This window comes from Leucobacter chromiireducens subsp. solipictus, assembly GCF_016758195.1.
Lineage (GTDB): Bacteria > Actinomycetota > Actinomycetes > Actinomycetales > Microbacteriaceae > Leucobacter > Leucobacter solipictus.
This window is the reverse complement of record NZ_QYAC01000002.1, coordinates 1-230686: the sequence shown is the minus strand read 5'-3', so window position 1 is coordinate 230686 and position 230686 is coordinate 1. Positions and strand designations below refer to the sequence as shown.

The following is a 230686-nucleotide window of genomic DNA, read 5'->3' as shown; positions in this document are numbered from 1 at the left end:
GTGGTTGCAGGGAACGCGGTCGCGTTCTTGCCCACGCTGATCCCACTCGTCGGATCCTGGTATGCCTCCGCGAAGGTGCTCCAGTCGCGGCGATCCGGGAACGTCGTCAGGCGCACGTTGCCCGGCTCGGAACGCACGGGCTCCTGGCTGAAGATGTCCTTGCCGGTGAGCTCGAGACCCGCCGTGCGCTGGAACGAGTACGTCCACCAGGCACCGTAGTCGACCGCGTTCGACATGGCTTTGCCGAACTCGCCGTCCCCGGGCTGGGTGATGCCCGCCTCGCGCTGGCGAGCCACAACGTCCCGGGTGGCCTCGGCGACGAGCGCCGCAAACTCGGGTGTGGACTGCAGCGTGAAGCCGTCCTCGGCGAAGGTGCGGGCCGCGTTGGCCGCGATCAGGGCCTCGGTACGGGGCAGGCTGCCGGCGGTGGTGGTCTCGATACGTGTCATGCTTCGAAGCTATCCCGGGCGCTCGCAAGGCCCCAGTCGCGTGACGCTGTGTGACGGCGGACGCCGCCGCACGCCGAGGGGCCGAAACGCGCTGGGGCGCGGGCCACCGCGCGGACCACCGCGCACCACCGCGGACCCCCTAGCCCTTGAGGCCGGGGAAGTCTTCTTCGCGCCATTCCTCGGGCAGCCGCTCCCCCGCGTCATAGGCCACGACCTCGCGGTCGCGCAGCTCGACGCGGCGGATCTTGCCGGAGGTCGTCTTCGGAAGCTCGAAGAACTCGACCCGGCGCACGCGCATGTACGGCGGCAATGCGACGCGGGCGTGTGCCAGCACCTCACGGGCGGTGTCCTGGGTCGCGGGGACCCCGGCGGCGAGCGCCACATACGCCTTCGTCACGTTCAGCTTGGTCTCATCGGGTGCTCCCACCACGGCGGCCTCCGCGACCGCCGGGTGCTCGAGGAGGGCGCTCTCCACCTCGAACGGGGAAACCTTAAAGTCGCTCGACTTGAACACGTCGTCGGTGCGGCCCACGAAGGTGAGCACGCCATCGTCGCCGCGCTGGGCAACATCGCCGGTGTGGAACAGGCCGCCGGCGGTCGCCCGAGCGGTCGCCTCGTCGTTCCCGAAATACCCGGTCATCAGGTTCCGCGGCGCATGCCGCGGGGCATCGCCGTCGCGCTCGGGATCCGCCGGGACGATGCGCAGGCAGATCTCCCCCTCGCGCGCTTCCTCGCCGGTGAGCGGATCGACGAGCACCGCGTCGACGCCCGGCAACGGCAGGCCCATCGCCCCCGGGACGATGGGGTCTCCCGGCATGTTGCCGATCAGCGCCGTCGTCTCGGTCTGGCCGTAGCCGTCGCGGATCTCGAGCCCCCACCATTCCTGGATGCGCGCAATCACCTCGGGGTTCAGCGGCTCACCGGCGGACACCACTTCCCGGAGTGCGCGGGGCTTCCGGTCCAGGCGGTGCTGGATCAGCATGCGCCACACCGTCGGCGGGGCGCAGAAGGTGGTGACCCCGGCGCGATCCAGCTCGGAGACGAGGAACTCGGCGTCGAAGCGCGCGTAGTTCGCGACGAAGATCGTGGCCCCGACGTGCCACGGGCCGAAGAAGCTCGACCAGGCGTGCTTCGCCCAGCCGGGCGCGCTGATGACGAGGTGCGTGTCGCCGGGCCGCACGCCCAGCCAGGACATGGTGGTGAGGTGGCCGAGCGGGTAGCTCGTGTGCGAGTGCACCACGATCTTCGGCAGGCTGGTCGTCCCCGAGGTGAAGTAGATCAGCGCCGGATCAATGCTGCGCGTCAGCTTCGGGATCGCCGCGGTGCCCGCGGCCCGCGACTCCTCGTAGGGCGCCCATTCCCAGAGCGCGGAGCGCTGGTCCTTCGTCCCGTCGGCGAGGCCGACGCCCACGCCGCGGTAGCGGCCGGGCACGTCACCGAACTTGATCGCGTCTTCCGGGGCGGCGAACACCCAGGTGACGCGCCCGCGCTCGACCCGGTCCACGAGCTCCGCGGCCCCCAGCACGACCGAGGTGGGGAGGATCACGACGCCCAGCTTCATGGCGGCGAGCATGATCTCCCACAGCTCGACGCGATTGCCGAGCATCAGCATCGCGACGTCGCCGCGCCGCAGCCCGGTGGCGCGCAGCCAGTTGGCCACCTGGTCGGAGCGGCGCTTCAGCTCCGCGAAGGTGAGCTTCTGCTCGCGTCCGTCCTCCTCGGAGATCCAGAGCGCCACCGTGTCGTTGCCCTCGGCGATCACGTCGAAAACATCGTGCGCCCAGTTGAACGCGTCACCCACGTCAGGCCAGCTGAACTCGGCGCGGGCTCGCGCCGGATCTCCCGCGCAGGCCAGGAGCTGGTCACGTGCGGCGAAGAAGGCGGCGGAAGCGTCAGTCTGGGTCATGCCCACTATTCTCTCCCGACCGTGGCGCCGTTCGGGAATTTCGGGGACCGCCTCGCCACGATGACGCACTCCGCGATGATCGCGACACTCATCACTCCGCCGAGCACAAACGCGCCGACGCCTCGCGCCTCTCCCCCGGGCATCGACCCGATGACCCACCAGAACACCACGCACTGCGCGATCGCGAGGACCGGGAGCGCGACGAAGGCGACGAGTCGCAGGGAGAGTCCAGGTGCACGGCGCCGCAGCGCGGCGGCGGCCGCGACGCCGAGCGCGACCGCCGCCAGCGCCCCCGTCCCCCACATCATCAATGCGTAGGGCCGGGTGTAGTCCGCAAAGAATCGCTGTGCGCCGTTCGCGGTCACTCCGCTGAAGGTGTCCGGAGCGAAGGAAAGCCGTGCCCCCAGGTCCGTGTACGAGCCGATCTGGAGCTCGTAGTGTCCGAGGGTCGCGTTCACCTCCGGGGTGACCGCGAAGCCCGCGTCCGGATCCTCCGCCTCGGCCGCGGCACCGCGATCGTCCAGCTCCGCCATCGGGTCGGTGAGCCGTGATTCGACGGCGTCCGCGTCGAACCGGAACACCACGGAGCCATCCGGTTCACGGGTTTCCGAGCCGATGCGCAGTTCCAGGCGCTGCGAGTCGTCGGTGTAGCTCGACATCTCGGTGACCCACGGTGCCACCGCGTTCCCGGACACGAACGGGATCTTCGCCCGGTCGCTATCGGTGTCGATCCACCCGCCCTCGCGAATCTCGTCCGCGAGTTCCGGGGCGACCGTGAGCTCTACCCGCAGCGGGCGCACGGGCTCGCTCCCGTCGTAGGGGTTGCTGGGGTTAACGTAGTACTCGTCCTCCCAGGAGCTGAGGAGCGCCGCCCACCGCAGCTGCTGCGTGGCCTCGCCCGCCGTGCCCGCGTCGACCACCGGGTGCGCCAGCGTGTAGCGCACCTCGACGCTGTGCACTCCGCTCAGCGCCTCGACGAGCTGGGTGGTGACCACGGCGCTGCGTGGCTGCGGGATCTTCCGAATCGGTGCGGGGGTGCCGTCCACGAGGAGGGAGTCGAGCTCGAAACCGAGGTCCTGACCGAGATACTGGGTGCTCCACTCGCGGGCAAACTGCGGCACACGCGCCGAGTCTTCCGCGAACACAACGCTGAAGCGCTCCACAACTTCGAGCCGGGCCGCGCGGGCGTCGTCTCGGGTGAGCTCGGCACGAATATCGAAGCCTTGGATCTCCGTGGCAAGGGTGCCCGGGAGGTTGCTCGCATCGTCGCTGAACCGCTCAGGGGTGGCGTACGGCGGCGGCACCGTGGCGGCAACACCGATCGCCCCGGCCAAGACGGCACCCGAGGCGAGCAGCGCCAGGATCGCGGGGAGTGCCAGGAAGTTCCCGCCGCGCCAGCCCTGCGCGAGCGAGAGTTCGCCGGTCTCCCGGATGGCGTGCTCCGCAACGCGGGATCCCGCGCGGCGCGGTGAGACGAACAGCACCGCGTAGGGCAGCAGAGGCTCGTCCACGGGCCCGCGATCCAGCAGGCGTGTTGCCCGCGCGAACACGTGGATCCCCTTCAGATCCTGCACCGCGCGTGCGCCCTTCGGGGTGAGGGGGCGCGGCCGCCGCACCAGCACGAGCGTGGCGATCGCCAGCGCGGTCGCCAGGAGCACAAACACGGCGGGCCACCACACCACCAGCAGAATGACCTGGTGTGAGAGCTGACGCAGCAGCCCCCACTGCAGCAGCGTGACCGCGACTGGTGCGTAGACGAAGAAGTCGCGGACGTAGCTGTCCGGCACCCATCGGAGGCCCTGCGCCACCACCTCATCGGAGCGACGCCAGCGCGCCGCGGTGGCGAGCACCGCGGGGGTGTTGCCCAGGCGTCCGGCCCGACGCCCGGCGCGTGCGAGACGCGCCAACCAGGAGGTGCGCTTCGCGGGGGTCACCCGCTCCGTGAGCGTCTCGACAAGCTCGGCGTGTGCCGATCGGCCGAGCAGCGCCGTGGCAAGCTCGGGCGAGAGGTCCGCGGGTGGCGTGCTGCGCGGCAGGTACCAGGGCTCGCCGGCGCTATCTGCCCAGACCACCCTGCGGGCCGCGGCCGCGAACAGGGTCAGCACGGCGAGGCCAGCGAGCGGGAGCAGCGGGCCGAACGTCTGCCACCAGAACAGCGCCGTGGTCTCGGGCTGGGCAAAGGTGCCGGCCTCGAAGCTCGTGCGGATCAGGATGTCCGGGTAGGGCGGGAGCCCCTGATCGTTGGTGAAGCTGTAGCGGGTACCCGCGGCGGTCTCGCCGTCGGGTTCGAGCCACTGTGTCGCACTCGCGATCAGCCAGCCCACGTACGCCTGGGGCGGCCGCACGAGCGCCTCGTCGAGCTCCTGCGGCAGGGTCAGCGAGACCTCAATGCCCTTCGTAGCTTGGGGCCACAGTTCGCCGAACACGGGCCAGTTCCAGGCGTCCACGATCGCCCCGGTCGCATCGTCCTCGCGCGGCGTGACCAGGTGGTGCAGTGCATAGCTGACGGCGATCTCGTGTGCGCCCTCGAAGCGTGTCCCGTCCGGACGCACGATCCGGATCGTCGTGGTCGTCGCCCGCCGATCCACCTCCGCGGTGACGGGCTCGCCGTCGACGGTGACCTCGCCGAGCGCGAACTCCGCGTCGTGGCCCTGGAACTCGGTCACCAGCACCCGCTCTACGGCGGTCTCGGGGCCGTTCCGGAACTCGGCGGTATACCGTTCTTCCACGGTCGTGGCGAACCCACCCTCGGCGTCCCGCGCCACGGTGTAGTCGACCGTGGCGTCGCGGGCCACCCAGTCGACCTCGTCCACCTTCGCGGAGGCGATGACGTCATCGAAGTCGAGCGGTTTGTTGACCACCGGGCCGACGAGCAGGAAGATGCCCACGGCCGCGAGGAGGGCCCACCCCACGCGGAGCGCGTTCCGCACCGTGGCATCGCCCCGCGCGCGAAGCCGTGCTTCAACGGCCGTCAGAATGCGCGCGAGCCACCGGAACAGCGGGGTGTGTGCGGGGGCCGGATCCGGGATCCGCCCCGAGTTCAACAGTTCCGGGTCGCTGCCCGCGAGATCGAAGAAGTCGGGGCCGGGCAGCCCGCGCCGAGACGGTTTCGCGTCTTTGCTCATGGTGCTGGCTCCCCCGAACCCGGGTCCGACCCGTCAGTCTCGCGTGTCTAGCTGTGGAAGACGGTGTGGAGCTGCGGGTCGTTCAGCGCCGCCCGGCCGCCGAGATCCTCAATCTCGAACAGCACCGAGGTGCCGGCGACCTCGTAGCCAAGCTCCGCCATCAGAGCGTGCGCGGCCACCAGGGTGCCGCCCGTGGCGAGCACATCATCGATCACCAGCACGCGCGAACCACGCGGGAAGTCATTGTGCGCCTCAACCACGGCGACGCCGTACTCGAGTGCGTAGTCGACCTTGGCCGCGGGACGGGGCAGCTTGCCCGCCTTGCGCACCGGCATCAGGCCGGCCCCGCTCGCATACGCGGCGGCGCTGGCGAACAGGAAGCCGCGGGCCTCGAGCCCCGCCACCACGTCGAACTGCCCCTCGAAGGGAGCGATCAGCGCGTCCACCGTCGCTCGGAACGCGGCGGCGTCGCCGAGGAGCGGGGTGATGTCGCGGAACAGGATCCCAGAGCTCGGGTAGTCCGGGACCTCGAGGATCAGGGACTCGGCGCGCTCAAGCGCGGTCTGGGGGTTCGCGGGCGTGGTGATGTTCTCTGGCACGGAGACAAGGGTACCTTGCCCGCGCGCGCCCAGCACCGGGGCTGGATTCGAGCCCTGTCGCGAGCGGCACCGGAGCGCCGGCTGTGCGGCGCAGCTGTGGGCGTACACGCCCGGGATTCGCGCCCGAATTTCCGTTTCCGAGGGGCCTCGTGTAATGTTTTTCGAGTTGGGAAACCAACGGGCGCCCCTAGCTCAGCTGGATAGAGCATCTGACTACGGATCAGAAGGTCGGGGGTTCGAATCCCTCGGGGCGCACACACTACCTGAATCCCCCGTCGCGAAAGCGGCGGGGGATTCGTCGTTTGTGCGCAGATGATCCGGCCGAGCCATGTCATCAGTCTCGCCAGCAAGGAAAGCGACCGAAGTGTCGAGCACCCTGGCAACTTCCCGCATCTCCGAGAAGCCCCACTCGGTAGCCCCCGTCATGCGACGACTCACACCCGCCACTGAGTAGCCCAGCGCTCGAGCAAGAGCACTCTGCGACATCTTGCGCATGAACAGAAGCAGCGAGATTCGGTCAGCTGCACTGAAATCATCACTTTCAATCACTACCTGCATTGTCATGTCGAAATTTTAACATCAATTACGTAAATCGAAACAGGTTTCCCCCTACCGCATTGCGATATTTGCAATCCTGGTGATAGTTTTACAAATATCGCAAAATAAGGAGGTGGGTATGCCGGCGACTAATGCATCCGCTGCGGCTGAGCTTAGCGACTCAATCCATGACAACCGTCTAACTCGCAAGACCGTCGCGAACCACATGGGAGTCACCGAGTCCTGGCTCAGCCGTCGACTCAGCACTGTTGTACCCATGCAAATTGACGACTACGTCGCAATTAGGGCTGCCGTGCAAGAACTCTCGACTTCCCTGGTTCGATAAAAAACGAACCCCCGGTGCGCCAACACCAGGGGTTCGGTGACACTCCTGAAAGGAGAATCGATCGTGTCCTACCAATATGACACAGTCCCGCGCGCAGTTGAACAGCCTGAAAGCGAATTCTCAGCCCGCGAGGTTTCCCATTATCTCAGCTACGGATCATCGGCTAGTGAAGTGCTGCCCGCTGAGTTCTGCTTGCTTTACGCCTTGGCGCGGAAGCTCAAACGTTCGCACGAGGCACGAGATTTCGTACGCTTCTCCCCGTTTGCGACAACGATGTCGCACGAATTCCAAGCCATGTTCCTGAGTCTCGAACTCAATGCCGTTGCTCCGCTCTTCGTTCGAGAGAACTACAGGATCACACTGAACTACATGGGAGTTGCCGTGTCACTGGAGTCTGTTTCAACAAGGAGTGCGCGTTGAACGACCCCCAGATCATTCGTCCGAGGCTGTCATTCGAGCAGGAATTTGGCCAACACCGTAACTGGTGGGTCAGGGATCCTCGCATCTGCGGCAACCCCGTGAGCATCTACCTATTCTTGTTGTCCCACGAGGAAGGCCGACAGTTCTCTCAAATCGAGGCACGCACGCAACTTGGACTGGGAGAACGAGCGTGGGTCACCGCCAAGAAGGCCCTCCTAGAGACAGGCTTCCTAGTCGAAGTTCGTGACCGTTACCCCGATGGGTACGTTGACGCTGCCGGGAACCCCAGGGGGCGCCAACGGCGATTTCGGCTCTTTCTCCAGGACCCCGAGCCCTTAGTTTCTCGCACTCTTGAAGAGGCAGTTCTTGAGCTCGATCTGCCATACGAACAGTGGCTGGAGCAGCAGGAAATGCTCGTGTCTGCGAAACGCAGAGAGGGAGATTCCCCCGTGTCCGCGAAACGCAGAGACGGGGAAGATTCCCCGGTCAGCCCGACACTGCAAAACGCAGATACGGTGACCCCGTCTCTGCGAAACGCAGACACCTTTATAGGAAGAGAAAACCATGGTTGGTTGGTTAGTAATACTTCTTCTTCAAGCCAACCAACCAAACCAGCCGTAGACGGGCGCGAGGCTGTGGCCGGAGTGGATGCGGAGTTGGCTTCGCTTCATCCGGAACTGCGTCTCACGTTTGCACAGATCCGCCATGAGGTGAACGGCCGGGTACCTCTGGATGAGGTCGACGTAGTGCAGGTCGTGCGAGACACGGTCCTCGCGACCGCTGCCCGCGGCGCGGTCGTGAGAAACCCTGCTGCGCTCGTCGCCGCGGTACTCGTGAGAAACCCTGGCGGGTGGCCGGTGGGTGCTGGCAAAGCCGATGCGTTTGCACCCATGCTGGATCCCACTGAGACTCACGGGTCGGGGCGCTGCGTGACCGGAGATCATTGGTGGGGCTCCGAATCATGGAGCGAGCTCGATCGGTCCCATTGCGTGGAATGTGGACAGCCACGTCGCGACGTCGATGCGACGTTCGCGGCTCTCGAAGCGGAACTCATCGCGGTTGGCGGTGGGGAGTGATGGGCCGCGTATGGCGTCGCGAAGTTGTTGCGATTCGTTGCGAGATCCGAAGCTGCCAGACCGCAGTGCAGGTCCCACCGGAGGTCCCCTCTGAACAGGGCTGGTCAGCGCTTGCACCGCAATTGCGCGCGATGGTGAAGACGGGGTGGGCTGTCGTCCTCACCCAGAAATTCCGCACCTACTGCCCACTTCATGCGGCCCGAGCGCGTGAATGCACCTGCAGAACACATCCATCTCGCAAGCATCTGTGTGTCGTCCACACTGCCGATGCAGCCGCTCTGGTCTGGGATGAGTTCCAGATTCCCACTGATGTTTCTTTCTTCCTGGAGGCGATCTCTTGAACACCGCGCTCATCCCTGAAAACGTCACGATCCGTTCCGCTGAATTGGACGTCGAATCTATCGTTGTTCTCCAACGGCAACGGGCCGTCGCAGACGACCACGTGAGACTCCTGCACGCCTCGTTCGAGCAGACCGGAAAGCAGATTGTTCCGATCGCGGTCTCTGAACGCCCCGATGGAACGTTTGTGCTGGTCGACGGAGCACATCGCCTCGAAGCGGCAAAGCGAAGCGGGTGGGACACCATCCGCGTGGAAATCTACACCGGCCTTGAAGCCGACCAAGAAGGCATCTTGGAGCTCGTCACTAACGAAGCCCGAAAGAACCTCTCACCGGCGGAGATTCATGCCGCTTGGGCATCTTTTGATCTCCCGTACTACGAGCTACGGACCAAGGAGAGGCAAGCCGCGGGCGGCCTTGCGGCGCTAAAGACTCGAGGTCTGGTGGCCAAGAGCCCAGTTACTCCCGCCGGGAGTAACTGGGACTCGACTCCCGCGCTGTCGGTCACTGAACTAGCTGTGGAGAAGACCGGACATAAGCCGGAGTGGCTTGCCAAGGTCGCCACGATCCATGACCTGTCGCAGAGCGAGAAAGCACCAAGGGTGCTTCGCGAGGCAGCTGAGCGGGCATACGAGAAGCTCAAGGATCCCAAGGCGAAGGTTGAGCCCGTGTACCGAGAGGTGCAGCGAATTCACGAAGCGGTATTGGATCAGAAAAAGGATCCCGACGTACTCAAACTCGAAGGGGCGGAGAAGCGTCTAGACGAGGTGGTGCGGGATACCACGCTGTTCCAGCAGCGGCTTGAAGGCGATATTCGAGAGGTGTTGCATCTCGCAGCGAGCAAGGACCCGATGAATCGCGAGATGTTGCGTTCCGCCCGGGTTGCCTTGGTCCATGCTTTAACTGCGCTCGTGGTGGTCGAGTGCGAAGTGGACGGTGCCCGGGGCGAAGCGCTGAAGCGTGTCGGGGGCGAAGTGACCACGCTGCTCCACGCCCAAGCTGTGCGGCAGCTCGGGTTGGAGGTGCGTCATGGTTGAGCTTCAACGCTTTGATATTTGGCGGCAGCGGATGATTCTCACGGAGATCGCGGACAACGGCAGCGCGGTGCTGTCAACCGCTGAGGGTCTCGCATTCATTGAGCAGTTGCATGAGTTCTTCGCTCCTCCGATGCTTGGTATCGCACGCAGCTGGGGGTATGACGTTGAGCGGGACGAGATCGTGAACATGGTCCTCGAACGGCTCCTTGTCACCCGCATCGATACCGAGCGGTGCCCGGCACGCTACGCGGCAGCGTCAGAGACGCCGTGGGCGTACCTGTGGCACTGCACACTGCGCTGGGGGCAGGAGATGTGGGGCACCCGTGGAGTCCCGCTCGAGCACGCAGAATTCATGCCAGCACCAAGCCACATGGATGAGGCCGTGCATACTCCGCTCGAGGAGGTCGTTGCGCTTACTTTTGCTCTGGTGTCTCAGGTGATCGAGTCGAAGTACCACGATCCGGTTCTCGAGCTTTTGGGGTGGCTTGCCGCGAACCCTCCGCAGCGGCTCTCTTACGACCGTGACGATCGTGTTGCCGCGCACCGGTTCTGCCCGTCACTCACAAACGGGCAGGTCACGTCAGTGTTCAAGATCGCACGGGGGTCTCGTCCGAACACGGCCGAGACAAGCCTGATGGGGCAATTCCTCCTCGACGCGAATTTCCGTGTCTCGGAGTCGGGCACCCACGCGCGTGCGCTCACCCACTTCAAGAACGAGTTTCGGGCCGCGGCCGCCGGCCCCCGAGACCTCGCAGATTGGACCTAACCATGAGCGCGAAAAAGCCCCCACGCACATGGACTCTGGTGGTGTCCCTCGGGATCCCGCTCGCGATTGTCGGAATCTCCGCGATGGCGATCTCGTACGCCACCCTCATCGATGTGGCTCGCGTCAATGGCCTCCCGTTGCCTGAGTTGTTCCCTGTGCTGGTGGACGTGGGGACGGTGGCGACGATGATTGCTGCTGCCCAATTTCGGATGCGAGGTGTCCCCGGTAGGTGGCTTGCCTACTCCACGTTTGTGCTGCTGTCGGGTGTCTCTATCGTGGCAAACGCCACGCATGCGTGGCGTGCGGCAGACCTCACACTCACAAGCCCCTGGGCGGCCGCGGTACTCGCTTCAACGCCGCCGGCGGCGCTCCTCGCGATCACCCACCTGGTGATGATGCTTGTCCCCGACGAGAAGGAGCGACTCAAACTCCAGGCGCAGCGCGAGAGAGCCGATGCGGCCTCAGCGAAGCTGTCAGCGCCGGCCCCTGTTCGCCAGGCCCCCGTGAAGCTGGTTCAGGAGACGCTTCCGCTCCCTGTGGTTCCGCTTCGCGCTGCGGTACTCGCAGAGTCTCGTGTCGAAACACACGAGGTGACAAGCCCGCGAGCACAGCACAGTGCGACAAATGAACCCGCCATCGACGTTGATGAAGATGTGGTCCGCGAGATGGTGCTCACCCATGTTCGCGAAATGGCGAAACGTCCAACCGGGAAGCTCGTCGGCGAGTGGCTCGGAAACAAAACTCCAAAGACTGGGCAACGGTTCCTGAAGAAGATGGAGGAGGACGGCGCATTCGAAGAACGATCGGAGTTGGTGCAATCAGTCCTCTGACTCATTCACGTTCTCGCTTTCTTGTGGAGGTCTGCCTACGGGCGGGCCTCCACATTTCTGGTTGAGGCTCACTGCGCGCCTCTGGGCATCTTCTATGTGTCGTGCAGCGGTAGCATCCCAGCCGCACGCACTAGGTGATCACCTATGGATGCAGTTTGGAGAGTCATCGCAATGCAGATGACAACATCACCCGGCGCATCCGCGCCGGACGCGGTTCGCCCGCTGAGCAAATGGCGAACACGACTCAGAAAGGTCGGGACCACCGTTCTCGCCGGCGCACTGCTGGCCGGTGGGTTCGTGCTGACCGAGTCACCGAAGCCTGCTCAGGCGCTGCCTCGCGGCGAACAGATGACATTTGATGGTGCGGGAACGATCTCGAACTTCAAGATGCCCGATGGGAAGCGGGCGTACTGTATCGAGGTCGCGATGGGTGAGCCTTCCGGCGCGCACTCGGCCGCGGGCCGGCTGAACACGCTGCCGGGCCGGCCAGGCATGTTCTCGGCGTATACCAACAAAGAGGGTATGCGGCAGATGAACTACATCATCGACAAGTACGGCCAGTCAGGTCACGTCGGTCACGCGGTGGCGACTCAGCTCGCGGTCTGGGCGATCCGTGGCGATACGCAGTACTACTCGGAGAAGGTTCCGAACCTCCAGAAGTCTGCCAAGGGTCGGGAAGCACTCCAGCAGGCACAGGTCTTCATCAACGAGGCCCAGGTTTTCGCGAAAGCACCCGTCGCACCGAAAAAGGTCACCGGCAGCCTCAAGATCGAGAAGGACCCGAACGGGAAGTTCGGCCGGTTCCGGGTCGCGTACCCGAAGGGCGTGAACAAGCTCACCGTAAAGAACGGCACTTGGGTGCGCAACGGGGCCGCCACCTTGGAGGTCACCACTTCTGAGGCGTCCGCCCGCTACGTCGACGTGAAGGTTCCGGGCAAGAAACTCGAGGTTTCCGCAACCTGGGTATCGAAGGGGACGAAGGGCTACGAGCCATTCTTGGACGTCTACAACACGGCGACGGCGAGCGGGAAGGTGGGGCAGCGCGTAGCCGTAGCGACCGGTGCATCCACAGTGAAGGACTTGAAGGGGACACTGGCCGCGGAGACAGCATCGGCTCCTCGAAAGGAAGAGCCACGTGCGTCGTCGCTTGCGCAGCCGGACGCCGAGATCGGCGGAACGATGCAGGATACTCTCATCGTTACGGCGGTGCCGAACACAACCGTTGATATGTGGCAGAACGCGCAGGCGGATTTCACCGCCTACCTGAAGCCAGTGGTTGGCGCGACCAAGGTCGACGCGAACTGGGATCCTGTCCTGGGTGCGGCATACGATGCGCAGGCTGAGGATCCCGCGACGGGCGAGCTGCGGTGGACGACATGGTGGGCAAACGCTGAGGGCGTAGCGCTGCTCGATGAGTCCGGTGCGAAGATCCCCACGGTCGACGCCAATGGCGTTGCGACCTCCGGTGTCGCAGCTGATGGCACCGCCTACCCGGTGCAGGAGCTGGGCGAAGACGGCGAACCTGTGGTTGACGAGGCTGGCAAGCCGGTGGTTCTCACGGGCCGCGACCCCGTGATGGAGACCCGACAGGATCCGGTGACCTGGACCGAAGAGGAACTGTCCGCCATGAGCGCAGCGCAGCAGTGCGTCGCGCAGCCGGTTTACAAGGAGGGCGGCATCGCTGTCCCCGGTCTCGGAGAGTTCAAGTCGACCCCGACGCCAGTCAAGAGCGCAGGCACCATCCATTGGGTGGAGCGGGTGACGTCAAATGGCAATGTGGTTCACCAGGGTAAGTGCGGCGTAGCGAATGAGACCACGAAGGTGGGCCAGCCCGCAGTCATTACCCAGGCGCTTCCCGAGGCAAAAATCGGTGACGAAGTGTACGACGTCGCCACAGTCTCTGGCAGCCTGGTCGCGGGAGTGAACTACCAGCTCCGCTTTGACGCGTTCACCGCACCGGACGAGACGGTTGCTGCTGCAGAAGGTGCCGAAACGGTGGCACCGGTGTGTGATGCGACGAACCGCGTCTTCCGCTCGGACATGGTGCAGGTGAACGGGGTCGGTGACTACCAGTCCCCGAGCTTTACCTCGCGCCTTGAGCACGGCCAGAAGCTGTGGTGGGTGGAATCGCTCTACATCGTCCCTGAAACGGGCGATGCACAGCTGATTCACCGCGGTGAGTGCGGGCTAGACAACGAGACGACCCGTGTCGCACTCCCCGAGTTCGAGACGAAGGCCATCGAGTCCGCTGTCGCAGGTGACCACATCGTGGACACCCTGATCGCCTCGGGTGACTTCTCAAGCGCCGCAGGCGCCCAGTGGGAGTCGACGTTCACCGGATACCGTCCAGCATTCACCGAGGTCGAGAACCAGGCCGAGACGGTCCTTCCCGGCGAGGAAATGGTTCGCGTTCCTGCGTGCACCGTCGATAACCAGCTGTTCCAGACCGAAGCGATCGCCGTTCCCGGTCCAGGCGAGTGGCAATCCCCCGCAGTCGTTGCAGAAGCGGCATGGGAGGGCCCGGTCTGGTGGGTTGAGACCGTGACGCTCATCGAAGGGGAGAACCGCACCGTGTTCCACACAGGTGAGTGCGGGCTGGAGAACGAGACCACTCTGATCTCGGTCCCCGATACCGTCACCGACTCAAGCGGATTCGTGGTCGTGGGTGAGACGATGCAGGACACCGCAACGATCACCGGCCCGATCTCGCAGCGCGAGGGCGTGAGCCACGAGGCCCGCTTCAAGGCGTACCGCGGCGATGCGTCCCTCACCGGCACCGAACAGTCGGTCTGCACCACCGACAACCTGCTCTTCGAAACCACGCCTGTCGCTGTCCCGGCAGAGGGTGAAGACGTTGATGGTGTCTTGACCCGTAGCGTCACCTCGCCTGAGATGCGGGTCCTGCCCGAGTACGGGGACACGATCTGGTGGGTGGAAGAGCTCGTGCAGATCGAGGGCGAAACTGAGCGCGTGCTCAGCACCGGCGTGTGCGGTCTCCCGAACGAGACCACCACCGTCACCACGCCAACGGTCCGTACGGAGTCTGCAGGGACCCGCACCGTTGGTGAGGACATGTGGGATGACGCGATCGTCGACGGGAAGTTCCCGAAGGACGGCGACGCCGAGTTCTTCCTGACCTGGAAGGCGTACGAGTACGCCGCGAACGGTGAGCTCACCTGCACGCCGGAGACCGAGCTGAAGGCATTCGCTGATCAGGACGGCCTCCCGGTCTCAAAGGCCGGCACGTACCGTTCCAAGTCGGTGAAGACCACAGAAGAGCACATCGGTATGGGCGGGTACGTCGAGACCCTCACGATGCGCGTTGATGAGAAGGATTACGTCCTTCACGAGGGCAAGTGTGGGGAGGCTTCGGAGAAGTTCGAGGTCACGCCTAAGCCCGTCGTTCCGCCCACGACGCCGGGCCTCGCGATCACCGGTGGTGATGGGATGCTCGCGCTGCTCATCGGTGCTGGAGTGCTGCTGGGCGGTGGCGGGATCGTGTACGCGATCTCGGTCTACCGCAAGCGCAAGAACGTTGCTCTGGAAGCCGCGACTGAGGAGGAGCTCGCGACGCTGTAACACCAAAACCAGCTAGGAAGGGCTGTGGCCCCCGGGGATGTTTCCCCGGGGGCCACAGCCCTTCCGCATTAGTGAATGCCTTCTACCGGCAAACCTGATTCGCAACCCACGAAGGATCCTGATCGTTGTAGTTGGGGTCCTCATCCCAGGTGTAGTCAAGACGGAAAGCGAGCATCGATGCTCCCATCCCACCGCCTCCGCCTGCATTGAAGTTCGAGTCTCTGGTGAGCGCTACCCCGGGATACATGTGTGTCGACGATTCTCTGAGCACCCACCAACAATGGCCGGGAGAAAGCATCCAACCCGCCACCATGTCCTTTCCGATACGTTCCGGAGTGTTCCCGTAATCCCCAGCGAGCACGTCATAGGGGATTTCTGAAGGGTCATCAAAACCGTAGTTTTGCCAGTATGTGATTCTTGGCACATGACCTGCGAGGTCGCCAGTCTTCAGGTAGGCGTCGAGCTGACGCTTCGAATCGTCGTTTGCCCCTCGTGCGTACTGTGGTGCCCATTCGAGGGCGTTCAGGCCGTAGCCGGTGCGGATTCGGTTCACTTCGGAGAAGATCGTCTGTCGCACGGTCTCTGTGGCTTCAGCAACGGTGATCTGCTTTGGCTTCACGGTTACAGGGTTTGAGGTCAGTGACGCGGTCTTGTAGCCGGCGAGAGTACCGGAGAGGCGCACAGTGACCTTCTGGCCGATGTCCGCGGTAGTGAGGGTGTAGCTTGCTCCCGTCGCCCCGTTGATGGGGGTTCCGGCGCGGTGCCACTGGTAGCTGATGACGGCCGCCGCTGGCACCCACCCGCTCGCGGTTGCGGTGATTGTTTTCGTGGCCTCTGGGGTCCCCGTGATCTTCACCGTTCCCGGGATGACTTCGAGCCCCTTCACAATGATCGGGGTGGTGGTCATCGTGACCGATTTCGTGTTGGGGAGGCTACCGGAGATCTTGACCTGTAGCTTGGCCCCTTCATCCTCTGGGGTGAGCGTGTACTTAGCTTCTGTCGCCCCGGGGATTGCCTTTCCGTTCTTCATCCACTGGGTGCTGTAGGCGATCGAGGAGGGGGTCCACCCGGAGGCGCTTGCGGTGACAGTTTCCCCGACCATGATCGTCCCGGCGAGCTTCACCGTGCCGGAATCGATGAACTCGGGACTACCGGCGTTCCGGTACATGAACGCGGCCATCGCTTCCCGGGTGACCGTCCGTTTGGGGTCGTAGATGATCCCGGTGTCGGTCTTGATGCCTGTGGTCAGTCCAGCGGACTGCATCCACATGATCTGCCGGTAGAACTTGTCGCCGCGCTTCACGTCAGGGAACCCATTTTTCGCGGTGAAACCAGGCTTGCCTGCGACGCGGTGGAGAAACGCAGCCATCGCTTCTCGGGAGAGCTTCCAGGAAGGCTCAAATTTGAGGCCCTGCTTCGTTTTGATCCCGGTAGTGAGGCCCCCGGCCTTCATCCACATGATCGGCTTGTAGAACTTATGTGACGGCCCCACGTCTTTGAAGCGCTGTTTAGGCATCTTGAATGACGGGTTGCCAGCTTCCCGGTACAGGAACGCTGCTTCTGCTTCGCGGGTGAGCTGTGAGGACGGAAGGAAGCTCACCCCCCTCGCGTTCTTCACACCGGTGGTAAGTCCGGTCTGGTACATCCACATGATGGGCTTGTAGAACTTATGCCCCTTGGGGACGTCCAGGAACCTCTTCGTACCCCCGGTCGCGGTGACCGTCGCTGCCGTGTTGCTGCGAGGTGCAGCGTTTGTCACCGCGTTCGGGTCCGCCTGGGTGCCTGGAGCTGTTGCCGGGTCGCGGAGTGCGTCCAGGGGTGGCTCGTTGACGATGAGTGGTTCGAGGTGTGAAGCGCGCTCCTCGAGGGAGATGCCCGACTCTGCACTGGGTGCAGGCTCAGGGGCTGGGGCCGGTTCGGCCTGGTCGACGTCAGGCGTTGCTGGGAGGGCAGGGGTTTCCACTTCTGGGGCTGGGGCTGGCGGGGCCTGCTCTTGGGGTTGCTCGCGCGTGGTCTCGACCGGCACGGCCGGGGGCTCTGCGGTCGCGTTCGCGGGGAGTGCGAGGCCGAGGGTGAGGCCGATGGCGAGGGCGGCAGCTCCAAGGCTCCGCATCGTCCTGGCGGGTGTTGAACTGGTCATTGTGTATCAGTACCTTCCGTCTATGAATCAACCTACGGGACACTTCGGACGTTGAAGTTCCCGTCAATGAAATTGCGTATGGGCAGGGAGGGCGTTTCGAGAGTGTGAGTGTGGGGCGGATGGATTCCGCCCCACACTCAGAAGTGTCAGAGTGCGGAGTCGGAGAGGTCGTATCCACCCCACGGTGAACGTCCCGGGACATGGCGGGTGCCGACCCCGCCTCGGGCAGTAATGATCGGGTGACCCGGCATCTGCCACTGGTCCGGGTAGTGTTCCTCAATCCAGCCCTGCAGTTTGCTCTTCCCGCGCCCGGGGATTCCGGTGACCTTTGACGGAATGGTGGGCAGTTCTCGCCACCCCGGGAAAGCGTGGTCATGCCACGCTTCGATCACCGCTGATTCGTCATCGCTGAGCAGTCGCCACCCGCACGGAGCACAGATCGCCTGGTATCGAGTGTTTCCAGGCAGGTCGCCCGGATTGTGGGAGTGCCCGACCTCGCGTTCATCGGGGCAGTGTGCTTCGGCACTGAACAGATCGAGCGCGTGTTCTCCGGCCGCAAGCGTCGACGCGTTGCAGTAGGGGCGCGACCACATGTGGCTTTGTGGAACACAACCATGGTTGCCGTGAACTAGGCGGTAGCGATCCCACGCCGCGTCGAGTTCAGCGGGCGACCGGTACTCCTCGTGGTACCCGAGCGGTGCCCCGTCCCACGCGGGGAGATCCGCGAGCATGTCCATGAGGAACATCGCGTCGAAATCGAACGCAAGTTGCGTGGCACTCACTTCTGCTTCCCCTTCCGGAGGGCCGGGACGACCCAGTACTTGTACCCAACGACGATCCACAGCACTCCTGCGATCAGACCACCCGATACCGGGTCAATGTGCTCCAACATCTTGGTTCTCCCTCTCTCGTATCCCTCCCTCACGTTTTCTTGCCGTGAAGGCACGAATGTGCCTGCAGAACGTGGAGTGTGGAACCTACTCACAGCGGTGGGCCCGCGTGGCCGAAGGACACGCGAGCACGCAGCGGCAAGCAGGGGCGCGAAGCGGTTCTGTGGGTGAGTAGGTGGAACACGGAACGTTCGTACGCTGCCGAAGGCTTCACGGCAAGAAAACGGGGCGTAGCCCCGAACAAGGAAAGCGCCGGCCTCCGTGCCGGTCCGAACCAGGCGCACCCCAGTGCGCTCCTCGCGAAGCGATCACTGCGCGCTCTGCCTGTTCGTAAGGCATGACCAGTCATCACCTGCTGAGTTCCCGCGTGCACGGGGTGCGCACTCGCCGGCTCGCGCGACTCGCGTACGAAGAGCTGCAAGCTGAGACCGTCGCCGAGGCGGAGCGCGCAATTCTGGAGCACGCTGTTGCGCGACGCGAGCTCGCGCTCCTGCACGCACGTCTACGCAAGATCGACGGGTGCCGTCTGGAGCACACGAACGAACTACTGAAGATCGAACTGCTCTCACCGGTGCAACCGTACTTCTTGCTCGGTGGTCTGGGCATGCTCTTGGGGACGATTGGCGCTTTTTCGGGCCTTCCGCAGGTGGTGTGGTTGTTCGCGGGGTGCGGCGCGCTCTTCGCGGCGATGGGGTTCTTCCAGTCGCGATCGCAGCTCCAAGCGACCGTCACCGCGAGTGACCGTTCGATTGTGAAGGCGCTGCTTTGGGCGACCGACACGGATCTCGCGGACAGTGACCTGCGGGCAAGGGCGCGGAAGCTGGTCTGGGGTGAGCTCGAACAAGTCGCCGGGGCGACCGTTGAGAAGCTCCCGAAATTGTGGGAGCTTCTGGTGCGGAAGGTACGGGGGTGATGGGAGCGACAACACTCACCTGGCCAAACCCACCAAAGGGGCGCACTCGACCCGTTGAACCGCGGGATAAGGTGGCATGTTCGCAGGAGCGTCTGAATCGTGAGCGACTCGCGCTCTCGCTCGGGCAGCTCGGCACTTTTCGTGTGGCCTGCGCCGATGAGGCCGTCACCGTTGAGCACCTGGAGCGCGCGCGGTGGGCGGTTGCCCGCAGCGCTGCGTGGCTGTGCGCAGGAGCATTGCTCTTCGGGTTTGCTGAGGCTACGGCGCAGTTCCAGCAGCTTGCCGCTGCGGCCGGCGTAGGCGCGGCGATCGTGGGAGTCGCACTTCTCGTGTGGGCACTCAGCGTGCGGAGTACACGGACGCAGATCGTATTGTCAGAAGATGCGGCGGTGCGGTGTTTACTTCTCGGAGTGTACGGGCGGGAGCCGTCAGTACGCCGGCGTCGCCACGGCATCGTGCGGCGCATCCACGCCTTGGGTGAGGCTGAGGTGACAATGCTGCCCTCGGTGTGGGATCGCGTACTGGGGTGGGTGCGCCGTGGTGCGTGAGCGTGGTGAGCGGCCCTCGGACCCTCAGCCGCCTGAGATAAAGACCCCCATACCGGAGGCCGCCTCAGCGTATGAGCCGCCGGTGAATTGGTGGCGACTGGATGCGCAGGAGCGCGCAGAAACTCTGGGGGTGCTCTTCGAGTGGGTTCCTGAGCTCGTGCGACGGTATGGCCTTCGGGATTCGGAAATTCCGCCGTGCTGGTTCAGACATGAGGCTATGGTTCAGGAGTTGCTGGCGTTGTTTCAGTACCGGAACCAACAGCAGTTCACACCCGCGGCGAACCCTGGTGCCGCGAACGATTTTCACTACCAGTTCCAGCTCTTCCTGCAAAGGATGCGTTCATGGGCCGGGACTACTGGGTGCCGGACAGGAGAGCACAACCCAACGGTGCTGCAGGCGTGGGCCGATCCGGCCAACAGCAGCTCCGCAGTGTGGCAGGTGTCAACGGAGGAATATCTTTCATCGTCTATGCAGGACTGGGAGCAGGAAGAGATGGAGCAAAACGCATGATCAAACAGTGGTGGGGTTCACTTCCGAGGGGACGTCGGAACATGACGATCGTGATGATCGTCGTGGCGGTGCTCCTGGTGGCCGCGGCAGTTGTCGGTTGGACCCGCGCCGGAGTGTCCAGTGGGGCATCTGGCAAACCGCCCGTGGCTGAGGAGAAAGCTCAGGGAGAGGATCCCAGCGTCGCGAAAAAAGACGGGGACGCAGGCGAGACGACCGTCACGCATGACGGGTTCGAGTTTGAGGTCGATGAGCACGGGATGGCGGTCATGCCGGTCACTACCGATCCGCGGGAAGCCGCTGCTGGCGCTGCGGCAGTGGCATTTACTGCTGACTTCTCGAAGCTCTCCCGGGAGGAGTTCCTGGAGGCTGCGATCGCGCGCATGACCCATCCTTCTGAGAAGTACGTAGGCCCCAACGGTGAGATCCATACCTTGGTGGACGCGCGCCCGTTTGAGGAGACGCAATACTACACGTACCCGCCTGAAGTGGTGATGCAGTCGCAGGTGGATGCGTGGGCGACCAATGACAACCCGGAGAGGTTCACTTGGTGGACGCTTGCAAACGGGGCGACCTACGAGAATTTCGCGCTGCTGCCCGAGCACTTCTGGAAGGCGCACCCCCAGAAGGTCTTGAGCGAGGAAGAAATCTCCCAGATCGACCCGTCACTGGCCCCTCGGTTCCCGAAGGGAACAGACATGGAGCCTGACACTCCTGGAGCAAGCGTGTCCCAGTGGTGGGTGCTCTCGGACGTCGACAACTCCCGTGTGGGGACGGCTGACCCGACAACGCTGCGTCCTGCACACTTCGGTATCTGGTGCGATGCGCCGGACGCGGGCGGATTGTGCGGGGTGGCATTCACTCTTGACGCGTCTTTCCCCACGGTATGGCCGCACCAGTAGCCGCGAAGCTGCTCGCTACGGGGGCGACGAGACGGCGCTTCCTTCAGCTTGCAGGCGTCGCAGGGTTTGGCGCGTTCGGTATTGCCATCTTTGGTGGTGCCGGTATTGCTGCGCTCGGTGCGACGCTTGAAGGGGAAGGCGAGCTGACAGGGCCAGAAGTTGGTCCTCCGTCAGATGATGACGGCCCGCTCGGCGCGAATGGGTGGGCGTGGCCTTCACATATGCGTGGAGTCTCGCAGGGATTCCACGATGGTTTCAGTATCGACCTGGTGTCCGAAACTGGTGGGGCCCTCTATTCCCCCTATGACGGGGTCGTGATGACTGCTGGTGGTGACGGTGGCGGCGTCCCAGGCGTGTGCATGGTGAATCCGTCGTGGTGGCGCGGGGAGAATTCCACGGTCATCATCGAGCACAGGTTCGAGGGTATGACGATGTACAGCTCGCATAACCATGTCGAGGCTGGTTCACCAGCTGCCCTCGGGATCATTCCTGGGGCGGTCGTGCGGGCCGGGCAGACTGTCGCCAGGTCCGGGATGAGCGGGTGCACAAGTGCCCCTCACACTCACTTCACGCTCTCCTCCACAGCCCGAAATTTCTATCCGGATATCAACCCGTATCCCTTCATCGGGAACCCGTAAGTAGGACTCGATGGTGTGGGGCCGGCCCGTGAGGGTCGGCCCCACTTTTGTGTGCTTGGGCTGCGCTTCACCGGTCTTCTAGGAGATGACACAACGTCAGTCTTCGAAAGGACACAGACCATGCCGGATATTGAACCGGACTTTTCCGCACCAGGGTCGTCAGCGATCATCCAGGTCGTTTCCTGGTTCTTGGGGCTCGGGCTCCTCATCACGTTCCTCGCTTTGATCGCAGTTGCGGTCACGCTCGCGTTCAAAGGGTTCGGGAACCAGAATCTTCAGCAGGGAGCATCGAAGTCGGTGATGTGGCTTGCGCTCGGTGTCGCTGCGCTGGGCAGCGCGTCAGGAATCTGGCAGTTCCTCGTGGGCTTTGACCTGGGGATTGCCTAAGTGATCGCCCGGGCGGAAGATCCCCTCGTCAACTTTGAGTGTGGTCTCACGGACTTTCTGTGTGCCTCGATGGAAGACACAGCCAACTGGACTGTCTCCGCGATCAACTGGCTCGCAGAGCTGTCGTTGGGAGGACAGGGCTTCCGTCCGGGAAATGAGCTTTGGAACACCGCACAAAGTGAGGCCGGCGTCTGGTTGGGCATGGCGATCTTTGTCATGTTCATCACGTTCATCGTGGGCATCGCTGCCGGCGCTGTCATGCAGCGACCTGATCTCATCAAGCGGACCGCTCTCGCATCAATCGCCGCGTTACCCGCGTTCTATTTCTCTTACTTCATCGTGGGTCAGGGGCTCCAGATCATTGATGAGTTCAGTGCCGGGATTCTCGCGCGGCTCACCGGCGAGGGCGGATTCGCGGGCATGTTCGAGACACTCTTTGCCGGTCAGGCGAACTGGGGGGCCCATACGATCGGCGCAGCTGTCGGAGCAGCACCGGTGATGCAGATGATGATGGTGCTGGTGATCATGTTCATCGGACTCTTTTTCATCACCTTTGCAATGGCGTTCCGAGACTTTGTCCTCATGATCCTCATCACCTTCGCACCACTGGCTTTCGTTCTTCTCCCGGGGAAGGGGAACGGGGATGAGTGGGTGAAGCGTTGGATGAGCGCAGTCACCGCGATGGCCCTTGCCAAGCCCTTGATCTTGGGAACGCTGATCCTTGTTATGGCAGGACTGGGCAGCGTGGACTCAATCCTGTCCGGTGAAGGGCTCACCCTCGCTATCGGATTGTTCATCACCGCGTTCATGCCGATCCTGGCCTACAGCTTCTTCCAGTTCATGGGAGGAGGCGCTGGCGGCGATGAAGTAGGGCAGCGTGCAGGCAGTAGTGCCGTGCAGAAGACGCAGCGCGTGGTCTCAAGTGCAGGGCGCAGAATCCCAAACGGAGGCGGCGGCGGTCGTTCCGGCGGTGGACAGCCACAACCGGCCAGTTCTCCTGCGGTGTCAGGGAGCTCTGGGGCGCCCAGCACGCCAGGGACCAAACCCGGAGCCGGAGGCTCCCCGCCCACTCAGCCAGAACGTCCCGGGCAGGGCCCGGCGGCAGACGGCAGGTTTGGCGGACAACCCAGCGTTCCAGAGCCTCGCTCCACCGATCCCTCGCCGGGAGCCACCCCGCCGAGTAGTCCGTCTCCGACGCCCTCACCGGAACCAGGTCCGCGAGGAGGAAACGCTCCGAGCCCAGCGAACCCGCCGCGGGAGAGGCCGCCAGCGTCACCGACTCTGACCGGCCCATCCGACCCTCGACCACCTAGGGAGCCGAAGCCATGAGCAGCACCGTGAAGTTCGCCCGGTTGCCCTCCCAGGGGGTGGTGAACGGGATCGACGGTCCGGGGTTCGTGGCGGTCAGTCTCGCCGTGGGTATCGGGGCGATCGCGGTGATGGGTGAAGGGTTCATCGGTCTCTTCAGTTCCCTCCCGATTGCAGCGCCACTCGCTGCGGTGGGGCTTTTGCGACGGCACGGGCAGTCAGTAGTTACACACCTGATGAGAGAAGTAGGGGGAATGGTGAGAAAGAGCACGGGAGCTACGACATACCGAGCACGTCCCGAGAAGAAAAAGATCACCCCGACATCCTCGATGGATCTCCCCGGGCGAGAGGGTCGGATTCATCTGTACGAGACAGATGATAGCGTGGTCGTGATTTGGGACGCGAAGCTTGCCACAGCAACCGTGTGCTGCCTGGTGGCCACGAATGGGCTCGGCATGCCGCAGGTCGATTCGCCGTCGACGCTGTCTGAGACAGACCGGGAGGCACTCATCTTCGAATGGTCCAAAGTGTTGGGGTCATTCACGCAGAAAGAACACATCACCCGAGTCACATTGCTCGAGCAGACGCGGCCCGGAACTGTGGCCGCCGAGCGCCGCTACTTCGAAGAGCGCTCGATGGGTCTCGTGGGTGGTGTCGCGAAGTCCTACCGTGAAGCGTTGGATCTCGCCGATCAGGCGGTCACGCAGCACATCTCACTCCTCACCATCACGTTCAAGCTCTCTGGTGAGGCGAAGGCGCTGGTCAAGGGTGAGAAGAGCGAGAAGGCCGGCATGTCGAAACTTGCTGAGCTGGAGATCTCGACCACGAGCGACGCGCTCTACAACGCCGGGTTCACCCGGAATGTGTGGATGAACGCGCGCGAGTGGGGAGCATGGGGTCGTTCCCTCATTGATCCGGCGTCCCAGCAGGGCGTCGACACGCGAATCGGGACGGTCTGGGAAGGTGTAGATCCGCAGTCTGCCGCGCCGATGCTCATCAATGAGCACCGCACCCTCGTTGAGACGGATTCTGGGTGGCACCGCACCTACTGGATTCAGGAATGGCCACGGTATGAGACGTTCCCCGGGTTCATGTCGCGACTGATTTTCGCAAAGCAGCAGTCTGGGAAGCCCGTGCGGCAAACGTTCATGCTCGTGGGACAGCCGGTCCAGATCGGTCAGGCCATGAAGAAAATCGAAGAGCAGAAGCGCACGTGGATCACAAACGCGGGCATGCGGGCGAAAACGGGCAAGCCCACCACCGCAGCCGATGATGCCGATTGGCGTGCGCTGGAGCAGCAGGAGGCAGACCTTGTGGCGGGGCAGGGAGAACTCCGTTTCTCCGCGTTCTTGACCGTCACAGCGACAGCACCCGAGGTGTTGGAGCAGGAAGCTGCATCGATTCGCAATGCGTGTTCCGCGACGGGTCTTGAGCCGCGCTCGATGCCATGGCAGCAGGCGGAGGCCCTGATCAACGTGGCGTACCCGTGTGGCCTGGGAATGAAGTAGGGACTGGTTGACGTGGCAAAAAGACTCCTCACTCTCGAGGCGGCGGGCCTCACTCGCAAAGAACGCAAGGCGCTGAACAAGGCGTACGCCAGCGCTCTGCGAGACGAAGAAACTGATCTGAAAGAGGTTGTTGAAAAGCTGCCCGTGCAGAGCCCCATGCAGTTCCAGGGTGGGTTTTGGACGATCCCCATCCGCCGTCCATGGCATCGGGCAACTGGTCACCAGTTGGCGGCCGCGAACACGTTCGCGGCCGCGGACATTCATGACGTCGCGGGCCCGATCATCGGGATCGATAAGAACAGTGGGCGCCCGTTCACGTTTGACCCGTGGGAGCTCTACCGGCGAGGCTTGGTGTCCTCCCCGAACATTCTGATCCAAGGGTCGCTCCGGCAGGGCAAATCGTTTGTGATCAAACGGCTCGTCACGCTCCTTGTGGAGTTTGGTCGTCTCGCGATTAACACGTCCGATTCGAAGGGCGAGCATGGGGCCGTTGCGGAAGCCATCGGCGGAAGCGTGTTCAAGATGGGGGTCTTTGGCAGTGAGATCCGGTTGAACCCGCTCGTCGCTCCAGAGCGACGAAACGACGAGTCGGAGGGGAGCTATCATGCACGAGTCCGTGCGGCCCGGGTGACTGTTCTCCAACAGATCGCGAGTTTGCTCACCCCAGGTGAGCGGCCCTTGATCGCACGAGAGATGACGATCCTCGAATGGGCGCTTGAAGAGGTGGTGTCCGAATCGGGGAACAATCCGACGTTGCGTGCGGTGTGGGAAAAGATTGCGTCTCCCGCGCTCCTTCAGGCGCAGGACGGCTACTTTGTGCAGGGCGACGCGAACGATCTGAGAGATGGATTGCGCCGGCTGGTGCACGGAGATCTCGGCGGCATGTTCGATACTGATTCCTCGATCACCCTCGATCCCAGCTCCCCCTACACAGTGATCGACACGTTCGCGATTGGGCAGCGCGGAGACCAAGCACTGGCGGTCACCCAGGCGGTGACAAACGCTTGGGTGTTCAACACGATCTCAAACAAGGACGCTGGTCGGCAGTATTTCCTCATCCGGGAAGAAGGGTGGGCAGATATGCGCACGATCCCCGCGCTGGAGGCGCAGTTAAAGCAGCTGAAGCTCTCAGGCGAGTACGGCGTCGGGATGGTCCTCATCGTTCATGAGGGTGGCGACTTTGACGCGGTGGGCGCAGAAGGAACCAAGGAGCGTGAGCTCGCGAAGTCGTTGCTTCGCGGCTACGCGAACCGGATCTCGTTCTGGCAGGGATCCGAGACCCTGAAGGACGCGATCGAGCGGCAGATGTTCACGAGGGCGGAAGCAGCAGCGATTGGCACGCTCTCGCGGGGACAGTTCCTCGCAAAAATCAAGGCCGGCTCCTACGTGGTCGATGGCAATCCGACATCCACGGGGTGGGAGAAAAATCTCTTTGACACTGACAAGCAAATGCGCGAGCGCAAGAAGGCGGCGATCACCGTATGAATGGAGTAAATGAGCTGTACCGGGAATTCCGACAGGGGTTAGAGACGACCCCAGGTCCAGAAGACCCCACACTGTTTGAGCTGTGGACGCTCTGGACGGAAGTGACCGATCTTGTGCGTGTACGCCTGACTGAACCGCGCATGGGTGGCAACTTCTCCGCGGCACGGCGGGTGGAGATGTGTCTGAGCTGGTCCGAGCAGACTGGCCGGATCAGTAAGGAAATGCCGTTGCGTGTCCCCTCCCCCACTCTTCGGGCAGTGAAAGCGGCAGGGCGGTTCCTGGAGCGCACCTGGCAGATTGAAGAGTTGGGAGAGTTTCTCCGTCTGGGCTCCCCGATCGTGAACGACCTGTCCGAGTATGCAGTGGCAAACCTTGGCCGGAAGGCAAAACCGGTTATCGATGAGTTCTCGTTCGTAGCGAGGATGAACTCGCTCACCTACGAGGCTGTGGCACGGTCGGTCCCGGGCCTTGGGGTGGCGGCATAATGCACCCCACTTGGAAATGGTCTACGCTCCCTTGGCAGGCAGCAGTCGCACTAGTGATTTTCGTATTCACCGCGGTGCTGATGCTCCCGCAAATCGCGGTGCTCGCACTCACAAACCCCTCCACGTTCGCCGGGGACGACAAGCTCACCCTCCCCCAGCTCCTCGCCCTGTGGGTGCAGGCCGACCCCACCACGATCAGTCGGGCCGATGTCCCAGGTGTGGTGCACTGGCTGCTGATCTTCCTCGTGATGGGTGGCGGGGCCGTGTGCATCGTGTTGTTTTTCACGGTGAGGCATCGGCAGAAGAAAGATCCGCAGCGAAAGCCGGGCCTCGCCCCCCTCAAAGACGTCAACCGTGAACTCAGCACCAAACAACTCGTGTCCGTGCGCGGTCCGCTACTACGACCGACGATCTCCCCACGAGATCTCCGGCCGACTGATTGCGGGTACCGGGTGGGAGAGTTCTGGGGAATCGACCTCTGGCTGCGCATGGAAGACCCCACGATCATCATCGGACCGTCACGCTCTGGCAAGGGCTGGTTTCTGATCCTGAATTGGATCATGTCCGCTCCAGGCGCACTGATCACCACGTCCTCAAAACTCGACAACGCCGCGTTGACGCTCCTCGCACGCGAACGGCTCGGATCCAAATGCTGGATCTTCGCTCCCGGCATCGATGGCGGCGATAACTTTGGGCGCGTTCTTCGTTGGGACCCCGTTGAGGGATGCGTGGACGAGCGAACTCTTGTACGCCGAATCCGGGCGCTGATCCCCTCCGATTCGTTCTCCGGGTCCACCTCAAACGGTGGGCACTGGGACACCCTAGGGCAACAGCTCGCAGCCCATCTCTTTCACGCTGCAGCGTGCGCAGGAGCAGATGTTGACACGATCTGGGACTGGGTATCGTCGCCGCAGCGCGCTTTCGACGCTGTCCAGGCAATCCGAAACCACCCAGAGGGGCTCGCAGAGCACGCAAGACACCTCGAGACGGTCATCAACATGCCGCCCGAGCAGCGCGCAACACAGTGGGGTGTCCTCCCCACAGTGCTCGCGTTTCTTGAATCGCGAGCTGCACGTGCCTGGATGAAACCCGCACCAGGCGAACAGTTCGACCCCGTTTCCTTCGTGCTCCAGAAACAGACCATCTACATGGTGGGCGACAAGCAAAGTGCCGGCGGATACACGCGCATCATCGACGGCCTATTCGCGGAACTCGACTACGTGACCAAAGGCATCGCAGATGCCTCGCCCGGGAACCGCGTGGATCCCCCCGTGAGCTACATCCTCGACGAACTCGGGAACTTTGAGTACCAGGGACTCTACGAAATCATCACCGCGGGTGGAGGCCGCGGCCGAGTTGTCGTCGGCGTATTTCAGTCCAAGGAGCAACTTGCTCAATGGGGGCAAGAAAACGCGAAAACGATGTGGGACGCAGCAGTCGCAAAGATCGTGTTGCCCGGCGGGAGCGACGAAGAGGAACTCCGAAAGCTCTCTGGCCTCATCGGTGAGCTTTGGGTGCGCCGGGAATCGCACTCCTGGGGAGGTGGGCCTGCCTCGATTCAAGTCAGCGAGGAGAAACGAGCGGTCCTGGAGGCCAGCGAGATTCGCGAAATGATGGGCGGATACGGTCTCTTGTTCTACCGAAATCTGAAGCCGGTAATCGCGAAGCTGACTCCCTTTGACCAGAACCCCGCATATGAGCGGTGCCGAAAAGACCAAGCTGAGATGGCGAAACTCATGCGCGAAGCATCCCCATTTGCCGCGAAACTCGCAGAGCACGCCAGGCTGAGTGATGCGTGAGCTCCGGCCCGGGGCGATCAGGTCAAACGGTCGCACGAAGCATCGGGAGTTCTACGCCAGATACATGGCGTCCCCGAAGTGGTTTGCGCGCCGCGAAAGGTGGGCGTTTGAAGAACAGCACCGCTCAGGGCAGCCGGAAATCCGCTGTCGTGGCGGATGCGGGACCGTGTGGGGGTTGAACCGTGGAGATCTCCACCACAGATCCTACGAGCGCCTCGGTAACGAAACGCATGAAGACCTGTGGCCGATGTGCCGGCCCTGCCACACCCAGCTGCACCAGGTGCTCGACTCAACCCGGTCCTGGAGGAAGCTTCCTCGCCGGCTCGCAAACGAGCAAGCGCTCGCTGTCGTTCAAGCACGCGTGCTTGACGATGCTGAAGGGCGTTCCCCCGGGCGTCCCAATCTGCGTGACTTCTTGTAGCGCTCTGCGCGCATAGCGCTGTCTGTCTGTGACGGAGATCTCCCTGCGTCACCTGCCACACCGAACGGAAGGACCATCCTTTGGAACTGATCAAGGCCAATATTGGCGAGAAGAGCAAGGGCCGCTACTTCGAAGCGACCGCAGACATGAAGCAGGCGTTCTACGTTCCGGTGGTGCACCAGAAGCGGGTGAAGAACGAGACCACAGGTGAGTATGAGGACGGTGATGTGGTCTGGTACCAAGCCAGGTTCTATGGTGCAGACGCTGACTGGGTGAATGAAGCCACCCAGAACGGTGACCCGCTCCTGATCTGGGGGCGAACCGAACACCGCACCCGCGAAGTCGACGGGAACGAGTACAAGTCTATCGAGGTGTACGTCGACGCGGTTTCGGTGAACCCGCGCCTGCGTGAGGTTGCCATCAGCCGCCCCGCACGCTCCCAGCAGACCGATACCGCACAGCACATCACCCCGGCAGAACCTGCACCGCAGCACTCCCCCTGGGACACGGTGTCCCAGGTGCGGCACGAGGTCTTCTCGAATCCGGTTGCGGGGCCGAGCATGTAGCCACTACACCCGGGCCCATATCGAGGTGGGGCACACCAGCTGGTGTGCCTCACCTTTTGTGTCGCCAGGGTGCGCGGTGGGGCTGTTCGTGGGGCATTGGTCTGCGAAGAGTCGGAGGTGGCGACCAGAATGGTACGTAGGAAGCAACAGGTCCCGGATACGCAGATGGCATTTGATCTGTGGGGCGAGTTTGAGGCAGTCGGGACGGAAGGAACAGCACATGCAGGATCAGGAGATGCTCGCGCGACTACGGGAGTCGTGGCCGGAGACGACGGACTATTTGACGCAGGTTGGGCAGGCCAACAACGACCTGTCAGTGATGCGGGAGCTGGCACAGCGGGAGACGTACGAAGCGTCGCTGACGTGGCTGGATCAGTTGGCGGTGGGCGTGGAAGATCTCACGAAGCGCCCGAACGCGGCACGCGTGATGCGGCTCCTGTTCTCCGAGGGGACGAAGTTCCTGAGCGCGAAGGAAGTCCCGGAGTACCGGGAAGTGACAGAGGCGCACCGGCACGACCAGATCGCGGATCTGCAGGAATGGCAGGATCCGGAGGACATCGAGCATCTTCTGGAGGCGGACAACCTGGTGTTCGCGGAGTCGCTGGACGAAGCACTGTGGTTGCTCCCGGAGTTGCAGGAGAGCCTGCTGCGTTGGTCGACCGAGACAGCACAGCGGCACGAGCATACGCAGATGGTGACGCTCGCGCAGGCGTGGATCTTGTTCAACGTGTGTCAGTTCCTGGAGTCAGAGCCGGAGCAGTCTCCCGTGTGGGCGGCGGAGTGTCTGCGGTCCGCACTCTCCAGCGACTTCTTCGAGAAGGCAGGCAACCCGACCCCGTAGAACTCGAGGAACTCCGTCGTTTCCCGGGTTGGGGGGGCGACACCTGAACTGTTCGATCCGAAGTCCTCCAAGTACGCAGCCGACCGGGACGCGCTGCAGGAGCTGTGGGGCGAGGCGGAGTGGAGTGCAGCGCGGCGCACGGTGCTGAACGCGCACTACACCCACCCGGACTACGTCACCGCGATGTGGACCGCAGCTACACGGCTGGGCGTCCCATCCGATGCGCGGGTGCTGGAGCCGGGCTGTGGAACAGGGAATTTCATCGCGGCCGCCGGCCCTGAGCACAAAGTAACTGGTGTGGAGCTCGACCCCACGACCGCCGGTGTCGCACAGATGCTGCACCCAGGCGCTGAGATTCGCAACGAGTCGTTCGGGGACACGTTCCTCGAGCATGACGGCTACGATCTCGCGATCGGCAATGTTCCATTCGCGCAGACCAAGCTCTACGATCCGGCCTACAACGAGGCGAAGTTGAGCCTCCACAACCACTTCATCGTGAAGTCGCTGCGGCAAACGAAACCAGGTGGCGTCGTGATGGTGATGACGTCCCGGTGGACGCTCGATGGAAAGTCGGAGCGATCTCGCCGTGAGATCGCGAAGTACGGGGAACTCCTCGGCGCGGTCCGAATGCCCAGCGGTGCCCACGATGAGGTGGCCGGCACTGACGCGGCGGTCGATGTGCTCGTACTCCGCCGGCACACGGGTGTCGCCCCTGACACGGATCCGAGTTGGCTGCACACGGTCGACGTCGACGGGGCGGCAGGGCCCGCAGCCCTGAACTCGTACTTCGAGGACCATCACGAGCAGCTACTCGGGACAGTCGGTACACGAATCGGCCAGTTTGGGCCGGAGCTGACAGTGACCGCGGAGGATTCTTCCGCAGCGGCGATCGCGCCGGCCCTGGAACGCGCGCTTTCGCGGGTGGTCGAGCTCGCGGCCGCCGAGGGCCGGGTCTGGCAGGCCGCTGGCCAAGTGGTGTCTGAGCGTCCTGTCGCACGTGTGGTGCAGGACCCGCACCAGGTCATTGGGCACATCAGCATCGATGAGCGTACGGGTCTGCTTCAGCAAGTTGGGTTGGAGGGTCCCGAAGAAGTGAAGGTCCCGAAGAACGCGGTGACCGAACTCACGCAGCTCGTGAAGATTCGTGACGCTGCAGTCGCGCTCCTGGAAGCGGAGGCGGCAACGAGCGCGGACACGACGGGTATCGCGGAGCTCCGCAAGGGTCTTGGCCTGGTGTACGAGAAGTACGTGGCACGGTTTGGACCGATCAACCGAGTCTCGGTGACTGTCCGCGAGCGAGTGGGGAAAGATCCGAGTGTGATCCGCCGCTACCCCGCAGCGATGCGGGCGCTGAAGAACGATCCGCACTACGCCACCGTGGTCGCGCTCGAACGGTACAACGAGGACACCGGTGAGGCCCGGAAGGCAACGATCTTCACGGAGCGTGTGGTCGGTGTCCGGGCAGAAGTGAACCGGGTGGACTCCCCCGAAGACGCGATCAGAGTGTCCCTTGACCGTGTGGGGTACGTCGACGTTCCACTCGTTGCCGAGTTGCTCGACATCGAGGAACGATCCGTCCCCGAGCGTCTTGGGGATCTCGTGTTCCAGGACTACGAGGACGAGTCCCGGTATGTCCCGGCGGGAGAGTTTCTGTCGGGGAACGTGCGGCAGAAGCGGAAAGTCGTGCGAGAGCTCGCGGCCGCCGATTCCACATTCCAGCGTCATCTGGATGCGCTCGAAGCCGTTATCCCGGAAGAGGTGGGGCCGGCGGAGATCGATGTGAAGTTCGGTGCTGCTTGGGTGCCCGTCGATGACGTGTCGATGTTCATCGAGCACGAGCTGAGAAAAGAAGTAAAGGCCATTGAACGCCTCGACGGCGAGTGGCGTTTCCGGCTCGTTGGAAAACCGAGCGATTCCGCAGAAGGAAAGTGGGGTGCCGAAGGAGACCACAAGAGCGTGCGCGCGCTCGAGGTGTTCGATCGCGTCCTCAATGGGAAGTCCCTGCAGGTGACATACCGGCCTGACAAGGATGGGCCGGCGTTTGTGGACCAGGTCGCGACAGAGACGCTCCAGGAACGTGCCGGGGAACTGCACGAGTCGTTCCAGGATTGGCTGTGGTCTGATGGGGAACGCGTGACACGACTGCAGGAGCGTTACAACGACTTCTACAACGGCATCGTGCTGCGCTCGTACGACGGCATCGAGCTTTCGTTCCCGGGGATGGCCGCGACGTTCACGCCGCGCCCACACCAGCACGCCGCGGTTGCGCGCATGGTGTCCGAGCCAGCAACAGGACTCTTCCACGAGGTGGGGGCGGGGAAGACCGCTGAGATGGTGCTCGGTGTCATGGAGCTTCGCCGGCTCGGCATGGTGTCTAAGCCCGCGATTGTGGTGCCGAACCAGATGCTGGAACAGTTCACCCGTGAGTTCAAGCAGATCTACCCGCGCGCGAAAGTACTCGCCGCGGGAAGCGACGACATTGCGAACTCGGGAACCCGCAACGGGCGCAAGCTCTTCGTCGCTAGAGCGCGCACGGGCGACTGGGATGCAGTGATCATCACACACTCCGCGTTCGAGAAGATCGGCTTGGGGGAAGCGAAGAACGTCTACGCGGCTGAACAGCTCGCGGAGATGCAATCGACGCTGACGGCAAAGCTTGGCTCCTCGCTGTCGGAGAAGTCGGTAAAGCGCTTGGAGGGTGACGTGGCGAAGGCCGAAGAGCGCCTCAAAGCGATGATGGATCTGCCGCAGGATGAGGGGGTGTCCTGGGAGGAAACCGGTATCGACTATCTCTGCGTCGATGAGGCTCACAAATTCAAGAATCTCACCGTCATCACGAAGGTAGAGGATCTCAAGAAGACGGACGGGTCAAACCGGGCGACTGATCTCGATATGAAGCTTTGGTACTACCGAGAGCATTTGGGGCAGTCCCGCGTGGTCACGCTCGCAACGGCGACGCCGCTCCCGAACTCGATGATCGAGATGTACGTCATGATGCGGTACATGCGTCCGGACCTCCTTCGGGAAGCCCAGGTGTATTCAGCGGACGATTGGGCACGCCAGTTCACTGAGCAAGTCACAGCCGTCGAATCAAAATCCACTGGTGGTGGCTTTCATGTGAAGACGCGCACCACGAAGTTCCGAAACGTTCCCGAACTCCTGCGCATGTGGCACGTCCCCGGGGACGTGAAAACGCAGGCAGACCTTGCCCTCCCGGTCCCCAAGCTTGTGGTGAACAGTGCTGGCGATCGCGCCCCAGAAATGGTGGTGGTGCCAGCAACTGAAGCCCAGGAGGCAGGCATGGCGGACATTATTGAGCGCGCCGAAGCGGTGCGTAGCGGCAGCGTCGACCCGACCGAAGACAACATGCTGAAAATCACCTCAAACGGGCGCGCACTCGCGCTTGACGCACGCCTCATGGGCGACCCAGGACCGGCAGAGCACGAGGCCACGAAGATCGACGCTGTGGCGAAGAAAGTGTTCGAGATCTGGGACGAACACAAGGACCGTGAGTATCTCGATGAGTGGGGAGACCTCTCTCCCACCCCCGGCGCCCTCCAGATCGTGTTCTCAGACCTCGGGACGCCCGCAACAGATGGACGGTGGGATGCGTACACGGAGTTGCGTCGGCAGCTCACCGACCGTGGTGTGCCCGCCTCGCAAGTGCGCTTCATCCACGAAGCAACGAACGATCAGGCCAAGGCGGAACTGTTCCAGCAGTGCCGGGACGGCCGCGTGCAGGTGCTCGTAGGGTCGACAGAGAAGATGGGGGTCGGCACGAACGTGCAAGCGCGCGCGATCGCGTTGCACCACATTGATGCGCCGTGGCGGCCGGCAGATGTCACCCAGCGTGAAGGGCGCGAGATCCGGCAGGGCAACCAGAACGAAGAGGTGCACCTGTTCCGTTACGCCACCGAGGGGTCATTCGATTCGTACATGTGGGGCACCCTGGCACGAAAAGCCGCGTTCATTGAGCAGGTACTCACCGGCCGGCTCGATGTGCGTGAGGTCGATAACTCGACCGAGCAAGCATTGCAGTTCGCAGAAATGCAGGCGATCACCGCGGGAGACATGCGAATCCTGGAGGTCGCAAACCTCCGCAACGAGACGCAGAAGCTCAGCCGGCAGCAGCGCGGCCACAATCGCAAGATCGGCTCCGCTCAGGCCCGCAGGAATGTGCTTGAGCAGCAGGTAGGCGTGCTCGAGCACGACCTGCAGGTGATGCAGCGACTTGCCCCGAAAGTGGTCGACACGCGTGGGGATGCGTTCGTGGGACAAGTGAAGCCCTCATCGTGGGCGGAGAGCCCGGTATTTCGTGAGCGCAAAGTGTTCGGGGAAGCATTCCGCACTGGCCTCTCCCGGGCGCGCGAGCAGCTCGTGTACTTCGGCACGCACAACGCCGCCCACCCGGCACCGCTCAAACTCACGGTGTCTGTCGCCGGCTTGGAATGGGATGCACGGTTGAAGTGGAACCCGAACGATAAGCAGGACCCGGTGCTCGAGTTTCATGCTGGGCGTACGATCCGTGCGATGCAGTACAAGATGCTGTGGTCGCGGGCGATGGAAGGCGAGCTGTCGGCCCTTCCCCAAGGGTTTGAGTCACGGGCACGCGCGATCCCGGATGAGATCGCCGAGCACGAAACCGCGATCTCGAACGCCTTCGAGGAAGTGGCTGAACTCAAAGTCCTCGAAGTAGAACCGTGGCCGAAGAAGGAAGAACTCGTACAGAAGCAGGAGCGGCTCGCGTCCGTCATTGGTGAGCTTGAGGCGGAGGCAAACGCTGACCGCACTCCGGATCCGGATGTAGCTGTCCCCAATCCCGTTGTGAGCCTGCAACCGGGCGAAGGCGCAACAGTGCCTGGGCCCCGAATGTAGCGGCAGCTGGGGAGGTATGTTTCCTCACCAGCAAGGTAGTTACGCGGCGATGCCCGTACATGTAAAAAGCCTGGAAACTGACAATATTGTTCGTCAGTTTCCAGGCTTCATGATTTCACCCAAAGTGGATCGTTCAGTGACCCGCAAAAGATGGGGACCCTATGTCGTTGGATCTTTCGTGACGGATTGAATGAAGGTCCACACCGCTGCAACAGGCATGAGGCCAATCATGACGCCGAACCCGACTAACTGAAAAATGAGCGCTGATGCCGGCGAGAACACTTCAGAGGTGCCCGCGGAAAACATCAGGGTGATGAAGATCGCCACGGAGAGCTTGGCAGCGTCGTTGTATCCCTGACGTGTCCTACGGATCAGCGGCGCGACAATGCAGAGCATGAAGACCGCAAAAGCAATTACGCCCCCTATTGCGATATGACCTCCTGCCAGTTTCCCCCCCGCCGCTATATCCTGCAAAGTCCAGTGAAGCCAGTGGAACCACGAAAGCAAAAGCTGACCATACCGCGCCGAGAATGAAAACGAATCGTCCCCATCCGAGGGAACGGTCTTTGGAAGTCGCTGCGACGATTGGAGCAGGTTGTGCATTCATAGTGCTGACCCTAGTAGTGGGATATCAGATCCGCGAGTCATGACGATGCCCTCACATTCGCGGTCCCTGCAGAGAGGCTGTGTCGAGCTGGGCCGGCGCTGGGGTGGACACATGAACTGGCATTGGCTGAGGGAGACGAAGCGCGGCCGTGGCGATCTGCCGATCCCGTTCTCGGTTGCGGGCGTGTGCGTGTTCGCGGCCGAGGGGTTCGTCGGTGTCGATGCCGTAGAGGTCCCGGAAGCAGGCGACAGTGACCGCGCGCTGTCGCCATTCTGCTTCCCCACCTGGGAGGTGTTCACCTAGCGCTTGGAGCCAGGGTTCGTTGTCAGCGATCGCGCGGTCGACCACGAGCTCTGCTCGAAGCTGGATCGCATGTTCACGGTCTTTCAGAGCCTCTCTGAAGTCTGGATCTTCAAACCTCGGTGCGGCCTCGATCAGCCCAGCAATGTGAGTCGTCTCACTGGGTGCGCGTAGTTCCTGGGGTACATCAAGTGTCTCCGGGTCGATTCGGTACTGGCTGCGGAGCAAGTGTGCGAGCCTGGCAGGCAGGTCACGGGTGTCTGCTCGATCGATCCGCTCCAGAGTGCCGCGCACTGCGTCTTCGAGTCGATCGGTGGTGGCCGTCTCAAGGGCTGCGAGCATCCGTCCGAGCTTCAGATCTGAGCGGGCAGTTTCGGATTCGATCCCGAAGGAGCGCAGCATCAGCGTGTACCGGTCGTACGCGTCGTATTCACGCAAGTCCTCCAGATGCGTGTTCAGTCGATAGTGCAGCACGGCAAGCACGTCCCGTGCACCGTCGAGCTCGCGCGCAGCGAGCAGCTCGGTGACAGTAGCCGGCACATCATGGCCACGCGTATCGAGCCTTCGGAGGTTCGCCAGCACGGGGCCGAGATACGGGGAGTCGGGCGCTTCGGCGTCGATCAGGCCAAGGTCCGCAAGCACGGGCACATATTCTCGTTCGAGCTGGTCGGCCGCGAGGGTCTGGTATTCAGCGGCGAGCTGCCTGATAGACCCGATCCGTTCCGCCTCAGCGTTCAGGGTGTCGTGTGCGGCGATGTCGCCGCCCTTACGCAGCACCACGTGTTCGAGGGTTTCCCGCCAGGTGCGTGTCATCCCGAGCGCTGCGGGGTCCCCCATCGCCCCGTCCTCATCGGTGATGACGTATGCGCGGTTTGAGAGCTTTCCGCGGGTCATGGCGACGTAGAACGTTTCCCGAGACGCGCTGGAATCAACGATCGTGTGCGCGGTGTCGACGGTGCGTCCCTGGGAGCGGTGGGCGGTGGTCGCGTAGGCGAGCTGCACGTGGTCCCGGCAGTAGTCCGCGGGGAGGGTCACGTATTCCTCCCCCGAGACCGCAACGATGTCGCCGGTGTCGGGATTAATGCCGGCGACGACCCATTCGTCGTTGTTTTTCACCCATCTGTCGTGGTCGGTGCGCAGCGTGCGCGCGTTCTGCCGTGTCACGATGCGATCCCCAGGTGATGCCGCACCGGATGCGATCACCGCGGTCTGGGTGGCATCAACATGGCCCTGTTCGATTCGCCAAGCCCGTGCGATCCCGTTGAGGCGTTCCACCATCTCGTTAGTGGGCGCGATCAGGAGCGACACCAGGTGCGCGTCACCCTCATCGTTCAGGGTCTGCTCGTCTTCTTTCCACGCGTCGACCGCATCGGCGATGATGGTCTCGTCAAGTCCTGCGGTGATGCGTCCGTGCTCGAGGTACGGGTCAAGGCCCGCAGTCTTACCAAGGCGAAGCAGCTTCGATGCGTCAGCTTCCCAGTCGGATTTAAAGCGGTGCAGATTGATCAGTTCCGCGACGTCGGTGCGGTCGGAGGCGAGGAGTCCGAACGCGCCGCCGGCGTCAACCGCAGCGAGCTGCGCCCAGTCCCCCACCATGAGGAGCTTCGCGCCGGCCCGGTCCGCCTGCTCGCGGAGCTCATCGAGCGCGAGCGTACCGGCGATTGAAGCTTCGTCAACGATCATGAGATCTCCTGGGCGAAGTTCGTAGCTGAATACTTCTTTGGTGTCGGTGCCGCGTGCGGTCTCGTGGAGCCATTTCGCGGTGTTCTCAGTCCCGATCCCGAGCGACTCTGCGAGTACTTCCGCAGCACGCGCAGTCGGCGCGAGTCCGCGAACGCTCCCAGCCCCGTGTTGGTGTTCCCATATCTCGCGGAGCTTTTCGAGGCTTGTGGTCTTCCCCGCTCCTGCGGGGCCCACGAGGATGTCGATCTGACGGCCGCTGGTGAGGATGTTCTCGACCGCTGCGGCCTGATCGTCGGAGAGGATCCGTCCTTCCAATTGTGTCGGCGTTGAGATACGCTCGGCAACGACCGTCTGCTCGATGCTTATCCCCTGATTCTTGAGCTTTCCCCCCTCGAGCAGGCGGTCTTCTGCGTCCCACACTTCCCGGGTCGTGAAGAGGTCCCGCGCTTCGGGATGGAACATGTTCTCCCCGTCCGCGGTGTGGAACCGGTGCGGGGTCCGGAGATGGTTTTTCGGGGTGAGCGGGATGGCTTGGGAAATGACGAGCGCGACCACGCGCTTCACCGTTTGGTCGCGGTCTTCTGGGGAACGGAACCTCCAGCCGGCGATCGCGCGCAGCGCCGCGGTCTCCGCGTTGCGTCTCCCCCACGTCGACCGAGACGTCGCAAGGGTGTGCAGCACGTATTCGGCGGCGTCCCTGGTCGCGTCATCGTCAACGTCATCGTGGCGGAACGACCACAGCGGAAGATCGGCTTTCACGGTCCTCCCCGCATCGAGGAGACGGTCTGCGAACAGGAAGGAGTCCCCGACGTGCGCTCGAGCACGGTCCCGCCAGCTCTGAGTGAGGTCCCGTAGTGAGCGGTGCTTTTTCGCTGATCGGGTTGCGAGGGTCGCCATCTGTCGGAACTTGATCACTGTGCGAGCGCTGGGCTGCTTGCCATTCTTTGCGACATAATCGGCGACCATCTGGTCTTTGACAGTCCTGATCTTCTGGGAGCGGGTGGAGTATTCATCAATGAGCGTCTTCGGGACCCCATCGATCTGCCACTTCACCGAGCCCGGGTTCGTGCCGGAATCAATCGCGAACTGTTGACGTGCGGCCGGCGTATCCGGACGTGACGCATCCACTAGCCAGTCCCGATACGCTTCTGGCTTCTGCAACACGTCTTCGACGGTCCACTCGACACCGAAACGGGCGGACAGCTCATCCATTAAGACGGTGTCGTAGTACGCGCCGGCGGTCGCTACTGCGGGCATGAGCGACCAGCGGGAATCTATCGTGCGCCATCTCCCGTCCTCTCCCTGGACTCGGTTCGAGACGAGCATGTGGGTGTGGAGTTGCGGGTCGCCGTCCCGGGAATCCCAATGGTCAAACAGGGCGGCAGTGATGCCGCGCACGTGGGCCTGGGCGATGCCGTCGGCGCCGGTGCGGGTGCGAACGATGTCAGTTTCAAGCTTCGTGATGGTCGCTTCGATTGCGGCCTGGTGGGCCTTACGGATCTCGTCTTTCAGTTCGGGGTCGGCGAGCGCCCACCAGGAAGACACGCTCTTGGGTGGGGAGAACACGAACTCGAATCCGGCAACAGATTGTGTGGTCTTCTCGGCGCTCACTTTCTGCCGGATCTGGTCCCCGAGCTCCTCGAATTCTTCTGGGCCAAGGCCCTGGTTTTCGGGGGCGGCCGCGGCCTCCTGGATGCGTTGCTGGATTCGTTTTTCCAGCGGGGCGACAGTGTTGAACTTTCGTCCCAAGGTGGATCCTGTTAGCGGGTGGGTGCCGTCCCCGAAGAGGGCCTGTAGCTCCTCCTCTGCGACCTGCCGGCCGGCTTCTAAACCGAGCGCGGTTGCGCCGGTGCCGATCCAGGCTCCTGGTGGGGTGCCGTTCGCCATGTAGTACGCGGCCTTCCCCTCAGCACGGTCGATGGTGTGTTCATCTGCGACCGTGTTCAGGAGATACCCCCAGGCGTCACGTGATGCGCCGATGAGTGTGACAGTCAGCATGATCAGTTTTCGTCTTTCTCTGCTGCGCGCTGCGCGCGTTTGCGGCATGTGGGGCCGCAGTAGCTACGTCGCCGGGTCTTCTCCTGCGGGAGTGGTTTCGTGCACCAGACGCACGTGGGAGAAGAAAGATCGCTCATGGCGCGGTGGTCCCGCTTGCGGCAGCGGGCCGAGCAGTACACCTGGTGGGGTGCGTGCGGGTCGGGGAGGAACACTTTGCTGCAGCGTTCCGCGGCGCAGCTGTAGAGCAGCATCCCGGCGAGCACCTCGACGCGGCGATGCTTGGCTTGCTCGGTGATGCGGCGGCACTGGGTGCTGCAGTATTTTCGCTGCTTTGTGGGAGTGAGGAAGGTCCGGTCACAATCCGTGCGGGCGCACCGGGTCGCCCATCCTGCGGCACCCGTGACAGGGGCCGCAGGATGGGCGACACCGCGAGATTTGCGGATCCGAGCCTCGAAGTCTCGTTGGCCTCGTGTCTTCACAGCGCCATTCCCCCGCCCTGCTTAGTAGATCCACTCGGAGCCCCAGGCGACAATGTCACCTTCAGGCATCGGCAGGCCCACCCACGCGAGCAGGTCACGGCCACTGCGGCTCGGACCTTTGAGCCGAGTCGAAATATCCGGCAGGTCGTGGGATCGCATCAGCTCAGCGACATCCTCGGACGCGGCCGTAGGCGCGACGATGTAGAGCGCTTCGACCGCGCCATCAATAACACCGGGTGTGCGGGTGGGCTGGAGCATGAGCGAGAGGAGCGGGGTCCACGCGCGAAGCATCGCCTCGTTGTAGACCGCTTCGATCTGTGAGAGCTGAGGAAATTCGTAGTCGATGGGCTCTGTCACGCTCAGTGAGAAATCAGGGCGCTGCAGCGCTTCCATGAACCACGGGTGTGCGGATGGGAGGAGCTGCCCGACCTGCGGGAACGGGAGCGTGAAGTCGTTGTGCCATTTTCCCCGGATGATCGGGTTCATCCAGTCCGGCACGGCCGGGTTGTCGCCGTGCGCGTCTGCGAGCATCGCTGACTGCCAGGCTTCCCACTCGGCCGGCGACCATCGCTTGATGTAGTCGTCGTCGATGCCCGCTGCGTTCTTGAGCCAGGCGAGGGATCGGCGGAGTTGCTGGGTGTTCTCGATCTGCATGGGGTTCTCCTTCAATTCGGGTTGATGATGGTCGTGTTTAGGCATCGAATTCGTTGGCGGCATGGTTGAACCGGGCCTGTGCTCGATCTCGGTCCCGCCGCGCGAGCGCCAGGGTGACGCCGATGCTGCCGTGTTCCGCGAACGCGTGCTCGAGGTCGAAGAGGATGTTGCGGAGCGCGCGGATGCGGGCATCGGTAGTGACGATGTCCTGAGCTGTGACGCCCGCGTCGCGCCACGCGCTGAGAGCTCCCTCTGGTGTCCCGTAGCTGATGCTGCGCAGCTGCCGGCCGGTGTCCTCATCGACGTCTGGGAAGAGCACAGTGTGGGTCTCTACGGGGCGGGCTTCGAGCTGAATCACGGTTATGGGGAAAGTCATTTTGTACCTCCAGCGCTGTCTCTTGAAGTGCTTGTTCGTAGAGAAGATGCGCGGGCGCGCGCAGCTCGTGTCACGCAACGCGGGACGCACAAACCCTCGAATGCCAGTCGTGTAAGGAGAAAGTCCGGCGAAACGCAGTGGAGCCGGGCAGGGCAGCAGCAGAGCTGCTGCAGGCAGGAGTGGGGACGGACGGAGGACGGACGACGATGTATGCGATTGGGAGAGCATCAGGATTGATGAAGGTGACGATGTGAGGGGGCACTTCCCCCTCCAAGGTGCGCGCCTCACCCCTTCGTCGGGTATGAGCGATACGACAGCAACTCCCCCTGGGGCGTCACAGGCCCGGCCGGTGACGTGCCCGTTCTGCTTCCTCCCGCAACTCGTCGCGACCGGTGATGAGCTCTGCACGAGCTGCGGACTCGATATGCAGCGCCTCGCTACGTACACGCCGCGCACGCTGGCGGAGACCGAGCATCCGCGCCCCGTCGCGATTGCGCCACCCGCCGCTGGAGGGAAGAAACGACGGAAGAAGCAGAGCACGAACGTGGTCACGGCCCCGTCTGCCCCGTGGGCGGCGACACCGCCGGCGGGAGGCCCGGTGGAGGCGATGCCGGTGTTCTCGGCCAGCCGGCCGGTAGCCGTCGTCGCACCGACCGCGTTCGCAACCCCGATCGCGCCCGCTGCCGCGAGTGAGGCGTCGGGTCGTGACGAGGCGACACGCATCAGTCGGGTGTCGCGCGGCGACGCCGCCGATGAAGCGACCATCGTGTCGCGTGTCGCGACAGGGTGGGCGGTCGAGCTCGAGAGCGGCGTGGTCGTGTCGCTCCCGTCTCACGATGTCGTCATCGGGCGACGCCCGGATGCAACAGGCGACGCGACACCGGTGTCCCTGCCGGACCCGTCGCGGTCGTTGTCGCGCACGCACGCGCGACTGCGACGCGACACAGCACGCGACATCTGGACCATCGAGGACCTCGCGTCAGCGAACGGTGTCGCGACCGTGAGCGACAGCGGCTACACGACATGGATCGCAAGCGGCGTCCCCTCGAAGGTGTCGCAGTACTTCCGACTCGGCGACATCCGCGCCCGCCTCGTGCGTGTCGCGACTCGAGACACAGGACACGCGACATCCGCCGCGGCGCAGAGCGACACCCAGACCACAGAGCAACCGGATACGCGACAGCCCTGATGCCGCCCCGCCCCTCTCCCCTTACATCGCAGGCGACACGGGGAATGGCGCCAGGCCGGAACGGCCGGCGACATCCCCCAAAGTGCGACAGCGACATATGACGACAAGTGCCAACACCACCCCACCCAACAATCCGCGACACAGCGACATCGCGACATCGCGACATCGCGGAACGTTGCGACACCGAACCGGAGGACCCGATGAGCATCCCGACGACATTCGACATCGAGCACAAGTGCGGTCACGAGGAGACGCGCGACCTCAGCGACATTCCCGCCGGGCAGCGCGCCGGCAAAGTCGACTGGCTGAAGACCCGCCCCTGCTTCAACTGCTTCCGCGCCAGCAGCAAACGGAAGGTCTCGAAGGAGCTGAAGGCCGAGTGGGACCAGTTGCACCAGGACGCGCTCGAGGATCAGGAACGGTCGGGGCTCCCGATCCTCCGTGGCAGCGACAAGCAGGTGGATTGGGCGATCGACTGTCGCTTCAAGGCCCTCCGTGACGGCTACGACGCGCTCGTGCAGGAAGGAGATCTCGACGACGCCGACTTCGACGAACAAGTGCTCGAGCTCGCGCGCCGTATCGATCTCGCGAAGTGGTGGATCGACAACCGCGAAGCGACCCCCGGCATGCTCGTCGACCTGCTCGCGGACCCAGGGCTCCCCGAGAACGAATACGCCTGCGAGAACACCGCCTAGACCTCAAGAACGCACTGAGGCCCCGCTCCGAGCTTGGAGCGGGGCCTCAGTGCTGCCAGAGGTTACGGTGTGGGGTGTGCGCTCGTCGCGCATCGAGAGCCGCAGAGCGGGCACTCCGCTCGCGGCACCCGCGCACCGGCCTCGATCTCGGTCCGCACGGGGAAGAGGTTGAACGCGGGGGCGTCTTCTCCTTCGACGCGTTTCTCCTCAAGAGCACCGCACCCGGTGCACTTGACCGAATACGTTGTTGCTTTCATCCGTGTGCCTGCTGTCAGCGTGTGATGGCCGACTGGTTGAGCCGGTAGCCGACGCCGTAGACGGTGACGAGCATCGGCTCGTCTCGTCCCTCGTCGACGTGCTTGCGGACGTAAGAGGTGTAGAGCTCGACCACGGAGTGCTTGCTCGAGGAGCCGAGCGGCCACACACGGTCCAGGATCTGCGCCTTGGAATGCGCGCGCCCGGGGTTTCGCATCAGGAACCGCAGCAGCTCGTACTCAGTGCCCGAGAGCGCGAGACGGGTGTCGCCGCGGTGCACCTCACGGGTGTCCTCGTTCAAGGCGAGATCCCCGACCCGGATGATCGGGTCGGGGCGGTCCCCTCGAACCTCGGGGGCATGGCGTACGAGTTCCCGCAGGCGGGCCGCGAGCTGCTCGACACTGTACGGGCGAGTCAGAAACGCGTCCCCGATCCCCGTGACGCCCGACACGTCCTTCCGGTCGGTCAGGTAGAGCACGGGCCCCGTGAACCCCGCGCTGCGCGCGGCGGCGACGGTCGCCTGGGCAGTGTCGCTTGCCGGATCCGCGTCGACGACCAGGATGTCGTGTCGCGACATGTCGCGTGCAGGAATGTCGTCTGCCGTGGCGACAGTCGCCTGCCAGCCATCGTGCAGGAGCGCCAGGTGCTCGATGTGCAGCGCCTCCCCAACGAGGAGAACAGGTATCGGTGTCGCCTGGGACAAGGGTGTCGCCTTTCAGTAAGTGGGGCCGCTTGGCCGCGTCGTCTGCTCGGGGGCGATCGTCGCGTGCGGCCACGGCGCCGATCGTGCCGGCGGCGGGATCTCCGCCGCCCAGGCGCGCGCCTGGTCGAGAAGCTGCTCGATCGTATCAGGGCCGCACTCCCCTCAGCGGTCGTCACCCAGCACCCCTGCTCAGAGAAGTACTGTTCCGCTTCCCACGTCCACGAGTTCGGCACACGGTCGTCGTCGCTCGAGTCAGTGCCGACGAACTGCTCATCGATCACAAACCGCTTCCCGTTCCCGTCTGCGAGCGGAGTGAATACGTAGTTGCCGGCGCCGAACGACTCCGGCTCCCCGTCAGCCGTGAAGAACACTGCCCCGGCGTGCTCGGCCGCGATCACGCGCAGGCCGGCGTCGAGGCGCTGCATCGCCGCCTCACGGATCTGCCGGTCGCTGCTGGTTTCGATCGTGAGCTCGACGTCCTGGTGCTCGTCGACGCGGAGGATGTAGCCGGCCGCGGTCTTCTGGACCCATGCAGTGAGGACGGTGGCGCCTTCGTCGTTGTCGAAGTCGACTCGGCCGTAGTCATCGCCCGTCGCTTGGCGTGGGAGGCCGTGAGGGCTTGCGACATCGCCTTTCACCCAGGGGTGGGGATCGAGCCGGTCGCCGGTGTCGTAGGGGTTGCGCGTCTCAGGCATCGCGTCTCCTTGAGGTTGTCGCTCCCTCGTCGACCTGCGGCGCAGCGTCTCACGAACGCGGGGAGCATGAGGCGCGGCTCCGAGGCCGCGCTTCAACTTCTAGATGCCCTTCGTCGCGCATGACGCGAGGTGCTGCCGTGCCGAGTTAGCCGAGCCGGGCTACTTCTCTGCAGGTTCTGAAAGGGCGCGCTTCACGCTCGATGCCCCGACGCCGAGTACTCGGGCGATGTGCGCGAAGCTACGCCCGTCACGGCGCATCTCTCGCGCTGCAGCAGTGCGCTCCTTCGTCATCACAGTCGGGCGGCCACCGATGCGGCCCTGGCTGCGGGCGTGGGCGAGGCCGCGGCGCGTGTTCTCTCGGATCGTGTCGACGCGCAGCTGCGCGAATACGGCGACGATGCCGTAGAGCGCCCGACCCATCGGAGTCGTGGTGTCGATCGCCGGCTCCGTGAGGCTGACGATCCCGAGGCCTCGCTCGTCGAGCTCGTGCAGAGTCTCGATCACCATTCGCTCGCTGCCGGCAATGCGATCGAGCCGACGAACCTTGATCGTGTCCCCCGGCCTGGCGTACTCGAGCAGCGCCAACCACTCCGGTCGGTCCGCTCTCCGGCTCGATTGCCCAACGTCGACCCATACCCGAGTGCACCCGGCCGCGCGGAGCTCAGCCTCCTGCGCGGCCGCGTCCTGCTCCTTCGTCGAGACCCGCCCGTACCCCAGCACTTCACTCATACCGAAAACGATACGCCGAGGGTTTCGACCCGTTTCGGTTTCGGTCTAGGTTTTCGGTCCGCGAAGCGTCGGCGTGTCGAGATCTCCGGACGGTCACGCCCCATGCCGACCAGAAACGATCGTTAAAGGGCGATCGTGTTAGCGAAGGTCCTCCGCCACATTGTTCCCCACTGAGTCAGTTCGTTACCTTCCGCCCAAACGTCCCGAGCGCGACGCTGCTCGGGAGTGCACGTCAACAGGCTCCCGGATGAATCATTATCCGTTCGAGCGACCAGTTTTGCCAGCGCCAGTTACTCTACGGCCGCCATCCACTCCGCGACAACTTGCATTACGACGGTTTGGCCGGATGTTGCGAGGCGTTCGCTGATATACCACCGCCACCTCGGACACAAAAGGTTCCTGATAAGAGGGCCCAAGAGGGGCGAACGGACCCTGGGTCCTCGAGAGCACTCACCGGGTGCCCGCGGTCGAGAGACTCGGAAGTCGCACCGTGCTCGGATCGGGCCGCGTGATCTGCCGCGGAAGCGGCTCCGGAGACCTCTCGGAGACCAGTTTGCTCTCCTGAGGGTCCGGTTTCGGCACCCGGAGATAGCTGGTGCCGTCCGGCGCCTCCGGCCACGGGAACTCGGACTTGCTCACGGCCGGCTGCATACCGCTGCAACGCTCGATCAGGTCGGAGGGTAGGGCCGTCACCGAGCCATCGACGCAGTTGCCGCTCGCACTGGCACGGTCGCTCGAGGCGTTCACGATGTCGGTGCCGTTTCGCTCGAAGCGGTTCTGCAGGAAGGCGTTTCCGGCTGCCGCGAGATCCTCCGCGCTGTCGAGCAGGACCCCTGCGGTCGGGTTGCCGGCGATGAGATTTCGCTCGAAGGAGTTCTCGCTCGCACCGCTGAGGCCGATCCCGATCCCCCAGCCGCCCTGCGCGTGCGAGGGAGATTCCGATGAGACGTTGTCGGTGACGATGTTGCCCGCCACCCAGTTCTCGCGCTGCGGCGCGAACGCCTCCTGATAGTTCGAGAGGAAGGTCATGCCGATGCGATTTCCGCTGAAGTCGTTGCCGATCACCCACACGCTGTCTGAGGCGTTGGCGTTCTCGAAGCCGACGGCGTTGTCGGCCGCCCGGTTGTTCTCGACGAGGATGTTGCACTCCCTGCACTGCCCCACGTAGAACCCGCTGTCGGCCGATCCCGAGGCGTAGCTGTTCCGGATCACACCGTTGTTGGCGTCGAAGGCGTAGATGCCGTAGAGACCGTTGTTATAGGCCGTGACGCGGTCCACGAGGAAGCGTTGCAGCGGCGGAAACTCATCGGGATCGAGAGATGTGTAGTCACTGCTGCCGCGTGCCGTCGGCCCGGCCTCATCGCTGTGCATGCCGGTGATGAGCACGCCGTAGAACGTGGCTCCGGTCACCGTGAGGTTCTCGATCGTTATCCCGTCGGCCACGCCCACGATGCCGTAGGGGCGCTTGCCGTCGGCATCGACCACGGTGTCATTGCGGTCCAGTCCGCGGATGGTGACACCCGGCGTCTCGACGAGCACTTCCTCGCGGTAGACCCCGGGCCCCACCAGCACGAGCCCGTCCTCCTGCACCGCAGCGACCGCTTCCGAGATGGTCGCCACGTCCTCGGGCACACGCACCACCGCCCGGTCGGCGGGGCCGCTGCAGGCCACGAGAATCGGGAGCGCGGTGAGTACTGCAGCGCCGCCCGCGAGGAGCCGCCCGACTCGCCGACGCGCAGCGCCCCGCGAGGCTCCGCCCTCTCCGAGCACCGCCCGCCCGGGGCGTCGTCGATATCCGCTCATGCAGCTTCCTCCTGTTCGTCTGTTCCGTCCCGCGTTCCGCGTGTCCGGCCTGCGTCGTGCAGCCGGGCTCCGAGTGGGCGCCCGGCCGTCATCCCCGGCAGCACCAGAAAGCTCGCGCTCGCGGTGGCGCGAGCGAAACGCATCATCTCGTCTCCCACCTCCTCGATGCGGCGCAGCGTCTCGACGAATGTGCGCAGCTCTCTCTGATAGGAGATGAACAGCAGCCCGGCGTCGCCGGCGCCGTTGTCGTAGGCGTAGCTGCGCCGCAGCATGAGATCACTCCCGGTGAACGACGGGTGGGCCGCGCGCAGATGAGAGCGCAGAGGCACCTCGAAATCTCCGTCGGGCCGCTTCGCGTTGAGCTTCGCCTCACTGAACGGCTCGCCGCCCGACAGCGGCACCCCGTGCACGTCCCGCCCGACTACCTGCTCGCGCTGCTGCATCGGCATCGTCGAGAAGCCCGCGGTGTCGAGCACGAAGCGGCGGATCGCGCAGATCGTAGCGCGCTCATCACGCGGGCCGAACCACACGTTCTCATCGAGCTCCTGCTGCCCGCGCGGCACGATCACCCCGTCGTGGAACCCGAGGGGGTTGCGAGCGATCGGCCCCTCGGAGCGCGCGCGGAACCCGCGCTGCGCCCATCGCAGGGTTGCTTCGGGGAGCATTGCGCGCAGCACTTCGGAGACCGGCGCGAGCGCGCCCGGATCGTCGGCGGCGAGCAGGATCATGAGATCTCCACCGTGGTGCTCCGGATCGATTCCAGCATCGCCGGCGAAAGAGGGCAGAGGATCGGCCCCCGGCAACGACTCACCGTAGCGCCGCACGAGGGCCGGCCCCAGGCCGACGGTGACGGTGAGATCTCCGGCGCCGTCGGGGAGCAGGGTCCGATCGCCCTCGGAGGCCCCCGAGACGAGGTCCGCGATACGGCGCCCAAGCGCGGCCAGCTGCTCCACCGGACGCTCGACGGGCCAGTCGAACACCTCCAGCAGGCAGCTCCGCTGGGGCGTCCACGGCCGATCGACACCGGCTTGCGTCGCCCCGGCCCAGTCGACGGGAGCAGCTGCACGAGGCCTCCCGGGCGCGGGCACGGGGCTCTCCGGGCGGACGCGCTCCGCTGCCGGCGCCCGTGCGGCCAGAGTCCCGCCGAGCGCGAGGCCACCCACTCCGCCCAGGGCTCCGCCACCCAGCATCCCCAGCACCGCCCGGCGCGATGGCCGACCGCGGCTCACCGCGGCTCCTCCTGGCTTCGCCCGCCCGTCGCGGCTTCGCTGTCCGCGGCCGGTGCCCCGGGCAAGCCGTCATCGGTCGCGCCGACGCCGAACTCGGTTCCGGCTGCGGGGAGCTCGAACACTTCGGACGGGATCGAGGGCACACTCATCTGTCGCGTCTGGCCGTAGCTCAGCACCGAGAATCGAGACCCCTCGGCCCCGATACGCGCCTGCCAAACGGTGCCATCGGCGTCGAACAGCACCCGCGGCAGCGCCGCATTGTTCGCCGGCCGGCTGCCGGGTTCGCGCACCTGGTCGGCCGAGGGCAACTGAGCCCACGTGCCCTCACCACCGGGCACCTGATCCGAGGTTCCCAGCCACACCGCGTCCGACTGCTCGATCAGCTTCGGATTGTCGGGGCGGTCGAATCCGTACCCGGCCGTCAGCACGAGCAAGGCCCCGAGCGGCGATTCGGCGACCTGCTCCCGAGTGGCGAACCTCCAGTCGTCCCGATCGACCAATTCGGACATGTCGTCGAGGTTGGGAAGCGGCTCGTCGCTCCGCAACTCGCCCATGATCTCGTAGTTCCACCAGACTAGGGAGACGGGCGTCGATCGATCCTCCCCCTCCGATTCCCGTCCCCCGTCGGCCCGCGTGAGACGTGCGATCCCGGTACCGGAGGCGTAGTCGAAGAATCCCTCACCTACGAGATCGCCGTTCGGCGCGGCAACCCGCAGTGTGATCTCCCGGGTTCCCTCGGTAAAGTTGTTGAAACGCGAGACCGCGAGCGACTGCGATTCCTCGGTGGTGAGGAATCGCGGCTCGCTCGTGTCGGTAAACTGCGCCCACACGATCAGCGCGCCGCCGATGAGCACCGCCACCGCGATGAGGATGGCGATGAGCGCCCCCGGCCTCCGCCGCGAGGCGCGCTTCGTCCCCGATGTCATGCCATTTCCCGCGTTGGTTCGCGCACGCCCTTGAGTTCGCCTGCGGGAGCGCTCTCGCGCGCACGTTCAGGCACGGCCGCGAGTTCGCGGTGCGGGCTTGCGCCGGCCTGCCGCCAACGACGATGCAGACCGGCGGAGACACGCTGCCAGCTGCGGTCCCGGATGAAGATGGAATCGACCGCAATCATCGTCAACGAGAACCAGGGCAGGCCCATGAGCACGCCGATGCCGATGTGGAATCCGAGGATGCCCACCAGCGCAACGATGCGTGTAGCCCGATGCAGCAGCATGAAGCCGAATGCGGCCTGCAGGAACACCGACCCCAGGGAAGCGACGGCGACCATCGGACCCCAGGCCGTGAAGATGTCCGTCAGCACGGGCCAGGTGCCGAATCGGGCGGTGGCCAGCGGATCGTAGACCGCCCATCCTTCCCGCCAGGGAGCTCCGCCCGATTTGAACATCGCTCCGGCACCGTAGACGAAGATCACCTGAGCCGTCAGTGCCACGAGCGCGAGATTGTGGAGCAGTGTACCGATCTGATTGGCCGAACCGCCCTCGGAGAACCACTGCTTCCGGGTCCGCCGCCGCGCGTCGAGGGACCATCGCTTCGCGGGATCGGTGAACAGCAGCAGCAGGAAGGCGATGCGGTACATGTTGTCGCCCTGGTCCCCGAGCATGTCGGTGGCCTCGATGAAGCTCACCCACATCACCCAGAAGATCGGCCCGACCAGGCGGAAGCGCCACCCCACGATGACCAGCAGCGCCAGCACGATGAGCGCGATGTAGAGCGCGGTGTAGGCGGCGTTGTTCGGCATGGCGCGGTGGAACAGGCTGAACAGCCAGATCTTCGGGAACGCGGAGACGGGCTCGGCCATCTCGCCGTTCCAGGCCGATCCCGCTCCGAAGGAGTACAACCGGGTCGACCAGTTCGTCAGTAGCAGCCCGAGCGCGGTGAGGCCCATCAGGATGCGGGTGACCGCAATGCCGAACTCTGCTTTCTTGGACGAGAACAGCCAGTCGGTCGCGAGGCGCCACACGTGCACGGCACAGAGCACGGCGCGCAGCACGACCGCATTGACGACGGAGCCGAGGAAGACGAGCGCGCGGGGCAGTGCCACCGCTCGGGTCTCGATGCTGCTCACGGGATGCGGCTGCGCGTCCGGCGTCAGGAGTGTCGGAGCGTCCCCCGCCCGGGAGGTTGTCGGGTCTGCCTTCTCCGTCTCGAGATCCTGTGCTCTCATCGCCCCACCTTCGTTCCGGTCGATCGTTCGTACTGCCGCTGGAAGACGTCCGCGAAAGCCTGCTCGTCCTGTCCTGGTACCACGAGCGGCTCGCGCCAACCGGGCAGCACGACCTGGGGTTCGGGACGCTTCGCCTCCCGGTTGTGGCGCTCGGCGTACGGCACCACGTTCTGGCGGCTCACCCGGTACTGCACGCGTTGCACATCTTCACCCCAGATGGCCTTCGCCACCTGAGTCGCGTAGGCGGTCGCCCGACGCTCGCTGGCGAGATACCGATCGACGATGACGGGATCCTCGGTACTCACCTCGCCCATGTCGGCCCGCATGAGATCGAGCCAGTCAGTCTCAAGGAAGTCCTCGCCCGCCATACGGCGCTGCTCGTCGCCGAGCTCGCCCCACGCGTACTTGTAGCCCGACGCCAGTTCCTCGGCCTGGATGCCCGCACGGGGCGGAAAGAGGTGGTTGATGACCATCGAGAGCTCGACCTGGTTCGCCGACACCCAGCCGGTCTCGCGTTCTTCGCCGTCCTCGTCAAGCACGGTCGCACGCACGTTGAAGTGATAGTCGCCGTTGATGGGCTCGGGCGCGAACACTGTCCACGACTGGCCAAAGACGGGCAGCATGTAGTTGGAGAGGGAGTCTCCCGGCGCGAGCTGCCGCAGGGGCGAGGGCGGGAAGATCCACAGGAACGAGGCGAAAACGTGCCAGACCGTCAGCAGGACGGCGAGCACGGCGACGATCCTGACGAACCAGGATCGCGGACGGGCGGGCTTCTCCGGTGCAGCGGCTGCTGGAGCCGCGGGTCGGAGTAATTCGGGAGCGGTGGTGGCCATCGGACCTTAGGTTTTCTGAATCGAGAATCGAGAATCGAAGCTGAGCGTGCACGGCTCCGGGCACGCGCCCGATCGGAGCCGTGCACGCGGGAGCGGGTGTCCCGAGGAACTCGCCTCGGGACACCCGCCGGGGCCGCTACTCCGCGACGTCGGACCGCTGACGGCGACGGCGGAGGAACATGGTGCTGGCACCGAGCGCGGCGAGGATGGCCGCGATCGCTCCGGCGAGCAGCCCCGTGGAGGAACCGCCCGTCACCGCGAGCGCGCCCTTCGCGGCGCCCTGCGCGGCTGCGTTGGCCTCGCTCGTGACGTCGGCCGAGGCCTCCGCGGACGCCTGCGGGTCGGCGGCCGCCTCGGCGGCTGCCTCAGCGCTCACGTCCGCAGCTGCGCTGGCGCTCGACTCGGCGTTCGGGCGAGCGGCGGACTCGGCCGCGGCGACAGCGGCGGGATCGCTCTGGGCGTTGGCCTGCGCGGAGGCGGAGGCTGTCGCCGAAGCGTTCACATCGTTGTCGGCCCCCGGGTCGGCACCCGGGTTCGCAGCAGCGTGAGCGGCAGCGGCGGCCTGGGCGTTGGCCTCGGAGCTGATGTCTGCCGAAGCGGCGGCCGAAGCCTCCGGATCAGCAGCAGCCTCAGCGGCAGCGGCAGCCGTCGCATCGGCAGCGGCCGAGGCCGCCGACTCCGCATCCGGACGAGCAGCCGACTCCGCAGCAGCCAGAGCACCGGGGTTGCCATCAGCGTCCGCGGTCGCGGTGGCGGCAGCGGTCGCCGAGGCGCCGGCGTTCGCCGAGGCATCCGAATCGGCGCCCGGGTTCGCAGCGGCCTGCGCACTGGCCGAGGCCTGCGCGTTCGCCTCCGAGCTGATGTCAGCCGAAGCGGCAGCCGAAGCCTCCGGATCAGCAGCAGCCTCAGCGGCAGCGGCAGCCGTCGCATCGGCAGCGGCCGAGGCCGCCGACTCCGCATCCGGACGAGCAGCCGACTCCGCAGCAGCCAGAGCACCGGGGTTGCCATCAGCGTCCGCGGTCGCGGTGGCGGCAGCGGTCGCCGAGGCACCCGCATTCACCGACGCGCTCGCGTCAGCGCCCGGGTCGGCATCAGCCGAAGCGCTCGAAGTCGTCGACGCCCCCGGGTCGGCAGAGGCGTCGGGGTCGGCCGAGGCACCGGGATCGGCGCCCGGATCAGCCGAGGCAGAGGCACTCGGGCTCGCACCCGGATCGCTCGACGCGCTCGGGTCGGCCGCCGCGCCCGGATCCGCGGCAGCAGCGGGATCAGCCGACGCACTCGGATCAGCCGAGGCACTCGGGTCGCTCGACGCGCCCGGGTCCGCAGCGGCAGCGGGGTCGGCCGAGGCGCTCGGGTCAGCCGAGGCGTCAGGGTTCGCACCCGGATCCGCGGACGCGTCCGGATTCGCCCCAGGGTCCACCGATGCGCTCGGGTTCGCACCCGGATCCACCGAGGCGTCAGGGTTCGCGTCCGCCGTGGGCGGCGGGACGTCCTCGTCGCGGATCAGGTCGACCGAATCGTAGCCGTCGTCGACGTCGGTGTTGCGCTGACCGCCCAGCAGATCCTCCGCGGGATCCTCGTCGCCCGAGAGCGGAGTATCCGGGATCTCTTCACCCTCGACCACCAGCTGCACCGCGTTGGTCACGGGCTTATTGACGGCGAAGGTGCGGCCGATCGTGGCGGTGACGATCATCGTGGCCTGGTCGCCGGCCTCCATGTCGCCGATGAACCACACGTTGTCGCTGTGCTGCTGCGTGGTGTCGGCCTCGTCGTTCATCAGGAACTCGACCGAGATGTCGCGCAATCCGCCGGGAAGCTGCTCGTTGACCGCCACATCCCTCTCCGCCGAGTCCGCGTTCACACGGATGACGTACCGGATCTGGTCGCCGACCTCCACCTTGCGCGGGCCGGTCTCGTTGAAGGTGTCCTGCTCGGGCACGTCGCCGAGGCTCTCGGAGCCGAGCAGCACCTTCTTGTCGAGCCCGATCGAGCGGTAGATCAGGCCGGCATCGATCGTGTGATCGTTCTGGCCCGGCCCGCCGGTGCGGAAGACATCGGTGATGCCGTCGGGGCCCGGGTTCGAATCGACGCGCTCGCTCCCCGCCGCGGTCTGCCGGGTCCACCGGAGCGCGGAGGGATCGGTCACACCGGCGGCCTCCAGCTTCTCCACCGACTCCGAGGGAAGCTGGCCGGCGTCGAACTGCACACGATACTCGGTGTTCGGCAGCAGCGGCACCTCGTCCGAGCGGAACTTGTACACGCCGTTCGCGTCGGTCACCGTGGTCACGGGGTCGCCCTCCGCGTCCAGCACGGGGTCGCCCTCCGCGTCCAGCAGCGTGACGATCACACCCTCGACGGGGATCTCCGAGGGATCCTGGATCCCGTCGCGATCGGAGTCGAGCCAAACACGGTTGCCGATCTCGATCGGAGGGAGGCCGACGGCCTGCGTCAGGTCACCGAGGCCTGCGGCCTTGCTGAAACCGGATTCTCTGCCGTTGGTGTTCCAACCCCCATCGCTTACATTCCACGTCGTACCGTTTTGGGGTCGGCTGGTGTAGTTTCCGTGCCCGTGACGCCCGACACCATTGGAAAACAGTCGTCCTCCCCCGTCCACTCCGGTGAAGAGGAAGTAGTCGTCGCGAAGCGGGTTGACAGTCGCCGAACCGATCGCTGCGTTGATGTGCACGTACGCAGTGTGAGTGTTGTAGGCACCCAGCACGGAGTACTGGTCTCCGCTGGTCGGCATCGCACGAACGATAGTACCGAATTGAATCAGATCCGGATGGAGGTCATGCGTGGGAAGCTCCGGCAGCGAGCCTCTAGTGAAGACTTCCTGATAGCCAGTCCGATTCGCGAGTGTGATCAGGATTTCGTCGCCAGCGAATTCGATATCGGTCACCATCAGCTTGTTCTGGTTCCGGTAATTCACCGCGGTCAACGGGGTATCCCACGACACGACGTTGGTAATGTAGTTGGGCAGTTGCATCTCGGAGAACTTCTGGTCAAGGGCGACCGTCACTTCGGAAAGATCTGGGCCTGCCATGCGGTAGACAATCGCTCCGAGGTCCTCGTTCGGGCCGGTGGTACGGGCCGCCGAGACGAGCACATCGCCGGTCTTCGGGTCCTTGGTGATGCCGAAGGGCTGCACGCCGTCAGGGAGTACGGGAATCGGGATCTCGCGCGCCGCGGTGGGGTCGTCGATCGGGATCTCCACCACAGTGCGGTTGTAGAGATTCACCACGTACAGCGTCTGCTCGTCGGCGCTGATCGTCATGCCGCCCAGTCCGGTCACGCCGATCTTGTTGCCGATGGTGGGCCCTTCGGTGAGGTAGTCCTCGTGGCTCATCCCCTCCGGGCGGCCGGACTCGCCCACGTCGATGCCGACCGCCGCCAGGTCGACGAGCAGCTCCGCGTGCGCCGTCGGGCTCGTCATCGATGATTCGTCGGGCACCACGCGGTAGATCGCGCCGATACCACCCGGCCCGAGGCCGGCCGCCGAACGCAGGAACGCCGAGGTGAAGAGCTGGCCCAGAGCGCCCGGCTGTTGAGGCCGCTGCCACGCGGAGCCCCAGGTCGCGCCCAGCTCGCTAAACGGAACACCCCAGATCGCCTGATCCGGATTGTTCCAGAAGTCCTGTGTGCCCTCCCAGCGTTGGAAGCCCGAAGCGAGTGTGTCCGACGACGGTCCGTTCGCATCGCCGGCGAGCATGCCGGGCACCCAGACGAGCGGGTTGGTCTCGTAGTACTCCCCGGGAACCTGGAACGAGAAGTGCACGTCGCTGTCGCCCTGCCGGGCGAACCGCACGTCGCTCTGGCTGTGGCTGCCGCCGTCGGTGGCGAGGTAGCCGTCCGCCCACGCGTCGCCCGGCTTCTGGGCGAGCACGCGCCACTCATCGTCGTCGGTGCCGACGGCCAGCTCGTAGCGGCCCTCGGCGTCCGTGACGGCGGGACCGATCCGGTCGCCCGCGTCGTTATAGGCGTACACTTCGACGCCGGGGATCGCCGGCTCCTGGCTCAGACGCACGCCGTCGGCGTTGTAGTCCTGCCAGACGACACCCGAGATGGTGCCGGGGTCGCCGGGGGCGGCCTGCGCGGCCGTTCCGCCGAGCATGAGCCCGGAGACCGCGAGGCAGCTCAGGGTGCCGGTTGCGAGCGCGGCTCGGGCGCCGCGCTTGAGCCCGAAGGCGAGCCCACCCGGCTCGCCGTGAGGTGCTCTGGAATTCATGAATTGCTCTTTCCTCGGGTCGTGTCGACCCGGTATCGGGGAGGGTGGGCGCGCCGCGTCCGGGCGCGCCCACCCGAAGTGGGTTAACCGCGCTTCGTCGCCCGGGCCGCGGTGTACGCGACCCCGGCTCCGAGCAGCAGCAGGGCGGCGATCCCGCCGACGAGGAGCGCCGAGACGCCGCTGCCCGTCAGCGCGAGACCGGGGTGCTCCGGTTCGGGATCCGGGGTCACCGGGTCGGTGGGCTCCGGATCGGTGGGCTTCGGGTCGACCGGGGGCTTCACCGGATCGGCGGCGACGGATCCCCACCAGTCATCGGTGTCGGTCACGCGCTCGCCGCTGCGCTCGGCCACTGCGGTGACGGTCGCGCTGTTGCCGTGCTGACCGGCCTCCGCCTGCGTCACCACACCCTCGCAGGTGACCGACTCGCCGGCGGCGAGCGTCACTCCTCCGAGCTCGCAAGCCGTCATCTCGAGCGTGGCGCCGGCCAGGGTCCGGTCCTCGAGCACGATCTCGGAGAGGGTCTCCTCACCGGTGTTCGTGATCTCGAAGACGATCTGCTCCGCATCGCCCTTCTGCATCGTCTTGCCCGGAGCGGTGTTGAAGTCGCCGTCCTGGGGCCCCTCCGCACTCGAGAACTTGATCAGGTCGATCGACGCGAGGCGATCCTCGCCGCCGCCGCCGCCGATCGCGGCGTCGCGCGCCACGAAGTTGTACCAGTGGGTGTCCTGCAGCGCGCACGCGGACGCGTAGTCCACGTAGGGATCGACCTTGCCGAGCTCGGCGTTCCAGGTGGGATCCGGGCACTCGACCGCTCCGTCAGAGACGGCGATCGCGGAGCCGCGCACGACCGAGCCGAAGTGCCCGATCTGGTCGCGGTCCTTGACACTGGCCTCGATGCTGAACTGGCGCAGGAAGTTGTCGGCGATGTGCTCCTCGTAGACGACCTCGACCTGCTCGGGGGAGCAGTCGACGCTCTTCACGAACGAGGGGAGCTCGTCGATGGTGCCGGCGAAGGTGCGCTGCTCATCGTTGTTCTCCCGCCCGCCGGAGTAGTAGTCGATGATGTCGTTCTCGATGCTGTGGTACACCGAGCCGTCGGGCACCTCGACGTTGAAGAACTGCAGCGTCGAGCACTCGAAGGTCGACGTCGCGTTCACGGGCACCAGGGAGACCGTCATGCCCTCCCACTGGCCCTCGGGAGAGTTCGCGCGCCACTCGATGGCGTTCTCAGGCTTCTCGTGGCCGCGATCCTCACCCGTCCACAGTCCGTAGTTGAAGACCCTGGTGAGCGGCGTACGGGTGTGCGGGTCGATGATGAGCGTGTCCTCGAACTGCTCGTCGCCCTGCGTGAAGGTGATCTGGTGCGTGGTGCTCGATCCGTCGAGGTTGGCCTCGAGCTCGGGGTCGTTGGCGATCATCGCGAACGAACCCTCGATCATCACGTTATTCTTGCGATCGACGTAGTCGGTGAAGGTGAAGGTGATGACGCGGTTCTCGGGATCCGTCAGCTTGCCGGTCGCCACGATCTCGCCCTCGGAGTCCCGCAGCGTCGGGGGCACCGAGTCGTCGTAGTCGAGCGGTGCCTGGAACGTCAACTCGACCGTGTCGCCCTCGGTGACGCTATCGGGGACGGCCATGCGATAGGCAACGTCCACCGCGCCCCCCTGGTACTGGCGTTCCTGAACGATATGCACATCGTCGAAGCTGGGGGCCTCCTCCGCCGCGACCTCCACCGCAGGAGCCTCGCGCTCCTCGTTCTCGGATGCGCGGTGAGACTCCTCAGCCGGCGGGATTAAGTCTTGGTTCTCAATTTCAATGCCCCGATCATTCTTCTCATCCGGAGACTCGTCATCAAGCGATCCATCGGATGTGACCTGAGATGTGGCATCGACGACTTGGTCCCCCACATGCTGCTCGTCCTGCAGAGCCTCAGCGGCCTGCTCCTGAGCCGACGCGTCAGCGTCACTCGCGAACGCGATGCCCGGTCCAGCGAAGAGCCCGCCGACCAACAGCACCGAGGCGCCGGCACCTGCAATCATCCGGCGAAACAGCAAGGTTGGCGCTCCGCGATGGTCGATCGCTCTACGATCTGGTTTTTGGTTCGGTTGTCTCATCAGGACCCCTTCTCGTCTTACTTCATTGCAGTAAGGCGGCTACCCCACTGACCGGTGATGCCAACCTTCGTGATGCCCACCTTCCGGTCGCCGGCGTTGTCGATGGGGGGGAGAGGAGTCGACAACCAGAAGATGGGCACACTGGTAGCTCCCCTCATTCCTGCGAATCGTGACGCGGGTTTGAAATTTTTTTTTCGGGCCGATGATCCAGGCCGGAAAACCGGCTATGTTATGGAACGGGGTAAGGAGTTCTCTCCGCTGCGATGCGGAGTTAGCGTTTCCTTCGTGAGCGCGCTTGAAGGCGTGCACACACATTCGGGAAGTAGCGGAACTACCAGTGGAATCATGGGGAACTAATTCGGATGAAGAACTTCTTCAACTTTGCAGGGAGGGAACACGTAAGGTAAGAAACACCGCATACACGGCGCTCTGGGAACGTCATCATCAGGCTGGCGTGAGAGCGGCGCAACGCCTCGCCCCTCGACACGACGCCGAGGATCTGGTTTCGGCGGCATATCTCAAGATCTACGAGGCGCTCTCCCGAGGGAAGGGACCGCGGGGCGCTTTCCGGCCATACCTCTACCAGGTGATCAAGGGCGTCGCCGCGGACAGCTATCGCCCCCTGGAAGACACGACCGACACTCTGGACACAGTGCCAGTCGCCCTCCCCGAAGCGCCGTGGGAGGACGAGTCGTTCGATCTGGATGCCGCGTCGCATGCATTCGCATCGCTGCAAGACCGCTGGCAGACCGTCCTCTGGTACACGGTGGTTGAGGAGCTGCCGCCTCGCGAGGTAGCAAAGTTGATGCGACTATCTGCCAACGCGGTCTCTGCACTCGCGATACGAGCCAGGGAGGCCCTGCAGTCGGCATGGGTGGAAGCGCACATCACGAGCCACCGCGGTTCTCCGGATTGCGAGTTCGCTCTCCGTCATCTAGAGAGACTTCATCGAGGAAAACTCACTGCTCGAGTTAAGCGCGAGGTCGAAGGGCATCTCGATGTCTGCCCGACATGCGTCCGGGCCTCCTCAGAAATCCGAACGCTCAACGAGCGGCTCGCGCTCATATTCACGACGATCTTTGTCGGCGGCAGTGGCGCGGCGCTACTCTCGGGGCTCGGCCATGGAGATCCGTCGACTCCCACGAACCCGACGGCGCAGTCGGCTTCCCGAGTTGCTAGTCAGCCCGGACTCTCTGTATCGACGAGGAATGCAGTCGGCCTTTCCGGGCGCATAACCGGCAACGCAGGCTCCGGTTCCGTCGCTGCCGTCAGCAGCGGGCCAGTTCTCACGAGTGCCGGATTCCTCACTGCCGCGATGCTCGTAGGAATTACAGCGGCAGGAGGTTCGCTGCTCGTGCTGCGATCGGATTCGCCGCCTCCCGGCGGCCAGAGCGAGCAGGTGAGCGTCTCAACCCAAGAGGAACTACCTTCAGACGCAGAACGACGAGCGTCTACGCGAAACCAGACGTCCTCTCCGGAGTCGATAACCTCCGTGACTGAGCACGACGATCGTACGCGAGTCAGATTCCTCTTCGATACCGGGGCGGACGAGACGGATGAAGACGAACCGGACGACAAACGTACCGATGACGACGGCCATGGGAACGACACCGGCGGAGACAATGAGGACGACGACACGGGTGGGACCCAGGATAACGACCCCGACGACGGAACGGGTGGGACCCAGGATAACGACCCCGACGACGGAACGGGTGACAGTGATCCAGATAGCGAGGACGATGAGGGCGAACCCAACCTTGAGGACGCCTCGATCATGGTTGGCTTCGACTGTGTTTTCGACAATGGGAATCCAGAAGCCTTGCATCCCAGTGGTAACTCGAATCAATACGGCGCGCTCCAAGCTCGCCTGTCGGGGCCTGGAACAGCGGAGGCGAAGCTGCTTATTCCTCCAGGAAACGAAACTGTCGATGACGGGCGAGGTACTGTATTCACGAACATATTCAGCGGCACAGATCCGGACGACCCGTGGTGGTGGTGGGCGCCCTCGGTAATCCCCCTCACGCAGTGGGGTGAAGAGTTCAACGGGCTCGGTCTCGACGATGCGCTTCTTGAACTGCGCCTTCTCGTCCCCGACGGACGTTATTCCCCTTGGACGAGTGTGGACCTTTTCGATTCCGAGTGTAGTTGAGTGAATTCCACAGCCCCGATCAGCAATGGGCACCTGTCACGCGTTCATCGTGGTCGCCAGTTTCCTCCAATATGCCCCTGCACACGCTCGATCCTGAAGCTGGTGCCATGACTTCTTCTCGCGGTGCAGCCGTGATCGGAGCGGGCCCCAACGGGCTCGCCGCCGCGGTCACCCTGTCCCGGGCCGGAGTGCCGGTGACGGTGTTCGAGGCGGCCGAGACCATCGGCGGCGGCACTCGCACGGCCGAGGTCGTGGAGCCCGGGGTGCTGCACGACGTCTGCTCGGCGATCCACCCGATGGCCCTCGCCACGGGGTTCTTCCGGGCGTTCGAGCTCGAGCGGCGCATGGAGTTCGTGATCCCGGAGGCCTCCTACGCCAACCCGCTCGACGGCGCCGCCGGGGGAGGCGCGGATCGCGCCGCGATCGCCTACCGCGACCTCGCGCGCACGGCCGACGAGCTCGGCGCGGACGGGGCTGCCTACGCGCGCCTCTACAGGCCCCTGCTGCGCCGCCTCGACGGCGTCGTCGACTTCGCGCTCGGAGGCGGCATGCTCCGCCTGCCGGGCGATCTGCTGGCCGCGCTCCTCACCGGTCTGCGCACCCTGGAGCAGGGCAGCCCGCTCTGGAACCTCCGGTTCCGGGAGGAGGCCGCGCCGGCGCTCATCTCCGGCGTCGCCGCGCACAGCATCGGCCGCATGCCGAACCCGGCCACGGCCGCGGTCGGCGTGGTGCTCGGGGCGCTCGCCCACGCGAGCGGCTGGCCGGTGCCGGTCGGGGGATCCCGAGCGATCGGCGACGCGCTCGCGGCCGACCTGCTGGCGCACGGAGGCCGCATCGAGACCGCCCGCGCGATCACGGACGTGCGCGAGCTCGACGGCTTCGACGTCAAGCTCTTCGACACCTCGGCGAGGGGGCTCGTCCGCATCGCGGGATCTGAGCTGCCCGGCCGATACCGGCGCGCGCTCGATCGCTTCCGTTACGGCGACGCCGCCGCCAAGGTCGACTTCGTGCTCGACGGACCCATCCCGTGGCGGGACCCGCGGGTCGCCGCTGCGCCGACCGTGCACCTCGGGGGCAGCCGCGCGGAGGGCGCCGCGGCGGAGCTCGAGGTGGCTCGGGGCCGCCACCCCGAGCGGCCGTACGTGCTGCTCGCGCAGACCGCCGGCTTCGATCCGGGTCGCAATGCTCCCGGGGTCAACGCGGTGTGGAGCTACACGCACGTGCCCAGCGGTTCGACGCACGACGTCTCGACGGCCGTGATCGGCCAGATCGAGCGCTTCGCGCCGGGCTTCCGCGATCGGATCCGGGGCATGCGGGTCACCACGGCCGCCCAGCTCGCCGACTACAACCGCAACTACCACGGCGGGGACTTCAGCGCGGGCGCCGTGACCATGCGCCAGCTGTTCGCGCGCCCCGTGGTCTCCGCCGACCCGTGGCGCACTCCGGCGCGGGGCATCTACCTGTGCTCCTCCTCGGCGCCGCCCGGCCCCGGGGTGCACGGGCTCTCCGGCTGGTACGCCGCACGCTCCGCGCTGCGGCACGAGTACGGGCTCCCCTCGCCGGAGCTGGGACTCGGGCAATAGGCTGGAAGGGTGGCTGCCAGCATCTACCTGACCTCGGCCGAGGGCAGAGAACGCACCTACGCCCTCGATTCCGATGCCTCAATAACGCATACAGCCGCTCCATCGAGAAGCAAGCCGTTAAGCCAGATTCTCTAGTGATTCATCAAAGATTGTGGGATGCGAGACGAGCCTCTTGTCCATCCGGAGCGACCATCATGTCGAATGCACTACCCGGCTTGCAGGGTCGAGAGGTGTTTGCTGAGAGCCTCTGCGATCAGCGGAACATGCCGCGGGTCGAGGTTCGCAAGATCGATCATGAGTTCCGAGCTAGTCTGCCTTTTCTCTCCTCGTTCGCGCGGCCAGTCTAGTCTTTCGGTAATCTGCCTCAGGGGTCTGATGCACGTTTAGGTGACAGTTTGGTCAGGCAGCGAGTGCGACCTGTTTGTTCATGATGGCCTCGTACTCCACCGGCGTCAATCGACCCAGCCGTGCTTGCCTGCGCCGTCGATGGTAGGTGCGCTCGATCCAAGTCACGATCGCTAATCGGAGCTCGTCCCGGGTGGCCCAGGTCTTGCGGTTCAGGACGTTCTTCTGGAGCAGGCTGAAGAACGACTCCATCGCAGCGTTGTCACCTGCAGCACCGACGCGACCCATCGAACCGGCCATGCCATGCCATGACAGGTGAGCGCGCGCTGGAGTTTCCGGCTTCGAAACTGCGATCCACGATCCGTGTGCAGCACACACCCCGCGACGTCACCGCGGCGAAGCACGGCGTTATTCAACGCGGTCACCGCAAGCGCGGAGGTCATTTGCGAGTCGATGGAGTAACCCACGATCCTGTTCGACCACACGTCTTTCACCGCGCACAGGTAGAGCTTGCCTTCACCAGTCCAATGCTCGGTGATGTCCGAAAGCCATAACTCGTTCGGCGCAGCTGCTGCAAACTCTCGTTGTACCAGGTCGTCGTGCACGGGTGGCCCGGGCTTTCTGCCCTTCCCTCGTGCCTTCTTCTTCCCGAACACTGACCGCCAGCCCTGGTCTCGGCAGAGCCGCCATGCAGTCCGGTCACACATTGGCTCGCCAAGAGTTTTGGCTTCGTCTGCGAGGAACCGGTACCCGAACTCGGGGTCTTCAAGGTGAGCGTCGTGGAGCACGTTCGCTCGATACGCCTGCGTGAGGTCACGCGCGGTCACTGGGCTGCGGAGCCAGCGGTAGTAAGGCTGGCGGGAAAGCTTCAAGACCCGGCACGACACCTGGACGGGGATCCCGTCACAGGCGAGCTCTTTCACGAGCGGGTAGAGCCTTTTCCCGGCAAGTGCGCCTGCGAAAGATACGCGGCCGCACGACGGAGCACCTCGACTTCTTGTTCGAGAAGCTTGTTCCGTTTGCGAAGCTCACGCAGCTCAGCACTCTCTGAACGCGTAACACCGGGTTTCTGGCTCTGTTCGACGCGTTCTTCTCGGAGCCATTTGTCGAGCGTGCCGACGTGGATTCCGAAGTCTTTCGCGATCTGCGCGAGTGTGATCTCGGGGCCGCGATCCAACGCGATCCTCACGACGTCGTCGCGAAACTCTTTGGGGTAACGAGGGGGCATAGGTTCATCCTTCCAGGCCAGCAGAAACTAGCCACATTGAATGTCACCTAAACGTGCATCAGACCCCTCCTCCTCCGCGACGCTTACACCGGCATCGTTTAGGAAGGCGATCACAGCGAGGACGATCTTGAAAGCCAGGTCCGCGACCCCGCCCGAAAGATCGGGCGGGCGAAATGGTGGATCGATAACCATGACGCAACGTCGGCCATGTTCATCGAGTTCCTCGCAGACCCCGGCGTCGAACCCGACGACAATGAGAACCCCTAGTGACACTCCCGCCTCACATAGAAGTGCCCCCGCTGAAGAGCGGGGGCACTTTGCTTCCAAGGAAGGTCAGGCTCGCTTTGATGTGCGGCACATCAGGAGAACTCCTGCTCCGGCGATGACGGTTCCGGTTGCAAGCATCCAAAACATGCCCGAACTGCCGGTACTGGCGAGCTTGGCATCTGCTGTATCACGTCGAGCAGCCCCAGTTTCGTCCTTACCCGGGCCTGGTTCGACGGCCTTGGCTTCTACCGTGAACGTCGAAGTGACCGTAACTGAAGGGGCATGGTTTTCGTCGCCGGAGTATTCGGCCGAGAGATGGTGCGTGCCAGCCGGCAGGTCGGAGACTGCGATCCGGGCCGTCCCGTCAACAAGAGATGCAACGCCTAGGGACTGGCCGTCGGCGAAGAAGTCTACATCCCCTGTCGGGTCGCCACCGAGTACCGTCGCGGTCAGCTCGACTGCGCCACCCACCGTCACTGTTTCAGGTTGGATGGTCAGTTGCGTGGTCGTGGCCGCCTGCGACACAGTCACGGTCACCGGATCGGAGGTCGATCCGGTGTGGTTCTCGTCGCCCGAGTACTCCGCCGTGATCTCATAGTCCCCAGCCAGTAGTCCAGAGACCGGGAGCGAAGCCGTGCCATCGCTCAACGACACCACGCCGAGCGAGTGACCATCGGCGATGAAGTCCACTTCGCCTGTCCCGGTCGCGTGATCGATAGAGGCAGTCAGGACCACTTCTTCACCATAGACACCAGGCGTTGGGTTCGCATCAAGTGTCGTGCTTGTCACGATTTGCGCAACCGCCACCGTGACTGGCTCCGACGTCGACGGGGCGACATCGTCGTTCCCTGAATAGGTTGCTGTGACCTCGTGTTCGCCCACCGGAAGCGACACCGCCAGCAGGTTCGCGTTGCCTGCACTGTCGCCGGGCGCGGTGCCGAGGCTATCGCTGCCGGAGAAGAACTCCACCGTGCCCGACAAGTCAGCGCCCCGAGCATCGGCTACCGTGGCTGTGAGGTCGATCGCTTCACCGGCAGTGATCGATGTCGCGGACGGCACCACCTGGGTTGTCGTCGCAGTATCCGCGAAACTGATCTGGATCAGCCCGTTTCCCGCGTGCACACCCGTCTCGAACACCGTGCCGGCGGGACCATACCCTGAACCACCACCGCCACTGGGGTAGTCGTCCCATACTTTCGTGATGCCGCCCTCACCGCCGAAGTAGCCGCCACCCCCGCCACCGCCACTGCCGAAGCCGTTGCCTCCGAGCCCGTTCGCGCCGCCACTGTCCTGTGTACCGCCAGCGCCCCCACCACGAGCAGCAGGTATGCCAGTTCCACCCACCAAGCCGCCGCCTGCACCGCCATTATGCGGCACTGACGAACTCCTCTGATTCACGGAGCCGCCACCGCCGCCGGCGATCAAGACCCGATCCTCGATCTCGGCACCCCCGAGCCGGATATCGCTCGCGCCACCACCACCGGCCCCATCCGGACATTTCACGTAGGCTGCACCCGCCCCACCGCCGTTGAATCCACCAAAAGGGACACCGGGCGAGTGGCATCCCCCCACCACGCTTCCGCCTGCGCCTCCGACAGCGAGCGTGATCACCTCACCCGGTGTCACCGGCAATGGCGATGTCGCGCGCCCCCCGAACCCGCCCATTGTGAAATCTTTACCAAAGGACCCACCCTGCGCCCCGTATACGTCGGCTGTGATGGTGGTGACCCCGCCTGGCACCGTCCACTGCTCATTCGCACCGGTGTACGTGAACTCGCACGTCGTCACCCCCGCATCGCTCTCACACACAGGCGCGGCACTCGCCGGGGCAGCCCCGATGACGACACCGCCCAGCACCAGACCGACAGCAGCAATAAACGAGGCGGCACTACGGCCACTAGACACACGACGCATAAAATTGATCATAGTCCACGTTTTTCGGGCCGCAAAGTTCCTCCATTTTAAGACTCGTAACCTGGGAGCATTTGCGCGAGAGTCATCGTCGACCACGACGAGAACATGGACATGTCGGGCAGCGGGGGATTGTCACACTGCTTGACGGGACGACCGGACGATTATCAGGCTTCATGGAACGTGAAGCCGACGCACCAAATCCCCATCACGTTCACCTCCCAGAACTACGCGGTGAAGAGTTTCGGACTTGTCCCGTGGTCGTTGGTCGCACCATGGTCGGCAAGCACCACCTTCAAGTTCCCGACCCTCAACGCACGCTCCGAGCAGATTGCTCTCAACGCCTTGTATATCGTCCTGAAACCGCAGCGCCGCCTCAACCCCGGCGCCGGCTTCTATAGGTGGAGCGGCCCGAAGAGCTCCCGCGCGTCCCACGCGTTCTTCGACCCCAACCCGATCTTGCCATTGGCCGGGCTCTACTCCTGGTGGCGTCAACCCGCCGCGATAATCGGCGAGGGCTGGTGCCTCACCGTTAGGATCCTCACCCGCACCTCCACCGGCATGATGAAGTCGCTGCATGTTCGAATGCCCGTACGCATGAGCGACGGCTTTCTACTCGGCTGGCTCGACCCCGACACCGTGGGCGATCAACTCCTCCTGGATGCCGTATCGAAAGCATCAATCCCGATCTCCGAGCAACTCTGCGAACACACAGTCAAGCCATTCCACGGGGACGGACCAGAACTCATCGAACCAGCCTCATCACCATCGTAGTTCTCGGTGCGCCGGTGCCGGCACTTCGGTTCAGTCGTGGCTTTCAGGAACAGGCGGACGAGGCCGCGCTTCTTCTCAAGGTAGGTATGGCGTTCGATCTCGCCACGCGCGTATTGTTCGTCGAGCTCGCGGATGACATGTTCGGCGTGGGCGGCATCGTAGCGGGAGTGCTATTCACCGAAGTCGCTGCTGGATCCGATCTTCATGCCCGCTCCTCGCAGGATTCGCCCCTGTTCGTGGTAGCGCGGCGTGAGAGCTTCTCCCGGCGCATGTTCCACACCGGTGCGCCCTGCATCCCGCCGCGCCCGACACCGATCGCGCCAGGGCCGAGCTTCTGTGGGATCGAGTCGAGGGTTTCCCCCGATGCGGCGCCACTAGAACTGCGGCTCAAACAAGGCAAGCGGGGTCTGTGCACCCTTGGGGCGGAGAGCCGTGAGGACGACGCCGGCACGCACGTACGCGACGGCGGGCTGCAGGCAGTTGGGGAACGCGCCCGCGGCTTTCACGACCGCGATCGTCGTCAGACTCAGAGGACAGGCCGATAGCGACGCGCGGGGAGCGTGAGGGACCTTTGGAAGGCCACGTGGTCATCGTCCACGCCGACACAAAGCACCAAGAGGTGCAGTGCCGACTCCATCAGCTCGCTGATTGTGAGGGCCTGGCGAATCGGCCAGTATCGGTGGACTCCTCGATCGCTCGCGCCCATCAGTGCGCGACGAACGTGACGCGCCTTAACAGGGATACATAGGACCACAAAGCCTGCTGACCGACCCATGCGATTATGCGGTCGGCCGCTCCAGCGGTGGCCTGTCGACGAAAACGCACCAGCTCGCCGAGGGGCGTGGCCTGCCGCTGGTGACTATGTTTTCGGCCTGTCAGGATGGGGGACCCGCCGATGTTCGTTACGTTGATGTAGCGATTGCGCATCGGGTGCCACACGCGGCCAGGGACGACCCTGGGCGACGAGGCGTGCTCATCACGCAAGAACCGTGACTACCTGCGCGCGGACCGGATCTAGGCAGTCATTCCCGAGCCAAGCGATCAGCAGGCCAACCGGAAACGTCGCGGCAGCAAGGGCGGCAGGCCGCCCAAGTTTGATGCGATGAACTATCGGGGCCGGAACATGATCGAGCGGGACTACTGCAGGTTGAAGCAGTGGTGGGGGCTGGCTGCCCGGTACGACGAACTCGCGATCGCGTACCGGGCCGCGGTCGCACTCAACGGGATGATTGTCTCGCTCAACCTTTTACGAAACACACCCTAGCTCGCGCGACGATACACCTGAAGTCGTGTGGGAACGGGGTAGCCGTAGTCTGCTCCAACTGCTCGTTCACTCAATCGCAGCACCAGCAGCATTGCTTCGGTCGGGGTGATCGTATTGAAATCGATGGTGATGACGCTCTGGGCACGAGTTCGGAACTTATCATCAAGCTCGATGTTGAATGATTTGGCCGATACCGTGTTCACGATCTCACCTAAGTAGCAGTCTTCGACTGGTACGTATTGCTGAGTCGTTACGGGAGAAGCATGCCCAAGAAGGGCTTGCACTGCGTATATGTCGCGCGAGATCTGGTAGGTCCGCTTCGCGAAGAGGTGGCGCAGCTTATGTATGGTCCAGTTCCCTTCGAGGGCAGCGTTCGCCAACACCGACACATAGCGCGGTGAGAGGTGCCCGTCCCTGTTCCCTGGAAACAGCCAGTGATTACTGCCGGCAAAGTCGGTGACCTCATGCACCAGCGCCTCAGGTACTGGGGCGATACGGATCTTCCCACCCTTGCCGTGAACGGTCAGCCACCAGCCCTCCTCGTTGCTGAAAAGGTCCAGTTCGGGGGCGATGATCGCAATTTCTCCCCGCCGGAGCCCCATTTCCCCAGCCAGACGGAGGATTAGGCGGGTACGCCGGTCGACGAGGAGGAGCGTCGAAAGGTAGACGCGATAGGGCACCGGGGAGGGGTTCGGACGAGCCATAGGCACTCGCGGCAGACCCGTTACCGGGTTGATCGATGTTCGCCCTTCTTTGATCGCCCATTCCCAGAAAACCCGGAACGTCTGAAGTCGCGCTCTTCGAGTCTCATTTGACCAGTGAGCCCTAGCCGCCAAAAATTTGATTAGGGCGGCCCGATCAAACGAGAACGGTTCAACTGCGGCGGACCGAGCAAGGTTCTCCATACGTTCACGGAAGGTCCGTACTGTCTCCGGCCTTCGCCCGATTGCTCGAGAGTATTCGAGAAAGCTCTTGATGGGTTCCCTCCAGGCTGCCGGCACTGGCAGAGCACGCGGATCGTCCACGCCTCCTCCTTCTGTGGTGCGACTACACGTTTGCTCCTAACTTGGAGACTTCTAATTGATATAGATCTCCTTTGATCCGCATGTCAACGATAGTGGAAATGCCGAAGGATCGATCACAGTGGTCAACCCCTTCGTTTTACCGTCCTTCAGGTTGAGGACGGCATATAAGCTCTATGAGATGGCGCTCGATCACCGAGGTCGCTTCCCATACAACTTGAAGTGCACTCAGGTCGCTGACCAGATCGTCATTCAGGAGGGCTATGGCAGACTCCAGATCAGAAGGTCGGGGGTTCGAATCCCTCGGGGCGCACACAGTATCTGAATCCCCCGTCGCGAAAGCGACGGGGGATTCGTTGTTTGTGCGCGCCCGGCGCGCGAGGTCGGCGGCGGTCGCGTCAGGCGCCAGCTATCGAGCGCTCGCCTGCTGCTGCTGCTGCAGAGCGCGTTCGGCCGCGTACGAAACGAGGGAGGACAGCACCCCGGGTGCCCGGTCGTCGAGGCCCGCGACAAACGCCGTGAAGTTGACCGCCATGACTTCGAACTCGTCAAAGACCATTTCGATGGTTTCGCGCACTTCCACATCGGTCATCCCGCCGCTCACCGGCCAGGGCTGAACCCGCGCTACCTCGGTGTCGAGAACGTCCGTGTCAATGTGCAGATACACCCGAGAGGTGAACTGTCTCAGGTCGTTCAGGGCCGCTCCCAGTGCCGCCCGCCAGCTGCCCGCGGTGTTTGCGGCGGCGCGGTCGACGAGGGCACCCACGGGTTCCAACCGCCCCGGCACGAGATCGTGCATGCCGACCGACACGATCCGCTCGGTCGGGATGGTGTGGAATCCGGGAATACCCTCCCGGAGCGCCTTCCACGAGCGTCCGTTGATGATCGATACGGGCATCCCGTCGAAAAATCCCGACGGCGAGGTCTCGGGCGTGGAGGCATCGGAATGGGCGTCCAGCCAGAGCATGCCAATGCCCTCGTCGTTGATGCCGCCGATCACCCCTAACGAGGTGTTGCAGTTTCCGGACGAGAGCACGGGGACAAAGCCCTCGTCGCGCGCCTCAGCGACGCGTTCCCGTAGCGCGTAAACCTGATTCAGATACCAGGTCATTTCGTTTCCCGGCGGGAGTTGCAGCGACGATTCTTCGGGTTCTGCCGCGTCGACCCACACGGTGTCTGGGGTGATCCCCTGTTCGCGGAGCCTCGCCGGCACCTGCTCGTCGTCGAGGAGGACCAGGGGGCCTGATCCAAACATGTGCCCCCGGCGGCCGTAGCCGTAGGGGGTGCCGATCAGCCTGACCGTATTCCTCGTGTTTCCCATGTGCACTCCTCGTTCGTAAGCCGCCAGTGCCATGCGGCACGGACGTCGTTGAGAGTCACACGTTATGTGTAATTTATGCGCACATCAGCGTTACTTCTCCCATCTTTGGTGCGGAATAGTGTGCATTACGCCCCGGGCGGGCGGAGTCGCCGGTTCAGATCGAAGCCGATACTGATCAAACGCGAACTTCAGCATCGCCAGCTCCCCGGGAATCCTCGGATCACGGCCCGCGAGCTGGGTGAGCTTCTCGCATCGCTTCACGAACGTATTCCGGTGCACCTGTATTGAGCGGGCAGCTTCGGAGACCCCCGAGGATGCCCAGAGCGCGTCGACGGTTTCCGCGAGACGCTGCATGCCTTGCGGGGTCTCGTGTGCGACATCGCGCAGCACACGACGGCCCCCCAGCTCCCCCGCCGCACCGAGCCCCTGCACCATCGCTGCCCACCAGGACTCGTCGAGCGTGCGGTGCCCGGGCAGCTGCTGACTGTGCAGGAGAATTGCGTTCAGGAGGAACACCGTGGATCTCAACGACTCCTCCGTGACCGCGGACTCATACACGATCTCGGCGGTCCGGTTTGCCGCGAGCAGCTGACTGAGCCGGGTGTCCGGGACGACCACGAGGAAGTTGTCGGCCTCTGTCCGGGCGGTGAGGTACTGCACTCCCTGCGCGTGCAGTTGGGCGAGGTTCAGCTGTTCACGGCTCGCCACGATTCCGAGGCCGTGCGTTTGCGAGATCCCGAGCGCGAGGAGGGTGCCCCGCACCGAGGCGACCGACTGCGGCGTGCCGGTCGCGAGCCCGTTGAGAAAGCGGTTGCTTTGCGCCTGGAGTTCGACCCTGAGCGCGGCTTCTCGCTCCTTATAGACCGCGAGCAGGTCGGTCGAGTACTTCTCGACACTGCGCCACATGCGGGATCCGATGCGCGCAACCGTCGCCGAGCTGACGGCTCCGCGAAACTCCAGCAGCGAGAGCCAGACGATCTCGAAGTCCGCGTTGAGCGCGCCGAGAATCTGATCGACGGGGACCCCTGCTTCGGCTCTGGCACGGCCGAGTCGAACGATGAACTCCGGGTCCTCTCGGTCCGCTCGTTCGGAGATGAGCGCGAGGATGTGCCGGATGCTGCGCTCCGCCGTCTCGATGCCCGTCGCGGGAGCGTCTGGGTCGTCCGCGAGCCGCGGGAACCTGCCGACGATGCGGTGGGATTTTTCCGCGAGTTGACGTGCCTGAACCCAGAGTGTTTCGCAGACGTCGCGCACGTCTTCGCCACCCGTGGTCGTGTTGTCTATTTTCACCACCAACTCCCGCCCGGAATGCCCATATACGCCCCTGATACTGGTGCAAACTCATGTTACTCTCCGTCGCACCGGAACTACTTGACCCCCTGAGATTCCAGCGCGAACACACGGCGACGAGCACTGACGCTCGACGCTCGCCCTGCGAAAACTATGGTCGCCACTTGTTCCGGGAACGGGAAAGGAACCTCGAAATTGCGCGCAAGAGTCTTCAGCGGAATACCCGCGATCGTGTTGGTCTCACTCACCCTGGCTGGCTGCAGCACACCGGGTGACGCCGCACCCCCTGAACGGAACGTCGGGCCGGTGACCGCCGGCGAGATCGCCCCGAACAGCCTGGAGGGGGTCCACCTGGCGTTTGCGTCGTCGGGCGGCGTTTACCAGGAAGGGATCGAGCAGGCCATCTGGGAGCCGTTCATGGAAGCCTCCGGCGCGGTCATCGCGCAGGACGCGTTCGACCTTGGAAAGCTGCAAGCGATGGTCGAGGGCGGCAGCGTCAGCTGGGACATTGTGCACAACTCAGCGGTGGACACGGGTGCCCAGTGCGGCACGCTGCTGCAGGAGCTCGATCTGGATCTGATCGATACATCCCAGGTGCCGGAAGACCTGGAAATACAGGAGTGCGGGGTTCCCGCGCCGTACCTCGGCTACGTCGTTGCGTATAACACCGAACTCTTCGGAGACAACCCACCCACCTCTGCCGCCGACTTCTTCGACCTGAAAAAGTTTCCGGGGAACCGCGGCGTCGCGCAGACGTCGTGGGCTGACTACCCGATCATCGAGTTCGCGATGGTCGCCGAGGGCGAGGATCCCGCCGATCTCGCGGTCTCCGATATTGCGCCAGCGTTGGACAAGTTCGCGGGCTTGGGCGACAAACTGGTGGGCTGGACCACCGGTGCGCAAGCGCAACAGCAGCTTGAGTCGGGTGAGGTGGCGATGAGCCTGGTCTGGACAAGCCGGGGGTATGGTGCCGCGCTCGCGGGTGCGCCCGTGGCACCCATGTGGCAGGACTCGTTCATGAGTGTCGACTACCTCGGCATCCCGAAGGGGGTGAAGGATCCCGAGGCCGCGCACCTCGCCATCAACTACCTCCTGGGCGCCAAACAGCAGGAGGAGATGGTTCCGCTGAATGGGATGGCACCCGTCAACAAGGATGCCGCGCCGGTTGTCGATGACCTCCTGTCGACATGGCTCGTGTCAGATCACGCGGACCTCGCGCGAAACGCGAACATCGACTTCTGGGTCGGGGTCAGCGTGTAGTACTCCAACGCCGACTCCTCGTACGGGAGTCCAATGTATTCCGCGAACAGCGCGTCGCACTGCTCCCAGCCCTCGGATTCCAGAGTCTCGGCGGCCGGGAACTCACCGGGCGGGAGGGTGAACGAACCGAACACTTCCTCGTCGTGCTCCTCCGCGCACGGCACGATCGGCACCTGGGAGACCGTCGAGTTTGTGGTCGAGTCGAGGCAATCTCCCACGATGATCTTGTCGACGTCGGCGCGCCCGCTCTCGGTCACCCCCTGCTCGCCGTCATCCCGCACGGGGGTGCCGTCGGAGAAGATGCTGCACGAGCTGGTCAAGAGCAGCAGCGGCACGGCTGCGAGCACGAAAACTCCGCGCAGGGTACGACGGCTTGGCTGTGAAGAGAAGGTCATGTGGTGCTTTCTATTGGGGGGATACCGTGTCGGTGCGCTCGATGCGCGCCGAGCGCCGGCGGGGTTTGGATGGGTGCTGCCAGGTCCGGGCGGTCCACACCGCAGTGACGGACCAGAATGCAGCGAGCCCGGCAAGGATGACCGCGAACCAGTCCCGGCCAAGGTCGTACTGGAGCGCCTGGATGAATCCCGCGAACCGAGAGCCAGGACCCGAGAAGTGCTGGAACAACATCCAGTCCCACGCGGGTGAATAGCACAGCGGCACGAGTACGAGCACGATCACGGCGCTCGCGATGCAAAATCCTGGGCCGGGCACCCCGGCCGGAGCGGGCGGCTTCACGCGGGGCACGGCCTCGCTGGCAGGGGGTTCGTATGGGTGCACGTGGGCTCCAATCTTCGTGGGTGCAAGGCCACGCTAGCCAGCGTGGCCCGCGCACCACCCCGGTTCCCCCGGGGTTCCGTGACGCGGAGCGGCGCGTGCAGTACCGGGGTGGTGCTCCGCCGTAGTCGCGGCCCGGTCCCGCACCTGCGCAGCACACGGCCGGCAGAACACCTCAGGTGGCATTCCCCATGCGGCAGGCTTTCCGAGCGCCGCGCTCACCGGCGTGCACCGCGGGTGCTGGGGAGAGACCCGTCCAGAACACGCGAGAAGCCCCTGGCGCGCCGGAGATACCGGCGCGCCAGGGGCCTCACCACGTGCGTCTACTCGTGTTCGGCTGCAGTCCCGGTGCCAGCCGGCTCGAGGACCTGCTGGGCCCTGCGACGCCGCGCCGCCACCAGCCAGGCTGCCGACCCCAGGAGCAGGAGGAGGCCAGCCGCCCCGCCCAGCCCCACGAGCTCTGCACCGGTGACAGGCAACCCGGCGATGTTCCCGCTGGACCCCGGCTGGGTGCCGGGTGCCTGGGTGACGGTGAACGTGTGGCTCGCACGCTCGTCATGCTCCGCGGTAAAGAGCACAAACTCGTGCTCCCCCGCAGGGGCCTGCGTCGGAACCGTGATCTCGAGCACGGCGTTGCCGTCCGCGTCTGCGGTCATCTCTCCCACCTCAATCGGGTCAGAGTGCAGCTCGAGCCGGTATTCCTTCCCCGGGATGAGGCCTTCCGCGGACACGGTGACCTGGGTGTCCCCGGCAATCCCCGAGAGGGTATCCAGGGTCAGGGTCGGAGCCACCACACTCACCGTGACCGGGATCACGGCAGACTGCCCGAGATCATCGGTCACCGTGAACGTGAACTCGGCATCGCCGGCCCACTCGGACCCATCCGCGACATACCGCACATCACCGCTCGAACCCTCCGTGGCGAGCAGTTCGACGCTGCCACGCATCCCGAAGGGTGCGGTGACATCCGTGACCGTGAGGTGTTCACCCTCGATTCCGGGAAGCGTTGCCGCATCCAGGAGGGTGATCTCGCCATCAACCGGGATGCTCCGGCTGATTGCTGCCCCGTCAGCGAACACCGGCGCATGCACGACAGTGAACTGGTATTCGATGACCGCGGTCTGCCCGAGGTCATCGGTCACGGTTACGCTCGCGTTTTCCACCCCTGCGAAGCCCTGCTTCGGGGTGTAGCGGACGGTGTCCCCCTGACGGGTGAGCGTGCCACCCGCGTCTGGAGCGCCCAGATCCTGATCGGTGAGATCCCGGATCGTGCCCGTCGACTCAGTCTCCTTCATCGGGGTCAGCGTCACCGCCGTGTCCTGCGGGATCCGATCGGTGATCGTCTTCCCGGTGGGCGGTGCCTGGATGATGATCGTCCGAACTAGCTGGTCCGAGACGTTCCCGGCCACATCAGTTGCGGCGAACGTGACCTCGTATCGGCCAGGTGCGAGCCAGTTCGTGGCCTGCTCTACGCTCCACGACGCCACCCCGGAGCCCGGCTCCGAACCGTTCAGGTCCTGAGCGGTGACTCCGAAGAACGCCGTCCAGTCATTCACCGTCCACGCCGTGTCGGGGGCACGCATCGCGTGGGTGCGCTCCTCCGTGTCCGAAGACACCACCGGCGCGATGGTATCGATCACCGTGTACGTGGCCTCATATGAGTCCGAGTTGCCGTAGGTATCGGTTCCGGTGAACACCACCGGGTACGAACCCAGCACATCGAAATCAACCGTCGAGGAATCGATCTCGATCTTCTCGAGCTCAGCACCCGGGGCAGCCTGGGCGGTCGCTCCGAAAAGCTCCGTCCAGTCCTCATCCGATGCCGGACGAGCGTCGCCCATCTCGACCTTTACGGTGTCCGTTTCGAACGCGACAGTCACGGGGCCCGCGAAGCGGACCTCGTACTCCACCGTGACCTTCGTGCTGATGTTGCCAGCCTTGTCGGTCGCGGTGAACACCACCTCGTACATGCCCGCACGATCGTAGTTCACGTTCGTCGCGTCCACCGTGATCCCGGCGTTGCCGTTCACGAGCATCCCGGTTCCCGCATCGGTAGCGGTCGCCCCAAAGAGCGCCACCCACCCAGCAGTATCCGTGACCTGCGCATCCCCACGCACAAACTTCGCCGCATCAGTGGTGACCGAAAGCGCCGGAGCGGTGGTGTCCTCAACGGTCACCGTCGCGAAGTAGCGGCCCTGATTATCGAAACTATCGGTGACGGTGAACAGCACCTGGTAGGCACCGGGCTTCTCGTAGTCGACGCTGGAAGCGTCCACCACGAAACTCTTCACCGTGGTCCCCGAAGCGCTCGTGGCCGTCGCCCCGAAGAGCGCCTTCCATTCAGCCTCGGTTGATGCGAGCGGGGCCTCCCCCATCTCGTACGTCACCGTGTCCGTGTCAAAGGCCACCTTCGGTGCCCCAGCAAACGCCACCACGTACGTGGCCGTCGCGCTCACCGTCAGGCCAGCGTTGTCGGTCGCGGTGAAGACCACCGGGTACGCACCAGCTGTGGTGTAGTCAACCAGCGACGCATCAACGGTGATCCCGAGCGTGCCCGTGGCGGGCATCCCGAGACCGCTGTCCGTCGCGGTCGCCGCGAACAGGGCGATCCACGCCGCTGCATCATCTGCGGCAAGCTTCGGATCACCGTCCGCGAACTTCACCGACTCGGTCCCCAGCGCAAGCTTCGGCGCGATCGTGTCAGCCACCACAAAGGCGGTCTCCGCGGTTGCCGTGTTGCCCGCGCTGTCGGTCACCGTGAACACCACCGGGTAGGTGCCCGGCTGGGCGAAATCAACGCCGGCCGCGTCACCGGTCACGGATTCCACGGTCGTTCCGGGCGCGGTACGCCCGGACGCTCCAAAGAGGGTCACCAGATCACTGCTGCTCGTTCCCGGCACCTTCGTACCAATCTCGTGCGTGAGCGACACATGCGTGAAATCAATCACGGGGTCACCCGCGAAGTTCACGATATAGCTGCCCGTCACCGACTTCTCGTTCCCTGCCGCATCCTGCACAGTGAACTTCACCGGATAGGACCCGACCGTGCCGTAATCCACGGCCGTCGCGTCAACGGCGAGCGTCGACCACTCCGCGGGCACACCCGAACCGGCGTCCGTGGCGGAAAGGCCAAACAGTGTCGCCCATTCCGCCTTCACGGAACCATCGGTTGCGAGCGGGGTATCACCCTTCACGAACGTCACCTCAGCAGCAGCGAGCTTCAGCGTCGGCGCGATCGTGTCACGGACGTAGACCGTTCCCGATTTCACCGTGCTTGTGGCACCCAGGCTGTCCGTCGCAACAAACGTGACCGGGTAGTCACCCTTCACCGCAGTGTTCACCGCGGACGCATCGACGGTGATCTGCTTCACCGTCGCGGATGCGTCAGCAGCCGCCGCAGTCACCTGGAACAGGCTGATCCAGCCCGCATCATCCGGCAGTGCTTCACCCATCTCGTGCGGAATCGAAGACTTCCCCACCATGACCGTGGGATCGCCCACATACGCGACCACGAATGAGGTCGTGAGCGTCTGACTCGTGTTCCCGGCAGCATCCTTCACCGTGAACGTCACCGGGTAGGTGCCCGCAGCATGCTTCACCGCGGACGCATCAACCTGGACACCCGCGGACGCCACACCAACGCCCGCAGCATCGTCCGCAGTGACACCGAACATGGAGATCCAGCCCGCAGCATCCGTGGGGGCCGGGTTCTCACCCTTCGTGTATGTCACCTCAGCCTTCGCCGCGGCGAGTGCGGGAGCAGTACGGTCCACCGTGAACGCGATCTCAGCGGGTGCCGAGGCGTTCCCGACGAGATCCCGTGCCGTCACGCGCAAGGTGTAGCTCCCGTCCGCAAGGTCTGCGGGGATTTCCACGGAGTCGCCTCCCGCGGGCAGCTTGCCTGCGAGTGCGTCCTCGCCGGCCGCGGTCAGGATTGCCCAGTCAACGCGGACGACCTCGGTCTCTGCATCGACGCTCTGTACCGTGCCCGACGCCGGGTTCACCGTGGCGCCCGCGATCGTCTGCGCGCCTTCGGGCTGCACCGTGACGTCCGGCACCCCGTGCTCGGTGAGGTACACCGACACGCCGGTTGCGCCGACGCCGGGCTGCAGCGCGCTCAGCGAGTAACTGCCCGCGTTCGTACCGCTCCCGGGGGTGAACACCGCCGGGTTGTTGACGGGGGACGCAACGAGTTCGCGACCGTTGGGCAGCGTGAACACGAGGGAGTGGTCTCCGGGGATCACGCCGTCGAGCTCCGCAAAGGAGAACTCACCAGTCGCGTTCGTCTGGGTAGCCTTCACCTCGGTCGAACCGCGCTTGAGCGCGACCCCGATGTCGGAGACGTAGGAGGCCGTGCCGGACGTGATCGGGGACTCTGTGACGTCACTGAGCAGCACGCTGCCCGACACCGTGGTCTTCGTCTGGACCGGCACCCGGAGATCCTTGATCCACTTCGCAAGGTCGGTGGCAGTACCCACCGAGAATTCGGACTTCCCCACGTACGCGGACGTGTCCTGGCCCGCGTTCGCGGCCGCGTCAGCAACCGCCGCGTACTTCAGGTACCCCTGCGCGTCGAGTACGCCCGACGGGAACGTGACATTCGGGTTCGAGGACACCGGCTTAATGCGGTAGGTGCCGCCATCTTCGAGCCCGATGAAGGAGAAGGCTCCGTCAACGCCAGCATCGGTGTTCGGCGTCACCGGAGAGGACTCCGGCTTCGGCGTTCCCCCCGACACCTTGTACAGCTGCAGAGACACTCCGCCGCCGTTCAGACCGGGCTCGTCTGCCCCGGCCTTCCCGTCGTCATTGAGGTCCAGTACCGCCCGGCCCGCGAGCGCAATGTCGCCGGCGGGTGCCGAAGACTGCACCGCGACCGCGGGCGACTCAGCGGCGATCCAATCGCCCGATCCCGCCTGGAAACGGTACGCAATCGAGTTGTTCGCGACCGACCCGTCTCGCGGCGCGGAGCTCGGCACCGTTGCGTCGAAGGACAGGGACACCGTGTCCGAGGGATTGAAACGAACGCTCGGTGCCAGCGTCACCCGGATCGCCATCGCGCCCGTTGCGGAACCCGTATATGGAAGCCAGGCATCGCCGGCGACCTCCGCGCCGTTCGCGTCGAACCGAGTCGGAGTGAGCGAGGTCGAGTACTCGAGCCGCGCCCCAGCGGAGGGCTTACCGTTCACGAGCACCTTCACGTTGCCCGACAGGTTCACGTCGAAGGCCGAGCCGCGCGATGCGCCCTCGTTCAGGATGAGCGTGTCACCGGTGCGCGGGAGTACGTCGATGAACTGGAAGTTCTTGTACACCACCGATCCGGTGTTGCGGACCTTGACCTCGTAGTTGACGTCGCCGCCAGGGCGCGTGGTTGCCGTGCCCTCACCCTGCACAATCGGGTTCGCATCCTCGGAACCCTTGATCGTGGTGGTCGAGGCGAGCGACGTGGAGCGCGAGACGAACAGGTTCTTCTGAGCGATAAACGCGTTCTCGGCGCTCACGCCGATGCTGCGCAGCGCCTCCGAGATCTCGTCGCCCACCTCGGAGAAGCTGCTGTAGCTCGCGGCGTCCGAGAGCGGCTTCTTCTCGTAACCGGCCTGGTTGCGTGAATCGATATCGAAGTCGTCTTGCACCATCGAACCGCCGCCAATGAGAAGCTGATGCTCCCCTTCAAGCAGGTTATTGATCGAGAACTTCGTGATCGCATTCATCTGGGTGTATCCCTGACGCCCGGCGTCGAGGCTACCTGCCGTGGACCGAGCGTAGTACAGGGTGGATCCGTCAGACAGCTCCACCGAGTTTCGTTCTGGGGTGGGATTCGGATAGGTATTGAATACCCCCTGCGAGCAGCCCCAGACGTACGCGAAGCTCTGCGGCGCGCAAATTTCGGGAGCGGAGAACTCGGGGATCGACATGCCCGCGGGGACCACAACGAACAGGTACGGCTTCTCATATGCAGTTCGTCCGGCCCCTGAGAGGAAGAGGCGGCGCTCGAATGAAGTTCCCTGCGCGTAGACCTTGCCGAAGGGCGAAGCCACGTTCTTATCAGTAGAGCCGTTGTCATAGAAACCGGCAATCGGCAATGCTGTCGACGCCCCCACGATCTTCACGCTCTTCTCGTGGGCCTCGGTGAGCGGCAGGGCGGTCCCGCCCGACACCGCGTCCAGGTATGTGACGGACGCAACCTTGAGCGGCACGAGCTGCCCCTGCGTCTGGCCGTCCTTCACCTCAAGGGTCAGTTCGGTACCGCCGAACAGCGGCCCACGGAATTCACGCGCATCGTTCATCACCAGCCGGATCCCGCGAATTCCCTCGGGCTCAGCGACATCGATGACGCCGCGCGCTGATACCGGGAGTGCCTGCCACGTCGCCGCCGCAAGGTCGGTGTCCGTCGTGTATTCATAGCGCTTCGGCGTGACGCCGTGAATGGTCGCGTAAATGCCGCGCGGCACCAGAGCCTCCGGAATGGCGTAGGTGATCGTGAGATCCGCCACCGGGTCGGCGACCGCCGGCATCCGCCAGCCTTGGCCCCATTTCAACAGCTCCCCGGCACTTGCCTCTGCCTGAGTGGTGTACGTGTTCATCGTGACGCTCGCCGGAGCAGCATCGGGCACGACAATGGTGAGGTTCCCGGAGACAATGACCGACATGACGCCATTAACGACGTCCTGCACTTCGACGGGAACCGAGTAACGGCCCGGCGCGATCCCGTTCGGAACCCGGCTGTTGACGTACACGCGGACGTCCTTGGCGGTAGCGAACGACCCATACGAGTACACGGTCTCGGTCGCGCTGTCCGCGAGCTTGGTCGATGTCAGCCCGAGCGTCGGGTTCATCGCTGGCAGCCCGTTGTTCGTAAACCAGGTGCGCGGAATCGGCAGGTCACTCCCGACCGTCTGTCCCCACTTCGTGACGACACGAAGGTCCCGGAACGCGACGCCCGGTTGCGTGGGCTTGAGAGTGAGGTCGCCATCGTACGTGCCGCCCGGTGCGCTCTCCTTCACGAGGTCCACCATCGTGAAGTCACCCGGCTTCGGAGCGGGGTACGTCGTATCCGGAAACTCGGAGCCTTCGGCCACGATCGGTGCCGAGACCACGGTCTGCTCAATCGCCGCACCGGCGACGGTGCCGGCTGTGTGGGCCGTCACCTGGAAGGTCGATTCTTTGCTCGCCAGCGCAGAGGGCTTCGCGTTGATGGAGATGCCGTAGACAGCGCCCGGCTGCAGGCGACCCCACGTCACGGTGAGCGTATTTGTCGACTCGTTCCACACCTGATCCGTCGCGCCGTTGGGGACGGGACCGTTGTTGGTGCGCTTCAGCGAGTCGTCGAGCTGCAGCGTGGTCACGCCGCCGGCTTCGATCACGGTTCCCGCCGGGGGGCTGATCTTCGCCTCAAACGAAATGTCTTCGTTCTTCGAGCTGACGGTGGTCTTGCCGCCGTTGGAGATCGACAGGCCCAGATTGCCGGGTGCGGCCATCGCGGGTGCCCCGGGCATCAGGGTCACCCAGAGCGCCAGGGTCATGGCGATCGCGGCGATGGACGTTCCGAGGCGTCTGCCGCGGAACGTGTGTCTCGATGCACTCGCGTGCGTCATGCTCAGCTCCTTGTCATAGTCTTCGTTCTGAGGTCGTTCGGTCTGCAATTCCCTGTTCCTTGTCCGTGCGGTAGTCGGATGACGGGCGGCGCGATCACTGAACGGCCGACACGGCAGCGGCGGCTCCGAGGTCGCGTCTGCGTATCCGTCACCGGGTGGGTCCCGGAGTGGGGCCGTGCCATGGCCGGAACCGTGAGTGTGTCACCGTCGCGGGTCCCAGCGCCGCGCGCCCGTCCATGCGGGGGCGACACCGAGAGTCAAGCCGACGCGGGACCCCCGATGCGGGCCACCCGTGGGTTTCGGTACCGACCGCTGCGAGATGCAGTAGCGGACGAAGCCTCGGCGCGCACTGTGCGAGCGTGCGCGAGTATTCATGCGGCCGCCCTGGACGGGCTCCCCGGGGCGGGGCGATGCTCGGCTCCGGACCGCACGTCGGGTCTGTCGAGCTTGGCCCCCGGCCCGCCAGGCCAACAGCCCGGGTACCGCAGGTCCGGGCCCGCGTTCTGCATTCTTCGCGAGGATCTCGCACGCGGGTGCCTCCATCCCTGTGCCGTGTGCACGGACGCGCGGATGCAGCGCGATCACAGGGAGAGGAGTGCGATATCGTCAGCGGATCGTCGCAGCCTCAGGCGTCTCAGTCCGCCAGTTCGACGTGGGCTGAGCGTGGACGCCGCGATCGCGAGCAACACGCTGCCCCTTCGCGATGGCCTGTGGTGCGAACCGTACTGCACGGCCGATTCCGCCACGCAGGCACTGCAACGCAACTACGGCCTTCCGCACTGACCATGCGGAATCCGATGTCGGCACGGCGGCAGTGCCGGATCGCGGTGCTTACGATTGCCGTTCCGAACTGCCCCTCCCTCATCCTCGGCCTGCGCCAGGCCGGCAGGCAGGCAGGCACACACAGAATTAGGACGACATGAGCACCCAACCAGCCCAGCGGCCAGAACCGGTCGAACACTTCTCACCGGAGCCGACCCCTGACCCCGCGTCCCTGAGTTCCTACTGGCTCACGGCGGCGGGAGCGATCGTCGTCGCCGTGCTCTGCTTCACGCCGATCTGGAACGAGGTCGCCGATCCCAACGCGAGCGGTCGACGCTCCGGGATTTCCCACTTCCTCGCAGCGATCGGGCCGTTCCCGATCGCTGCGGTGGCCGTCGCGGTCGCCGCCACCGCGGTGATCCTCGGGTTCCGTGCGCGTGCGGCACGCCGGAGCGCAGCGACCACCTCGGGCGAGCAGTAAGCCCATGGGACTGTTCGACAAGATCGCGCAGCAGTACCAGCAGGAACTCCCCGACTATGCGGCGGAGATCTCAAACGATCTCGCGCATGAGTCCGTCCTCGCCACGAGCCGAGTCGTGGCGGCAGCATTCACGCGCGGCGGCCACGGAGCCGGGCTCGAAGGAGGCATCCTCAGCCGGATCCTCTCCGGTCTGCTCAACGCCTCGGCGACCGCGAATCACCTGGGTGGCGAGCCCGGGTCCATCGCACGTCAGCTGGAGCTCTCCGACACGATCCGCGTGCTCTGCCTGGGCGACACCCACCTCAGCTGGTGGGATTTCGGCGCGATCGGAGACGAGCTGCCCGGGACGCTCACGGCACGCGTGGCGCGCACCAGCGTCGCATCCATTGACCACACGGGGAAACGAGCGTTCGGAGGCGGAGAGCTGATCCGGATCACGTTTGTCGACGATTCCTTCGCCGATTTCCAGGCGATCAGACCCTCATCTGAGTTTCGCGTCGCGGCCGACCTCTACGGGCCCCAGGCCCACGTCATGCGCGCTCCCGCTTCGGAAGCTCCTCGGGTACCGGGGATACCGCCGGTACCCGAGGGGTAGCTGGGTCCACCGCCGCGTCGACGCGGCGGTGGTCCCGCTGCGCGGGCCGCGGCGAGCGGCTTCAACCGATCGATGGATGCCGACGGTGCGTGGTGTCCGTAGCGTCGATGCTATGTCCCCGTTTCCGCTCAGTCCCTGGCCCGCCAGAGCTCCGCGGCGCGTCGCCGCAGTCGCCACCCTCCTCGCCCTCGGCCCGCTCGTGTTGGGCTGCGCCCCGGAGCCCGCACCGCCCCCGGTTGCGGCGCCATCCACCAGTGCGCCGCACATGCCGACGGAGCCGCCCGCTCCCACCACGCCCCCGGCCCCGGCGCCCCCGCAGCTGAGCCAGGCTGAGCTCGATGACCGGCTCCGCGAGGCCGCCTGGGCGAACGATGTTTCCGCCGCCGAGGAATTCATCGCGCGGGGCGCGAACGTGAACGCCCAGGACTCGACGATGCAGTCGGCGTACCTGATCGCGACCAGCGAGGGGCACACCGAGCTGCTGCGGCTCACCCTCGCACACGGCGCGAACGTGGCGGATCTCGACAGCTGGAACGGGACCGGCCTGATCCGCGCCGCCGAGCGCGGACACTGGGCGGTGGCGGGTGAATTGATCCGGTCCGACGTGCCGCTCGATCACGTCAACCGCGTCGGATACCAGGCGATCCACGAGGCCGTCTGGTTCGGCCGCGACGACCCGAGCTACCACGCCACAATTCGCGTGCTCGCCGCGGGCGGCGTCGAACTCGATCGCCCCTCAGTGTCCGAGGGATTGACGCCGCTGCAGATGGCGGAGTGGAAGGGGTATCCGGGAAGCGCCGCGGTGCTCCAGGCGATCCTGCAGGCACCCGCGCCGGCCGATCCCGCGGCTGCGCTCCTCGCCGCCGCGGGATCCGGAGACGCCAACGCGGTGGCCGTGGCGCTGCGCGCGCAAGCTGACCCGAGCAGCGTCGACGCCGACGGACGATCCGCACGAGACATCGCGGAGGCTGCCGGGCACAGCGCCGCTGCCCAGGTGATTCGGGCACTCGGCGGCTGAGCGTCCGGGTCGCGCCACCGTGTCGGGCGCGACCCTCAGCGCGCTACTCGCCGTACGTGTAAAACCCCTCACCGGTCTTCCGCCCCAGCTTGCCCGCGTCGACATAGCGACGCAGCAGCTCACGCGGCCCCGTCGGCAGCGTGGGGGTCTCCGCCGCGTAGTGCTCCTCGATGTCGAGCACGACGTCGAGCCCGACCTGGTCCATGAGCGCGAACGGCCCGGCTGGCAGTCCCATATTGGCTCGCATGATCGCATCGACATCCTCGGGGGTGCTGACGCCCTCCGCAACGACGGCGAGCGCTTCACGCTTGATCGCGGCCCAGATGCGGTTGAAGATGAAGCCGGTGCTCTCGGCGTGCGCAATGAATGGCGCGAGTCCGAAGCGTCGCAGCTCCTCCGCGACTTCTTCCAGCAGGCCTTCCGAGGTCTGGCCATCACTCATAAGCTCAACCGCCATGCTCGTCGGCGGCATCGCGAAGTGCATGTTGAAGACGCGCTCAGCGTTCGTGACCTCGTCGATCACCATGCGGGAGGCGTAGGACGACGAGTTCGTGGCGAGCAGCGCGTCATGATCCGCGAGCCGGTCCAGGTCGCCAAACAGCGGCCGTTTGATCTCGAGCTTCTCGGGCACAGCTTCGACCACAAGCCAGGCACCGGACAGCGCGTCGGCGACCTGTTCAACCGCGATCACGGCACCGGGGGTGCTCCCCAGGCCCTGCTGCGCCAGTCGCTCCGTGAGTTCCGGGAGCACCTCGGCGACGTAGGCGAGCGCCGCCTCACGCTGCGCTTCCTGGAGGTCGACGATCCGAACGTCGGAGCCGCCAGCGGCAAACACGGCGGCGATCCGGCGACCCAGCGTTCCGGCTCCGACGACGACGATCGGACGTTCTGCGGCGTTGGTGGGAAGTGAATACTGCACGATGCCCCTCAATCCGGTGATGCGCTCACCTGGTTACTTCGATACAATTCGTATTGAATACATTATGCATCGAATCTCGGGGAAAGGAAACCGGCCATGAGCCCGAGTGAATCCGCCAGCACGGCGGGCGTCGGCAGCGGCGCACCGGCAACACGGCGTGCGCGCGTGCGCACCCGCAGCGCACTCCTCGACGCCGCCGAGGCGATTTTCGCCGAGCGCGGGGCTCCGACGGCGACCATCGACGAGATCTGTACCCGCGCCGGCTTTACCCGCGGCGCGTTCTACTCAAACTTCCGGACCGTCGAAGACGTATTCTTCGCGCTCTACGAGCGGAAAACCGACGAGCTCATCACGGGCATGGAGCACTTCGAACAGCATCACCCCGAGGCAGGCGAGTCGCGCGAGGTCGCCCTGGAAGCGGCGGCCGACGAAATGCTCCGCGTGATCCCGGCGGACACCCAGTGGTACGCCCTCCGCGCCCTCTTCGGCCTGCGCGCCGGCTCGGACCCGAAGATGGCCGAGGTGCTGCGCGCACACGGCGAGGCGTTCCAACACCAGGTCGTTCCGGTACTGCAGGGCGTCGCGCGCGCCGTAGGTGCCGAGCTCATCCCGGATGCCGAGGAGGCCACCCGGATCCTGATCGCCTGCCACGTCGGGTCGGTGCTGCAGGGCCCCTTCGTCGACGCACCCGACCGACTGCGCCGCGACGCGATTCTCACCGCGCTGCGCGGTGTGATCGCGGTCCCCGCACCAGCCCCCTGATCCGTCCGGCACTTCGCCCGGCTCTGTCCGCCCCTCCCCGCAACGAAAGGCAGCACACCATGACCACATCCCGCGTCGCCATCATCGGAGCCGGAGTGATCGGCCTGTCCTGGGCCGAGCTATTCCGCGAACACGGCTGGGAGGTCGCGATCTTCGATGTCTCCCCCGATGCGATCCCGACGGATCGCGGATTCGAGATCGCCGATTCGATCGCGGCCGCGGTTCGCGGGGCCCGGATCGTCCAGGAGAACGGGCCGGAGCGCCTCGACGTCAAACGTTCACTCCTCGCCGACATCGCGGCGGCGGCTTCCGACGACACGATCATCGCGTCTTCGACGTCGAGCCTGCTCCCCTCGCTGCTCGCGGAAGGCAACGATCGGGCCGCCCAGATTCTCGTGGGCCACCCGTACAACCCGCCGCAGATCATGCCGCTCGTCGAGATCGTCCCCGGGCCGCACACGCGCACAGCGCTGGTGCAGGCCGCCGAGGGGATCTATCGCGAGATTGGGAAGGTTCCCGTCGCGCTCCAACGCGAGGTCCCCGGTTTCGTGGGGAACCGCGTCCAGAAGGCGGTGCTCGACGAGGCGATGTGGCTCGTCGCCAACGGGGTCGTCGACGCCCGGGACTTCGACACGATCTTCCAGGAGTCGCTCGGACTGCGCTGGGCGTCGATTGGCGTCTTCGAGGCCTCGCACCTCGGGGGCGGCCCCGCGGGGCTACGCCACATCATCGAGCATGTGGGCGCCGCCCTCGACGCGATCGAGTTGCACCGCCCCGAGCTCACCCCTGCCGCTCGGGACGCCCTCGTCCAGCAGGTCGAGTCAGCGTACGGGGTGGCGGACAGCTACCCGACGCGGGCCGAGCGACGCGACCGCATCACCCGCGCCGTCCGCGCGACCGTCGGAGCGGAGCAGCAACGCCCGGTGCTCTACGCGCTCGACGTACTGGGCGGCAGCGTGAACCGGGTCGACCCCCGGACGGGCGAGGTGATCCCACTCGTTTCCGGGCTGCGGGACGCCCCCGACGGAATCGCGGTGGACGCCACGGCCGGTACGGTGACATTCAGCTGCATGGGCGAGCCGGACGGCCCCGCCGCCCCGGGCGAAGAGCCCGCGTTTACGACGCGGAACGGATCTGTGCAGCGGATCCCGATGGGCGGGGGCGACCCCGAGATCCTCGTCGCGCGCGGCACCTTCGTGACGGGGAAACAGCTGGTGTCGGATCCGGCAACCGGCCGCCTCTACTGGAGCGATCGCGAGGGGCGCGGGATCTACCGCGCCGAGGCGGACGGCTCCGGCCTCACGCAGCTCGTCGACACCCGCGGCACGGGCCCCAGCGAGGTCGAGGAGTGGTGCGTGGGCATCGCGATCGACACCGCTGCCGGCCACCTCTACTGGACGCAGAAAGGTGCCGCGGACGCGGGGCAGGGGCGGATCCTGCGCGCCGGCCTCGAGCTCCCCGCGGGCGAGACGGCCGCATCGCGCAGCGACCGCGAAACGCTGTGGCAGGGCCTCCCCGAGCCCATCGATCTGGAACTCGATCTCGGCGCCGGGATGCTCTACTGGACGGACCGGGGCGTCGGTCCCGACGGCAACACGCTCAATCGCGCACCGATCCCGGCACCGGGTGCCCCGGGCACCGCACCGACCGTGCTCTCGCGGGGCTACCGTGAGGCGATCGGGCTTGCGCTCGATACGATTCACCACGTCGCCTACGTGTCCGATCTGTCCGGCGCTATCCGCGAGGTGCAGCTGGGGAGCGGCGCTGAGCGCGTCGTGGCGACGCTGCCCGGGGCGGCAACCGGCCTCGCGCTCAGCTGGGAGTAGCCGCCGCGGCACCCGTCTGTAGCGCCGCCCGCGCGGTCGCGATCCCGAGCACGCTGAGCCACAGAATCCCGATCGAGGTGGCGACGAACTCGAACATGCTGCCGATGTCGATCCGGAACTGTGCGAGCGCCATGATGCCGCCCGTGGCGGCGATCACCGCCACAAGGAGTGCGGCGGCGAGGGACACGCGGCGCAGCTTCGGGTGGCCGTCGGCAAAGGCGGTCTGGAGCATTGCCCAGGCGGCCGCCCCGAAGGCGAGCACGGCGGAGCTCGTGTGCGTCAGGTCTTGCCAGGTGAAGGTGTCCCCGACCGGCACTGGGCAACCCGCGGTGCACGGCACCTGCGAGGCCACAAGGAAGAGCAGACACGACGCGACGAGCGTCACGGAGGGGGCCCACGCGTTGAGGATCGGGGGGCGCGACCGCAGCCGGCGCGCCCCCCAGGCGACGAGGAGCCCGCCACCCACGATAAGCAGCAGAGCCAGCTCGAACCGGGCCGCCGTCGGTTCCCCGTCCGCCCCCAAGCCGCTCACATACACGATCCGGTCAACCTCGAACCGCGCCACCCAGATGATCGTGAGGGCGGCGGCGACGAGCACGGCTCCGAGCACGGCTACGCCAGCGTGAAGGACTCTCGAAGAAAGGGGCACGGCACCAGGCTACGCAGTCAGACCGGTGCTGCGCATCGTTCCTGGGTCCCAGTTCTGAACGCGCCGCTATCCAGGGCGCGGACGATACCGGTTGCTCCCGCTACCCGAGCTCCGGTGCCCGCCGCAGCGAGCCACCCTCCCCGGCCTCGAACGCCGCCGCGTAGCCGAGCAGCGCCACGTCGTCGTACGCCGCACCGGCGAATGTCAGCCCCGCGGGCATCCCAATGTCGTCCATGAGCCCCATGGCCACGGTGACCGTGGGGAGCCCCACGTGGCGCAGCGCGTAGTTGCCGTGCGAGAAGCGCACCCCGTTCGCCCAGGCGATGTCCGCGGCAGCCTCATCCGTATCCGCGTTTGCGGCACCCACATCCGCATTCGCGGGGAACACCACCGCGTCGAAACCTTGCTCGGTGAGCCACGACTCGAACAGCTCCTCGCGCAGCTCGATGATGGCGCGCAGGCCCCGCGCAAAGTCCGGATGCTCGCGCGGATCGGGGATCCCGCGGCGCGCGGCCTCGACGATGCCGCGGAAGCGGTCGCTGTGATCCCCTACCCGTTCGTAGCGGTCCGGGAGGGCCCCCGGCGGTGTGGGATAGATCTGCGCCGAGTCCACGACACCCAGAGACGGGATCTTCGGGTCGCCGTTTGCGCGCAAGAAGTCGTCCCACCCGAACGCGAGCAGTTGACTGAACTCGAAGTCCGACCAGCCCTCCGGCAGGTTCCCGAGCGTTCCGAGGAATTTCTGGCCGGGTCGATCGCCCTCGTACCGGGTCATGAGCGGGAAGTCACTCACCACAACCTCCGCACCGAGCCGCTCCAGTCGCTCGCGCGCGGCCTCCCAGAGCCGCAGGATCGAAGGCCGCACGTCGAGGGGGTAGTTCGGGTCCTCGCCCAGATACATGGCGGGCACCGCGATGCGTTTCCCCGCGAGCGCACTGGGGTCCTGCAGCGCCACGTAGCGTTCCGGCCGGTGCTCGCTGGGGTTCGGGATCCGGACGACCTCCTGGTGCCGCCAGAAGTCACCCCGCGTTTCGGGGTCGTCCTGCACGAGGACGTCGAGGAGGCACAGCATGTCGGGCATGGATCGCGTGTGCGGCACCACCACATCTCGGGCGGGGAACAGCGGCCAGTTTCCGCGGATCGAGAGGATCCCCCAGCTCGGCGTGTAGGCGCAGAGCCCGTTGTTGGCGGCGGGGCTCCGCCCCGAGGACACGGTCTCCTCCCCCATCCCGAACATCGCGAGGTTCGCGGCGGTCGATACCCCGGAACCGTTCGACGATCCCGAGCCGAACGCTGCCGCGAGGAACTCCCGGTTGTACGGGCTTTCTGCGCGGCCATACAGGCCACGCTGCATCCCCCCGTCCGCCATCGGCGGCATATTGGTCTTGCCGATCAGGATCGCCCCGGCGGCCGTGAGCTGCGCGACCGTGCGGGCGTCCCACTGCGCGACCAGGTCCGCGAACGCCGGGGAACCGGCAGCGACGGTCAAGCCCGCCACCATGTAGGAGTCCTTGACGGTGAACGGCACCCCCTCCAAGGCGCGTGCCGTCCCCGCACGCCAGCGCCGATCCGACTCGGCGGCGGCCTCGCGCGCACGCGGGTTCAGCACGACGAGCGAGTGGAGCCCCTCGGGTCCGCGGTCATAGGCGTCGATCCGCGCGAGGTACCCATCGACGGCCTCGACGACGGACATCTGCCCCGCTCGGAACGCCGCGAGCAACTCCGCGATGCTCGCCTCGACGAGCTCGAATTCGGTCCCCGATTCCGTGGGTGCCGCCATCGTGTGCCCCGTGCCACCCGTATCCCCAGTGCGCATTCGCCCGGTCCTCTCAGTCGTGATTTCAGAACTTCGGCCCGGGGAGATCCGCGAACGTCTCTCCCCGGGCCGAACGTGTATGCCGTTAGTGCTTGAACCCAGCGAGCGGCACGCTGAGCCGAGGCGCAAGCGCCCCCGCGATCGCCGTGAACGCCGACAGGCCGACGAGCATCGCCGCGGCGGGCCACCAGTGGTCCGCCGCGGCCGCCACGAAGCCGGTCGCGAGCAGCGGGATGAACCCGGAGAGCATGCCCGCTGCGTTCGACGCGATGCCGACGCCCGTGAAGCGGGTCTGCGCGGGGAAGAGTCCCGTGAGGATGCTCCCCTGGGCCGCGTACGGGAGCGACAGCGCGGCGACTGCCACGGTCATCGCGATGATGACGAGCACGGCGTTGCCCGATGCGAGCAGCACGAAGCACGGCCAGGCCAGTACCGCCGACGCGATACCGCCCCAGAGGATCACCCGGCTCGCCCCAAACCGCGTGCCGAGTCGGCCGCCGATGATGAGCACCGGGATCTCCACCGCGGCCGCGATCATCGAGCCCAAGAGCATGAGCGATGAGTCGTATCCCAGAATGTTGACGCCGTACCAGACGCAGAACGCGGTCACCAAGTAGAACCCGCCGACGCCGAGCAGCGCCGCGGCCATGCCCACGATGATCTGCCGCCAGCTCTCACGGAAGGTCGTCAGGACCGGGCTCTTCGCGATCTCGCCGGCCGCTTCCAGTTGCTCGAACACCGGGGATTCCTCGAGCTTGCTCCGGATGTAGATCGCGACGAGCAGGAGCGGCACCGCGATGAGAAACGGGATGCGCCAGCCCCACGCGTCGAAGCTCTGCTGCGACACCAGCAACGTGAGAATGAAGAATCCGCCCGAGGACAGGATCGTACCGATCGGCGATCCGATCTGCGGGATCGCGGCGTATCGCGCGCGGAGATGGAGCGGGGCGTTCTCGACGACCAGGGTCATCGCCCCCGACCATTCCCCGCCCACGAACAGGCCCTGCAGCACGCGGAGCAACACCAGCAGGATCGGCGCAGCAATCCCGATCGCCGCGTAGGTCGGGAGCATGCCGATGAGGCCCGTGACGATGCCAATGCCGACGATGGTGATCATGAGCACCCGTCGCCGCCCGACGCGATCGCCCATCCGACCGAAGATCATCCCGCCGATCGGCCGAGCCACGAGGCCCACCCCGAAGGTCGCGAATGAGGCGAGCGCGGACGCGGTCGCGTTCTCCGTGGTGAAGAACTGCACGTTGAACACCAGCGCGGCGGCCGCGCTGAACAGGAAGAAGTCGTACCACTCGAGTGCCGTCCCGATGAGGGCACCGAGCGCGACCTTGTTCGCGTCGTGGATACTCAGCTCGTGTGTGGCGTGGGCTTCGCTGGCGGTCGGTGCTGGTGCTTCGCTCATCGTCATCTCTCCATTGAGGGTGGTGCGCGCGGCGCGTCGGCCGGGGCGGCCTACCCGCCCCTGCACTCAGCTTTCCAGGGACAACGCACACAAAATAGCGCCATGCGCCCCCAAAGTTGCCCCATTTCGAGGGCATAAGCACCTATAGTGCTCACATGACGGATTCTGCCGCCGAGCCGCTCGGCATCGTGGACGATCGACGGTGGCGCGAGCTGCTCGGGCAGCTCGATCCCGCGACGTTGACGGACGTGCTCCTGGCACGCCTCTCCGAAGTGACCGGTTATGAGTCGCCGCGGGTTCCCCGCGCGGAGATCCGGCGCACCACCGAGCGCTCCATGGAGATCCTGCTCGACGGCCTCCGGAGCGGCGGGATCGACGACACGGCGACGATGCCGTCCGAGCTCGGCGTCACGCGCGCCCGGGCCGGGGTCGAGCTCAGCGCGCTCATCACCGCGATCCGCCTCGACTTCGCCGTGCTCTGGGACGCCCTCATGGAGGTCGCCGACGAGGCCGATGCGCAGCTGATCGTGCGCCGCACGCGCTCCGTGATGCGGACGGTGGATCTCTGGGTCGAACGCGTGCAACGCGCGTATTTGGCCGAAGAGCAGCGCATGCGCGAGGACTCCGCCTCGCTGCGGCGGGAGGCCATCGACGCCCTGCTCCATCTGCCGCGAGCGACCCAGGACACGGTCGACACCGCGGGACGCGAGCTGGGTTTCGCCCCGGCAGATCCCCTGATCGTCGCCGCCGCCGTACGCGGCGACATCGCCGCATTGCGCGTGGGGCTCGCGGAGCTCGAGCGCGGCGGGGTGCGCTGCCACGCTGCGCACGTCGACGGCGCGTTTGTCGTGTTCACGGCGGGTCGGGGCGGTGCCGGGCTCGACGGATCCGAGGCCACCGCACTCTTCAGCACCCTCCGCGTGGGCCTGACGCGCGCCGAAGACGGCCTGATCGGGCTCCGCTCCGCGGCCGTGCAGGCGCGGGAGCTGGCGCTGCTCCTCGCGCCCGACGAGTCCGAAGCCATGACCTGGGAACGCGGCTGGGCGCGCCGCGCCGCGCGGCTGCTCGACGGGAGCGGGGCCCCCGTGACGGCTGATGTCGATGCCGCGCTCGCGCAGTGTAGTGACGCAAAGCGCACGCGACTGCTCGAAACCGTCCGGAGCTACCTCGCGACCGGCAGCATCGGCGTGACGGCGCAGGCACTCTTCTGCCACCGGAACACCGTGTCGAAACAGCTGCAGCAATTCCGGGACCTCACCGGTGTCGACCCGACCGTCCCCGAGGCGGCCGCACGCCTCGTCGTGGGCTGGGCGTAGCGCTGCCGCGGGTGCGGAAGCTCGGCAGGACCCCCGCGCTCCGCACCCTCGTGCGTTTCCGCCGGACCAAATCATCCCGGGCCCAGTGACGCCGCCGGGCCCGGATCCGGAGTCCCAGGTTCCCCGTTTCGGCAATCCGGCTGGCGCGGGAACCGGGGTTCGCCATAGTCTTGTCGGCGTGTACCGCCTGTCGTTTGGTTAACGGGCCTGCGTCTCATCCGCGCAGGGTTCCCCATGGAGGGTGTCTTCGCTGACCCCTCCTGACCCCCGTCAGACCATCTCCGAGCGCACGGATCGCTCGGGGCACGCAGTACAGGAGGCCTCGTGGCCACCCCCGTCTTGCCGCACGCTCGGCATTCCCGCTCGCTGCGGGATCGACCCGTCACTCGCGCACGCGACCCTACGCCCGGTGCGCCGCCATCGGCGTGCACCCGGATTCCGTAGACCCCTCATTCCCCATCACTTCGGGAAAGAAAGCAGTACCCAGATGTCCCATCTCGAACTCACCGGGATCAGCTATACGCTGCCCGATGGCCGGCCGCTCCTGAGCGACGTCGGATTCCGCGTCGGCAACGGCGCTAAAGTCGGTCTGATCGGCGCAAACGGTGCCGGCAAGACCACACTCCTCCGCATCGTCACCGGCGACGTGACCCCCGACGAGGGCGTCGTTTCCCGCGGCGGCACCGTCGGCGTGATGCGTCAGTTCTTCGCGTCGGGCACCGTGCACGAGCTGCTGCTCTCCTTCGCGCCGGCCCCGGTGCGGGCAGCGGCCGATCGGGTGCAGCGCGCCGAAGACGCGCTGCTCGAAAACACGGATCCTGCGCGAGAGGAGGCCGTCCAGATGAGCTACGCTCGCGTGCTCTCCGAGTGGGGCGATGCGGGCGGCTACGACGCGGAGGTGCTGTGGGATGTGTGCACGATCGCGGCCCTCGGGATCCCATTCGATCGGTGCCGCGATCGCGCGCTCACCTCGCTTTCGGGGGGCGAGCAGAAGCGACTCGCGCTCGAAGCGCTGCTGCGCGGCACCGACGACGTCCTCATTCTCGACGAACCGGACAACTACCTCGATGTGCCCGGAAAGCGCTGGCTGGAGGATCGCCTGCGCTCCTCGGACAAGAGCGTGTTGTTCATCAGTCACGATCGCGAACTGCTCGCGCGCAGCGCAACCGCGATCGTGACCTTGGAGCTGGGGGCCGCCGGCAATACGGCATGGACCCACCCCGGTTCGTTCGCGAGCTACCACGCAGCCCGGGCGGCCCGGTTTGAGCGGCTCGAGGAGCTCCGCAAGCGCTGGGACGAGGAGCGTCAGAAGCTCAAGAATCTCGTGCAGATGTACAAGGACAAGGCCGCGTACAACGCGGACATGGCGAGCCGCTACCGGGCGGCTCAGACGCGTCTCGCTCGCTTCGAGGCGGTCGGCCCACCCGAGGAGCAGCCGCGGGAGCAGGATCTTGCGATGCGGCTCACCGGCGGCCGCACCGGCAAGAAGGCGATCGTGTGCCGGGAGCTCGAACTGACCGGCCTGATGCTCCCGTTCGACCTTGAGGTTTGGTATGGGGACCGCGTCGCGATCCTCGGTTCCAACGGCTCCGGGAAGTCTCATCTGTTGCGGCTGTTGGCCGCGGGCGGCACCGACCCCGAGGCGGAAAACCGGCCCGGCACCGACGTGGTGATCGAACCGGTGCTCCACGAGGGCACGGCGCGGTTGGGGGCCCGCGTGCGGCCCGGTTGGTTTGCGCAGACCCAGGGCAGGCCCGATCTGGCGGGCCGCACCCTGCTCGACATCTTGCACCGCGGCGATGAGCACCGGCAGGGACTCCCCCGGGAGCAGGCCGCCCGAGCGCTGGCCCGATACGAGCTCGCGGGCGCCTCGGAGCAGGCCTTCGAGGCGCTCTCGGGCGGACAGCAGGCGCGGCTTCAGATCCTGCTGCTGGAGCTGGGCGGTGCCACGCTCCTGCTCCTGGATGAGCCCACCGACAACCTCGATCTGGTCTCGGCGGAAGCGCTCCAGCAGGCGCTGCGCGCCTTCGATGGCACGGTGCTCGCGGTGACCCACGATCGCTGGTTTGCCCGCGACTTCGACCGGTTCCTCGTGTTCGGCCAGGACGGGGAGGTCACCGAATCCGATACCCCGGTGTGGGACGAGGGGCGGGTGAGGCGCGCCCGTTAGGGGGCGACCCGCGGATGAACGGGGTGAGTCCGGGTGAGGACTCACCCCGTCGGGCTCCGCTTCACACTGCTGCAACACCCGACTCGCTGAAATGGATCCTGTAGCTGCGCTCCGGCAGCCCGAAATCGAAAGCAGGATCCCCATGTCCGTTTACCCCCGTACCTCTACAGCGCCGCGCAGGACCCTCGCGCTCGCGGCCACCGGTGCCGCGCTGCTCTGGGGCCTCCTCGGGTGCGCTTCCGGTGCCGGCACCGGCTCAGCCGACGCAGCCGACGCACCACAGCCCGCGGGCGATGCGGCGATGACCGACGACGAATACATGGGGAAGCTCATGGCGTGGGAGCGCAAACTCGCGCAGTGCTTCCGGGACAAGGGCATCGATGTGACCGATCCCACGCCCGAGGGCGGCTGGGCGGACGTGACCCCCGAAATGCAGGCCCTGTCCCCGGAGTGCGAGAAGGAGATCGGCGCCGCCCCGGTCCGCGCGCTCAGCGCGGAGGAGAAAGCGGAGGGCGCGCGGCAGCAGCTCGAATACGACACGAAGGTCGTCGAGTGCCTGCGCGCGCTCGGCCACGAGATGCCGGATCCGCGCGCCGGGGAGGTCGCGCCCGCGCCGCCCGCGGGCGTCACTGACGCGGAACTCACGGAGTGCAACGCGGCGGCGGTCGCGGGCTGATGAAGGCGACCACTCCCCTCTCCCCGGACTCGGAGCACCCCGACGAACGACCGCTGGACCCCGAGCGATCTCCCGACGCCGTACCCCGCCGTCGGCGTGTGCGCACCGCGATCATCGTGGCGACGATCACGCTCGTCGCGGCCGGCAGCGTGTTCGCCGTCCAGGCGCTCAGACCGGCCCCGGAACCCGCGGCAGCCCCCGCGCCCCCGGCCGCGGAGGCCACGGTGACGGCCGGGAACCTCACCGCGGAAACCACCGTGCGCGGCAAGCTCCGTTACGCCCACTCTCACACCCTGGCCGCCACCCGTGGCGGGACCATCACCGAGCTTCCCGCCCCCGAAGCGACACTGCAGGCCGGGTCCACCGCGTATCGCATCGACACCATCCCCACCGTGGTGATGGCCGGGACAATGCCCGCCTGGCGCGACTTCGCGCAGGGAATGACGCCCGGCCCCGACGTGCGCCAGCTTGAAGAGAACCTGCGGAGTTTCGGGTACCTTGACGCCGAACCGAGCGAGGACTTCACCTGGCACACCCGCTGGGCGATCCGCAGTTGGCAACGCGATCTCGGCCTCCCCGCGGAGGACACCCTCAGCAAGGACCTCGTGCTCTTCGCCGCGGCCCCGCTTCGCGTGAGCGCTCTCGACCGTCAGCTCGGGGACCGCGTCGACGCCGGGACCACGCTCTTCCGCGCGACCGGAACCGTCAAGGAGATCAGCGCGAGCGTGAAGCCCGAGGACGCGGAACTCGCTGCCGTGGGTGCCGCCGTCACCGTGGACCTTCCGGGCGGCACGAGCGCCCCGGGCACGGTGACCGGCGTCGCCGCCGCCGAGGAGGCCCCGAACCCCGCGAACGCAGCCGCGGGTACCGAAGCGAGCACCGACGCGACGGGGGCAGCGCCCGGTGAGCTCCGGATCCCCGTGGTCATCACACTCGACGACGCTGCGGCGACGGCGGGCCTCGCACTCGTGTCGGTCACGGTGCGGCTGGGCTCGGTCGTGCGCGAAGACGTCCTCACCGTACCGGTGGACGCGCTCGTGCCCGTCGATGCCGAGCGGTTCGCCGTCGAGCTCGCGGGGAACCGCACCGGCGGCGCGAACACGCCACGCCTGATCCCCGTCACCGTGGGCGCGTTCGCCTCGGGGCTCGTGGAAATCTCGGGCGACGGGATCCGCGAGGGCCTCACCGTGACGGTGCCGCAGCGATGACCGCGATCGTGCAGCTCAGCGACGTCACCCGGAGCTACGGTTCGCCGCCGGTCACCGCGCTCGCGGGGGTCTCACTGACCATTGCCCCGGGTGAGTTTGTGGCCATCGAGGGTGCGAGCGGCTCCGGAAAGTCGACCCTGCTCAACATCATGGGCACGCTCGACCGGCCGAGCTCCGGCAGCGTGTCCATCGCGGGGATCGACACCACCGCGCTCTCCGACCGCGCGCTGTCCGGACTCCGGTCCCGCACGATCGGATTCGTGTTCCAACAGTTCCACCTTCGCGAGGGGGCCACGGCGCGTGAGAACGTCGCGGACGGGCTCCTCTACACCGGCACCCCGCGCGCGAAGCGTCGGGCCCGGGCCGAAGCCGCGCTCCGCCGGGTGGGACTCGGGCACCGCATTGATCATCGGCCCCACCAGCTCTCGGGCGGTGAGCGGCAGCGGGTCGCGATCGCACGCGCCGTCATCGACCAGCCGCCCCTGCTCCTCGCGGATGAGCCCACCGGAAACCTCGATTCGCGCTCCAGCGGCAGCATCGTGGACCTCCTGCACGAGCTGCACGCGGGCGGCACGAGCGTCGTGGTGATCACGCACGACACGGCACTCGCCGCGCAGCTCCCCCGGCAGGTGCGGATCAGCGACGGCGCGGTCGTCGCCGATTCTGCCGCGGAGGTGACCGTATGACGCCCAGGAACCGCGCCGCGGCCCGCACAGCACCGCGAGACGCACGCACGATCGGCCGATCCCAGCTTCGGCCCGGCGACCTCCTCGGCCTCGGCACCGTGGGCCTGCGCGCGAAGCCGCTGCGTGCCGCGCTCTCAGCGCTCGGCATCGCGATCGGCGTCGCCGCGATGGTCGCGGTGCTCGGCATTTCTGCGTCGAGCCAAGCCAAGCTCGACGCGAAACTCGCTGAGCTCGGCACCAACCTCCTCACGGCCGCTCCCGCGGAGGGGGCGAGCGGACGCGGCCCCGTGCCGCTGCCACAGAACGCCGCGGAGCGGGTCGCGCGGCTCCCGGGCGTGCTTGCCGCCACGGCGGTGGGCACGCTCCCTGACGTGGCGGTCTACCGCAACCAGTTCGTGGATCCGCAGCGCACCGGTGGGATCACCGTGCGCGCGGTCGATACCGAGCTCCTCACCGTGATCGGGGGCGCGCTCGTCGCGGGCTCCTGGCTCGACGAGACGCGTGCGGCATTCCCCACCGTGGTCCTCGGCTACGACACCGCGTCCCTACTCGGGGTCACCGAGCCGGGCACCGATGTGTGGCTCGGTGATGCGTCGGCGCGCGTGATCGGGATCATGGAACCCGCACCGCTCGCCCCCTCCCTCGACGCCTCCGCCCTGATCGGCGCGCGCGTCGCGCAGGATCAATTCGGGTGGGACGGGCACCCGAGCCAGGTCCTGCAGCGTGTGGCTGAGGACCGCGTCCGTGAGATTCGGTCCGTCGCCCCCGCGGCGATCAGGCCGGACGCCCCCCAGGACGTCGCGATGTCTCGCCCCTCCGACGCGCTCGCGGCGCAGGCCGCCGTGGATGAGGTGTTCACGAGCATGCTGCTCGGGCTCGGGTCGATCTCGCTCCTCGTCGGTGCCATCGGGGTGGCGAACACCATGGTGATCTCGGTCATCGAGCGGCGGCGTGAGATCGGCCTGCGGCGAGCGCTCGGTGCCACGCGGGGTCACGTGCAGCTCCAGTTCCTCACCGAGGCGCTCGTCCTCTCGGCGCTCGGGGGTGTGACCGGCGCGGCGCTCGGGGCCGGCGTCACGATGGTGGTCGCGCTCGGCAACGCGTGGGTCCCCGTGGTTCCGGCGCCGGTGATCGCGGTGGCGGCTTTGGCGACCCTCGCGGTGGGCGCTCTTGCGGGGTTGTACCCCGCGGTGAGGGCCGCACGGACTCCCCCGACCGCGGCGCTCAGCGGTTAGCGCGGCGCCGCGGCGCGCGGGGTCGGGTGCCCGGCACCGGCGAGCGCCCCATCGCGCCACTCGCGCAGGCTGACCGCGTCCTTGCCGCCGCGCTTCGCGTCATACATCGCCGCGTCCGCCGCACTCAACAGCGCCGCCGCCGCGGGGGCCGGCTCCCCCACCTCCGGGTCCCACCACAGGACGCCGACGCTGCAAGAGAGGCGCGCGTGGCCGCCGGCGATGGGGAGCGGCGCGCGCACCGCCGAACGCACGCGGTCGGCCAGCGCCCAGGCGGCGTCCCGGGTCAGCTCCGCAGCGGCGATCACGAACTCGTCACCGCCGAGCCGGCTGACGGTGTCCTCCGCGCGGCAACTCTCTCGCAGCTTGCCGGCTACGGCCCGGAGGACCTCGTCGCCGGCGCCGTGGCCGACACCGTCGTTGATCGCTTTGAAGCCGTCGAGGTCAATGAACAGCACGGCGCAGGGCGTCCCCGTGCGCGAGGAGTGGGCGAGCGCCTGCGCGAGGCGCTCGGCAAACAGCGCCCGGTTCGGGAGCCCCGTGAGCGCGTCGTGCAGTGCGCGGTGCCGAATTTGTTCCTGGAGGTGCAGGTGTTCCAGGACCCGCTCCGCCTGCACACAGAGTGCGCGCAGCGTGTCCAGCTCGTGTGCGTCGAGCGCCCGGGGCCGCCGAAACCCGCAGATCACATCGCCGAGGACGGCGGTACCCCGTGCGGGGTCGCACATGATCGGGCTCGTCACGAGGGCTTCGGTTTCCGGTCCGGCAAGCCTGGCGGCGAGCGTCGCCGAGGCGACGTTCAGTTCCTCCGGGCTGCGGTACACGCTCGGAATGCGCGCGGTCGTGAGTACCTCGGGATCACCGAAACCGGGCGGAAGCTCGCCCCAGCTGCGCAGCATCGTACCCTCACCGGTGAGGGCGGGCACGCTGATCCGCACGGCCGTCCACGCGGCATTCGTCGCCCGGGCCGCGGCGGTCACGAGCGCGGTGCCCAGGTCGTCAATCCCGCGTGCCACGGCGAGCGCGCTCGTCGCGTCCTGGAGCAGCGCCAGCCGTTCGGCTGCCTGATCGGCCCGGCGACGCGCATCCACGAGTTCCCGTTCGAACGCGATCCGGTCGCTCGCATCGGTCGCCACGATGTAGATGGTCCGCTGCCCGTCCTCCTGCGTGTGCACCTCGGCGTTGCAGCGCACCGGCCGCGGTTCCCCGGCACGATCCCGCACATCGAGCACCGCGTCCCACACCTGCCCCGCGGCGAACAGCCGTGGCAGGATATGCGTTTCGTAGAGGAGCCGCGCGCTCGGGGTCAGCCACTCCACGAGGTTGCGTCCCCGGAGATCCGGGAATGGTTCGGGGTAGTGCAGCCAGGCGGGGAGCCCCGCATTGTGCGCGAGGATCGTACCGTTGGTATCCACCGCGATGAGTGCGGCCGGGCTGCGGTCGGCGAGCTCGCCGACCGCGAGCCCCGGGGCCGCGCTCGGCAGCGGCTCGATGTCCGCTGACATCAGGCGGCCCGGATCTCGTCCACGATGAGTTCGGGGTCGGTGAGGTGCACAAAGTGCCCCGCCGAACGAAGTTCTACGAGCTCCGCCTGCGGGATCCGGTCCCGCAGGTAGGCACCGATGTGCGGCGGGCAGATGATGTCCCCGCTGGACTGGAGAATGACGCAGGGGGTCGGGATCTCTGCCAGCCGGCTCCGGACATCGCTGAGAAACACCACACGCGCGAAGTGCGTGGCGACTCGCTGCGGGGTGGTCGCGAAGAGCTCGCGCACCCGGTCGGTGACCTCGGGCAGGTCCTCCCGCGCGGTCACGGCCGGGGCGAGCGACGCGGCCCAGCTCGGCTGGTTCGCCTCGATCGCGTCCAGCAGGCCGAGGACGTCCTCCCTGCTGAAGCCACCCGCGTAGTCGGTGTCGTTCACGTAGCGCGGCGACGGGCAGACCATCACGATGCGCGAGAACAGTTCGGGCCTCCGGATCGCCGCCAGCGCTCCGATCATGCCGCTCGCCGAGTGCGCCACCAGGACGGCGCCGCGGGCGTCCACGGCGTCGAGCACCTCGATCAGATCCGTCGCGTAGCCCTCGTAGGAGTCATACCGTTGTTCGTCGTACGCCGTGAGGTCGGAGTCTCCGGACCCGACGTAGTCGAACAGCACCACCCGATGATCCGCCGTGAACCGCTCCGCGATGGTGGCCCAGGTCGTTTGGTTCGTGCCGTATCCGTGCGCGAACACCATCACGGGCGCGTCCGCGGGGCCGCGGACCGTGACGGCGTTGCGCCGAAGAACATCTGCGGGAGCGAGTCGAGGCGTCTCGGCTCGCGTCGTGTGCTCGGCCATTACGATCCCCTCGTCAGAATGGTCTCTCTATTCTCGTGAGTATGCCACGGGGGCCGGAGTCACGGAAACCAGCTCTCGGTCGTCCTCGGATTGCGCCGCAGATCCTGCTGCCCTCCGGGATGTTCCCCACCGATTCCGCACCCACGCGATCGCCTGATCCCAGCTGCGGTCACGGATGAAGATCATGTCGCCGAGGATCATCATCAGCGAGAACCACGGGAGGGCGAGCAAGATGCCGATCGACGCGTGCATGCCCGTGACGAGCACCAGCCCGACCACGCGGGTCCACCGCGTCAGCAGCAGCAGCGGGAAGAGCAGCTGACCGTAGACGCTCAGCCAGGAGGCCACGTACACGGCGGGGGTCAGCTGCCAGGCCAGGTGATTCAGTGCGGGGAACAGGGTGAGTTCCTCGAGCTGCAGCGGGTAGTAGGCCGCCACGCCTGACACCCACGTTGAACCCTGCAGTTTCCAGAGCGCGCTCGTGATGTAGATCACGCACAGCTGATACCCGATGAGGATCACCGCGACGTTATTCGCCAGAACTGGCACCCACCGCGGAAGCTGCCACTTCCCCCATCCGAGTGCCGGATCCTCCGCCCCCTGCCGGGCGCGACGCCGGGCGTCGAGCGACCACCGTCGGGACGTGTCGGCAAGCAGCAGGAACAGCAGGAAGATTCGGAAGGTCTGGTAGTGCCCGGTGTTCAGGATCACCGGGTTGGTGACGGCGAAGCCCAGCCACAGCACCACGAACAGCGGCGACACGATTCGCATGCGCCAGCCGAGTGCGTACACGACCGCGACCGCCATGAGCACCAGGATCTTGGCAAGCAGCAGGCCGTCCGGATCCTCGCGGGAGAACAACGCCGGAAGCGGCCAGAGATAATCGTTCGCCGCCGAGTTCCGAAACAGCGCTTCGCCCCATCGGGACCCTGCGCCGAACGAGTAGGAGAAGTTTGGAAGATACATCGCGAGGATGATCACCGTCATCGTCCCGAAGCCGATGCGCATGAGGGCGAGCCCGGAGCTGGCGCGGCGTGCGTCGAGCAGCCAGTGCAGCAGTCGGTCCCAGAGCCGGACCGGCAGCGTTGCGTTCGCGGTCATCAGTTCTCCTCGGTGGTCTGAGCGGTGGCTTCGAGGTCTTCAGGCTGCACACCCGCGTGTTCAGCCCAACTGCGGAAGGTCCGTGAGAACGCCTCGCGATCCTGCGCCGGCCACTCCATGGCCGGCACCCACCCGAGGTCCGTATACCGGGAAGGGGGCCGCTCCGCGTCGGGGTCCTTCCGGTCCACCCACCGCACGACGGGGTCATAGACGGCGCGCACCTGGACCCCGGCGATCTCGCCCTGGTCGCCCCACATTGCATATGCGACCTGCGTTCCGTACGAGGTCGCATAGTTGCTCGCCCGGATGAACTCGCTGACCTTTGCCGGTTCCGAGTCGTCCGCGGCGACCATGGCGTCCTGCACACCATAGAGCGCTTCACCGTCCAGGTGGTTCTCGCCCACCACACGCTTGTGCGTGTCGTTGAGCGCCGAGTAGGCCGCCATCAGCCGTTCCGCGCCAACGATGGACAGCTGCTTGCGGAGCGTCTTTCGATAGGTCTCGGAGAGCTCGATGTGGGTCGCGTTCACCCATTCGGTCCGCGTCTTCTCTCCGCTCTCGTCCTCCACCCAGGCCCGCACCCAGAGCTGACGGTCGGTGTCCGCCGGATCCGGGGCGAAGATCTTGTAGTCCTGCACCAGGTAGGGACGCACGTAGCGGTCGGCGGCGGCCCCGGGAAGGACGCCGTACTTGAGGTCCGCATCAGGGGTGTTCACCACCGCGGTGAAGAACATATGCACCACGAGAAGGAGCAGCGCGGCACCGGACACAATCTGGGCGGCCAGAGGAAAACTGCGTCTCTGCTCACGCCTGGGTCGCGCCAGCGGCTCCGATTCAGCCTGGTGATCCGCCATTGATCGTCCCCCTACCAGTAACGGTTGTTGATGCTCAGCATAGAGATCGGTGGCTTCCGTTGCACCCTCCAACGGAAACCACCGATCTCATTTACCGCGATTCTCGATTACTCGAGGTCATGCGTGACCCCGTGCCGCCGACGTGCGGCGAGCAACAGCCCGCTGCCCGCGATCAGCGTGAGGACGGTGAGGACCGGCAACAGGCCCGGGTCGAAGCCGGTGACCGCGAGGCCACCCTTCGCCCCGGTCGCCCCCGGTGCAGGCCGCACGGGAACCGGCGTAGCCGCTCCGCTGACCGTCACACTCGCCTCAGCAGTGCGGCCGCTCTCGAGCCCGCGGGCCGAGAAATGCGCTGCGCCGAGGGCCTGATCAGCAGGCACCTTCCAGGTGGCCACGAAGGCACCGTCCGCGTCTGCGGAGACGGTCATCGTGCCACCGGTCGGGAGCGTGATCACCACGTCCTCGCCAGGCAGGAACCCGCTTCCGTGCAGTGTCACCGTGCCACCCTGCGAGACCGTGCTCGGGCTCGCCGTCAGCGTGGCCGACTTTCCTCCCGGCGGGTTCCCACCGGGATCGGTGCCCGGATCGGTCCCAGGATCGGTGCCGGGATCAGCACCCGGATCCGTACCGGGGTCCGTGCCCGGATCGGTGCCCGGGTCGGTGCCCGGATCCGTGCCCGGATCGGCACCCGGGTCGGTGCCCGGATCCGTGCCAGGATCGGCACCCGGATCCGTGTCCGGATCTACACCCGGATCAGTACCGGGGTCGGTACCGGGATCAGCACCCGGATCGGTGCCCGGGTCAGCACCCGGATCCGTACCGGGATCGGTGCCCGGATCCGTACCCGGATCGGTGCCGGGATCAGCACCCGGATCCGTACCCGGATCCGTACCGGGGTCAGCACCCGGGTCCGTACCGGGATCAGCACCCGGGTCCGTGTCTGGTTCGGTACCGGGGTCGGTGCCCGGATCAGTACCCGGGTCCGCACCGGGATCAGTGCCCGGATCGGTGCCCGGATCCGTACCGGGATCAGTGCCGGGGTCCGTACCCGGATCCGTGCCGGGATCCGTGCCGGGGTCAGCACCCGGATCCGTACCAGGATCGGTACCGGGGTCCGCACCCGGATCCGTACCCGGATCCGTGCCGGGGTCCGCACCCGGATCAGTACCCGGATCCGTGCCGGGGTCCGTGCCCGGATCAGTGCCCGGATCGGTACCGGGGTCCGCACCGGGGTCCGCACCCGGGTCCGTACCGGGATCCGTACCGGGGTCCGTGCCCGGATCCGCACCGGGATCCGTGCCGGGGTCCGCACCCGGATCAGTACCGGGATCCGTACCGGGGTCCGTGCCCGGATCCGTACCAGGATCCGTGCCGGGGTCCGCACCCGGATCAGTACCGGGATCCGTGCCCGGGTCTACACCCGGATCCGTGCCGGGATCAGTACCCGGCTCGACACCCGTATCTGTGCTGGGTTCCGTACCCGGGTCAGTACCCGGATCCGTACCCGGGTCAGTACCCGGATCCGTGCCGGGGTCAGTACCCGGCTCGACACCCGTATCTGTGCTGGGTTCCGTACCCGGGTCCGTGCCCGGGTCTACACCCGGATCCGTGCCGGGATCGGTGCCCGGGTCAGTGCCGGGATCAGTGCCCGGATCCGTTCCCGGGTCAGTGCCAGGATCGGTACCGGGGTCAGCACCAGGATCGGTGCCCGGATCAGTACCGGGGTCCGTACCAGGGTCAGCACCCGGATCCGTACCAGGGTCAGTACCCGGATCCGTGCCCGGATCCGTGCCCGGATCCGTGCCGGGGTCAGCACCGGGATCAGCACCCGGATCCGTGCCGGGGTCAGCACCAGGATCGGTGCCCGGATCAGTACCGGGGTCCGTGCCCGGATCCGTACCAGGGTCAGCACCCGGATCCGTACCAGGGTCCGCACCAGGATCCGTACCGGGGTCCGCACCAGGATCGGTACCGGGATCAGCACCCGGATCCGTACCGGGGTCAGCACCGGGGTCCGTGCCGGGATCAGCACCCGGATCCGTACCGGGGTCAGCACCCGGATCCGTGCCGGGGTCCGCACCAGGATCGGTGCCGGGATCAGCACCCGGATCCGTACCGGGGTCCGTGCCCGGATCCGTACCGGGGTCCGCACCAGGATCGGCACCCGGATCAGTACCGGGGTCCGCGCCTGGATCAGTGCCGGGGTCTACCGCCGGATCCGTACCAGGATCGGTGCCCGGATCAGTACCGGGATCAGCACCCGGATCCGTGCCCGGGTCTACCGCCGGATCCGTACCCGGGTCGGTGCCGGGGTCTTCATCGGCCGACTGAACCGTGGCGGAACCCAGCTGCAGTGCAACCGCTCCGTTGGTTCCCACGTTCGGGAGCACACTGATGTTCAGCGCACGCACGGTGAAACTGTTCGGTCCGAGATCACCATTCTCGGGCTGTTGGTTGATCGTGATTTCCGCGATCCCGCGCAGTACCGGCCCGACGCCATCGGTCAGCAGTCCGGAAACGACCGGAGAGATCCAGTTCATGAGGGTGGGCTGCAGGTTCCCCAACAGCGTGACCACCGTGGAATCGAGCGCGTTTCCGATCGGCTGTACGATGCCCAGCAGCAAGTTCGTGATCGGCTGCAGCACGGTACCTACGGGGATGCCTACGACGTTGATCTTGCTGGTATCGATCACGGGTGCAGGTGCGCCATCGACACCGATAAACCCGCCGATCGTGCCAGAGATGGTTACCGGTGCCTTCACAAGCGGGATCAGCGCTGAAAGGCTAATATCCGTCTCGACGCTGATGTCCACAGCAACGTCGTAGATCCCGTCGGTGATGACGCCGACGACCTTGGAAATCAGTGAGTTTTCACCCGCACCGGTCACCGCGTCGGTGACCCCGTCGAGGATCGCGTTGACGGTATCCCCGTGCAGCACCTCGGTGTTGGCGGGCAGCGAACTCAGCCCGGCTGCACCGGTCCGGTCCACCACGAGCTCGCCCAGGTCGACGCTGATGGTACCGGTACTGAGATCGACCAGCACGCTTCCATCAGTGTTCGAGAGGGGCTCGGCGAGCAGCGTGGTTCGCACCTCATCGAGGAGCGGCTGCGTCGAGATCGAAGCGGAATTAAGCTCCGCATCGACAAACGGGAGCGCCCCGATGCCGTTGACGAGGTTCGTGAGCACAGTTTCGATGGCTCCGCCCGGCCCCAGGAGGCTTTGCAGCGGCGTGAGCACATTCTGGAGTTGCGCGTCCACTCCCGTGACGAGGTTCCCCACCACCGGGCTGTGCAGGTCGACCGTCAGGTCGCTCAGCATGTAGGCGCTGGTGGTCGACCCCTCGGTGCCCACGGCTTGGGCGCCGAGTGCACCGATTTCGATCGCGGCTTCGTCGAGCAGCGTATCGACGAGGGCGGGGTCGATGATCTGGGTGAGGAGGGCGTTCGCGTCCAGCCGCGCGGTACCGAACTGCCCACTATTCGCCGCGTCGATGTTGAGCGAGCCGTCAGAGTTGATGAGTCCGCTTGAGGCGGTGCTCGATGTCGCGCTCGGCGACGCGCTGAAGCTCGAGATTGCGCCCAGATTTCCCAGCCGCAAGAGCCCCGGGTCCGCGTCGCTCGGCTTGATCAACGGCAGGTTGACCGTGCCCAGTTGCAGGCTCCCCAGACCGTTGAGCACGGTCAGGTTGAGGGGGTCGGCTGCCGGTGCGGCGTTCCCCGGAAACTCTGACTGGGTGGTGGCGGCACCGACGACGTCAAGTCCCAGCCCCTCTGCCCAAAGCCAGTGCCCATGCGCCGCGGAGTCCGCGGTCACGGTAGATGAATCGGCGAACGCCGCCGGCGCCGCGACCAGCCCAGGAAGAGCGATCACGGCGGCAGCTGTGCCGAGCGCAATCCCCCTGAGGCGGTCGCGGCGACGGGGTGTCGCCCGGTTGTGGTGTCTCAAGGTCCCCTCACCTTCACTTCGTACGAGCTACGGGTCGGCGCGCCATGCAAGCAGAAATGGTGAATCGACAGCGCTGCCTGTGCGCGAGCCTAGAGTTGTTGACTTCACAGCGTCCAGGCATCTCCGAAGGCCTGAATTTTGGGGACAAACTACTGAGAATCATCGCCACGACTACTGAGATCATCGGCGTGTTTCCGTGCTCACCCTGTCCCGAAACCGAGTCCGCAAGTATGATCCGAACAGGGGGCTGGCCCAGTGAGGGGCATCGGTCCGTACAGCTCGTCGAAAGGAACGGCGATGGGGAGAGCTGGCGGGTACGTGCACGCTGCAACGAGCACGGAAATCATTGCGTTGTGCCAATCGGGGCGAAGCGTGGTCGTCACCGGTGGCAACGGATCCGGGAAATCGATGGTCCTGCGGGAGGTCGCCGCCGCGTTCCGTGCTCGCGGCACCACCGTTTCCGAACTGCACAGCACCGCACGGGCCGCGCATGAGCGCGTCGCGAAGATCGGCGCCGATTCGGTGCTCGTCATCGACGATTTCGAGCAGGCGAGCCCCGAGCTCGTCCGTGCCGCGCTCTTGCGGACCGCCGCGGGCGCGCCCACCGTGCTCGCCACGCTCGCGGGATCCCAGCGCACGCGCCCCCTCCACCAGCTCACCAGCACCGACACCGCACCAGACTCGCTCTGCGCGGAGTGGAACGCGTGTGTGACCGTTCGCGTGGAACCCCTTTCCACGGGTCGGCTTGAACGGTTCATCCATGAGCAGAGCCCCCACCTCGTCGATGCGGACATGGTGCACTGCGTCGTCCAGCTCGCGGAAGGCCGCCCCGCGTGGGCGTTGGACCTGCTCCGGCTCGCGGAACTCGGCCTCCTTGCGAGCATCCCCCGGCCCAACATTATTGAGGCGCCACTCCCCGAGGACGAGTTCCCCGCGCTGCGCTCCCTCACCGACGCTCTCGGAGACCTGTCGCCCGAGGCCGCCGGCGCGGCGATCGGACTCGCCGGCCTCCCGCCGTTCGATCTGCCGGGGGCCCGCGATCTCGTCGATGCCGCACACATCTCCGAACTCGCCGAGCATGGGGCCCTGTTTCGTGTCGCCAGCAGCGAATCGTTCTATGTCCCAGCGTTTGTCGCCGCAGCGCTCCGTGTGAGGACCTCCCCCGAAACCATCACACGCTGGCAACTGACTGTTGCGGAGCACGCCGTCCAGCAGGAGGCACTGGGCCTGCCCCTCACCGAGGCCGAGACGCTCCTGGGTGCCCGCTTCCTCCCCACTGATCGGACGCTGCAGGACGATACGGAGCTCCATGCTGCCCGGGTCCGAATCGTGCACCGCGCGGCCAAGGAGCTCAACGACTTCTTTGATCCGGCGCAGACACGCACCCTCGTGCTCCGCGCAGGCAAGCTCGCCGCCCCGTTGCGGGGTTTCGACCGAATCCGTGCGGTGTACGCGCTTGCCGGAGCGGAGGCCGCGCTTGGCGAACTCGAAACGCTACGCCACGCGGATACGCTCGAGGACCCATATGTCACCGAGTGGTACGCCGCACTGCTGGCTGCCGAAGCTGGAACCGCGCTCCCGGAGCGGGATCTTGCCGGGAGCCGGGCCGCGGTGGCAGCCGCAGATCTCGCCGACGCCGCGCTCGTCTTCCGCCTCTGGAACACGCTCGAATTCACCGAGTTGACGAGCCCGGAGTTTCTTCGGGTGCGCCGCGAGCACCCCGTTCCCGAGGTGCGTTTCCTCGCGACGGCGTTGAGTGATCTTCACGCCGTCTGGGAGGGACGTTTGCCCTCAGGATCATGGCTCGCGACCGGCGCTACCATTCCGACGCCCTACAACCGATCGAGTGAGTTCGCGCGGACCGTCTCCGGGACGCTCCTCCTCGCCCACGCCTTGATCGCGTTCCTGGCCGGCGAACAGTCGCTCCGGGCCCAAGAGTTTCGCGCCGCAGCACGCCGGATCCCGCCGGGTGACGCGCATGCACGGTGGATGCGCCACCTCCTCGCCACCGGTGAGGCCGTGATATGCGGAAACATGCGCCGCGGCACGATGGAGTGGGAACGACTGCTCCGGACGATCCCGCGGATGATCCCCCGGCGGCTCCGCACGGTGGCTGAGCTGATGGGATTCGCGGTCGGAGCACCGGTCCCCGGCGCACTGAGCGAGGACCCGCCGCCGCAGCTCCTCCAGCGGGTGCATCGCTACTTCTCCGGCGCACACGACGCCCTCGGCAGCGGGGGACGAGCCGAGATTGCCCCGCACCTGAGACTTCCCATGGTCCGCATCGCGAGCGATCACCTCAACGCGACGTCAGCACAGAACCCGAACGAACTGTTGCGCGTCGCCGCGCGGCTGCACAAGGTTCAGCTGTGGGCCCCGGCAGCCTACGCCATCACCTCAGCTCGCACCATTTTTCTCGGGCGACGCGCGGTCCGCAACGTGCGTATCTGCGACGATTGGCTCGCGGACATCGACGCGCAGCTTCGCGCCCAGGTCCCGTGGTATCGCTCCGGTGATCTCCCCACGGTGACTCGGGTGCACCTCACACCGCGTGAACAAGCCACGGCGTTGTTGGCCGCGGAGGGGCTCACCAACGCCGAGATCGCGCAGGATCTCTCGTGCAGTATCCGCACCGTGGAGTCTCACGTCGCCCAGGCCAAAGCGAAGCTCGGGGCAGCGAGCCGAACCGACCTCCGCGATCACCTCGAGACCCTTCGGGCAAGCAGCCCGACTCGAACCGCACGCAGACTCGGCCATCCCGACGACGCTCAGCCTGGGCACCGGGGCGGCCACCTCCCGGCGCAACTCTCCCTCACCCACGGGGAACGCCCGCCGAGCCGGCCCTAGGATAGGGAAGAATGAGCACTCCCGCGAATGCCGCCGTCATTGGCGCGGGGCCAAACGGTCTGGCCGCCGCGGTCACTTTGGCGCGAGCAGGGATTCCCGTCACCGTTTTTGAGGCCGCAGAGTCGATCGGCGGCGGCACCCGCACGATGGAACTCGTCAGCCCAGGGATCCTCCACGATGTCTGCTCGGCGATCCACCCGATGGCGCTGGGCACAGAGTTCTTCCGCCAGTTCGAGATTGACCGCCGCGTCGAGTTTGTCGTTCCCGAGGCCTCGTACGCGAACCCGCTCGACGGCGCTCACGGCGACCGGGCCCCCGTCGCGTACCGTGACCTGGATCGCACACGTCGCGAGCTCGGCCGGGACGGGGCCGCCTACGCCCGCGTGTACCGTCCGGTGCTCGAACGACTCGAGGGGGTCATCGACTTCGCGCTGGGCGGCGGGCTCCTCCGGTGGCCACGAGAGCTCCCGGCGGCGCTCACGATGGCGCTGCGCACGGCGGAACAGGGGACGCCGCTCTGGGGGGCACGCTTCCGCGAGGCGGCCGCACCCGCGTTGCTCTCCGGCGTCGCGGCGCACAGCATCGGCCGCATGCCGAACCTGGCGACCGCCGGCGTCGGCATCGTACTCGGCGCGCTCGGCCACGCGACCGGCTGGCCCGTCCCGGTGGGGGGCTCCCGGTCGATCGCCGATGCGCTGCGCGCGGATCTCCTCGCGCACGGGGGTCGGATCGAACTCAGCCACGAGGTGCGGGACCTCGGAGAACTCGACGAGTTCGACATCACCATGTTCGACACCTCCGTCCGCGGGCTCCTCAGTATCGCCGGGGAACGGCTTCCTGCGGGATATCGGCGGGCCCTCACCCGCTTCCGCTTCGGCGACGCGGCGACGAAGGTCGACTTCGTCCTGGACGGCCCGATCCCCTGGCGCGATCCGCGGGTGCACGCGGCCCCCACGGTGCACCTGGGCGGCACCCGCGAGCAGGCCGCCGCCGCGGAGCGCGAGGTCGCCCGCGGGAAGCATCCCGAGCAACCGTTTGTGCTGCTCGCGCAGCCCAACGACTTCGATCCCGGCCGGAATCCGGCCGGGACGAATGCCGTGTGGAGCTACACGCACGTGCCGCACGGCTCGGACGTCGACATGGTGCCCGCGGTGATCGCCCAGATCGAGCGCTTCGCGCCCGGCTTCCGGGACCGGATCGTGGCCGTGCACCAGACGAGCGCCGCCGATCTCGCCCGCTACAACGCGAACTACGTGGGCGGGGACTTCAGCGCGGGGGCGATCACGCTGCGGCAGCTCCTTGCCCGCCCCGTGCTCTCCCCCGAGCCGTGGCGCACCCCGCTCCCCGGGGTGTACCTCTGTTCCTCGGCCACGCCACCCGGCCCCGGAGTGCATGGCCTCTCCGGCTGGTACGCGGCGCGCACCGCGCTGCGGCGCGAGTTCGGCCTCGGGGCGCCCGATCTCGGGGTCGGATCGGAATAGCTCGCCCCGGAGCCACGCGAGACGCGCTCCGGGTCCGCGCTTCCCGAACTCAGATCGCGAGGGCCAGATCGTCGAGCTCGGTGACGGTGCCGCCCTCGGCGAGGACAGCCTCGTAGGCGATGAGGCGCTGCGCGTCGATCTCCGTGTTGGTGGTGCCGCGCTTCCAATACCCAAAGACCGCGACATCCTCCTTCGGAAGCCCCGCCTCGGTGCGGAAGAACGAGCGCACCTGGCGCATCTCGTCGCGCTCCCCCGCGCCCCACACCACAACGGCGCTCGGATCCGCGATCGTCGCGAGCTGCGCCTCGAACCCGGTGCCCGGGGTCAGCCGAGCGATGGGCAGGCCCGGGTGCTGCGGCAATTCAGCAAACGCGACCTCGTCGTCGGTCGCCACCCACCCGCGGCCGGTGAGCCCCGGATCTGCCTGGGCAAGGATCGCGATCAGCGCGGGGAGGGAGGTGGCATCGGCAAACAGCACCGCTTCGCGCCCTCGCGTCTCCGGGATCGCAAAGTGCGGCCGCGGCCCGCCAAACTCGACGGTGTCCCCGACCGCCAGGGAATCCAACCACTGCATCATCGGGCTCGCGGCGCCGTGCCGCACCACGTCGACGTCGATCGAACCCGACGCAGGATCAGCGGAACGCACCGTATAGACCCGGGAGGTGGAACCGAATCGCTCGGCGAGATAGAAGCGGATCGCCACGTTCGGGCGCTCCCACAACGGCTCCTCGGAGAGCCGCGGGACGGCCAGTGTGACGCGGACAAGCAGCGGGCTGATCTCTCGGATGGCGCGCACCGTCGCGGTATCGAGCTGCAGACCACGGTTGTGATCCGCCGAGCTGATGGCGGCCGAGCGGTGCATGGGGGTGTTCTCAGTCATGGGGTCTCCTCGGGTCAGGCGGGCTGGTGCGCCGCGCTGGGGTCGAACGGGTGTGGGATCGGGAAATCAGATGCGGCGCTGCGACGCGTCCCGGCGCGACGGTCGCGCGGGATGATCAGGGGGCAGCCGGTCTCGGGATCCGGCAGCACGCGCGCATCGAGCGCGAACACCTCACTGAGCAGCGGTGCCGTGATCACCTCCTCCGGCGTGCCCTGGGCGACGATCGCCCCGTCGCGCATGGCGACAATGTGGGTGGCATACCGCGCGGCCAGGTTGAGGTCGTGCAGCACGGCGACGAGGGTGCGCCCGCCCGCATGGAGGGAGGCGCACAGATCGAGCACGTCGATCTGGTGCGCAATATCAAGGTAGGTTGTCGGTTCGTCCAGCAGCAGGATCGGCGTCTCCTGGGCGAGGGTCATCGCGATCCATGCCCGCTGTCGTTGCCCCCCGCTGAGTTCTTCGACGAGGCGGTCCGCGTGCTCGGTCATCCCGACCTCGGCCAGCGCCGCGTCGACGGCGCGCTCGTCGGTGATGCTCCACTGCCGCAGAAGGCTCTGGTGCGGGTTGCGTCCCCGGGCCACGAGGTCTGCGACGGTCACCGCGGCCGGTGCCGTGGCCGCCTGGGCGAGGATCCCGATCCGGCGCGCGATCGCTTTGGGGCGCAGCCCCGCAAGGTCGTCGCCGTCGAGCCGGACGCTCCCGGAGCGCGGCCGCAGCAGCCGGGCGAGGGACCGCAGCAGCGTGGATTTACCGCAGCCGTTGGGCCCGATGATGACGGTGAAGCCTCCCGTGGGAACTTCGAGGGTCAGATCGGCGAGGATCGGTCGGTCGCCGTAGCGGACCGCGATCTGCTCAGCGCTCAGCACGCCGGGAGTCACGGAACGCGCGGTGTGCGCGGATGCGGGGGTGTCAGAGGTCACAGCAGTCCATTCAGATACGACGGGCAAGGAGCCAGAGCAGGTAGCACCCGCCGAGCACGCTGGTCACGAGCCCGACCGGAGTTCGCACACCCACGTCCAGGTGCTGGGCGAGCAGGTCCGCGGCCGTGAGCAGGACCGCGCCCACGACGGCGGAGAGCCCCACGAGGATGCCGGGTACCGGCGCGAGGCGACGGGCGATCTGCCCGGCGGCGAACGCGATGAACGCGATCGGCCCGGCGGCCGCGGTCGCCGCGGCCGCGATGGCGACGGCCACGACCATGATGAGGAAGCGCACGCGCTCAACGCGGACGCCCACCCCCTGCGCGCTTTCGTCCCCCATCTCCATGAGCGACAGTGGCCGCGCCAGCACCGCCAACACCGGGATGGTCACGGCCGCAACCCCGAGCAGGAGCAGCACGTGCGTCCAGCCGCGGCCGGTGAGCGATCCGGCACTCCACAACTGTGCGAGCATCGCATCGTCCAGATTGGCGCGGGCGATCAGCAGCGAGGCGAGGGCCGACATGATCGCCCCGACTCCGATCCCGACCAGCACGAGCCGCATACCGCCGCTCACGCCATCGCGCCGCGCCAGCCAGTACACGGCGAGGGCGGTCACGATGCCGCCGATCACGGCCGACGCGGCCGTGGCGAGCATCCCACCACCGAGCACGACGATCTGGAACACGGCCGCGGTGGCCGCGCCCGCGGTGAATCCGATGATGTCGGGGGAACCGAGCGGGTTCCGGGAGAGCGACTGAAACACCGCTCCGCTCACCCCGAGCAATCCGCCGACCAACGCCGCGGTGAGGGCTCGCGGCAGACGCCGGCCGAGCACGGAACGGGTTGCCGACGGGCTGGCCTCCCCCGTCACCACCGCCGCGAGACCGCCGAAGCTCGGATCTCGCGCACCGATCATGAGGGACGCGACAATGAGCGCGACCAGGAGCAGCGCGCCGATCGCGCCCACGCCCAGCGTGCGCGGAGACACGCGGATCGAATACGGGCCCACGCGCAGCACCGCGCACGCACGCCCCGACCGAACCACACGCACGAACCGCGCCGCGTCCCGGGACACCCCGGCCGCCCCGGTCACAGCGCCGCCACCCGGCGGGAGCGCACGAGGGCGACAAACAGCGGGGCACCACACAGCGCGGCTGCGACGCCGGTCTGCAGCTCGGCGGGCGCGACGAGCGCTCGTCCGAGCGTGTCCGCGACCACCAGCATGGTCGCCCCGAGCATGAGCGCGGCGGGCAACAGCCGGCGATGCTCGTTCCCGGTGACGCGCCGGGCGATGTGCGCGGCCCCGAGGCCAATGAATCCGATCGGGCCCGCCGCCGCGGTCGCCGTTCCGGCGAGCAGCACGACGGCGAGCGCGGCACCGAGACGCGCCCCGGCCACCCGCGTGCCGAGCCCGGTGGCGACCGCGTCTCCCAACGCGATCGCGTCGAGCGGGGCCGCGAGGAGGAGCCCCAGGAGCAGCCCCACCGCAAGGAACGGCAGCACCGCCAGGATCACGTCAAATCCTCGCCCCTGCAGCGAGCCGATCGACCAGAATCGAAAGGAATTGAACGCGGTTTCGTGACTCAGGAGCACCATCTGCGAGACCGCGCCGATCACAATGGATACGGCCGTGCCCGCGAGTGCGATGCGCACCGGCGCGGCGGCCCCGCCACGCGCGGTGCCGAGGAGGTACACGAGCACCGCGGCGGCGGCGGCACCCGCAAAGGCGAACCAGATCGTGTGCCCGACGTGATGCACACCGAAGTAGGCGATCGCGATCACCACGAACAGGGCGGCCCCGGCGTTCACGCCGAGAATGCCCGGGTCCGCGAGCGGGTTGCGGGTCACCGACTGCATGATGGTCCCGGCGAGGCCGAGGGCCGCCCCCACGATGATCCCGAGCACGATCCGCGGCAGGCGCGACTGCACCACGACCAGGTGCGCATCGTTGGTGGGGTCATACGCGGTCAGTGCCGCGACCACCGTGGCCGGATCGATGCGCAGCGACCCCAGCCCGAGGCCGAGCACGGCGGTGACGAGGAGCACCGCTCCGGATCCCCCGAGCAGCACGGCGGTACGCCGCGCTGGTGCGGCGATCGGCCGGACCGGGCCGGCATCGGACGCGCGCGTGACGGGCGCGTCCGATGCCGGTGCAGGAGCGGAGCGGAGCACTCGGGACTACTTTCCGAAGGCGTCGACGAGCAGGTCGACAGTCTGCTTCGCGCTGTAGTAGTCCAGCCGGAAGGACTGCGTGCCGAGCGTGTATACCCGGTCCCCCGCGACGGCCGGCTGGTTCGCGAGCAGCGGGTCCGCCGTGAACTCAGCGACGGGATCGCCGCCGTTCATCGCCACCGTGAAGATCGTCTGGGCACCGGCGAGCCCGGACGCCGCGTTTTCGCTGGTGAGGATATCGACGCCCCGCCCGCCCTGGCCATCGGCCCGGAACTCCTCGGCCACCGGCGCGTACGTGAAGCCGAGCGAGCTCAGCAGTTCCGCCTGCGGGCTGTCGTCCGTGAACGCCCACGAACCCTCGGGGCCCATGTAGACGAGCGCGGTGGTGGGCTGTTCGGGCACCGTGATCTTGCTCGCCTGAGCGGCCACCCACTCGTCATACTCGGCGATGCGCTCGGTGGCTTCCTGCTCGAGGCCCGTGATCTCGCCGAGCTCGGTCGTGAGTTCCTGCCACGTGATGCTGCTGTAGTCCAGCAGCACCGTGGGGGCGATCTCGGAGAGCTGCTCGTAGGCGTCGCTGGTGGCGTCACCGCCGTTCGCGGAGCCGATGATGAGGTCCGGTTCGAACGCATCGATCGCGTCGAGATCGATCGTCAGGTTCTCGTACGCGACCGCCACGTCGCGCTCGGCGGCGACCTCCGCCCACTGCGTGAAGAATCCCTGGTCATCGGTCATGGGGGTGATGATCGCCGCGGCGGTCGCGGTGACCGGCGCATCGATGGCGAGGAGGCTGCCCGTGATCGAGGGCGACGTCGATACGATGCGCAGCGGCTCCGCCGGGATCTCCGTCTCTCCGAGCTCGTGCTCGACGGTCCGAGGGAAGCCAGCACCCGCGGTCGCGGGATCGCCCGCGCCAGACTCAGCGGGTGCGGAGGCGGCACCGCTGCACCCGGTGAGCAGTGCTGCCGCGGCAGTCAGGGCGAGCAGGGGAATGAGTCGTTTGGCCATGCGGCCACCTCCGGGCAGTGTCGGTCGAGATGCGTGGGCGGCGCACCACGCGGTACTCTTGAAGTTAGTAGACCCTTACCTACATATGTTGATTGTGAGCGACACCGTGTTACCAGGCCCCTCGTCACCGGAGGCCCCCGTGCGTCTCGCCGAAGCATCGCTCTACTCCACGCTGCGGGGGACCGCGAGCATACGCGTCGCGGACACCACGCATCGGCTCGACAGCGGCGAGGGCCTCTGGATCCCCGCGGGGAACACGGTCGACATCACCCTCACCCCCGGCACCATCCTGCTCCCCACGCCCGCCCTGGCCGGCGGGCCATCCGGGCCCACTCGCGTGCGGGTGCGACCCGAACAGATCCCCGGCCTCCTGCACGAGTTCTCATGCGCCCTCGGGCACATCGCGGGCGCACAGGCGGCCGCCATCGAGGTGCGCACCGTCGGCGCACAGCGACTCTCGGCACCGCCCGCCCCACGCTCCGACGACCTCCAGGACCTCGCGGAGCTCCTCATCGACGACCCGGATCTGAACGTCGCGGGCGCCGTCGATGCCGCGGTCGCGGGCTGGAGCGTGCGCACCGTACAGCGCCGCTTCGTGGCCGAAACCGGCCTCACCCTCAGCGCCTGGGTGCGCCAGGCTCGCATCAGCGCGGCGGCGGAACTCATTGCCCGCGGGCGCAGCATCGAGTGGGTCGCCCACCGGGTCGGGTACCGCAGCGTGGTCGGCTTCACCCGCAGCTTTGCGGAGGTCGCCGGGCTCACCCCGGGGCAGTGGCGCCGCACCGCGCCCACGCCCGCGGACGGCCCCGCGGAGCTGCGCGTCCCCGAATCTTGGGAGCGCCGCCCGCACCGGACCTGGTCGCGCGTGAACGGCGCGCACATCGCGGTGTGGGCGGCGGCGGGCCCCGCACACATCACCGCGGGAACCCGCGCCCTCACCCTGCAGCCGGGCGAGGCCGTGATCCTCCCCGCGGGTCTCCCGAACGATGTCCGGATCCCGCCGGGGTCGTTGCTGGTGCCGCTCGGGTTCAGATCAGGCGAGACCGGCGCGATCGGTGCCCCGCTCCAGCCGGCGCAGCTCGGCAGCTGGGGCAGCCCGGACGCGCTCCACACCGTCGAGTCCATGCTCGCGGCTTACACCCGCATCGGCACCCACCGCGTGGATCCGGCGCGGGGCTTCGATGCGGTCCTCCGCGGCTCACGCCGCACGCCGGTGCACCGCGGCGACGTGCTCATGGCCGCCCTCGCAAGCCTCGTTTCTCGCGAATCGAGCATCACCGAGGCCAACGCGGCCGCCCAGCTGGGCGTCTCCGACCGGGAGCTTCGGCGCGTGGTCCACGAGCACACGGGCGAACCCGTCGCGGCGTGGTTCCGGCGCTCCCGCATGACGCGCGCCCGGAACCGGCTCGGTGCCGGGGAGTCACCGTCCGAGATTTCGCGCACCCTCGGATACGCGCACCTCCCGGCCTTCTCGCGCGCGTTCCGCGCGGTCCACGGTGCCGGGCCGAGCGCCGTCGGCGTCACCGACCTCCGGTCCGCGCACGCCGCCTGGGGCCGTGCGGCGGCCCGCCCGGCCGCGAGCGCCGCATAGCCTGGCCGCTAGTCCTCCCCCTCGAACTCCCGCGCACGCCACCGCACCGAGGTCACCTCGGGCACCGGGACCACATCCGCGATCGCCGCCTCAAAGGCCGCATCGCTGCGTTCCAACGCGGTGAGGCGCGCGGTCAGCTCCACCTCGCTCGTCGCGAGGTCGTTCGCCTCCAGTGAGTGCACCGTGAACTCGGGGCGCTGCAGCGCGGCGACAACGCGGGAGCGAACCGTCACCTCGGCCTCGGCGAGAGAGCGCACCACAAACACGTACTCCGTCATCGCCGGCTCGCGGGTAGCCCGGGAACCACGCCGGTCGAGGAGTCGCCCCAGGGGACGCAACAGCAGGTTCGACAGCACTACGGCGGCGGTGCCGCCCACCGCCACCGGGATCATGCCGCCGCCCGCCAGCGCACCGACCGCAGCCGAGGCCCAGAGCGTTGCGGCGGTGTTCAGGCCGGACACCGATACCCCCTGACGCATAATGACCCCAGCGCCGAGGAAGCCGATCCCGGACACCACCTGGGCGGCCACGCGGGTGGGGTCCGCGCCCGGACCCTCGAAACTGAACGCCCCCATAATCACGAAGAGCGCGGCCCCGAGGCTCACGAGCGCGTTGGTGCGCAGGCCCGCGGTGCGAGATCGGATTTGCCGCTCGAAGCCGATCGCGGCGCCGAGCGCGAGGCCGGAGAAAATACGCAGAGCAAGGTCGAGTGTCTCCATGGGGAGTCTCATTTCATTCAGGGGCAGGGCAGCGGAATCCGCGGCCGCGTGGGGCGTGTCGCCCGGCCCGGTCCAGTCGCGATGGCGTGGGGCGTTGATTCATCGCGTGCAGCGAGGGAACCCTCGCGCTCCCGCGAGGTGGGGCCGCCCAGACCGAAAGGGTCAACGCAGTGACTGCGGAATGGAGGAGGCGGCGGCACCGCGCGGGCGCTCAGATCGACTTTGGCCGTCACTCACGGTGCACCTCCTCAGCTTCGGCAGCGCTCACCACCACGAGCAGGCCGGAACGGGGCGTTCCTGCGTCACACCTCCACGTCAGAGCTTTGGCACTGTGCGACGTATCCTCGAGGGAATCCGCTTGGGGCCGACCCTTAATCCGGGAAGACCTGTCCTCAGCCTGGGCGTCTCTCGACGTCGTGGGATGAGCGGACTGTGTTCGCGCAGGAGCCTCGCCGAACGAAGCGCTACGCAGGGAACTCTAGGCCCGTTCGCTCGGCGGCGCAAGCGCGCCACCCGTCGGATCGGCGCCCCTGGGGCAGGCGCGTCACACTGCGAGCAGAAACGCTACGCACACCTTTCACCCAGACGGCCCGTGAGCTCCGGGGGAAGTCACGCGCAGAAAACCCGATACAGTCGGAACACTATCCAGCTATCGCACGAAGGAAGGAATCGTGGGACGCCCACAGAACCCCGCCCGACGCGGAGAGCTCATCGATCAGATCCTCGCGCTGACGGAGCGGTTGCCCCTCGCCAAGCTCACGTTCCGCACCGTCGCCACGGCCCTGGAGGTCACGCCGTACACCCTGGTGTATCACTTCGGCACGCGGCAGGGTCTCATCGATGCGGTGCTCCAGCAGGCCGTCCGCACCAAAACCCGGCTGATCGGCGGGGTGGAATTCGCGCACCTGTCGCGTTCCGAGATGACCGAAACGCTCCGGGCGGTGTGCCTGTCGGCCGTCGCCGCGAACGGAGCGGCCGCGATCCGGTTTCAGTTCGAGGGCGCGGCGCTCGAGGGGGTCGACCCCGATGTCGATCCACACGTCAGCACCATGTACCTCGCGTGGAAGTCCGAGTTTCGCACCTGGCTCATGAATCAGGGCGTGGCCGCGGAACGGTCGCGAGTGCTCGCCCGGGTGATGGCAGATTTCTTGGTCGGAATTCAGTACGGCCACATGGTCTCCGAAGACGGACCGGAGGCCATGGACGCATTTGACGTGTTCTTCGCTGGGTTCACCCAGCTCGCCTTCACCGACGCGGCACCCAGCCTCGCTGCGGACGCCTAGAAAAGGCGGAGAGCCGCCCCCTCAGTGGGGGTGGGGAGGGACGACCCTCCGCAACGTGCGTCCAGCACGGGAGTATTTCAGGGGGTTGAGGCCCATCCAGCCCGGTCGCGAGGAACAATCTACCGCCTCCACCGCGGATTTAGCAAACAGTCGTTATGTATTCCGGGCGAACCGAGTGCAGCCCCCTCCCAGACACAGCAAAAACCCCCGGCCAGCGCGAGCTGATCGGGGGTTTTCATGGTGTTCATCTGGCGGAGACGGGGGGATTTGAACCCCCGGTCGAGTTTAACCCCGACCCTTCATTAGCAGTGAAGTCCGTTCGGCCGCTCCGGCACGTCTCCATACGTGAGCACCGCCCACAATCCTACCTGACGAGTGGGGCGTGCAGGAAATCGGCCCGCCCACGCGGGGAGAATCTGGCCCCTAGAACACGGTCCGGCCGGCGGAACACGCTTCCACGTCCGCACTGAGGCCCGTGATGTTCTCGGGCAGCTTCGCGGGGCCCGTGTCCTCGACCGGCGGCGCGGTCGCGGGATCCACCGGCAGCCCCGTGTTCGGATCGATCTCGGGTTCGGCGGTCTCGACCGGGGCCTCAGGATCGACCGGCGCTTCCGTCGCCGGCGCGTTCGGGTCGACGCCGTCCACCGCAACGCCCTCGCCCACGCCGGTCACCGAGAACGGCTGCCCGCTCTTGATCGTCTCGAAGAGCAGGTCCGCGCTCGCCCGATCGGGCGTGAGGCGGCCCGATTCGTAGGGGTGATCGAACGTGGGGTACTGCACGAAGTTAATGCGCTCGAGATCGATGTCTTTCACCGTCCCGGCGACCGCCTGCATGAACTGCACGCTCGCCATGTTGCTCGAGAGCGTCATGTTCTCGACGCCGGCCTTGGCGAGGCCGTACACCTTCACCGGATCGGAGAGGGTCTCGGCGTCCTTGAGCTTGCGCACGAGAGCCGACATGAAGACCTGCTGGTTACTGATCCGGCTCGTGTCACCGCCGTTGCCCACGCCGTGGCGGGTGCGAAGGAACTGCAGCGCGTCCCAGCCGACGAGCGTGTTCATGCCGGCGGGCAGATCCAGATCGGCCTTCTCGTCGACGATCGGCTGCGTGAGGCAGACGTCGACGCCGCCGATCGCGTTCGACACACCCACGACACCGTCGAACGTGATGAGCCCAGCGTTGGGGATATCCATCCCAGTCAGTTCGGAAACCGTCTGAGCGACGCAGGGCAGCCCGCCATACAGCATGGCGCTGTTGAGCTGCTGCTCGCTCATCGCGGGGAAGTAGTTGGGCTCGCCATCGAAACCCGGGCAGCTCGGGAATGGCACCATGAGGTCGCGCGGCAGGCTGACGACGGTCGCGTTCTGATGATCCGCCGAAACGTGGAGCAGGAGGTTGACGTCGTTCAGCTCCCCCTCTTCGCCGTCATCCCACGACTGGCCCTGACGCGAGTCGGAACCGACGAGCAGGATCGTCAGCGCACCATCGATGGATTGCGAACCAGCGTCCACGCCGGAGGCCTCGTTCCCGAGCTCCACGGTATTGAGGTTCTGCACGAGCCCCCACACCGCATACGCCACCGTCGCCACTCCGGACAGAGCGACCACGATCATCGCGGTGAGCAACACGCGCAGCGCATTGCCCCACGCGTTGGAGCGGCGCAGCTTTCCATGGCGCACAAAGGCGGGACGCGCGGCATCTCCTGCGGTGTTCTTGGCCATTCAGATTCCAGTTCCTCGGGGACGCCACGGTGCAGGCATCCGACGATAGCGTCCTAATTTACCGGACCCTACTGTGCGCCGGCTTGGAACCCGCACGACCCCCACTCGGATGGGAGACTCGCGGGCTCAGCTCGACTCGAGGGCACCCAGCGGGGCGCGCTCCCGCGCCGCCCATCGGCTCAGCTCGTCTCGATTCTCCACGCCCGTCTTCGCGAAGATGTTGGACAGGTGCGTCTCCACGGTGCGGGAGGAGATATGCAGGCGCTCCGCGATGAATTTGCTGCTGTGCCCGAGCGCGGCGAGCAGCGCAATCTCCCGCTCGCGCGCGGTGAGGTCCCCCGCCGGCGGGAGCGGCAGCCAGACGCCGAGGCCCGCGAGCATGCGCACCTCGGGCTCGTCAGAATCCGTCGCGGCCGCGCCCGCGCCCTGGGCGATCCGCTCGATGTGCGCAAGGTAGGCACCGGAGAGTGGCGGATCCACCGCGATCGCCGCCGCGCGCGCACGCTCCAGCAGTTCGGGGCTCGCGGCGCGCGCCTCCGTCGCCATGATGTGCAGCGCCACCAATTCGATGAGCGGCAGGCCCTCGGCCTGTGCCCAGGTCAGGACGCGCTCCGCCTCGGCCGCGGTGTCGGGGAGACGCAGCCACTGTCGCGCGCGCAGCGTCAGGAGCCGACGCGTGCCGGAGAGCACCTGCCCCATGCCCCGCGACGGCACTCCTGCCGCGCGGATCGCGCGCAGTGCCGCGTCGCGCTCGCCCAACACGGCAAGCGCGTGCGCCAACGCCGCCTGGACGAGCGGCGCGACGCCATAGCTGTCGTGCAGCTCGAGGCGATCAAGCAGCAACTCGGCGGCCTGCGCCGCGTCCGCCCACCGCCCCTCCTGCACGCTAATGAGCACCGATCCCGCCTCGACCAGACCGGAGTACCGGGCCTCAGCGTGGGTGTCCGTGTGCACTTCGGTGAGCAGTTCGTCGACCACCTGACGCGCGGATTCGGCGCTCCCGCTCACCCAGAATCCAATGAGCCAGCCAAAGCTGTGCATGTCCACGAAGTCCGGGCGGGCGCGCGGGCCGAGGCGGCTCAGCATGCGGGTGTTCTCGGCGCTCGCGAGCGCCAGCTCGAAGGCGCCCCGCTGATCGAGGATCAGAGTATTGATGGCGCGCGCGGGCGAGCGGATCCACTCGGTCTTGAGGTCCGGGGACACGTCCTGTCCCGGTGCCGCGAGTCCGGCCTCCCGGAGGCGCCCCGCGTAGGCGAGGATCTGCACGCGCGCACTGCGCACGACCTCGGCGATCAGCTCGTCGCCCCCAGCCACGTTCACGTCCGCTTCCAGGCGCACGATCGCTGCGAGGGCCGTATCCACATCGCCGTCGTCCCACACGTCCTGCTCCAGCAGCGAAGTCTCCAGCCGGATGCGCAGCATCGGGGTCACGGCGTCGACCCGTTCGCGGTCCGCCAGGATCCCGCGCATCATGCCGAGCACCGGGCGGAGCGTCCCCGCGTCCCCGAGGAGCCGCGCGATCCGGTAGGCCCGCAGCGCGCCGGTCGCGGCCTGGGCCGGGTCGGCACCCGGATGCGCGGTCACGGCGAGCGCAAGATTCAGCACCAATCGCGGGTCGCCCCCGCGTACCGTCTGCTCGAATGCCGCCCAGAGCCAGGGGAACGGCAGTACGTGCCCGCCCTCGAGGCCGAACACGACGAGGCGCATGAGTCGATCCGGCGCATACACGGGATCGAGCGTGCCGAGGTCCTCGGACAGGAGCCGAAAGATCTGGTCATTGAGCTGGATCCGGCGCACCGGGGACATCCCCGCGCGCAAGAGCGAGGCGAGCAGCGGGTGTCCGGCGACCAGCGAGCTTCCCTCGGCGCTGGGCTTCGACACGAGCAGGCCTCGCTCAAACAGCACGGAGACGCAGGCGGCATCCAGGCTGCGCAGCAACACCGCCTCGGTGACCGGTTCGGCAAGGGCGACCAGCTCGAGCACCTCCAGCTCGGCGGGCGTGCACGTCCCCATGAGCACCCGGGAGTAGCCGCTGGGCACCTCATCGGAGGTCGCCGTCGACCAGGCGGCCCCCCGGCTCCGCCGCAGCGTCCCCGCGCTCTCCGCCGACAGCGCAAGGACCGCCAGCGCATAGCTGTTCCCCCCGGCCGACTCGACCCAGCGCCGCAGCGTCTCGGTTTCGATCCGCTCGACGCCGAGCAGGTTGCTCAGGTAGGTATCCGCCTCAGCGAGGTCCAGCGGCGCCACCGACACCCGGCTGCGGCGCTCTCCGCTGCTCAGCTGTTCCACCGGAGTGGTGAGCTGTCGCGCCGTCAATATCGCGCGCACCCGGTGGTCCCGAAGCACCAGTTCGAGCACGCGGGTGTCGCGCGGGCTGTACCCGTCGATGCTCGGGGCGACGAGCATCACCGCGCCCGCGGGCGCGACCGCCAGCATCCCGGCGAGCACCCGTGCCGCGATCGTCGCCGTATCTCCCCCATCGTTTCCGCCCGCGTCGGCGAGCTCCACGAACACTGAGGCGATGCCGCTCGTCTCGTGCGGCGGCTGCGGGAGTTCGATGACCTCGCCCATGTCCTGGTGCGTGGCCACGAGGCGCGCGGCTTCACGCGCGAGGGCGAGGCGCCCCGTGCCGCCCTCGCCGACCAGGAGGACGACCGAGCCGGGTGCCGCGAGGTCGGCCACGACCCGCTCGAGCCGATCCGGCACTGCCGCGGCAATGCTCGCCTGCTGGCGCGCGAAGCGGGCTGCCAGCTCCGGTGGACCGAGGTCGGGAGAACTCAGATCTTCCTGCACGATTTACCCCCAGTAAAACTTTGGACTGTGTTCAGAATAATCATTGACCACAACGTCCCCCCACTCAAATCCTGCCTCATTCTCGGGGGAAAGTCTCAGCCGATAGGCTGATTCCATGCGCATCGCTACATGGAACGTCAATTCGATCCGCACACGATTCGGTCGCGTCGTCGACTGGCTCGTACGCGAAGACATCGATGTCCTCGCCATGCAGGAGATCAAGTGCCGACCCGACCAGTTTCCGATCGAAGCCTTTGAGCAAGCTGGGTATCAGCTTAAGATCAACGGGTTGAACCAGTGGAATGGCGTCGCCTTCGCCAGCCGCCACGAGATGACCGACGTGGCGCACGGCTTTGACGGGATGCCCGGGTTCGGCGCCCCCATCAAGGGACAGGAAGCCGTGCAGGGCACCGGCCCGAACGGCCTCCCGCTCGAAGCACGCGCGCTGGGCGTCACCGTCGGCGACCTGCGGCTGTGGAGTCTGTACGTCCCCAACGGGCGCGCACTCGGCGATCCCCACCTCGACTACAAGCTGGCCTGGCTGGAGGCGCTGCGCACCAGTACCACCGCGTGGCTCGACGAGGATCCCGACCTGCCGCTCGCGCTCATGGGCGACTGGAACATCGCCCCCCTCGACAGCGACATGGGCGACCCCAGCTTCCGCCTCGGGTCCTCCACCCACGTCTCCCCCGAAGAGCGCGCCGCGTTCGCCGCGTTCGAGCCGCTCGTGCAGGACGTCGTGCGCCCGATCGTCCCCGAGGGGTACACCTTCTGGGATTACAAGGCGGGGCGCTTCCCGAAGGATGAGGGAATGCGCATCGACTTCATCATGGGATCCACCGCCTTCGCCGACTCCGTGACCGGCGCCTCGATCCACCGCGACGAGCGCAAGGGGGACTCCCCCAGCGATCACGTGCCCGTGGTCTGCGACATCGATCCGTCGCTGCTCACCGACACGTTCGAGGACGAGTACGACCGCCCGATGGTGTTCTAGGGTGCCCAGCGCCCGCGGTGTCGGTGGCCCCGCATAGACTAGAGAGCATGGTCGAAACCCTGCGCGTCGCGTCCGTTAACGTCAATGGCATCCGTGCCGCCTACCGCAAGGGGATGGGCGAGTGGCTCGCCACCCGCGATGTCGACGTGCTCGCGCTGCAGGAGGTGCGCGCACAGGACGAGCACCTCGAGGAGTTCCTGGGTCGCGAGGGCTGGCACTTTGTGCACGATCCGTGCGAGATCAAGGGTCGCGCCGGCGTCGCCATCGCGAGCCGCGTCGCCCCGGTGGCGCACCGCGTGGGCCTCGGGGCCGTCGACGCGCAGGCGCAGATCCAGTCCTCGGGCCGGTGGATCGAGGCGGACTTCGAGTTCGCGGGCACGCCGATCACCGTGGTCTCCAACTACACCCACTCCGGCGAGGTCGATACCCCGCGCCAGGAGGCCAAGTGGGCGTTCCTCGACGCGATGGGCGTGCGGATGCGCGAACTCGCGGACGAGCGCGAACTCGTGGCCATCGTCGGCGACTTCAATGTGGGCCACCGCGAGTTCGACATCAAGAACTGGAAGGGCAACGTGAAGCGGGCCGGCTTCCTGCCCCGCGAACGCGCCTACTTCGACCGCTTCTTCGGCGAGCGCGACGCCACGGTCACCGGCGTCGACGGCACCGAGGGGCCCGGCCTCGGCTGGGCCGACGTCGGTCGGCGCTGGGCGGGCGAGGTCGACGGCCCCTACTCCTGGTGGTCCAACCGCGGTCAGGCCTTCGACAACGACACCGGCTGGCGCATCGACTACCACGCCGTCACCCCGCAGCTCGCCGAGCGCGTCACCCACTACACGATCGATCGCGCCGCGTCATACGCCGAGCGATGGTCCGACCACGCCCCCGTCGTGGTGGACTACCGCCTCGCCGACTGACCCGCATCCGTCACCCTCACACTTTCTGGACACACACATGAACGCATCAGCCAAGCCCGTCCTGTTCTCCGGCATGCAGCCCTCCAGCGATTCGCTGCACCTCGGCAACTACATCGGGGCCCTCAGCCAGTGGACGCAGATGCAGGAGGACTTCGACGCCTTCTTCTGCGTCGTCAACCTGCACGCCATCACCGTGCCGCAGGATCCGGCGGAGCTCGCGGAGCGCACGCGCGTCACCGCCGCGCAGTACATCGCTGCGGGCATCGATCCCGCAAAGTCCACGCTGTTCGTCCAGTCACACGTGTCCGCTCACGCGGAGCTCGCCTGGGTGCTCAACACGCTCACCGGCTTCGGCGAGGCCAGCCGCATGACCCAGTTCAAGGACAAGTCACAACGCTTTGGTGCCGACACGACCTCGGTGGGCCTGTTCACCTACCCGATCCTCATGGCCGCGGACATCCTGCTGTACCAGGCGGCGTCCGTGCCCGTCGGGGAGGATCAGCGGCAGCACGTCGAGCTGACGCGCGATCTTGCGACCCGCTTCAACTCCCGCTTCGGCGACACGTTCGTGGTGCCCGAGGCACAGATCCAGCAGGGCACCGCCAAGATCTACGATCTGCAGGATCCGACGTCCAAGATGTCGAAGTCCGCGGAGACCGAGGGGGGCCTCGTGAAGGTCCTCGATCCGATGAACGTCACCAAGAAGAAGATCATGCGCGCGATCACGGACGACGAGGCGAGCATCCGCTTCGACCGTCAGGCGAAGCCCGGCGTCTCGAACCTGCTCACCATCTACTCGGTGCTCAGCGGCCGCCCCGTGGAGTCGATCGTCGATGAGTACGCGGGCCGCGGCTACGGCGACCTGAAGAAGGGGCTCGTGGAGGTCGTCGACGGCGCCCTCTCCCCGGTTCGCGAGCGCACTGAAGAGCTTCTGGCGGATCCCGCCGAGCTCGACCGGCTCCTCGCGGGGGCCGCGGATCGCGCAAACGCGGTCGCGAACCAGACGATGGACCTCGTGTACGAGCGCATGGGCCTGCTGCGCCGCTAGGCGCTTCCGCCTTCCTGAGCACGGCTCGCCCCGAGGGCGAGCCGTGCGGCGTTTCCACGCCCCGCGCCGCCGTGCCACCCCCGCGCCTGTCCGGCGCCCCTCCCCGCACGATTCGCCCCGCCCCCGTGCACGAACGGCGAGGAGATTCACGAGAATCACGGACATTTCTGCCCGCACACGGCACCTGGCCGAAAGATCTCCGTGGTTCTCGTGAGCGCGGGGCGGCGGGGCGCGAGCGCGGTGAGCCCGAAGGCGCACATCTCGACCCCCAGCTCGGGCCGAGAAACTCTAGACTGTGTCCATGACCGACGACGTCGCACCGCACGCCGCGCCCGCTCCGCTCACGAGCCGAAGGCCGGCGCTGACCGTACTGCGACGAGTCCCGTTCACGCTGAGTGTTCTCGTGGCGCTGCTGGCGGTCGGCCTCGCGAGCGGCTCGCTCTGGCGCGCGGCGAGCGAGCAGCCCTGGTACCCGCAGGTCGCGACGGGCCTCCCGGCCTTCGCCGAGGGGCGTTGGTGGACCCTCCTGACGTCGCCGTTCTTCGTCGACCATCCACTCGTCTACCTTACGCTGCTCCCGCTCGTCGCGGGCGGTCTGGGGTGGGCGGAGTGGCGATTCGGCGCGCTGCGCACGGCCGGGCTGTTCCTCGCGGGGCACCTGGTGGGCGTGCTCGGCGCCGCGGGAATCCTGCTCCTCGTCGCCCCGAGCGGCTGGCACTGGGCGGTGGCGCTGTCCGAAGCGCGCGACGTGGGTCCCTCGTGCGGGGCGCTCGCTGCGCTCGTCTTCGCGATCGCCACGCTCCGAGCACCCTGGCGGCTGCGCGCCCGCCTCGCCGTGGTGCTGTGGGTCGGTATTTCCGTGCTCTACCTCGGCCAGCTCCACGACCTCGAGCACGCCGTCGCCATGGTCGCGGCGCTCCTCGCGAGCGGCTGGATTCCCGCTTTCCGCCACCCGGCGGGCCGGCCCAGCGAGCGCGAGTGGCGACTCCTGGCGTTCGCGGGGCTCATCGCGATTGGCGTCGTCCAGGTGATCGACCTCGTCGTGCCGTACGACGGGCCGCTCGGCCAGAACGAACCGGTCGCCTCGGGACTGGACGTGCTCATCGACGTCGTCGTGATCGCGCTCATCGCCAACGGGGTGCGCCAGGGGGTCCGGGTGGCCTGGATCTGCGCGCTCGCGCTGGGCGGTTTCAACCTCCTCACCGCCGCGTTCGGCTTTGCGCTCGTGCCGCTCCTCGTTGAGCTGCGGCTCATCGCGTCCCCGGCCGACATCCTGGGTGCGCTCATCGCACCCGCCGCGCTCTGGGCGACGCTCATCGTGGTTCTGATCGCGGGCCGGGGCGCGTTCCGCGTCCCGCTGCGCCGAGCCCGGCGTGTGCTCGCCGCCGCGCCGCTCACCGCCGCCCAGGCCACGGAACGGCTGCGCGCCTACGGCGGCGGAACCATCTCCTGGATGACCACGTGGCGAGGCAACACGCACGTCTCATCGGGATCCGGCGCGATCACGTTCCAGGCTCACGCAGGCGTGGCCATCATGCTCGGCGACCCGATCGTCGCCGAGGGCGAGCACCGGGCCGCGTTCGGGGAGTTTGCTGATCTCTCCCAGCGCGCGGGCCTCATCCCCTGCGCGTTCTCCGCGGGTGCCCGGAGCGCGGCGGCGGTTCCCGAGGGCTGGCGCTCAGTGAGTGTCGCCGAGGACACGATCGTGGATCTTCCCGGCCTCGCGTTCACCGGGAAGCCCTGGGGTGCGGTGCGCACGGCGATCAATCGCGCCAAACGGGAGGGCATCGAGTTTCGCATGGTCCGGCTCGCGGAGGAGCCCTGGAGCGTGCTCGCTCAGGTGCGCGCCATCTCGGAGCAGTGGACCGGCGACAAGGGGCTGCCCGAGATGCGGTTCACGCTCGGCACCGTCGACGAGGCGCTCGACCCGGAAGTCTGGGTGGGGATCGCGGTCGACGCCGACGGCAGCCTGCACGGGGTCACCTCGTGGCTCCCGGTGTACGGGCCCGCGGATCCCGGGACCGGCGATCCCCGCGTCATTGGGTGGACGCTCGATCTCATGCGCCGCCGCGACGGCGGTTTCGGCCCCGTCATGGAGTACCTCATCGCCTCCGCAGCTCAGCACTTCTCGGAGCAGGGGTATGAGATTGTGTCGCTCTCCGGGGCCCCGCTCGTGCGTCCCGAAGACGCCGCCGCGGGACCGGTCGACCAGGTCCTCGAACAGCTCGGCGGGCTGCTCGAACCGCTGTACGGTTTCACGTCGCTGCACCGTTTCAAGCAGAAGTTCAACCCCCGATCCGAGTCACTGTATCTCTTGTTCCGCGACGAGGGCGACCTGCCCCGCATCGGCATCGCGCTCACCCGCGCGTATCTCCCCGACGCGTCCCTCCGCGATCTCGTCGCCTCCGCCACCACCGCTGGGAACAACGCATGACCACACCCACCACCGGGCCGCACCACCCGACACCGCGCAACGTCTCGCTGCGCACCTTTGGCGCTGTGCTCAGCGTGACCGGCGAGGTGCTCGGCCTCATCATGCAGGTGCTGCTGATCTGGGTGGGCTGGGACATCGTGTGGGGCACCGACCAGGCCTTCGATCTCATCCCCATGCTGGTGTGGTGCGGAATCGCCTCAATTTATCTGCTCTCGACGGTGCTCTCGCTGAACATCCTGGTGCGCATCAACGAGCCGGATCCGGCGGCCACGCGCGTCCTCGTGGGGCACCCCCTCACCCGCATGCTCTCGACGATCACCACGTTCGGCTCGAGCCTCATCGGCCTCAGCGTCGCCACGGATCTGATCACGAGCATCGGCCAGGATCTGCACGATCCGGCCGGCGAGTTCACGGCGGTGTGGGCCATGCTCCTCGCCTGGGCGATGTTCAATTGGGGCTACGCACGGATCTATTTCTCCCGCTACCACCGCGCGGCGACACCGCCGCTCGAGTTTCCCGGGACCGCCGAGCCCCGGCTCGTCGACTTCGTGTATCTCGCGTTCACGAATGCCACGACCTTCGCGGTCTCGGACGTGAAGGTCGTCAACACGCACATGCGGTGGACGATCGTGTGGCACACGACGCTCGCGTTCTTCTTTAATGCCCTCATCATCGTGCTCACGATGAACGTGATCGCGAACGGTCGCCTCTTCGCGGAGCTCTTTTCCTAGGCCCGTCCACCGGGGCCGGCGGCAGCGCGCGGCGGGATCCGGCCACCGCACGAGGTGACCGGATTCCGCGCCAGAAAACGCTGTGAAAATACCGCGGGACCTGCGATACTACTCACAGCCTGGCGACAGGCTGTGCGCCGAAGATGCATGCACGCTCCTCGGGCAACGACATCCGGGGGAAACCATGGGCACATCACGTACCGGCGTTGCGCTCCTCGCCGCGGCACTGTCCGGAGGACTCCTCCTCGGTGGCGGCCCCGCGCAGGCGGCCCCGCTCACCGCCGCGGCGTGCATCGTCACCGACGAGAATGCCCGCACGCAGGACTTCTATTCCGCGCCGATCCTCGGCGAGGGGTACGCGGAAGGGTTCCCGGACCACCTCGACACGTACCAAGAGGAGTTCGTCCCGTACTACACGCAGGAGATGAAACTCGCGTTCTCGGGAACCGCGAGCGTTCCCCCGAACATGCTCCACTATCTCGACGTCGCAGTCCCGGCAGCAGTCGACACCTACCGGACGGCAGCCGACAGCTTCCTCGCGGCCTCGATGAACGGCCAACGGGTCGACGCCTCGGGGCTCCAGCACCTCCTGAGCGCAGACTACGACCTCAAGCTCGCACTCTTCAACGGCTTCGTTGCCGCCTACACGGCGGATCAGGTGGCCACCATCCTCCCCCCGGAGGGCCCGGAATTTTCGCAGCTCGTCAACGCGCTCACCAGCCTGACTTGGCAGACCCCGTCGGTCGGCACCTATTCGAGCTACCAACAACTGGGTTACTCCGATCTCGCGGATCTGAGCCTCGACGCGATCTACGCCGAACTGTTCACCGAGTACACGAGCACCGGCCTTGCGGAGCCCGAGGCCCGCGCACGGGTCTTCGACGCGATGCGCGCCTCAACGCTCGAGTGGATCGAGCGGGTCGATCTCGACTACCTGCGCGGCTACCAGGCGCAGGTGCGGCAGTATCTGAGCACCGCACAAGCGATGGGAATCGTTGTGCGCACCGCCGACAATACGGCGATGCTCCCCGCCGCCGGGGTCGAGACCCGGCCGCTGCAGCTCAGCGACCTTGATCAGTGGATCCTCAACTCGTTCTCCGTCGACGGAACGTTCTTGGCGCTGAACCTGACCCCCGACGGCACCGACTTCCTCAGCCCGGAAGACGTATTTGCCTCGGACGGCTTCCAGGCACTCGTCGAGCAGGCGACCTGGTCGCTCGAGAATATCCCGGACCACGATCCCGGCTCGGTCACCGAGGCCGTCGAGCAGACGATTCGGACGCAATACGGGATGCTCGCCACACCGGGCTCGAGCATGCAGCCGATCATGGCCGCGCTCGCGCAGTTCATCCCCGAGTACCTGTCGCTCTACGCGAATGCCGCCGACGGCCCCGCGCTGGCCGCGCTCCCCAATTGGAAGGGTGACGCGGTCGTCCCCGGGGAACTCCCCTACGACACGTACCGGGCCGAGAACTACCGGGTCGTGCCCCACATGCTCTTCGCGCGGCAGGGGCATCACACGGTGACCCGTGAAATCGTCTACACCTTCGAAGACGGTTCGGCGGCGGCGGACACCGTCACCCAGGAGGCAGTCTTCACCTGCCAGGTGAACGCCATCACCGGGGAAACCACCTGGGTGCCCGAGGGGCAGACCGACACGCTGCCGGCGGTCCCCCACCCCACCGTGACGCACCCCGCGGCCCACGCGACGGTCCTGCCACCCGAGGATGCGGTGCTCCCGGAGCAGGTCACCCCGGAGAGCGCCGACATCACCCGTGCGGTGGTGTTCCCCCTTGAGTTCCGCGTCACCGTGCGCTACGTGAACGAACACGGGGCCCCGGTGCCGGAGGACACCGCGCTCGTCGGGCGCTGGAACACCGCGTACTCCGCGGAGGCCGCCGCAATCGACGGGTACACGGTGAGCTCGGCACCCGTGATCTCCGGGGTCTTCGGGGTCGGGGCCGCGACGCACGTCTTCACCTACGCCGCAGCGGACACCGGGACGGTGACGCCGCCGCCCACCGTCACTCCTCCGACCACACCGCCGCCGGCACCGCAGCCGCCGGGGCCGACACCGCTCGCGCAGACCGGCGCCGGAGATGCCGGGCTCCTCGTCACCCTCGCGGGCGGTGCCGTGCTGGCGGGGGCTGGACTGCTGCTCGGACGGCGCCGGGCTGCGGCCACGCGTATTCCGGGTTCCGCCCCTGGCGGAACCCCTCCGGCGGGGTAGCCCCGCACGGCCCGGCGCGGTAGCATGGTCCCGTGTTCCGGGGTCGGTGAGAATCCGAACCGGCGGTGACAGTCCGCGAACCCTGCTTCCGCAGGGCCGATCCGGTGAAATTCCGGGACCGACGGTGATGCGCGGCCCAGGCCGCGCTAGTCCGGATGAGAGGAACGCGCGATCGCGGCACTCCGCGACCCTGCGCGCACCCGGTACGCAGAAAAAGGCGGACGGGATGCTCGAGCAGACGCTCATCGAATCAGCGATGGATCGCGCGCTTGCCCTTGCGCTGCGCGGCCCCGAATTCGATGCGAATCCCCGCGTGGGCTGCGTGCTTCTCGATCCCGAGGGTCGGATTCTGTCGGAGGGCTGGCACCGCGGCGCGGGAACACCGCACGCGGAGATCGACGCGCTGAGCCGCATTCCGGCCGAGTGGCAGGACCGCCTCGGCGAGGTCACGGCCGTCGTCACCCTGGAACCGTGCAATCACACGGGGCGCACCGGTCCCTGCGCCGTCGCGCTGGCCGAGCGCGGCATTGGTGCGGTCGTCTACGCGCTCTCAGACCCGGGCCAGGCATCATCGGGCGGTGCCGACACCCTGCGCCGCGCGGGCGTCGAGGTTCACGCGGGGGTCCGTGCCGCATCGGCTCGCGCACTCCTGACCGGCTGGTTGGCCCGGCAACGCGCCGCGGGATCCGGCACCGCAGGATCCGGCACCGCAGGATCCGGCACCGCTGCCGCCGCGACCGCGCGCCCCCGGGTCACCGTCAAATGGGCGCAAACCCTCGACGGCCGCGCCGCCGCCGCAGACGGGACGAGCCAATGGATCACCGGCGCTGACGCGCGCGGCGACGTGCACCGCCGCCGGGCCGAGGCCGACGCGATCCTCGTGGGCACCGGCACGCTGCTCGCCGACGATCCGGCACTCACCGCCCGCGGCGAAACCGGCGGACTCCTCGTGCCCGCGGCCGAACAGCCGGTCCCCGTCGTCATGGGACACCGCGCGATCCCCGCGGATGCGCGGATCCTGCGCCACCCGGCGCTCGCCGCGCGCGATCTCAAGCTTCCACTCCGCATCGCCGGCGACGACCTCGCCGCCGACCTCGCGTCGCTGCACGCAAACGGGGTCCGCCACCTCTTCGTCGAGGGCGGGCCGACGGTTGCCAGCGCGTTTATCGCGGCCGGGCTCGTGGACGACGTACTCGTCTATCTCGCTCCGGCGCTGCTCGGTGGGCCACGGCTCGCCCTCGGCGATCTCGGAATCTCCACCATCGCCGACATCTCACGTCTCCGCGTCACGCACACCGCGCAGCTTGGAGCTGATCTACTCATCAAGGCCACGGTCGTTCCGGCCCAGAAAGGAAACTGATGTTCACGGGACTCATCGAGGAAATCGGGGAAATCGTCGGGGTCGCTCCCGTTGACGATTCGCTCCGCCTCACGATCGCCGGGCCGCTCGTCACGAGCGATGCGAGCCACGGCGCCTCTATCGCGGTGTCCGGGGTCTGCCTCACGGTGATCGACCAGGGTCGCACCGCGGACGGCCGGGGCACCTTCACCGCCGACGTCATGGCGCAGTCGATCCGCATGTCGACCCTCGGCGAGCTCGCCGCAGGCAGTGCAGTGAACCTGGAGCGCGCGGTCCGCGTCGACACGCGCCTCGGCGGTCACATCGTCCAGGGCCACGTTGACGGCACTGCCGCGCTCCGCTCGGTCACGCCCGCCGACGCCTGGCGCGTGCTGCGCTTCGATCTGACGCCGGATCTCGCGCCGCTGCTCGTCGACAAGGGTTCGGTCACGCTCTCGGGCGTCTCGCTTACGGTGTCCGCGATCTCCGATCCCGAGGAACCGAACGCGTGGTTCGAGGTGTCCCTGATCCCTGAAACGCTCGCCGCGACCACGCTCGGCGCGCTCGAGCCCGGCGACCGGGTGAACGTCGAGACCGACATCCTCGCCCGTCACGTTGCCCGCATGCTGCGCCTCGGCGTCGTTCCCGCGGTCCCCGACACCACCTCCGCATCCGCAGTTGTCACCACGCCCACCGAAGGATCACACGCATGAGCCCCGAAGCCACCCCCGCCGAGTCCCGCACCCCCGGCATCGCCTCCATCGAGGAGGCCATCGCCGCGATCAAGGCGGGCCTGCCCGTGATCGTCGCCGACAACGAGGATCGCGAGAACGAGGGCGATGTCATCATCTCCGCGGAGCTCGCAAGCCAGAAATGGATCGCGTGGACCGTGCACTGGTCGTCCGGGCTGATCTGCGCACCGATGACCAACGAGATCGCAAACCAGCTCGATCTCCCCATGATGGTGTCCCGGAACGAAGACGTGCGCTCCACGGCCTACACCGTGACCGTTGACGCGGCAGAGGGCATCACCACCGGCATCAGCGCGAGCGACCGGATGACCACCCTGAAGGCGCTGGCCAACGCCGACGCCGTTCCCACGGACGTGCGCCGCCCCGGCCACATCCTGCCGCTGCGCGCGGTCGACGGCGGCGTGCGCGCCCGCGACGGGCACACCGAGGCCGCGGTCGAGCTCATGCGCCTCGCAGGCCTCCGACCGGTCGCCGGTATCGCCGAGATCGTGGCCGAGGACGGCGAGATGATGCGTCTCCCCGGCCTGATCGAGCTCGGTGCCCGCGAGGGCGTGCTGGTCACCACAATCGACCGCCTCATCGCGTACCTCAACGAACACGATCCCGAGGGCGCCCCCACCGGAGAGGCCGTCAATCGCCGCGTCAGCCTCCGCGCGAACACCCTGCTCCCTACCGAGCACGGAGAGTTCCGCGCCCTCGCCTACCGGGACCGCCGCGCCGGCGTCGACCACATCGCCCTCGTCGCCCCCGGCCCGGACGGCGCGCTGCCCTCCGGGGAGGCACTCGTCCGCGTGCACTCCGAGTGCATCACCGGCGAGGCCTTCGGGTCGCTGAAGTGCGAGTGCGGGCCGCAGCTCGACACCGCGCTCGACCTGATCAACGAGCGCGGCGGCGTCGTCGTGTACCTCCGCGGTCAGGAGGGGCGCGGGATCGGGCTCGCGAACAAGCTTCGCGCCTACCAGCTCCAGGAGGAGGGCCTCGACACCCTCGACGCAAACCTCCAGCTCGGACTCCCCGCGGACGACCGGGACTACACCGCCGCCGCGGAAATCCTCGCCGACCTGGGGATCGATCGGGTTCGCCTGCTCACGAACAACCCGGACAAGGTGACGCAGCTCGAGGCGCAGGGCCTCGAGGTGGTCGAGCGCGTCCCGCTGCTCGTGGGCGTGACCGAGCAGAACATCGGCTACCTGAACGCGAAGCGCGACCGCATGGGGCACGAACTGCCCGACACGGTCAGCTAACCCCCGCGGTCACCCATCCACACCCGTTTCACACTGAAGGAGTCCCCATGAGCGGAGCAGGAGCCCCGAACCTTTCCGTCGACGCCACCGGGCTGCGCGTCGCGATCATCGCCGGAAGCTGGCACGAGGAAATCATGACGTCGCTGGTGAGCGGCGCGCAGGAGACCCTCACGGGATCCGGCGCAGAGCACACCCTGTTCCGGGTCGCCGGCGCGTTCGAGCTGCCGCTCGCCGCGCAGGTGGCGCTCACCCCGACGAGCGCGGGCGGCGGCGGCTTCGATGCCGCGGTGTGCCTGGGCGTGATCATCCGCGGCGGCACCCCGCACTTCGACTACGTGTGCAACGCCGTCACCGACGGGCTCACCCGGGTGCAGCTCGACACGGGCCTCCCCGTGGGCTTCGGTGTCCTCACGGTGGACACGGAGCAGCAGGCGCTGGATCGCTCCGGCCGTCCCGGGGCACCCGAGTCGAAGGGCCAGGAGGCCGCCGAGGCCGCGCTGCACCTCGCCGTCACGGCGCGTCGGATCCGCGAGGCTGGGCCGACGCTGCGCCTCGTCCCCGGCACCGATCGGTAGTTCGCCGCTCGAACCCTCTCCGCTGCCGCGGCGGCTCACCCCGAGTTTCTTCAGAGGCCCGGGTCGAGCCGCCGCGGCAGCCCCCTGTCAGGGGCCGGCACTAGAGTTGATGCCATGTCTGAGCACCCCGCGGCCACCCCTCAGGAGCGACCGAAACGCGGCAGAAACCGCGGTACGTCGGCGGCCCCCCGCGGCCCGCGCGCTTCGCTGCGGGAGCTCATCCCCTACCTGTTCGAGCAGCGTCGCCTGCTCGTCATCGCGCTGATCCTCGGGGTGATCGGTGCGATCACCTCGCTCGTGCAGCCCCCCATCCTGGGGCAGCTCATCACCCGGGTCGAGTCGGGCCAGGCCCTCACGAGCCTGCTCGTGCTCCTGTCCGCGATCGTCGTGATCGATGCCGTGCTGAGCGGTTTCCAGCACTACGTGCTCCAGCGCATGGGCGAGGGGGTGGTGCTGACCAGCCGCAAGCAGTTGATCGCCAAGATCCTGCACCTCCCGATCGCGCAGTTCGATCAGCGTCGCACCGGCGACCTCGTCTCCCGCATCGGCAGCGACACCACCCTGCTCCGGGCCGTCCTCACGCAGGGGCTCGTCGAGGCGCTCAGTGGGCTGCTCGTGTTCGTGGGCGCGCTGATCGGCATGCTGGTCATCGACCCGCTGCTGTTCGGGATCACCTTCGGGGTGATCCTCCTCGCGCTCGTCGTCGTGGTGCTCGTGTCGGGCAAGATCCGCCCCGCCGTTGCGCAGGCGCAGGAGAAGGTGGGGGATCTCGCCGCTCAGGTGGACCGCTCCGTCTCCTCGATCCGAACCATCCGCGCCGCCGGGGCCGCCGAGCGCGAGCAGCTGGCCACCGAGGCAGACGCGAGCGCCGCGTACCGGCTCGGCCTCAAGGTCGCCCGGATCTCCGCACTCATCGTGCCGATCTCCTTCCTCGCGATGCAGCTGTCGTTCCTCATCGTGCTCGGGCTCGGCGGGTTCCGGGTCGCAACCGGGGCGATCACGATCGCGCAGCTCGTCATGTTCATCGTGTTCCTGTTCCTCATGATCACGCCGCTCGGACAAGCATTCGGCGCGATCTCCGCCGTCAACCAGGCCCTCGGCGCGCTCGGCCGGATTCAAGAGATCACCGCGCTCTCCACCGAGACCGCCGACGACGCGAAGCTCTCGCCGCTCGGCCAGATCGTGCCGCTGTCCGCGGTGAGCTCGCCCGCCGCCCCGGCGATCGAGTTCTCCGACGTGCACTTCACCTACCGCTCGGCCGCGCCCGAACGCGCCGACGTGCGGGCCCTCGTGCGCGCCGGCCGCGGCGCCGGGCGTGACGTACCGCCCGCCGAGATCGTGGAGACGCCCGTGCTGCACGGCGTGAACTTCACCGTGGATCGGGGCACCCGCGTCGCTCTCGTGGGCCCGTCGGGCGCCGGGAAGTCCACCATTCTCGGCCTGATCGAGCGGTTCTACGATCCGGAACAGGGCACCGTCTCCCTGTTCGGTGCCGATCTGCGCGCGCTCGACCGTACCGAACTCCGGTCACAGCTCGGCTACGTCGAACAGGACGCACCCGTGCTCGCGGGAACGCTCCGCGACAATCTTCGCCTGGGCGCGCCGCACGCCACCGATGAGGCCTGCGCCCGCGTACTGCGTGCCGTCAACCTCGGCGGACTACTGGGCCGCGCCGAGGGCGGTGCCGCGACCTCCGCGAATCCGCACACCGTGCCGGAGCTCACGCCCGAGCGGCTCGCCGCGGCCCTCGACCTGCAGGTCGGCGAGAGCGGAGTGATGCTCTCCGGCGGGGAGAAGCAGCGGCTCGCGATCGCCCGCGCCCTGCTCACCGCGCCGCCGGTGCTGCTGCTCGATGAGTCGACGGCGAGCCTCGACGGCGTGAACGAGCGGCTCATGCGCGAGGCGCTCGATTCGGTCGCGACCGGCCGCACCCTCGTGGTGATCGCGCACCGCCTGTCCACCGTCGTCGACTCGGACAAGATCGTGGTGCTCGAGGCCGGCCGCGTGATCGGCGAGGGCACGCACGCGGAACTCGTCGAGAGCACCCCGCTCTACCGCGAGCTCGCGAAGCACCAGCTCCTCGTCGCCGAGCCGGAGGCGTAGGGGCGGGCGGCGCGCCGGCGACGGTGCGCCCGCACCGGTGCACCGGTGCTGCCGGCGGTGCGTCCGCGTCGGTGGGCGACGGCGCTGCGCGCAGAAAGAGCCCTCCCAAACCGACGCATTTTATCTAGCCCGAGGCATTTTCTGCAGAGTTTGACTCGTGTGAGATAAAAAGGCTCGGGGAGGGTGCGGCGGTCGCGGGCAGGCGACGTCTCCGGGTGACCCCGGGGGCAGGGGCGAGGGCGACCCGGGGTCAGGGGCGGGCGTCGCGCGGCTCCCGGGTGAACACCCAGTCAATGCGGGGCTCGACGATGGGGCGGAAGAGCCACGAGACCCCACGCGTCGAGAGCAGCACGGTCAGCACACCGCCCGCGAGCACCAGGGCGAGCACTCCGAATTCCCCGAAGCTCCCGAACCAGTCGATCGCGCCGGGCCCGCGCAGCACCCACACGATCGGCCCGTGGAGCAGGTACACGAACAGCGTGCGGGTGCCCCAGGCCGTCATCACGCTCTCCCGGCGCGGCACCACGATCAGAAGCGCCAGCGTGAGCGCGGCGCCCACGGCGAGGAGCGCCGCGGTAACGAGCATCCCCCCGAGCACCACACCGCCCCAGGACGCGGGTTGCCACGCCCCGATCGGCGCGTTCGCGAACAGCCAGAAGTAGTCGTCTCGCCAGGTCAGCCAGCGGTCGATCCGCCACACGCTCAGAAGTTGCGGGACGAGCAGGAACGCGAGCGCCACCACGCCGAGCACCCCCCAGGCCGCGGCGCGGGCGGTGCGAGCCGGTGCGGTGAACCACTCCCCGATCAGCCAGCCGCGTTCCCTGGCCAGCCAGCCCAACATGAAGAACGGGAGGAACGCGAGGGTCCGCGACGCCGAGAACTCGGTGCCGATCGCCGGGAACATCCCCGAACCGAGCGCCAGCGCAATCGACACGAGCAGCGGGTGACGGAGCCGCGCCAGGTACGGGAGCAGGATCCGCATCGTCGCGAGCGACACGAGGAACCAGAGCGTCCAGGCCGGGGAGACCATGAACGAGGCCCCCGGAGCGCGCCCCTCGACGACCCCGCGAATCGCGGCCCAAATCAGTTCCCACAGACCCCAGGTCACGAGGAGCTGAACGGTGGAGCGGACGGCTTTCGGGGAGGCGTCGGCGCGCGAGAACATACCCGAGAGCAGGATCATGCCGGGCATGTGGAACAGGTAGATGTAGGCGTACAGCCCGAAGCCGAGGGCGGAATCGGTGCGAATGGTCGAGATCAAATGGCCGATCACGACCAACACGATGAGCACGAATCGGGCGTTATCCCACAGGGCGATTCGAGGCTTCGTCGTCGTGCTCACCCTGCCAACCTATACGGTGCCGCTGGCCGTCGTCTCGGTGCTTGCCGGGGGTGTCACTGCGAGCTCGGCTGCTACCCGATCGGCACGCAGGGCACGGGAGCTGGTCCACTCCCAGCCGCCCCACACGGCAAGCGCTGTGGGCAGCGCGTAGAAGAGGTGCGTTGAGTTCAGAAAGGTTTCTGCCGGGTTCGAGCTCGGTGAGCCGTAGGTGGATATCTGCACGACGAGCGAAGTGGCATAGCCGACGACCAGCCCCAGGCCGACAAACGCGAGGCGATGCCTGCTCCGCCGCGGTTCATGGCGCAGCAGCTTGCCGAGCCCGAAGGCGAGCGCGCCCGCGTAGCTCAGGCTCGCCAGCGCCGAGATCGGTACCGAGAAGAGCGGCACCAGCATCAGCGCCTGCGCTCCCGCGAACATCGGCAGCCCGTTGCGCAGTTGACTGATCGCGGTGATCACCAAGATCGTGATCGGCAGGAGCACGTTGAACGCGACGAAGGTGATGCCGAGGCCGCGGAGAAACTCGAGCCCCGTGAAATCCATGGGGCTCGCGGGCGTGCGCGGCGACGGTCGCATGGGGCGAATCGGGATCTGACCGGGGCTCGCGTCGCTCATACCCTCACCCTAGCCCCCCACCCCGCCCGCCTGCTCCTCTTGCCGAGACCGCACTTTCGCTCGTTCTCAAGCCGCGACACGTGCAGGATTGCGCTCTCGACGCGTCAAGAGCCAGGTTCCAGGCCAGGCCAAGCCTCAGGCTCCCCGCGAGGTAGGCACTGAGAAGCCACTTTCGCACGAAATCGGCGGCGCAAATGGGACAATACTGCGCGCTCGGCGGGGTGGTGCTTCGAGGTCACCCCACGGGATCACGCCACGGGATCACCCTGTGAGATCGACCGACGAGGGACACGCCAAAATGGGCGTTGACTAAGAGAAGTAATGGAGCCGCCTACCAGAATCGAACTGGTGACCTATTCATTACGAGTGAATCGCTCTACCGACTGAGCTAAGGCGGCCTGGCGCGGGATCGCTCTCGCGCACAAGCAATTACTCTAGCACGTCGCAGCGCCACCCAGCACACCGGCGACACTCCCGGGCGCGTGCCATGCGCGCGGGCCCGGCGCGGGGCGCCCTCACGCCACGCTGGCTGTCACCACGCCAAGACAAGGCTCAGGCCGAGCAGGCTCAGGCCGAACTGACGCAGACCGACCGCGCGCAGGCCGAGCAGGCGCAGGCCGACCGGACGCAGGCCGACCACGCTCAGGCCGAAGGGACGCAGGCCGACCAAGCCCAACCCCGCGAGGCTACACCGTGCAGCGCGGGTCGCTCGCGGGCACCGCGCCCGTGAGGAAGTACTCGCCGATCACGTCGGCCACACACGAACTCGTGGTGGAGGCGGTGTGACCTTCCCCCTCGTAGGTGACGAGCACGCCGCTCTCGAGCTGGGTGGCCAGCGACTCTGCCCAGCGGTACGGGGTTGCGGGATCGCCGGTGGTACCGACCACCAGGATCGGGGCCGCCCCGGCAGCCGCGACGGGGCCGCGCTCGCTCGGGCCCGCAACCGGCCAGGCCGCGCACCCGATGTCCCCGTACCCCTGGAATCGCCCAATCGTGGGGGCGAGCTTCGCAAGCTCAGCCGCGTCCGCCCGCATCTGCTCGCGGTCGAGCTCCCCGCTCGGGTAGTCGAGGCAGTTGATCGCGGAGAACGCCTCGGTCGAGTTGCTGAGGTACTTCCCGTCCTGGCGGTCGTAGTAGAAGTCGGCGAGGCTCAGCGCCAGCTCGGGATCATCCACCGCGAGCGAGCTGAACAGGTCGTCGAGGTAGCCCCACATGTCTTGCGAGTAGAGCGGGGTGATGATCGCGGTGAGCGCGACCCCGGAGTCGAGCGTGCGCCCGTCCGCCCCGGTCAGCGGGGTGTCTGCGATCCGGTCCAGCAGCGACCCGATCTGGCCCATTGCGGTGTCGACGCTGCCGGTGAGCGGGCAGGATCGCCGCTGCAGGCAATCGGTCACGTAGGCACGCAGCGCCTGCTCGAACCCGAGGGTCTGCTCGCGCACCACATCGCCCATGCTCGCCGCGGGATCCATCGCACCGTCGAGCACGAGGCGGCCGACCCGGTCCGGGTAGGCGTCGGCGTACCGCGCACCGATGTACGTGCCGTAGGAGAAGCCGAGATAATTCAGCTGTGCGTCGCCCGCGATGGCGCGGAGCATGTCGAGGTCCCGCACCGTCGAGTCCGTGCCGACGTGGCCGATCAGCTCGCCCGTACTCGCCACGCAGGCCGCCCCAAACTCGGCCTCGGAGGCGAGGGCCGCCTCAATCCAGGCGTCACTGCCGGGCTCGAGGTCCGCGGTGGCAGGGTCTGCCCCGAACAGGTACTCGTCCATGCCCGCCGCGTCGTAGCAGCCGACCGGGGTGGACTCCCCCACGCCCCGCGGATCCCACCCGATCACGTCGAACGATTCCTGCAGTGCGGGCTGCACGGCGTGGTCGACGCTATTCAGGATGTACTCGACCCCCGACGCGCCGGGGCCGCCCGGGTTCACGAGCAGGGTGCCGAGCTTCTTCGCGCCCGTGGCCGGGTGCTTCACCATGCTGAGCGTGATGGTCTCGCCCTCGGGCTCGTCCCAGTTCAGCGGCGCGAACACGGTCGCACACTGCATGCCGTCGCCGCAGTCCTGCCAGACCGGTTGCTGCTCCCCGAACCCCTCGACGGTGCCCGCGGGTTCGTCGGGAAGCACCGGGACGGGCGCGCCGGATCCGCCATCGCCAGACGGGAGTCCCGGGATCAGCGCGCAGCTGGTGAGCGCGATCAGCGCGGCGAAGCCGGCCGCGACGGCAGCGGGGACGCGGCCCCGGCGACGTGAGCGACGCACGGTTGCGAGGCGGGCCATTAGGCCTCCGTTTCGGCGATGATTGCGGCGAACAGGGCTTCGAGCACCAGGCCTGGCGTGATCCCGCGCCCGAGCCGCTCACGCGCGGTCTCCACCGCGGACACCACGGCCAGCGCCCGCGCTGCGCCCCAGCGTTCGGCGCGCTCGGCGATCTGCGCGGCCTCTTCGCGGTTGATGAGCTCGATCGCCTCGGTCGGCTCCTGCCCCGAGGCCTCGGCGTGCTCCAGGATCAGGGCCTGCAGCAGGATGTCGCGGAACACGGAGAGCAGATCGGTGAGGATCCGGTCGATTCCGTCGCGGAGGCTGCGGGTGGCGCGGCGCTTCTGGTCCTCTTCGAGTGCGCGCATCTGGGCGCGCATCTGCGGCGGGATCGCGGCCCCCGGGGCGAGCCCGAGGCTCCGCATCGCGTCTTCTCGCTCGCGCGCGTCGCGTTCCTCGGTGAGGGCCGCGGCGTCGGCTTCGGCGACCTTGACGAGGGCCGCGGCGGCGCGCATGGCGTCCCCGAGCGTGGCGATGCCGAGCGCGAGCTGGATGCTGCGGTCTCGGCGGGCGAGTGCGTCGGCGTCGCTCGCGAGGCGGCGCGCCATGCCGATGTGGCTTTGCGCCAGGCGCGCGGCGCGCTCCGCGGCAGCGGCGTCGATCCCGTCGCGCTCGTGGAGCAGGCGGGCGATGTCCTGTGCATTCGGGGTGACAAGGCGCAGCGATCGCGCACGCGAGCGGATCGTGGGGAGCAGGTCGGCCTCGCTCGGGGCGCAGAGGATCCAGATGGTGCGCTCCGGCGGCTCTTCGAGCGCTTTCAGGAGCACGTTGGAGGTGCGCTCCGGCATCCGGTCGGCGTCCTCGATCACGATCACCCGGTAGCGCCCTTCCGCGGGGGCGTAGTGCGCGGTCGTGACGATCTCGCGCGCCGACTGGATGTCGATCAGGAGCTTCTGCGTCGTGAGGACACCGAGATCGGGGTGCGTGCGGGCGCGCACCTGTTCAAAGACCCCGGCGCGCGCCTCGACGGTGCGGGCGATGAGTGCGGCGGCAAAACGGAACGCGAGGTTGGAACGCCCGGAACCGGGCGGGCCGGTGATCAGCCACGCGTGCGCGGCGACCGCGCCGGGCTCGGCGGCCCGGTGCAGGGTGTCCACGGCCTCGGCCTGCCCGACGATTTCTGCCCAGTATTCCACCCGAGAAGCGTATCGTGAGCCCCTGACAGCGTCCCTCGACAGCCCACTCGGACAGCCTCCTCGGACAGCTCCATCGGCAGCCCCTCGGAGAGCGCGCCTCGGCTACGCCCCCGGTAGGTCGACGTACCCGGCGGGCCCACGCTCGAACTCGGCGGCGCCCGCGCTGAGCTCCGCGACGAGGCCGGCGAGTGGCACGAGTTCCGACTCGGCCACGCTCAAGTGTTGCGCCACGCGGTCGGTGTAGTCCGCCGCGCCGATGCCGTAGCCGCGACGTCGCGCCTCGGCCTCGATCTGCGCGGCCACGTCGTAGCTGCAGTGCACGGTGACATCGTGCCGCATCGCGCGCTGCACCCGCTGCGCACGGTGCACGGCATCCGCGACCGAGCTGCGGTAGGCCCGGGTGAGTCCGCCCGCCCCCAGAAGCACGCCACCGAAATAGCGGGTCACCACCGCGACGACGTCGTGCAGCCCGGCCGAGGTCAGCGCGTCGAGCATCGGTGCCCCGGCGGTGCCGCTCGGTTCGCCGTCGTCGTTGGAGCGCTGGATCCGCCCCTCGGGGCCGAGCACGAACGCCGAGCAGTGGTGGCGTGCGCGCGGGTGTTCGGCCCGCACTCGGGCGATGACGGCGCGGGCGTCCTCTTCGGTGGTTACGCGCTCGAGCCGCGTGAGAAATCGTGACCGGGAAATCTCGATCTCCGCGTCGACGCTCGACCGGATGGTCTCGTACACCGCGTCCTCCCCGCTCCTACGTCCTGGCCTCGGCCCGGGTGGGTTCCCACCGGGACTCGCTACCATCGAGTCTATGGCTGGCGAGAGCGTACGGGTAGACACCTGGGTGTGGGGTGTTCGTTTGGCGAAGACCCGCAGCCAGGCGACCGCCGCGTGCCGGGCTGGTCACGTTCGCGTGAACGGGGCCTCGGCGAAGGCGGCGCAGGCGGTGCGGCTCGGCGACGAGGTCCGCGTCCGGCTCCACAACACCGAGCGAATCTACCGCGTGACCGGACTCCCCGTGCGTCGGGGCAGCGCCGTCGAGGCCGCGAAGCACTTCGAGGATCTGACGCCGCCCCCGCCGCCGCGGGTGGAACGGCCGGCAACGGTGGTGCGGGATCCCGGGGCCGGGCGCCCCACGAAACGCGACCGCCGCGAGATCGACCGGCTGCGCGGCCGGTCCTCGGATCCGGCGTGAGCGCGGCGACGGCGCGACCGGACGACCGGCCGGATGCACCTCTGGTACCGCGACCGGATGCGCCTCTGGCAGCGCGGCCGGATGCACCCTGCACGCTGGATCCGGCCGAGTGGACCGCACAGGCGAACGCGCATCGGGAGCGCGCGGAGGCGCTCAGCGCGGGGCATCGCGCGCGCACGATCCGCCGGGAGTCGCACCCGATCGAGGATTTCCTCTGGACCTACTATTCGGTCAGCCCGGGCGAGCTTGCCCGCTGGCACCCGGGGGCCGGCGTGGTCCTCGCCGGGGCCGCGGCCGAGCGGGGAGCCTGGCGGCACTACCGCGCCGCCGGGCCGGATCTCGCGGACGCGACGGTCGACCTGACGGAATTTTTCGCGCGCCGCGGCCGCACCGTCGATTACATCGAACGACTCCTGTCAGCCACGCTTGACCGCACCCCGCGCTTTGGCTGCTTCGGCCTGCACGAGTGGGCGATGGTGTACCGGCTCACCCCGGAACAGCTGCGCCACACCCGCCTGCCGCTGCGCATCGGGCACGCGGCGACGGATCGGGTCGTCGAATCGCACAGTATCGGCTGCAGCCACTTCGACGCGTTCCGCTTCTTCACCCCCGACGCGGTGCCCTTGAACACGGTGCAGCCGACCCGGGAGAATCAACTCGAGCTGGAGCAGGCGGGGTGCCTCCACGCCGGCATGGACGTGTACAAGTGGACCGCGAAGCTCAGCCCGATCGTGCCGGGCGCGGTACTGCTCGACGCGTTCGTCCTGGCCCGCGATATCCGCGAGGTCGACATGCGCGCCTCCCCCTACGACGTCGCGGGCTACACCGGCGCAGCCGGCACCCCGCTGACGCCCATCATGATCGAGACCGCCGACGGCAAGCGCGAGTACGCGCGACTGCAGCGGGGCTTCGCTGCGCGCGGCAACGCGATCCGAACGCGGGTGCTCGCCGCGATCGCCCACGCGCGCGAGGTCGCCGGGGTGCCGCTGCAGGATCCGGCGGACGCGCAGGCCGCATAACGCAGCGGCACCCCGGCTCGCCTCAGCGCACCGGCTCCTGCGCACGATCCGGCACGGCCCCCGCCGGTGCCGACTCCTTCCGCCCGCGGATCGCGCGGAGCGCGCCGAGGATCGCGACGAGATCCACGAGTTCCTGCATCCACGCCCCCACGATCGCGGGGAGGAAGCCGAACGCGGCGATCAGCATCAGGACGACGCTGAAGCCGATCCCCAGCCAGATGCTCTGCACCGCGATGCGCACGGTATCGCGGCCGATCCGCATCGCGTCGGCGACCCCGGCGATGCGATCGAAGCGGTTGACCACGTCGGCGGACTGGCTCGCCGCGGTGGAGCCGCGGGCCCCCATGGCGAAGCCGACGTCGGCGGCGGCGAGCACCGGGGCGTCGTTCAGGCCGTCCCCCGTCATGAGCAGCGGCCGCGGCTGAACGTCGGCGACAATCCGCACCTTGTCCTCGGGCGTGCACTCCGCGTGCACCTCCGAGATCCGGAGCCTCGCGGCGAGCGGGTTCGCGGTCGCCGCGACATCGCCGGTGACCATGAGGACGCGTTCGATCCCGCTGCGGCGCAGCTCGGCGACCGTGTCGATCGCGTCGTCGCGCAGCCGATCCCGCATCACGATCGTGCCGGCGAAGCGGTCGTTGCGCGACACATAGATGGCGAGCTCGCCCGGTTCCAGTTCCGCGTGCACCAGATCGGGCGCGGCCTCGCGCACCCAGGACGGTTTGCCCACCCGTACCGTGCCGCCGGCAAGCCGGGCGGACACCCCGTTCGTTGCGAACTCCTCCGCCGCGGCAACGGGGAGCAGCCCGAGGCGCTGCTCCTTCGCCGCCCGCACCACGGCGCTCGCCAGCACGTGTGAGGAGTACACCTCCGCTGAGGCGGCGAGCTGCAGGACGTCCTCCTCGGCAAAGCCGGGCTGGGCGACGATCCGGCGCGGCTCTGGCTTGCCCGTGGTGAGCGTCCCGGTCTTATCGAACGCCGCCGAGCGCACCTTCGCGAGCTGTTCGAGGGTGCTCCCGCCCTTCACGATCAGGCCCGCCTTCGCGGCGCGGCTCATGCCGCCCAGGAACGCGACCGGTGCCGCGATCAGCAGCGGGCAGGGTGTGGCCACCACGAGCACCTCGGCAAAGCGCACCGGATCGCCGCTGACGGCCCAGGCAATCCCGGCGATCGCGAGGGCGAGCACGGTGAAGGGGAGCGCGTAGCGGTCCGCGAGCCGCACGGTCTTCGCTTTGCTGCCCTGGGCCTCTTCCACGAGCCGCACAATCTGCTGGTACTGGCTATCCGCCGCGAGCGCGGTGGCCTGCATGCGGACCGCGAAACTCCCGTTGATCACGCCGCTGGCGACCTTCTCCCCCGCGGTGCGGTCGACGGGGAGGCTCTCGCCGGTGAGGGAGGACTCGTCGAACGAGGCCGCATCGTCGAGCAGGATCGCGTCCACCGGCACGAGCGTGCCCGGCCGCACGAGCAGCGTGTCTCCGACCTCGATCTCGCCGACGTCCACGGTCTCGGTGAGCTGCACCCCGTCCTCGTCGAGCTCGCCGAGCACGAGCCGGGTGGCCCGGCTCGGGGCGCGTTCGAGCAGGGCGGTGAGTTCCCGCTTGGAGCGGTTCTCGGCGTAGTCTTCGAGCGCCTGCCCGCCCGTCACCATGAGCACGACGACGAGCGCGGCCCAGGGCTCGCCGACCAGGACGGCCGCGGTGATCGCGATCACCGCGAGGATGTCCAGCCCGGCGTGCCCGCGCAGGAGCTGCCGCACCATGCCGACGGCCTCCCAGGCGGCGACGAGCAGGGAGTATCCCCCGACCAGCCACGGCGCGGCATCCCGGAATGGGGTGAGCAGCATGAGGAGCCCGATGGCCCCCACCGCCAGCGTCGTCGCGACTGCGGGGTAGGCGCGGAGTGCCCGGCGAATCCAGTTCATAGCTGCATTCTCTCGAAAAACCCCGGCCAGGACCACAGTTGAGGCATCGGGAAGGCACTGGACGGCGCGGCGCGGCGGACGCAGGGTCGGGCACGGCGAGGCCCGGCAAGGCACCCCAGCTGAGGGGCCGCCCGCTACGGCCGGATCGGCTCCCGCCGCAGCTCCGCCCACCGCGCCGGCGAGGTGCCGCGCTCCCGCGTGAACGCGCGGATGAACGCGGCGGAGTCGGAGTAGCCGCTGGCCTGCGAGATCGCATTCACCGTCATGCCGCTGTGCTCACGCAGGAGCAGCAACCGCTCGGCATGGGCAAGGCGGGTGCGCCGCAGATAGGCCGCCGGGGTGTCCGAGTCCTCGGCGAACAGCGTGTGCACCTGGCGCACCGACAGGTAGTGTTGGGCGGCCAGCTGGTCCACGGTCAACTCCGGATCACTCAGCTGTTCCCGGAGCGAGAGCCGCAGCTCGGCCAGCTGCGTGAACCGCCGCTGCCGCACCTGATCGTGCGGCGCAAGGATCGCCCGCACCACGAGCGCGAGCAGATCCCCGATCGCCCGCGCCAGGCTCTCTCCGGTGTCCGGCCCGAGCGTCAGCTCCGGCGACTCGACGCCCTCGATGAGCCCCTGCAGCGCGGCCTGCCCCGGCACCGCCATGTCGATGGGGACTGCGCTGACCCGCGCGGTCAAACGCCCGGAGAGTCCCGCGAGCGCGGGGGCCAGGTGCAGCGCGATGATGGTCTGCCCCGGCTCGCTGACCTCGTAACGCGACGGTACGCCAACCTCGCAGATGGTCACGGTGCCGGCGCGCGCGGTCGCCACCCGCCCGCGCTGCCGCAGCGTCGACTGCCCGCGGAGCTGCAGCGCCACCAGCACCCCGTCCTCGGCATCCTCGGCAATAAGCGAGGCGGGGCGTTCGGCGGCGAACGGTCCGGTCTCGATCCGGCTCACCCGCAACCCCGGGGTGATCTCCCGTTGCGCGATCCGCCCGGAGAACTCACTCCCCCGAGCCCGGCACCGCAGGGGGAAGAGGAGGCGGCTCGCCGCCCGCTGCCACTCCGACACATCCGTCACGCTCACCGTGTCCACCGTCGACATGCCACCCGCCCCTCCCACGGCCCGGGCCGCGTCCTCGCGTCAGCTCACGACCTGCGAGTGCGGCGGAATCCCCGGTCCGAGCCCGGAGGCCCGTGCAGACCGTGTCACCACCCGAGCAGACCCGGCACACGCCGAGGTGCTCGACCCGAACTACCGTGAGGGTACCGGTGAGTGTACACGGTGAACATCGGACGCGATGGGGCGTCCCTGAGTGATCGGAGATGGGCATGGCTGGCAACAAGACAGTGGTTTACACGGGTCCCGGAAGCGTCGCGGTGGAGTCGCTTGAGTACCCGACCCTCGAGATTCCCGCCGAAGTGGCCGAGTGGCTCGGGATCTCGCGCGCCGCCCCGCACGCGGTGATCCTGAAACTCGTCACGACAAACATTTGCGGCAGCGATCAGCACATGGTGCGCGGTCGCACCACCGCGCCGATCGGCCAGACCCTCGGACACGAGATCACCGGCGAGGTCATCGAGGTCGGCGCCGATGTGCTCTTCCACAAGGTCGGAGACATCTGCTCGGTCCCGTTCAACATCGCCTGCGGCCGCTGCCGCATGTGCGACGAGGGCAAGACCGGGATCTGTCTGAACGTGAACCCCGCACGCGCGGGAGCCGCCTACGGGTACGTGGACATGGGCGGCTGGCTCGGCGGCCAGGCCGAGTACGTCATGATTCCCTACGCGGACTTCAACCTGTTGAAGTTCCCGGATCGCGACGAGGCACTCGAGAAGATTCTCGATCTCACGATGCTCTCGGACATCTTCCCGACGGGCTATCACGGCGCGGTATCCGCGGGCGTCACGACCGGCTCGACGGTGTACGTGGCTGGCGCGGGCCCCGTGGGCCTGGCCGCGGCGTACTCGGCGCAGATCCTCGGCGCGGCCACCGTGATCGTGGGCGATATGAACGCTGAGCGACTGGCGCAGGCGCGCAGCTTCGGCTGCGCGACCGTGGACCTCTCGAGCGGCAACAGCCTCGCCGACATGATCGCCGACGCGGTCGGTGAGCCGGAGGTCGATGCCGCCGTCGACGCGGTGGGGTTCGAAGCGCGTGGCCACGGCGAGGGAGCCGGCGAGGCGCCCGCAACCGTGCTCAACGATGTGATGAGCATTTCGCGTGCCGGGGCATCGCTCGGTATTCCGGGGCTCTACGTCACCGGCGATCCGGGGGCCGTCGATGAGGCCGCGAAACACGGCCAGATCGGCGTGCGCCTCGGGCTCGGCTGGGCAAAATCGCACCGCTTCGTCACCGGGCAGTGCCCGGTGAAGCAGTACAACCGGAAGCTGATGAACCTGATCCTGGCGGATCGGGCGCACATCGCCAAGGCCGTGGGTGCCACGACGATCGGGCTCGACGACGCGCCTCGCGGCTACGCGGAGTTCGACGCGGGCGCCGCGCAGAAGTTCGTGATCGACCCGCACGGCATGGTCTCGTAGCGGAGACGCCCGAGGGGCGGGTGGGCAGCTGCCCACCCGCCCCTCGGCGCGTGCGGTTACCGTTCGTTGGCGATCTGCGTGTGGTGCTGAATCACCTCGGCCACCACGAAGTTGAACCACTTCTCGGCGAACTCCGGGTCGAGGTGCGCGTCCTCCGCGAGATTGCGCAGCCGGTCGATCTGTCGCGCCTCCCGCGACGGATCCGACGCGGGCATCTCGTTTTCCGCCTTCAGGACCCCGACCTCCTGCGTGCACCGGAACCGTTCAGCGAGCATATGCACGAGGGCGGCGTCGATGTTGTCGATGCTGGAGCGCAGCCGGTCGAGGCGCTGCTCCGGGGTCAGGGCGCTCACGAGCTAGACCTCGCTCAGCAGATCGTGGAGCTCGACCACCTGTTCGCGCTCCGGGCCCACGCCAACGGCGGAGAATCGCGCGCCGCTCATCGCCTCGAGCGCGGTGATGTAGTCCTGCGCGTTCTTCGGCAGCTCCGCGAAGGTGCGGCAGCCGGTGATGTCCTCGCTCCAGCCGGGGAACTCCTGGTAGATCGGCTTCGCGTGGTGGAAGTCGGACTGGTTCACCGGCATCTCGTCGTGGCGCACGCCGTTCACGTCGTAGGCCACGCAGACCGGGATCGTCTCGAGGCCGGAGAGCACGTCGAGCTTCGTGAGCACGAAGTCGGTGACCCCGTTGATGCGCGCGGCGTAGCGCGCCATCGGGGCGTCGTACCAGCCGCAGCGCCGAGCGCGTCCGGTGGTGACGCCGAACTCACCGCCCTTGGTCTGCAGGAACTCGCCCATCTCGTCGAACAGCTCGGTCGGGAAGGGGCCCGAGCCGACCCGGGTCGTGTAGGCCTTGATCACCGTGATGATGCGCTGGATCGCATGCGGCGGCACGCCCGAACCCGTCGCGGCCCCGCCGGAGGTCGCGTTGGAGCTCGTCACGAACGGGTACGTGCCGTGGTCGATGTCGAGCATCGTGGCCTGGCCTGCCTCGTAGAGCACCGTCTTGTCCTCGGCGAGGGCGTTGTGCAGCAGCAGCCCGGTGTCGCACACCATCGGCTCAAGCAGTTCGCGGTAGCTCAGCAGGTCCGCCACGACGTCATCGGCGGAGATCGCGCGACGGTTGTAGATCTTGACGAGCACCTGGTTCTTGAACTCGAGCGCCGCTTCGACCTTCTGGCGCAGGATCCCCTCGTCGAAGATGTCCTGGATCCGGATCCCCACGCGGTTGATCTTGTCGGCGTATGCCGGGCCGATACCGCGGCCGGTCGTGCCGATCTGGCGCTTGCCGAGGAAGCGTTCCGTGACCTTGTCCAGGGTGCGGTGGTACTCGGTGATGACGTGCGCGTTGGCGCTCACCTTGAGTCGCGAGACGTCAACGCCGCGCTCCTTCAGCGCGTCGAGCTCGAGCTTCAGCACGGCGAGGTCAACGACCACGCCGTTCGCGATGACCGGCACGACGCCGGGGGTCAAGATGCCCGACGGCAGCAGGTGGAGCGCGTACTTCTGGTCCCCGATCACGACAGTGTGACCGGCGTTGTTGCCACCGTTGAACTTGACGACGTAGTCGACGCGGCTTCCGAGGAGGTCGGTCGCGCGTCCCTTTCCTTCATCGCCCCACTGGGCACCGGTGATGAGTACTGCGGGCATTTCAGCCCCTTTCTGAGCACTAGGCAAATACCGAGCCAGTCTACCCGGTCCCCTCGGACACCGCTCCGGGCGGAGATTCGCGGCTGGCACGCACCCCCAACACGCGAACCACATAGGCTGGAGACGCCACCGTTCGCGATCTGCTGCAGGGAGAGCTATGACACCGCGCCGTATCGTGATCGGAGGAGCGTCCGGCTTTCTCGGGGCCCGGCTGATCGCCGACCTCGCCGCCGACGGCTGGGAGACTGCCACGATCGGGCGGGTCGGCGCGGACGCCGGCTGGGACGATCCGGCAGCGATTCTGCGACTCGTGGACGGCGCGGACGCCGTCATCGGTCTCGCCGGCAAGAGCGTCGACTGCCGGTACACCGACGGAAACCGCGACGAGATCCTGCGCTCACGCGTGGATACGACCCGCGCACTCTCGGACGCGATCGCCGCGAGCGCGCGACCGCCGCGAGTGTGGCTGAACGCCAGCACCACCACGATCTACCGGCACGCAACGGATCGGCCGCAGACCGAGCATGACGGCGAGATCGGGAGCGGTTTCTCGGTCGATGTCGCGAAAGCGTGGGAGCGCGAGTTTATGGCGGCTGATCTGCCCGGAACACGGCGGGTGGCGCTCCGCACGTCCGTGGTGCTCGGCGACGGGCCCGCGTTCCGCACGCTGCTGCGGCTCGCGCGCCTCGGCGTGGGCGGGCCGCAGCTCGACGGTGCCTGGTTTCCGCACGCGCGGTACCGCGGTATCGGCCCCGAGGCGTCGGCCCCGGCGGCCCCCGAGCGACGCCGCACCGCCGGCCGCCAGCGCTTCACCTGGGTCCACATTGACGACTTCGTCGGGATCGTGCGCTTCGCGCTGGACTCCGATGCGCTTGTCGGCCCGGTCAACGTCGCCGCCCCCGGCGTGAGCGACAACCGCACCCTGATGCGGATCCTGCGCCGCACGGTGGGCGCGTGGGTCGGGCTGCCCGCGTTCCGGTGGATGCTCGAGCCCGCCACGTGGGCGCTCCGCACCGAGTCCGAGATGGTTCTCAAGAGCCGGTGGGCCCCCTCCGCGGTGCTCGCCGAAGCCGGCTACACGTTCGCGTGGCCCGAGCTCGAACCCGCGGTGCGCGACGTCGACGCACGGATCCGGCGGGCGTAATTCTCACTCACGCCCACCCATGGGTGAGTTTCCGGGCCTTCAGCACGGTCGGAAGCCCCGGAAACTCACCCATCGATGAGCGCCGGTGCGTCCGCGCCCCGCTACGGGCCTGAGCCCGCTACGCCTCGATGGCGGCGATCGCCTCGGGGTCTGCGCCCACCAGGAAGTCGGTGAGGCGCTCGACCTCGCCCGTCTCGCCGATCGCGATCGCGCCGCGCCGCAGCGCGTAGAGTGCCCGCAAGACCCCGCGGTTCGGCTCGTGGGACCAGGGAACCGGCCCGGCGCCGCGCCAGCCCGACTTCCGCAGGCGATCGAGCCCGCGGTGGTAGCCGACGCGCGCAAAGGCGTAGGCCTCGATCTCGCGCCCCTCGGCGGCCGCGGCATCCGCGAGTTCCACCCATGCCAGCGGCGATTCGGGGAACTCGCGCACCACCGTCTCCGGGTCGGTCCCTGCGGCGAGCGCAGCGGACACCTCCGGCTCGGGGGCGAGGAGGGTGGGTTCAGGGCCGAGGAGGTTCTCACCGATCATGGCGCCAGTGTATCGATTCGGGCTCTGAGCGGGCGGGGCCGTTAGCCGGCGATGCGGAGCGAGCCCAGGATCCGCACGAGCTGCGCGTAGTCCTCGCTCTGCTGGTAGGCGCGGGCCTCGTCCATCGAACCGAACAGCCACTGGGAGCTCGGGTCGTAGGTGTCGACCTGCAGGCTCGTGCCAAACAGGGTCGGGCCCGCGTCGGTGTGGAGCAGGTTGACGTACATGCAGGAGTCGGGCACCACGTCGTCGGCGAGCGCGAGGCTCGCGAGCACGCCCTCCGCGACCGGCGCGGCCCGGAACACGACCTTCGGGCCGACTAGCTGCAGCCCGGGAGGCTCCGCAGCCGGGGTGTAGCCCGGGATCTCGACGGGTTGCGCCGCGAGCTCCTCCACCGTCATCACGGGGAGCGCGCCGCAGGCGCCACCGAGCCCCTGCACGCGGTTCATGAAGATCAGGCGCTGGGTGCCGGCCGGATCGAACACGCCGAGCTGTACGATCCCCATGTCGTTCGCGGAGCCCAGATCCTGCACCGTCCATCCGGGTGGGATCTCGAAGGAGTGCGTGATCCGGGGGTCCGTGAATCGCTCCCACGGCGCGGGCGGCGGCGTGGTCGGGGGTGCCGTCGTGGGCGCGGGGGTCTCCGTGGGGCTCGGGCTCGCGGTCGTCGGCGGAGCCGAGGTGGTGGGTTTCGGGGGCGTCACCGGCTCCGGCGCGCACGCGCTGAGCCCGGCCGCGAGGAGGAGTGCCGCGAGTCCCGTGGCGATCCGGCGCTGCTGCATGATTCCCCCGTTCCACCCCACCGCGGTGGGGTGCCGCTTAGCGGAAGTTGACGAACTGGAGCGCGACGTCGACGTCGGCCCCCTTGAGCAGCGCCATCGTGGCCTGGAGGTCATCGCGGCTCTTCGAGGAGACACGGAGCTCGTCGCCCTGGATCTGCGACTTCACACTCTTGGGGCCCTCGTCGCGGATCAGCTTGTTGAGCTTCTTCGCGGTGGCCTGGTCGATCCCCTCCTTGAGCTTCGACTCGATCCGGTACTCCTTGCCGCTCGGGAACGGTTCGCCCGTCTCGAGCGCCTTGAGGGACAGGGAGCGCTTGATGAACTTGGACTGGAGCACGTCGAGGACGGCGGTCGCGCGCTCCTCGGTGTTCGCCTTAATGAGGATCGTCTCACCGCTCAGGGAGACGTCTGCGCCCACGCCCTTGAAGTCGTAGCGCTGCTCGACCTCCTTGCGGGCCTGGTTCACCGCGTTCTCGACCTCCATCGAGTCGATCTTGCTCACCACGTCAAACGAAGAATCAGCCATGCACTCAGCATAGCGACACCGCACCATGACACGTTTTGCAATACCTGGAATAACAAAAGCGAATATGTTGCTACACTCTCCGTGGCCCCCGCGCCGACGCAACCCCCAGCCGCAAAGGACTCCCGCTCTATGACCGCCTCCACCGCTTCTCCCGCGACGCCCACGCGCCGCCTCCCCCGCTGGGTCACCTCATTCGGGTGGCAGATCCTCGCCGCGCTGGTGCTCGGCCTGATCCTCGGCGGCATCGCCATGTCGCTCGGCGCCGACGCCGAGGGCAACCCGAACGGCCTCCACGCCACACTCGCCACGATCGGCGGCAGCTACGTCTCGCTGCTCCGCGCGGCCGTCGTCCCCCTGATCTTCACGGCGATCGTGTCGAGCATCGTCGGCCTGCGCCAGGTCACGAACGCCGCGCGCCTCGCCGGCCAGACGCTCATCTGGTTCGCGATCACCGCGCTCATCGCCGTGACCATCGGCATCGTGCTCGGCGTCGTGCTCCGGCCCGGAGCCTCCGCCTCGCAGACCGAGCTCACGACCGGGGACCCGTACACCGTGGGCACCTGGTGGAACTTCCTCACCGGGCTGGTGCCGAACAACTTCCTCGGCCTCACCGTGGGCGGCTCGATCGACGTCGAGGCGGGCACCCTGAGCGCGAGCCCGAGCTTCAACGTGCTCCAGGTCATCGTGATCTCGGCCGCCGTGGGCATCGCCGCGCTGAAGATCGGCGAGAAGGCGGAGCCGTTCATCCGGCTCACCGAGTCGGCCCTCGCGGTCATCCAGAAGGTGCTGTGGTGGATCATCCGTATCGCCCCGCTCGGCACGATCGGCCTCATCGGCAACGCGGTCGCCGAGTACGGCTGGAGCAAGATGGGCTCGCTCACCTGGTTCGTCGCGGTGCTCTACCTCGGACTCGCGCTCGTCCTGTTCGTGGTCTACCCGATCCTCGTCCGTGCACACGGACTCTCCGTCAAGCAGTACTTCTCCGGCGTGTGGCCCGCGGTGCAGCTCGGCTTCGTCAGCCGCTCCTCGATCGGCACGCTCCCGCTCACCCAGCGCGTCACGGAGCGCAACCTGGGCGTGCCCCGCGGATACGCGTCCTTCGCGGTACCCCTCGGCGCCACGACCAAGATGGACGGCTGCGCCGCGATCTACCCGGCCGTCGCCGCGATCTTCATCGCGCAGTTCTTCGGGATCGAGCTCACGCTCGTGCAGTACCTGTTGATCGTGCTCGTCTCGGTGGTCGGCTCGGCGGCGACCGCCGGCACCACGGGCGCGACCGTGATGCTGACGCTCACCCTGTCCACGCTCGGCCTGCCGCTCGAGGGTGTCGGCCTGCTGCTCGCGGTGGACCCGATCATCGACATGGGCCGCACCGCGGTCAACGTCGCGGGGCAGGCGCTTGTCCCCACGATCGTGGCGAAGCGCGAGGGCATCCTCGACCAGGGCCTCTACGACGCCCCGCGCCGCGGCCAGGCCTTCGACAACGACGACGTGGACGCGGAGCTGGCACCGAGCGCGGAGCCGGCCTCCAGTTCCGAGCCGGTCTCCGCGGACGCCGCACGCTAGGCGACCCCGCACACGACGAACTCCCCGGAGCTTGCTGCTCCGGGGAGTTCGTCGTGTGCGAGCCGCTCAGCGCACCGAGGCCCGGCGCATTGCGAACCAGGTGCCCACGAGACTCACGAGGATCGCGCAGAGCGCGCCGATCGCGAGCCCGCCGCGGGTCAGCCCGGCGATGATGTCGCCGAGGTTCGGGGCGAGCACGAGCAGCACCAGGGCGAGCGTGAGGCCGAGCCCCAGGCCGAGTACCGCTGGCCCCTTCGCCCCGAAGCGCACCCAGATCGCGCCGAACAGGCCACCGACCGTGAGGCAGAAGAGCACCCCGAGGAACCCGGAGATCGCGAGAATCCAGGGGTTGCCCGAGCCGACGGCGTAGACATCGAGCACGTAGGTGTTGGAGAACCAGTGCCCCGTGGCGAGCTCCAGGCCGAGCAGGATCACCAGCATCACGGCGACGTAGGCCGCCTGCAGGACGTTCGAGAGCATCGTGCCGAGAATGAAGTTGCGCCGCGTGGTGCCGAGCGCCAGCGCAAACGGATAGGTGGTCGCCACGGCCTGCACGCCGTAGTAGATCAGGAAGCCGGGCAGCGACCAGACCACGCCCATGTTCATCCGGGCCCCGTCGATGTACTCGGCGTGGTCACTCGGCAGGCCGGTGGCGCGCTGGATCGCGAGCGCGATGATGATCGACACGAGCAGCACCACGCCGAGAATGATCGCCGGGGTGCCGAGGAAGTTGGCCAGCCGGTTCAGGTGGAGCCGGGTGATCTTCAGGATGCGGTTCATGAGCTGATCCCTTCAGCGTGGAACGAGTGGGTCGCGTCGGCCTGCCCGTCGTCCCCCAGCCCATAGGCGGCGACGAGGTCCTGGAGCGAGACCGGGGTAATCTCGAGCCCGGCAGCCGCCGCGGCCGCCCGGGCGTCAGGTGTGGGCGGCTCGGAGACGACCGCGGACGCGAGCCCGCCGATCCCCCGCCGCGACAGCACGGGGCGTCCGGCGAGAAACTCGGCGAGTGCCGCCGCCTTTCCCGCGACCTGGTAGGCGTCGCCGCGGAGCTCCTCGACGTCGGCGTGCCGCACCACGCGTCCCTGATCCAGCACGATGACGCGTTCCAACAGGCGGTCCATCTCGTCGATCAGGTGCGTCGACAGGATGATCGTGCGCGGGCGTTCGACGGTGTCGCGCAGCAGCTCGTCGTAAAAGATGCTCCGCGCGGTGGCGTCGAGGCCCAGGTACGGCTCATCGAAGAAGGTGATCGGCGCGCGCGAGGCGAGACCCAGCACGATCCCGAGCGCCGAGAGCTGTCCGCGGGAGAACTTCTTCACGACCGGCTTCGTGGGGATGCGGAACTTCGCGATCAGGCGATCCGCGAGCTCCTGCGACCAGTTCGGGTAGAAGATGCGGGCCGCTTGGATGGCGTGCTTCAGTTTGTAGTCATCCGGGTAGCGCTGGTTGTCCCGCACGAAGCACATCCGCTCGATGGTCTCCGCCCGCTCGAACGGATCGTGCCCGTCGATGGTGATGCTGCCCGAGCTCGGCCGATCCTGCGCGGTGAGCAGCGACATGAGCGTCGTCTTCCCCGCACCGTTGCGCCCGCGGAGTCCGGTAATGACGTCGGCCTGGATGTCGAGCGTTACCCCGTCCAGTGCGGTGGTGCCGCGGTAGCTCCTTCCGAGCCCGCGGGTCTGTATGGCGATCGAGGTCATGCGTCCGCCCCTCCCTGTGTGGTGATCAGTGCAATCAGTTCTTCGGTGGTGAGCCCGAGGCTGCGGGCCTCGGCGAGCAGCGGTTCGACGAACCGCTCGGTGAACACGCGCTGCCGATCCAGCGCGATCTGCGCGCGCGCCCCGGGCGCGACGAACATGCCGATCCCGCGCTTCTTGAAGAGCACGCCCTGCTCCACGAGCAGCGCGAGCGCCTTCCCCGCCGTCGCGGGGTTGATGCGGAGGTGCAGAGCGAGTTCGTTCGTCGAGGGCACTTGCTCGCCCTCCGCATAGATGCCCCGAAGCACCTCGTCGGCGATCCGCTCTGCGAGCTGCAGAAAGATCGGCCGGGTATCGTCGAACATCATCACCTCGTTCACTGGTTCATTACTTCACTAATGAACCTAGGAGGTTGTGTACCCGCGTGTCAAGCCCGCGATCAGGACTTCCCCTCCCCAGATCGCCTCACGCCGGGCTAGGGTGGGGCACACCGGCGGCACTGGGGCCGCACCTCCGCGGCGCAAAGGAGCTCCGACATGACCACTTCGACCGAGGGATCTCGCCTCAACCCACTCCACCACCGCCCCGGCGATCCGACGTACGCGGCCCGGCATCGACTTCCCGACGCGGGCATGGATCCACTCACCGCGTTCCACTCGGTCCGCGACGAGACCATGCTCGACGGGAACGCACGCCTGAACCTCGCCACCTTTGTCACGACGTGGATGGAAGAGGAGGCCTCCGAACTGTATCGAGAGGCCTTCGATAAGAACATGATCGACAAGGACGAGTATCCGCAAACCGCGGCGATCGAACAGCGCTGCCAGCACATCATCGCCGACCTCTGGCACGCGCCGGACCCCGACACGGCCCCGGCGACGTCGACCGTCGGCTCAAGCGAGGCGTGCATGCTCGCGGGGATCGCCCTCAAACGGCGTTGGCAGCAGCGCCGCACCGACACCGGCAAGGACACGTCCCGCCCGAATCTCGTGATGTCCAGCGCGGTGCAGGTCTGCTGGGAGAAGTTCTGCAATTACTTCGAGGTCGAGCCCCGCTTCGTCCCGGTGAGCGAGGAGCACCCCGTCCTTGACGGATCCGCGCTCGACGCCGTGGTCGACGAGCACACGATCGGCGTCGTCGGCATCCTCGGCGTCACCTACACCGGGGCCTACGAGCCCATCGCCGAGATCGCCGCGGCGCTCGACGCGATCGAGCGGGAGCGCGGGCTCGACATCCCGATCCACGTGGACGCCGCCTCGGGCGGCATGATCGCCCCCTTCCTGCAGCCCGAACTGGAGTGGGACTTCCGCCTCGCGCGCGTCGCCTCGATCAACACTTCCGGCCACAAGTACGGGCTCGTCTACCCCGGCCTCGGGTGGGTCGTGTGGCGCGACGCCGCGGCGCTCCCGGAATCGATGGTCTTCCGCGTCAGCTACCTCGGCGGGGACACCCCGACGCTCGCGCTGAACTTTTCCCGCCCCGGCGCGCAGGTGCTGCTCCAGTTCTTCCTCTTCCTCCGGCTGGGACGGGAGGGGTACACGGCGGTGCAGGGCGAGTCTCAGCGCGTCGCACTCCACCTGTCGAGCGCGATCGGCGACATGCCCGCGTTTGCGCTCGTGAGCGACGGCAGCACGATCCCCGTGTTCGCGTGGCGACTGCGGCCCGGCCACACGAAGAACTGGACGCTATACGACCTCTCGGACCGGTTGCGCATGCGCGGGTGGCTGGTGCCGGCCTATCCCATGCCGGACGATCTCGCCGAGTTGACCGTGCAGCGCATAGTGGTGCGGAACGGGCTCACCATCGAGCTCGCCGACTCGCTCCTTGACGCGATCCGCGAGGAAACCGCCTATCTCGACGCGCTCACCAGCCCGCTGCCCCACCCCACCGCGCACCCAGCCTTCAGCCACTAGTCCGCCGCGCCCGGATGAACTACAGGCGCGTAATTCATCCACAGCCTGTGGATAACTCTGTGGGGAACGTGTGGGAAGGGTGTGGACAACGGCGCGACCTCGAGGAAAAAGCCCCGGCAGTGCAGAAAAAGTTACCCACAGGGGGATGCGAGACCTATATTAGGATCACATGCATCTATAGACGGAGTCTAAAATTATGACCGGCCGCATCGCCCCCGCCCACACCCTCCCCGCCCCCACCGCCGGCATGCACCGCGCCCAGCGCCCGACGGGGGTCGTGATGGCCCTCGTGGTGATCGCCCTGGCGCTCGGGGCGCAGTCCATCGTCACGGCGATCGCGCTCGTGACCCAGTCCTTCATCTCGGCGCCTCCCGGCGGGCCGCGCACGAGCGATTTCCTGGCACTCATGGCCACCCGCCCGGGCTTCCTCATCTCACTCCTCGGCTTCGGTGCCGGCCTCGCCACCCTGTGGCTCTGGGTTCGCGCGAAAGAGCGCCGGCCGTTTGCCACGCTCGGCCTGGAGCGGCGCCCCGAGGCCGGTGTCCAGATCCTGCGCGGGCTCGGCGTGGGGCTCCTCATGATGGCGGCGTGCGTGGCCGTCCCCCTGGGTACCGGGCAGGCCACCCTCAGCTGGGCCGCCCCCGACGCGGGGGCGCTGCTATTCATCGGGGCCATGTTCTTCGCGTTTCTCCTCCAGGGCAGCACCGAGGAGATCCTCACGCGCGGCTTCCTCACCCAGGCCGTCGCGCGCAGGTTCGGCCTCATCATCGCGATCGCCGTGCAGGCCGCGGTATTCATGCTGATGCACGGCATGAACCCGGGGATGGGGCCCTTGCCGATCATCAACCTCCTGCTCTTCGCCGTGTTCGCGAGCTGCTATTCCCTCGCCGACGGGAGCCTCTGGGGAATCTGCGCGATGCACGGGATCTGGAACTGGGCCCAGGGGAATCTGTTCGGCGTCGCTGTCTCGGGGCAAAGCGCCGCCGACTCCGTCTTCACCTACACGGCCGGCCCCGGCGCCACCCCCCTGCTCACCGGCGGCGCGTTCGGCATCGAGGGGAGCCTGGTGACGACCGCCGTGTACCTGATCGCCACTGCGCTGGCGCTGCGCACCTTCCGGCGGCGCCGCGCCGCAGCCGCGCCCGCGGCGCCGACGCACGCCGCGCCGACACCCGCCGCGCCGGGCGCGCCCTAGCGCCTCCGGGTGCCCCGCCCCACGGACATTCGCCGTTCCCCTCCGCCGCCGCCGGTGCTACCGTAGTCTTGTGGAAACATTCTTCCGCATTATGGAATCAACAACGTCGCCCGCAGTCGGGCGGAGGAGGGCCATCGTGTCGACGCCACACCCTGAACTTCAGCCCGGAGACCTGCCCCCCGCGGTCTCCTTCACGACCACCGAGGGCACCACGCGCGATCTCGCGAGCCTGCTCGGCAGCCCCGCCGTCGTGTACTTCTACCCGGCCGCGTTCACGCCGGGATGCACCACCGAGGCCTGCGACTTCCGGGACAACCTGGGCGCGCTCAGCGCCGCCGGATACACGGTGTACGCCGTGTCGGGTGACGACCCCGAGACGCTCGCGCGCTTCGCCGAGGAACACGCCCTCACCTACACGCTCCTCAGCGATCCCGGGCACGCCGCGGCCCAGGCCTGGGGCTCGTGGGGCGAGAAGGAGATCAACGGCCAGACCATCACCGGCGCGCTCCGCAGCACCTTCGTGCTCGACGCCGACGGGCGTGTCACGCACGCCGAATACCGCGTCAACCCCGAGGGGCACGTCCTGCGCCTCCGGGAACAACTCGGCGTATAACCACACTCGACCCCACGCCCGCGCGCACCCACTGCGCGCGGGCGTCTTGGCGACCCCTCGACCCCGCACCCAGCCCCGGGGGCCGGGCGCAATCTTCGGGGAAACCAGAGCTTTTCAGACTTGTGGTTCCCCCACCCTTGTGACTACGCTCAAGGTCAAGAAACGGAAATCTACTTCCACAAGGTGGAATTAAGGCGAGCAATGTTGCTTTCACTGTTTAACCAGCTCTCCCAGGCTGAGGCCGGGCAGTACATCCGCCCCTGCGTGGACATCGACATCTGGGTAGATGCCGTGGTCGCAGGCCGCCCGTACGATTCGATTCCGGCCGCCGTCGCCGCCGCGAACGCCGCCGTCGCCGCGTGGAGCGCGGCCGACCTCGAGCAGGCGCTGGCGCAGCACCCCCGCATCGGCGAGCAGGCCGCGGGAGCATCGCAGGAGGCGAAGTTCTCGCGCAGCGAGCAGCAGGGTACGGGAATCAACAGCGTGACCGCGTCTCAACTCCTCGCCGGCAACCGGCAGTATGAGGAACAGTTCGGCCGCGTGTTCCTGATCCGCGCCGCGGGGCGATCCGCCGCGGAGATCCTGACGGAACTGCAGCGTCGACTCACCAACACCCCGGAGGCCGAGGCCGCCGAGGTCGCAGAACAGCTGGGCCAAATCGCCGCACTTCGACTGGAAGGACTCCTCGAACCATGAGCCTGATCACGACCCACGTGCTCGACGCGTCGCTCGGCCGGCCGGCCGCCGGGATCGCCGTCACCCTGCAGACCGGGGACGGCACCCCGATTGCCGCCGGCATCACCGACAGCGACGGCCGCATCGCCGACCTCGGCCCGGAAACCCTCCCGGCCGGCCACTACGCACTGCGCTTCGCGGTCGCGGAGTACTTCGCCGCAAGCCAGACACCGGCGTTCTACCCGGTGGTCACCATCGACTTCACCGTCCGCAGCGAAGAACTGCACTACCACGTCCCCATTCTTCTCAGTCCGTTTGCATATTCCACCTATCGAGGGAGCTAAGTAGATATGTCCAACACCAACATCGTGCTCGGTGATAACCAGTTCGGGAAGGCCGAGAACCACCTGGTCAAGGTCACCAAGAACGGCGATCGGCACACGATCGAGGATCTGACCGTCATCTCGCAGCTGCACGGCGACTTCGCCTCTGCGTACTACGACGGCAACAACGAGCACGTCGTCCCGACCGACACCCAGAAGAACACCGTGTTCGCCTTCGCCAAGGACGGCGTCGGCTCGCCCGAAGACTTCTTGCTGCGGCTCGGCCAGCACTACGTCGACGATTTCGAGTGGGTCACCGGCGGCCGCTGGGCCGCGCGCCAGGTCGAGTGGGACCGGATCCCCGTGAACGGCGAGGGCCACGACCACTCGTTCTACCGCGGCGGCTCCGGGGGCGAGACCCGCACCGCCGTCGTGAAGATCGACGGTGACCAGCAGTACGTCATCGCCGGCCTCGAAGACCTCTCGGTCCTCAAGACCACGCAGTCCGGCTTCGTCGGCTTCCCCGTGGACCAGTACACGACGCTGCAGGAGACCACGGACCGGATCCTCGCGACGAGCGTGACCGGCCGCTGGCTGTACAACACGACCGACGTCGACTTCAACGCCAGCTACGCCTCGGTGAAGAAGATCCTGCTCGAGGTCTTCACCAACCACTACTCGCGCGCGCTGCAGGAAACGCAGTACCTCATGGGGAAGGCCGTACTCGAAGCCCACCCCGAGATCGACGAGATCAAGTTCTCGATGCCGAACCTGCACCACTTTGTGGTCGACTTCACGCCCTACGGCATGGAAAACGACAACGAGGTGTTCTGGGCGGCGCACAGCCCCTACGGCCAGATCGAGGGCACGCTGCGCCGCGAGAGCCTCGGCGATACGGACAAGATCTGGAAGGGCGTCCCCGCCTTCGTCTAGTCACACATCGTGAGTTCGGGTGGTCGACGGAGCCACCCGGACTCACACCCTGCACCAAAAATTCATGCCGACGAGGAGGTCAGCAGTGAGTCGCAGTACGAATACCAAGCGCGGATTCCCGGGAACCATTGATGTCGAAGGGGAGCCGGAGAACGAGCGCCTGCCGCTGTCCCGTACGATCATGTACGGGCTGCAGCACGTGCTCACCATGTATGGCGGGATCATTGCGCCCCCGCTGATCGTGGGCAGCGCCGTGGGGGCCACCCCCGACCAGATCGGCATGCTGATCGCGTGCTGTCTGTTTATCGGCGGCCTCGCCACGATCTTGCAGACCGTGGGGATTCCGTTCTTCGGGTCGAAGCTTCCGCTGGTGCAGGGTGTCTCATTCGCCTCCGTCTCGACGATGACCGCGATCATCGCGGGCGGCGGCACGATCAACGAGATCTTCGGCGCCGTGCTGTTGGCCTCGGTGTTCGGGTTCATCATCACCCCGTTCTTCGCGCAGATCATCCGGTTCTTCCCGCCCGTGGTGACCGGCATCGTGATCACCGCGATCGGCCTCACCCTCATGCCGGTGGCCGGCAACTGGATTATGGGCGGCAACGCGTCGGCCGACGACTACGGTTCGGTCAAGGGGATCGGCCTCGCGGGCCTCACCCTCCTCATCGTGATCGTCTGCTCGAAGCTCGGGAGCGGCATGCTGTCGCGCCTGGCCGTGCTCGTCGGCCTCGTCATCGGCACGATCGTCGCGATCCCGATGGGCATCGCCGACTTCTCCGGCGTGCTGAAGGGCGATATCTTCGCCCTGCCCACCCCGTTCGCGTTCGGCTGGCCCGAGTTCCACGTCGCCTCCACCATCTCGATGTTCATCGTGGTGCTCGTGATCCTCACGGAGACCGCGGCCGATATCCTCGCGGTCGGCGAGATCACCGGCTCGAAGGTGGACTCCAAGCGCATCGCCAACGGCCTGCGCGCCGACATGATCTCGAGCATGGTCTCGCCGGTCTTCAACTCCTTTACGCAGTCGGCGTTCGCGCAGAACGTGGGACTCGTCGCCATCACCGGCGTGCGCAGCCGCTTCGTGGTCACCGCCGGTGGCTTCATCCTGCTGATCCTCGGCGTGCTGCCCATCATGGGGCGTGTGGCCGGGGCCATCCCGATGCAGGTGCTCGGCGGGGCCGGGATCGTGCTGTTCGGCTCGGTGGCCGCCTCGGGCATCCGCACCCTGTCCAAGGTGTCCTACAAGGACAACATGAACCTCATCATCGTGGCGACGAGCCTGGCGTTCGGGATGCTCCCGATCGTGAAGCCGGACATTTACAGCCAGTTCCCCTCGTGGTTCGAGGTGATCTTCCACTCGGGGATTTCCTCGGCGGCGCTCATGGCCATCGTCCTGAACATCCTGTTCAACGAGCTGAAGATCGGCAAACGCGCCCGCAACAAGAATGCGTTCGCCGCAAGCCCGCCCCGCATGGTCCGCGAGGACGAGATCCGCGCTCTCGAGGACGGCGACACGTTCATCGGCGGCAAGCTCTACTCGAAGGACGGCGAGGAGATTCTCGTGCAGCGCGTCGACGAGACCGGCGACATCACCTCCTCCCTCCACATCCCCACCGTCGACAAGGTTCGCGCCGACACGGGCAATGTGAGCACGAAACCGTAGTCGCACCCCCCTTCGGAGCGGTGCAGGGCCCCACGGCCCTGCACCGCTCCCTTGCAGAAAGAGAGCAGACGTGAACGCCCCAGGCGACTTCCCCCCACAGCGATTCCGCGAGAAGCTGCAGCGGAGCCTTCTCCCCGCGAACTCGGGCGGCACCCCACGCGGGGACAGCGACCCCGAAGAGACCGCGGAGTGGCTCGAGTCCTTCGAGGGCCTCCTGCAGTCCGGCGGCGCCGCGCGCGCAGGCCACATCCTCGAGGTGCTGGGCGCTCGCGCCGGATCAACCGCAACCGCGGCGCCCGGGGCCATCACCACGGACTACGTGAATACGATTCCCGCGAGCGCGGACGCCGCCTATCCCGGCGACGAGGCCGCCGAGCGGCGCTACCGGGCGTGGATCCGGTGGAACGCGGCCGTCATGGTGCACCGCGCGCAGCGCCCCGAAATCGGCGTGGGCGGGCACATCGCCACCTACGCCGGGGCCGCCACGATCTACGAGACCGGCTTCAACCACTTCTTCCGCGGCAAGGACCACCCCTCGGGTGGCGATCAGGTCTTCTTCCAGGGGCACGCCTCCCCCGGCATGTACGCCCGGTCGTTCGTCGAGGGCCGGCTCAGCGAGGCGCAGCTGGACGCCTTCCGGCAGGAGCGCTCGCGCCCGGGCGGCGGCCTGCCCAGCTACCCGCACCCGCGGCTCCTCCCCGACTACTGGGAGTACCCGACCGTCTCCATGGGCATCGGCCCCATGAACGCGATCTACCAGGCCCAGTCGAACCGCTACCTGGCCGCGCGCGGCCTGAAGGACACCTCCGAGCAGCAGGTGTGGGCCTTCCTCGGCGACGGCGAGATGGACGAGCCGGAGTCGCGCGGCCTGCTCCAGCTCGCCGCGAACGACGGCCTCGACAACCTGAACTTCGTGATCAACTGCAATCTGCAGCGCCTCGACGGCCCGGTCCGCGGCAACGGCAAGATTGTGCAGGAACTCGAAGCCTTCTTCCGGGGTGCCGGCTGGAACGTCATCAAGGTGCTGTGGGGCCGCGAGTGGGACGATCTGCTCGCGCGGGATCACGACCGCGCGCTCGTTGACCTCATGAACGCCACCCCCGACGGGGACTTCCAGACCTACAAGGCGGAGTCCGGCGGCTTCGTGCGCGACCACTTCTTTGGCCGCGACCCGCGCACCGCGAAGCTCGTCGAGGGGCACAGCGACGACGAGATCTGGAACCTGAAGCGCGGCGGTCACGACTACCGCAAGCTCTACTCGGCGTTCAAGGCCGCGAGCGAGCACACGGGTCAGCCCACGGTGATCCTCGTAAAGACCGTGAAGGGCTACAAGCTGGGCCCGAGCTTCGAAGGCCGGATGGCCTCGCACCAGATGAAGAAGCTCACCGCGAAGGATCTGATGGACTTCCGCGACCTGCTGCGGATCCCGATCCCGGACTCCGCGCTCTCGGAGGACGTGTACGCGCCGCCCTACTACCGCCCCGAACCGGGCTCGCCGGAACTGGAGTACATGTTGGAGCGCCGCCGCGCGCTCGGCGGTGCCGTTCCCGAGCGCCGGTCGAAGTACACGCAGATCCCCGTGCCGGGCGCGAAGGCCTACGAGCTCGCGAAGAAGGGTTCCGGGCAGCAGCAGGCGGCGACGACCATGGCGTTCGCCCGGATCCTGCGCGAGATCCTCCGCGACAAGGAGATGGGCCACCGCATAGTGCCCATCATCCCGGACGAGGCCCGGACCTTCGGGATGGACGCCTACTTCCCGACCGCGAAGATCTACAACCCGCAGGGGCACACCTACATGTCGGTGGATCGCGAACTGCTGCTCGCGTATAAGGAGTCAACGTCAGGACAGATCCTGCACGTCGGCATCAACGAAGCGGGAGCGGTCGCCGCGTTCACCGCCGCGGGCACCTCCTACGCCACCCACGGCGAACCCCTGATCCCGGTGTACGTGTTCTACTCGATGTTCGGCTTCCAGCGCACGGGCGACGCGTTCTGGGCGGCGGGCGATCAGATGGCCCGCGGCTTCGTGATCGGTGCCACCGCTGGACGGACCACGCTCCAGGGCGAAGGGCTGCAGCACGGCGACGGACACTCGCAGCTGCTCGCCTCCACGAACCCCGCGGTCGTGAGCTACGATCCGGCGTACGGCTACGAGCTCGCGCACATCGTGGCCGCCGGCTTCGAGCGCATGTACGGCGGCGCGCACCCGGACCCGAACGTGATGTACTACCTCACGGTCTACAACGAGCCGATCGCCCAGCCGGCGGAGCCCGCCGACGTGGACGCCGAGGGCATTCTCGCGGGCATGCACCGGGTCTCGCAGGCGAGCGGTGGGTCATTCCCGGCACAGATCCTCGCCTCGGGGGTCGCCGTGCCGTGGGCGCTCGCCGCGCAGCGGCTGCTCGCGGAGGACTGGAACGTTGCCGCGGACGTGTGGTCGGTGACGAGCTGGAACGAGCTGCGGCGCGAAGCGATGGACGCGGACGAGGGCGTGCTCCGGGGCGAGCCCGCGCGCGAGCCGTACGTCACGAAGCGCCTGCGCGAGAGCAGCGGCGGGCCGGTGATCGCGGTGAGCGACTTCATGCGCCAGGTGCAGGATCAGATCGCCCCGTACAGCCCGCAGCGTTTCCTCTCGCTCGGCACCGACGGGTTCGGCTTCTCGGATACCCGTGCGGCGGCGCGGCGCTTCTTCCACGTGGACATCGAGTCGATCGTGGTGCGCACCCTGGAGGCGCTCGCGCTCGACGGCGTGATCGATCCGGCGCTGCCCGCCGAGGCGGCGCGGAAGTACCGCCTGGACGATCTGACCGCGGGCACCACCGGCAACGCCGGCGGCGACGCCTAACCCGGCGCGGTACCGGGCCCCGCCCGGCCTCACCCCAACCGAGGCAATTTATCTGGCCCGAGGAATTTTCGCGGGAGAATCCATCGCGCCAGATAAATTGCCTCGTTTCGGGTGGGGCGGGTGGGGCGGGTGGCCCGCACGGGACGCCGGGCGCGCGCCGGGCGGCTACGGCGTGCGGCGCAGCAGCACCGTGAGACTCGCGGCGCCGAGGAGCGAGATGCCCGCGAGCCCGCACAGCAGCGCCGTGGCGGGCACCGGGAGGAGCGCGGTGAGCGGCCCGAGGCTCGCCCCGAGGAACAGGACGAAGCCGTTGAGCGCCATGCCGATACCTCGCGCATGGGGTGACGCATCCCCGTAGAGCATGACCCCGGACGGCAGGCTCAGCGCCACCCCCGCGCACATCGCGCAGCCCGCGATGGCGAGCAGCGGGAGCGAAGCGAGCGCGAGCGGGGCCGCCAGGAGCGCCGCCGCCGAGACGAGGCAGCCGAGCCGCGCGACCCGGCCGACCCCGCCGAGGCGGGCGGCGAGCGGACCGACGAGCAGCGTGGCAAACATTCCCGGGACCGCCGCGACCCGGAGCCACAGCATGGCCGTCTCACCCCCGCCGTGCGGTTCGAGCACCGGCGCAAGCGCCGCGTAGAACGCGGTGAAGACGCACATGAGCGTGACATGGCCGCCCGAGATCAGGAGCACCCGCGGCGTCGCGAGCAGCGCGAGGCTGTCCCGGAAGCGCCGCGCGAGCGAGGTCTCGAGCCGGTGGGCAGGCGGCACATCACGCATGCCGAGTGCGATGGCGACGACGGTGGCGGCGAGCAGCGCGGTCGACACCCCGAAGACGCCGGGCCAGGCGAGCCGCGTCAGGAGCGCCGCGGCGGTGAGCTGACCAAACACCCCAGCGAGCAGAAACGAGGTCGCCATCACGCTGATCGCGAGCGGCCGCCGCTGGGGCGGGGCCGCGTCGGAGAGGTAGGCGAGCACGATCGGCGCGAAACAGGCCGCCGCAAGCCCCTGAACGCCGCGGGCGACGCCCAGCGCGAGCAACGTCGGCGCGAACGCGCACGCCGCCGTGGCGGCCACGAGCAGCGTAAGCCCGGTGAGCAGCATCCGCTTGCGCCCAAACTGCTCGGAGAGCGGTCCCCACAGCAGGAAGCCCGCGGCGTACCACACGCCGAACACGGTGGCGAGCGCGAAGGTCGCGTCCGCCCCGAACGCGTCAGAGACGGGCCCCCGGAGCGGCAGCGCCGCGTACAGCTGTCCCACCACGAGCAGCGCCGCGACCACACACAGGCCGAGCAGCTGCGGCGTCGCGGGATACTGAGCCGCCTGCGTCCGCGAGCGCGTCACGGGGAAACGCGGCCGTCCGGCTTACGCCGGTGCCACAAAGGAATCGCCGATCGTCTGCGCGACCTGCTGCAGCAGCGGCACCGCGCGCATCCCGAACGCCTCGTCGACGCGCGAGGTCGGCCCGGACACCGAGATCGCCATGGGCGACGGGGAGTTCGGCACGGAGACCGCATAGCAGCGCACGCCGATCTCCTGCTCGTTGTCATCGACGGCGTAGCCGCGCTGCCGGATCATTTCGAGGTGGGTGACGAGCTCCTCGACGTCGCCCAGGCTCTTCGAGGTCGCCCGCGGCATCCCGGTCTGCGCGATGATCCGGCGCACCGTCTGCTCGTCGAGCTGCGCGAGGATCGCTTTTCCGACCCCCGTGTTGTGCATCGGGACGCGTTTGCCCACCTCCGTGAACATCCGCATGGTGTGCTGCGAGGGGACCTGGGCGATGTAGAGCACCTGGTCGGCCTCGCGCACGGCCATGTTGGCGGATTCCCCGAGCGCGAGCACGAGCGAGGCCAGCTGCGGCCGCGCGAACACCCCGAGCTGGGTGCTCGCCCCGTCGCCGAAGCGCATCAGCCGGCTCCCCAGGGAGTAGCGGCGATCCTCAAGCTGCCGCACGTAGCCGCGCCCGGCCAGCGTCCGGATCAGGCGGTGGATGGTGGGCAAGGGGAGCCCGCAGCGCTCCGCGAGCTCGCTCAGCGACAGGGTGCCGCCGGCGTCGGTGAGGGTCTCCAACAGGTCGAAGGCGCGCTCGACCGATTGCACCCCTCCAGACGACGCCGTTGATTGCGTTTTCGGTGACTGCGCCACAATCGACCTCCTTACTGAACCACTGAATCATGAAATCCCTGCTGTGTGAACCCGCGCATCGCACACGAGCCCCTCGGGCGCGCGGTGCGGCGGGACACGGAGCGCCTGAGCGGTGCCGCGCTTGCGAGGCCCGCGCTCACGTCCTACTATTATTCCACACTTCAAAATAGTTTATCCGTATTATGGAATTTTAGAGTGATGCACCACCACTACGTTTGTTCTGATCGAGGAGGATCATCATGGCAGCTCCCAGCCCCGGGTATTCAGTGACGGCTCGTATCTCGGCACCGGCCGGATACAACATCACGAGCGAGATCGTCTCGGTCGCGGGCAACGCCGGCGCCCAGATCACCGCGCTTGACGTGGTCGAGTCACACCACGACCGCATGGTGCTCGACCTCACCGCGAACACCTCGTCCCCCGAGCACGCCGACGAGGTCAAGGCCGCGCTCGAAACGCTCGCGGGCGTGACCGTGAACCACATGAGCGACCGCACCTTCCTCATGCACCTCGGCGGCAAGCTCGAGGTCGTCCCGAAGCTCGAGCTGCGCAACCGCGATGACCTCTCGCGCGCCTACACTCCCGGTGTCGCCCGCGTCTCGAAGGCCATCGCCGAGGACAAGAGCCTCGCCCGCAAACTCACCGTGAAGCGCAACACGATCGCGGTCGTCACGGACGGCTCGGCCGTACTCGGCCTCGGCAACATCGGCCCCGAGGGCGCGCTCCCCGTCATGGAGGGCAAGGCCGCACTGTTCAAGCAGTTCGCCAACGTCGACGCGTGGCCGGTGTGCCTGGACACCCAGGACAGCGACGAGATCGTCAAGATCGTCAAGGCCCTCGCCCCGGTGTACGGCGGCGTGAACCTCGAGGACATCGCCGCTCCCCGCTGCTTCGAGATCGAGGCCCGCCTCCGCGAAGAACTCGACATCCCGGTCTTCCATGACGACCAGCACGGCACCGCCATCGTGGTCCTGGCCGCGCTCAACAACGCGCTGCGCATCGTCGGCAAGCAGATCGGCGAGATCAAGGTCGCGATCTCCGGCGTCGGCGCCGCGGGCAACGCGATCATCCAGCTCCTGCAGGCCTCCGGGGTCACGCACATCGTCGCCGCGGGCCGCGCGGGGATCGTGGCGCGGGATCACGAGCACACGGATCCGCACCGCAAGTGGATCGCGGAGCACACGAACCCGGAGAACCTCACGGGGTCGCTCGCCGACGCGGTGAAGGGGGCCGACGTGTTCATCGGCGTCTCCGCGCCGGACGTGCTCACCGAGGCCGACGTCGCCGCCATGGCGGATCAGGCCATCGTGTTCGCGCTCGCGAACCCCGACCCCGAGATCGATCCCGCGCTGGCCGCGAAGCACGCTGCCGTGGTGGCCACCGGTCGCAGCGACTTCCCGAACCAGATCAACAACGTGCTCGCCTTCCCCGGTGTGTTCCGCGGCCTGCTCGACGCGGGCGTCGCGGACGTCTCCAACGACATGCTCGTCGCCGCCGCGACCGCGATCAGCGCAAACGTCTCTGATGACGAGCTGAACTCCAGCTACATCATCCCGAGCGTGTTCGACGGCGATGTCGCCCGCGACGTGGCAAACGCCATCGTCGAGGTCGCCCAGCGCGCCGCGCAGACCAGCTAGCCCGCGACCGGAGAGGAGTACCGATGACCATCACCGTCACCCAGCTGACCCCCACGGCCCGCGCCGCGGAGATCCTCACGCCCGAAGCGCTCGCCTTCGTCGAGGCGCTGCACGAGCGCTTCGCTGACCGGGTGCCCGAGCTGCTCGCGGAACGCACCCGGCGCCGGGAACAGCTCGCCCAGAACCCCGTGCTCGATTTCCTTCCGGAGACCCGGGCCGTCCGCGAGGGCACCTGGACGGTTCCCGAGCCCCCCGAGGCCCTCAGAGACCGCCGAGTCGAGATCACCGGCCCGGCGACGCCCGCCAAAATGGCGATCAACGCGCTGAACTCCGGCGCCAAGGTCTGGCTTGCGGATCTCGAGGACGCCGCGACGCCGTCGTGGCACAACGTGATCGACGCGATCACGAACCTCACCGACGCCGCGCACGGCACGCTCAGGTACACCTCCCCGGAGGGGAAGGAGTACCGGCTCCGCGAGGACGCCCCGCTCGCCCTCGTCGTCGCGCGGCCCCGGGGCTGGCACCTCCCCGAGGTGCATGTCACCGTGAACGGGAAGCCCGCCGTCGGCGCCCTCGTCGACTTCGGCCTGCACTTCTTCCACACCGCGGCGCCGCTCTCCCGGGCAGGTCGCGGGCCGTACTACTATCTTCCGAAGATGGAGAATCACCGGGAGGCCCGCCTGTGGCACGAGGTGTTCAGCTTCGCGGAGCGCCAGCTCGGCATCGCCCCGGGCACCGTGCGCGCCACCATGCTGATCGAGACCATCACGGCGGCCTTCGAGATGCACGAGATGCTGTACGAGCTCGGCGAGCACGCGGTGGGATTGAACGCGGGGCGCTGGGATTACCTCTTCAGCATCATCAAGAACTTCCGGGATGCCGGCACCGCGTTCGAGCTCCCGAACCGCGCGCAGGTGTCGATGACGGCGCCATTCATGCGGGCCTACACGGAGCTGCTCGTGCAGACCTGCCACCAGCGCGGTGCCTTCGCGATGGGCGGCATGGCCGCGATCGTCCCGAGCCGCCACGATCCCGAGGCCGCACGCGTCGCGCTCCAGAAGGTGCGCGACGACAAGACCCGCGAGGCGAACGACGGCTTCGACGGCTCCTGGGTCGCGCACCCGGACCTCGTGGCGGTCTGCCAGGAGGTGTTCGACGGGGTGCTCGGAGATCGCCCCAACCAGATCGACCGTCAGCGGCCGGACGTGTCCGTGTCGGCGGCCGAGCTGCTGGACATCGCCTCGCTCACCGGCACGGCGACGCTGGAGGGCTTGCGCACGAACCTCTACGTCTCGGTCGCCTACGTCGCGGTGTGGCTGAGCGGCAACGGGGCGGTGCAGATCCACGGCTTGATGGAGGATGCGGCCACCGCCGAGATCTCCCGCTCCCAGGTGTGGCAGCAGCTCCGCAATGGGACCGTGCTGGAGACCGGCGAGACCGTCACCGAGGCCCTCGTCACCGAGGTGCTCGCGGAGGAACTCGAGCAGCTCCGCGGCGAGGTTCCCGCCGACTTCTTCGAACGCTACTACGCACCCGCGGGCGATCTGATCCGGGATATTGTGCTCAGCCCCGAGTACACGGACTTCTTGACCCTGCCCGCCTACGATCTCCTAACCCAGAGTGAGGATGCATGACCACCGAACTTCGATCGACACTCTCCGACGCTCAGCTCGCGACGGCGGCCACGGCGCTCGCGGACACCGACGCGCTGCTGGCGCACAGTTACCCGGGTGACACCGGCGCTCGCCAGCCCGTGCACACCGTCTACGTCCCCGGCCAGAAGTATCGCGCCGGGCTCGCCCAGCAGTGGGGCGCGGACGCCCAGGCGGCGGTCACCGCGTTCGGGGGGATCGAGCGCCTCGTCGCCGCGCTCGAGGTCCCGGAGGCGGAGCGCGAGATCATCGCGGAGCGCGTGAGCGCGAAGCTCGCGACGGAGGCCATCGAGGATCTCCGCATCGACTTCGAAGACGGCTTCGGGGATCAGGGCGATGACGCTGAGGACGCGGCGGTCGTCGCGGCGGCCACCGAGCTCGCGCAGGACATCGCCGCGGGCACCGCGCCGCCGTTCGTCGGGATTCGGTTCAAGTGCTTCGAGGCCGACACGCGGGAGCGCGGGATCCGCACACTCGACCTGTTTGTCACCACGCTCGTGCGTGAAACGAACGGGGCGCTCCCCGAGGGCCTCATCCTGACCCTCCCGAAGGTCACGACGGTGGCGCAGGTCGAGGTGATGGTCGCGCTCCTTGCCCAGCTCGAGACCGCGCTCGATCTCGCCCCGGGCCGGCTCACCTTCGAGGTCCAGATCGAGACGCCCCAGGTGATCATCGCGCAGGACGGAACGATCCCGGTGGCCCAGCTGCTGCACGCCGGGGACGGGCGCATTACGGGCCTGCACTACGGCACGTACGACTACTCCGCGTCCGTGGGGGTGTCGGCGGCGTTCCAGTCCATGGAGCACCCGGCCGCGGACTTCGCGAAGGAGGTCATGCAGGTCGCCGTTGCGGGCACCGGCGTGCGACTCTCGGACGGCTCCACGAACGTCGTCCCGACCAGCAACGATCCCGCGCTGCTGGAGGCCACCTGGCAGCTCCACGCGCGGCTCGTGCGGCGCTCGCTCGAGCGCGCCTACTATCAGGGGTGGGACCTGCACACCGCGCACCTGCCGAGCCGCTTCGTCGCGACCTACACGTTCTTCCGCACCGGCGTCGACCAGATCGCGACCCGCCTCCGGAACTATGTACAGCAGAACACCGACGGCTTCCTCGACGAGCCCGCGACCGCGCGGCCGCTCGCGGCGTTCCTCGCGCGCGGCCTCCAGGCCGGCGCGGTCAGCCCCGCGGAGCTCGACGAGCGCGTGGGTATCACGGAGCAGGAGCTGCTCGCGATCGCGTACCCCACCCGACAGTCCCGATGAGACGGCGCGCAGACGCGCCTCAGAAAGAAGAGAACGCATGACCACACCCAGCTACGCCACCGTCGCCGCCGGCATGCCCCCGCAGAGTGATTCGCTGGGCTCGGCCGCGATCGTGAAGAACGCGTACACCGTGATCCCGGGCTCCGTGATGCGAGACATCGTCACGAGCTTCTACCCCGAGTGGGAGCAGACTCGGGCGTGGATCCTGAACCGGCCCGTCGCGGGCGGCGCGACCACCTTCGCGCAGGCCATCCTCGAGGTTGCCCCGGGCGGCGGATCCGACCACCCCGAGCCTCAGGCCGAGGTCGCGGGATTCATTTTCGTGCTCGACGGCACGTTCACCCTCACCCTCGACGGGGCCACGCACCAGCTCACCGGAGGCGGCTACGCGTTCATTCCCGCGGGCACCCCGTGGGCGCTGCGCAACACGGGCGAGGTTGCGGGCCAGTTCCACTGGTTCCGCAAGCGTGCCGAGCCGGTGGCGGGCCTCACCCCGAAGCCGCTCGTCGGCCAGGAGCAGGACATCGTGCCCGGTGCCATGCCGGATACCGACGGGAAGTGGGCGACCACGCGGTTCTTCGACCCCGAGGATCTCGCCTACGACTTCCACGTCACCGTCGTGACCTTTGAGCCGGGTGCGAAGATCCCGTTCCTCGAAACCCACGTGATGGAGCACGGCATCTACGTGCTCGAGGGCAACGCCGTGTACCGCTTGAACGACGACTGGGTGGAACTCCAGGCCGGAGACTACTTCTCGCTGCGCGCGTTCTGCCCGCAGGCCTGCTACGCGGGCGGTCCCGGGAAGTTCCGGTACCTGCTCTACAAGGATGTGAATCGCCAGATCACACTGTAATTTTCGGAACAGGGCCGTGTCAGCGTCACCGCTGGCACGGCCCTTCGTCGTCCCCGGACGACACCCCGGTTTCCCGGGTTGACAGCCACCCCCGAAATGCCTACTCTAATTTCACACACCAGAATTACTTTTCCGCAAAGTGAAATTTCTCACGAACGCTTCGAAAGCTGAGGTTGTCCAATGCCGTACACCGTCAACGCCTCGATCCTGCTGACGGATCTCCCCCTGCTCGAGCGCCCGGCCGCCGCCAAGGCCGCGGGCTTCGACGCGGTCGAGTTCTGGTGGCCGTTCGCCGAGGCCGTCCCCGCCGACGCCGAGGTCGACCGCTTCGTCCGCGCCATCGAGGACGCCGGCGTTCAGCTCACCGGCCTGAACTTCTTCGCGGGTGACATGCCCGCCGGCGACCGCGGCCTCGTGTCCTGGAAGGGTCGCTGCGGCGAGTTCAAGGACAACATCGACGTCGTCGTCGGCATCGGCGAGCGCCTCGGCACCCGCGCCTTCAACGCCCTCTACGGCAACCGCCTCGACGACTTCACCCCCGAGGCGCAGGACGAGCTCGGGCTCAAGAACCTCGTCGCCGCGGCCGAGGGCGTCGCGAAGATCGGCGGCACCGTGCTGCTGGAGCCGGTCTCGGGCACCCCGGCGTACCCGCTGAAGACCGCCCAGGACGCGCTCGACGTGATCGCGCGGGCCGGCCAGAGCAACATCAAGCTGCTCGCCGACTTCTACCACCTCGCCGTCAACGGCGACGACGTCGCCGCCGTCATCGAGGCCCACGCGGCAGACTTCGGCCACATCCAGATCGCCGACAGCCCCGGGCGCAACGAGCCGGGCACCGGCGAGCTGCCGCTCGCGCAGTGGATCGCCCGCAGCCAGGAGCTCGGCTACGCCGGCCACATCGGACTCGAGTACAAGGCCTCCCAGGACGACCCGTTCGCCTGGCTGTCCACCTTCGGCTGAGCCCCGCTCCGCCGCACCGCATCACTGCACGCACAGCGCTGCAGCCCACAGAAAGGACTTCCATGTCGAACATCGCATTCATCGGCCTCGGAATCATGGGACTTCCCATGGCCAAGAACCTTGTCGCCGCCGGCCACCACGTCACCGGGTTCAACCGCTCGAAGCAGAAGGTTGAGCAGCTCGTCGCTGCCGGCGGCACCGGCGCCGCCACGGTCGCCGACGCGGTCGAGAACGCCGAGATCGTCATCACCATGGTCCCGGACTCCCCGGACGTCGAGGCCGTCGTCACCGGAGACGACGGGGTCTTCCAGAACGTGAAGCCGGGTGCCCTGTGGATCGACTTCTCCTCGATCCGCCCCGACGTCGCGGCCCGCCTCGCCGAGGACGCGCGCGCCGCGGGCCTGCGCCCGCTCGACGCCCCCGTCTCCGGCGGCGAGCCCGGCGCGATCGACGGGGTGCTCTCCATCATGGTCGGCGGCGACGCCGCCGACTTCGCCGAGGCCGGTCCGGTCTTCGACGCCGTCGGGAAGACGATCGTGCACGTCGGCCCCTCGGGTGCCGGGCAGACCGTCAAGGCCGCCAACCAGCTCATCGTTGCCGTCAACATCCAGGCGCTGGGTGAGGCGATCACCTTCCTCGAGGCCTACGGCGTCGACACCGCGGCAGCACTCACCGTGCTCGGCGGCGGCCTCGCCGGCTCGAAGGTGCTCGATCAGAAGGGCCAGAAGATGCTGGACCGCAACTTCGACCCCGGGTTCCGACTGGCCCTGCACAACAAGGACCTCGGGATCGTCACCTCCGCCGCACGCGAGGCCGGCGTGGTCGTGCCGCTCGGCGCGGCCGTGGCACAGCTCGTGTCCGCACTCGTCGCCCGCGGCGACGGCGGCCTCGACCACTCCGGACTCTTCAAGCTCACCACCGAGCTCTCCGGCAAGTAACCCGCCGCCCTCAACTCCGGAACCGGTGCGCCCCCACGCTACGCGGGGTTCTTACTCACACAAGTCCGCGCACCGGCTCCGGCACTTCTCTCGCGCGCCACGCAGGCGCACACCCGACCCTCCTCATCTTCCCAACGAAGGGACCACCATGGCTCTCATGCGCGCCGTCGACGCGGCAGTTCTGATTCTCGAAAAGGAAGGCGCCACCCAAGCATTCGGCTTGCCCGGTGCCGCCATCAACCCGTTCTACTCCGCGATGCGCGCGCACGGCGGCATCTCGCACGTCCTCGCCCGCCACGTGGAGGGGGCCTCGCACATGGCCGAGGGCTACACGCGCGCCGAGCCCGGCAACATCGGCATCTGCATCGGCACCTCGGGCCCCGCGGGCACCGACATGATCACGGGCCTCTACTCGGCCGCGGCCGACTCCATCCCGATCCTCTGCATCACCGGCCAGGCGCCCGTCGCCAAGCTCGACAAGGAAGACTTCCAGGCCGTCGATATCGCATCGATCGCGAAGCCGGTCACGAAGATGGCAAAGACCGTGCTCGAGGCCGGCCAGGTCCCCGGCGTCTTCCAGCAGGCGTTCTACCTGATGCGTTCCGGCCGCCCGGGCCCCGTCCTGATCGACCTCCCGATCGACGTGCAGCAGACCCAGATCGAGTTCGACATCGACCTCTACGAGCCGCTCCCGATCGCCAAGCCCACCGCGAGCCAGGCCCAGATCGACAGCGTGTTCGCGCTGCTCGACGCCGCCGAGCGCCCCGTGATCGTTGCGGGCGGCGGCATCATCAACGCGGACGCCGCGGAAGACTTCGTCGCGCTCGCCGAGACGCTGAACGTCCCCGTCATCCCGACGCTCATGGGCTGGGGCACGATCCCCGACGACCACGAGCTGATGGCCGGCATGGTGGGGCTGCAGACGCAGCACCGCTACGGCAACGAGAACCTCCTCGCGAGCGACCTCGTGATCGGCCTCGGCAACCGCTGGGCCAACCGCCACACCGGCACGCTCGACGTGTACACGAAGGGCCGCAAGTTCGTCCACATCGACATCGAGCCGACCCAGATCGGCCGCGTGTTCGCGCCGGATCTCGGCATCGTGTCCGACGCCGGTGCCGCGATCGCCGGCCTCCTCGCGACGGCGACCGAGCGCAAGGCGCAGGGCACGCTCCCGGACCGCTCCGCGTGGGTCGCAGAGACGCAGGAGCGGAAGGGCTCGCTGCAGCGCAAGACGAACTTCGACAACGTCCCGATCAAGCCGCAGCGCGTCTACCAGGAGATGAACCGGGCCTTCAGCCGCGATACGCGCTACGTCACCACGATCGGCCTCTCCCAGATCGCGGGCGCGCAGATGCTGCACGTGTACAAGCCGCGGCACTGGATCAACTGCGGCCAGGCCGGCCCGCTCGGCTGGACGCTGCCCGCGGCGCTCGGCGTCGTCGCCGCCGACCCGAAGACGCCGGTGGTCGCGCTCTCCGGCGACTACGACTTCCAGTTCATGATCGAGGAGCTCGCGGTGGGCGCGCAGTTCAAGCTGCCGTACATCCACATCGTGGTGAACAACTCCTACCTCGGCCTGATCCGCCAGGCGCAGCGCGGTTTCGAGATGGATTACCACGTCTCGCTCGCCTTCGACAACATCAATAGCCCCGAAACCGAGGGCTACGGCGTGGACCACGTCAAGGTCGCCGAGGGTCTCGGCTGCAAGGCGATCCGGGTGCGGGAGGCCGACGATCTCGCGCTGTCCCTGCAGCGGGCGAAGGACCTGATGCAGGAGTTCCAGGTCCCCGTCGTCGTCGAGGTGATTCTCGAGCGCATCACGAACATCGCCATGAGCGGCGCCGGAATCGACGCGATCAACGAGTTCGAGGACCTCGCCGAGGGCCCTGAGGACGCACCGACCGCCACGATTCCGCTCAAGCAGCCCGCCGAAGCCGCGCGTTAGGATCAGCCATGCGCATCGTCATCGCCCCCGACAAGTTCAAAGGTTCTCTGACCGCCGCGGAGGTCTGCGAGGCCATCGCCCGCGGCGTCGCGACCGTGAACGATGCCGTCGCGGTGGTGGCGGTGCCCATGGCGGACGGCGGCGAGGGGACCCTCGATGCCGCCGTCGAGGGCGGGTTCACCGCGCACGCCGTTCCTGTGAGCGGCCCGCTGGGGGACCCTGTCATCGCGCACATCGGCGTGCGTGAGGACGAGGCCGTTGTGGAAATGGCGCTGGCCTCCGGGCTTGCGCTGGTTCCCGAGGCCCGCCGTGATGCACTCGCCGCTTCCTCGCAGGGAACCGGCGAGTGCATCCTCGCGGCGCTCGATCTCGGCGCGCGCCGCATCTCGCTCGCGATCGGTGGCAGCGCGTCCACCGACGGCGGTGCCGGAATGCTCCAGGCGCTGGGGGCGCGCTTCACGCGCGCCGACGGCACGCCGCTCGCCCCGGGTGGCGGGCCGCTCACGGAGCTCGCGCGCGTCGACCTCTCCGGCCTCGATCCCCGGCTCGCGGACACCGCGTTCGTGGTCGCCAACGACGTCTCGCACGAACTCCTCGGTGAGCACGGGGCCGCGGCCGTGTTTGGGCCGCAGAAGGGTGCCTCCCCCGCGGACGTGGCCACCCTGGAGGCCGGGCTCGAGACGCTCGTGTCCCGACTCGATGAGGTGCTGCCGGGCAGTGCGCGCTTCGCCGCCGCCCCGGGTGCCGGAGCCGCGGGGGGCGTCGGCTACGCCGCGCTCGCGGTGCTCACGGCGGAACAGCGACCGGGCACGGACGTGGTCATCGCCCTGACCGGACTCGACCAGGCGATCCCGCAAGCCGAGCTGGTCATCACGGGCGAGGGATCACTCGACCATCAGAGCCTCGCCGGGAAAACCCCGGTCGGGGTGGCCCGCGCCGCCGCAGCTCACCGGCTGCCCGTGATCGCCGTGTGCGGGCGCACCACCCTGAGCGAGACGGAGTGGCGGGAGGCGGGGTTCTCCGCTTGCTACGCCGTCGCAGACTACGCCCCCGATGCGGCCGCCAGCATGCGCGACGCCGCAGAGTATCTTGAACGTATCGGGAGCGAGATTGCGCGGACGCACCTCGCGACACCGCGCCCGCACTGACCTCACCGACATCGCTGTCGCCCCGGGGCCGAGTTCACCTGCGCCCCACGAAACAACCCGAAAGAACTGGAGTACCCCGTGACCGAAGACCGCACCGCGCCCCACTACGACCTCGTGATCCGAGGCGAGCGCGTGATGACAACCTCCGGGGTACGCCCCCGGGAAGTCGGGGTCCAAGACGGCAAGATCATCGCGCTCGAACCGCTCGGCAACCACCTCGAGGGCGACGAGGTGATCGAGCTCGCCGACGACGAGACGCTCCTCCCGGGCCTCGTGGACACGCACGTCCACGTCAACGAGCCGGGCCGCACCGACTGGGAGGGTTTTGCCTCCGCCACGAAGGCCGCCGCGGCCGGCGGGGTCACCACGATCCTCGACATGCCCCTCAACAGCATTCCCCCGACCGTGAACGTCGCCGGCCTTGAGGCGAAGCGCGAGGTCGCGCTCCCGCAGGCCCACGTCGACGTGGGCTTCTGGGGCGGCGCGATCCCCGGGAACATCCCCGATCTGCGCGGCCTGCACGACGCCGGCGTGTTCGGCTTCAAGTGCTTCCTGCTGCACTCGGGCGTCGACGAGTTCCCGCCGCTCGACGCGGACCAGATGGAAGCCGCGATGCGCGAGCTCATCACCTACGACGCCATGCTCATCGTGCACGCCGAGGACTCCCGCGCCATCGACCGCGCCCCCTCGCCCGAGGGCGACGTCTACGACCGCTTCCTGCACTCCCGCCCCCGCGGGGCCGAGAACCTCGCCATCTCCGAGGTGATCGAGCGCGCGCGCTGGACCGGGGCCCGCGCGCACATCCTGCACCTGTCCTCCTCGGACGCGCTGCCCATGATCCGCTCCGCAAAGCGCGACGGCGTGCGGCTCACCGTGGAGACCTGCCCGCACTACCTCACGCTCACCTCCGAGGAGATCCCGGCCGGGGCGACCGAGTACAAGTGCTGCCCGCCGATCCGCGAGGCCCACAACCGCGAACTGCTGTGGGAGGGCCTCCTCGACGGCACGATCGACTACATCGCGTCGGATCACTCGCCGTCCACGATGGAGTTGAAGGATCCCGAGAACGGCGACTTCGCGGTCGCCTGGGGCGGGGTGTCCTCGCTGCAGCTCGAGCTCCCCGTCGTCTGGACCGAGGCGCGCCGCCGCGGGATCTCGATCGAGCAGGTCGTGGCCTGGATGTCGACGAAGCCCGCCGCCAACGTGGGCCTCACCGGGAAGGGCATGATCGCCCCCGGCAACGACGCGGACTTTGCAATCTTCGCGGAGAACGACGCGTTCGTGGTGCAGGTCGACCGGCTCCACCACAAGAACCCGATCACGCCGTACGCGGGCCGCCCGCTCGCCGGGGTCGTGCGCCGCACGATCCTGCGCGGCATGACGCTCGACGGCGAGACCCCGCGCGGCCAGCTGATCCGGCGCGGCATGATCCACGGGCACTAACGCCCGACTCCCCTCAGGGGAGCACACGCTCCGAGCGGGCCAGGTGTTGCGGTGGGTAGCCCTGGCCCGCTCGGTATTTTTCTGCCCTGTTCTTTTTCTCGGCCTTCTTCCCGCGCGCTACTCTTCCCACCTCATCACCCCGTCGAGAACGCAATTTGGCACCTTATCTTGTCGGCAAAAGGCGCCAGATTGCGTTCTCAGTGTGAAGTTCCGGGGAGGATCCCCCGCTCCATCGCGCGGGTGACCGCGTGGGTGCGGTCCGAGACCTCGAGCTTCTCGAAGGCGTGCAGCAGGTGCGTCTTCACGGTCGACTCCCCGATCACCAAGCGCGCCGCGATCGCGGGGTTGCTGAGGCCCTGCGCGACGAGGCCGAGGATCTCGGTCTCCCGCGGTGTGAGCCGCGGTGCCGCCACCGGTTCGCGCACGCGCGCAACCAGCTGCGCCGCGATCGAGGGAGCGAGCACCGTCTGCCCGGCCGCGACCGCCCGCACTCCGGCGATGAGCTCCGCGGCGGGCGCGGCTTTCACCAAGTACCCGCTCGCCCCCGCCTCAATGGCGGTGAGGATCTGGTCGTCGTCCTCGTAGGTGGTGAACACGAGCACCCGCGGCCGGGCCACGCGGTCCGCTGCCCCGGGGAACTCGCCGCGCGCGATCCGCCGCGTCGCCGCCACCCCACCGAGCCCCGGCATGCGCAGATCCATCAGCACCACGTCGGGCCGCAGCTCGGCCACCTGCGCGAGCGCCTCCTCCGCGGACGCGAACTCCCCCGCAACCGTGATGCCGTCCTCGGTCTCCAGGAGCCCCACGATCCCGGCCCGCACGATGGGGTGATCGTCGATCACGAACACACGACTCATGGGGACGTCCGCTCTGGCGTCCGATGCGCCCCCGCGGCCACCCCGGGCAACGCGAGCGACACCACCAGCTCGGCCCCGCCACCCGGCCGCGCCCCGAACGTGACCTCCCCGCCGAGTGCCCGCGCCCGATCCGTCAGCCCGCTCAGCCCGAAACCGCCCGGTGCCGATACTCGGCCGGTGGTGTCCACCGGCCCCGGCCCGACCCCGTTGTCCGTGACCCGGAGTTCCACTCGATCCGGCCCCGCCTCGGCGAGGCTCAACTCCACCCGCGTCGCGTGGGCGTGCCGCCGCGCGTTCGCGAGTCCCTCTTGGGCGGCGCGCAGCAGCATCACCTCCTGCTCCCGGGACAGCGCGAGCGGTGCGAGTCGGCAGGTGACCTCAAGCCCGGCGTCGGCGCGAAGCCGGGCCGCGACCCGTTCGAGCGCGGCGTTCAATTCGCCGTCCCCGAGCGGTTGGGTGGTGGCGACGAGCGCACGCGCCTCGCTCACCGCCTCCCGGGCGGCGGCCCCCACCCGCGCCGTGCGATCCAGCGCCCGCTCGGTCTCACCGGATCTCAGGGCGCGCTCGGCCTGCTCGCTCAGCATCACGAGCCCCGTCAGCGTTTGTGTGAGCGTGTCGTGCAGTTCGCGGGACATCCGTTCCCGCTCCGCCGCCGCCCCGCTCGCCGCCGACAGCTCGGCAACCTCGGCCTGCGAGGCACGCAGCTGCTCCGCGAGAGCGCGGTGCGCTTCGCTCTGGGTGTGGACTCGCGTGAGCCACATGCCGAGGAACACCGCGAACACAAAGGAGCAGACGGCAACGGTGGCGGCGGTCCACCCTGGATTTCCAGCACCCAAGCGCTGCAAGGAGAAGAACGACCCGGCTCCGATGGCGACGGCGAGCGCCGCGCTCACCAGCACCGCGATCACCGTTCCACGTTCCCAATCCCCGGTGATCGTCCAGATCATCGGGTAGATGATCACCTGCACGGTCGCGAAGCTCGGGCTCACTGCAGCAGCTCCGCCCGCGATGACGACGATCAAGATCAGTCCCACCACGTCACGGCCAAGCGGCGGCTCTTGCGCTTCCACCCTGCGCATAGCCGGGCGTGCCAGCACCAGGTAGAGCACCACGAAGCCGCCGAGCATCCCGAGCTCAGGGAGCTGTTCCCACGCCGCGTCGCCGCCCTCGCTCCGCGCACTGAACAGGCCCACTCCGCCGGGCACGAGCAGCACCAGCAGGACCCCGCTTGCGGCAAGGTCCCACCACCGCAGCGGTCGGGTGCGCGCGGGCTGGCTCTCACTCATGGTGTCACTCTCTCACGAACGCCGGGGCGCGGGCCGGGATCCCGTCCACACGCTCCCCCTACGCGTTTTATCTCACCCGAGCGATTTTCCGCAGAGTTCGACTCGGTTTCGATAATTTCCCTCGGGGAGGGCGCGGGCCAGTGCCGGCGCGGGGCGGTACCGGTGCGGTGCGGTGCGGTTCCGGTGCTGGTGCGGTGCCGGTGCGCCACCGGATCGGGCGGCGCTAGGACCGTCGCTGCCACCGGAACGTGAACCGAGCGACGACGAGTCCCACCACCAGCCACACCGCGAGGTTCAGCGCCACGAGCCCAAGCCCCCAGCTTTCCCCGGTCTCCGCGGCGGCGAAGTGTTCCGGGAGGAACACACTACGCATGCCCTGCGCGAGCCACTTCAGCGGGAACACTGAGGCGATGTTCTGCAGCCAATCGGGAAGCAGAGAGAATTGCAGGTACACGCCGGAGATGAACTGCAGCACGAGCACGATCGGGATCACCACCGCGGAAGCGCTCCGCGATGATCGGGGCAGCGCGGACAGTGCGATCCCAAGCAGCGTCATCGTGCCCATGCCCAGCGCAAACAGCCAGGCAAAGCGCAGCCACAGCGCCGGATCCGTGGGCAGCTCCACCCCGAACGCTACAACGGCGACTCCGAGCAGCAGCGCCGCCTGCAGCAGCGCGGTGACGACAGTGACCCCGGCCTTTCCGATGAAGTAGCTCACCGGGGAGAGCGGGGTAGCCCCGAGGCGTCGCAGCCACCCCTCGTGCCGCTCGCGCACGATGTCGATCGCCGGGTTCTGCACCCCGGAGAGCATGATCCCCGCAGCCAGGAGGCCGGGCAGGTAGTACGCGGCGAAGGAGACTCCGCCGGTGCCGTCAGGCAGCTCGCCCACGTCCCCCATCGATTGGAACGCTGAGGCGAAGATCCCCAGCATCAGCACCGGGAACAGGAAGGTGAAAAACACCACGTCGGGTACGCGAAAGTAGGCCCGAAGTTCTAGGCCGATCGCGCGGATGCCGGCAGTGAGAACGCCCGGGGCGGCCGGGGTCGTCGCGGCTGCTCGGGCGGTCGGCGCAGCCGTGGGGGCGGGGCTCGTCATCGGGCGTCCTCCTTCAATTCGGGTGCGGAGCGTTCGTCGGATCCGGCGTCGCCCGGGGCGGCCTCTCCAGCGCTGTGCTGGTGGATCAGCGCGAGGTACACGTCCTCGAGTCCGGGGCGGCGCACCTCAAGCTCCGCGGGCTCCCCCGTGGGATCGCCTGCGGCGAGCGCCGCATCCCGGAGCCGCGCGACGAGCGCGGTCGGAGCATCGGTGCGCTCCTCGCGGGGCGAGCCATCGGGATCCCGCCAGGTCACCACGGGCATGCGAGCGTCCGGCCCGCCGAGCTCGGCGGGCGGCGCCTCGGCCACGATCGTGCCCCCGGACAGCACGCCCACGCGGTCGGCGAGTCTCGCGGCCTCATCCAGATAATGGGTGGTGAGTAGGATCGCGGTGCCCTCCCCGGTCAACGTTTCGAGCATGTCCCAGAACTGGCGCCGCGCGGCGGGGTCGAAGCCCGTGGTCGGCTCGTCGAGGAAGAGCAGGCTGGGCCGCCCCACGATCCCGAGCGCCACGTCGAGTCGGCGTTGCTGCCCGCCCGACAGCTTCGCCGCCCGCGTTCCCGCCTGCTCACGAAGGCCCACCAGTTCCAACACCTCGGCGGCCGTGCGAGGGTGTGCGTACAGCGCTGCGAAGTGGGTCACGAGCTCCCGCACCGTGTACGGCCCGAAGTCTCCGGTGCCCTGCGCCACGACCCCCACGTTCGCCCTCCACGCGCGGGGCGCGGTCAGCGGATCGACCCCGAGCACGCGCACCTCGCCGTGGTCCGGCCGCCGCACGCCCTCCAAGATCTCGATCGCGGTGCTCTTGCCCGCGCCGTTCGGCCCGAGCAGCGCGTAGGTCTCCCCCGGGGCGACCGCCAGATCCACGCCTCGCAACACCTCACGGCCGCCGTAGCTCTTCCGCAGACCCCGCACGTCGATGGGGATCACAGCTCCTGTCTGCATCATGCCTCCAGCCTCGCGCTTCGGGCCGCGCGGCGGCAGCGGTGGGGCGGCGGATCTTCCCCTCCACCGGTTGGTGGATGGGTGGCGGCACAAGGGCCGACTTGGGATGCCCCCGGGGCACGGGCGTAGGCTGGATACGTGAACCGCACCGACGCACCGGCCTCCGCCGCACCCCACATCGACGCACCCGCGCCCCCCTCCGTGGTCGCCCCCACCTCGCGGTCCTTCGCGTCGGACAACTGGGCGGGGGTGCACCCCGAGGTGCTCGCGGCGCTCACCGCCGCGAACACCGGGCACGTGCCCGCCTACGGCGGCGATCCGTGGACCGCGCGCTTCGCGGAGGTCGCCCGAGACCTGTTCGGCCCCGACGCCGAGGCCTTCCCCGTGCTCAACGGCACAGGGGCAAACGTGCTCGCGCTCCAGGCCGCGCTCCCCCGCTGGGGCGCGGTGGTGTGCGCCCGCACCGCGCACATCAACATGGACGAGGCCGGGGCCCCGGAGAAGACCGGCGGCCTGAAGATGCTGACCGTCGATACGCCGGACGGCAAGCTCACGCCCGAGCTCGCCGCGCGCGAGGCCTGGGGCTTCGGCAACGAGCATCGGGCGCAGCCGCTCGCGCTGTCCATCTCGCAGGTCACCGAGCTCGGCACCTGCTACACCCCCGACGAGATCCGGGCGCTCGCCGACTTCGCGCACGAGCGCGGCATGGTGCTGCACGTCGACGGCTCCCGCCTGGGGAACGCTGCGGCGCACCTCGGGGTGTCGCTCGCCGCGCTCACCACGGAGGCCGGGGCCGACCTGCTCAGCCTCGGCGGCACGAAGAACGGGCTCCTCGGAGCCGAGGCCGTGATCGCGTTGCGGCCGGGAGCGGTGCAGGGCATGCCCTACCTCCGCAAGATCAACCTCCAGCTCGCATCGAAAATGCGCTTCGTCTCCGCCCAGCTGCTCGCGCTCTACGAGGGCGGCTTGTGGGAGCGCTCTGCCGCCCACACCAACGCGCTGGCTGCCCGGCTGGCGAAGGGCATCGCGGAGCTCGCGGTGCCCGGGGTCGCGATCGCCCAGCCGGTCGAGTCCAACGCCGTGTTCGTGACCATGCCACGCGAGGTCGCCGCACGCGCGCAGGCCGAGTTCGCGTTCGGTCCCTGGCCCGCCGCCCCCGACATGTACCGCCTCATGTGCGCGTTCGACACCACCGAGGCGGACGTCGACGCGCTGCTCGACGCGCTGCAGGGGTAAGGGGGTCCGGGTACTCCCGGCACACCAAGCCCGCCTGGCACACAAAGTCCACCCGGCCACCCGGCCACCCGGCCCAGCTACGCGGCGGCGCGGCGGGGCGTCAGCCGGGTCAGCATCAAGGTCAGCACGAGCGCGGCGATGATCCCGATCACGGGCGGAATCCCGATGCCGAGCTGCCCGGCACCCCACGCGATCCCGCACGAGACCACGTACACGCCCAGGTTGACCCAGTTGAAGCGCGGCAGCGTTTCCCCGACGGGCATCTGGGTGCGCCGCCAGCGCGCGAGGTAGTCGCCGATGATGACGCCGCCGAGCGGCGGGATGAACGTGCCCAGCAGGCCGAGGTACTGCGGCAGGTGATCCCCCACGCCGAGCAGCGCGAGCACCGTGCCGATGATGGATCCGGCGATCACGAACGGCGTCTTGCTGGGCCGCTCGAACAGCTCGGCCCCGGCCACCCCGAAGGAGTAGGCCGCGTCGGCGTTCGACTTCCAGAGGTTGCCGAACAGCAGGAAGAGCCCCCAGCCGATGAGCCCGAGCTGGAAGAGCACGAGCACGAAGTCGCCCTCGCCGAAGGTGATTGCCCCGATCGCACCGAAGAAGATCATCAGGCCGTTGCCGATCAGGAACCCCACCACACACGCGATCACGGCCTGCTTACCGCTGCGCCCGAAGCGGGTCCAGTTGGGGGCCTGCGTCCCCGCGGACACGAAGGTGCCGACGACCGTGGTGACGGCCACGGCGAGCGTCATCTCTCCGGCGGGCTCGATCGCGGCGAGGCCGGCCCAGCCGCCGACCTCTTCGAGCGAGCGGAACATCACCCAGAACGCGAGGATCAGGATCAGCGGGGTCGAGATGAGCGAGACCCAGTACATGCCCCGATAGCCGTAGACGGCGGTGGCGCACATGAGTGCGCTCACCACGATCATGACGATCGCGCGCGGGCCGAAGCCGTTCCATTCGAACGCCTGCGCCGTGAGCTCGCCGATCGTGCCGACCACCACGCCGTACCAGCCGATCTGGGTGCCGCCGAGCAGGATCGAGGCGAGCTTCGAGCCGCGGGTGCCGAGCGTGTAGCGCGCCATGACCACGGTGGTGAGGCCCGTGCGGGCACCGATCCACCCCAGCACGGCGACGTAGGCCCCCAGCACCAGGGAGCCGATCGCGATGACCACGAGCAGATCGCGCAGCCCGAATGCCTGGCCGAGCGATGCGCCCGCCAGCATGGTTGGCGTGAACACCGTGAAGCCGAGCAGCACGACCATCAGGGAAAAGAACCCCTTGCGGGCGTGCCGGGGCACGGGAGTGACCGGGTAGTCGGCGTCGATCACCGGGGCGTCCGCGGGCGCAGCGCCGGACGCCCCGGGCACGCCGGCTCCTGCCGCCTGCCTGGCGGTCGAGGGATCGGCCGCATCAGCGGCGGAAGTGGGGGTCGGTGCGTCGGATCCGGCGCTCACGCGCGGGGCCCGATGCCCGCAGCAGCCGTGCCCAGCTCGTCGGTTTCGACGCCGATGTCCTCGGCCCACACCTCGGGGCGCTCGTCCATCATGCGCTGCATGAGCGCAAGGCAGGTGGGGTCTTCGGCGACCACGAGCTCGGTCCCCTTGCTGCGAAGCCACTCCTCGGAGGCCTCAAAGCTCTGGTTCTCACCGATGACGATGCGGGGAATGTCGTACAGGATCGCGGTTCCCGCGCACATGGTGCAGGGGGAGAGCGTCGTGTAGAGCGTGCACTCGCGGTAGACGCTTGCGGGGAGGCGGCCAGCGCGCTCCAGGCAGTCGGTTTCGCCGTGCCGGATCACGCTGCCGTCCTGGACGCGGCGGTTGCGGCCCACCGCGAGCACGCGGTCGCCGTCGGGCCCGTGGTGCACGAGCGCCGCGCCGATCGGCACGCCGCCCTCGTCCCAGCCAAGCTGTGCCTGCTCGATGGCGAGGTCGAGGTAGGTGCGGTCCGTGTCGTTCAGTGCCATGAGATTAATCGTACTGCGGGATCCGCCCCGGCTTGGCACGCTCCCCGCAGGGCTCACGAAACCCACGGAGATTCACGAAATCCACGGAGATTCTGAGCCGGATCCGGCACCCGACTCAAAGATCTCCGAGGCGTTCGTCGCCCACAGCACGCGGCCGGGCAGCGTCACCACCGCCCCGCGCCCCTACACCCCTGCCGCCATGCCCCACGCGCCAGGCCCCACCTGCGCAACCCGCCATGCCCCACGCGCCAGGCCCCGCTCTGCACCGCCCCGAGTCACCAAACCCACGGAGATTCACGAAACCCCAGGAGATTCTGAGCCGGATCCGGCACCCGGCGCGTGAATCTCCGTCGATCTCGTGCGCGCGGGATCGCGGAGGCCGAGTCCGCACGAGTGTGGCGCGAGCCGGCCAGTTCGCCGGACCACACTCGCGCCGACGCGCTCAAGGGCGCCCGGGCGCGCGGCCCGGGCACCCCGCGGGGAGCGCTCATGGGCGCGCCGGATCCGCCGCCTCAGCTCCCGCCGCATCCGCATCGGCGTTCCCCGTCGCCTCGGCCTGTCGCGCCGCCCGGGTCGCCCGCCGGGCCACGATCCGGCTCCGGATCGCGAAGCCGAGCACGAGCACGAGCAGCCCATAGAGCACGAGCACGATCGGCCCCTGCACCAGCACCGAGAAATCCCCGTCGGCGCTCATCGCCGCGTCGCGGAGGCTCGTCTCCGCGAGCGGCCCGAGCACCATCCCGATGATGAGGGGGGCGATCGGGTAATCGAGGGCGCGCATCAGGAAGCCGACCACGCCGATCCCGAGCAGCATGAGCAGGTCGAACACCGAGCCCGAGGTCGCGTAGATCCCGAACGCGCAGAACACCGTGATGCCCGCGTACAGATAGGGGCGCGGGATCAACAGCAGTTTGGCCCAGAGCATCGCGAAGGGGAGGTTCAGGATCAGCAGCACCACCATCGCGATGAAGAAGCTGGCGAGCAGCGCCCACACGAGTTCGGGGGCGCGCTCGAACAGCAGCGGGCCGGGCTGCAGGCCGTACTGGCGGAACGCGGCGAGCATGATCGCGGCGGTCGCCGAGATCGGCAGGCCGAGCGCGAGCAGGGCTCCCATCGCCATGCCCGTCGTGGAGTTGCCCGCCGCCTCGGGCGCCGCGAGGCCACGGATCGCCCCGGTGCCGAAGCGCGGGCGCGCCCGCCGAGCGTCGAGCCGCTTCTCGACGCCGTACGCCAGGAAGGTGGGAATCTCGGAGCCGCCGGCCGGGATCACGCCAAACGGCAGGCCGATCGCGGTGCCGCGCAGCCAGGCCGGGGTCGCCTCGCGCAGTTCCGCGCGGGACAGCCACGGCCGCCCCTTGGGCCGGATCAGTGAACGGTTCGAGACGTGCCGTTCCAGGCACGCCACGTAGATGACTTCGCCGAGCGCAAGCACCGCGACGGTCACGGTGACCAGCGAGATCCCGTCGAACAGGTGCGGCGAGTCCATCGTGAAGCGCGGTGCCCCGGAGACCCCATCGATCCCGATCACGGCGATACCGAGGCCCACGAAGAGCGCCGCGAGGCCTTTCACCGGGTTGTCGGTGACGACCGTCGAGGTCGCGGCGAACGCGAACACGGCGAGCGCGAAGAACTCCGCCGGACCGAAGCGGGTGGAAAAGTCGGCGAGGGCGGGGGCGAGGAACACGACCACGATCGAGGCGATGAAGCCGCCCACGAACGCGCCGATCGCCGCGGTCGCGAGAGCTTGCGCCGCCCGCCCGTTCAGCGCCATCTTGTGTCCCTCAAAGGTGGAGGCGATCGCCGAGGCCTGGCCCGGCGTGTTCATCAGGATGCCCATGGTCGAGTCGCCGAACAGGCCGCCGAAATACACTCCGGCGAACATGATGAACGCTGCCGTCGGTTCAAGCGAGAACGTGACGGGGAGCAGGAGTGCCACCGCCATTGAGGAGCCGAGGCCCGGGAGCACCCCCACGGCGGTGCCGAGGAGACAGCCGACAAGCACCCAAAGCAGGTTCTGCCAGCTCAGCGCCCCGGCAAAGCCGTCGAGCAGCAGTTGCAGTGTTTCCATGGTTAGAACCCCCAACCCAGCACGCCCGAGGGGAGGGACATCCCGAGGACGATATCGAATGCGATGTAGATGACAGAGCTCACGGTGAGGCCCACCACGAGACTCATCAGGGGCTTTCGCAGACCGAACGCTCGGGCGACGGCGGCGAACAGGAGCGCGGCGGCGATGATCCAACCGAGCACCGGCAGCAGGAACGCAAATGCCAGGAATGGCAGCACGACCCAGGCGAGCGATCGCCAGTCGACGCCGACCGACTTCTCGGGCACGGGGGTGCCGTCGGCCGCGGGATCGGCCGGCTCGACCGCGGGGGCCGGATCCGCCCCGATTCCCGCACCCGCGGCGCGCCCCGCGGCCGGGATCGCGCCCGCGGAACCCCCCGCACCCGCAGCCGGGCTCGCGCCGACAGCGTGCACAGCCTCGTGTTCGGCAGCCAGCAATTCGAACGCGTCATCTCCCGCCCCGACGGTACGGGTGCTGCGGAGGTCCGAGCGGAGCGCGGCGCGGACCGCGGCAGTCGCGAGCAGGATCGCGAACAGGGCAAGGCCCGCCGCGATCAGCCCGGGGAAGAACCGGGGTCCGGGGAACGCCGTGCCCTCGGGCACGCGCATCGTCACGATGCCCACGACCAGGTAGGTCGCGAAGGCGGCGAGCACGACGGGCATCACGAGACCCTTGAGGAGTTCGGCGGTGCGGCCCCGGCCGGACTCCAGCAGGATCTCTTCGCCGACGACCGCGGACATGGCGGTGGGGTTGTTCGACGGTGTCATGCGCCCATCTCCTCGTACAGTCGGGTGATTCTCGCGTGTTCGTTCGCGAGGAACGGGGCGAGTGCTGGGCCCGTAATCACCTGTTCGCTCCAGTGGTAGCGGTCCACCGCAGCGCGCCACTCGGGGGTCGCGAGCGTGTCTTCGACCAGCCCGGTGAGTTCCGTGACCGCCTCGTCGTCGATCCCGGCGGGGGCGGCGAGCATGCGCCAGTTGGCGAGTGTGATGTCGTAGCCCTGCTCGCGCGCGGTGGGAATGTCGATGCCCGGCACGGGTTCCTCGGCGACGAGCGCGAGGGCGCGCAGCCGCCCGGACTCGATCTGGTCGATGTTGTCCGGGTAGCCGCCCGCGGCGGCCTGCGCGGTGCCGTTGAGCAGCGCGGCAACCGCCTCGCCCCCGCCGTCGGAGGAGATGTAGTTCGTGTCGATCGGGTCGAGGCCGGCGGCGAGCGCCAGATCGGTCACGACGAGCTGATCGAACGATCCGCCGCCGGTCCACGGCACAGCGCCGGGGTTGTCCCGCCATGCGGTCACCAGGTCATCGAGCGTCTCGTAGGGCGAATCCGCCGGGACGACGATCACGTCGTATTCCTCGAACAATACGGCGAGCGGGGTGACGTCGTCGAGGGTGGTGGCCGAATCGTACTGGATCGTGGCGGCGAGCAGGCCGGTTCCGCCGACGAGGAGCGTGTTTGCGCGCCCTTCCAAACGGGTCATGTTGCCGAGCGCGATCGTCCCCCCGGCCCCGGGCATGTTGACGACCTGGACGTTCGCGGCCAGCCCGTTCGCGCGCTGCGCCTGCTGCATTTCACGCGCCACGGTGTCCCACCCGCCGCCGGCCGCGGCCGGGGCGACCACGGTGAGGGAGGACTGGATGTCCTGCCCGGCGTTCGCGGAGCTGATCGATCCGAATGACGCGATACCGATCACGGTGGCGGCGACCGCGCCGCCGATCAGGCGCGCGGCGAGGTGCCGGGGGGTCCGACCTGTCGGCCGCACTGTATTCGTGGGCGGATCTGAGGCGTGCGGGTCCGGGGACAGGGGTGTCCCCGTGTGCGGTGCGTTCACTGCATCACTCCTTTGTGAGGGCGCTACGGCGCCGTGGTGAGGCCCCCACCATGTCAGCGTGCACGCGGTGCCGGGGCGTCCCCGCGGGTATTCGCTCATTAATGCTCACGGCCCCGCCGCCCAGGTGTCGCCCCGGCGCTTAGACTGTGACGGCAATGAGGAGGCTTCACGAATGACGAGGGTGTCGACACCGCGCGGTGTGCGGCTCGCGCTGCTGTTCCTGCCGACCGTGATTGTCTGCACGGCGGTCGCGGTCACCGCGAGCATCGCCTTCGCGGTGCAGGAGCGGAGCATCCGCGCGGTGACGGCGGATCGGGTTTCCGACGTGGCCTCGAGCCTGGCCGAGCTCGCGCAGGTGCGCGATGCGCTGGGGCGAGCGCACGAGGATCGGCACGTGGCGACCCGCGACCTGCAGCCGCTGGCCACGGTGGTCGAGCGCGCGGCCGGAGTCGACTACGTGGTGATCTCGGACGAGGAGCAGATCCGGATCACTCACCCGACCCCCGCCGAGCGCGGCGAACGGCTCTCGACCGATAATTCCACGGTGTTGGCCGGGGAGCCGTTCCTGGGGACCGAGACCGGCACGATCGGACAGACGCTCCGGGCGAAGGTGCCGGTGCGCGATGCGTCCGGGGAGGTGATCGGCGCGTTGTCGGTCGGGATCCTGGAGAGCCGGATCGACGAGGACTACGCGCGAGCGTTCGGCGAACTCGTGCCGTGGGTGATCGGCGCGCTTCTCGCGGGCACCCTGGCGAGCTCGGCGATCGCGGCGCTCTGGGAGCGGCGATTCCGCCGGCTCGACGAGGCCGCGCGGGACGCCGCGGAGTTGCGCCGCACCGCGGCCGCGCTGCGGGAGCAGTCGCACGAATTCCACACCCGCCTCCACGTGATCCACGGCTTGGTTGCCCACGGGGACACGGGCACGGCGCTCTCCTACATCGACGGGATCGCTCCCGTGACCACCGGTCAGGAGGAGGAGTCGCTGCCGGATCAACCGCTGCTCCGCGCCACGGTGGACGTGCTGCGCGCTGAGTTGGGCGCGCACGGCGCACGGCTCGAAACGGAGCTGCGGGTCGAGTCGGAGGTGGACGAGGAGGTCACGCTGGTCCTGGCGAATCTGTGTCGCAACGCGGGCGAGGCCGGGGCGACCGTGGTGCGCTGCGCGCTCACCGAACACGACGGGCGCTACTTCGGCGAGGTCGCGGACAACGGGACGGGCGTGGCGGCGGAGGAGGCCGAGCGGGTGTTTACGCGCGGCGTGTCCTCGAAACGGGACGCGTCCGGCTTCGGGCGCGGCATGGGGCTCGAACTGGTGCGCCGCACCGTCGCCTCGCGGGGCGGCACGGTGGAGCTCGGGCGGGCCGATCTCGGCGGCGCGCGGTTCCGCTTCGAGATGCGGGTGATCCGATGACCGCGGGCGCCGAGATCCGCGTGCTCGTGGTGGACGACGACCCGGGGGCTCGAGTGCTGCACAGCCGGTTCCTCGATGGTGCGCCCGGCTTCACGCTTCTCGCCGCGGTCGCGACCGGGCGGGCCGCGGTGGAGTACGGGCTCAGCGGCGACGTCGATCTCATTCTGCTCGATATGCGCTTGCCGGATATCAGCGGGGTCGAGGTGCTGCATCAGCTGCGCGCCGCTGCGGAGCCCTCCCCGGACGTGCTGGTGATCAGTTCCTCGCAGGATCGCGTCACGGTGCGACAGGCGCTCGCGGGTCAGGTGATCGGGTACCTGGTGAAACCGTTCACCGCCGAGGCCTTGCAGGCGCGATTAGCGGTCTACCGCGGGGAGCACACGCGCCGCGCCATCGACCTGGGCGCTCGCGCCGCGGTTCGGGACGTCCCGCTGGCGCAGGGTGAGATCGACCGGCTGCTGTCCACCGGCCGGAGTGCGACCGTGGCCGAAGCTGCGGGGCGGCCCGCACAGGGCCTGGGACACCTTCCCAAGGGGATTTCGGCGGTCACCCTGGAGCGGGTGGTGGCGGCGCTGGACCCGGTCGTTCCGCTCACGGTCGCGGAGCTCGCCGCGGCGAGCCACATCTCCGTCCCGACCGCACGCCGGTACCTGGACCACCTGATCCGTCGCGGTGTCATCGATATTGCGCACCGGTATGGCAAGCGGGGCCGCCCGGAGGTGCTGTACCGGCTCGTTCCCGCCCCCGCCGCGTAGCGCGCGGCTCGCGTAGCGCGGCCCGTCCCTCGCCTGCCGCACCTTCCGCCGTCCCTCGCGCCGTCCCTCGCGACCGATCTACAGGAGATTCACGAAATCCACGGAGATGTGGTGCCGGATCCGGCACTTGACTCCAGGATCTCCGAGGCGTTCGTGACGGCCGCCCAGCGCGACCGCCCCGCGCGACCCACCCATCACCGGCGGCTCGCCTCGCGCGGGACCGGTCACATCCCGCCGAAGGCAAGCCGCCCGGCGATGACCAGCATGACCACCGCGACCACGCCGTCGAGGATCTGCCAGGAGCGCGGCGTCGCGAAGAACCGGGTCAGGGCGCGGGCGCCGTAGCCGAGCACGAAGAACCACACGAGGCTCGCGAGGGCCCCGCCCGCGGCGAACCACCATTTGCCGGGGTCCCCCTGCGCGTTCCCGATGGACCCCATGAGCACGACGGTGTCGAGGTAGACGTGCGGGTTCAGGAACGTGATCGCGAGACAGGCGAGCACCGTGCGCTTGAGCGATCCGGCCTCGCCGTCGGCGGCGACGAGCACCTCCGGCTTCATCGCCCGCCGGGCGGCGGACCAGGCGTACCAGAGGAGAAACGCGACCCCGCCCCAGCGCACGATCTCGAGCACCACCGGGGCCCGTTCCACGACAAAGCCGATCCCGGCGACGCCGAGCGTCTCGAGTACGGCGTCCGTGAGCCCGCAGATGAGGACCACGGGCAACACGTGTTCGCGCCGGATCCCCTGGCGCAGCACAAACGCGTTCTGCGCGCCGATCGCCATGATGAGCGAGAGGCCGCTGCCGATACCGACGAGGAAGGGAAGGAGCATGTGTTCGACGTTAGGGGTCGCGCCCCGCCCGCTCCAACTTCAGCGTACCTGTATATTCTCAACCATCATTAGCAGTGCTTCATTAACGAGGGAGACTCTCGTGGACCTACCCGTCGAGCATCTCGCGACCTTCACCGCCGTCGTCGACGAGGGCAGCTTCGAGGGGGCGGCCCGCCGCCTCCACATCACGCCGTCGGCGGTGAGCCAGCGCGTGCGGGCGATGGAAGAGCGTGTGGGCTCGGTGCTCGTGCAGCGCACCCGCCCGGTCACGGTCACGGAGGCGGGGGCCGCAGTGCTGCGCGCCGCCCGGCAGATCGCCCGCATCGCGGATGATCTCGGCGCGGAACTCGGCCACGGCCCCGCTGGAGGCACGCTCATCCCGATCGTCGTCAACGCAGACTCGCTCGCGACCTGGTTCGTCCCCGCCCTCGCGGAGGCCGCCCGGGAGACGGGCGTGTACTTCGAGGTGATCCGCGCGGACGAGACCGTCTCGACCGAGAGCCTGCGCAACGGCTCGGTTATGGCGGCACTCACTGCGACGCGGGAGCCCGTGCCCGGATGCACCTCGTCACGCCTGGGCGGAGATCGCTACCGCGCGGTCGCGAGCCCCGAGTTCGTGGCCCGGCACTTCCCCGACGGGCTCACCGTCGAGGCCCTGCGCCGCGCCCCCACCGTCGAGTTCGACCGGCACGACGCGTTCCAGCAGCGGTTCCTCCACCGGATCACCCGGGCACGGGTCGAGCCGCCCCGCCACTTCATCCCATCGTCCGCCGAGTTCGCGCACGCGGTCGAGCTCGGCATGGGCTGGGGCATGCTGCCCGCGCTGCAGTGCGTCGAGCCGCTCGCGGCGGGGCGGATCGTGGAGCTCGAACCGGGCACCACCGTCGAGCTGCCCCTCTACTGGCAGCGCTGGAATCTGCGCTCCCCCGTGCTCGATACGCTGTCGGAGGTGGTGGCCCGCCACGCGGCGGTGGCGCTGGCCTGAGCCCGCCGCGGCGCGCAGCTCGCGCGCCTATCCCCCGAAGGAAACGAACCCGGCGATCAGGTAGGCGACGAACGAGAGCACGGCCGCGGCACCCGCGTACGGCAGGATCGACAGCATCAGGTTCAGCGGCTTCACGCCGACCGACTTCGCGGCGAGCACCATCCCGTCGCCGTACAGGCACGTGGTGGAGCCGAGCGCGGCACCCGAGAACACGGCGGTGCCGGCGAGCACGGGGTCGACGCCCATCCCGATCGCGAGCGGCAGCACGACGGGCGTGATGACCACGGCGAGGTCCCAGAACGCGCCCGTCGCGTAGGCGTAGATGCCACAGATCAGGAACACGACGGCCGGAAGCAGCGCGCCGTACATCACGGGCTCCGCCGCGCCGATCACCCAGTCGGCAAGCTGCAGCTCCGTGTTGATCTGCTGCATCATGAAGGCGAGCACAAACAGCACCATGACGTAGCCCATGCTCGTAATCCCCTCGAACGCCTGCTCGAAGACGGCCTTGACCGTGAGGCGGCGCTGCGCGAGGTAGAGCACCAGGGCGACGACCACGGCGGCCGCGGCACCCTTGATGATGTCCACCTCGGTGAGGATCGTGACGAGCACGAGCGTGACGACCGGGATCAGGAAGTTGAACGGCAGGGGCCGGGCGCTTTCGGCCCCGTCCGTCGCGAGTTCAAAGGCGCGTTCCTCGGGTGTGAGGCCCTCGGGCAGGGTGTCGCCGGTGCGCTCCACCCGCGCCTGCTCGCGTTTCAGGGGGCCGACGAGCGGCAGCACCCCCGCGGCGAGCAACAGCCCGATCGCCAGGGCGAACCAGCCGAAGAAGATGAAGGGCAGGCCGGAGAGGTAGGCACCGAAGCCGGATCCGCCGACCGTCACGCCGTCCTGTTCGAGGAGCGCCGCAAAGAACACCGCCCAGGTCGAGAACGGGATAATCACGGCGATGGGTGCCGAGGTGAGCTTCACGATCGACCCGACCATGGTGCGGGGCACCCCGTAGCGGTCGGTGACGCGCTTCATCGAGGTGCCGACGGTGAGCGCGTTGAGGTAGTCGTCGATGAACAGCGCGATGGTCAGCAGCCAGGTGAGCAGCAGCGACTTGCGGCGCGAATTGACGAAGCGCTCCGTCCAGCGCGCAAAGTCGTTCACCGCACCCGAGGCGTTGAAATACGCGATCAGGATCCCGAACAGCACCACCACAAGCGCGAGCCAGTGCACGGTCTCGTTCGAGAGCGACGCACCGAAGGCCCCAACAAACGTGTCGAAGAACCCCCAGCCGCCGAGCATGACCGCGCCGACGAGCACGCCGGAAAGCAGGCCGAACAGGGCGCGCTTGGTGAGCACCGAAACAACGAGGACGGTGAGAACTGGCAGGAGCGCCAGGGCTGTGTTCTGGACCACGGTGGCCTTTCAGGCGGCGGCTATGCCGCGCGGATCATGTCGGGGGTCGGAGAGACGGTGCGGGTGCCGGGGCGACGGGCGGTCAGCCCTCGTGGGAGGTGTGCAGGCCGTCGAGGTAGGTGGCGAGCACGGGCAGCTCCACGAGTTCGTCGGCGGGGATCTCAAGCGGGTCTTCGGCCCAGACGGCGAGGTCGGCGCGCGCACCGGCGCGGATGACGCCCAGGTCGTCGTCCCCCTGCGCCAGGGCCGCGCCCCGGGTGTAGCCGTGCAGCGCCTGCGCGGCGGTCAACCGCTCCGCGGGCTCGAAGACGAAGGCATCGCGATCGCCGGGGGCGCGGCGCAGCATGGCCCACGCGAGGCCCACGCGGGCGTCGAGATCCGCGATCGGCCAGTCCGACCCGAGCGCGAGCGGCGCACCCGCCCGGAGCACGGAGCCCGCGTTCCAGGCGCGTGCCGCGCGTTCGGGCCCGAGCCGCCGGGCCCACTCGTCGCTGCCGTCCGCGATCCGCCACTGCAGGTGCGGCAGCTGCATCGACGCGGTGATCCCGGTCTCGGCGAGGCGGGACAGATCCCGCGGGTGCAGCGTTTCGAGGTGCTCGATCCGGTGCGGGATCCCGGAACGGGAACGGCTGCCGACCGCCTCATAGGCGGTGATCGTTTCGCCCACGGCGCGGTCGCCGATCGCGTGGGTGGCGATCTGGAACCCGGCGGCCGTGAACTCGCGCACGGCCGCGACGAAGTCTGCCTGATCCGGCCAGAACCCGGCGAGTCCCTCACCGTCGGCGTCCGCCTCGTACAGCCACCCGGCCCCGGTGTCGATCACGCCATCGGCGTAGAGCTTGATCACCCCGCCGCGCCAGCGCTTGCCGCCGCGATCGCGCTGCGCGGCGAGTGCGGCGCGGTGCGCGGTGTCGTAGCTGGGCTTTACGTCCATCGCGCTCACGATGCGCACGGGGAGTCCGAGTCCGGTCGCGTCGAGCGCCTCCAGGAGGTCGAGCGTCTCGGGGTTGCCGTCCATGATCGCCCCGCCGGTCAGGCCGGAGCGCCGCATCTTCGCGAAGGTGGCGCGGGCGGCCTCGAGCGTCTCGTCGCGGCTGGGCTTCGGGGCGACCTCAAGCAGCGGCTGGTAGGCGCTGTCCTCGCGGAGTTCGCCCGTGGGGAGTCCCTCGGCGTCGACCACGATCTCGGAGCTGTCCGTGAAGGAGCGTGCGCCCGTGATGCCGGCGCGGCGGAGCGCCTCGCCGCTCGCCAGTGCGGTGTGGAAGTCAAAGAAGAACAGCATGGCGGGCACCTCGCCGACGGCGCTCTCGATCAGCTCGGAACGCAGCCGGGCCCCCTCGAACACCGCGTAGTCAAGGTTCCACCCGCGCACCCAGCCGTCGCTCGTGTCGCGGCGCACTCGGGCGGCCTCGGCCGCCAGCGCCTCTCGCAGCTCACGAACGCTGCGGACGCGTCCGAGATCCACCCCTTGGCACAGCTCCACGCCCTGGATCGGGTGCAGGTGTGCGTCAATCAAACCGGGGGTCACCGTGGCACCCCTCACATCGTCCACCTGAGTCGACGGACCGCGAAATGCAGTCGCGATCTCGTCGTCGGTGCCCACTGCGAGAATCCGACCATCGGCGAGTGCGATCGAGCGCGGCGCAGTGACCGCGGTGTCCTCGTGCATCGTGTGCACGCGCGCGTTCGCGACGATCAGCTCGGCGTTGGTCTCCGCCACGGTGTACTCCCCCGGTTGTTGACACCCCGTATCCTCGGAGATGAGGCGGAGCACCCTTAATTTACGTAGATTCAATTAACTCCGCAACCTCTGCCCACAAAAGGAGGGCCCTATGACGGTGCCAGAACCGCACCGATCCGCCGGCCGGCCCCGCACCGCGGTGCTCTCACGCGAGCGCATTCTGGCGGCCGCGTTCGAGCTGGCCGACGTCCGGGGCAGCGACTTCACCCTCGCGGCGCTCGCCCGCAGCCTCGACGTCCGGCCGTCCGCACTGCACCACTACTTCGCCGGCAAAGACGAGCTGATCGCCGGAATGCGCGGCCAGCTCACCGCCCGCGTCGGCGACCACGGCTTCGCCACGAAGCCGTGGCACGAGGCCATCCTGCCGTGGGCGCGGGTCTACCGCACCACCTTCGGGGCGCACCCCGGCATCATCGCGGCGCTCGCCACGCTCCCGGTCGCGGACGAGCCCGAGTCCATGGTCGACTACGAACGCATCGCCGCGGCGATGCGCCGCGACGGCTACCCCGAGCACAGGATCGTGCCCGCGCTCGTCGCGATCGAGTGCTTCGTCATCGGTGCGGCACTCGACTCGCTCGCCCCCGAGGACAATCTGCGACCGCTGAGCAATACCTCAGTCGTTCCCGTGCTGACCGCCTCCGAGCGCGCAGCGCGCACGGCCGCCGGCACCCAGGGCCTCGAGGTCGCGGAGGCCACGTTCGAGTTCGGCCTGGCCGCGCTGATCGCCGGGCTCCGCGCGGCGGGTGAAGCGGAGGCCGCCGCGTCCGGAACGGGGTCCGCCCCCGAGCCCCCCGCGGCCCAGGCGCGCGACTGATGCTCGGGGTGCTCCAGGGCTTCGCGCTCATCCTCGGGATCATCGGGGCTGGCTACCTCGCGGCACGCTTCCGGGTGGTCGAGGGAGAACAGCGACGGGTGCTCAACAACGTCGCCTTCTACGTCGCCACCCCGGCGCTGCTGTTCTCCGTGCTCAGCCGCAGCGACCCGAGCGTCATCCTGTCCCCGGTCATCCTGATCACGAGCGCGGCGGCCCTGATCGTCGCGGCGGCCTTCATCGTGGCGTCTCGCCTCTGGTTCCGCCGCGACCTCGCCGGCACCACCCTGGGGGCGACGTGCGCTGGCTACGTGAACTCCAACAATCTCGGCCTCCCGGTGGCGCTCTATATCCTGGGCGACGCCGCGTATGTGGCCCCGCTGCTCCTCGTGCAACTCGTGGTGTTTGCCCCCGCGATCCTCGCGATCCTCGAAACGACGCGCGGCAATCAGCGCGGTGCCGTCGTCGCGCTCGGTCGCGCCGCGGCGAACCCCGTCATTCTGGGATCGGTCGCCGGGTTCCTGGTCGCGCTGCTCGCACTCCCCGTCCCGGAATTGCTCCTCGCTCCTGTCGACATGCTCGGCGGTGCCGCGATCCCGATGGTGCTGCTGAGCTTCGGCATGTCGCTCCGCGGCCAGCGGGCGCTCCAGCGCGGCACGGGCCGCGCCGCGGTCTTCGTCGCCACCGGACTCAAGATCTTCGCGATGCCGCTCGTCGCCTGGCTCCTCGCCCTCGCCTTCGGACTTCCCAGCCACGAGGTCTTTGTGGCCACCACCATCGCCGCCCTCCCCACCGCGCAAAACGTGTACAACTATGCGGCAACGTACCGCCGCGCCGAGACCATGGTGCGCGACACCGTATTCCTCACCACCTTCACGTCGCTGCCGGTCATCGCGCTCATCTCGGTGCTGCTGGGACAGACGTAGCCCGCGCGGGAATACCCCGATCGCACGCGACGTTGCACTGCGGCGGGAGTTCGGTGACATCGAGCCCCGCCCGTCGACGTTTGAACCCAAGGAGACCACACACCGTGAGCCCGCGCACCGCACAGACCAGCGCCCCCGTCCTCGACACCCTTGCCGAGCGGTGGAGCCCCCGCGCATTCGACGCGAGCCACGCCTTCGACAAGGGTGCGCTCCGCGGCGTCTTCGAGGCAGCCCGCTGGGCTCCGAGCGCAAACAACTCGCAGCCCTGGCGTTTCATCCTGGCCCGTCGCGGCAGCGAGAGCTTCGCGAAGATCGAGGACACGCTCGCGGGCTTCAACAAGATGTGGGCGGGCAGCGCCGCGGCGCTCGTCGTCAACATCGCCGAGGTGGCTGACGCCGAGGGGAACCCGCAGCCCTGGGCCGAGTACGACCTCGGCCAGGCCGTGGCGCACCTGAGCGTCCAGGCGCACGCCGAGGGCCTCTACGTGCACCAGATGGGCGGCTTCGACCGCGCGGCGATCAGCGCGGCGTTCGGGCTGGAGGAGCGCTTCGTCCCCGTGTCCGTCATGGTGATCGGCGCGATCGGCGCCGTCGAGCAGCTCCCCGAGCCGCTCCGCGAGCGCGAGGTCGCGCCGCGCACCCGCATCGAGCTCGAGGACCTGTTCGTCGCCCGCGACTAAGCACGAACTGCACACACTGAGGGGCCCGTGGCGCTGCCACGGGCCCCTCAGTGTGTCTGCGCGCCTCCGCCACGTGCGTGCGAGGCCCGCGGCTCGCTACTCAGTGTCGACGGTAATCTCGGCGTTCTCGTCCGCGAGCCGCAATGCGTGAACCAGCTCGGCGGCGTGCGTCGTGGAGAGAATGACCCGTGAGAACGCGTCATACTCGCCCACCCAGCCGCGGTCTTCCGCCGAGGCGGCACCCGCCTCCAGATCGATCACGATCGCGTCGCGGCCCTTCTTGGCCAGCACAAAATCAGCGCCCGCGAAGCTCCGCCAGGTGCCCGCGGCGAGCGTGCCGGGAACGTGCGTGCCCGGTGAGCGGACACCCCGGAGCCAGATCCACGGGTCGGCGGTGATCACCGCCGAGGTGATCGCCGATCGATCAAGCGTGATATCGCGGCGCCGCATGGCCGTGACTTTTTCCGCGCGCGTGAGGCGGATCACGACGCGATCCGGATGAACTTCGACGCGTGCCATGGGCTAGTCCAGCATGTCGCTCTGATCGATGACGGACTCGACCGTCTCGATGAGCGCCTGCTTCAGCCGGTAGTCGGCGTGTGTGGGATCGTTGGCATCTGAGGGCAGGCCCAGGGCCTCCGCCGCTTCGAGCGTGTTCACGCCGACGCAGGCGACGATCGTGTCCGCCGGGAGCTCGGGGAACTGGGCCGCCACTTCCTCGGCGATCTTCGCTGAGGCGACGAGCAGCGCATTGATGCGACCGGACTCAATGTCCTCGCGGATGTGCACCGAGGCGGGAACGCCCACGGTGCGGAACGCGAGGACCTGGGTGACGTCGTGCCCGCGGTCGATCAGGCCCTCCGTGAGGACCGGGATCGCCACGTCGGAGCGGAGGGTCAGGACCCGCAGCACCGCGCCGGTGTCGATCTCGGGCCACTCCTCCAGCAGCGCGTGCGTGCTGTTCTCGGCTTCGGGTGTGCGTGACACGTGATAGCCGGCGTCGCGAAAGGCGACCGCCGTGGCTTCGCCGACGATCGCCACGTTGGTCTCGGGAGGGATCACCGCGTTGTGATGCGCGAGGACATCGGCCACGGTCGAACTCGTCGCGGTCATCCAGTCGAACTCGCCGGATTCCAGGCGCTTCAACGCATTGACCAGCTGGTCTTCATCGCTGGTGTGGGCAAAGTCGACCAACGGCGCGGTGACCGTGTGTGCGCCCTGCTCACGCAGCGCCTTTGAAACTAAATCACCCCACGTGCCGCCGCGAGGAATGAGAACTCGCAGGCCACTGAGCGGTTTCGCCTCAGACGACATAAACCCCACTCACTCGACACCAATAAGAAAAGACCAACTCATTTCAGTCACGTTGAGGACCCAGAGCTGGTCACTGCGGAAAACCGTTGACCCTATTCTCACCCTGAGACCCCAAGGAAGCAAAATGAGCGCCCCTGAGTTACAGAACGCAACCGAACTGTAACCTCCCCCAGAGGTCACTGTACCGCGTTAACGGAGGCGATTGCCCACCGATCGCGCAATTCCCCACACGACGAGGCCGGCAACGACGGCGACGCCCGCAACTCCGGCGACAAACGCGAGCGGATTCCGCTCCTTCTCCGCCACAATGCGGCGCTTCGCGTTCGCGACCGAATCGTCGATGCGCTGCGCGTAATTCAGGCGTCCCTGGAGCTGCGTCAGCGTGTCATACAGCTCGGTGCGGGCCGCCTGTGCGTCGGCAACGCCCTGTTGCCGGTCCCATCCGCTCATCGCCAGTTTCCTTCCTCGCCGACGCGCGGCATTCGGTGCTGCGGGGTGCCGTCGGGACCCGGGAATGCGGTGCCCCGGGCCGCGGGGTCAGCGTTGAACTTCACGTCGCCCATCGCAGCGACGTCGTTGCCGACGCGGTCGAGCGTCTCTTCCGGGACGGGATTGCCGCGCTTGATGAGGGCGACGCCCGCGAGCACCGCCGCGGCGGCGAGCACGAGCATTGCTGCCGCCACCACGAGCGCCGCAAGCCACCACGGCCAGACGAGCGCGAGCGCCGCGATCGCGGCGAACATCAGCCCCTGGAGCATGAAGAACACGAAGAACAGCGCGACGATCAGCGCGCCGGCACCGATCCCGGCCTTCTTCGCCTTCGAGGCGACCTCGTGCTTGGCGTTCTCGTACTCAATCTTCGCGAGCGAGACCACCTGCTGCGGGAGCCGCGAGAGCAGCTCAAACGTTCCCGCCTGGTCCTTCTTCCGGCTCACGACACACCGCCCGTGACCGGCGTCTCGTCTCCGTGCTCCGCCGCAGCCGCGGGCGAGGCCTCGGGATCCGGCGACATCGCGGCGCCGGACGTGCCGGGGCGGTGGGCCTGGGTTCGTGCCGGCGTGGACGAGTCATCGCGCGCGAGCGCTGCGACCGCGCCCTTTCCGACCCGGACCGCCGCAGCCTTCAGCTCGTCGACGCGTCCCTGCGCAGCCGTCCGCACCACACCGACCCCGCGCTGCACGGGCTCGGTGTTCCACACAGACTGCGCGCCACGCTTGATCTGCTCGTACCGTTCCCGGCCCGCGCGTGATCCCAACACGTAGCCCACGGCCGCTCCGAGAACGAATGCGATCTTGCCCTTCATGCTGCCTCCAGCCGATAGCGTACGGTGTTCCTGCACTACCCTACTCCGGGAATCCGGGCATGTGCATACCCAAATCGCCATATACCCTGGACTCCCGCTTAGTCAGCGATGCCCGTCAAGCGCCGACGCAGGGTGATCGCCCGTGATCGGGCATCCTCGACCGCACGCGCGAGGCTTCCGCCGTGGATCGCCACGCCCGTGGGCACCTCGTCGACCTGGGACTCGCACCACTGCGCGAGCCGCTGTTCGGCGTGTTCGCGGGCCGCGACCGTCGCATATGGCGCAAACGGCATGGGTGCGAGGGCTACGGGCCCCGTCAGTGCGACGCCGGCCGCCTCGATCGCCTCGCGAATACGCTCGCCCTGCTCACGCGCGCTCGGGATCGGGGCGTCACTGTTCGGGACCATCGCCGGGCCAAGGACCCGAGCCTCCCACCCCGCGGTGTCCGCTCCCTCGGCGCGTCGCAGGCGCACCGACCAGGTCTCGCCGTTCGCGAGCCGGACCGCGCACACTGCCGGGCCTGCCGACTGTTCCGCGGGCAGTTCCGGGGCCGCGACGGGGGCGATCCCGCACACCCGCCCCGCGCCCACGAGCAGGCTGCGCACCGTCGCCTCGCCGGAGTCCACGGAGTCCGCGGAGTCCGCGGAGTCCACGGAGTCCACGGCTGCCGGGTCATCCGCGCGCACCTCGGGCGCTGCGACAACGCCGCGAACCAGCGCCCGGACGGACACCGGGGCGTCGCCCCCGCACGAGACCATCCAGCCCGACTCGGCCGCGACCACCCGGTCCGCGGGCGCGGCGGCGAAGGCGACATCGTAGAGCCGCAGGCGAGCACGCAGGGCCTCACGCACCGCCTCCCACCCGCCGTCCGGGACAAGCCCCGTCTCGCGGGCCGCGGTCCGCTCGGCGATGTCCTGCGCTGCCCCGCTCAGCGTGCCCACTCGCGTCAGCGCTTCATTCAGGCCAGGCGCGATGATCGCCACGTCGATCTCGTCCGCCGGCACCCCCATCGCCTCCCGGCTGAGCGGGTCGACGAGTCGCGCGAGAGCGGTGGCACCCATGCGGCTCCGCACCAAGGCCCCGAAGCTGTGGGTCTTCCCGATCGTCAGCACCGGGGTGATGCGGTCGAGGGCGGCGCGAAGCGCCGCCCGGCCGCCCAGAATGCGCAATGCCGCGGATGAGAGCGGCACCGCGGGAATACCCCACACGGCAGGATCGGGCTGCACGCACCAGGCGCCATTCGGGCCGCGCAGCACCGGCGCAACGGGGGTCACCGAGCGCAGGTGCAGTGGGTCGCCCGGCGCGGGCGGCTCGGCCGGTGCGATCTCCCCGGGGGCGCTGATCGGTGCCGCGATATGCGCCACAAACGCGCGGAGCGTGCCGCCGTGATCCGGCTCTGGCGTGCCATCGCCCGAGGCGGCCTCCGGGGCACCCTCCTCCGCATCGCTCGGGAACACCCGCACGCGCAGGCCCACTTCGGCGAGTTCGAGGGCCGCGGCCAGTTCCGGAATGCGGTCGCCGAGGACCGCGACATCACCCACGCGCCACGCCCTGCTCGGCCGGAACCGCGATCTGCACCAGGTCGATCCGCGTGCGGCCGTGGCCGCCGCGCCGGACGATGCGAAGCGTCAGCCAGATGAAGACCCCCAGTCCGGCGATCTCACCGATGACGCCGCCCGGGCCTCCCGCCTCCGCGGTCTGGGCGGTCTCCCCGCCGAATCCGGCGGTCATGAAGCCGAACGCGACAAGGTTGTTGATGACGTGGATCGCGATCGCGGCCTCGAGTCCGCCGGTACGCCAGGTCAGCCACGCGGCCACGACACCCATGAGCCCGACGGCCATCAGGCCCCAGATGTCATAGATGTGTGCGAGCGCGAAGCCCACCGAGGGGATCAAGATCGCAAACCAGGGGTTCTTCAGCCATGAGCCGAGCACCTGCATGAAGAGACCTCGGAACACGACCTCCTCCGCCGTGGCCTGGAAGGGGACGAGAATCAGAATCAAGAGCGCCGAGAGCAGCGCCGCGTTCACGTCGAAGTCGGCCCCCTGCTCCACCATCGGCTCGGAAACCAGGGTCGGGTTCATCGCGAACTCCGACGCGATCCCGACCAGGTTCATCACCACGACCGCGACGACCGCCGCACCCGTCAGCCGCCAGAGGAGTCCCCACCGAATGCGCGTCGCGACCGACCAGACACGGCCCATCGGACGCATCCCGAGCGTGAGCATCGCGAGCAGGACCGCGGGGATCATGATGATGATCGAGAGCATGCTCAGCAGGATCGAGACGGGACGCTGCGTGTCGAGCATCTCCGCGTCGCCCGTCGCCACCTCCATCGCCCAGCTGGGATCAAACATCATCATCACCGGCATCAGCAGGACCGTGATGGCGACGGTCAGAATGCCGAAATACACGCCGGAAAGGAGGAGCAGCAGCAGCGGCTTCCACCAGCGGTAGTTCTGCACCCCGCGCAGAAGCCGATGGTACTCAAGCGGCTCGGTTTCGACGGTCTGCAGGAGCGGCTGCTGCTGTGCCCACGCCCACTGCGCGGGGGCACCGGGCTGCTCCGGGCTCGGGTGGTGCACGCCGGCCGGTGTTGCGGTGCCCGGCGGCGTCGGGTCGGGCTGGGCGGGCGGTTGCGGGCCGATGCTCGTCATGGTGTCCATTCTCTCACTGCGCGCTGAGCGCCTCCGGGATCGTCCCGAACGCACGAGTGCCCCCGGATGCAAGATCCGGGGGCACTCGTGCGTGGCCGCGCGCCGCTCGGCGCGCCGCCCCATACGGGGTTACGCTCCGCGCAGGCGCGCCGCGAGGTAGGCGTACAGCTCGGCGCGGGGCACCCGCTCCTGCTGCATCGTGTCGCGCTCGCGCACGGTCACGGCCTGATCGTCGAGCGAATCGAAGTCGACCGTCACGCAGAACGGCGTGCCGATCTCGTCCTGGCGACGGTAGCGGCGGCCGATCGCGCCCGAATCGTCGAAATCCACGTTCCAGTCCTCGCGCAGATCCTGCGCGATCTCGCGGGCGATGGGCGAGAGCGCCTCGTTCCGGCTCAGCGGCAGCACGGCGACCTTCACGGGCGCGAGGCGCGGATCCAGCGCGAGCAGCGTGCGCTTGTCGGTGCCGCCCTTGGCGTTGGGCACCTCTTCCTCACGGTACGCGTCCACGAGGAACGCCATGACCGAGCGGGTCAGGCCCGCGGCCGGCTCGATCACGTACGGCGTGTAGCGCTCGTCCTTCGTCTGGTCGAAGAAGCTCAGGTCCTTGCCGGAGTGCTTCGAGTGGGTGCTGAGGTCGAAGTCCGTGCGGTTCGCGATGCCCTCGAGCTCGCCCCACTCGCTGCCCGTGAAGCCGAAGCGGTACTCGATGTCCGCGGTGCGCTTCGAGTAGTGCGACAGCTTCTCCTGCGGGTGATCGTAGAAGCGCAGGTTCTCGGGGGCTATGCCGAGGTCGGTGTACCAGCTCATCCGCTCGTTCATCCAGTATTCCTGCCACTGCTCGTCCGTGCCGGGCTCGACGAAGAATTCCATCTCCATCTGCTCGAACTCGCGGGTGCGGAAGATGAAGTTTCCGGGCGTGATCTCGTTGCGGAAGCTCTTGCCGATCTGGCCGATGCCGAACGGGGGCTTCATGCGAGCGGCCTGCAGCACGTTCGCGAAGTTCACGAAGATGCCCTGGGCGGTCTCGGGGCGGAGGTAGTGCATGCCCGCCTCGTCGTCGACCGGGCCGAGGTAGGTCTTGAGCAGGCCCGAGAAGGCTCGCGGCTCGGTCCACTGGCCACGGGTGCCGCAGTTGGTGCAGACGATCTCGGCGAGGCCGTCCTTGGGCTCGCGGCCCTTCTTCTCCTCGAACTCTTCGAGCAGGTGGTCTTCGCGGTAGCGCTTGTGGCACTGGAGGCACTCGACGAGCGGATCGCTGAAGACCTCGACGTGGCCGGACGCCTCCCAGACCTGCTTGGGCAGGATGACGCTGGAGTCGATGCCCACGACATCGTCGCGCTTTTGCACCATCGTCTTCCACCACTGGCGCTTGATGTTCTCCTTCAGCGCCGTACCGAGGGGGCCGTAGTCCCACGCGGAGCGGGATCCGCCATAGATCTCACCCGCCTGGAACACAAAGCCGCGGTGGCGGGCGAGGGCGATGACCTTATCAAGGCGGGACTGTTCAGCCATTTTCGTAAATCACTCCAAGGTGCAAGCGGGGATCTTGGGCACCGGCAGATGCCGGCATCCGTTCAGTCTACTCGCGTTCCTGATGCGGGCCAGAAACAGCCTCGGGGCCCGCTCGATCGCGAGCGGGCCCCGAGGGAAGGAGCAGTGCGTCCGGTTACTTCGCGGTGAAGAACAGGCGCTTGTTGGCGAACTCACCGATCCCGAGCGGCCCCATCTCGCGGCCGAATCCGGAGCGCTTCACGCCGCCGAAGGGCAGCTCGGCCGCCTCCGCCGCGATGATGTTGACGTGGGCCATGCCGACCTCCAGGCGCGACGCGATGCGCGTGGCGCGCGCCTCGTCGGTCGAGAACACGGAGCCGCCGAGGCCGAGCGCGCAGTCGTTGGCGAGCTCGAGCGCTTCCTCGTCGCTGTGCACCTTGTACACGGTGGCGACCGGGCCGAAGATTTCCTCGCCGTACGACGCGGAATCCCGGGGCACATCCGTGAGAACGGCGGGCGAGTAGTACGCGCCGGGGCCGTCGGAGAGCACGCCGCCCGCGACGAGCGTTGCCCCCTCCGCAACTGCCTGCTGCACCTGCGCGTGCACGGTCTCCGCGGCAGCGCGGGTCGACAGCGGGCCGTACTCCCCCTCGCCGAGCGTCATCGGGTCGCCCGGGACGAGGCCCGTCGCGAGCTTCGTGAGCTCCGCCACGAACTCGTCGTAGATGTCCGCCATCACGATCAGGCGCTTGTTCGAGTTGCAGACCTGGCCGCCGTTGTACGTGCGGAAGTTCCAGGCGTCCGCGGCCACCGCGGCGACGTCGTCGCTGTCGAGCACGACCATCGGGTCGATCCCGCCGAGCTCGAGCACCGCCTTCTTGAGGTGAGTACCCGCCTGGGCGCCGATGATGGCGCCGGCGCGTTCGGAGCCCGTGAGCGACACGCCCTGCACCCGGGGGTCCGCGATCATCGTCGAGATCTGCTCGTGCGAGGCAAACACGTTCTGGTAGCCGCCGACCGGCACGCCGGCCTCTTCCATGATCTCCTGCACGGTCAGCGAGGAGCGGGCGCAAATATCGGCGTGCTTCAGCATGATCGTGTTGCCGAGCAGCAGGTTCGGGGCCGCGAAACGGGCCACCTGGTAGTAGGGGAAGTTCCACGGCATCACGCCGAGCAGCGCACCGATCGAGCGGTACTCGATCATCGCCTTGCCGGGAATCGTGCTCGGGATCTCGGCGTCGGTGATGAGGCCGGGGCCGTACACCGCGTAGTAGTCGATGATCGCGGTCGCGAACTCGACCTCGTCGATCGACTCGGCAAGGGACTTGCCCATCTCGAGTGCGATGATGCGCGCAAGCTCGTCCTTGCGCTCCTCGAACAGTTCGGCAACGCGCTTCACGACCGCTGCGCGCTCCTGCACGCTGCGCTCGCGCCACTCGCGGTAAGCGGAGTCCGCTGCCGCGAGCTGCTGCTCGATCTGTCCGTCGGTTGCGGATTCGAAGGTCTCGACAATCTCGCCCGTCGCTGGGTTCTGAACTCGATACTTCGCCATTGTTATCGTTTCCTGTCTAGTGTCCAGTGCGCATGGCCTGCGCCTGCATGCACTATCGTCGCACCTCCCATGCTGGGAGAGCGAGCCATGCGGGAAAATCCTCGGGCTGAACGGGTGCGCGGCTCGCGAGGTGGCAGGCCGCGCGAGCTACTCGGCCCAGTCTCCGATCACGATGTTTTCGGGACGCTCACCGGCCTGGAGGTGGGCGATCTGACGGCGGATCAGCGCCACCATGCGCGGCAGCATGGCCGTCGAATCGCCGCCGACGTGCGGCGTGATCAGCGTGCCCGGGCAGCCCCAGAGCGGGTGGTCGGCGGGCAACGGCTCGGGGTCCGTCACGTCGAGGGCCGCGCGCAGCCGCCCGGCCTGCAGCTCCGTGACGAGCGCGTCCGTGTCGACCACGGGGCCGCGCGCCACATTCACGAGCAGCGCCCCGTCGGGGAGCTGGGCCAGCTCGGCTGCCCCGAACATGCCCGTCGTTTCCTTCGTGAGCGGCACCGCAACGATCACGATCTCCGCGTCTGCGAGGGCCTCGTGCAGCTCCGCGAAACCGCGCACGGGCACGACCTCCCCCGCGAGGTTCCGCTCCTCGCGGGCGGTGCGGGCCAGCCGGGTGATCTGCGTCTCGAAGCCCGCGAGCCGCGCCTCGACCGCTTGGGATACCCCGCCGTACCCGACGATCAGGACGCGCCGGTCTGCGAGGCTCGCGAACATGCGCTGGTCCCAGCGCTGGGTCTCGCCGTCACGCACAAAGTCCGGGATCCCCCGCTGCGCGGCGAGCGCCAGCCCGACCGCGAGCTCCGCCGTCGACGCCTCGTGCACCGTCGCCGCATTCGCGAGCGGCAGGCCCTCGGGCAGGTACTTCGCGGCCCCGTTGTAGCCGATGGACTGCCACTGCACCAGCCGCGCCTCGACGTCGTGCAGTCGGGCGAGCGGCTTGTTGCCGTCCCAGTAGGGCGGCACCACGATATCGAAGCGCTCGCGCGGGGCGGGGCCGTCAAGGTTCCAGTCGACGAACTCGACGCCGGGCACCTCCCCCAACGCTTCACGCAGGCCTTCGGTGGGCAGAGAGACGACCAAGTCACGCATGCCCCGAGTGTAGCGGGCGGCGGTGTCTCGCCGGGCGACCCCCTCCCCGCCCGCCCGAACGCTCACCGAAACCGAAACCGAAACCGAAACCGAAACCGAACGCTCACCGAAACCGACGCAATTTATCCATACCGAGCCGTTTTCGCCAATATTTGCCTCGGGTTCGCGAAAACGCCTCGGTTTGGGCGAGGCGGCATCCACCGCAGGATCGGACGCGCGCGCGAGTCCGCGATACTGGGAGGCGTGACCTTCCCCCCGCACCCCGCCGCCCGATCCCGTGGTCCCTGGCGAGGCCTGGGAGTGGCCGCACTCGCTCTCCTCCTGAGCGGCTGCGGGAGCACCCCTGCAATTGAGCTGCCTCCCGTGGGCGGTACCCCCGACTACCAGTTGGGCGGGGCCTACGATCCTGCACCCGAGGTCACCATCGTGGGACGTGACCGCGGCGCCGATCCCGCACCCGGGGTCTACTCCATCTGCTACGTCAACGGCTTCCAAACACAGCCCGGAGAACTCGACGTGTTCCCTGACGAGGTGCTCCTTCGGGACCAGGACGGCGAGATCCGCTTTGACCCGGACTGGCCGGATGAGGCGCTGCTCGACACGTCCACCGCCGAGCGGCGGGCGGCGATCCTCGGGGTGATCGCGCCGTGGGTCGAGGCCTGCGCCGGCGACGGCTTCGCCGCGGTCGAGTTCGACAATCTCGACTCGTACACGCGATCCGACGGCGCGCTCACACGGGAGCACACCATCGCGCTCGCGAGTGAACTCGTTCGAGTCGCGCACGGTGTCGGCCTCGCGGCCGGGCAGAAGAACGCCGCAGAGGATGCCGCCGTGCTGCGCGAACGTGCCGGTTTCGACTTCGCCGTCACCGAGGAGTGCAGCGCGTTCCGCGAGTGCGCCGCCTACACGGAGGTGTACGGCGCGCATGTCATCGATATCGAGTACACCGACGAACTGCCCGTCCCGTTCGCGGAGATGTGCGCCGACCCGGAGGCACCGGAGGCGATGGTCCTGCGAGACCGCCTCCTGTCCGTGCCCGGCGACCCGGGCTACGCGTTCGCGAACTGCCCGCGCTAACCCGCGGGCGTCTGCACGGCGGCGTGCCGCCAGTCCGAGCCCGCGCGCACGTATTCGATCCGCGTGTGCTGCCGGTCTTCTCGTGCCTGCATGAACTCGAATTCATCGGGCCGCAGCGCGTACCGCTGCCAATCCGGGTTCGGGCTGCCGGTGTAACTCGGACGCTCCGACCAGTCACGCTGGCTCGCGGCGTCATCGAGCGGGACGGCGACGCCGGTCACCCGTACCTGACGCCCGGATTCCCGCCAGAAGAACAGCATCGAGCACCGCGGATCGGCCGCAAGCTCCAGCCCCTTCCGCGAGGTCCGATGCGTGGAGAAGTGGTACCCGTCGGCGTCGATGTCCTTCAGGATGAGGGTCCGCGCGACCGGCGTGCCGTCAGCGCGGAGCGAGGCGAACGCCATCGCGTGCGGCTGCCGCTCGGCGCCCGCGATCGCCGCGTCCAGCCAGTCCCGGAAGAGCGTGTCCGGGACTGCGGGAAGGTCGGCCTCCTGAAGCACGGGTAGCGGGTGCGGGAACGCGGGCAAGGAACGCAAGCGTGCTTCGAGATCACTCATGTCGCCAGCGTACGCCCGGTGCTACTCTGCACGCGGACACATGGCACGACTGGAGGATTCTCGTGACACAACACTTCACCGCGGCAAACCAGGCGAACTGGGACGAACGCGCCGAGTTGCATGCGGCGAGGGACGGCTCAGGCTACGAGGTGCAGCGCTACGTGGCTGATCGCTCCGCACTGTCGGACGTGGTGCGCTTTGACCTTCCGCTCCTCGGCGATATCTCCGGTCTCCGCACGGTGCACCTCCAGTGCCACATCGGCACGGATACGCTCTCGCTGGCCCGGCTCGGGGCCCGGGTCACGGGCCTCGATTTCTCGGAGCGCGGGATCGAAGAGGCCCGGCGGCTCGTCAGTGAGACCGGCGACGCGGTCGACTTCGTGCACGCCGATGTCCGCGCCGCGGCGGCTGTACTCCCGAACGGTGCGTTCGATCTCGTGTACACGGGGATCGGGGCGCTGTGTTGGGTACCCAAAATTCGCGAGTGGGCCGAGGTCGTCGCCGCCCTGCTCGCCCCGGGCGGGTCACTGTTCATCCGGGAGGGCCACCCGATTTTGTGGGCCATGGACGAATCGCTCGACGACGATCTGCACCTGCGTTACCCCTACTTCGAGCACGAGGCGCCCACGGAGTGGGATGACGATCAGAGTTACGTCGCGACCGCGGCACCCCTCCAGGCCTCGACCACGTACGAGTGGAACCATGGGCTCGGCGAGATCGTCACCGCGTTGATCGAGCACGGGCTCCGGATCGATCAGCTCGTCGAGCACGACAGCGTCCCGTGGGAGGCGCTGCCCGGGCAGATGACGCTCCGCGCCGACGGCGAGTGGCTCCTGACGGAACGCTCCGGTTCCGTGCCGCTCACGTACACGCTGCGGGCCTCGAAGCCGGCGGCGGACGAGACATCGACGCCGCGCCGCACCGCGCACCCTCGGGCATAGCCCGGACGCGCCAGGGCCCCGTTCCCCCGACCAAGAGTCGAGGGGACGGGGCCCTGGTGCGGTGTCCTAGCTGTCGCTCAGTTCAGCGCGCAGCGCACGCCGCCGCGCGATCAGCAGGGCACCGCCGCTCAGGAGCAGCAGGCCGCCGGCGAACGCCCCGTACGCGAGCAGCGTGGGGCCGCCCGTCTGTGCGAGTTCCTTGCCCGGAGCGGGCTTGCCCTCAGCGGGCGGGGTCTTCCCGTCCGGCTTCGGCTCCGGCTTGGGCTCCGGCTTCACCGTCGCGTCCGCCGCGAAGTTCAGCGTCACCGCCGCGCTCGCGTTGCCCGCCGTGTCCGTTGCCCGAACCTCAACCGTCGCGGCCTCGGCATCGAGCGGGACCGTGGCCGTGAACGCCTCTGTGGTGACCGCTGCCGCTGCCGCAGCCGCTCCTGCCGCGGCGGCGGGCTCGGTCTGCAGCGGTGCCCACGCGCCATCCGGCAGGAACCGGTACTCGACGTCTGCCACACCCGAGGTCGCGTCCGCGGCCTCGACCGTGACGTCGCCGCGGGCGTCCGGATGCGCGGTGGCCGCCAGCGTCGGTGCGACCGAGTCGAGCAGGAACTCCTGCGGGCCCTCGGCCGGGAGCTGGGTCGTGTTGCCCGCACCGTCGGTGGCTCGGGCGTACAGCGTGTTGACGCCCTCGTCGGCGAGCTCGATCGGGCCCGTGTATGCGGCCCAGTCGGTGCCGTTGCGCGAGAACTCCACCGTCGGCGCGTCATCGGTCTCATCGCCCGCGGTGATGCCCACGGTGATCGGTGCCGTGCGGTACCACCCGGCGGCGTTTGCCCCGTCCGGCGCGTCGAACGCGACCGTCGGCGTCGTGGTGTCGTTGATCAGCGCGATCTCGACCTCGGCGTCGGTGGCGATGGCCTGATCCAGCGCGCCGCCAATCGCACCGTTGGCACCCAGCGCGGCGAAGTCACACTCGGTCGTGGGAGCGAGCGCGGACACCGTGCCGTCGTCCTCGGTGGTGCCGACCTCACGCCAGCCTTCGTCGGTGCCGCACGACATGGCAACGGGCACGCCCGCTGCGGGCTTGCCGGCCTCGTCCTCGACGGACACGGTGAGCGTGTTCAGTGCGGCGCGGAATGCGGATCCTCCGATGATCTCGGCGGAGACGCCCATGCGTTCCTGCGACACGTAATCAATCGTGTCGTTCGACATGTGGTACGTCGGCTCGAGCACGATCGAGTCGCGCTCGGACCAGAACATCCAGCTAAACACCGCGGCGTCAATGCCGACGTCCTGGAAGGACTGGTGGTCGCTGCGTCCCACGAAGCCGCGGTTCAGCGGACCACGATCCGTGTGTCCCGAGAGCGCATCGGCGTGGTTGAGGACGTCGTTGTTGATGCCGTCCTTCGTGAGGCTCAGGCCCCAGAACCCGAACGGCTTCTCCGGGGTTCCGAGATGCGCGGTCCCGGCCATGTCCATGTTCCAGGCGCCGATCGTGCGGTCGATCTCCTCGGGGGTCAGGCTCTTCGCGTGGACCTGCGAGCCGATGATCCCCTTCTCCTCAGCACCCCAGGTACCGACGCGGATCTCCGTGTCGAGCGCGTACTGGCTCAGGAGCCGCGCGGACTCGAGCATGATGCCGACCCCTGACGCGTTGTCGCTCGCGCCCGGGCTGCCGACCACGGAGTCGATGTGCGCGCCGATGTAGAGGATCGGCGCGTTCCCGTCGGTGTCGCCCACCGCGGGGCGCACACCGATCGTGTTCGAGCTCTCCGTGCTGCTGCGCTCAGTGGTCACGCTGAGCGTCAGCGGGCCGGTCGAAAGCAGCTCGCGAATACGCTCACCCTGGTAGAGCGAGGCGCCGACCACCTGGATCCCGGTAGCCGCTTCGGGGACGTTTCCGGGGTTCGACAGCGCCTGGTTCGCGGTCGTGTTCGTGAAGATCACGCCGGTTGCGCCCGCGGTCGCAAGGTCGGTCAACAGCTGGGTCCGGGTCGCGGAGGTCGCGTTCCACGTTGCCACGACAAACTTCCCGGCAACGTCCTCGGGAACCACCGTGGTGTTCGTGCCCAGGTCGAAGACCTGAGCCGTGACCGGAGTATTCGTGAACAGCGCGTTCGCGGCCGGACGGTACTGCCAGCTCACCTGCGTCGGCAGGTCGCGATCCGGCGTGACATTCGCGAACGTCGAGACCGACACCGGGAAGGTCTCGGTCCGGGTTGTGAAGCCGTAGGAATCAAGCTGTTCCTTGACGTACGCGTTGGCTTCCACCTCCGCGCTCGTTCCCGCAACGCGCGGGCCGATGTCGACCGCGAGGTGACGCACGTGCTCAAACACGGCGGCATCGTCGACCTGCCCGGTGAATTCCTGCAGGTAGTCGGGCATGTAGCTGCCGGACTTGATGGCGTCGATCCCCGCGGGCGGGGCGTAGGGTGCCGCGAATGCGGCGCTCGGTGCTGCGATCAGCGGCACCGCGATAGCGGCGGCCCCGAGGACACCGAGCACGCGCTTGGGCGTCCGGGTCCTCGTCGGGGCGGCGTGTTGTTCATGCATCTGTAGCTGGTGTCCTCTCTGACAACCGTGGCCCGACCGAGCAGGTGTCGGCCACGCACCATTGCGCCCGGCCACTTCGCGTGCGTCAGTGCTCGGCTGTGAGCCCCAATACTCGCCTTCGCGCGTGGTGAGCGCGGGCGACGACGCGAGATTTCCCCGATCGAACCATGTCTCCCTGGTGCGATTGCACCCCACATGACCATAGCGAATCTGGGCACTCTGGTGTGCGCGGCGCACGTTTTGGGCGGGTTTGGGTCCGTTGTGTCATCGGAGGCGTCCACTTTCGCCTCGGAACCGGAGCGAAACTCGACATTCGTTCAGCGGCGGATCGGGCACGCACCGATCCGCCGTCACCCCCGGGGGTCGCCCCGGCCGAACCGGGGCCCGCCGTCATGCCGCGAGCTGCTGGGCACCGCGGGCCGAGAGCGCCGAGCCGAGCAGGATCATGCGCATGCTGCGCTCGGCCGCGTCGCGCAGCAGCGCCTCCCCCTGGTCCACCGCCTGCTCAAGTTCCATCGGCACCGTCAGGATCGAGGCGATCGCGCCGATCCCGATGTCGTGCACATCGGGTGCCCCCGCGCCCAGCGATCCGGCGATCCCGAGCACCGGCACCCCGGCGGTCCGCGCCCGGAGCGCGATCTCGGCCGGCACCTTGCCGCGCGGCGTCTGGAAGTCGATCGCCCCCTCCGCGGTGATCACCAGGTCGGCTTCCGCGATCAACGCGTCCAAGCACACCGGGGCGACGCTCGGGTCGAGCAGCACCTCAAATCGAGGCGCGAGGCGCGCCCCCAGCACCGCGGCGAGGCCCGCGCCCAGGCCCCCGGATGCTCCGGTGCCGGGTCCGGTGCGAAGGTCCAGCTCCGGCGCAGGGGCCCCGCCGGGGGCGAGCGGCAGCGCGGGCATGGTCCGCGCCAGCAGCTCCGCCCAGTGCTCGAGCGCCGCCGAGAGTTCCTCGACCTGGGCGGGGCTCGCGCCCTTCTGCGGGCCGAACACGCGGGCCACGCCGCGCGGCCCGCACAGCACGTTGTGGGTGTTGCAGGCGAGCACGATCTCCGCCTCGCGAGCCCGCGGGTGCAGGCCCGACAGGTCGATCCGCGCCGCGCGAGCGAGGTGGGCACCCCCGTCGGGCAGCTCCGACCCGTCCGCGTCGAGGATCCGGACGCCGAGCGCGCGCAGGGCCCCCGCCCCGCCGTCGCTGGTCCCCGAATCACCGCACCCCACGATGACGCGCGTGGCCCCGTCGTCGAGCGCGGCAGCGATCAGTTCGCCCACCCCGGCCGTGGTCGTGGCCCCCGGATCGCGCTGATCGCGGGGCACCAGCCGCAGCCCCGCGGCGGCGGCCATTTCGACGACGGCGGTGCCGCGCGCCGCGCCGCCGAGACGCGCCCAGTGGGCGGTCACGGGTCGGCCGACCGGACCTGTCACCACGGCGGGCACGAGCTCGCCGCCGGTGGTAGTGGCGAGCACCTCGGCCGTGCCCTCACCGCCGTCCGGCACCGGATACTCGTCAACCTGGACGCCCGGAATCACGCGCCGGATCCCGGCGGCGATGGCCGCGGCCACGGCGTCAGCGCCGAGGCTCTCCTTGAATCCGCTGGGGGCGACGAGGATGCGCTGGGGAATGTGGATCGACATGGGAACCTCCGTGTGGGGTCGACTCGCACCGGGGGTGTCCCGGTGTCGTGTGCTGAATGAGTGGGCCGCAGGCCCAGTGAGTGGGGCGGTGCCCCGCGGTGCGCGGTGTGTGGGTCGGGGCCTCGCGGGGCGGGACCGCTAGAGCAGGAGCGGCATTCCGAGCGCCGGCCACAGCCAGAGCGCGCACGCCACGATGAGAAAGAACAGGAGCGGCGCAAGCCAGCGGGACAGGCGGAGCAGATCGGCCGGCGCGATCCCGGCCCCGGCGTCGGGGTCCGTGAACATCGCGACGGGCTTCGCGGAACTCGGCAGCGTGTGGCAGAAGCCCGCAGCGGCCGTCGAGGCGAACGCGGCGGCGACCGGGTCGATGCCGATTCCGGGCGCGATCGCGACGATGATCGGGATCAGGGCGGCGGATCGGGCCGAACGCGACTGGATCACCAGGTGCGCGGCCAGCGAGGCCGCGACCACGATCAGGAGGAACGCGATTCCGGCCCCCGCGCCCAGCCCGCTCACGGGGGCGAGGAGCGTGTGTCCGAGCCAGGCGGCCGCGCCCGTGGCGGTGAGCGCGCCGCCGAGCGCAAGCGTCGCCGCAAGAAACAGCAGCAGGTGCCAGGGCACCCGCTTCACCGCGTCCTTCAGGGTGATGCAGCCGATCGCGGGGAGCGTTGCGGCGAGCGCGCCCAGCAGGGCGACGACGGCGGGAGCGAGCCCGTGCAGCGGCTCCGTGCACCACAGCGTGATGACGGCGGCGAGCAGGATCAGGGCCCGACGCTCGGCCGGGGCGAGGGGTCCCGTCACGGGGGTGGGGGCATCCGCCGCGAGTTCGGCGAGCGTGATGCGCACCGGCGCGCGCCGCTCGGCGCGGTCCGTGAAGAGCAACAGGACCAGCTCGCACGCGAGGTGCGAGGACACGACCGCGAGGGGCACGCCGAGCACGAGCCAGCGCAAGAACCCGATGCCCTCGCCGGTCGCCTCCGCGAGGATCTGGCTCGTGATCAGGTGCGCACCCGCGCCCAGCAGGGAGGCCACCGCGGAGAGCAGGATCACGGTCGGGAAGATCAGGCCGAGCGCGCGCAGCAGGCCGGCGCGGCCGGGAAGCGCGGCGGCGAGCGCGCGGTAGACCGGGAGCGCGAGGGCGGCACGGCCGCTGGTGGCGGGAATCGCGAACGCGGACAGGATAAGCGCGGCGGTGCTCGCGTGCGCCAGTCCGCGCGGGGTGCGGGCACGGGTCACCAGCTGGGCCGCACCCCGCAGGGCGAGGCCGGAGGCGGCCACGCCGGCAGCGATGATGCACGCGCAGATCAGCAGCCAGATCGTCTCGTCCCCGAGCGCGGCGAAGAAGTCTGCGGCGGGGAGCACACCGGTGAGGATCAGCGCGACAGCCGCGAGAAACGCCACGAGGGTGTCGTCGAGCGCGGTGAACACCCACGCCCACACCGCCGTGAGGAAGATCGCGAGGGTCGCGGCCCCCGGGAGCGAGAGGGCGGCCGGATCCGCCACCCCTTCGGCCGCGCGCACCGCGGCGGGGGCGACGAGCCAGACCGCGAGCATCCCGAGGACCGCAGCGGCGATCCCGCGCCGCGTGGCGGCTGCGGAGCGCGCGGTCCGCGTGGACCGCGTGGACCGCGTGGGCCGCGGCTCCTGGCCCGATGCCCCGGACCCCGCCCGGCCGCGCCTCGGATCCTGCGCAGCCGGTCGTGGCGTCCCGCGCCTGCGGGGCGGCTCGGTCGCGTAGCGCACGGTGCTCATCGGAGTCGGTATCCCGCGCCGCGCACCGTTTCGATGCGGTCGGCGCCGATCTTGCCGCGCAGCGCGCGGACATAGACATCCACCACGTTGGAGGCCGGATCGAAGTCGAAGCCCCAGACGTGCCCGATGAGCTGATCCCGCGTCAGCACCTGCCCCGGGTGCTGCAACAGCACCTCAAGCAGGTCGAATTCGCGCGCCGTGAGATCCGCCGCCCGCTCCCCCACCGTGACCCGGCGCGCCCGCACGTCGAGGGTGACATCGCCGTGGCTGAGCACGGGGCCCACCGGGCGCTGCTCGCCGTCACCGATCCGCAGGCGCACGCGAGCCAGCAGCTCCGCGAACTGGAACGGCTTGGTCACGTAATCGTTCGCCCCGCCCTCGAGCCCGCGCACCGTGTCGATCACGGAGTCGCGCGCGGTGAGCACGATCACCGGCACGGTGACGCCCTCGCCGCGCAGGTGACTCAGCACGGTGAAGCCGTCGATGCCGGGGAGCCCGATGTCGAGCAACACGAGGTCGAAGGAGCCCGATCGGGCGAGGATCAACGCGGTCTCACCGTCGGGCACCTCGGTCGTGTCATACCCCGCGGCGCGCAAGCCCCGCGATACGAAGGAGGTGATGTGCGGATCGTCTTCCGCGATCAGGATGTGGCGCATGTCAGTGCTCCTTCGGGGTGGTCAGGGGCGTGGTGGGGGCGTCGTCGTCGGCGCGGCTCGGATCCGCCGGCAACTCCGATGCCGGGAGTTCCGAGGTCGACAGCTCGGGGGCGGGGAGATCGAGCCCGAAGGTGGCGCCAGCACCGAGGGTGCTCTCCACCCAGGCCGATCCGCCGTGCCCGTCCGTGATGGCACGCACGATCGCGAGCCCCAGGCCGGAGCCGTGCCGCGCCGCGGGGCCGGCCGTGTCGCTGCGCGCGGTGACGTGACCGCCGTGCACGAAGCGCTCGAAGATTCGTGCGGCGGCCGCCTCGGAGACTCCCGGGCCCTCGTCGGCCACCCACACGCTCAGGCGACGGTCCGCGCCGTGCCCGTCGAAACGGGAACCGATCCGGATCCGGTCTCCCGCGTCCGTCACCTGCACCGCGTTCGCGGCGAGCTGCAGGACGGCCTGGGTGACGCGCTGAGCATCGACCTCGGCGGTGCCCTCCGCAACCTCCATCAGCTGCCAGCGGCGATCCCCCAGCGCCTGCGCCTTCGCCTCGATGTCGAGGGTCAAGGCGGCAACGTCATGGGGCGAGAGGCGCACAAAGTCGGGTTGCTGAGCGCGGGCCAGCACGAGGAGGTCCGCGACGATCCGGCTCATCCGCGCGAGCTCGTCGGTGACCAGCCGCAGCGTGGCCTGACGCTCCACCGGGTCCTCACTGAGCAGCTCCAGGTGGCCGCGCACAATCGTGATCGGGGTGCGCAGCTCGTGCCCCGCGTCGTCCACAAACCGCTGCTGCGTGCGGTGCGCCTCTTCCAGGCGGTCGAGCATTTGGTTGAACGTGGCCGCGACCTGGGCGATGTCGTCGCTGCCCTCCACGGGGACGCGGGCCGTGAGATCGTGTTCTCCGATATCGCGGGCGACCCGGTACACCTCGCGGACGGGCGCGAGGATCTGGCCTGCCACGAGCCAGGCGACACCGGAACAGAGCAGCAATCCGATCGCCGCGACCCAGGCGAGCGTGCCCATCGAGCGATCCACCGCCGCGCGATCCGCCGCGGTGAATTGCGCCACAAACAGGGCACCCGTTTCCGAGCCCACCTCGAAATCCATGCGGCCCCAGCGCACCGGGTCACCGTCGGGGGTCTCCCCCGCGCCGGAGCGCTCCGCGGTGCCGCTCTGCGCCGTGAGTGCGTCGAGGTCCGGCACCGCGTCGGGATCGCGTCCGGGCACACCGGACAGCTGTCCGACGATCGTCCCGCCGGCGAGCCCCACGATCAGCTCACCCTCGCTGACCGATTGGCGGGCGAGGTACACCTCCAGCAAGCGCTCCGGCGAGGCAAACGGCTTTGTCGTCTTCGGGTCGACGCCCTCCGCCACAAACCGGGCAAACTCCTCGGCCTCCTGCGAGATCTGCGCGTTCGCCTCGACCTCAACGGTGGCGAGCGACAGGCTCCGGCTCACCAGACCGATCGCGCAGAGGGTAAACAGCGTGCTCAACACGATCCAGGCGGTGATCCGCCAGCGCGCGGGCAGCGTCCGGGCACGCAGGGTGCGCAGCGGCGCCGGCGGCGGGGGCGATGCCGGGGTGGTGGGGGCTGCTGGGTCGGTGGGGGCTGCCGGGGTGGTGGATGACGCCGGGCCTGTGGCCGGGCCTGTGGCCGGGCTCCCCGCCGCGGACGGAAGCGGTGTCGTCGGGAGGATCTCCGTGGGGAACGCGCGCGTCGGGGTGTCAGTCATCGTCGCCCCAGTCGTCATCGCCGAAGTCGTCACCGTCGTCGTCCAGCGGGACGGGTGCGGGCACCGGCGCGGGTGCGGGGATCGGCGCCGGTGCGGGGATCGGCGCCGGTGCCGGAGCCGGGAGCGGAGCGGGAGCGGGCTCAGGCGTCGGGGTCGGCTTCGGGGTCGGCTTCGGGGCATCCACGATCGGTGCCGGCGCCACGATCGGCCCGGCAGGGAGCTCCGGAGCGCCCGGTACCGGGATCAGCACCAGGCTCCCCAGCGCGATCGCGGCGGGAACCGCGATCAGTACCCCGGGGAGGAGGAGTCGGCGTGCGAGTGTCATGACTCCATCGTGCCCGGTCTGTGTGAGGCGGAGATGAGGCCGAGATGAAGGTTTCTTCATCTCGGCTTTCCACGCCACAGCCACCCGGGGCTGCCACGGGCACCGGGCGTCCGGCCGCCGGAGTCATGTGGCGGCCGGGCTATCGGCCGTTCTGGGACTCCTCAGACGCGGACGCGTGTTCACCCGTCTCGGGCTGCCTGGTCAACGCGGGATCCTCCTGCCCCAGGCGCGGGTTCACTTCTTCGGCTTCGTCCCCGTAATACTCCGAAGCCCCGTCGAGGATGGGGCGATCCTGCGTCGCTCCGTCGCGTGGCGGATGAGCGGTGCCCTCGCCATTCGGCGCCTCGGTTCGGGTGGCGTGGTGCGGAACGTTGGAATGGTACTCGTTCGTCATGATCCTCCCTCATATCGATCGGGGGTGCCCACGATAGTCCCGTGCGACGCCTGAAACTAGGGACTTGCGCGCGCGGGCCGAGGCTATGGCCTTGCGCTGGAGAACGACAAAGACCCGGACTCTGCTGATTTCTCAACAGTGTCCGGGTCTTCGTTACTGTGGCGGATGAGGGATTCGAACCCCCGTAGGCAGTGCCAGCTGATTTACAGTCAGCCCCCTTTGGCCGCTCGGGTAATCCGCCAAAGATCGCGTGAACACGACCAGGAGTAAACTTTACCGGCTCCGCGGCGTGAACGGAAATCGACTTCGCCGCCCGGGCCAGCCCCCTGGATTTTCGCGCGCGCCGCGGGCCCGTGGCAGGATCGAGGTATGCGCGTACTTCCCCCCGAGCTGACCCTCCACTCCGCTGCAACGTGGGAGGGCGTCCCCGCGCGGATCGCCTACGGGATCGGCCGGCTGCGCCAGGAGGTCTTCGTGGTAGAGCAGGAATGCGCCTACCTGGATCTCGACGGCCGCGACCTCGACGCCGGGGCCGTGCAGTTCTGGGCGCAAGGTGCCCGGGGCGAGGTCGCGGCCACCCTTCGCGTGCTCCCCGAGGACCACCAGGAGCTCGGGCTGCGTTCGATCGGGCGTGTCGCGACGGCCTCCGCATGGCGCGGGCGCGGGGTCGCCGCTGCCCTGCTCGATGCGGCGCTCGCGGAGTGCGCGGGGCACCCGGTCCTGATTCACGCTCAGTCCTACCTCACCGAGTGGTACGCGGGCTTCGGCTTCGTCACGAGCGGGCCCGAGTTTCTCGAGGACGCGATCCCGCACACCCCGATGCGCCGGGGCTGACCCGCCCCTCACGACCCCAGCCCGGTCAGCGCGCGCAGGAGAACGCGATCCGGCACGTTTCTCGGGGCGATTCGGTGCCTGATCGCGATCTCGGCGCCGCGGGAAGCGTGGGAGCCTCGCGAGGGAGCAGGGAGCCTCGCGGGAAACCCCTCAGACCCCCAGCTCGAGCATCGCGTCAAGCCCCGGAGCGGGGATCGCGAGACCGTGGCGGTGTGCGCGGACGGACACCGACTGCTCGCGCAGCAGCGTGAGGAGCTCCACCGGGCCGGCCATCGTCACCGGCTCGGCCCAGAGCGCCGCGCGGTCAAGGCCCCCCATCCACTCCGCCACACGCACGGCGTCGCCACCGATGAGGCGCAGCCGCGCCGCGGGAATCTCGGCGGGCCCGAGCGGCCCGGAGACGGCGAGGCGCTCCATCCAATCCTCGTCACGCTCGAGCGACACTTCGATACCCTGACGCTCCAGCAGCTCCGCGAGCTCGACGGTCAGCAGTTGCCCCGTGGACACCGCGATGGGCGCGCGCACCAGCAATGCCGCGGCGATCACACGGATGAGGCCCGCCATGGGCCCGTCCTCCGCGAGCCGGATGTGCGTCACCACGGTCCGGTACCGCAACACATTGCGCTCGATACCGAGCCCAATCGCGTCGCGTTCCCGCCCGAATCGGGTGCGCCACACGAGCGCGTCGGTGAGCGCGGCGCGGCGGATCTCATCGAACGCCTCGTAGGCGAGGCTCGGCTGAGCGGCAGCGATGAGCAGCTGCACCTCCGGGTCGAGGCCGCGCAGGTGCAGGGTCTCGCTCCGGGTGCCCGGGCGCGGAGTCCACGATCCGAGCGCGAGAAGTCGATTGGGCCCGCCCCCGAGCGCGGGAACGCCCATCACCGCATCGTCCCAGCCGCCGCCCGGCTGGCGCTCGATTCGTGCGCCCGTCGTGGGCCGGTTCACCGCCAGTGCGGCGGCGTGGACCTGCTCGAGCCAGGCCACCGCCTCCTCGCCATCGTTGGAGTGCAGCGCGGCCACGCTGCCGCCGCCACTCGCGTTCTGCACCGCGAGCGCGTCGACCAGCGAGTGCGCGTGCGTGACGCCGAGCACGGGCACCCCGATCGCGTCCGCCCAGAACGGCGAGTCGGCCGCGACGCCGGTGCGGATGCCGGGACGCCACAGCCGGCCCTCGTCGTCGAGCTGTTCCGGGGCGACGAGCCACTCCTCACCGCGCCCGAGTTCGGTGAGCGCGCGCAGCCCCGCCGCGGAGGGCGGCGCGGTCAGCGGTCCGAGATCGAAGCTGAGCGGGTCCGCGGTGCCGGGGCGCGCAGAGTCGCCGACGCGGAGCGCGCGCACCGCATCGGCGAGGCCCGCCTGGAAGCGGCGCGACCGGCCCACCCCGCCCATCAGGATGAGCTGGTGCGCGGCCCGTGGATCGGCGCCCGCCGCGTGGAACGCGGACGCCACGGTATCGGCGATCGCCTGATCCAGGTCCGCCGATGGCGCGACCAGAATGCTGCCGCGCGCACGGAACTGGCCCTCGATACGCAGATCGGGCCGCCGACGCGCAAGATCCTGCCCGGCGCCCCGGTCGCCCAACGCGATCGCCCGATCAATCTCGTGGTGTGCCGCAAGCTCCGCCACCGTGCGCCCCACGGCAATGGCCTCGATCCGCACCGCCCCGGGGGTCAGCCCGCCGGCCTCGGCCTCCTCGATGAGCGCCGTCGCGGAGGCGAGCAGGGCCTGCGGCACCGCCCAGAGCACGGCGCTGCCCGCGCCCAGCCCCGCGAACACCGCCTCTGCCTGCTGCGCGAGCGGCGTCCCCGCGTCGGCCACCACGAGCAGTAGCCGGTCGGGCACGAAGGTCGCGCCGCGCACCGTACCGAGCCCCTCCGCCAGCTGGGCGGCGTAGCGCGCCGCGTCGACGATGTCGTTCACCTGAGCGTCGAGCTCCGCGATCGGCGCCCCCGTGTCGCCGGCGAGCTCCTTCAGCATTCGATCCCGCGCGGCGACGATCGCCAACGCCGCCCGCCGCAGACGCACCGCGCGCGCCGCGTGCCCGTGCCGCGCCCACCGCTCCCCGGATTCGCGCGCCGTGAGCGCGGCCAATTCCGGATCGAGATCCGCGGCAGACAGCGCCACCGTCTCGTTCACCGCGTCCTCGCGCGCGGCCCGGTCTCGGGCCCGGTGGAGCTGTTCCCGCGCCCACTCCCGGTTTGCGGGGAGGCTCGCGTCGGTTCCCGGCTCGTTCGCGAAGCCAGACTCCGAAACCACGGGGATCGCGAGCGGTTCCGGGGCGAGCGGTTCCAGCTGGATCGCGCCCGTCGCGTCTCGGCCGAGGCCCAACACTGCCGCGGTGAGTCCCCCCGTATCGAACCGGGTGGGCTCGTCCGGCGCGCGGTAGAACAACGCGCTGTCGCGCTCGCTGGGATCCCACTCGCGGGCCCGCAGCTGCGTGCGGTGCGACACCGGCGCGGGGTCGTGGGTGGCGGCGATCGCGGAGCGCAGAGGCGCCCACACGGGGTCGGAGGCGGCGGTCGGATCGGGCACCGAATCTCGCGCCGGATCGGGGGCGGAGGCCTGTTCAGGGCCGGACGCGGAGACCGGTACCGGATCGAGGTCGCCATCGGGCTCGGGATCACCACCGGGCTCAGTGTCACCACCGGTCTCGGGGTCGTGATCATCGGTCGCAGCGGCGTCAGCGTCGGACGCAGCCGCCGCGGGATCGCCCTCGCCGAGCGTTCGGAGCAGGGCGTCCACCCGTGACGACGCGGATTCAGGATCCGCGGCCTCCGCCGCGAGACCCACGAGCAGCTCGACCGCGCCCGCGAACTCGCTCGGCGCCACGACCGGCAGCGCGATCCGAGTGTCCAGCCCGCTCTCCGCGACGGTCTCGGCGAGACCGGGAACCACGCCGCTCCGAAGCTGCACGGACACCAGCTCGCTCAGGCCGCGCTCCGCCGCGAGCTCCGCGACCGCGGCGAGCACGCCGGGGTCCTCACTCTCGACGACCGGCCGGAGCACCGCCGCGCGGCCCGGATGCAGGGCGAGCTCGGCGAGGCGCAGCAGCTGCGCGGTCACTTCTGTACGGCCCTCAAGCACCGGGACCGGGAGCCCGCTCAGAATCGCCGCGATCCGCTCGACACCCGCCACGCGCGCCTCACCGATCACGATCTCGGCGGGAGCACCGCCCTCGGCGACCCGGCGCTGAGCCCACCGGCTGAGCTGGTCGTAGAGCTCACGCGACTCGGGCAGCTCGGCAAACACGCGGGTGCCGATGCGCACGCGATCCAGCGCCTGATCCCCGAGCGCTCGCGCGAGCACCGCCGGGATCAGACGTGCCCAGCGCACGCTGCGCGGCTCGACGTGGATCGTGCAGCCGTGGTCTGCGGCGGCCGCGAGGATGGGCTGCAGTGCGGCGGCGGCCGCGGCGACATCGGCGTCCGCGGACCAGTCAGTGCCGCCCGGGACGAGTCGGGCAGGATCCACGGCGAGGTGTGTCACCGTCGGATGCGCGGCGAGGGCAGCGAGGCGGCGGACCTCGGCGGCGGCGCGTTCGGGGCCGTGCACGGCGCCGCCCACAGGCACCACGATCGGGGTGAGACCGGAATCGCGGCTGCGGCGGACGCCGCTGGCGAGCGCGGTGAGTGCGCCCGGGGTCGAATCATCATCGAGGCCCGGGTTGGGCAACTTTGCCGTGAGCACGAGGCTTGAGAGTCGCGCCCGGAGCCAGCGCCGCGCCACGGGCATGACGGCCCAGGGCAGCCCGAGGGAGGCCACCCCGCCGGCGCGCAGCGCCAGCTTGTCGCGGAGCCCCATGGTGGCGGGTGCGGCCTGGGCGACATCGTGCAGCCCCACAGCCGAGGCGAATGCGTCCTCGGTGCCGGCCACCATCTCGAGCAGTCGGCGCGTAAAGTCGAGGCCCTCGGGATCCCGGCGCATGTCTCCGAGCGGGGCGCGCTGGCCCCCGGCCTCGCGTGAACGAAGCTCTCCCAGCCACGCGTTCGCGCGCGCTTCCGCCGCGTCCGCGACCGCAGACCAAGCCGAACTCTGGGGGGACGTGGGGGCAGTCATGCCTCCACTGTAGGGTTCGTCTCGGTCCCTGCCGGGAGCGCGCGCCGGTCCTCAGCGAGCTCTCGGCTCGCGCTCTGGGTGCCCCGGTCCGCGGCCCACGTCCCGCCCGGCGTGGAAGCCCCACCCCCGGTCACCAAAACCACGGAGATTCACGAAGATCACGGAGATTCCGAGCCCCTCAAGCCACATCGCCGCAGGATCTTCGAGTCGTTGGTGAGGCCGGGGCCACGAAGGCGCCACCCGCTGAGCACACTCCGAGGTACAGGGCCAGAAAGCAGCCCGAATCCCAGAACCGAGCCCCAGCCCAAAGCCCCGGCTCGGTGCTCGGTGCTCGATGCTCGATGCTCGATGCTCGATGCTCGATGCTCGATGCTCGGCGCTCGGCGCTCGATGCTCGATGCTCGATGCCAGGGCTCAGTCCACGGGTCACCAAACCCTAGGAGATTCACGAAGAACACGGAGACATGAGGAATCTAAAGCCACAGCGCCGCAGGATCTCCGAGGCGTTCGTGAATCCGGGAGCGCCCCGGGACGCACCATCGCGGTGACCCGGGCACCCGCAGCCTCGGGCGCCCGCTAGGACAGCAGGGCACGGTCGTCGAGCTGCGCACCCTTGATCTTGCCGAACTCGGCGAGCAACTGCGGCACCGTCAGATGCTGCTTCTCCTCCGCCGAGGCCTGGAACACGATCCGGCCCTCGTGCATCATGATCAGTCGGTTGCCGAGCTTCAGCGCCTGCTCCATGTTGTGCGTCACCATCAGCGTCGTCAGCCCACCCTGGGCGACGATCCGCTCCGTGAGATCCGTCACCAGCGCCGCACGCTGCGGATCCAGCGCCGCCGTGTGCTCATCCAGCAGCAGGATCCGCGGCTGCGTAAACCCGGCCATCAACAACGACAACGCCTGCCGCTGCCCACCCGACAGCAATCCCACCTTCGCCGTGAGGCGGTTCTCCAGCCCCAGTTCGAGCGAGGTGAGCTCCTCCCGAAAACGCTCACGCAGCGCCCGGGTCAGCGAGAGAGCGAGACCCCGGGAGCGACCGCGGCGCACCGCGAGGGCGAGGTTCTGCTCGATCGTGAGGTCCGGTGCGGTGCCCGCCATGGGGTCCTGGAACACGCGGCCCACGTAGCGGGCGCGCTGGTGTTCGCGGAGGCGGTTGACGCGCTTGCCATCGATCTCGATGGCGCCCGCGTCAACCGTGTAGCGGCCCGCGATCGCGTTGAGCAGCGTGGACTTGCCCGCGCCGTTCGAGCCGATCACGGTCACGAAGTCGCCCTCGGCCATGTCGAGGCTCAGGTCGACGAGCGCCTTACGCTCGTTGACGGTGCCGGGGAAGAACGTCTTGTCGATCCGTTCGATGCTGAGCATGGGGTTACCTCCCGGTCGTCTCGGTCGTGGCCGCGGCGGCCGCGTTCGCCGCACCCGTGCTCGCCTGCGGGGCCGGTGCCTTGCCACCCCGGTTCCGGAGCGTGGGCACGCGCTTGAGGAAGCCCCAGCGCGGCAGCAACAACGCCGCCACCACCAACACCGCAGTCACCAGCTTCATATCGTTCGGGT

181 protein-coding genes, 4 tRNA genes, 2 pseudogenes and 2 riboswitches (1 of these 189 cut by a window edge) are annotated in these 230686 nt (G+C 68.0%); of the genes and pseudogenes, 87 read left to right on the top strand and 100 right to left on the bottom strand.

Annotated elements, in window-relative coordinates; all coding sequences use genetic code 11:
- The 4 genes from D3230_RS04540 to D3230_RS04525 all read right to left on the bottom strand — a co-directional run.
- A protein-coding gene (locus D3230_RS04540; RefSeq protein ID WP_202343835.1) for a cobalamin-independent methionine synthase II family protein crosses the window boundary here: on the bottom strand, window positions 1–449 show its 5' end (the start). It extends 754 nt beyond the left edge of the window; 449 of the gene's 1203 nt are visible here — the first part of the coding sequence; it begins with the start codon at window positions 447–449; its stop codon lies beyond the left edge, outside the window.
- Between the two features lie 139 nt (window positions 450–588).
- On the bottom strand, window positions 589–2355 hold the full coding sequence (locus D3230_RS04535; RefSeq protein ID WP_202343834.1) for an AMP-binding protein: 1767 nt from the start codon (window positions 2353–2355) through the stop codon (window positions 589–591).
- 5 nt (window positions 2356–2360) lie between these two features.
- Complete coding sequence (locus D3230_RS04530; protein ID WP_202343833.1) at window positions 2361–5480, bottom strand: DUF2207 domain-containing protein; 3120 nt, start codon at window positions 5478–5480, stop codon at window positions 2361–2363.
- A gap of 47 nt (window positions 5481–5527) precedes the next feature.
- On the bottom strand, window positions 5528–6079 hold the full coding sequence (locus D3230_RS04525) for an adenine phosphoribosyltransferase (protein ID WP_337249086.1): 552 nt from the start codon (window positions 6077–6079) through the stop codon (window positions 5528–5530).
- 181 nt (window positions 6080–6260) lie between these two features.
- Between D3230_RS04525 and D3230_RS04520 the strand changes: the two genes are divergently transcribed.
- A tRNA-Arg gene (locus D3230_RS04520) sits at window positions 6261–6334 on the top strand.
- Here the strand turns inward: D3230_RS04520 and D3230_RS16485 are convergent.
- Complete coding sequence (locus D3230_RS16485; RefSeq protein WP_420029016.1) at window positions 6293–6565, bottom strand: helix-turn-helix domain-containing protein; 273 nt, start codon at window positions 6563–6565, stop codon at window positions 6293–6295. The two genes, D3230_RS04520 and D3230_RS16485, sit on opposite strands and share 42 nt — an antisense overlap.
- 460 nt (window positions 6566–7025) lie before the next feature.
- Here D3230_RS16485 and D3230_RS04510 point away from each other — a divergent pair, with 460 nt between their 5' ends.
- The 6 genes from D3230_RS04510 (at window position 7026) to D3230_RS04485 (ending at window position 15008) form a co-directional block, all read left to right on the top strand.
- Window positions 7026–7382, top strand: coding sequence for a hypothetical protein (locus D3230_RS04510; RefSeq protein ID WP_202343832.1), 357 nt, complete (start codon window positions 7026–7028; stop codon window positions 7380–7382).
- Complete coding sequence (locus tag D3230_RS04505) at window positions 7379–8458, top strand: hypothetical protein (RefSeq protein ID WP_202343831.1); 1080 nt, start codon at window positions 7379–7381, stop codon at window positions 8456–8458. The genes D3230_RS04510 and D3230_RS04505 overlap by 4 nt, the downstream gene beginning before the upstream one ends.
- A gap of 337 nt (window positions 8459–8795) precedes the next feature.
- Window positions 8796–9833 (top strand): ParB/RepB/Spo0J family partition protein, encoded by a 1038-nt coding sequence (locus tag D3230_RS04500; RefSeq protein ID WP_202343830.1) that lies wholly within the window; start codon window positions 8796–8798, stop codon window positions 9831–9833.
- On the top strand, window positions 9826–10599 hold the full coding sequence (locus D3230_RS04495) for a hypothetical protein (protein ID WP_202343829.1): 774 nt from the start codon (window positions 9826–9828) through the stop codon (window positions 10597–10599). Before D3230_RS04500 ends, D3230_RS04495 begins: the two co-directional genes overlap by 8 nt.
- Before the next feature lie 2 nt (window positions 10600–10601).
- Window positions 10602–11429 carry a hypothetical protein gene (locus D3230_RS04490; protein WP_202343828.1) on the top strand — a complete coding sequence of 276 codons (828 nt, stop codon included), beginning with the start codon at window positions 10602–10604 and terminating at the stop codon, window positions 11427–11429.
- 348 nt (window positions 11430–11777) lie between these two features.
- Window positions 11778–15008, top strand: coding sequence for a hypothetical protein (locus tag D3230_RS04485; RefSeq protein WP_202343827.1), 3231 nt, complete (start codon window positions 11778–11780; stop codon window positions 15006–15008).
- A gap of 82 nt (window positions 15009–15090) precedes the next feature.
- Here the strand turns inward: D3230_RS04485 and D3230_RS04480 are convergent, their stop codons facing one another.
- Window positions 15091–17148, bottom strand: coding sequence for an S-layer homology domain-containing protein (locus tag D3230_RS04480; RefSeq protein ID WP_202343826.1), 2058 nt, complete (start codon window positions 17146–17148; stop codon window positions 15091–15093).
- Window positions 17149–17294: 146 nt separating this feature from the next.
- On the bottom strand, window positions 17295–17930 hold the full coding sequence (locus D3230_RS04475) for a DUF6349 family protein (RefSeq protein WP_202343825.1): 636 nt from the start codon (window positions 17928–17930) through the stop codon (window positions 17295–17297).
- A gap of 445 nt (window positions 17931–18375) precedes the next feature.
- Between D3230_RS04475 and D3230_RS04470 the strand changes: the two genes are divergently transcribed.
- The 7 genes from D3230_RS04470 (at window position 18376) to D3230_RS04440 (ending at window position 23263) form a co-directional block, all read left to right on the top strand.
- Complete coding sequence (locus D3230_RS04470) at window positions 18376–18951, top strand: hypothetical protein (RefSeq protein ID WP_202343824.1); 576 nt, start codon at window positions 18376–18378, stop codon at window positions 18949–18951.
- A gap of 71 nt (window positions 18952–19022) precedes the next feature.
- A complete protein-coding gene (locus D3230_RS04465) occupies window positions 19023–19499 on the top strand; it encodes a hypothetical protein (protein WP_202343823.1) in 477 nt (158 codons plus the stop codon).
- Window positions 19500–19716: 217 nt separating this feature from the next.
- On the top strand, window positions 19717–20010 hold the full coding sequence (locus tag D3230_RS04460) for a hypothetical protein (RefSeq protein WP_202343822.1): 294 nt from the start codon (window positions 19717–19719) through the stop codon (window positions 20008–20010).
- On the top strand, window positions 20007–20909 hold the full coding sequence (locus tag D3230_RS04455) for a hypothetical protein (protein ID WP_202343821.1): 903 nt from the start codon (window positions 20007–20009) through the stop codon (window positions 20907–20909). The genes D3230_RS04460 and D3230_RS04455 overlap by 4 nt, the downstream gene beginning before the upstream one ends.
- Complete coding sequence (locus D3230_RS04450; protein WP_202343820.1) at window positions 20894–21547, top strand: M23 family metallopeptidase; 654 nt, start codon at window positions 20894–20896, stop codon at window positions 21545–21547. The genes D3230_RS04455 and D3230_RS04450 overlap by 16 nt, the downstream gene beginning before the upstream one ends.
- Before the next feature lie 120 nt (window positions 21548–21667).
- Entirely contained in the window at window positions 21668–21934 is a 267-nt protein-coding gene (locus tag D3230_RS04445) for a hypothetical protein (protein WP_202343819.1), read from the top strand.
- Complete coding sequence (locus D3230_RS04440; protein WP_202343818.1) at window positions 21935–23263, top strand: hypothetical protein; 1329 nt, start codon at window positions 21935–21937, stop codon at window positions 23261–23263.
- Here the strand turns inward: D3230_RS04440 and D3230_RS04435 are convergent.
- The gene (locus tag D3230_RS04435; protein ID WP_202343817.1) at window positions 23244–23390 is read right to left on the bottom strand and encodes a hypothetical protein; all 147 of its coding nucleotides are present in this window, start codon (window positions 23388–23390) and stop codon (window positions 23244–23246) included. The genes D3230_RS04440 and D3230_RS04435 overlap by 20 nt on opposite strands.
- Here D3230_RS04435 and D3230_RS04430 point away from each other — a divergent pair.
- From D3230_RS04430 to D3230_RS04400, 7 genes are all read left to right on the top strand, one after another.
- Window positions 23332–24750: an SCO6880 family protein gene (locus tag D3230_RS04430; RefSeq protein WP_337249109.1), complete on the top strand. Its 1419-nt coding sequence runs from the start codon at window positions 23332–23334 to the stop codon at window positions 24748–24750. The genes D3230_RS04435 and D3230_RS04430 overlap by 59 nt on opposite strands.
- A 12-nt stretch (window positions 24751–24762) precedes the next feature.
- Window positions 24763–26235, top strand: a complete 1473-nt coding sequence (locus D3230_RS04425; protein WP_202343815.1) for a hypothetical protein — start codon at window positions 24763–24765, stop codon at window positions 26233–26235.
- A gap of 101 nt (window positions 26236–26336) precedes the next feature.
- Entirely contained in the window at window positions 26337–26720 is a 384-nt protein-coding gene (locus D3230_RS04420; RefSeq protein WP_202343814.1) for a hypothetical protein, read from the top strand.
- Window positions 26720–28519 carry a TraM recognition domain-containing protein gene (locus D3230_RS04415; protein ID WP_202343813.1) on the top strand — a complete coding sequence of 600 codons (1800 nt, stop codon included), beginning with the start codon at window positions 26720–26722 and terminating at the stop codon, window positions 28517–28519. Before D3230_RS04420 ends, D3230_RS04415 begins: the two co-directional genes overlap by 1 nt.
- Before the next feature lie 501 nt (window positions 28520–29020).
- Entirely contained in the window at window positions 29021–29506 is a 486-nt protein-coding gene (locus tag D3230_RS04410) for a single-stranded DNA-binding protein (protein WP_202343812.1), read from the top strand.
- Window positions 29507–29726: 220 nt separating this feature from the next.
- Window positions 29727–30347: a hypothetical protein gene (locus D3230_RS04405; protein WP_202343811.1), complete on the top strand. Its 621-nt coding sequence runs from the start codon at window positions 29727–29729 to the stop codon at window positions 30345–30347.
- 297 nt (window positions 30348–30644) lie between these two features.
- Window positions 30645–35222 (top strand): SNF2-related protein, encoded by a 4578-nt coding sequence (locus D3230_RS04400; RefSeq protein WP_202343810.1) that lies wholly within the window; start codon window positions 30645–30647, stop codon window positions 35220–35222.
- A 159-nt stretch (window positions 35223–35381) separates the two neighbouring features.
- Here the strand turns inward: D3230_RS04400 and D3230_RS04395 are convergent, their stop codons facing one another.
- The 4 genes from D3230_RS04395 to D3230_RS04380 form a co-directional block, all read right to left on the bottom strand.
- Window positions 35382–35825: a hypothetical protein gene (locus tag D3230_RS04395; protein ID WP_202343809.1), complete on the bottom strand. Its 444-nt coding sequence runs from the start codon at window positions 35823–35825 to the stop codon at window positions 35382–35384.
- Between the two features lie 55 nt (window positions 35826–35880).
- Window positions 35881–39810, bottom strand: coding sequence for a MobF family relaxase (gene mobF / locus D3230_RS04390; protein ID WP_202343808.1), 3930 nt, complete (start codon window positions 39808–39810; stop codon window positions 35881–35883).
- Between the two features lie 500 nt (window positions 39811–40310).
- Window positions 40311–40943 carry a hypothetical protein gene (locus D3230_RS04385; RefSeq protein ID WP_202343807.1) on the bottom strand — a complete coding sequence of 211 codons (633 nt, stop codon included), beginning with the start codon at window positions 40941–40943 and terminating at the stop codon, window positions 40311–40313.
- Window positions 40944–40980: 37 nt separating this feature from the next.
- Window positions 40981–41319 (bottom strand): hypothetical protein, encoded by a 339-nt coding sequence (locus D3230_RS04380; RefSeq protein ID WP_202343806.1) that lies wholly within the window; start codon window positions 41317–41319, stop codon window positions 40981–40983.
- 424 nt (window positions 41320–41743) lie between these two features.
- On the opposite strand from D3230_RS04380, the gene D3230_RS04375 reads away from it, so the two are divergent.
- Both D3230_RS04375 and D3230_RS04370 read left to right on the top strand, forming a co-directional pair.
- Entirely contained in the window at window positions 41744–42508 is a 765-nt protein-coding gene (locus tag D3230_RS04375) for an FHA domain-containing protein (protein WP_202343805.1), read from the top strand.
- 200 nt (window positions 42509–42708) lie between these two features.
- Complete coding sequence (locus tag D3230_RS04370; protein WP_202343804.1) at window positions 42709–43203, top strand: hypothetical protein; 495 nt, start codon at window positions 42709–42711, stop codon at window positions 43201–43203.
- Between the two features lie 271 nt (window positions 43204–43474).
- Here the strand turns inward: D3230_RS04370 and D3230_RS04365 are convergent, their stop codons facing one another.
- From D3230_RS04365 to D3230_RS04325, 9 genes are all read right to left on the bottom strand, one after another.
- Window positions 43475–44161, bottom strand: coding sequence for a response regulator transcription factor (locus D3230_RS04365; protein WP_202343803.1), 687 nt, complete (start codon window positions 44159–44161; stop codon window positions 43475–43477).
- A gap of 854 nt (window positions 44162–45015) precedes the next feature.
- The gene (locus D3230_RS04360; RefSeq protein ID WP_202343802.1) at window positions 45016–45585 is read right to left on the bottom strand and encodes a recombinase family protein; all 570 of its coding nucleotides are present in this window, start codon (window positions 45583–45585) and stop codon (window positions 45016–45018) included.
- Between the two features lie 450 nt (window positions 45586–46035).
- Window positions 46036–47388 carry a right-handed parallel beta-helix repeat-containing protein gene (locus tag D3230_RS04355; protein ID WP_202343801.1) on the bottom strand — a complete coding sequence of 451 codons (1353 nt, stop codon included), beginning with the start codon at window positions 47386–47388 and terminating at the stop codon, window positions 46036–46038.
- Window positions 47385–48617, bottom strand: a complete 1233-nt coding sequence (locus tag D3230_RS04350; protein ID WP_202343800.1) for a Dyp-type peroxidase — start codon at window positions 48615–48617, stop codon at window positions 47385–47387. Before D3230_RS04350 ends, D3230_RS04355 begins: the two co-directional genes overlap by 4 nt.
- Window positions 48614–49543, bottom strand: coding sequence for a hypothetical protein (locus D3230_RS04345; RefSeq protein WP_202343799.1), 930 nt, complete (start codon window positions 49541–49543; stop codon window positions 48614–48616). The genes D3230_RS04350 and D3230_RS04345 overlap by 4 nt, the downstream gene beginning before the upstream one ends.
- Window positions 49540–50784 (bottom strand): HTTM domain-containing protein, encoded by a 1245-nt coding sequence (locus D3230_RS04340; RefSeq protein ID WP_202343798.1) that lies wholly within the window; start codon window positions 50782–50784, stop codon window positions 49540–49542. The genes D3230_RS04345 and D3230_RS04340 overlap by 4 nt, the downstream gene beginning before the upstream one ends.
- On the bottom strand, window positions 50781–51617 hold the full coding sequence (locus D3230_RS04335) for a DUF5819 family protein (protein WP_237466937.1): 837 nt from the start codon (window positions 51615–51617) through the stop codon (window positions 50781–50783). Before D3230_RS04335 ends, D3230_RS04340 begins: the two co-directional genes overlap by 4 nt.
- A 136-nt stretch (window positions 51618–51753) precedes the next feature.
- Window positions 51754–55842 carry an SdrD B-like domain-containing protein gene (locus tag D3230_RS04330; protein ID WP_202343797.1) on the bottom strand — a complete coding sequence of 1363 codons (4089 nt, stop codon included), beginning with the start codon at window positions 55840–55842 and terminating at the stop codon, window positions 51754–51756.
- 83 nt (window positions 55843–55925) lie between these two features.
- A complete protein-coding gene (locus D3230_RS04325) occupies window positions 55926–57896 on the bottom strand; it encodes an Ig-like domain-containing protein (RefSeq protein WP_202343796.1) in 1971 nt (656 codons plus the stop codon).
- Between the two features lie 397 nt (window positions 57897–58293).
- Between D3230_RS04325 and D3230_RS04320 the strand changes: the two genes are divergently transcribed.
- Together D3230_RS04320 and D3230_RS04315 are read left to right on the top strand one after the other, a co-directional pair.
- Window positions 58294–60105 carry a sigma-70 family RNA polymerase sigma factor gene (locus tag D3230_RS04320; protein ID WP_337249085.1) on the top strand — a complete coding sequence of 604 codons (1812 nt, stop codon included), beginning with the start codon at window positions 58294–58296 and terminating at the stop codon, window positions 60103–60105.
- A gap of 107 nt (window positions 60106–60212) precedes the next feature.
- On the top strand, window positions 60213–61688 hold the full coding sequence (locus tag D3230_RS04315) for a phytoene desaturase family protein (protein ID WP_202343794.1): 1476 nt from the start codon (window positions 60213–60215) through the stop codon (window positions 61686–61688).
- A 399-nt stretch (window positions 61689–62087) separates the two neighbouring features.
- Here D3230_RS04315 and D3230_RS04310 read toward each other — a convergent pair.
- Together D3230_RS04310 and D3230_RS16175 are read right to left on the bottom strand one after the other, a co-directional pair.
- Window positions 62088–63261 (bottom strand): annotated as a pseudogene (locus D3230_RS04310) (IS3 family transposase).
- Between the two features lie 333 nt (window positions 63262–63594).
- A complete protein-coding gene (locus D3230_RS16175) occupies window positions 63595–65454 on the bottom strand; it encodes an Ig-like domain-containing protein (protein WP_202343793.1) in 1860 nt (619 codons plus the stop codon).
- A gap of 93 nt (window positions 65455–65547) precedes the next feature.
- Between D3230_RS16175 and D3230_RS04300 the strand changes: the two genes are divergently transcribed.
- The 3 genes from D3230_RS04300 (at window position 65548) to D3230_RS04290 (ending at window position 67477) form a co-directional block, all read left to right on the top strand.
- The gene (locus tag D3230_RS04300; protein WP_337249084.1) at window positions 65548–66213 is read left to right on the top strand and encodes an SOS response-associated peptidase family protein; all 666 of its coding nucleotides are present in this window, start codon (window positions 65548–65550) and stop codon (window positions 66211–66213) included.
- Between the two features lie 86 nt (window positions 66214–66299).
- Window positions 66300–66758 carry a hypothetical protein gene (locus D3230_RS16535; protein ID WP_425561151.1) on the top strand — a complete coding sequence of 153 codons (459 nt, stop codon included), beginning with the start codon at window positions 66300–66302 and terminating at the stop codon, window positions 66756–66758.
- 557 nt (window positions 66759–67315) lie between these two features.
- Window positions 67316–67477, top strand: a complete 162-nt coding sequence (locus D3230_RS04290) for a transposase (RefSeq protein ID WP_237466932.1) — start codon at window positions 67316–67318, stop codon at window positions 67475–67477.
- On the opposite strand, the gene D3230_RS15840 is transcribed toward D3230_RS04290, so the two are convergent.
- From D3230_RS15840 to D3230_RS16320, 3 genes are all read right to left on the bottom strand, one after another.
- Window positions 67474–68502 carry a tyrosine-type recombinase/integrase gene (locus tag D3230_RS15840; protein WP_202343791.1) on the bottom strand — a complete coding sequence of 343 codons (1029 nt, stop codon included), beginning with the start codon at window positions 68500–68502 and terminating at the stop codon, window positions 67474–67476. The genes D3230_RS04290 and D3230_RS15840 overlap by 4 nt on opposite strands.
- Before the next feature lie 406 nt (window positions 68503–68908).
- Entirely contained in the window at window positions 68909–69820 is a 912-nt protein-coding gene (locus D3230_RS04280) for an arginase family protein (RefSeq protein ID WP_202343790.1), read from the bottom strand.
- 90 nt (window positions 69821–69910) lie between these two features.
- Window positions 69911–71110 (bottom strand): RsbRD N-terminal domain-containing protein, encoded by a 1200-nt coding sequence (locus tag D3230_RS16320; protein ID WP_202343789.1) that lies wholly within the window; start codon window positions 71108–71110, stop codon window positions 69911–69913.
- A 306-nt stretch (window positions 71111–71416) separates the two neighbouring features.
- Here D3230_RS16320 and D3230_RS04270 point away from each other — a divergent pair, with 306 nt between their 5' ends.
- Entirely contained in the window at window positions 71417–72370 is a 954-nt protein-coding gene (locus D3230_RS04270) for an extracellular solute-binding protein (RefSeq protein ID WP_337249083.1), read from the top strand.
- Here the strand turns inward: D3230_RS04270 and D3230_RS04265 are convergent.
- The 3 genes from D3230_RS04265 to D3230_RS04255 form a co-directional block, all read right to left on the bottom strand.
- Complete coding sequence (locus D3230_RS04265; RefSeq protein ID WP_202343787.1) at window positions 72313–72765, bottom strand: septum formation family protein; 453 nt, start codon at window positions 72763–72765, stop codon at window positions 72313–72315. The two genes, D3230_RS04270 and D3230_RS04265, sit on opposite strands and share 58 nt — an antisense overlap.
- Window positions 72766–72775: 10 nt before the next feature.
- A complete protein-coding gene (locus D3230_RS04260) occupies window positions 72776–73147 on the bottom strand; it encodes a hypothetical protein (protein WP_202343786.1) in 372 nt (123 codons plus the stop codon).
- 320 nt (window positions 73148–73467) lie between these two features.
- Window positions 73468–80736: an Ig-like domain-containing protein gene (locus D3230_RS04255; RefSeq protein ID WP_202343785.1), complete on the bottom strand. Its 7269-nt coding sequence runs from the start codon at window positions 80734–80736 to the stop codon at window positions 73468–73470.
- A 919-nt stretch (window positions 80737–81655) separates the two neighbouring features.
- Here D3230_RS04255 and D3230_RS04250 point away from each other — a divergent pair.
- From D3230_RS04250 to D3230_RS04240, 3 genes are all read left to right on the top strand, one after another.
- Window positions 81656–81979, top strand: coding sequence for a hypothetical protein (locus D3230_RS04250; RefSeq protein ID WP_202343784.1), 324 nt, complete (start codon window positions 81656–81658; stop codon window positions 81977–81979).
- A 4-nt stretch (window positions 81980–81983) separates the two neighbouring features.
- Window positions 81984–82574 (top strand): hypothetical protein, encoded by a 591-nt coding sequence (locus D3230_RS04245; protein ID WP_202343783.1) that lies wholly within the window; start codon window positions 81984–81986, stop codon window positions 82572–82574.
- A gap of 112 nt (window positions 82575–82686) precedes the next feature.
- Window positions 82687–83592: an ankyrin repeat domain-containing protein gene (locus D3230_RS04240; protein ID WP_202343782.1), complete on the top strand. Its 906-nt coding sequence runs from the start codon at window positions 82687–82689 to the stop codon at window positions 83590–83592.
- A 43-nt stretch (window positions 83593–83635) separates the two neighbouring features.
- On the opposite strand, the gene D3230_RS04235 is transcribed toward D3230_RS04240, so the two are convergent.
- Window positions 83636–84511 (bottom strand): 3-hydroxyacyl-CoA dehydrogenase NAD-binding domain-containing protein, encoded by an 876-nt coding sequence (locus D3230_RS04235; protein ID WP_202343781.1) that lies wholly within the window; start codon window positions 84509–84511, stop codon window positions 83636–83638.
- Between the two features lie 96 nt (window positions 84512–84607).
- Between D3230_RS04235 and D3230_RS04230 the strand changes: the two genes are divergently transcribed.
- On the top strand, window positions 84608–85273 hold the full coding sequence (locus D3230_RS04230; protein ID WP_202343780.1) for a TetR/AcrR family transcriptional regulator: 666 nt from the start codon (window positions 84608–84610) through the stop codon (window positions 85271–85273).
- A gap of 59 nt (window positions 85274–85332) precedes the next feature.
- A complete protein-coding gene (locus D3230_RS15830) occupies window positions 85333–87099 on the top strand; it encodes a 3-hydroxyacyl-CoA dehydrogenase NAD-binding domain-containing protein (protein ID WP_237466927.1) in 1767 nt (588 codons plus the stop codon).
- On the opposite strand, the gene D3230_RS04215 is transcribed toward D3230_RS15830, so the two are convergent.
- From D3230_RS04215 to D3230_RS04205, 3 genes are all read right to left on the bottom strand, one after another.
- Window positions 87086–87748, bottom strand: a complete 663-nt coding sequence (locus D3230_RS04215) for a DUF998 domain-containing protein (RefSeq protein ID WP_202343779.1) — start codon at window positions 87746–87748, stop codon at window positions 87086–87088. The genes D3230_RS15830 and D3230_RS04215 overlap by 14 nt on opposite strands.
- Window positions 87749–87848: 100 nt before the next feature.
- The gene (locus D3230_RS04210; protein ID WP_420029013.1) at window positions 87849–89564 is read right to left on the bottom strand and encodes an amidase; all 1716 of its coding nucleotides are present in this window, start codon (window positions 89562–89564) and stop codon (window positions 87849–87851) included.
- 85 nt (window positions 89565–89649) lie between these two features.
- Window positions 89650–90987, bottom strand: coding sequence for an MFS transporter (locus D3230_RS04205; RefSeq protein WP_202343778.1), 1338 nt, complete (start codon window positions 90985–90987; stop codon window positions 89650–89652).
- A 149-nt stretch (window positions 90988–91136) separates the two neighbouring features.
- Between D3230_RS04205 and D3230_RS04200 the strand changes: the two genes are divergently transcribed.
- The 6 genes from D3230_RS04200 (at window position 91137) to D3230_RS04175 (ending at window position 98272) form a co-directional block, all read left to right on the top strand.
- On the top strand, window positions 91137–92297 hold the full coding sequence (locus D3230_RS04200) for a PucR family transcriptional regulator (RefSeq protein WP_202343777.1): 1161 nt from the start codon (window positions 91137–91139) through the stop codon (window positions 92295–92297).
- Between the two features lie 487 nt (window positions 92298–92784).
- Window positions 92785–94467 (top strand): ABC-F family ATP-binding cassette domain-containing protein, encoded by a 1683-nt coding sequence (locus tag D3230_RS04195; protein WP_202343776.1) that lies wholly within the window; start codon window positions 92785–92787, stop codon window positions 94465–94467.
- 142 nt (window positions 94468–94609) lie between these two features.
- Window positions 94610–95143, top strand: coding sequence for a hypothetical protein (locus D3230_RS04190; protein ID WP_202343775.1), 534 nt, complete (start codon window positions 94610–94612; stop codon window positions 95141–95143).
- Window positions 95143–96351 (top strand): peptidoglycan-binding protein, encoded by a 1209-nt coding sequence (locus D3230_RS04185; protein WP_202343774.1) that lies wholly within the window; start codon window positions 95143–95145, stop codon window positions 96349–96351. Before D3230_RS04190 ends, D3230_RS04185 begins: the two co-directional genes overlap by 1 nt.
- Window positions 96348–97037 (top strand): ABC transporter ATP-binding protein, encoded by a 690-nt coding sequence (locus D3230_RS04180; RefSeq protein WP_202343773.1) that lies wholly within the window; start codon window positions 96348–96350, stop codon window positions 97035–97037. The genes D3230_RS04185 and D3230_RS04180 overlap by 4 nt, the downstream gene beginning before the upstream one ends.
- Window positions 97034–98272 (top strand): ABC transporter permease, encoded by a 1239-nt coding sequence (locus tag D3230_RS04175; RefSeq protein ID WP_202343772.1) that lies wholly within the window; start codon window positions 97034–97036, stop codon window positions 98270–98272. The genes D3230_RS04180 and D3230_RS04175 overlap by 4 nt, the downstream gene beginning before the upstream one ends.
- Here the strand turns inward: D3230_RS04175 and D3230_RS04170 are convergent.
- The 5 genes from D3230_RS04170 to D3230_RS04150 form a co-directional block, all read right to left on the bottom strand.
- Entirely contained in the window at window positions 98269–99771 is a 1503-nt protein-coding gene (locus D3230_RS04170; RefSeq protein ID WP_202343771.1) for a sensor domain-containing diguanylate cyclase, read from the bottom strand. The genes D3230_RS04175 and D3230_RS04170 overlap by 4 nt on opposite strands.
- Complete coding sequence (locus D3230_RS04165; protein ID WP_202343770.1) at window positions 99771–100604, bottom strand: alpha/beta fold hydrolase; 834 nt, start codon at window positions 100602–100604, stop codon at window positions 99771–99773. The genes D3230_RS04170 and D3230_RS04165 overlap by 1 nt, the downstream gene beginning before the upstream one ends.
- A gap of 27 nt (window positions 100605–100631) precedes the next feature.
- A complete protein-coding gene (locus D3230_RS04160) occupies window positions 100632–101705 on the bottom strand; it encodes an HTTM domain-containing protein (protein ID WP_202343769.1) in 1074 nt (357 codons plus the stop codon).
- Entirely contained in the window at window positions 101705–102559 is an 855-nt protein-coding gene (locus tag D3230_RS04155) for a DUF5819 family protein (protein WP_202343768.1), read from the bottom strand. The genes D3230_RS04160 and D3230_RS04155 overlap by 1 nt, the downstream gene beginning before the upstream one ends.
- Before the next feature lie 107 nt (window positions 102560–102666).
- Entirely contained in the window at window positions 102667–106431 is a 3765-nt protein-coding gene (locus D3230_RS04150) for a choice-of-anchor G family protein (protein ID WP_202343767.1), read from the bottom strand.
- A 447-nt stretch (window positions 106432–106878) separates the two neighbouring features.
- Between D3230_RS04150 and D3230_RS04145 the strand changes: the two genes are divergently transcribed.
- Both D3230_RS04145 and D3230_RS04140 read left to right on the top strand, forming a co-directional pair.
- Complete coding sequence (locus D3230_RS04145) at window positions 106879–109353, top strand: LuxR C-terminal-related transcriptional regulator (protein ID WP_337249082.1); 2475 nt, start codon at window positions 106879–106881, stop codon at window positions 109351–109353.
- Between the two features lie 11 nt (window positions 109354–109364).
- Entirely contained in the window at window positions 109365–110834 is a 1470-nt protein-coding gene (locus D3230_RS04140; protein WP_202343765.1) for a phytoene desaturase family protein, read from the top strand.
- A 49-nt stretch (window positions 110835–110883) separates the two neighbouring features.
- Here the strand turns inward: D3230_RS04140 and D3230_RS04135 are convergent, their stop codons facing one another.
- The 5 genes from D3230_RS04135 to fepB all read right to left on the bottom strand — a co-directional run bounded on the left by D3230_RS04135 (window position 110884) and on the right by fepB (window position 115814).
- Complete coding sequence (locus D3230_RS04135; protein WP_202343764.1) at window positions 110884–111714, bottom strand: siderophore-interacting protein; 831 nt, start codon at window positions 111712–111714, stop codon at window positions 110884–110886.
- Window positions 111715–111728: 14 nt separating this feature from the next.
- Window positions 111729–112634: an ABC transporter ATP-binding protein gene (locus tag D3230_RS04130; protein WP_337249081.1), complete on the bottom strand. Its 906-nt coding sequence runs from the start codon at window positions 112632–112634 to the stop codon at window positions 111729–111731.
- Window positions 112635–112644: 10 nt separating this feature from the next.
- Entirely contained in the window at window positions 112645–113622 is a 978-nt protein-coding gene (locus tag D3230_RS04125; protein WP_337249080.1) for a FecCD family ABC transporter permease, read from the bottom strand.
- Between the two features lie 101 nt (window positions 113623–113723).
- On the bottom strand, window positions 113724–114806 hold the full coding sequence (locus D3230_RS04120; protein ID WP_337249079.1) for a FecCD family ABC transporter permease: 1083 nt from the start codon (window positions 114804–114806) through the stop codon (window positions 113724–113726).
- A 6-nt stretch (window positions 114807–114812) separates the two neighbouring features.
- Complete coding sequence (gene fepB, locus D3230_RS04115) at window positions 114813–115814, bottom strand: Fe2+-enterobactin ABC transporter substrate-binding protein (RefSeq protein ID WP_202343763.1); 1002 nt, start codon at window positions 115812–115814, stop codon at window positions 114813–114815.
- A gap of 94 nt (window positions 115815–115908) precedes the next feature.
- Between fepB and D3230_RS04110 the strand changes: the two genes are divergently transcribed.
- Complete coding sequence (locus D3230_RS04110) at window positions 115909–117405, top strand: helix-turn-helix domain-containing protein (RefSeq protein ID WP_202343762.1); 1497 nt, start codon at window positions 115909–115911, stop codon at window positions 117403–117405.
- A gap of 8 nt (window positions 117406–117413) precedes the next feature.
- Here D3230_RS04110 and D3230_RS04105 read toward each other — a convergent pair whose 3' ends face one another.
- Window positions 117414–118124, bottom strand: coding sequence for an MgtC/SapB family protein (locus D3230_RS04105; RefSeq protein ID WP_202343761.1), 711 nt, complete (start codon window positions 118122–118124; stop codon window positions 117414–117416).
- 301 nt (window positions 118125–118425) lie between these two features.
- Window positions 118426–118592: riboswitch (M-box (ykoK) riboswitch) on the bottom strand.
- 203 nt (window positions 118593–118795) lie between these two features.
- Here D3230_RS04105 and D3230_RS04100 point away from each other — a divergent pair.
- Window positions 118796–119407, top strand: a complete 612-nt coding sequence (locus D3230_RS04100; protein WP_202343760.1) for a TetR/AcrR family transcriptional regulator — start codon at window positions 118796–118798, stop codon at window positions 119405–119407.
- 249 nt (window positions 119408–119656) lie between these two features.
- On the opposite strand, the gene D3230_RS04095 is transcribed toward D3230_RS04100, so the two are convergent.
- From D3230_RS04095 to D3230_RS16315, 3 genes are all read right to left on the bottom strand, one after another.
- Window positions 119657–119748: transfer RNA gene (locus D3230_RS04095), tRNA-Ser, on the bottom strand.
- An 82-nt stretch (window positions 119749–119830) separates the two neighbouring features.
- On the bottom strand, window positions 119831–121129 hold the full coding sequence (locus D3230_RS04090; protein WP_202343759.1) for an LCP family protein: 1299 nt from the start codon (window positions 121127–121129) through the stop codon (window positions 119831–119833).
- 126 nt (window positions 121130–121255) lie between these two features.
- Window positions 121256–123922, bottom strand: coding sequence for a LuxR C-terminal-related transcriptional regulator (locus D3230_RS16315; RefSeq protein WP_202343758.1), 2667 nt, complete (start codon window positions 123920–123922; stop codon window positions 121256–121258).
- Window positions 123923–124037: 115 nt separating this feature from the next.
- Here D3230_RS16315 and D3230_RS04080 point away from each other — a divergent pair, with 115 nt between their 5' ends.
- The 11 genes from D3230_RS04080 (at window position 124038) to D3230_RS04030 (ending at window position 138286) form a co-directional block, all read left to right on the top strand.
- Complete coding sequence (locus D3230_RS04080; protein WP_202343757.1) at window positions 124038–124916, top strand: exodeoxyribonuclease III; 879 nt, start codon at window positions 124038–124040, stop codon at window positions 124914–124916.
- A gap of 47 nt (window positions 124917–124963) precedes the next feature.
- On the top strand, window positions 124964–125830 hold the full coding sequence (locus tag D3230_RS04075; RefSeq protein WP_202343756.1) for an exodeoxyribonuclease III: 867 nt from the start codon (window positions 124964–124966) through the stop codon (window positions 125828–125830).
- A 37-nt stretch (window positions 125831–125867) separates the two neighbouring features.
- Window positions 125868–126878 (top strand): tryptophan--tRNA ligase, encoded by a 1011-nt coding sequence (trpS, locus tag D3230_RS04070; RefSeq protein WP_202343755.1) that lies wholly within the window; start codon window positions 125868–125870, stop codon window positions 126876–126878.
- Between the two features lie 301 nt (window positions 126879–127179).
- On the top strand, window positions 127180–129312 hold the full coding sequence (locus D3230_RS04065; protein WP_202343754.1) for a bifunctional lysylphosphatidylglycerol flippase/synthetase MprF: 2133 nt from the start codon (window positions 127180–127182) through the stop codon (window positions 129310–129312).
- Complete coding sequence (locus D3230_RS04060) at window positions 129309–130043, top strand: DUF1345 domain-containing protein (protein WP_237466918.1); 735 nt, start codon at window positions 129309–129311, stop codon at window positions 130041–130043. The genes D3230_RS04065 and D3230_RS04060 overlap by 4 nt, the downstream gene beginning before the upstream one ends.
- A gap of 184 nt (window positions 130044–130227) precedes the next feature.
- Window positions 130228–132273, top strand: coding sequence for a MucBP domain-containing protein (locus D3230_RS04055; protein WP_202343753.1), 2046 nt, complete (start codon window positions 130228–130230; stop codon window positions 132271–132273).
- A gap of 29 nt (window positions 132274–132302) precedes the next feature.
- Window positions 132303–132444, top strand: a riboswitch (FMN riboswitch).
- A 55-nt stretch (window positions 132445–132499) separates the two neighbouring features.
- Window positions 132500–133633 carry a bifunctional diaminohydroxyphosphoribosylaminopyrimidine deaminase/5-amino-6-(5-phosphoribosylamino)uracil reductase RibD gene (locus tag D3230_RS04050; protein WP_202343752.1) on the top strand — a complete coding sequence of 378 codons (1134 nt, stop codon included), beginning with the start codon at window positions 132500–132502 and terminating at the stop codon, window positions 133631–133633.
- A complete protein-coding gene (locus D3230_RS04045) occupies window positions 133633–134325 on the top strand; it encodes a riboflavin synthase (RefSeq protein WP_202343751.1) in 693 nt (230 codons plus the stop codon). Before D3230_RS04050 ends, D3230_RS04045 begins: the two co-directional genes overlap by 1 nt.
- Complete coding sequence (gene ribA / locus D3230_RS04040) at window positions 134322–135608, top strand: GTP cyclohydrolase II (RefSeq protein ID WP_202343750.1); 1287 nt, start codon at window positions 134322–134324, stop codon at window positions 135606–135608. The genes D3230_RS04045 and ribA overlap by 4 nt, the downstream gene beginning before the upstream one ends.
- 47 nt (window positions 135609–135655) lie before the next feature.
- Window positions 135656–136183, top strand: coding sequence for a 6,7-dimethyl-8-ribityllumazine synthase (gene ribH, locus D3230_RS04035; RefSeq protein WP_202343749.1), 528 nt, complete (start codon window positions 135656–135658; stop codon window positions 136181–136183).
- Window positions 136184–136297: 114 nt separating this feature from the next.
- On the top strand, window positions 136298–138286 hold the full coding sequence (locus tag D3230_RS04030; protein ID WP_202343748.1) for an ABC transporter ATP-binding protein: 1989 nt from the start codon (window positions 136298–136300) through the stop codon (window positions 138284–138286).
- A 250-nt stretch (window positions 138287–138536) separates the two neighbouring features.
- On the opposite strand, the gene D3230_RS04025 is transcribed toward D3230_RS04030, so the two are convergent.
- The 7 genes from D3230_RS04025 to D3230_RS03995 form a co-directional block, all read right to left on the bottom strand.
- Complete coding sequence (locus tag D3230_RS04025; protein ID WP_202343747.1) at window positions 138537–139628, bottom strand: acyltransferase family protein; 1092 nt, start codon at window positions 139626–139628, stop codon at window positions 138537–138539.
- Between the two features lie 9 nt (window positions 139629–139637).
- On the bottom strand, window positions 139638–140240 hold the full coding sequence (locus D3230_RS04020) for a hypothetical protein (RefSeq protein WP_202343746.1): 603 nt from the start codon (window positions 140238–140240) through the stop codon (window positions 139638–139640).
- Window positions 140241–140562: 322 nt separating this feature from the next.
- A tRNA-Thr gene (locus D3230_RS04015) sits at window positions 140563–140638 on the bottom strand.
- A gap of 134 nt (window positions 140639–140772) precedes the next feature.
- The gene (locus tag D3230_RS04010) at window positions 140773–140916 is read right to left on the bottom strand and encodes a hypothetical protein (protein ID WP_237466916.1); all 144 of its coding nucleotides are present in this window, start codon (window positions 140914–140916) and stop codon (window positions 140773–140775) included.
- 10 nt (window positions 140917–140926) lie between these two features.
- The gene (locus tag D3230_RS04005; protein WP_202343744.1) at window positions 140927–142516 is read right to left on the bottom strand and encodes an alpha/beta hydrolase; all 1590 of its coding nucleotides are present in this window, start codon (window positions 142514–142516) and stop codon (window positions 140927–140929) included.
- Window positions 142516–143691 carry a DNA polymerase III subunit delta' gene (locus D3230_RS04000; RefSeq protein ID WP_202343743.1) on the bottom strand — a complete coding sequence of 392 codons (1176 nt, stop codon included), beginning with the start codon at window positions 143689–143691 and terminating at the stop codon, window positions 142516–142518. Before D3230_RS04000 ends, D3230_RS04005 begins: the two co-directional genes overlap by 1 nt.
- A 102-nt stretch (window positions 143692–143793) precedes the next feature.
- A complete protein-coding gene (locus D3230_RS03995) occupies window positions 143794–144420 on the bottom strand; it encodes a YigZ family protein (RefSeq protein ID WP_337249078.1) in 627 nt (208 codons plus the stop codon).
- 73 nt (window positions 144421–144493) lie between these two features.
- On the opposite strand from D3230_RS03995, the gene D3230_RS03990 reads away from it, so the two are divergent.
- Window positions 144494–144877 (top strand): RNA-binding S4 domain-containing protein, encoded by a 384-nt coding sequence (locus D3230_RS03990; protein WP_202343741.1) that lies wholly within the window; start codon window positions 144494–144496, stop codon window positions 144875–144877.
- Window positions 144874–145896: a 3-methyladenine DNA glycosylase gene (locus D3230_RS03985; protein ID WP_337249077.1), complete on the top strand. Its 1023-nt coding sequence runs from the start codon at window positions 144874–144876 to the stop codon at window positions 145894–145896. The genes D3230_RS03990 and D3230_RS03985 overlap by 4 nt, the downstream gene beginning before the upstream one ends.
- A 22-nt stretch (window positions 145897–145918) precedes the next feature.
- Here D3230_RS03985 and D3230_RS03980 read toward each other — a convergent pair whose 3' ends face one another.
- Both D3230_RS03980 and D3230_RS03975 read right to left on the bottom strand, forming a co-directional pair.
- Window positions 145919–147820 (bottom strand): heavy metal translocating P-type ATPase, encoded by a 1902-nt coding sequence (locus D3230_RS03980; RefSeq protein WP_202343739.1) that lies wholly within the window; start codon window positions 147818–147820, stop codon window positions 145919–145921.
- Between the two features lie 134 nt (window positions 147821–147954).
- Window positions 147955–148908, bottom strand: a complete 954-nt coding sequence (locus D3230_RS03975) for a helix-turn-helix transcriptional regulator (protein ID WP_202343738.1) — start codon at window positions 148906–148908, stop codon at window positions 147955–147957.
- A gap of 227 nt (window positions 148909–149135) precedes the next feature.
- Here D3230_RS03975 and fdhA point away from each other — a divergent pair, with 227 nt between their 5' ends.
- Entirely contained in the window at window positions 149136–150347 is a 1212-nt protein-coding gene (gene fdhA / locus D3230_RS03970; RefSeq protein ID WP_202343737.1) for a formaldehyde dehydrogenase, glutathione-independent, read from the top strand.
- 56 nt (window positions 150348–150403) lie between these two features.
- Here fdhA and D3230_RS03965 read toward each other — a convergent pair whose 3' ends face one another.
- Both D3230_RS03965 and D3230_RS03960 read right to left on the bottom strand, forming a co-directional pair.
- Entirely contained in the window at window positions 150404–150700 is a 297-nt protein-coding gene (locus tag D3230_RS03965) for a chorismate mutase (RefSeq protein ID WP_202343736.1), read from the bottom strand.
- Window positions 150701–150703: 3 nt separating this feature from the next.
- Window positions 150704–151996 carry an adenylosuccinate synthase gene (locus tag D3230_RS03960; protein ID WP_202343735.1) on the bottom strand — a complete coding sequence of 431 codons (1293 nt, stop codon included), beginning with the start codon at window positions 151994–151996 and terminating at the stop codon, window positions 150704–150706.
- A 157-nt stretch (window positions 151997–152153) separates the two neighbouring features.
- Here D3230_RS03960 and D3230_RS03955 point away from each other — a divergent pair, with 157 nt between their 5' ends.
- Window positions 152154–153140 carry an epimerase gene (locus D3230_RS03955; protein ID WP_202343734.1) on the top strand — a complete coding sequence of 329 codons (987 nt, stop codon included), beginning with the start codon at window positions 152154–152156 and terminating at the stop codon, window positions 153138–153140.
- Between the two features lie 118 nt (window positions 153141–153258).
- Here D3230_RS03955 and D3230_RS03950 read toward each other — a convergent pair whose 3' ends face one another.
- The 3 genes from D3230_RS03950 to D3230_RS03940 are packed head-to-tail and all read right to left on the bottom strand — an operon-like array spanning window position 153259 to window position 154977.
- Window positions 153259–153669 carry a DUF3151 domain-containing protein gene (locus D3230_RS03950; protein WP_202343733.1) on the bottom strand — a complete coding sequence of 137 codons (411 nt, stop codon included), beginning with the start codon at window positions 153667–153669 and terminating at the stop codon, window positions 153259–153261.
- A 41-nt stretch (window positions 153670–153710) separates the two neighbouring features.
- Entirely contained in the window at window positions 153711–154451 is a 741-nt protein-coding gene (locus tag D3230_RS03945) for a hypothetical protein (protein WP_202343732.1), read from the bottom strand.
- Window positions 154452–154488: 37 nt separating this feature from the next.
- The gene (locus D3230_RS03940) at window positions 154489–154977 is read right to left on the bottom strand and encodes a YajQ family cyclic di-GMP-binding protein (RefSeq protein ID WP_202343731.1); all 489 of its coding nucleotides are present in this window, start codon (window positions 154975–154977) and stop codon (window positions 154489–154491) included.
- A 129-nt stretch (window positions 154978–155106) separates the two neighbouring features.
- On the opposite strand from D3230_RS03940, the gene D3230_RS03935 reads away from it, so the two are divergent.
- On the top strand, window positions 155107–156543 hold the full coding sequence (locus tag D3230_RS03935) for a dicarboxylate/amino acid:cation symporter (RefSeq protein ID WP_202343730.1): 1437 nt from the start codon (window positions 155107–155109) through the stop codon (window positions 156541–156543).
- A gap of 66 nt (window positions 156544–156609) precedes the next feature.
- Here the strand turns inward: D3230_RS03935 and D3230_RS03930 are convergent, their stop codons facing one another.
- From D3230_RS03930 to D3230_RS03920, 3 genes are read right to left on the bottom strand one after another with little or no spacing between them, the layout of a single operon-like run.
- Window positions 156610–157323 (bottom strand): hypothetical protein, encoded by a 714-nt coding sequence (locus D3230_RS03930; protein WP_202343729.1) that lies wholly within the window; start codon window positions 157321–157323, stop codon window positions 156610–156612.
- Complete coding sequence (locus D3230_RS03925; RefSeq protein ID WP_202343728.1) at window positions 157320–158243, bottom strand: ABC transporter ATP-binding protein; 924 nt, start codon at window positions 158241–158243, stop codon at window positions 157320–157322. The genes D3230_RS03930 and D3230_RS03925 overlap by 4 nt, the downstream gene beginning before the upstream one ends.
- Entirely contained in the window at window positions 158240–158605 is a 366-nt protein-coding gene (locus D3230_RS03920) for a GntR family transcriptional regulator (RefSeq protein WP_202344062.1), read from the bottom strand. The genes D3230_RS03925 and D3230_RS03920 overlap by 4 nt, the downstream gene beginning before the upstream one ends.
- A gap of 171 nt (window positions 158606–158776) precedes the next feature.
- Here D3230_RS03920 and gad point away from each other — a divergent pair, with 171 nt between their 5' ends.
- The 8 genes from gad (at window position 158777) to aceE (ending at window position 168400) form a co-directional block, all read left to right on the top strand.
- A complete protein-coding gene (gene gad / locus D3230_RS03915) occupies window positions 158777–160153 on the top strand; it encodes a glutamate decarboxylase (protein ID WP_202343727.1) in 1377 nt (458 codons plus the stop codon).
- Window positions 160154–160349: 196 nt separating this feature from the next.
- Window positions 160350–161348: a CPBP family intramembrane glutamic endopeptidase gene (locus D3230_RS03910; RefSeq protein ID WP_202343726.1), complete on the top strand. Its 999-nt coding sequence runs from the start codon at window positions 160350–160352 to the stop codon at window positions 161346–161348.
- A 133-nt stretch (window positions 161349–161481) separates the two neighbouring features.
- On the top strand, window positions 161482–161961 hold the full coding sequence (locus D3230_RS03905) for a peroxiredoxin (RefSeq protein ID WP_420029015.1): 480 nt from the start codon (window positions 161482–161484) through the stop codon (window positions 161959–161961).
- A 201-nt stretch (window positions 161962–162162) separates the two neighbouring features.
- Complete coding sequence (uraD, locus tag D3230_RS03900; RefSeq protein WP_202343724.1) at window positions 162163–162657, top strand: 2-oxo-4-hydroxy-4-carboxy-5-ureidoimidazoline decarboxylase; 495 nt, start codon at window positions 162163–162165, stop codon at window positions 162655–162657.
- On the top strand, window positions 162654–162980 hold the full coding sequence (gene uraH, locus D3230_RS03895; protein WP_202343723.1) for a hydroxyisourate hydrolase: 327 nt from the start codon (window positions 162654–162656) through the stop codon (window positions 162978–162980). Before uraD ends, uraH begins: the two co-directional genes overlap by 4 nt.
- 6 nt (window positions 162981–162986) lie before the next feature.
- A complete protein-coding gene (gene pucL / locus D3230_RS03890) occupies window positions 162987–163892 on the top strand; it encodes a factor-independent urate hydroxylase (RefSeq protein WP_202343722.1) in 906 nt (301 codons plus the stop codon).
- Window positions 163893–163977: 85 nt separating this feature from the next.
- Entirely contained in the window at window positions 163978–165555 is a 1578-nt protein-coding gene (locus tag D3230_RS03885) for a nucleobase:cation symporter-2 family protein (protein ID WP_420029012.1), read from the top strand.
- A gap of 115 nt (window positions 165556–165670) precedes the next feature.
- Entirely contained in the window at window positions 165671–168400 is a 2730-nt protein-coding gene (gene aceE, locus D3230_RS03880; RefSeq protein ID WP_202344061.1) for a pyruvate dehydrogenase (acetyl-transferring), homodimeric type, read from the top strand.
- Window positions 168401–168565: 165 nt separating this feature from the next.
- On the opposite strand, the gene D3230_RS03875 is transcribed toward aceE, so the two are convergent.
- Both D3230_RS03875 and D3230_RS03870 read right to left on the bottom strand, forming a co-directional pair.
- Complete coding sequence (locus D3230_RS03875; RefSeq protein ID WP_202343720.1) at window positions 168566–169744, bottom strand: MFS transporter; 1179 nt, start codon at window positions 169742–169744, stop codon at window positions 168566–168568.
- 21 nt (window positions 169745–169765) lie between these two features.
- Window positions 169766–170500, bottom strand: a complete 735-nt coding sequence (locus D3230_RS03870; protein ID WP_337249075.1) for an IclR family transcriptional regulator — start codon at window positions 170498–170500, stop codon at window positions 169766–169768.
- Window positions 170501–170784: 284 nt separating this feature from the next.
- Here D3230_RS03870 and D3230_RS03865 point away from each other — a divergent pair, with 284 nt between their 5' ends.
- From D3230_RS03865 to allB, 9 genes are all read left to right on the top strand, one after another.
- Window positions 170785–172182, top strand: a complete 1398-nt coding sequence (locus tag D3230_RS03865; RefSeq protein ID WP_202343719.1) for an NAD-dependent malic enzyme — start codon at window positions 170785–170787, stop codon at window positions 172180–172182.
- Between the two features lie 23 nt (window positions 172183–172205).
- Window positions 172206–173816, top strand: a complete 1611-nt coding sequence (gene aceB / locus D3230_RS03860; protein WP_202343718.1) for a malate synthase A — start codon at window positions 172206–172208, stop codon at window positions 173814–173816.
- A complete protein-coding gene (locus D3230_RS03855; protein ID WP_202343717.1) occupies window positions 173813–175096 on the top strand; it encodes a DUF6986 family protein in 1284 nt (427 codons plus the stop codon). The genes aceB and D3230_RS03855 overlap by 4 nt, the downstream gene beginning before the upstream one ends.
- 37 nt (window positions 175097–175133) lie before the next feature.
- Window positions 175134–175949 carry a bifunctional allantoicase/(S)-ureidoglycine aminohydrolase gene (locus D3230_RS03850; protein WP_202343716.1) on the top strand — a complete coding sequence of 272 codons (816 nt, stop codon included), beginning with the start codon at window positions 175134–175136 and terminating at the stop codon, window positions 175947–175949.
- Window positions 175950–176129: 180 nt separating this feature from the next.
- Complete coding sequence (locus D3230_RS03845; protein WP_202343715.1) at window positions 176130–176909, top strand: hydroxypyruvate isomerase family protein; 780 nt, start codon at window positions 176130–176132, stop codon at window positions 176907–176909.
- 62 nt (window positions 176910–176971) lie between these two features.
- On the top strand, window positions 176972–177847 hold the full coding sequence (locus D3230_RS03840; protein WP_202343714.1) for a 2-hydroxy-3-oxopropionate reductase: 876 nt from the start codon (window positions 176972–176974) through the stop codon (window positions 177845–177847).
- Window positions 177848–177995: 148 nt separating this feature from the next.
- The gene (gcl, locus tag D3230_RS03835) at window positions 177996–179795 is read left to right on the top strand and encodes a glyoxylate carboligase (protein WP_202343713.1); all 1800 of its coding nucleotides are present in this window, start codon (window positions 177996–177998) and stop codon (window positions 179793–179795) included.
- Between the two features lie 8 nt (window positions 179796–179803).
- The gene (locus tag D3230_RS03830; protein WP_202343712.1) at window positions 179804–180943 is read left to right on the top strand and encodes a glycerate kinase; all 1140 of its coding nucleotides are present in this window, start codon (window positions 179804–179806) and stop codon (window positions 180941–180943) included.
- A gap of 78 nt (window positions 180944–181021) precedes the next feature.
- Window positions 181022–182386: an allantoinase AllB gene (gene allB, locus D3230_RS03825; protein WP_202343711.1), complete on the top strand. Its 1365-nt coding sequence runs from the start codon at window positions 181022–181024 to the stop codon at window positions 182384–182386.
- Between the two features lie 197 nt (window positions 182387–182583).
- On the opposite strand, the gene D3230_RS03820 is transcribed toward allB, so the two are convergent.
- The 4 genes from D3230_RS03820 to D3230_RS03805 form a co-directional block, all read right to left on the bottom strand.
- Entirely contained in the window at window positions 182584–183243 is a 660-nt protein-coding gene (locus tag D3230_RS03820) for a response regulator (RefSeq protein WP_202343710.1), read from the bottom strand.
- Window positions 183240–184529: a sensor histidine kinase gene (locus D3230_RS03815; protein ID WP_202343709.1), complete on the bottom strand. Its 1290-nt coding sequence runs from the start codon at window positions 184527–184529 to the stop codon at window positions 183240–183242. The genes D3230_RS03820 and D3230_RS03815 overlap by 4 nt, the downstream gene beginning before the upstream one ends.
- Before the next feature lie 223 nt (window positions 184530–184752).
- Window positions 184753–185625: an ABC transporter permease gene (locus D3230_RS03810; protein WP_202343708.1), complete on the bottom strand. Its 873-nt coding sequence runs from the start codon at window positions 185623–185625 to the stop codon at window positions 184753–184755.
- The gene (locus tag D3230_RS03805; protein WP_202344059.1) at window positions 185622–186569 is read right to left on the bottom strand and encodes an ABC transporter ATP-binding protein; all 948 of its coding nucleotides are present in this window, start codon (window positions 186567–186569) and stop codon (window positions 185622–185624) included. Before D3230_RS03805 ends, D3230_RS03810 begins: the two co-directional genes overlap by 4 nt.
- Before the next feature lie 177 nt (window positions 186570–186746).
- Here D3230_RS03805 and D3230_RS03800 point away from each other — a divergent pair, with 177 nt between their 5' ends.
- Entirely contained in the window at window positions 186747–187805 is a 1059-nt protein-coding gene (locus D3230_RS03800; protein ID WP_202344058.1) for a beta-eliminating lyase-related protein, read from the top strand.
- 77 nt (window positions 187806–187882) lie between these two features.
- Here the strand turns inward: D3230_RS03800 and codB are convergent, their stop codons facing one another.
- The 5 genes from codB to D3230_RS03775 all read right to left on the bottom strand — a co-directional run bounded on the left by codB (window position 187883) and on the right by D3230_RS03775 (window position 193604).
- Window positions 187883–189175, bottom strand: a complete 1293-nt coding sequence (gene codB / locus D3230_RS03795; protein WP_202343707.1) for a cytosine permease — start codon at window positions 189173–189175, stop codon at window positions 187883–187885.
- An 83-nt stretch (window positions 189176–189258) separates the two neighbouring features.
- The gene (locus D3230_RS03790) at window positions 189259–189774 is read right to left on the bottom strand and encodes a nucleoside deaminase (protein ID WP_202343706.1); all 516 of its coding nucleotides are present in this window, start codon (window positions 189772–189774) and stop codon (window positions 189259–189261) included.
- Between the two features lie 487 nt (window positions 189775–190261).
- Complete coding sequence (locus D3230_RS03785; protein ID WP_237466914.1) at window positions 190262–191842, bottom strand: tripartite tricarboxylate transporter permease; 1581 nt, start codon at window positions 191840–191842, stop codon at window positions 190262–190264.
- 2 nt (window positions 191843–191844) lie between these two features.
- Window positions 191845–192609: a tripartite tricarboxylate transporter TctB family protein gene (locus D3230_RS03780; protein ID WP_202343705.1), complete on the bottom strand. Its 765-nt coding sequence runs from the start codon at window positions 192607–192609 to the stop codon at window positions 191845–191847.
- Complete coding sequence (locus tag D3230_RS03775) at window positions 192606–193604, bottom strand: tripartite tricarboxylate transporter substrate-binding protein (protein WP_202344057.1); 999 nt, start codon at window positions 193602–193604, stop codon at window positions 192606–192608. The genes D3230_RS03780 and D3230_RS03775 overlap by 4 nt, the downstream gene beginning before the upstream one ends.
- A gap of 241 nt (window positions 193605–193845) precedes the next feature.
- Between D3230_RS03775 and D3230_RS03770 the strand changes: the two genes are divergently transcribed.
- Both D3230_RS03770 and D3230_RS03765 read left to right on the top strand, forming a co-directional pair.
- On the top strand, window positions 193846–195084 hold the full coding sequence (locus D3230_RS03770) for a sensor histidine kinase (protein ID WP_202343704.1): 1239 nt from the start codon (window positions 193846–193848) through the stop codon (window positions 195082–195084).
- Entirely contained in the window at window positions 195081–195839 is a 759-nt protein-coding gene (locus D3230_RS03765) for a response regulator (RefSeq protein ID WP_202343703.1), read from the top strand. Before D3230_RS03770 ends, D3230_RS03765 begins: the two co-directional genes overlap by 4 nt.
- Before the next feature lie 224 nt (window positions 195840–196063).
- On the opposite strand, the gene lysE is transcribed toward D3230_RS03765, so the two are convergent.
- Window positions 196064–196672, bottom strand: coding sequence for an L-lysine exporter (gene lysE / locus D3230_RS03760; protein WP_202343702.1), 609 nt, complete (start codon window positions 196670–196672; stop codon window positions 196064–196066).
- A gap of 100 nt (window positions 196673–196772) precedes the next feature.
- Between lysE and D3230_RS03755 the strand changes: the two genes are divergently transcribed.
- The gene (locus tag D3230_RS03755) at window positions 196773–197657 is read left to right on the top strand and encodes a LysR family transcriptional regulator ArgP (protein WP_337249074.1); all 885 of its coding nucleotides are present in this window, start codon (window positions 196773–196775) and stop codon (window positions 197655–197657) included.
- Window positions 197658–197684: 27 nt separating this feature from the next.
- On the opposite strand, the gene D3230_RS03750 is transcribed toward D3230_RS03755, so the two are convergent.
- Together D3230_RS03750 and D3230_RS03745 are read right to left on the bottom strand one after the other, a co-directional pair.
- Window positions 197685–199064 (bottom strand): TRAP transporter large permease subunit, encoded by a 1380-nt coding sequence (locus tag D3230_RS03750; protein WP_202343700.1) that lies wholly within the window; start codon window positions 199062–199064, stop codon window positions 197685–197687.
- Window positions 199065–199146: 82 nt separating this feature from the next.
- Window positions 199147–200784, bottom strand: coding sequence for an amidohydrolase (locus D3230_RS03745; RefSeq protein ID WP_337249073.1), 1638 nt, complete (start codon window positions 200782–200784; stop codon window positions 199147–199149).
- 112 nt (window positions 200785–200896) lie between these two features.
- On the opposite strand from D3230_RS03745, the gene D3230_RS03740 reads away from it, so the two are divergent.
- From D3230_RS03740 to D3230_RS03730, 3 genes are all read left to right on the top strand, one after another.
- Entirely contained in the window at window positions 200897–201619 is a 723-nt protein-coding gene (locus D3230_RS03740) for a TetR/AcrR family transcriptional regulator (protein WP_202343699.1), read from the top strand.
- Window positions 201619–202542 carry an AEC family transporter gene (locus D3230_RS03735; protein ID WP_202343698.1) on the top strand — a complete coding sequence of 308 codons (924 nt, stop codon included), beginning with the start codon at window positions 201619–201621 and terminating at the stop codon, window positions 202540–202542. Before D3230_RS03740 ends, D3230_RS03735 begins: the two co-directional genes overlap by 1 nt.
- 104 nt (window positions 202543–202646) lie before the next feature.
- Window positions 202647–203222 (top strand): nitroreductase family protein, encoded by a 576-nt coding sequence (locus tag D3230_RS03730; RefSeq protein WP_202343697.1) that lies wholly within the window; start codon window positions 202647–202649, stop codon window positions 203220–203222.
- A 96-nt stretch (window positions 203223–203318) separates the two neighbouring features.
- Here the strand turns inward: D3230_RS03730 and D3230_RS03725 are convergent, their stop codons facing one another.
- The 10 genes from D3230_RS03725 to D3230_RS03680 all read right to left on the bottom strand — a co-directional run bounded on the left by D3230_RS03725 (window position 203319) and on the right by D3230_RS03680 (window position 212632).
- Window positions 203319–203741, bottom strand: coding sequence for a hypothetical protein (locus D3230_RS03725; protein ID WP_202343696.1), 423 nt, complete (start codon window positions 203739–203741; stop codon window positions 203319–203321).
- A 3-nt stretch (window positions 203742–203744) separates the two neighbouring features.
- Window positions 203745–204536 carry a uroporphyrinogen-III synthase gene (locus D3230_RS03720; RefSeq protein ID WP_202343695.1) on the bottom strand — a complete coding sequence of 264 codons (792 nt, stop codon included), beginning with the start codon at window positions 204534–204536 and terminating at the stop codon, window positions 203745–203747.
- A gap of 189 nt (window positions 204537–204725) precedes the next feature.
- Window positions 204726–204986, bottom strand: coding sequence for a hypothetical protein (locus D3230_RS03715; RefSeq protein ID WP_202343694.1), 261 nt, complete (start codon window positions 204984–204986; stop codon window positions 204726–204728).
- Window positions 204983–205471, bottom strand: coding sequence for a phage holin family protein (locus D3230_RS03710; RefSeq protein WP_202343693.1), 489 nt, complete (start codon window positions 205469–205471; stop codon window positions 204983–204985). The genes D3230_RS03715 and D3230_RS03710 overlap by 4 nt, the downstream gene beginning before the upstream one ends.
- Window positions 205468–205839 carry a YtxH domain-containing protein gene (locus tag D3230_RS15820; RefSeq protein ID WP_237466912.1) on the bottom strand — a complete coding sequence of 124 codons (372 nt, stop codon included), beginning with the start codon at window positions 205837–205839 and terminating at the stop codon, window positions 205468–205470. The genes D3230_RS03710 and D3230_RS15820 overlap by 4 nt, the downstream gene beginning before the upstream one ends.
- A 98-nt stretch (window positions 205840–205937) precedes the next feature.
- Window positions 205938–207380: a hypothetical protein gene (locus D3230_RS03700; protein ID WP_202343692.1), complete on the bottom strand. Its 1443-nt coding sequence runs from the start codon at window positions 207378–207380 to the stop codon at window positions 205938–205940.
- Window positions 207373–208497 (bottom strand): CPBP family intramembrane glutamic endopeptidase, encoded by a 1125-nt coding sequence (locus D3230_RS03695; RefSeq protein WP_202343691.1) that lies wholly within the window; start codon window positions 208495–208497, stop codon window positions 207373–207375. Before D3230_RS03695 ends, D3230_RS03700 begins: the two co-directional genes overlap by 8 nt.
- Before the next feature lie 129 nt (window positions 208498–208626).
- Window positions 208627–210012, bottom strand: coding sequence for a glycine--tRNA ligase (locus D3230_RS03690; protein WP_202343690.1), 1386 nt, complete (start codon window positions 210010–210012; stop codon window positions 208627–208629).
- Window positions 210013–210166: 154 nt separating this feature from the next.
- Window positions 210167–211543 carry an NAD-dependent succinate-semialdehyde dehydrogenase gene (locus D3230_RS03685; protein ID WP_202343689.1) on the bottom strand — a complete coding sequence of 459 codons (1377 nt, stop codon included), beginning with the start codon at window positions 211541–211543 and terminating at the stop codon, window positions 210167–210169.
- A gap of 147 nt (window positions 211544–211690) precedes the next feature.
- Complete coding sequence (locus D3230_RS03680; RefSeq protein WP_202343688.1) at window positions 211691–212632, bottom strand: 2-hydroxyacid dehydrogenase; 942 nt, start codon at window positions 212630–212632, stop codon at window positions 211691–211693.
- Between the two features lie 300 nt (window positions 212633–212932).
- On the opposite strand from D3230_RS03680, the gene D3230_RS03675 reads away from it, so the two are divergent.
- On the top strand, window positions 212933–213709 hold the full coding sequence (locus D3230_RS03675) for an endo alpha-1,4 polygalactosaminidase (protein ID WP_337249072.1): 777 nt from the start codon (window positions 212933–212935) through the stop codon (window positions 213707–213709).
- Here D3230_RS03675 and D3230_RS03670 read toward each other — a convergent pair.
- Window positions 213706–214266: a pyridoxine/pyridoxamine 5'-phosphate oxidase gene (locus D3230_RS03670; protein ID WP_202343686.1), complete on the bottom strand. Its 561-nt coding sequence runs from the start codon at window positions 214264–214266 to the stop codon at window positions 213706–213708. The genes D3230_RS03675 and D3230_RS03670 overlap by 4 nt on opposite strands.
- Before the next feature lie 62 nt (window positions 214267–214328).
- Between D3230_RS03670 and D3230_RS03665 the strand changes: the two genes are divergently transcribed.
- Window positions 214329–215207 carry a methyltransferase domain-containing protein gene (locus D3230_RS03665; protein ID WP_202343685.1) on the top strand — a complete coding sequence of 293 codons (879 nt, stop codon included), beginning with the start codon at window positions 214329–214331 and terminating at the stop codon, window positions 215205–215207.
- 66 nt (window positions 215208–215273) lie between these two features.
- Here D3230_RS03665 and D3230_RS03660 read toward each other — a convergent pair whose 3' ends face one another.
- The 8 genes from D3230_RS03660 to D3230_RS03625 form a co-directional block, all read right to left on the bottom strand.
- On the bottom strand, window positions 215274–217751 hold the full coding sequence (locus D3230_RS03660; protein ID WP_202343684.1) for a M28 family peptidase: 2478 nt from the start codon (window positions 217749–217751) through the stop codon (window positions 215274–215276).
- Window positions 217752–218141: 390 nt separating this feature from the next.
- Window positions 218142–219386: a glycerate kinase family protein gene (locus tag D3230_RS03655; RefSeq protein WP_202343683.1), complete on the bottom strand. Its 1245-nt coding sequence runs from the start codon at window positions 219384–219386 to the stop codon at window positions 218142–218144.
- 138 nt (window positions 219387–219524) lie between these two features.
- Window positions 219525–221138, bottom strand: coding sequence for an SLC13 family permease (locus D3230_RS03650; RefSeq protein ID WP_202343682.1), 1614 nt, complete (start codon window positions 221136–221138; stop codon window positions 219525–219527).
- Entirely contained in the window at window positions 221135–221794 is a 660-nt protein-coding gene (locus tag D3230_RS03645; RefSeq protein WP_202343681.1) for a response regulator transcription factor, read from the bottom strand. Before D3230_RS03645 ends, D3230_RS03650 begins: the two co-directional genes overlap by 4 nt.
- A gap of 1 nt (window position 221795) precedes the next feature.
- Entirely contained in the window at window positions 221796–223520 is a 1725-nt protein-coding gene (locus D3230_RS03640) for a sensor histidine kinase (RefSeq protein ID WP_202343680.1), read from the bottom strand.
- Window positions 223513–223845, bottom strand: coding sequence for a hypothetical protein (locus D3230_RS03635; protein ID WP_202343679.1), 333 nt, complete (start codon window positions 223843–223845; stop codon window positions 223513–223515). Before D3230_RS03635 ends, D3230_RS03640 begins: the two co-directional genes overlap by 8 nt.
- Window positions 223846–223984: 139 nt before the next feature.
- Window positions 223985–224239, bottom strand: coding sequence for a hypothetical protein (locus D3230_RS03630; protein WP_202343678.1), 255 nt, complete (start codon window positions 224237–224239; stop codon window positions 223985–223987).
- 159 nt (window positions 224240–224398) lie between these two features.
- A tRNA-Tyr gene (locus tag D3230_RS03625) sits at window positions 224399–224480 on the bottom strand.
- Window positions 224481–224608: 128 nt separating this feature from the next.
- On the opposite strand from D3230_RS03625, the gene D3230_RS03620 reads away from it, so the two are divergent.
- On the top strand, window positions 224609–225073 hold the full coding sequence (locus D3230_RS03620) for a GNAT family N-acetyltransferase (RefSeq protein WP_202343677.1): 465 nt from the start codon (window positions 224609–224611) through the stop codon (window positions 225071–225073).
- 150 nt (window positions 225074–225223) lie between these two features.
- Here the strand turns inward: D3230_RS03620 and D3230_RS03615 are convergent, their stop codons facing one another.
- From D3230_RS03615 to D3230_RS15815, 3 genes and pseudogenes are all read right to left on the bottom strand, one after another.
- The gene (locus D3230_RS03615; protein WP_237466910.1) at window positions 225224–229129 is read right to left on the bottom strand and encodes an aldehyde dehydrogenase family protein; all 3906 of its coding nucleotides are present in this window, start codon (window positions 229127–229129) and stop codon (window positions 225224–225226) included.
- A gap of 576 nt (window positions 229130–229705) precedes the next feature.
- Window positions 229706–230497, bottom strand: coding sequence for an ABC transporter ATP-binding protein (locus D3230_RS03610; protein WP_202343676.1), 792 nt, complete (start codon window positions 230495–230497; stop codon window positions 229706–229708).
- Window positions 230498–230501: 4 nt separating this feature from the next.
- Window positions 230502–230686: pseudogene (locus tag D3230_RS15815) on the bottom strand (ABC transporter permease); the annotation flags it as partial.

Excerpts from the sequence above, each read along its gene's own strand:
- D3230_RS04535 (WP_202343834.1), bottom strand. The coding sequence starts at position 2,355 with ATGACCCAGACTGACGCTTCCGCCGCCTTCTTCGCCGCACGTGACCAG.
- D3230_RS04530 (WP_202343833.1), bottom strand. The coding sequence starts at position 5,480 with ATGAGCAAAGACGCGAAACCGTCTCGGCGCGGGCTGCCCGGCCCCGAC.
- D3230_RS16485 (WP_420029016.1), bottom strand. The coding sequence starts at position 6,565 with ATGTCGCAGAGTGCTCTTGCTCGAGCGCTGGGCTACTCAGTGGCGGGT.
- D3230_RS04495 (WP_202343829.1), top strand. The coding sequence starts at position 9,826 with ATGGTTGAGCTTCAACGCTTTGATATTTGGCGGCAGCGGATGATTCTC.
- D3230_RS04490 (WP_202343828.1), top strand. The coding sequence starts at position 10,602 with ATGAGCGCGAAAAAGCCCCCACGCACATGGACTCTGGTGGTGTCCCTC.
- D3230_RS04485 (WP_202343827.1), top strand. The coding sequence starts at position 11,778 with ATGACATTTGATGGTGCGGGAACGATCTCGAACTTCAAGATGCCCGAT.
- D3230_RS04480 (WP_202343826.1), bottom strand. The coding sequence starts at position 17,148 with ATGACCAGTTCAACACCCGCCAGGACGATGCGGAGCCTTGGAGCTGCC.
- D3230_RS04470 (WP_202343824.1), top strand. The coding sequence starts at position 18,376 with ATGACCAGTCATCACCTGCTGAGTTCCCGCGTGCACGGGGTGCGCACT.
- D3230_RS04460 (WP_202343822.1), top strand. The coding sequence starts at position 19,717 with ATGGTTCAGGAGTTGCTGGCGTTGTTTCAGTACCGGAACCAACAGCAG.
- D3230_RS04455 (WP_202343821.1), top strand. The coding sequence starts at position 20,007 with ATGATCAAACAGTGGTGGGGTTCACTTCCGAGGGGACGTCGGAACATG.
- D3230_RS04450 (WP_202343820.1), top strand. The coding sequence starts at position 20,894 with ATGGCCGCACCAGTAGCCGCGAAGCTGCTCGCTACGGGGGCGACGAGA.
- D3230_RS04445 (WP_202343819.1), top strand. The coding sequence starts at position 21,668 with ATGCCGGATATTGAACCGGACTTTTCCGCACCAGGGTCGTCAGCGATC.
- D3230_RS04435 (WP_202343817.1), bottom strand. The coding sequence starts at position 23,390 with ATGAACCCTTCACCCATCACCGCGATCGCCCCGATACCCACGGCGAGA.
- D3230_RS04415 (WP_202343813.1), top strand. The coding sequence starts at position 26,720 with ATGCACCCCACTTGGAAATGGTCTACGCTCCCTTGGCAGGCAGCAGTC.
- D3230_RS04405 (WP_202343811.1), top strand. The coding sequence starts at position 29,727 with ATGCAGGATCAGGAGATGCTCGCGCGACTACGGGAGTCGTGGCCGGAG.
- D3230_RS04395 (WP_202343809.1), bottom strand. The coding sequence starts at position 35,825 with ATGCACAACCTGCTCCAATCGTCGCAGCGACTTCCAAAGACCGTTCCC.
- mobF (WP_202343808.1), bottom strand. The coding sequence starts at position 39,810 with ATGCTGACTGTCACACTCATCGGCGCATCACGTGACGCCTGGGGGTAT.
- D3230_RS04385 (WP_202343807.1), bottom strand. The coding sequence starts at position 40,943 with ATGCAGATCGAGAACACCCAGCAACTCCGCCGATCCCTCGCCTGGCTC.
- D3230_RS04380 (WP_202343806.1), bottom strand. The coding sequence starts at position 41,319 with ATGACTTTCCCCATAACCGTGATTCAGCTCGAAGCCCGCCCCGTAGAG.
- D3230_RS04375 (WP_202343805.1), top strand. The coding sequence starts at position 41,744 with ATGCAGCGCCTCGCTACGTACACGCCGCGCACGCTGGCGGAGACCGAG.
- D3230_RS04370 (WP_202343804.1), top strand. The coding sequence starts at position 42,709 with ATGAGCATCCCGACGACATTCGACATCGAGCACAAGTGCGGTCACGAG.
- D3230_RS04360 (WP_202343802.1), bottom strand. The coding sequence starts at position 45,585 with ATGAGTGAAGTGCTGGGGTACGGGCGGGTCTCGACGAAGGAGCAGGAC.
- D3230_RS04355 (WP_202343801.1), bottom strand. The coding sequence starts at position 47,388 with ATGAGCGGATATCGACGACGCCCCGGGCGGGCGGTGCTCGGAGAGGGC.
- D3230_RS04345 (WP_202343799.1), bottom strand. The coding sequence starts at position 49,543 with ATGACATCGGGGACGAAGCGCGCCTCGCGGCGGAGGCCGGGGGCGCTC.
- D3230_RS04340 (WP_202343798.1), bottom strand. The coding sequence starts at position 50,784 with ATGAGAGCACAGGATCTCGAGACGGAGAAGGCAGACCCGACAACCTCC.
- D3230_RS04335 (WP_237466937.1), bottom strand. The coding sequence starts at position 51,617 with ATGGCCACCACCGCTCCCGAATTACTCCGACCCGCGGCTCCAGCAGCC.
- D3230_RS04330 (WP_202343797.1), bottom strand. The coding sequence starts at position 55,842 with ATGAATTCCAGAGCACCTCACGGCGAGCCGGGTGGGCTCGCCTTCGGG.
- D3230_RS04315 (WP_202343794.1), top strand. The coding sequence starts at position 60,213 with ATGACTTCTTCTCGCGGTGCAGCCGTGATCGGAGCGGGCCCCAACGGG.
- D3230_RS16175 (WP_202343793.1), bottom strand. The coding sequence starts at position 65,454 with ATGATCAATTTTATGCGTCGTGTGTCTAGTGGCCGTAGTGCCGCCTCG.
- D3230_RS04300 (WP_337249084.1), top strand. The coding sequence starts at position 65,548 with ATGGACATGTCGGGCAGCGGGGGATTGTCACACTGCTTGACGGGACGA.
- D3230_RS16535 (WP_425561151.1), top strand. The coding sequence starts at position 66,300 with ATGGCGTTCGATCTCGCCACGCGCGTATTGTTCGTCGAGCTCGCGGAT.
- D3230_RS04290 (WP_237466932.1), top strand. The coding sequence starts at position 67,316 with ATGAACTATCGGGGCCGGAACATGATCGAGCGGGACTACTGCAGGTTG.
- D3230_RS04280 (WP_202343790.1), bottom strand. The coding sequence starts at position 69,820 with ATGGGAAACACGAGGAATACGGTCAGGCTGATCGGCACCCCCTACGGC.
- D3230_RS04265 (WP_202343787.1), bottom strand. The coding sequence starts at position 72,765 with ATGACCTTCTCTTCACAGCCAAGCCGTCGTACCCTGCGCGGAGTTTTC.
- D3230_RS04255 (WP_202343785.1), bottom strand. The coding sequence starts at position 80,736 with ATGACGCACGCGAGTGCATCGAGACACACGTTCCGCGGCAGACGCCTC.
- D3230_RS04250 (WP_202343784.1), top strand. The coding sequence starts at position 81,656 with ATGAGCACCCAACCAGCCCAGCGGCCAGAACCGGTCGAACACTTCTCA.
- D3230_RS04245 (WP_202343783.1), top strand. The coding sequence starts at position 81,984 with ATGGGACTGTTCGACAAGATCGCGCAGCAGTACCAGCAGGAACTCCCC.
- D3230_RS04240 (WP_202343782.1), top strand. The coding sequence starts at position 82,687 with ATGTCCCCGTTTCCGCTCAGTCCCTGGCCCGCCAGAGCTCCGCGGCGC.
- D3230_RS04230 (WP_202343780.1), top strand. The coding sequence starts at position 84,608 with ATGAGCCCGAGTGAATCCGCCAGCACGGCGGGCGTCGGCAGCGGCGCA.
- D3230_RS15830 (WP_237466927.1), top strand. The coding sequence starts at position 85,333 with ATGACCACATCCCGCGTCGCCATCATCGGAGCCGGAGTGATCGGCCTG.
- D3230_RS04210 (WP_420029013.1), bottom strand. The coding sequence starts at position 89,564 with ATGCGCACTGGGGATACGGGTGGCACGGGGCACACGATGGCGGCACCC.
- D3230_RS04205 (WP_202343778.1), bottom strand. The coding sequence starts at position 90,987 with ATGACGATGAGCGAAGCACCAGCACCGACCGCCAGCGAAGCCCACGCC.
- D3230_RS04200 (WP_202343777.1), top strand. The coding sequence starts at position 91,137 with ATGACGGATTCTGCCGCCGAGCCGCTCGGCATCGTGGACGATCGACGG.
- D3230_RS04195 (WP_202343776.1), top strand. The coding sequence starts at position 92,785 with ATGTCCCATCTCGAACTCACCGGGATCAGCTATACGCTGCCCGATGGC.
- D3230_RS04190 (WP_202343775.1), top strand. The coding sequence starts at position 94,610 with ATGTCCGTTTACCCCCGTACCTCTACAGCGCCGCGCAGGACCCTCGCG.
- D3230_RS04185 (WP_202343774.1), top strand. The coding sequence starts at position 95,143 with ATGAAGGCGACCACTCCCCTCTCCCCGGACTCGGAGCACCCCGACGAA.
- D3230_RS04180 (WP_202343773.1), top strand. The coding sequence starts at position 96,348 with ATGACCGCGATCGTGCAGCTCAGCGACGTCACCCGGAGCTACGGTTCG.
- D3230_RS04175 (WP_202343772.1), top strand. The coding sequence starts at position 97,034 with ATGACGCCCAGGAACCGCGCCGCGGCCCGCACAGCACCGCGAGACGCA.
- D3230_RS04170 (WP_202343771.1), bottom strand. The coding sequence starts at position 99,771 with ATGTCAGCGGACATCGAGCCGCTGCCGAGCGCGGCCCCGGGGCTCGCG.
- D3230_RS04165 (WP_202343770.1), bottom strand. The coding sequence starts at position 100,604 with ATGGCCGAGCACACGACGCGAGCCGAGACGCCTCGACTCGCTCCCGCA.
- D3230_RS04160 (WP_202343769.1), bottom strand. The coding sequence starts at position 101,705 with ATGACCGCGAACGCAACGCTGCCGGTCCGGCTCTGGGACCGACTGCTG.
- D3230_RS04155 (WP_202343768.1), bottom strand. The coding sequence starts at position 102,559 with ATGGCGGATCACCAGGCTGAATCGGAGCCGCTGGCGCGACCCAGGCGT.
- D3230_RS04140 (WP_202343765.1), top strand. The coding sequence starts at position 109,365 with ATGAGCACTCCCGCGAATGCCGCCGTCATTGGCGCGGGGCCAAACGGT.
- D3230_RS04135 (WP_202343764.1), bottom strand. The coding sequence starts at position 111,714 with ATGACTGAGAACACCCCCATGCACCGCTCGGCCGCCATCAGCTCGGCG.
- fepB (WP_202343763.1), bottom strand. The coding sequence starts at position 115,814 with ATGGCCAAACGACTCATTCCCCTGCTCGCCCTGACTGCCGCGGCAGCA.
- D3230_RS04105 (WP_202343761.1), bottom strand. The coding sequence starts at position 118,124 with ATGGAGACACTCGACCTTGCTCTGCGTATTTTCTCCGGCCTCGCGCTC.
- D3230_RS04090 (WP_202343759.1), bottom strand. The coding sequence starts at position 121,129 with ATGGCCAAGAACACCGCAGGAGATGCCGCGCGTCCCGCCTTTGTGCGC.
- D3230_RS04080 (WP_202343757.1), top strand. The coding sequence starts at position 124,038 with ATGCGCATCGCTACATGGAACGTCAATTCGATCCGCACACGATTCGGT.
- D3230_RS04075 (WP_202343756.1), top strand. The coding sequence starts at position 124,964 with ATGGTCGAAACCCTGCGCGTCGCGTCCGTTAACGTCAATGGCATCCGT.
- trpS (WP_202343755.1), top strand. The coding sequence starts at position 125,868 with ATGAACGCATCAGCCAAGCCCGTCCTGTTCTCCGGCATGCAGCCCTCC.
- D3230_RS04065 (WP_202343754.1), top strand. The coding sequence starts at position 127,180 with ATGACCGACGACGTCGCACCGCACGCCGCGCCCGCTCCGCTCACGAGC.
- D3230_RS04060 (WP_237466918.1), top strand. The coding sequence starts at position 129,309 with ATGACCACACCCACCACCGGGCCGCACCACCCGACACCGCGCAACGTC.
- D3230_RS04055 (WP_202343753.1), top strand. The coding sequence starts at position 130,228 with ATGGGCACATCACGTACCGGCGTTGCGCTCCTCGCCGCGGCACTGTCC.
- D3230_RS04050 (WP_202343752.1), top strand. The coding sequence starts at position 132,500 with ATGCTCGAGCAGACGCTCATCGAATCAGCGATGGATCGCGCGCTTGCC.
- D3230_RS04045 (WP_202343751.1), top strand. The coding sequence starts at position 133,633 with ATGTTCACGGGACTCATCGAGGAAATCGGGGAAATCGTCGGGGTCGCT.
- ribA (WP_202343750.1), top strand. The coding sequence starts at position 134,322 with ATGAGCCCCGAAGCCACCCCCGCCGAGTCCCGCACCCCCGGCATCGCC.
- ribH (WP_202343749.1), top strand. The coding sequence starts at position 135,656 with ATGAGCGGAGCAGGAGCCCCGAACCTTTCCGTCGACGCCACCGGGCTG.
- D3230_RS04030 (WP_202343748.1), top strand. The coding sequence starts at position 136,298 with ATGTCTGAGCACCCCGCGGCCACCCCTCAGGAGCGACCGAAACGCGGC.
- D3230_RS04020 (WP_202343746.1), bottom strand. The coding sequence starts at position 140,240 with ATGAGCGACGCGAGCCCCGGTCAGATCCCGATTCGCCCCATGCGACCG.
- D3230_RS04005 (WP_202343744.1), bottom strand. The coding sequence starts at position 142,516 with ATGGCCCGCCTCGCAACCGTGCGTCGCTCACGTCGCCGGGGCCGCGTC.
- D3230_RS03990 (WP_202343741.1), top strand. The coding sequence starts at position 144,494 with ATGGCTGGCGAGAGCGTACGGGTAGACACCTGGGTGTGGGGTGTTCGT.
- D3230_RS03980 (WP_202343739.1), bottom strand. The coding sequence starts at position 147,820 with ATGAACTGGATTCGCCGGGCACTCCGCGCCTACCCCGCAGTCGCGACG.
- D3230_RS03975 (WP_202343738.1), bottom strand. The coding sequence starts at position 148,908 with ATGTCGACGGTGGACACGGTGAGCGTGACGGATGTGTCGGAGTGGCAG.
- fdhA (WP_202343737.1), top strand. The coding sequence starts at position 149,136 with ATGGCTGGCAACAAGACAGTGGTTTACACGGGTCCCGGAAGCGTCGCG.
- D3230_RS03960 (WP_202343735.1), bottom strand. The coding sequence starts at position 151,996 with ATGCCCGCAGTACTCATCACCGGTGCCCAGTGGGGCGATGAAGGAAAG.
- D3230_RS03955 (WP_202343734.1), top strand. The coding sequence starts at position 152,154 with ATGACACCGCGCCGTATCGTGATCGGAGGAGCGTCCGGCTTTCTCGGG.
- D3230_RS03950 (WP_202343733.1), bottom strand. The coding sequence starts at position 153,669 with ATGATCGGTGAGAACCTCCTCGGCCCTGAACCCACCCTCCTCGCCCCC.
- D3230_RS03945 (WP_202343732.1), bottom strand. The coding sequence starts at position 154,451 with ATGCAGCAGCGCCGGATCGCCACGGGACTCGCGGCACTCCTCCTCGCG.
- D3230_RS03940 (WP_202343731.1), bottom strand. The coding sequence starts at position 154,977 with ATGGCTGATTCTTCGTTTGACGTGGTGAGCAAGATCGACTCGATGGAG.
- D3230_RS03935 (WP_202343730.1), top strand. The coding sequence starts at position 155,107 with ATGACCGCCTCCACCGCTTCTCCCGCGACGCCCACGCGCCGCCTCCCC.
- D3230_RS03930 (WP_202343729.1), bottom strand. The coding sequence starts at position 157,323 with ATGAACCGCATCCTGAAGATCACCCGGCTCCACCTGAACCGGCTGGCC.
- D3230_RS03925 (WP_202343728.1), bottom strand. The coding sequence starts at position 158,243 with ATGACCTCGATCGCCATACAGACCCGCGGGCTCGGAAGGAGCTACCGC.
- D3230_RS03920 (WP_202344062.1), bottom strand. The coding sequence starts at position 158,605 with ATGTTCGACGATACCCGGCCGATCTTTCTGCAGCTCGCAGAGCGGATC.
- gad (WP_202343727.1), top strand. The coding sequence starts at position 158,777 with ATGACCACTTCGACCGAGGGATCTCGCCTCAACCCACTCCACCACCGC.
- D3230_RS03910 (WP_202343726.1), top strand. The coding sequence starts at position 160,350 with ATGACCGGCCGCATCGCCCCCGCCCACACCCTCCCCGCCCCCACCGCC.
- uraD (WP_202343724.1), top strand. The coding sequence starts at position 162,163 with ATGTTGCTTTCACTGTTTAACCAGCTCTCCCAGGCTGAGGCCGGGCAG.
- uraH (WP_202343723.1), top strand. The coding sequence starts at position 162,654 with ATGAGCCTGATCACGACCCACGTGCTCGACGCGTCGCTCGGCCGGCCG.
- pucL (WP_202343722.1), top strand. The coding sequence starts at position 162,987 with ATGTCCAACACCAACATCGTGCTCGGTGATAACCAGTTCGGGAAGGCC.
- D3230_RS03865 (WP_202343719.1), top strand. The coding sequence starts at position 170,785 with ATGGCAGCTCCCAGCCCCGGGTATTCAGTGACGGCTCGTATCTCGGCA.
- aceB (WP_202343718.1), top strand. The coding sequence starts at position 172,206 with ATGACCATCACCGTCACCCAGCTGACCCCCACGGCCCGCGCCGCGGAG.
- D3230_RS03855 (WP_202343717.1), top strand. The coding sequence starts at position 173,813 with ATGACCACCGAACTTCGATCGACACTCTCCGACGCTCAGCTCGCGACG.
- D3230_RS03850 (WP_202343716.1), top strand. The coding sequence starts at position 175,134 with ATGACCACACCCAGCTACGCCACCGTCGCCGCCGGCATGCCCCCGCAG.
- D3230_RS03845 (WP_202343715.1), top strand. The coding sequence starts at position 176,130 with ATGCCGTACACCGTCAACGCCTCGATCCTGCTGACGGATCTCCCCCTG.
- D3230_RS03840 (WP_202343714.1), top strand. The coding sequence starts at position 176,972 with ATGTCGAACATCGCATTCATCGGCCTCGGAATCATGGGACTTCCCATG.
- gcl (WP_202343713.1), top strand. The coding sequence starts at position 177,996 with ATGGCTCTCATGCGCGCCGTCGACGCGGCAGTTCTGATTCTCGAAAAG.
- D3230_RS03830 (WP_202343712.1), top strand. The coding sequence starts at position 179,804 with ATGCGCATCGTCATCGCCCCCGACAAGTTCAAAGGTTCTCTGACCGCC.
- D3230_RS03820 (WP_202343710.1), bottom strand. The coding sequence starts at position 183,243 with ATGAGTCGTGTGTTCGTGATCGACGATCACCCCATCGTGCGGGCCGGG.
- D3230_RS03815 (WP_202343709.1), bottom strand. The coding sequence starts at position 184,529 with ATGAGTGAGAGCCAGCCCGCGCGCACCCGACCGCTGCGGTGGTGGGAC.
- D3230_RS03810 (WP_202343708.1), bottom strand. The coding sequence starts at position 185,625 with ATGACGAGCCCCGCCCCCACGGCTGCGCCGACCGCCCGAGCAGCCGCG.
- D3230_RS03805 (WP_202344059.1), bottom strand. The coding sequence starts at position 186,569 with ATGCAGACAGGAGCTGTGATCCCCATCGACGTGCGGGGTCTGCGGAAG.
- D3230_RS03790 (WP_202343706.1), bottom strand. The coding sequence starts at position 189,774 with ATGGCACTGAACGACACGGACCGCACCTACCTCGACCTCGCCATCGAG.
- D3230_RS03785 (WP_237466914.1), bottom strand. The coding sequence starts at position 191,842 with ATGGAAACACTGCAACTGCTGCTCGACGGCTTTGCCGGGGCGCTGAGC.
- D3230_RS03780 (WP_202343705.1), bottom strand. The coding sequence starts at position 192,609 with ATGACACCGTCGAACAACCCCACCGCCATGTCCGCGGTCGTCGGCGAA.
- D3230_RS03770 (WP_202343704.1), top strand. The coding sequence starts at position 193,846 with ATGACGAGGGTGTCGACACCGCGCGGTGTGCGGCTCGCGCTGCTGTTC.
- D3230_RS03765 (WP_202343703.1), top strand. The coding sequence starts at position 195,081 with ATGACCGCGGGCGCCGAGATCCGCGTGCTCGTGGTGGACGACGACCCG.
- lysE (WP_202343702.1), bottom strand. The coding sequence starts at position 196,672 with ATGCTCCTTCCCTTCCTCGTCGGTATCGGCAGCGGCCTCTCGCTCATC.
- D3230_RS03740 (WP_202343699.1), top strand. The coding sequence starts at position 200,897 with ATGACGGTGCCAGAACCGCACCGATCCGCCGGCCGGCCCCGCACCGCG.
- D3230_RS03735 (WP_202343698.1), top strand. The coding sequence starts at position 201,619 with ATGCTCGGGGTGCTCCAGGGCTTCGCGCTCATCCTCGGGATCATCGGG.
- D3230_RS03725 (WP_202343696.1), bottom strand. The coding sequence starts at position 203,741 with ATGGCACGCGTCGAAGTTCATCCGGATCGCGTCGTGATCCGCCTCACG.
- D3230_RS03720 (WP_202343695.1), bottom strand. The coding sequence starts at position 204,536 with ATGTCGTCTGAGGCGAAACCGCTCAGTGGCCTGCGAGTTCTCATTCCT.
- D3230_RS03715 (WP_202343694.1), bottom strand. The coding sequence starts at position 204,986 with ATGAGCGGATGGGACCGGCAACAGGGCGTTGCCGACGCACAGGCGGCC.
- D3230_RS15820 (WP_237466912.1), bottom strand. The coding sequence starts at position 205,839 with ATGAAGGGCAAGATCGCATTCGTTCTCGGAGCGGCCGTGGGCTACGTG.
- D3230_RS03695 (WP_202343691.1), bottom strand. The coding sequence starts at position 208,497 with ATGACGAGCATCGGCCCGCAACCGCCCGCCCAGCCCGACCCGACGCCG.
- D3230_RS03690 (WP_202343690.1), bottom strand. The coding sequence starts at position 210,012 with ATGGCTGAACAGTCCCGCCTTGATAAGGTCATCGCCCTCGCCCGCCAC.
- D3230_RS03685 (WP_202343689.1), bottom strand. The coding sequence starts at position 211,543 with ATGGCGAAGTATCGAGTTCAGAACCCAGCGACGGGCGAGATTGTCGAG.
- D3230_RS03680 (WP_202343688.1), bottom strand. The coding sequence starts at position 212,632 with ATGCGTGACTTGGTCGTCTCTCTGCCCACCGAAGGCCTGCGTGAAGCG.
- D3230_RS03670 (WP_202343686.1), bottom strand. The coding sequence starts at position 214,266 with ATGAGTGATCTCGAAGCACGCTTGCGTTCCTTGCCCGCGTTCCCGCAC.
- D3230_RS03660 (WP_202343684.1), bottom strand. The coding sequence starts at position 217,751 with ATGCATGAACAACACGCCGCCCCGACGAGGACCCGGACGCCCAAGCGC.
- D3230_RS03655 (WP_202343683.1), bottom strand. The coding sequence starts at position 219,386 with ATGTCGATCCACATTCCCCAGCGCATCCTCGTCGCCCCCAGCGGATTC.
- D3230_RS03650 (WP_202343682.1), bottom strand. The coding sequence starts at position 221,138 with ATGAGCACCGTGCGCTACGCGACCGAGCCGCCCCGCAGGCGCGGGACG.
- D3230_RS03645 (WP_202343681.1), bottom strand. The coding sequence starts at position 221,794 with ATGCGCCACATCCTGATCGCGGAAGACGATCCGCACATCACCTCCTTC.
- D3230_RS03640 (WP_202343680.1), bottom strand. The coding sequence starts at position 223,520 with ATGACTGACACCCCGACGCGCGCGTTCCCCACGGAGATCCTCCCGACG.
- D3230_RS03635 (WP_202343679.1), bottom strand. The coding sequence starts at position 223,845 with ATGACACTCGCACGCCGACTCCTCCTCCCCGGGGTACTGATCGCGGTT.
- D3230_RS03630 (WP_202343678.1), bottom strand. The coding sequence starts at position 224,239 with ATGACGAACGAGTACCATTCCAACGTTCCGCACCACGCCACCCGAACC.
- D3230_RS03620 (WP_202343677.1), top strand. The coding sequence starts at position 224,609 with ATGCGCGTACTTCCCCCCGAGCTGACCCTCCACTCCGCTGCAACGTGG.
- D3230_RS03615 (WP_237466910.1), bottom strand. The coding sequence starts at position 229,129 with ATGACTGCCCCCACGTCCCCCCAGAGTTCGGCTTGGTCTGCGGTCGCG.
- D3230_RS03610 (WP_202343676.1), bottom strand. The coding sequence starts at position 230,497 with ATGCTCAGCATCGAACGGATCGACAAGACGTTCTTCCCCGGCACCGTC.